Source organism: Pseudomonas furukawaii, from assembly GCF_002355475.1.
GTDB lineage: Bacteria > Pseudomonadota > Gammaproteobacteria > Pseudomonadales > Pseudomonadaceae > Metapseudomonas > Metapseudomonas furukawaii.
In genome coordinates this window covers 2,041,832-2,265,271 of the sequence record NZ_AP014862.1, presented here as the reverse complement: position 1 = coordinate 2,265,271, position 223,440 = coordinate 2,041,832, and the positions used below count along the sequence as shown (strand labels likewise).

The following is a 223,440-nucleotide window of genomic DNA, read 5'->3' as shown; positions in this document are numbered from 1 at the left end:
ACACCTTGTCCGCCACCAACACACAGCGTCGCGAGTCCACGCCGAGCGTCTCGCCTGTTCATTTCATGCAGCAGCGATACGAGGATTCGGCAACCCGAGGCCCCCAGTGGATGGCCCAGTGCAATGGCGCCGCCATTCACATTGACCTTGCCGGTGTCCCACCCCAGCTCCCGGCCTACCGCCAGGGTCTGGACCGCGAATGCCTCGTTCGCTTCGATCAGATCGAGCTGATCCAGACTCCAGCCCGCCTTCTGCAGGCAGAGATCAGTCGCGAACACCGGCCCAATGCCCATCACCGACGGCTCGACCCCAACGCTCGCAAAGGCCCTGACCGTCGCCAGTATGGGCAGGCCATAGGCGCGGGCTCGGTCGGCACTCATGACCATAACGGCGGCGGCGCCGTCGTTTAGCGATGACGCATTTCCTGCAGTGACCGATCCATCTCTTTGGAAGGCGGGCCGGAGCCTGCTCAAGCCTTCCAGGGTGGGCTCGACGGTGGGCGGCTCATCCTCCACAAGCGCCCGGGTCTCGCCTTTGCGATCGGACACTGCCACCGTGGCGATTTCCGCCTCGAACCGGCCAGAGAGCCTCGCATTGGCGGCTCGCTGGTGGGACGACAACGCGTACGCATCCTGATGCTCGCGAGTGATCCCATACTGCTCGGCCAGGTTCTCTGCAGTCATGCCCATGTGGTAGTCGTTGAAGGCATCCCACAATCCGTCATGGATCATGCTGTCCAGCAGCTCGCCATGACCCATGCGCAACCCTTGCCGCGCGCGCTCCAGCAGATAGGGAGCGGCGCTCATGTTCTCCTGGCCGCCAGCCAGGATGACTTCGGCATCTCCGCTTCGAATGGCCTGGATGGCCAGGTGCACCGCCTTGAGGCCCGACCCGCACACCTTGTTGAGAGTGAAGGCCGGCACCGTGAACGGCAGACCGGCAGCCACTGCGCTCTGACGAGCCGGATTCTGCCCGGCACCGGCCGTCAGGACCTGCCCCATGATGACTTCATCGATGTCCTCCGCCGGCACGCCTGTGCGATCCATCAGGGCACGCAGAACCACCGAACCCAGTGCGGTGGCCGGTACTTGAGACAGCATTCCACCGAACCGTCCGATAGGCGTACGGACGGCAGCAACGATCACAACGTCAGTCATTGAAGTTCTCTGAACGACCTGCCCTTTCCACCAGGAAAGGTGGCAGGACCAGGCCCGGAATGGATCAATCGGCGGGACGCCCCACCATGAAAAAGGCAGCCTTGGCGATCTGCTGCGAACGGTTGCGCCAGGCATGTCGCGTGGCGTTCTGAATGATCACGTCGCCAGCGCGCAGCACCTTCTCCTGACCGTCATCGAGCTCCAACCAGAGCTCGCCCTCCAGCACGATGCCGTAGTCGATAGTCGGGGTCCTGTGCATGCCAGGCTGGTCAGGCTCGAAGCACTGAAACAGCCCGGGCAGTGCATCGATCATCTCGTCCAGGGCACGCTCGGGGTCGATGGGCGCGGCCATTACCGCGTCCGGCGGGAAACTGACCATGAGCAGCGAATTTTCCCCAGGGCCGGGGATGAGCGAGGCCTGGACCAAGGTTGGATCATCACCTTCCCCCCTCCCCTCACCACTGCACCAGAGCTGTGCCATACCGTGACCCGGCAGGTCCTGGAAATCCCTGTGCCGGGGGGCCGGACCATCCGACAGGAAAACCGAACGGCCCGACTCGTCGTGACCGGTCACCACTCTTCTCACTTGCATACTCGACACCACTCAGGCGGATCGGATGGAAATGCCGGGCGGGATTCAGCCCCCGCCCGGCGCCGGCTCAAGGCGCGATGACGTAGTTGCTGAAGCCGCCATTGCGGTTCTCGATGCCGCTGATCGCCTGGTTGACCTGCTCCAGGGGGAAGACGTTGTGTTCGAAGAACGACAGGTCGAGCACCCCCGATTCCACCATATCGGCCATTTCCTGGCCTTGCCCCGTGGTGAACCAGGCCGAGCCGCTGACATTGATGTCGTTGTCCATGATCCAGTGCAGGTCGAGCGGCACATCGCCAGCTACGGCACCGATGTTCACCAGGTGGCCGGAACGATGGAGCGAACGCAGAGCATCGACCAACGGCTCGAAGGTGGCGCCTGGACCGAGGGCATCGATCACAACGTCCACCCCTTCGCCATGGGTAACCTCCTTCGTCCATTGGGCGATCGAGCCATTGCCCAGGTTGTGGATCTCGATTCGACCGGGTGCAGCCAGATCCTTGACCCGCTGGAAAAGCGCCTCGTTACGCGCGGTGCCGAGGATCTTGCGCGCGCCCATGGCCAGTGCCAGGGCGACAGCGCCGAGGCCCAACGTGCCGCTGATGCCATTGATGAGCACCGTGCTGCCGGGACCGACGTTCGCCTTCTTCAGCGCGCGATACGCGGTGCCCAGGTAGCCCAGCCGCGCGGCGGTTTCGAAACTCATATTGTCCGGCAGCTTCACCAGGCTGTACTGGGGCGCGGGCATGTACTCGCACAGCCCGCCATAGGGGTAATGCTCGAACATCTGCGGACTGCGCGCGGTAAAGCCGAAGTAGCCATTGAAGGTATAGGCGCTGCAGCCGGTGGTATTGCCGGCACGACACGCTCGGCAGGAGCCGCAATGGCGGGCCGGATTCACATAGACGCGATCACCGGGCTTGAAGTCGTAGACCTGTTCGCCCACCTCTTCGACCACGCCAGTCGGGTCGAGGCCAAAGATGGCGGGAAGCTTCGGCAGGGGCAGATGGGGGAACCAGGTGGTCCAGTTGGTCAGGATGTTGTGCAGGTTCGGCACGATACCGCAGGCCTTGACCCGCACCAGCACCTCGGTTGGACGGATGGAGGGAACCGGGAGGTTCTCCAGCTCCATGGGTTTGCCACACTCGTACATACGGGCAGCACGCATCATCTTCGTCATGGGTAACTCCAACTCTTGTTCTTGTTGTGCAGATTCACCCCGGTGGCTCACCGAGGCGGGTCGTTTCATGCGTGGGGCGCGCTAGCGAAGACCATCCTCGCCTTTGACGTCGGCAGCCGCCAGGCCGCCGAGCCGCGCATGGATCCGTCCCCCCGTGGCCATCGCGAGGCCGAACGCGATTTCGTTACGTCGCGGACCATCCCAGAGGGTCATTTCGGCGACACCGAAGTGGCTGCGCACGTAGGCCGCCTGGATATGCCCCAGCGGTAGCATCAGACGGCACCCGGGGCCGCCGATCGTCTTGGCGGACGGCACGATGGCCTTGGGTTCGCCGAGGGCCTCACGCATTGCCCAGCCACCGGCTTCGTGCCAGACCGCACCGTGCTCCAGCTCTCCATCCTCACCCACGATGGCCGCCTTGCCATAGGCCTGGACCATCTCCTTGCCACCCAGCGCCTGGATCAACCGCTCCGAGAGGTCACGGCCGAGCATGCGCAGCTCCTGCATGAACGGCAGCAGGTCTTCCTCATAGCGTCCAGCGTAGGGGTTTTCGACGACCGCGACTGCAACGGCTACGCGCAGCGGTTGGGTGGCCAGCGGACCTCGCTCATGGAGTACCTCCTCCACGTCCAGTTTGTACTTGCGGACTTTCACCAAAGACATGCTCGTTCTCCTGCTGGTACTGCCGGGAAAGTTTTTTCGTGATGGGCATTCACATTATGCATCTTGTGATTTATTGTGCAAGAACTTACGTTTTGTGCACAAAAACAACGAGGAGAACACCCCAATGAAACTTATCTCTTACCAGCACAGCGGCCGCTCCAGCTTCGGCGCCGTCGTGGGGGACCGGGTTGTGGATCTGGCCAGGCATCTGCCCGGCGTGCCAGATCTGGCAGCGCTGATCGCCAATCCCGAAAAGCTGGCCCAGGCCAAGCTGCTGGCTGCCAACGCCACCGCCGATCATGCTCTGGATGAGGTGCGCCTTGACCCGGTCATTCCGGCGCCCGGAAAGATCATCTGCGTCGGCATCAACTACGTGGCCCACGCCGAGGAAGCGGGCCGCAAGGTGGGCAACTACCCGGTCATCTTCCAGCGCTTCGCGGAAACGCTGCTGGCTCACAATGCCCCGCTGGTGCGTCCCGCCGTCTCCAAGGAATTCGACTTCGAAGCCGAACTGGCAGTGGTGATCGGCAAAGGCGGCTCCCATATCGCACCGGAGGACGCGATGGAGCATGTCGCCGGCTATACCTGTTTCAACGACGCCAGCATTCGTGACTGGCAGTTCCATACCCATCAGTACGGCATGGGCAAGACGTTCCGCAGCACCGGCGCGCTGGGTCCATGGTTGGTGACGGCAGACGAAATCACCGACTATCGGGAGCTTCAGGTTCGCGGAATCCTCAACGGCGAGCAGATGCAGGAAGGCAGCCTGTCCGAACTGGCGTTCGATATCCCCCACCTGATTTCGTACGTTTCGCAGGCGCTGGACTGGAACCCCGGCGACATCCTCGCCACCGGCACCCCGAGCGGGATCGGTTTCAAGCGTACGCCGCCGATCTTCCTCAAGCCGGGCGATGTGTTCGAGGTGGTGATCTCGCAGATCGGCACGCTTTCGAACCCTGTCATCGACGAAGTCTGAACTTCCCCCAACTATCGCAAGAACGGGATCTTTCTCATGGCCACCCTTCCCCGAATCAACTTCACCCACACAGGCACCTTCTGTGCCGACCTGGACAACATGGTCGAGTTCTACTGCCAGAAGCTCGGCTTCATCGTCAGTGACAAAGGCGTGGCCTCCACGGGTCACCGCCTCTTCTTCATGACCCAGAACCCCGAGGTCCACCACCAACTGGTGCTGTTCGACGGCAAGCCCACCGACCTGCCCTTCAATCCCATCAACCAGTTGTCGTTCCTTCTCGATTCCCTGGACGATCTGAAGAGCTACTACGCCTTCGCCAAGGCCAATGGCATCCAGAACATCGATCAGGTGGACCATGGCAATGCCTGGTCCATGTACTTCAAGGACCCCGAGGGCAATCCGATCGAGATGTACGTGGACTCGCCCTTCTATACCAACCAGCCCTGCCGCGAGCCGCTGGACCTGGACCAGAGCAGCGAGGAAATCCTGGCGCGCACGGAGGCCATGTGCCGACGCCGTCCGGGGTTCCAGACACGCGAAGAATGGATGCAGTCGATCCGCGAGCGCATCGCCGAGCAGCGCGTTCGCTGGTAATCCAATCCGTGCGGCCCCAAGGGGTCGCACGCCACCGCGGGTAGAGCGCTGGCTATGCATAAGAACTTCATTGACGGGGCCTGGTGCACAGGGACGAACGTGCGCGAGAACCTGAGCCCCTCTGACATCACCGACCTGGTCGGTCTGTATGCGCAGGCCGACTTTCAGCAAACTCGGCAGGCAATACAGGCCGCCGAACTCGCGCAACCGCTATGGGCCGCCGCCGGTCCACAGCGACGCGCTGAAGCACTCGACCGAATCGGTACCGAGTTACTTGCCCGACGGGAGGAACTGGGAAGGCTGTTGGCCCGGGAGGAAGGCAAGGTATTGCCCGAGGCGATCGCGGAAGTGAGCCGCGCCGGGCATATCTTCAAGTTCTTCGCCGGTGAGGCACTCAGGATGTCCGGCGAACATCTGGAATCCGTGCGCCCCGGCATCGAGGTCGACATTCTTCGCCAGCCGGTTGGCGTGGTTGGCATCATCACGCCCTGGAACTTTCCCATCGCCATCCCGGCCTGGAAGATCGCGCCGGCCCTCGCCTACGGCAACAGCGTGGTGTTCAAGCCGGCGGACCTGGTCCCCGGCAGCGCCTGGGCCCTGGCGGAAATCATCAGCCGCGCCGGCCTGCCACCGGGCACCTTCAACCTGGTGATGGGGCGCGGCAGCGTGGTGGGCCAGGCGCTCGCTGAATCAGAATCGGTTCGGGCGATCAGCTTCACGGGCTCCACATCCACCGGTCGTCACCTGATGCAGGTCGCCGGCGCCCGCCTCGCCCGGCTGCAGCTGGAGATGGGTGGCAAGAATCCACTGGTGGTACTGGACGACGCCGACCTTGATCAAGCCGTGGAGTGTGCGGTGCAGGGTGCCTACTTCTCGACTGGACAACGCTGTACGGCCTCCTCCCGTTTCATCGTCGAGAAGGGCGTCTACCAACGTTTCATCGAAGCTGTCGAGGTTCGCCTGGATGAGCTCCGGGTCGGTCACGCATTGCATGACGACACCCACATCGGTCCGGTTGCGGAGGAAGGACAGCTCCGCCAGAACCTCGACTACGTGGACATCGGCCGAGCCGAGGGGGCTCGACTGGCTTATGGGGGACAACCCTTGAGTCGGCAGACGGAGGGTTACTACATGAGCCCCGCACTCTTCGTCGACGCGGACGCGGACATGCGCATCGCCCGGGAGGAAATCTTCGGTCCGGTCGCCTGCGTCATTCCCGCCGACAACTACGAGCACGCCCTGGACATCGCCAATGGCAGCCCATTCGGGCTGTCCGCCGGGATCTGCACCCGCTCGCTGAAACATGCCACGCACTTCAAGCGACATGCGCAGAGCGGCATGGTGATGGTGAACACACCAACGGCCGGCGTGGATTACCACGTCCCCTTCGGCGGCACCAAAGCCTCCAGCTACGGCGCGCGCGAGCAGGGACATAAGGCCATGGAGTTCTTTACAACAGTGAAGACAGCCTACACCCACGCTTGAGCACAACCTTCGGCCGCAATGACAACAACAAGATGGAGACCACAGTGAATTACGACCTGATCATCGTGGGCATGGGCCCCGTCGGCGCAACTGCCGCCAACCTCGCTGGACAATGGGGACTGAAAACCCTGGTTCTGGACAAGAGCGACACCATTTACCAGAACCCCAGGGCGATGGGCTTCGACCAGGAAGCCATGCGTACCTTCGACAACATCGGCCTGGCCGATGCGATCGAACCCCACGTCATGCCCTACCGGGCCTCGCACTACATCAATCACGAGGGACAGCCGATCAAGCGCATCGAGGCGGCCAAGGCACCTTACGCGCTCGGCTGGGCTCCGAACTATGTGTTCTCCCAACCGCCGCTGGAACGCGCCCTTCGCGAGAACATCCAGTTCTTCGGCAACGTCGACGTCAGGCTGGGGTGCGAGGTGCAGGAGGTCTCCGAGGACAATGGCGTATCGCGCGTTCGGCTCCTCTGCAAGGATGGCTCGACGGAGGAACTGACAAGTACCTACGTCCTGGCCTGCGACGGTGGTACCAGTGCAATACGAACCCGTCTGCAGCTGCAGATGGAGGACCTGGCCTTCGACGAACCCTGGCTGGTGGTGGATGTACTGCTCAAGGACGGCGCCGGCGCCGGGCTCCCCGACACCAACGTGCAGTACTGCGATACCGAGCGCCCGAGCACCTTCGTCGTCGGACCGGGTCGGCATCGTCGCTGGGAGTTCATGATCAATCCTGGAGAGACACCTGCCGACATCGTCCGGACCGAGTCGATTCAGCAGTTGATCTCACGTTGGCTGTCCGCTGACGAGTACGAGATCTGGCGCGCGTCCACCTATCGCTTCCACGCACTCATTCTCGAGCGCTGGCGTGTGGGCAACCTGTTGTTCATGGGTGATGCCGCCCACATGACGCCCCCGTTCCTGGCGCAAGGCATGTGCCAGGGAATTCGTGACGCGATGAACCTGATCTGGAAACTCGCCCTGGTTCGCCGTGGCCAGGCCGCCCCGACGCTGCTCGACTCCTACCAGGTAGAGCGCATTCCCCATGTGCGACGCACCACCGAGGTCGCCAAGGAATTCGGCCAGACCATCTGCGAGCGGGATCCAGAACGCGCCCGGGAGCGTGATGAGCGCCTTATGGCGGAGATGCGTGCGAATCCGGGCGGGACCGTTCGCCAATCCCTCATCCCGGGCCTCGTGGCGGGCTTCATCGACCGTCAGGCTCCCGCCGGTGAGCTGTTTCCGCAACCCCGTGTGATCAACTGCCTGGGTGAGGAGAACCTGCTGGATCGCTTCACCGGGCAGCAATTCCGGGTGGTCATGGCCGAGTCGTTCGATCGCCCGGATGAGCTGGTCGCACAGCTGGAACGGCGCCTTGTCGAGCGGACGCAGCCCATCACCCTGGTTCGACTGACGTCGGAAGACCCACAGGAAGAACATCAGTACCGCGAGCTGGACGACCTCCTGAGCGACTGGATGACCAAGCAGGGCTGCAGGGTGTTGCTGGTTCGCCCCGATCACTATGTCTACGGGGGCGCGAGGACGCTGGAAGAGGCCGTCGCGCTGTTCGAACGCTGCCTGGAGGGACTGGGGGTTTGAGTGTGGCGCAGCTCCAAGCCAGTTTCGGAGCTGCGTTTTTTTCATCATGGGGTGTTCGACTGAAACGCCCTGGCGCCCTCTCTCACAAGGAGAGCGCGCTTCCAGCATAGAGCGTCACTTCTGTTGAAACCCCATGCGCCCTACCCGGGCGCATGGTCATTATTGGAGCGTGGAGTGATGCTGGAGCAGAATATCGGATGTCCGGGCAAGCGTGCCCTGGATATGTTCCCGGAGCATGGAAACGGCCTTCTCCGAATCACGAGCCAGCACGGTCTCCATGAGACGCTTGTGCTCATCCCCCTTTCTCCGTTCAACCTTGCGACGCAGGGCACAGAAACGACGGTAGCGCTCCGCACGGTCGAACAACGAATCGATCATCCCCAGCATCAGCGGGGATGGACAGGCTGACATCAGAGCGAAGTGAAACGCCTTGTGACGTGACGACCAGTCATCGTCGAGTACAACACCGATGCTACCCAGCTTCTTCTCGACCACGCCGAGACGGTGGTAGGCCCCCAGCACATCAGCCTCCCAAGCGTCGTCGCCGCAGCGGATCGAGTCGGCCAGGGCCTCACCCTCCAGCAGGCAGCGCAACCGGGTAATCTGCTCGAAATCACCGACCGACAAACCTGCCACACGAAAGCCCTTGTTCTCGCTGGCTTCAACGATCCCTTCCTGCGCCAGGCGATTGAGCGCCTCGCGAATGGGGGAGCTACTGAGTCCGTAGGATTTGGACAGCTCAGCGACCTTGAGTTTTTCTCCAGGGGCAAGTTCGCAGCAGATGATGGAACGTTTCATCTGCTGAAGCGCCACCTCGATCAGGGAGCTACTTTGTGGAGTTTGCATAGCGTGACGAGTCCATAAGGGTTGCACGATGAATGATTTTATGCACAAAAAAACCTTTGTGCAATTTTGTGTACTCATCTCACGAGAGTGTGAAATGCGTCAGTACCACCCGCAGCTGCTCCGCCAGCTGTGCGAGCTCTCGTGAGGCTCGCAAGAGCTGGTCGCTTTGCTCCCTGCTTTGCCCGGCAGCCTCCCGGACCCGAACCATGCTCTGGCTGACGTCATCCGACATGCGGCTTTGAGCCTCAGTGGCGGCAGCGACCTGCAGGTTCATGGTGTGGATGTCCGCAACATCTTCACTGACACGAGCAAGCGCGACGCTCGCCCGGGAAGAGTGCTCCCGGGCGCGAGCCGAGTCCTGCCGGACGCGCGTCACCCTGCGCAGGCCTTCCTTGCTCTCCCGCTGCAACGCCTCGATCATGCCGGCAATCTCGCCGGCCGAGTCCTGGGTACGATTGGCCAATGTCCGGACCTCGTCTGCCACCACTGAGAAGCCTCGCCCCATCTCGCCGGCCCTGGCCGCCTCGATGGCGGCATTCAATGCCAGCAAATTGGTCTGTTCGGCCAGGCTGCGGATGACCTCCAATACTCGACCGATGCGCTCGCTTTGCGCGTCGAGTTCAGCCATGCCCTGGCTCACTTCCTGGATCTGTTCATCCAGGAGATCGACCTGATGCATCACGGCAGAGGCGCTCTCGCTTCCGTCCATGGCTTCCCGACTCGCCGAGCTGGCCGATCCCGAAGCCTGCTCGGTGCGGGCCGCGACCTCCCGCAAGGAATCGCTCATTCGCAACATCGCCTCCAGCACGCGATCCGTCTCGCCAGATTGGGCCTCGGCTCCCGACGCCATGTCCTCGGTGACCTGCGCCAACGAGCCGGCCGCCCCCTCCAACTGGGCACTACCCTGCTCAATGCGGCTGACTATCGAGTGCAGGCTTTCTTTCATGCGTTGCATCGCGTCCAGGACGCGCCCCAGCTCGTCGCGACGCACCACCTGCACCCTGTGATGCAACTGCCCACTGGCTACCTCGTTCACCACTTCGGCGGTGTAACGAAGCGGATGGATGATCTGCCGCCTGATGAGCAGTGCGGCACCTGTGCCCAGTAAGAGCGTCAACGCGGTCATGGCTGTGAGCCAGAAATAGACGTCGCGATTGAGTTGCTGCTGGTGAGCGATCACGGAATGTCGCGCACGGGTGGCCACGTCCATCATCTCCCCGGCAATCCGGTCCATCGAGGATTCGGTTTCATGACTCGTCAAGGTGCTGGCCCGATATTCATCGAATGCCGAGCGGTAGGCTTCCAGCGACAGCGAGGCACGAGCCAGCACCTCGCGCTGCTGATCCGCCGCTCCGGCCGCCAGTGCCTGGGTGGAGGAGCGAAGATCACTCATCAGCAGCACCCACTGGTCGTAACGGCTCTGGTCAGGGCTGCGGGTGTAGGCCCACTCAGCGTTGCGCAATGCCATCAGCTTGCGCATCAGCGCAGCGGCGCCATCCAGCAGCATCAGGGAAGAACGCCCCTCGGCATCGTCGATCAGGGCTGACTCGATGAGGTCCTGCTCGACACCCTCGAATCCGATGCGTGCCGACTCCGCCTCCTGCGACATCACCGCCTGGGTCCGGAGGACCTGTTCATGAGCATTGGCCAGTCGCTCGAACTGCATGAGATACCGCTCACAGGACTGAATCAAAGGCCGCATTTCCCCAGCCATGGTTGCCAGTTGCTCCGGAATCCTGCCGACAACTCGCCTCACTTCGTCCCGGGCATTCGCCGCACCGCTCAGTCGGTAACTCTTTTCCTGACTGCGTGCAGACAGGATTCCGGCATGCACGTCGGCAATCGCCTGCAGACGTGACTCCCCTTCGAATACCGCTTGCAGGCTGGCCAAGGCCACAACGGCCAAGGATGCAGCGAGCCCGCCCAGCAAGCTGAAACCCATTGCCAGCAGTCCGCCGATGGATAGGCGCGCGAGCGCCCTGGACACGATTTTCATCTTGTTGTTCTTCCCGTCGTCGATGGCGCTCCAGTCCCGGACAGGCAGCGACCGCTTTGCAGCTGATCCGAGACAGCGTTCTTTTTTCTTGACTTCAAGTCTGCAGCGAATCTATTTTTGTGCACAAAGAGACATGCAGTGCAAATTTATCTCTTTACGCACAAAAACAAAAGCAAGAGGCCGACCATGCATAACCGCCCCGTGCTCGATGGGAACGACATCGACCAGATGCTGAACGCAGCGACCCGCGAAGCCTTGGCCAACGGATGGGCGGTTTCGGTCGCCCTGGTGGATGAAGGCGGCCATCTCCTGGCATTCCGGCGCCTGCCGGGCGCATCCCCTTCCTCCGCTCGCATCGCCATCGACAAGGCGCGAAGCGCCGCACTGACTCGCCGGCCCACGCGCTTCTTCGCCGACATGCTGGCCGCTGGCGAACTGGGTGCCGGCTCCCTGCACGGAGTGATTCCAATGGGGGGCGGATTGCCTGTCCTGCATGGCGAGCATGCGCTGGGTGGAATCGCCGCGAGCGGCGTGAAGTCCGAGTTCGACGTGCTGATAGCCGCCGCCGGGCTGGCCGCATTGAGCCTTGAACAGTTCCCCTGACCCACACCCTGGAGGTGACTCCTTACCGCTGACCTGACACATCCGAACCCACGGATGGAGCCACTCGAAACAACAACAAGAATGCAGAAGAGGTATCCATGAACAACCAGCAACATCGCCGGGCATCGCCGGCCGTCCCTGCCTTCGCACTGAATGCCATCGGCGCCGCAATTGCTCTGATGTCCGCCCACTCCTTGGCCTTTCAGTTCGACACCGGCATCGACGGGCTCACCACCAGTTGGGACAACACCCTCAAGTACAGCAACGCCTTCCGCCTCGATGGTCGGGAAGACAGTGTCTCCGCCGGTCCGGGCAGCGCAGTCGGCAACCCCAACATGGATGACGGCGATCGCAACTTCAGCACCGGCCTGATTTCCAACCGCTTCGACCTGCTGTCCGAACTGGATATCAAGTACGGCGATGTTGGCGCGCGGGTCAGTGGCGCGGCCTGGTATGACACCGTCTACAACGACGGCAACGATAATGACTCCCCGGGTACCGCCAACGCGGTCAGCGTGCCTCATGACCGCTTTACGGACGACACCGAGAAGCTCCACGGACGCAAGGCCGAATTGCTCGACGCCTTCGTCTACGGCTCTACCGACGTAGGCTCCACCCGCCTCTCTGGTCGCCTGGGCCAGTTCACCCAGATCTATGGGGAAAGTCTGTTCTTCGGCGCCAACGGCGTCGCCAATGCCCAGTCGACGGTCGACCTGGTGAAACTGCAGTCGGTGCCCGGCTCGCAGTTCAAGGAAATCCTGCTACCCACCGAACAGATCTCCGGAAACTGGCAGCTGACCGATACCGTCAGCGTCGGTGCCTACTACCAGTTCGAGTGGAACAAGACCCGCCTTCCCGCCTCGGGCAGTTACTTCAGCGGTGGCGACTTCGTCGGTGACGGTGCAGAGAGCGTCTTCTTCCCGACCGGTCGACTGCTCCGCGACCACAGCATCCGAGCCCGCGACTCCGGCCAGTTCGGCGCCCAGCTGAAGTTCAGCGTGGATGACTGGGAATTCGGCCTCTACGCGGCCCGTTATCACGAGAAGACTCCCATCTTCTACTTCCGTCCGGCGGCGCTGGTGCCAGGGGCCGACGACACTTACCTCAGCGTCTATCCGGAAGACGTCAAAGTCTATGGCGCCAGCTTCAGCACGCTCATCGGCGAGGCCAACGTTGCCGGCGAAGTTTCCATGCGCGTGGACACTCCGCTGGCCCCCACCGGTGGCGTGGTCATCACCGGCATGGACGCTGACAACGACAGTCATCCCGCCTACCCGATCGGCGACTCGCTGCATGCCAACCTGTCCATGATCAACATCTATGGAGGCTCGGCTCTCTGGGACGGCGCGAGCCTCGTCGGCGAACTCGCCTTCAATCGCCGCTTGAAGGTGAAGGAGAACGGCGACCACCTCGATCCCAATACCACGCGTGACGCCTATTCGCTGCGCTTCACTTTCGAGCCCCAGTACTTCCAGGTCTTCCCGGGAGTGGACCTGCAGGTCCCGATCACCGTGGGCTACAACCCCCACGGCCGTTCTTCGGTCACCCCGCAAGCCTTTGGCCCCGAACATGGAGGGGACTTCACCATCGGCTTGAAGGCCGACTACCAGAAGGCCTGGTACGCCTCCCTCAGCTACACCAATTTCTTCGGCGAGGGCGGCTCGGTCATCGACAACAGCAACGCCTACACCTTCAAGCAAACGCTCAAGGATCGCGACTTCATCGCGTTCTCGATCCAGCGCACCTTCTGATCAGCCATGCCTAGGAGAACAAGTATGAAAAAGCATGCCCTGCTTCTGTCGGCGACCCTCACAGCCGCCCTCCTGGCCGCCCATGCCACTGCCGCGGTCTCTCCCGAGGAAGCCAACGAGCTGAAAAACAACCTGACGCCTTTGGGTGCGGAGAAGGCCGGCAACAGTGACGGCAGCATCCCTGCCTGGACCGGCGGACTCACTGGGGAGGTTCCCGGAGCGCGATTCGGAGACGTTCCGGTGGATCCTTTCCCGGGCGAGAAGCCGTTGTTCCGGATCGATGCCAAGAACGCCGCCCAGTATGGCGACAAGCTCAACGAAGGCACCAAGGCGTTGCTGGCGAAGTACCCGGACAGCTTCTTTCTCGACGTCTATCCATCGCATCGCACGGCTGCGGCTCCCCAGTCGGTGTACGACAACACCTTCGCCAATGCCACACGCTGCAAGCTGACCCAGGACGGTCTGTCGGTTGAGGGCTGCTATGGCGGCATCCCGTTCCCGATCCCGAAGGATGGCAGCGAGGCGATCTGGAACTTCCTCCTGCGCGTCGAAGCGCCTTCCATCGAGATGGGCTACATCAACATGATTGGCAATGCTGACGGCTCTCGCACCATGGCAAGCCGTGGTATCGAGAACTGGCAGTACCCGTACTACTACACCGATGGTGGCCTCGATAAATGGTCGGGCCAGTACGTCTTGCTGCGCTTCCTCACCAACGAACCGCCGTTCAAGGCCGGTGAGTCCCTCGTGACCCATGACAGCGTGGACCCGGAAACGCCTCGGGAAGCCTGGCAGTACCTGGTGGGGCAGCGCCGGGTGCGTCGCGCACCAACGGTGGGCTACGACACGCCGGACTTCGTGGCCTCGGGGGCCAACTACTTCGATGAAGTGCACGGCTTCATCGGCCACCCGGACCGTTACCAGTGGAAGCTGATCGGCAAGAAGGAGATGTACATCCCCTACAACACCAACAAGTTCCACGCCGAGAAGCGTGACGATGTCTACACGAAGAACACGCTGGCCTCCGACAAGATGCGCTGGGAGCTGCACCGGGTCTGGGAGGTTGAGGCCACGGTTGCACCCGGCAAGCGTCACGCCGTTCCGAAACGCCGTTTCTACATCGACGAGGACAGCTGGACCATCGCACTGGCCGACGGCTATGACGCACAGGGCAAGCTGTGGCGCGTGTCCCAAGTCCTGCCGTTCGTGGTACCCGCCATTCCCGCGGTCGTGGTGAAACCTGTCGTCATCTACAACCTGCAAGCCAATACCTACAGCATGGTCCAGGGACTTAACGGAGAGAGCTACAAGGTAGTGCCGACCAAGTCGGAGAAATTCTTTACTGGCAACGCGGTGGCGTCCGGCTCAGTGCGTTGAATGCCCGAGGCGGGCTGGCTTTTCGGAGCCACCCGCCCCTTGCTGACTCTCCGAGGTTCTTCGATATGCATATCTCCCTACACAGGCCCTGGCTCTGGCGCCTGTCGGTAGCGGCCGCGCTTGTCGCCGCCCTGGGTTCGACCGGTGCGACGGCAGCCGACAATGCTTCCCCGCAACTCGACCTCTTCGAGCGACCCGCTCTACGGAGCAATCTGGCGGACCGCTCCCTGATGCTCAGCGTGACCCAGGCGGGTGAGCGCCTGGTAGCGGTTGGCGAACGCGGTTTCATCCTGATCTCGGAGGACCACGGCGTCAGCTGGCAACAGGTGGACTCGCCGGTGAGCGTCACGCTCACCCGTGTACGATTCGCGACCGCCTTCGATGGTTGGGCGGTCGGACACGCCGGCGTAGTGCTGCACAGCCGCGATGGCGGATTCACCTGGACAAGACAGTTGGATGGCGTGGCGGCAGCGCAGTTGGCGCTTGCAGCCGCACAGGCTGCGCCGGCGGAGCATGCCGAAGGGCAACTGGCCGAAGCGCAGCGCCTGGTGGAGGATGGCCCCGACAAGCCATTTCTCAACCTGCACTTCTTCGACGCCCAGCGAGGCATCGTGGTCGGCGCATATGGCCTGGCCTTCGCTACCGAAGACGGGGGCACGAGCTGGAAGTCCATCAGTGCGCGCCTGGACAACCCATCGGCACTTCACCTCTACGACATCCTTGAGCTCGAGGGCGCGCTGTTCATCGCTGGCGAGCAAGGCCTGATGCTGCGCTCCACTGACGGCGGTGTGAGTTTCCAGGCACTGGAGACGCCCGCTGGTGGAACGCTGTTCGGCATGGTCGCGACGGGACCGAACAGCCTCATTGCCTTCGGACTTCGGGGTAAGGCCTACCGCAGCGATGACCTGGGGGCGACCTGGCAAGCCTTGCCGAACCGACAATCCACCACCATCACGGCCGGCACCCGACTGAGCAGCGGGGAACTCGTCCTGGTCGACGAGACCGGCAGTCTTCAACTGTCCCGAGATGGCGGCAGGTCCTTCCAGGTGCTGCCCATTCCGGAATCCGGCTTTCTCTCCAGCGTCAGTGAACTGCCCGATGGCCAACTGGTTGTCTCCAGCAACCGTGGCGTCATCCGCATCGCCCAAGAAGATCTGAATCGGAGCACCGGTCGTGAACAGTAAAGTGACCCATCACCAGCCGGACGCCGAAAGCGCCCTGCTGCCGTTCGACCGGCAATCCGGCAGCCTGGTCGAACGCCTCCTCTTCAACCATCGCGGTCTGGTCGTGGCGGTCTGCCTGCTGCTCAGCTGCCTGTTCGCCTACCAGGCAATGAACCTTCGCCTGAGCGCGGCGTTCGAGAAGATGATCCCGGTGGATCATCCCTACATCCAGAATTACTTCCAGTACCGTGCCCAACTCGGCGAAGGCGGCAATACCCTGCGTATCGCGCTCAGGGTTGACGACGGCACCATTTACACCGCGGAGTACCTGGAGACGCTCAAGAAGCTCAACGACGAACTGTTCCTGCTGAGTGGCGTCGATCGCCCCTACATGAAATCGCTGTGGACCCCTGCCACTCGCTGGATAGGCGTTACAGAAGACGGATTCGACGGCGGCCCGGTGATTCCCGACGACTACGACGGCTCTCCCGCAAGCCTTGCGCAGGTACGACAGAACGTCGAGCGCTCCGGCGAGATCGGACGCCTGGTCGCCGCGAACATGCGCTCCAGCGTAATCCTCCTGCCCCTGCAGGACGCCAGCGCCAACGGAGCGACCCCCATCGACTACCACCAGCTTTCCAGCCAACTGGAGACGCTGCGCCAGAAGTACGAAAGCGACAACGTGAAGATCTCCATCACCGGCTTCGCCAAGGTGGTCGGCGACCTGATGGATGGCCTGCGACTGATGCAGGTGTTCTTTGCAGGAACGCTGGTGATCTGTGCCCTGGTACTGTTCTGGTACACCCGCTGTGTACGGAGCACCCTGCTGGTCCTGAGTTGCTCCCTGATAGCCGTGGTCTGGTTGCTGGGCCTGCTTCCCACCCTGGGTTATGACCTGGACCCTTACTCGATCCTCGTCCCCTTCCTCGTGTTCGCCATCGGCCTCAGCCATGGCGCGCAGAAGATGAACGGGATCATGCAGGACATTGGACGCGGCGCGGACAAATTGGTCGCTGCGCGCTTCACCTTCCGTCGTTTGTTCCTCACCGGCGCCATGGCACTGCTTGCCGATGCGGTGGGCTTTGCGGTTCTGATGATCATCAACATTCCGGTCATCCGGGACCTTGCGGTGACGGCGACGCTCGGCGTCATGGTGCTGGTCCTGACCAACCTCGTGCTGCTGCCCGTGCTGCTGTCCTTCACCGGCGTCAGCAAGACTTCGGCGCGGCGCGAAGCGGAAGCCGAACGACTGGCGCTGAGCGACCTGCAACATCACCGGCATCCGCTCTGGGCCTTCCTCGATCGATTCACCCAGTTGAAGTGGGCAACCATTGCTCTTGTAGTCGCCGGCCTCCTGGGACTGGCTGGCTTCATGATCAGCCTGCAAGTCAAGGTCGGAGACCTCAATCCGGGCGCTCCCGAGTTGCGGGCGGACTCCCGCTACAACCTCGACAACGGCTTCATGATCAGCAACTACGCGGCCAGCAGTGACAAGTACGTGGTCATGGTGAAGACCCCGCAGTACTACTGCGCCAACTACGACACCCTGGTCACGGTCGACGCCCTGGAAGCACGGTTGCAACAGCTTCCGGGGGTCGTTTCCACCACCTCCCTGGCCGCCTTGAGCAAACAGGCGGCGGCGGGCATGAACGAAGGGAGCCTGACCTGGTACGAAATACCGCGTAACCAGGGTCTGCTCAACGCGATCATTACCCGAGCCCCCCGTGAGTTGTTCAACCAGAATTGCGACCTGCTGACCGTCAACGTATTCCTTGCCGACCACAAGGCCGACACCCTCGACCGCGTGGTCGCCACCGTGGAAGCGTTCGCGGCCGAGCACAACACGGAGACGCTCCAGTTCATGTCCGCTGCCGGCAATGCCGGGATCGAGGCGGCGACCAATATCGTGGTGAAGAAGGCCAACCTGCAGATGCTGCTGATGGTCTACGCGGCGGTGATCGCCCTATGCTTCATTACCTTCCGGTCCTGGCGCGCCGTGGTCTGCACCGTGCTGCCATTGATGCTGACCTCGATACTCTGCGAGGCGCTGATGGTCGGGCTGGACATCGGGCTGAAGGTGGCGACGCTGCCGGTGATCGCGTTGGGCGTGGGCATTGGCGTGGACTACTCGCTGTACATCCTGAGCATCACTCTGGCCAATCTGCGCCAGGGCATGGCCCTGTCCCAAGCCTATTACCTGGCGCTGCTTTCCACCGGCAAGGTGGTGATTCTCACCGGTGTCACCCTGGGCATCGCCGTAGCCACCTGGGCGCTGTCTCCCATCAAGTTCCAGGCCGACATGGGCATCCTCCTGGCCTTCATGTTCATCTGGAACATGCTCGGCGCCCTGATCCTCACCCCCGCACTCGCCCGGCTCCTGATGTCTCAGCGGGGCTTGGCGGCACAGAGCGGTTGCACGCGCTCCGCCACTTAGTCAAAGGCACTCGCTGGAGACCTCGGCCGCCCAATGGGCGGCCTTTTTTGTCTCACCATTTGCCTGGGCGGTCCTGCGCAAAGGAGCCGAGGCTGGCATCGGAGCGCCTGCGGGCCGAGCCCAGCCCTCCTGCTCCGGCAACGAGCTCGCCGACGATGGTGCCTATCAGGGCGAACAAAACCGATGGGGTCCAGGTGGCAAGGCCCCGGACGCGGACGACTCACTCCACACTCGCCCTCAGCCGAAGACAGGCGTCCTCGCCAGGCGCCAAGGTCAGGCTGTCACCCCCGAGGGCCGCTGCTTCCACCGCAACGAAACCCAACCCTTCGGCCCAACTGACGTCTCCGATCGGCCGGGTGCCGGGATGCCAGACCACTGTATTGGGATTGTCGCCGCCGTCCACACGGATGCGCCGCCCCCAGTCCGGGTCCTGAATGATCACCCTGCCACCCCGGCGAAAGACCTTGTGGCAGCCGTCGAGGATCCGTAATTCGCCGTCCTGCTGACACGGCGCGCCCGCCAGCAGGTCCGTACCCTCGGCGCCATCCATCCCCAACAGGCCGACACGTGCCACGTCGCTGATCCGCCAGTAGGCATGCAGGGCATGACTCAGCACGCAGGGTTCGCTGTCGCCGTGGCGAGTACGCAATTGCAGGCGCATCTCGTCTCCCAGCTCAGCCTCCAGTTCCACCAGCCAGTCATGCAGCTCCAGTCGCCAGCACAATCGCACACCACTGGCGCATGACTGTTTGTCCACCAAGCGCCAGTCGCTGAGCCGCGCCCAGCCATGGTGAGGCCAGCCGCTCTCCATGGGATGACGGCCGAACCAGGGCCAGCACACCGGTACGCCACCACGAATGGAGCCAATTCGCGGCCAGCGTGATGCACACCAAAGCAGTGATCGTTCGCCGCGAGGGCGGAAATGCAGCAATTGCCCCCCCTGGCGGCTGAACACCGCCTGACAGCGCGGGTGCTCCACCAGCAGCAGTTCGCGCCCCTGATGCTCGGACCAGCGAAATGGCTGGCCTGCAGACGGTCGCAGCAGAGCCTCCAGTGGCGAATCCAGTCCGCTGGCGGCACGCTCCGAACCACCGGATGCGGCAAGGCTCACGTCAGGCTCCCCAGGTTGCGGCGGAAGGCGCCAGGCGTGGAGGCGAAGCACTCAAGATCGGCGGCAAGGCTGCGCCCCGGCAGAATCCGGGTTACCTCGGATTCGCGCGGATGCATGGCCGTGGCACCGGCGGAAAATCGACGGAATTTCATGACGCGCATCCCGGCTCAGGTGCTCTCGCGGACCACCAGTTCGAAGCCCATGTCCTGCACCGGTTCTTCGACGTCCCTGCCGGCAATCAGATTGAGGATCAGCTCGGCGGCGCGGCGGCCGATGGCTTCCCGCGGCGTACGGATACTGCTCAGGCGCGGCACCATGAAGGCCGAGCTGGGCAAGTCGTTGAAGCCCAGCACCGCCACCTGCTCAGGTACCTTTACGCCGAGGCGCATGGCCTCCAGCAGCGCGCCATGGGCCAGGTCGTCGTTGCCGAAGAAAATGCCGTCGACCTGCGGATGATTGGCAAGCAGTTGAGCGAACAGTTCTCCGCCCAGCCCGACCGAGGACGGCCGGGGCGTCAGCAACTCCAAGCCTGGGTCGTACAGGCCCGCCCTTTGCAGCACACGGCGGAACCCCTCGCCACGCAGCAGTGTGCGCTGATCCAGTTGTGCCCCAACGAAAGCCAGGCGCTTGCGACCGCGTGCCAACAGGTGCTTGGCGGCCGTCGCCCCCGCGTCCAACTGGGAGAAACCAACGCAGTGCAGCCCCGCCCCACTGTCCAGATCCATCATGTAGACGCAGGGAACGCCGCTGGCCTCGATCATCCGCCGCGAGCTTTCTGTCCGCTCGAAGCCGGTAAGCAGCAGGCCTCGTGGCTGGTAGGCGAGATAGTTACGGATCAGGTCCTCTTCCTCGTCGCGGGAGTAGTGGAAGTTGCCGATCAGCACTTCCAGTCCCTTTGGCCGCAGCACACCATGAATGGCCTCAAGGGTATCGACGAACAACTGGTTCGACAGCGAGGGCACCAGCACAACCACCGACTGGCTCTGCGCAGAGGCAAGGGCACGCGCAGCAGGGTTGGCGACATAGCCCAGCTCACGGGCGGCATCGCGAACTTTCTGCGCCAGTTCGTCAGCGACCGTGGTAACGCCCCTAAGCGCCCTGGAGGCCGTGATGGGGCTCACGCCGGCGCGCTGTGCGACTTCATTCAGGGTGGGCCGTCCGGTGGTACGTGCACTCTTTTCGTTGCTGGGGGAAGTCATGGGCCTGCTTGTCAAACAAAAATTCAGCCATTAAGGTAGCGCTGTCTCATCGATTCGGCAATTGCCTGAATGCCCTTTCGATCAGGCGTCTTCTCTACGGCACTAGCGAAACCCCTAACAATGACAATACGCGGCGATGCGGCCTGCTTTTCTTGACTTCGACATGAAAAGATAGCGCTGTCTTAGCCTTGAGGTGCTCCATGGTTCAACCTATCAGCGCGCTCGTGATCATGGGCGTATGCGGTTGCGGCAAGTCCAGCGTGGGCCAGGCCATCTGCGACTACAGCGGCGCGATCGCCATCGAAGGCGACGCCTTCCACCCTGCAGAGAACATCCGCAAGATGAGCGCCGGAATTCCCCTTTCCGATGACGACCGGGCAGGCTGGCTGGACCGCCTGAGCCTGGAACTGCGACACGCCGTAGCCGCCGGACAACGCCCTGTGCTGACCTGCTCGGCACTGAAACGACGCTACCGCGAGCGACTGCGCGAGGCGATCCCCGGTCTTGGCTTCGTGTTCCTCGAACTCCCCCCGGACGTCGCGGCGCGCCGCGTTGCAGAGCGGCCGGGTCATTTCATGCCCGCGACCCTGATCGATAGCCAGTTCCAGGCCCTGGAGCCGCCCCTGGATGAGCCGCTGACCCTGTCCCTGGACGCCACCCAGGATGTCAGGCAGTTGGCCGAGGCCGCACATTTGTGGTGGCAGGCACATATCCAGGAGTGAACACGCACCACGCATCCCGAAAAAGATAGCGCTATCCCGTGCGCATACGTCCCACAACAACGACAATATGAGACAGTCCTATGCCCGCCATATCCCAAGAAACCTTCCTGTTGCTGGACGCAGTGGTCACTATCGTCGGCCTCATCGTCCTGATCACCCGCTTCAGGCTGCACCCCTTCATTGCCCTGATCATCGCCGCCGGGTTTCTCGGTTTAACCTCCGGCATGCCGGTGGAGAAGATCGTCAAATCCTTTCAGGAAGGATTCGGCAGCGTTCTCGGATTCGTCGGGGTGATCCTGGCCCTGGGCACCATGCTCGGCAAACTGATGGCTGAATCAGGCGGTGCCGACCAGATCGCGCGCACGCTGATCCGCGCCTTCGGCAAGGAACGCATCCAATGGTCAATGATGTTCGCCGCCTTTCTGGTGGGCATCCCTTTGTTCTTCGAGATCGGCTTCGTGCTGCTGATCCCGCTGGTATTCATCGTCGCGCGGCGTACCGGCGTCTCGCTGATCAAGATTGGCATCCCGCTGCTGGCCGGCCTATCGGTAGTCCACGGCCTCGTCCCGCCACATCCGGGCCCACTGCTGGCGATCGGTGTGTTCGGCGCCGACATCGGAAAGACCATCCTCTACGGCCTCATCGTCGCCCTGCCCACCGCCATCATCGCCGGACCGCTGTTCGGCAGCCTGATCGCACGGCGCATCCCTGGCAATCCGTCCCTCGAGCTGATGGAGCAACTCGCACATGAGCCAGAGGCCACCAACCTGCCCAGCTTCGGCGTGACCCTGCTGACGGTCCTGCTACCCGTGTTCCTGATGCTGCTGAAAACCTCTGCCGACGTCATGCTTCCGGAGGGGCACATCGCTCGCGCCTGGTTGGACATGCTCGGTCATCCCATCACCGCCCTGCTCCTGGCCCTGCTGCTGGCGCTCTATACCTTCGGCCATGCGCGCGGATTCGACAGCAAGCGGGTGATGAAACTAGTGGATGAAAGCCTCGCGCCCACCGCGGCCATCGTGCTGATCATCGGTGCGGGCGGCGGATTCAAGCAGATGCTCGTAGCCAGTGGTGTGGGTGAAGTGATCGGCAACCTGGCAGTACAGGCGCAGATCTCACCGATCCTCCTGGCCTGGCTGGTCGCCGCGCTTATCCGCATCGCCACCGGCTCGGCCACGGTCGCCACCATCACCGGTGCAGGTATTGTGGTGCCGGTGATCGAGTTGATCCCTGGAGTCAATCGCGAGCTGCTGGTACTCGCCACCGGCGCGGGGTCGTTGATCCTGTCCCATGTCAACGATGCCGGCTTCTGGCTGGTCAAGCAGTACTTCAACATGAGCGTCAGCGAAACCTTCAAGACCTGGACCGCGATGGAGACCCTCCTGTCGGTGGTGGGCCTGGTATTCATACTGCTACTTTCGCTGGTGGTCTGAAGCTTGATGCACGCGGGTGGTTTGTAACGCTCTGTATTTCCGAGCAAAAACAAACACATCGTTGCATGCAGACACCCCGCGAACACAAACCCCCGACATTGGGATGCAAAACTCCGGGACGCCGTCGTTACCCGAGATTCTGCGTAACGACTTACTGCAGCCCACACTCAGGAGCCAGCCCCCGTGATTAACGCTATCGAAAACCTGATCTACACCGGAAAGACCCGCACCATCGGAGGCCGCAACGGCGAGTCGCGCAGTTCGGATGGACGCCTGGACGTCAAACTGTCCGCGCCGGGCTCGTCGGGGCCCGGCACCAATCCAGAGCAACTGCTGGCAGCCGGCTGGTCAGCCTGCTTCATCGGTGCCATCGGCAAGGCCGCTGCCGCACTAAAAGTTGCGCTTCCCAACAATATGGAAGTGCATTCGGAAATAGATCTGGGCACCGTCGGCACCGCGTACTTTCTGCGAGCGAGGTTGAACGTCAGTCTTCCCGGGGTGCCCCTCGATGTCGCTCGGGCACTGGTGGATACCGCGCACGACACCTGCCCTTACTCCAAGGCAACTCGCGGCAACATCGACGTCGAAATCAACCTGATCTGACCTCTGCGTACTCTGCTGGCCGCCTATCGACTGTCAGCAGAGGCGCCCTTCCAACGACTCTCCCTCCACTGAAGTTCTTGGCGAAGGGAAACAGGAACAGGGCGACGGGATACCCGAAGCCCTCGCCCTGTAGTGATCGACCTCACATCATGCCCGCTCACGGCTCCAGGACGAGAAGCGGCTTGCCCTTCCTGACGATATAAGTCGCCAGCTCCGAGGCCTTACCCTCACCGATGTTGGTGGCGATATGCGGCGTGCCAGCCGGGATGTACAGGGACTCGCCGGCCTTGAGGATTACCGGTGCTCGGCCCCTGAGTCGATATTCGAAGGTACCTTCGATCACGTAAGCGACCTCGACACCCGGATGGGAATGATTCGGCGATGCGACGCCTGGATCAAAGTCGACTCGTGCCTGAATCACCTCGTGAACTGAGTCTCCGAGATCATCTCGAGTCAGATCCGTGCGCTGGATACCTTGTTTCCAGTCGCCGCTCGCACCGTTCCCGGCTTGGTGCTGATCGGCCTGGGCAAGACCGGTGAACGCGGTAAGCGCCAGAGCGGCGGCAAGTAGATGGGGATAACGCATGATCGTCTCCTTTCAGAGCTGTCAGAAGGAGGTGCCACTCTGACCAACCGACGTACCGTAGGTGTGTCGAAAGGATGTGGATTCGCAAGCCTGCATGTGTGAAACGACGTGGGATACATCAGGGTACAGTCGGCGGCCAGTCGATCTCGTACCCGCGCTCTGTCGGCATCGACCTGCCAGGCCTGTTTCTTCTCCATGATGCTGAAAGACTTCCATCAGCGAGCCCTCGGCCGATTCGCGTTCGGCGATGAAGCGATAGGTCTGGAACAGGCTCGCATCATTCTTGGACAGGTTCACGCCGCAGCCCCGACGGAAATCTCCCCCGAGGTTGGCACGGGCGACACAAGGAGGAAGTTGAACCTCGGAGCCACAATCACCATTTCCAGCGTCTCTTCGCGAAAACCTGTGCCACTGGTGATTACGTCGGCCACAGAAAGCCCCTGACGCTCGCCGAGGAGAGTTATCAGGGCTGACCCTGAGCCATGGCAAATGCCAAGAATTGGCCTGTTACAACAGGCAAGAAAGGAGGGCTCTCAGCTAAGGGAGTGCATAGGGTCAGCGTCCTTCCTGTTTGCACTTCGTTAGCCCGGCGACTTGAGAGTACTTCGGTAACGGCCGTCTCCCTGCACCGCTATAAGCGGGCCGGTAAGGATGGGCAGAAGATTGCCAGCCATGCCGGCGAGGATACGACGCGCAACTACCAGCGCGACCACGCCGACATGATCTGGTCGGAAGTGGAAGCGGATTCGGATATTGCGGAGTTTGCAGGCTGAGTTTTGCACGCATTTTGCGCACCCCTCAGGAATGAAAAAGTCCCAAGCACCTAAGTGCTTGAGCCTCTTCAGAAATATGGTCGGGACGGAGTGATTCGAACACTCGACCCCTTGCACCCCATGCAAGTGCGCTACCAGGCTGCGCTACGCCCCGACGTTTGTCGCTCGCTCCGTGTCACCGGAACGACGCGAACTATACTTTAAGCTTTTGAATTGTGGAAGGTTTTTTTCAATTTTTTTTACTTGCGGAGGACGTGGAGGACATCTTCGAGTTCGGCGATCATCTGCCGGATGAGTTGCCGGTACTGCGTGGTGTCTTCCTTGGCCTCGTCACCGGAAAGGCGCTGACGCGCGCCGCCGATGGTAAAACCCTGGTCGTACAGCAGCGCCCGGATCTGCCGAATCATCAGCACATCCTGGCGCTGGTAGTAACGCCGGTTACCTCGCCGTTTTACCGGGTTGAGCTGAGGAAACTCCTGCTCCCAGTATCGCAACACGTGGGGTTTGACTGCGCAGAGTTCGCTGACCTCACCAATGGTGAAGTAACGCTTGCCGGGTATCGGCGGCAGTTCGTCGTTATGACTTGGTTCCAGCATAGGCTTCGACCCTGGCTTTGAGTTTCTGCCCTGGACGGAAAGTGACCACACGGCGAGCCGTGATCGGGATTTCCTCTCCTGTCTTCGGGTTCCGGCCAGGCCGCTGGCGCTTGTCACGTAGGTCGAAGTTGCCGAATCCCGACAACTTCACCTGTTCGTTGTGCTCCAGCGCCTGACGGATTTCCTCGAAGAACAGCTCCACCAGTTCCTTGGCTTCCCGTTTATTCAGGCCAAGCTCTTCATAAAGACGTTCAGCCATCTCAGCTTTCGTCAGAGCCCCCATACGCTACTTCCTTAACGTGGCATTGAACCTGTCTTCCAGCGAGGTGACGATGTTTTGCGTTGTGTTGTTCACCTCATCGTCAGTAAGAGTGCGCGATGGATGCTGCCAGGTCAAGCCGACAGCCAGGCTTTTTCTAAGCGGATCAATGCCTTTACCGTGATACACGTCAAAGAGCCTGAGGTCGGTCAGCCATTCGCCGGCGGCCTCGCGGATAGTGGCGAGTACGGATTCGGCGGGAACTTCGCGATCCACCAGCAGAGCGAGGTCACGGCGCACTTCGGGGAAGCGCGACAGCTCACTGAACGCCGGCAGCTTGCCCTTCATCACTTCGGCCAGCACCAACTCGAAGAGGAACACAGGCTGGTCCAGGTCGAGGGATTTGGCCAGCTCCGGATGCAGGGCTCCGAGGAAGCCAACCAGGCGCCCTTCCCTTTCGATGCGCGCGGTCTGACCCGGGTGCAGCGCGGGATGCTGGCCAGGTACGAAACTGAAGGAGCCCAGGTCGCCGGCAGCGCCGAGCACCGACTCGACATCGGCCTTGGCGTCGTAGAAATCCACTCCATCACGGCCATTGGCCCAGCCTTCCGGCAGGCGGGAACCACACAGCACGCCAGCAAGCATGGGTTCCTGCTTGAGGCCTTCGAGCTGACCAACGAAACGCAGGCCGCTTTCGAACAAACGCACGCGAGACTGCTGGCGATTGAGATTGTGCTGCAATGCACTGACCAGGCCCGGCCACAGCGAATCACGCATGGCAGCCATGTCGGCGGAGATGGGGTTCGCCAGAGTGAGCGGCCTGACGCCCGGGCTGAACAGTTCGAACAGCTTGGGATCGATGAAGCTGTAGGTGATGGCTTCGTGGTAACCGCGAGCGACCAATAGGCGACGCAGGGCTGGTAGTTCCACACTGCCTTCGGCGCGAGCAATAGGCGCCAGACGCGCTTGCGGGTAGCGAACCGGAAGCCGGTTGTAGCCGTAGAGACGACCCAGCTCTTCGATCAGGTCGACTTCGAGGCTGATGTCGAAGCGGTGGCTGGGTACTTCGACGCACCACTGTCCAACGCCTTCCGCCGCAACCTTGAGATCCAGGGCGGTGAGCAGACGCACGACTTCGGCGCTGTCCATCTCCATACCCAGCATCTGGTTGATACGCTCGGCACGCAGGGTGACCGGCGCGACCTTGGGCAGATGGACCTCGCTGACCGCCTCGATGATGGGACCGGCTTCACCACCCACGATGTCCAGCAACAGGCCTGTGGCGCGCTCCATGGCTTCGCGGGCGAGCTGGAAATCCACGCCACGCTCGAAGCGATGAGACGAGTCGGTGTGCAGGCCATAGGAGCGAGCCTTACCTGCGACAGCGATGGTGTCGAAGAACGCGCTTTCCAGGAACAGGTCGCGAGTCTTGCCGCTGACACCACTATGTTCGCCCCCCATAACGCCAGCAATGGCCAGGGCGCGGGTGTGGTCGGCGATAACCAACGTATCGGGACGCAAGGTGACTTCCTGGCCGTCCAGCAGGACGAGTTTCTCGCCCTCTTCCGCCATGCGCACTCGGATGCCACCGTTGATTTCGGCGAGGTCGAAGGCGTGCATGGGTTGGCCAAGCTCGAGCATCACATAGTTGGTGATGTCGACAGCGGCGTCGATGCTGCGCACGTCAGCGCGACGCAGACGCTCGACCATCCACAGCGGGGTCGGGCGAGACAGATCGACATTGCGGATGACGCGACCTAGATAGCGTGGGCATGCTGCCGGTGCACTGACTTCGACCGGGCGCACTTCGTCATGCACTGGAGCCACAGCATCGATTTGCGGCCGACTGACCGGGGTGGCGTAGAGCGCACCGACTTCACGGGCGAGGCCGGAGAGGCTGAGGCAATCGCCGCGGTTGGGGGTCAGGCCCAGCTCGATTATCACGTCGTCAAGGCCGAGATAGGCACGGATATCCTGACCTACCACGGCATCGGCTGGCAGCTCCATGAGGCCGTCGTTGTCGTCGCTGATCTTGAGCTCGGAAGCCGAGCAGAGCATGCCATTGGACTCGACGCCACGCAGCTTGGCCTTCTTGATCTTGAAGTCACCGGGAAGTTCGGCACCGATCATGGCGAAGGGGATCTTCAGACCAGGACGCACGTTGGGAGCGCCGCAAACAACCTGGAAAGTTTCGCTGCCACTGCTGACCTGACAAACACGTAGCTTGTCGGCATCGGGATGCTGTTCGGTGCTGAGCACCTCGCCCACTACGACTCCGCTGAAAGCGCCAGCCACTGGGGTAACGCTGTCGACTTCAAGGCCAGCCATGGACAGGCGGGCGACCAGTTCGTCGCGGGAGACCTGCGGGCTTACCCAGCTCCGCAGCCAGTCTTCACTGAATTTCATGTTCCTACTCCTGGGATTCGTTTCTGACCGGACGACCTAGCGGAATTGCGCAAGGAAGCGCAGGTCGTTGTCGAAGAACAGGCGCAAGTCGTTGACGCCATAACGCAGCATGGCCAAGCGTTCGACACCCATTCCGAAGGCGAAGCCCTGGTATTTCTCCGGATCAATGCCGGACATCCGCAGTACATTGGGATGAACCATCCCGCAACCCATCACCTCCAGCCAGCCAGTCTGCTTGCAGACGCGGCAGCCTTTGCCGGAACACATCACGCATTGCATGTCGACTTCGGCGGATGGCTCGGTGAAGGGGAAGAACGAGGGGCGGAAACGGACACCGAGGTCTTTCTCAAAGAAGACGCGCAGGAATTCCTCGATGGTGCCCTTGAGGTCGGCAAAACTCACGCCCTCGTCGATCAGCAGACCTTCGACCTGGTGGAACATCGGCGAGTGCGTGATATCCGAATCGCAGCGATAGACACGCCCGGGACAAACGATGCGGATTGGCGGCTGCCGGGACTCCATGGTGCGTACCTGGACCGGGGAGGTGTGAGTACGCAGCAGCATATTGGCGTTGAAGTAGAAGGTATCGTGCATTGCCCGGGCCGGATGGTGGCCGGGAATGTTGAGCGCTTCGAAGTTGTGGTAGTCGTCTTCGACCTCGGGACCTTCGGCGATGCCGAAACCGATGCGGGTGAAGAACTGCTCGACGCGCTCCAGCGTGCGGGTAACAGGATGCAGGCCACCAGAGGCCTGACCGCGACCTGGCAGGGTCACGTCGATTCGCTCGGCCGCGAGCTTGGCGGCCAGCGCCGCCTGCTCAAGCGAGTCCTTGCGGGTATTCAAGGCGTCCTGAACACGCTCCTTGGCGGCATTGATCAGGGCGCCGACCTTGGGGCGCTCCTCTGCCGGCAGGTCACCCAGGGTCTTCATCACCTGGGTCAGCTCGCCTTTCTTGCCGAGGTATTGAACGCGAATCTGCTCCAGGGCGCTCACGTCTTCAGTTTGTTGCACGGCCTCAAGCGCTTGCGAGACCAGCGCATCCAGATTTTCCATTTACTGACTCCAGATACGAAATAGGGGAAGGGCACAAGGCCCTTCCCCTATTGGTGACGTTCAGCACCGGGCAAGCCCGGTGATTGTCGGGGACTTAAGCCAGTACGGCCTTAGCTTTCTCGACAATCGCAGCAAACGCCGCTTTTTCGTTCACTGCCAGGTCGGCCAGGACCTTACGGTCGATCTCGATGGCCGCTTTTTTCAGGCCGGCGATCAGACGGCTGTAGGACAGACCGTTCAGACGAGCACCAGCATTGATACGAGCGATCCACAGAGCGCGGAACTGACGCTTGCGCTGACGACGGTCACGGTAGGCATATTGGCCAGCCTTGATCACCGCCTGCTTGGCAACGCGGAACACGCGGCTGCGTGCGCCGTAGTAGCCCTTGGCGAGTTTCAGAATTTTTTTGTGACGCTTGCGAGCGATGACGCCGCGCTTAACACGAGCCATGAGTAATTTCCTCTAGAATCTTGACCGATTAACGAACGCGCAGCATGCGCTCCACTTTTGCAACGTCGGACGGGTGCACCAGGGTGCTACCGCGCAGCTGACGCTTACGCTTGGTGGACATTTTGGTCAGGATGTGGCTCTTGAAAGCGTGCTTGTGCTTGAAGCCGGAAGCAGTTTTCAGAAAACGCTTCGCAGCGCCGCTCTTGGTTTTCATCTTTGGCATGTTCGGATACTCCGCATTGAGTGATTACGCATAACCACAAGGCCTGCCAGTGCCCTGGTGGTTATTTTTTCTTTTTGGGTGCGATGACCATCATCAGCTGGCGTCCTTCCAGCTTGGGATGCTGTTCAACGGTGCCGAGTTCAGCAAGGTCAGCTTCGACCCGCTTCAACAGCTCCATGCCCAGCTCCTGGTGAGCCATCTCTCGACCACGGAATCGAAGCGATACCTTGGCCTTATCCCCTTCACTAAGGAAACGTACCAGGTTGCGTAGTTTTACCTGGTAATCCCCTTCTTCCGTCCCTGGACGAAACTTGATTTCTTTAATCTGCTGCTGATGCTGGTTCTTCTTCGCAGCGGCGGCCTGCTTCTTCTTCTCGAAGAGATGCTTGCCGTAATCCATGATCCGGCAAACGGGCGGCACCGCGTCGGCAGAAATTTCTACCAGGTCCAGCTTGGCTTCTTCAGCAACGCGCAGCGCTTCATCAATCGAGACGACGCCAATCTGCTGGCCGTCAGCACCAATCAACCGCACCTCGCGAGCCGTAATGTTCTCGTTGATCGGGGCCTTCGGTTGAGTCCGCTTGTCTTGTCTCATTTCACGCTTAATAGTGATTACTCCAATTCTTGGCGACCACGCCGGGAAACCGCTTGTGCGAGCGTCTCAGAGAAGCTTTCGAGGGGCATGGAACCCAGATCGACACCCTCGCGGGTGCGCACAGCAACGGATCGTGTCTCAACTTCCCGGTCTCCAATAACCAAGAGATAGGGAACCTTGAGCAAAGTATGCTCGCGGATTTTAAAGCCGATCTTCTCGTTTCTCAAGTCGGACTTGGCACGAAAGCCGCTTTCGTTGAGCACCCTCTCCACCTCAAGGGCGAAGTCAGCCTGCTTGTCAGTGATGTTCATGATCACGGCCTGGGTCGGCGCGAGCCACGCTGGGAAGGCGCCAGCGTAATGCTCGATCAGCATGCCGATGAAGCGCTCGAAGGAGCCCAGGATCGCGCGATGCAACATGACCGGACGGGTACGACTGTTATCTTCGGCGATATAGCTGGCATCGAGCCGCTCCGGCAGGTTCGGATCGTACTGCAGGGTGCCGCACTGCCAGTTACGACCCAGGCAATCCTTCAGAGTGAATTCGATCTTCGGACCGTAGAACGCCCCTTCGCCCGGCTGGTATTCCCAGGCGAGACCGGATTCGTTCAGCGCATCAGCCAGAGCCGTCTCTGCACGATCCCACAGCTCCTCGGAGCCCACACGCTTGGCGGGGCGAGTCGACAGCTTCATGGCGATATCGGAGAAGCCAAAATCCTTGTAGACCTGCAGGGTCAGCTTGATGAAGTCGGCCGCCTCCTTCTTCACCTGCTCTTCAGTGCAGAAAATGTGGGCGTCGTCCTGAGTGAAACCACGCACACGCATGATGCCATGCAGGGCCCCCGAGGGTTCGTTGCGATGGCAAGCACCGAACTCAGCCAGGCGCAGAGGCAGGTCACGATAGGACTTCAGGCCCTGGTTGAATATCTGCACGTGGCACGGGCAGTTCATCGGCTTCACCGCGTAGTCGCGGCTTTCCGACGAAGTGGTGAACATATTCTCGGCATAGTTCGACCAGTGGCCGGAACGCTCCCAGAGTATGCGATCCACAACCTGCGGGGTGCGCACCTCGACGTAGCCATGATCGCGCTGGACCTTGCGCATGTACTGCTCGAGCACCTGATAGACGGTCCAGCCATTGGGATGCCAGAACACCATGCCCGGAGCCTCTTCCTGCAAATGGAAAAGGTCCAACTGCTTGCCGATACGACGATGATCGCGCTTCTCGGCCTCCTCGATGCGCTGAACGTAGGCCGCCAGCTGCTTCTTGTCCGCCCAAGCGGTGCCATAGATGCGCTGCAACTGCTCGTTCTTGGAGTCGCCACGCCAGTAGGCACCGGAAATCTTGGTCAGCTTGAACGCCTTGAGGAACCGGGTATTCGGCACGTGCGGACCGCGGCACATATCGACGTACTCCTCATGGAAGTACAAACCCATGGCGGTTTCGTCAGGCATGTCATCGATCAGGCGCAGCTTGTACTCCTCGCCACGCGCCTTGAACACCTCGATCACTTCGGCACGAGGCGTCATCTTCTTGATGACGTCGTAGTCCTTCTCGATCAGCTCGCCCATACGCTTCTCGATGGCCGCCAAATCCTCGGGAGTGAAGGGGCGCTCGAAGGCGATGTCGTAATAGAACCCCTCGTCGATTACAGGACCGATCACCATCCGCGCAGTCGGATAAAGCTGCTTGACCGCATGCCCCACGAGGTGCGCGCAGGAGTGACGAATAATCTCCAGCCCCTCCTCGTCCTTCGGCGTAATGATCTGCAAGGTCGCGTCGGATTCGATCAAGTCGCAAGCATCAACCTGCTTGCCGTTCACCTTGCCAGCCAAGGTGGCCTTGGCGAGGCCCGCACCAATGGACTGGGCGACCTCGAGCACAGATACAGGCCTATCGAACGAACGCTGACTGCCGTCGGGAAGAGTAATGATGGGCATGGCGCCTCCTCTCCTAGTGGTGACCTCTACCAAAGGCCACATGGGTTGGGATGAGCCAGTAAGCGATTCGGTGGTATGCCCGCCATACGGTGGCAGGAGCCTTGCAGCCAACCTGGGCCGAACCAGAGTCACTGGAGGTAATAAATAAGAGCGGAATGCTTACAGAAAGCGAAAGCCGCCACAAGCGAGACCACGAAAAAAGGCGCCTAAGGCACCTTCTCGCCCCGCAAGACACAGAGCCATCACACCGACACAATAGTCGGCGCGACATCGCAAGCGGAATGCTATCACAAAAAAAATCAATCACTTAGACGAAGAAATCGAGGACCAGAAAGGACGAGAGAGCCACTACAAAGGCAGCAGGAACCACTCAAGGGCAACGCTCGCACACCCCACCCGCACCCTCAATGAGCCCAACCCATTTCCTCGCGAATGCACTCTGATATCATCCCCCCCCGCCAACGGAGGGCCCCATGAAAGAACAACGGAAGTTTCACGGACTACGCGCCCACATCGACGACCTGCTCAACCGGGGCTGGACCATCACCTCCCGTGAACCCCTGCTACTGAAGCGCGGACGCAACCGACTGCAGGTCTGTCACGGAATGCTGATCAGCTGCGACTGACGCCACACATCACCTGCCACCCCCAGCGACGGTGGTGATCTCGAACATCAACTGATCCACGACCTCATCCAGCACCCCCTGTCCGACAAGGGATTCCAGCGTAACCCCCGTAATACGCAACGCCTCCAGCGTCGCAGGATTGCGGAGGCAGATATTGATGACGCGCCCCGAGGAATACTCGCATTTCACGATAAACCCCGGCAGCACCTTATCGACCTGCGACTGGAGCCGTCGCTGAAGCATCAGCTTCATGAATCCTCCAAGCACTTCCCCGCCCGATTCACAGCCCAACCCTGCAAACCCAAACAGACCACACCCCATCAGACAAGCAAACCGACAACCGGAAATTCCTTCCAAGGAACCTAATTCTGTCTAGGCTGCCTATGGAGAGCATTATCGTTCCCCATCGGATCCAGAGACAGTAGATGCCATTTCGTAACTGGCTGCTCGCAGTACTGATCAGCACCCCGCTGACGGCATTCGCCGCATCGGACCTGGAAGAGCTAGAAGGCTCTACCATCGTCGCCTCAGGCGACATAGAACCCATCACCTGCCCCATTACCGGCAACCATGACTGCCTGAACTGGCCAACCGACCAGTTCAGACTTGCATCGAAAGATGTGTGCTTCAAGGCGGAAATAAGTTGTGGCTACAGCTGCAGCGGATTCATCGCGGAAAAAGAAGGGATCAAATCCATCTACATCCTCAACGCCGGAGTCGGCCCGGAACTCGCACGATCCGATGTCGAACTGATGGTTTGCCCAGAAGAAGAGTGAGCAAGAGGGAGGAAGGGACGCCCCCCCGGAGACGAGACCCCAGACAGCACCGAACTTTACGGACACCCCACGAAGGCACACTCTGCCAGCACCACGGACTCCAACCCCAAAAACCAAAAGGGGCAATCCTTTCGGATTGCCCCTTTTGATTCGATTTGGTAGGCACAATTGGACTCGAACCAACGACCCCCACCATGTCAAGGTGGTGCTCTAACCAACTGAGCTATGTGCCTTCGATGGGTGCGCATTTTACGGACTATCTTTTTGCTGTCAACAGCTTTTTTCGCTAACTCACTGAAAAAGTGGATTTTTTGGTGTTCAGCCTGACGTTGAATATTTTGCACAGAGGCTGGCGGGCCGAAATCAACTGAGGTAGCATCGCCCTATCTGTAAAAAATAAAAAACAGAGATTCCATTATGACGCACACTCCCTACCCCCAGTCCTATTACGCATTCTCGGCCAACCCGGTCCCGCTGCGCCCTGAGCTGCAGGGTGAGGTGGAAACCGATGTCTGCATCATCGGTGCTGGATACACCGGCCTCTCCACTGGCCTGTTCCTGCTGGAGCACGGCTTCAAGGTGACCATCCTCGAAGCCGCGAAAGTAGGCTTTGGCGCTTCCGGTCGCAATGGCGGCCAGATCGTCAACAGCTACAGCCGCGACATCGATGCGATCGAACGCAGCACCAGTGCCAAGAATGCCCAGCTGATGGCAGATATGGCATTCGAGGGCGGTCGCATCATTCGAGACCGTATTCAGAAGTACAACATTCAGTGCGACCTGAAGGACGGCGGCGTGTTCGCGGCCTTCACCAAGAAGCAGATGGGTCACCTGGAAGCGCAGAAGAAGCTCTGGGAACGTTTCGGCCACAAACAACTGGAAATCCTGGACGCCAAGCGCATTCGCGAGGTCGCGGCCACCGATAACTACATCGGCGGCATGCTGGACATGAGCGGTGGTCACATCCATCCGCTGAACCTGGCCCTGGGCGAAGCCGCAGCCATCGAGTCCCTGGGCGGCGTGATTCACGAACAGAGCCCGGCCACTCGCATCGAGCGCGGTGCCAACCCGGTGGTTCACACCCCGAAAGGCCGTGTGAAGGCCAAGTTCGTCGTGGTCGCCGGTAACGCCTACCTGGGCAACCTGGTACCGGAGCTGGCCAGCAAGTCCATGCCCTGCGGCACCCAGGTGATCACCACCGAACCATTGCCGGAAGACCTCGCCCGCAGCCTGCTGCCCCAGGACTACTGCGTGGAGGACTGCAACTACCTGCTGGACTACTACCGCCTCTCCGGCGACCGCCGACTGATCTATGGAGGCGGCGTGGTCTACGGCGCCCGCGACCCGGCGAACATCGAGGCGATCATCCGTCCGAAGATGCTGGCGACCTTCCCGCAACTGAAGAACGTGAAGATCGACTTCGCCTGGACCGGGAACTTCCTGTTGACCCTGTCCCGCCTGCCCCAGGTCGGTCGGATCGGCGACAACATCTACTATTCCCAGGGTTGCAGTGGCCACGGCGTGACCTACACCCACATCGCCGGCAAGGTGATCGCCGAGACGCTTCGCGGCCAGGCCGAACGCTTCGACGCCTTCGCCAGCCTGCCGCACTACCCCTTCCCGGGTGGTCGCCTGTTCCGCGTGCCCTTCACCGCGATGGGCGCCTGGTACTACACCATGCGCGACAAGTTGGGCGTGTAATCGTCCAGGCATGAATAACGGCGCCCTCGGGCGCCGTTTTCATTTGAACGAAGCAGCCCTGGTCGCCGGGAGCGGTAGCTCCAGGCGCGGCAGATTCACTCCACCTGCAAACGCGCCATCTTCGCGGCATTGTCCTGCCCCGCCTCCGCCAGTTCATCGGCCGCTTTCAGCCAGCGCGCCCGATCCACCGATGCGGGCAGCTGGTTCGGCGCCAGGACCAGAACCGCCCAGCCTCCAGCCGCCTGCCAGCGCGACTCGAAGGATGAAAAGCTGACCAAGGCGCGACGTTCGTGCCCAAGCCGCAGAAGCACCTGGCGATTATCACGCTCGTAGCCGACCAGCAGCGCATAGCGCCCCGCATCGCCCAGGTTGAAACTGTCCTCCAGGTAGAGCAACACCGGGTTACCAGCCACCACCTGCTCCAGCAGGTCCTCCAGGCGCGCCTCCAATGGATAGACCAGTAACCCATGCTGACGCGCGGTGGTCACCAGTCCTTCGCGCAGGGCGGTTTCCTGCTGCGGCAGCTTCAGCGCCTTCTCGATCATCCCCGGCGAAACTTCGTCGCCCTGCTGGTTCAGCAAGGCGGCCAAGGCGGCAGGCGCGCCCTGGTAGGCATTCTGCGCGAAGAAAGGCACACCGCTCAGTTCCACGCGTTGCGGCATCGCGCGCAGGGTCGGTGACAGCGGCTCTCCGGCACACCCCGCGAGCAACAAGGCACAACAAGCAGCAAGGACGGGGCGGCGCATGCGGTTCAGGGCGGACACGGGATCACTCGCTCATGACGGGAAATGGCGATCGATATTACTGACAGCCACCTCCCGGGTATACCAGCGACAGAATCTGACACCCACCTGACGACCCATTACACGCCCTGGCGCACGCAAAAGCGCAGGATCCGGCGTACAGGACTCCGCTGGCCGTTCATTTCAGCGACAAAAACTTATTTCTTCACGACGCCCTGTGACTTCCTGGTCATCTTCCGCCATCCACATTCACGACGGTGTAACAGAGGCCTGGTGCCAAATCCGTCGCCTTCATTGGGCACAATATGGAGAGACCCTCACCCATGAACACTCCGCTGCGTTTCAACGAAGCACTGATCATCGCCGGTCGCGCCTTCAAACCTTTCCAATGCGTCGCCTGGGCTCCCCAGGATGGCACTGGCGAACTGAGCATCAGCGTCATCGACCGCACCAGCACCCGCCTGCTGGGCCGCTCGCAGATTCCGAGCAGCACCTATTCCGACCCCGCGCAACTGGCTGACATCCTCATCCAGTCCCGTGAGGAACTGAGCCGCAAGGGCTACAGCCTCGAACCCTGGTCCATGCCGGAGTAATACCCCTCCAGCCTCTGTGCCCAATGCGAGGCGAGCAGGCCCCTGCTCGCCTTGGCAAGTTTTCCTCCGCCCTCCCCCCTCGATAACCTCCCCCCGCCATTTGCGCATGCGTGGCCAGATCTGTGGGGTTATTGTCATTGTTGCCATACTCGATCCACTCCACACTGACGCCATCGCCCGCGCCGAGACCGTCATGGACCCGATTCGCACCATCGCCTGCCTCGCCTTTCCCGATGTGATGAGCCTGGATGTGACCGGCCCCTTGCAGGTGTTCGCTTCAGCCAATGTCGAGCGCCAGCGTCAGGGATTGCCGGCCAGCTATGCACTTCAGTTGCTGGGCCCCGACGTCGGCCCCGTGAAAACCTCAGCAGGTTTTTCGCTGGTGGCCGAACGCGCCTGGCGGGAGGTTGATCCTGGCGACCTGGACACCCTGCTGATCGCGGGCGGCCAGGGCGTCGATGTCCAGCGCCGGGACCAGGCACTGCTGGACTGGCTGCGTCTGGCGGAAACCAAAGTGCGACGCCTCGGTTCGATCTGCTCGGGCGCCCTGGTGCTGGCTGCCGCAGGATTGCTGCAAGGCCGTCTTGCGACCACCCACTGGGCGGACGTGGATGCGCTCTGCCAACACGCCGATATCGAAGTCCAGGGCGACCGCCTGCACACCTTCGCCCCCGATGGATGCGATGGCGACGCTCATGTATTCACCTCGGCAGGCGTCACCGCCGGAATCGACCTCGCGCTGGCCCTGGTGGAAGCCGACCTCGGGCGCCCCACCGCACTGGCGGTGGCCAGGCGGCTGGTGCTCTATCTGCGTCGCCCCGGAGGGCAGGCGCAGTTCAGCCCGCTGCTGCACACCGACCCGGTGCGCACACCGCGGCTGGCCGCTCTGCTGGACTGGATACCCGCCCACCTCGGCGACGATCTTTCCCTTGATCGCCTCGCTGCCCAGGCCCACATGTCGCCCCGTTCGCTGTCACGGGCATTCGCTGACGAGCTGGGCCTGACGCCCGGCAAGTACGTGGAGCGCGTGCGCCTGGAGGCCGCGCGAGGCCTGCTGCTGGACGCCCAGGCCTCCATTGCCACCGTGGCCCGACTGACGGGGTTCGGTCACCCGGAAAACCTGCGTCGCACCTTTCATAAGCACCTGTCCGTCAGCCCGCAGGAGTATGCGGAGCGCTTCGGACGCTCACCCCGGGAACGAGGATGACACCATGCTGGAACTACGCCCCAACTGCGAGTGCTGCGACCGCGACCTGCCAGCGGATTCCGACCAGGCGCGGATCTGCTCCTTCGAGTGCACTTTCTGCCGCGACTGTGTCGAACAGCGCCTGGCCGGAGCCTGCCCCAACTGCGGCGGTGAACTGGTGCGTCGCCCCATTCGACCCGCCAGCAAGCTGCAGCGATTTCCGGCTTCGAGCCAGCGCATCCACAAACCCGGCGACTGCCCTGCCTGACCTTCGCCATCAAGGACGAACTCCACCATTCGCCTGATCTTCGCCGGCCAGGCGCTCTGGCCATGAATTTCTGCGGCGTCCCTCTGGAGGCCAGCGCAGAGGTGATCCGCTGGCACATGGTGGGCATATTCCTCCCGGCCTTCATCGCCGGACCGCTGGTGGACCGCCTTGGGAGCCGTCGGGTCGCCGTGCTCGGTGGCGCGCTCTTGCTCGGCAGCGCCTCGATCGCCCTGCTCGGAATGAGCACTATGACTTTCCTGGCCAGCTCCTTCCTGCTGGGCGTTGGCTGGAACCTGATGCTGGTCGCGGGCACCACGCTGCTCGGGGAGGGCCACGCCCCGGAGGAGCGAGGGCAGGCCCAGGGGTTGATGGAACTGGCAACAGCCTGGTGGCGGCTTGTGCCTCCTTCGCCTCGAGTGTGCTGATCAGCGGGATCGGCTGGAATGCCGTGAAGATCGGCATGCTGCCGCTGTTGGCATTCGCGGCGCTGATGCAGAGACCCGTGCGGCGCACCCTGGTGGAGTCCTGAAAACGCTGGGCTCGCTCACACGAAGCCTGGGTGACACGCCCACGAAAAAGGCGACCCGAAGGTCGCCTCGATCACCTCGTCAACGCCTCAGTAATAGGCGTTTTCGCGGTTGCTGTGGTCGGTGACGTCACGCACCCCCTTCAGCTCCGGGATACGCTCCATCAAGGTTTTCTCGACGCCGTCCTTGAGGGTCATGTCGACCATGCCGCAGCCTTGGCAGCCGCCGCCGAACTGCAGCACCGCGATGCCCTCTTCCACCACATCCACCAGGCTCACCTGGCCACCGTGGCTGGCGAGGCCGGGGTTCACTTCGGTCTGCAGGTAGTAGTTGATGCGCTCGTTGAGGGGACTGTCCTCGTTGACCATCGGCACCTTGGCGTTCGGCGCCTTGATGGTCAGCTGGCCACCCATGCGGTCGGTGGCGTAGTCGACGATGGCGTCCTCGAGGAACGGCTCGCTGACGCCATCGATCCAGGCGGTGAAAGACGCCAGGGCAACGGCGTTGTCCTCGGGCTTCTGCTCACCCGGCTTGCAGTAGGCGATGCAGGTCTCGGCGTATTGGGTACCCGGTTGGGTGATGAAGATACGAATGCCGATGCCCGGGGTGTTCTGCTTCTCCAGCAGATCAGCCAGATAGTCCTCGGCAGCTTGGGTAATGGTGATGGCGCTCATGGCAACTCCTCGCAAACATGGACGCAGTGTACGCCAAAGGAGAGAGACGGTTAAAGCCCTACCAAATTAGTAGGAATAATTCGCGACAAGCTCGACGGGACATTGCCCACAGCCGGGCGGGCGATGTCCTGACTCCGGGTTCACAAATTCTGATAACGATTCATGTCCAATATGCCCGCCTCTATCGGCTCTTTCTCCCGGATGTAGGCCGACATGTCGTGGAAGTAGGTCCAGAACCGCGGATGGGTCCGGCGGATGCCCCAGCGCTCCACCACCTTGTCGAAGCCGACGCCGTCCCTCACCCGCTCCAACTGGCCCACGAAGGACGGCACCTCCTCCGCCTTCAGGTTGAAGATGAAATTGGGATAGCTGCTGAGCACGCCCGGATAGAGCGTCAGGCTGTCCAGCCCCGGCTGGTAGCGCAGCTCCTCGCCCAGCATGAAGGCCACGTTGCTGTGGGCGCGATTGCGCAACAGGCTGTAGACCTCACGCTGGCCATTGGGCAACTCCACACGAAGCAGCGTGGCCTCGGGCAACTGCTCGATCACCTTGAGCCCCGCCGCCGGCCGGCTCGCCAGACGGCTCAGCACCTGTTCCACCTGCTGCCATTCCGGTGCTATGTCGCTCCGATAGCAGCGTCCGTCGACGCAGCGGTTGATGGGGTCCGGACGCGCATTGAGACTGGCATACCGGGCCAGCAAGGCCTGGGCGAAATCCCGCTTGGGATCGTCGCCCGCCAGCACCAGCCCAGTGGCGGTATCACTGTCGATGCGCTGGTAATCCAGCCACATCTTCACCTTGCCGCTGTTCTGGTACCAGTCGTCCAGCAGGGCCCTGCGCGCACCCGGCGGCATCAGGCGAAGAAAGTTGACCTCGGCGCCATTGCGGATCAGGTCGAAGTACAGGCGCGTCTGCGCCTGGTGCGAGACATTGCCGAAGACGTCGAAGTTGACCACCAGTTGGTAGTAGGTGCGTTCAAACAGCGGATAGTCCATCCACCAGAGGGTCTGGGGCACCTCGCCGATCAGGCCCTTGCGGACCGAAGCGCTGTCGAACTGGCGGAAGATGGACAGCAGCGCGTTGTCGTTGCCGGCCCAGATATGAGCCCAGCTCGGCGGCGGCGCGTCGGCGTAGGCCTGCATGCGCAGTGCCTCGTAATCGTTGCGCTTGTTGCGATAGCTGCGCCAGAGCCCCAGCAGATCCCCGATGTCGTCGAACTGGCCGGGCATGGCCAGCAACGGCGTAGCCTGCTCGCGGTACTGCGCATCGGTGATGTAGAGGTCGTGGGCCGGATCCTGGAACAGGGTCCAGAAGTTGTCCCGGATCACATCGGTGGCGATCTGCCCGCGACACACCGGGCCCCGGATGAAGGTGCGCACGAAATACTCGGCGTTATCCAGCATGAACTGGTAACGCGCCCGGGCCGGGATGGCCTGGAAGGTCTCGAAGGGGTTGGCGCGGCGTTGGGCACCGTAGCCGGGCACGGCATCGGCCTGCCAGTCGGAGCTGAAGAAGAGTTCCCGGACCCTCGCCAGCTTCCGGTCGCTCAGGGGGTAGGTGATGTGGGTCTTGTGGACGATCACGCCCTGGATGGGCCAGAAACGGTAGTAGAAGGTGCTGCCCGGATCGTCGTTGGGCCGCCGGGTGGCGATGGGGTCGATGGGCTCGCCGCTGGGGGTGCGCGAGCGCACCAGCTGGAAGAAGCGTCCCGCTTCGCCACCGTCGAAATAGAGGTGGGCGAGGAACAGGTGCTCGAACAGCCAGCGCCCCACCAGTGCCTCCCGCGCGCCGGGCGCGTTCAGCAGTCGCTCCCAGGCTTCGACCTGCCGCTGCTCGACGGCGCTGGGCCGGATGACCTGTTCCTCGACCCTGGCGCCTTCCGCCAGCCAGCGCTGAAGGGTCTGGTGCTCCTGCTCGCTGAGCCCGGTGACGGCAAAGGGCATACCGGCGCGGGGATGCTTCCTGGCGAAGTCATCGAACTCCCCCGGACGCGGGCACTGGTTCTGCCGGCTGATGCCCAGTTCCAGGTCGGCGGGCAGCTTGGCGTTGGGTTCGGGCGGATTGCTCCGGCCCAGTTCCAGCATCCGCGCCATCAGCGCCGCCTGGGCCCCGCTGGCGTCCAGCACCGAGTGGAAGTCCTTGCGCCGCCAGGCTTCCTCGCCCCGGGCATCGAAATACAGCCGACTGGGCGCCTGCGCCCGGGTGCGGCCACCATCGTAGACCGACAGCTTGCTCGCGCCCCGCGCCGCGCCCTCGGCACTGCCCAGGTTGAGCTGGCACGGCGAGTCGTAGCAGGCATGGCAGGCCACGCACTTCTGGGTAAAGATCGGCTGGATGTCGCGGCTGTAGGAAATCTCCGCCGCCAGCGTGGTGCGCCCCAGCAGCATGAGCAGAAGCAGGAGGAAAAGCGGGTAGCGCGGCGACATGTTTCGATCCCTGAGGCGGCAATGGGCGGATTCTACTGGCTTGCAGCATCCTCCGGAGCATGGGCGCAGCCACCAACATGAGAAGAATTCATGGAAATGGCGGGCAAGCTAAAAATTACTAAGGTTTTGCTATCATCGCCGCCTTTGTTCACCCCAGTCCCAGGTAGTTCCCATGTCCGACCGCATCGCCCGCCAGCACGCCCTGCAACAGGCGCTCAAAGAGCGCATCCTGATCCTCGACGGCGGCATGGGCACCATGATCCAGAGCTACAAGCTGCAGGAAGAGGACTACCGTGGCACCCGCTTCGCCGACTGGCCGAGCGACGTGAAGGGCAACAACGACCTGCTGCTGCTGTCCCGCCCGGACGTGATCCAGGCAATCGAGAAGGCCTACCTCGACGCCGGCGCGGACATCCTGGAAACCAACACCTTCAACGCCACCCAGGTATCCCAGGCCGACTACGGCATGGAATCCCTGGTGTACGAGCTGAACGTAGAGGGCGCGCGGCTGGCCCGTGAAGTGGCCGACGCCAAGACCCTGGAAACCCCGGACAAGCCGCGTTTCGTCGCTGGCGTCCTCGGCCCCACCAGCCGCACCTGCTCCATCTCGCCGGATGTCAACGACCCGGGTTACCGCAACGTCACCTTCGACGAGCTGGTGGAGAACTACACCGAGGCCACCAAGGGCCTGATCGAGGGCGGCGCCGACCTCATCCTGATCGAGACCATCTTCGACACCCTCAATGCCAAGGCGGCGATCTTCGCCGTACAGGGCGTGTTCGAGGAGCTGGGCGTCGAGCTGCCCATCATGATCTCCGGCACCATCACCGACGCCTCCGGCCGCACCCTGTCGGGCCAGACCACCGAAGCCTTCTGGAACTCGGTGAGCCACGCCAAACCCATCTCCGTGGGCCTGAACTGCGCCCTCGGCGCCGCCGACCTGCGTCCCTACCTGGCCGAACTGTCCGCCAAGGCCGGCACCCATGTGTCCGCGCACCCCAACGCCGGGCTGCCCAACGCCTTCGGCGAATACGACGAAACCCCGGCGGAAATGGCCGCCGTGGTGGAAGAATTCGCCGCCAGCGGCTTCCTCAACATCATCGGCGGGTGCTGCGGCACCACCCCGGCGCACATCCAGGCCATCGCCGAAGCCGTGGCCAAGTACCCGCCGCGCGCGATCCCCGACATTCCCAAGGCTTGCCGCCTGTCGGGCCTGGAGCCCTTCACCATCGATCGCAACTCGCTGTTCGTGAACGTCGGCGAGCGCACCAACATCACCGGCTCGGCAAAATTCGCCCGGCTGATTCGTGAGGAAAACTACACCGAGGCCCTGGAAGTCGCCCTGCAGCAGGTGGAAGCCGGCGCCCAGGTCATCGACATCAACATGGACGAGGGCATGCTCGACTCCAAGGCGGCGATGGTGAAGTTCCTCAACCTCATCGCTGGCGAGCCGGACATCTCCCGCGTGCCGATCATGATCGACTCCTCCAAGTGGGAGGTGATCGAGGCCGGCCTGAAGTGCATCCAGGGCAAGGGCATCGTCAACTCCATCTCGATGAAGGAAGGCGTCGAGCAGTTCAAACACCACGCCAAGCTCTGCAAGCGCTACGGCGCCGCCGTGGTGGTGATGGCCTTCGACGAGGTCGGCCAGGCCGACACCCAGGCGCGCAAGGAAGAGATCTGCAAGCGCAGCTACGACATCCTGGTCAACGAAGTGGGCTTCCCGCCGGAAGACATCATCTTCGACCCGAACATATTCGCCGTCGCCACCGGCATCGAGGAACACAACAACTACGCGGTCGACTTCATCAACGCCTGCGCCTACATCCGCGACAACCTGCCCTACGCACTCTCCTCGGGCGGCGTGTCCAACGTGTCCTTCTCCTTCCGTGGCAACAATCCGGTGCGCGAGGCCATCCACTCGGTCTTCCTCTACTACGCGATCCGAAATGGTCTGACCATGGGCATCGTCAACGCCGGCCAACTGGAGATCTACGACGAAATCCCCAAACAGCTGCGCGATGCCGTCGAAGACGTGGTGCTCAACCGCAACCCCAACGCCACCGAGGCGCTGCTGGCCATCGCCGGCCAGTACAAGGGCGATGGCGCAGCCAAGGAAGTCGAGAACGAGGAATGGCGCTCGCTGCCCGTCGACAAGCGCCTCGAACATGCGCTGGTCAAGGGCATCACCGCCTTCATCGTCGAAGACACGGAGGAGTGCCGCCAGCAGTGCGCCCGTCCCATCGAGGTGATCGAGGGCCCGCTGATGGCCGGCATGAACGTGGTCGGCGACCTGTTCGGCTCGGGCAAGATGTTCCTCCCCCAGGTGGTGAAATCCGCCCGCGTGATGAAGCAGGCCGTGGCCCACCTGATCCCCTTCATCGAGGCGGAAAAAGGCGACAAGCCCGAGGCAAAGGGCAAGATCCTCATGGCCACCGTCAAGGGCGACGTCCACGACATCGGCAAGAACATCGTCGGCGTGGTGCTCGGCTGCAACGGCTACGACATCGTCGACCTCGGCGTGATGGTGCCGGCGGAGAAGATCCTCCAGGTAGCCCGCGAGGAGAAATGCGACATCATCGGCCTCTCCGGCCTGATCACCCCTTCCCTGGACGAGATGGTCCACGTCGCCCGCGAAATGCAGCGCCAGGGCTTCCAGCTGCCGCTGATGATCGGCGGCGCCACCACCTCCAAGGCCCACACGGCGGTGAAGATCGAACCCCAGTACAGCAACGACGCCGTGGTCTACGTCACCGACGCCTCGCGTGCCGTGGGCGTGGCCACCAGCCTGCTGTCCAGGGAGCTCAAGGGTGACTTCGTCGAGAAGACCCGGATCGACTACGCCGAAGTCCGCGAGCGCACCGCCAACCGCGCCGCCCGCACCGAGCGACTGGCCTATGCCGACGCCATCGCCAACAAGCCGGCATTCGACTGGACCGGCTATCGCGCCACCAAACCCAGCTTCACCGGCGTGCGCGTGCTGGAAGACATCGACCTGGCGGTGCTGGCCGAGTACATCGACTGGACCCCCTTCTTCATCTCCTGGGATCTGGCCGGCAAATACCCGCGCATCCTTACCGACGAGGTAGTGGGAGAAGCCGCCACCAGCCTGTTCAACGACGCCCAGGCCATGCTCAAGGAGCTGATCGACGGCAAGCTGATCAAGGCGCGCGCGGTGATCGGCTTCTGGCCGGCCAACCAGGTCAACCACGACGACATCGAAGTACGCGACGACCAGGACAAGCCGCTGGCCACCCTGCACCACCTGCGCCAGCAGACCATCAAGCCCGACGGCAAACCGAACCTCAGCCTGGCCGACTTCGTCGCCCCCAAGGAAAGCGGCGTGACGGACTACGTCGGCGGCTTCATCACCACCGCAGGCATCGGCGCCGAGGAGCTGGCCAAGCAGTACGAAGCCAAGGGCGACGACTACAACGCCATCATGGTCAAGGCCCTGGCCGACCGCCTGGCCGAGGCCTGCGCCGAGTGGCTGCACGAGCGCGTGCGCAAGGAATACTGGGGTTACGCCCCGGACGAACAGCTGGACAACGAGGCCCTGATCAAGGAGCAGTACAAGGGCATCCGCCCCGCGCCCGGCTACCCGGCCTGCCCGGACCACACCGAGAAAGCCACCCTGTTCCGCCTGCTGGACCCGACCGCCGACCTCGGCAAACCGGGCCGGAGTGGCGTGTTCCTCACCGAACACTTCGCCATGTTCCCGGCGGCGGCCGTTTCCGGCTGGTACTTCGCGCATCCCGAAGCGCAGTACTTCGCCGTGGGCAAGGTCGAGCGCGACCAGGTGGAGCAGTACAGCAAGCGCAAGGGCCAGGAGCAGCGGGTCAGCGAACGCTGGTTGTCGCCGAACCTGGGCTACGAGATCTGATCCCGTCGGGTCGCAGGCGGCGCCGCACAACGAAAAAGCCCCGGAATCTTCCGGGGCTTCTTCATTGCGGCGGTGGCTGTCAGCTGCCCGAACGGCGCACGAACTTGATCGACCACTGGAAGTTGGGCTTGCGGGTCACGCTGATGGCGCGACGGCTGACGGTGTCGAGGGTGACGTTCCAGAAGCCGCTGCTGGGCACCACGATCTTCGCCGGGAAGCAATCGAAGGCGCCCCCGTGGTAGCTGTGGCGGCCCCCGTTCTTGAAACTGCGGAAATTCGCGTCGTTCATCAGGCGGATGTTGCAGGTCTGCGAGCACTGGATGACCACGAGGTCCCCTTCGTTGAGGTGCTCGCGTTGATGGATGAACTTCATGAACCGCTCCCGGATCGCTGGATCGAACAGCGCGCAAGAATATCACGCCCGACTTGGCCTACGCTGAAAGAGCCGACCGGGACGTCGACAGGTCCCGGTCTTTCCCGCACCGTGCGACCGAGGTGATCTTCCCCATGCACAATGCCAAGCACCAGTACCTCCCCCTCATCCTCAGCCTCGCCCTGCTCGCGGCCTGCAGCGGCACGCCCCCCAGCGACGGGCTGACCAGCACCGGCTCCCGCGCCGAAGTCTTCGAGCCCGGGGTTCCGGGCGGCATCACCCAGGAAACCGAGCGCATCAGCGCAGTGGTCAGGGCCATCGACCCCGTCAAGCGCACCTTCGTGCTGGAGGACGAACAGGGCAACCGCCAGACCTTCCACGCCATTCCGGAGATGCGCAACTTCCCGCAGTTGGCGGTGGGCGACCGGGTCAACGCCGTGGTCACCCAGGAACGCGTGGTGCAGTTGCGCGAGCCGGGCCAGCCCGCCGGCAATGGCGCGGCCGGCATGGTGGCGGGCGCGCCCGAGGGCGCCAAGCCGGGCGTACTGATGGCCGACACCGTGGAGCTGACCGCCAAGGTCAAGGTCATCGACACCCTGAATCACACCGCCACCCTCGAATTCGCCGACGGCTCGCGCCGGGTGGTGCGGGTACGACCGGACATCGAGCTCCGTAACGAGTACCTCAATCAGGAGGTAGTCATCCGCGTGACCACCGCCATGGCGATCCGCGTCGAGAAGCCCTGACGAACGACCTTCGGCAGGCCCGCCGGGGCCTGCCACCACACCAATGACGGTGGTAGCATGCGCGCCCCATGCGAATCACCGACATCCACCAACGCCTCGCCGATCTCGGCGCCCTCCCCGTCCATAGCGGCCGGGTGGTGCGTGCCTGGCTGCAAGGCAAGCCGCTGGACGCCGGCACCCGGCGCCAGCACACCGAACACTTTCTCCCACTCAGCGTCCGCGCGGGCCTGCCAGCCCTGGCCGAAGACCTGCAGAACCTGGTGAGCCTGCGCTCCGAACACCCCGGAGCCGACGGCTCGGCCCGCCTCCTGGTGGCACTGGCCGATGGCCAGATGGTGGAAAGCGTGCTGCTACCCCGCGATGGACTCTGTGTGTCCACCCAGGTCGGTTGCGCGGTCGGCTGCGTCTTCTGCATGACAGGCAAGAGCGGCCTGCTGCGCCAGGTGGGCAGTGCCGAAATCGTCGCCCAGGTGGCCCTCGCCCGCCGCTTCCGGCCAGTGAAGAAGGTGGTGTTCATGGGGATGGGCGAACCCGCCCACAACCTCGACAACGTGCTGGAGGCCATCGACCTGCTGGGCACCGATGGCGGCATCGGTCACAAGAACCTCGTGTTCTCCACGGTGGGCGACCTGCGCGTCTTCGATCGCCTGCCCCGGGAGCGGGTCAAACCGGCCCTGGCGCTGTCGCTGCATACGACGCGCGCCGACCTGCGGGAGCGGCTACTGCCCAAGGCGCCACGCATCACGCCGGAGGAACTGGTGGAGCTGGGCGAGCGATACGCCCGGGACATCGGCTACCCGATCCAGTACCAGTGGACCCTGCTGCGCGGCATCAACGACAGCCAGGAGGAAATGGACGGCATCCTGGACCTGCTCAAGGGCAAGTACGCGGTGCTGAACCTGATTCCCTACAACAGCCTGGACGACGATGAGTACCAGCGCCCGGATGGCGACCGCATCGTGCAGATGGTCCGCTACCTGCACAGCCGCGGCATCCTCACCAAGGTGCGCAACTCCGCCGGACAGGACGTGGAAGGCGGCTGCGGCCAGCTTCGCGCCCGTGCCGTGGACCTGGTGAACACCCGCCGGCTGCATCGCCCGGCATCCTGACGGGCAAGCTCCGCAGGGCAGGCTAAGCTTCTGCCCCAGGGAGGTGCACCATGGACGACAATCACGATGATCGCCCGCTGACATTCCGCGAGATGCTGCAGAGCGTGCTCGCCGCCGCCTTTGGCGTGCAGAGCGGGAAGAACCGCGCCCGGGATTTCAGCCGGGGCAAGCCCAGCCACTTCATCATTCTCGGCGTGTTGTTCACCACCGCCTTCGTGCTGCTGCTCTACGGCCTGGTGCGCATCATCCTGCACCTGGCGGGTCTCTGAGCTTCAGTCCAGCAGCGGATCCAGGGTGAAGTCGTAGGTGCCGGCGCCTGAGCGCCCCACCCGGCTGAACGCACGGAAGTCCAGGTCGTAGCCCGGTTGCTGAAGATGGTGCAGCAGACGCCGTGCCTTGCGCTGGTCGAGGGACTGGAACAGGGGAACCCGCCGATCCTTGCCGCCCTGGCGGGCGAAATCCACACCGGCGTCATAATCATGAATCAGCACCATGGCCCACCCACCCAGGGTGAAGTGGCCACTGACCAGGCTGCTGATCCTGCCGTCGAGGAAGTTGCGGAGCACTTCCGGGGAGTTGTTCAGGGCCGACAGCAGCAGATCGCCCCCCGGCGTGCGGCCCAGTTCGGTGGCTGCCGCCATGACTCCGAAGGCCATCTCGTCATTGGCGGACCAGACCACGCTCACTTCGGGGTAGCGCTGAAGCAATTGCAGGGCCTGCTCGTAGGCCCGGTCGCGACGCCACTCGCTGTAGACCAGCTGACGCAGGCGGGCCTGGGGGAACTCTTCCAGCGCCCGCATCAGTCCTTGCTCGCGGAGCTGGGCCGCGGGGGTCTGCTTGACGCCGGAAAAGGCCAGGAGGTCGATGGGCTGGTCCGGTGTCTTGCGTGCCTGCTGGCTCAGCAGCGCCCGCGCCATGAGGTAGCCGGCCTCCTCGTCGTTGGGCACCATGCTGCCGATCCAGTCGGGGTAGCGCTCCCGGGTGCCGCCGGTAAGGGTCTGCTGGTCCTCGGTCAACTGGCTGTTCACCGTGAACAGCTTGACCCCACTGCCCCGCGACAGGCGCAGGATCTCGGGGCCTGCGTACTGCTCGTTGACGAACAACAGGTAGTCGGGACGATGCTCGCCCTGCAAGGCCTCGCGGGCCTGTTCCAGCATGCGGCGGATGTCCCGTTCGGCGTAGCGGATCTCCAGGTCCATACCCAGGTCGTCGGCCGCCGACTGCATGAATCGGCCGTAACTCGCCCAGAACGGCTCGTTCGCCCGACCAGGATTGAGAAACACGACGGAGGCAGCGTTGATCACCTGGCTGAAGCCCAGGCACAGGCAGAACAGCAGGGCGAGTCCCGGACCTTTCATTCCATCACCTAGCAAAAAACCGCGCGCAGTATAACGGCATATCGCCAGATGAACGGCGGGAACCGGGGCCGATCGGACGAACCGACCGGCCCTGGCGGCTTCGGGCTACTGGTGACTGACCCAGAATACGGCAGTGGATACGACGATCAGGATCAGGAAGAAGATGGCCCAGGCATCCACCTTGCTGTCGCTGCTGGTGTCTTCGGAATGTTCGGTCATGGCGTCCCCCTTGTTCTGGTTATAGGCGGCTGGCACTTCGAGTAAAGACCAGCCCCCGCCGCCCCTCAAGCCGCCGGGTTATTCCAGGTCGCCTCCCAATAACTTCCAGTTCTTTACATATACTCAAACATCACTTTTGCGCATAACCCTGAACTGGTATCTTCCTCCGGCTCCGCGGGGAGTGCGCGGCCGTGCGCGCAGAAAAGCTGTAAGCAGCCTGACAACAGGACATTTCATGTACGTATACGACGAGTACGATCAACGGATCGTCGAGGACCGCGTCAAGCAGTTCCGCGATCAGACCCGCCGCTATCTGGAAGGCGAGCTTTCGGGTGAGGAATTCCGTCCGCTGCGCCTGCAGAACGGCCTCTATATCCAGCGCTACGCGCCCATGCTGCGGGTGGCCGTGCCCTATGGCCTGCTCTCTTCCGTCCAGGTACGCAAGCTGGCCCAGATCGCTCGCGACTACGACAAGGGCTACGCCCACATCAGCACCCGCCAGAACGTCCAGTTCAACTGGCCGGAACTGGAAGATGTGCCGGAGATCCTCGCCGAGCTGGCCACCGTGCAGATGCACGCGATCCAGACCAGCGGCAACTGCATCCGCAATACCACCACCGACCAGTTCGCCGGCGTCGCCCGTGACGAGCTCGTGGACCCGCGCCCCTGGTGCGAGATCATCCGCCAGTGGTCCACCTTCCATCCCGAGTTCTCCCACCTGCCGCGCAAGTTCAAGATCGCCGTGAATGGCGCCGTGAGCGACCGCGCCGCGGTTGAAGTGCATGACATCGGCCTGGAAGCGGTGAAAAACGAAGCCGGTGAACTGGGCTTCCGCGTCTCCGTCGGCGGCGGCCTGGGTCGCACGCCCATCGTCGGCAGCTTCATCAACGAGTTCCTGCCCTGGCAGCACCTGCTGAGCTACCTGGACGCCATCCTGCGCGTCTACAACCGCTATGGTCGCCGGGACAACAAGTACAAGGCGCGCATCAAGATCCTGGTCAAGGCCCTGGGTCCCGACGTGTTCGCCGAGCGCGTCAACGCCGAGTGGGCCCATCTCAAGGATGGCCCCACCACCCTGACCCAGGAAGAAGTCGAGCGCGTTGCCAAGCACTTCGTCGACCCGGCCTACAAGGCCCTGGACGACCAGGATGCCGCCCTCGCCGCCCTGGACGCAGAGCACCCGGGCTTCGCCCGCTGGCGCAGCCGCAACACCTTCGCCCACAAGAAGCCCGGCTACGTGGCCGTGACCCTGTCGCTGAAGCCCACCGGCGTCGCCCCGGGCGACGTCACCGACAAGCAGCTGGACGCCATCGCCGATCTGGCCGATCGCTATGCCTTCGGTGAAGTGCGCAACAGCCACAACCAGAACATCATCCTTGCCGACGTCGAGCAGGCGCAGCTGTTCGCCCTCTGGGGCGAGCTGCGCGAGCTGGGCTTCGCCACCCCGAACGTGGGCCTGCTGACCGACATCATCTGCTGCCCGGGCGGTGACTTCTGCTCCCTGGCCAACGCCAAGTCGATCCCGGTGGCCGAAGCCATCCAGCGTCGCTTCGACGACCTGGATTACCTGTTCGACATCGGCAACCTGGACCTGAACATCTCCGGCTGCATGAACGCCTGCGGTCACCACCACGTGGGTCATATCGGCATCCTCGGCGTGGACAAGAAGGGCCAGGAGTTCTACCAGGTGTCCCTGGGCGGCAGCGCCGGCCGCGACGCCAGCCTGGCCCAGATCCTCGGCCCCTCCTTCGCCCAGAACGAGATGGCCGACGTGATCGAGAAGATCATCAAGGTCTATGTGGAACAGCGCACCGAGGACGAGCAGTTCCTCGACACCTTCCGCCGTATCGGTATCGATCCGTTCAAGGAGCGCGTATATGCAGCGAATCATTAAGAACGGCCAGGTGATCGACGAAACCTGGCACCTGCTGGACAAGGACGCCACCCTCGAAGGCATCCCGAACTGCGACGACATCATCGTGCCGCTGGCCCTCTGGGTCGACCACGGCCATGCCCTGAAAGTGCGTGACGGTGGCCTGGGCGTCTGGCTGGATGCTGGCGAGGAGATCGAGGAAATCGCAGGCGATCTGGAGCACTTCCAGGTCATCGCCCTGAACTTCCCGGCCTTCACCGACGGCCGCCATTCCTCGACCGCCTACCTGCTGCGCCAGCGCTATGGCTACCAGGGTGAAGTCCGCGCCATCGGCGATGTACTCCGCGACCAACTGTTCGCCCTCAAGCGTTGCGGCTTCGACGCCTTCGCCCTGCGCGCGGACAAGGACCCCTACGACGCGCTGAAGGCCTTCGAGGACTTCAGCGAGGTCTACCAGGCCTCCGCAGACGAGCCGCAGCCGCTGTTCCGCCGCCGCTCGGCCTGACCCCGAGACACCGAAAAGCCCCGCACTGCGGGGCTTTCCGTTTTCAGGGCATCGACACCAACCTGACCTGGCGCGCCCGCACCGCCTCCCAGGCGGCGTCCATGAACAGCTCTCGGCAGTCCGCCAGGTGGGTGCGGGTACGCCCCGCCAGCCAGTGCCGGGAAAAATCCTGGGCGGGCCCGATGACGATGGAGACGAAACACTCCCTCGGCATCTTCCGGAACGCACCGGCTTCGCGATGCGGCCGCAGCACCTCGTCGATGCGGCCATGATGCAGGCGGTTGGCCTCCCGCAACCGCTCGCCCATCTCGCTCGCCTCCACCCGGCCCCGACTGTGCAGGATAAAGCGCGCCCACTCGGGGTTCGCGACCACCCAATCGATGTAGCAGGCCACCAGCAGGCGGATGCAGGCCTCGGCACTGTCCGCCCCGGAAAATCCGTCCTCCACCAATCGCGCGTATTGGCCAACCCCCTCCAGGTACAGCGCCCCGATGATGCGTTCCTTGTTGCCGAAATGGTGGTACAGGCTCCCGATGCTCGCACCGGAACGGTCCCGAATCATCTCGATGGTGGTGGCATCGACGCCCTGTTCGCTGAAGCAGGCCAGCGCGGCCTGGAGAATCTCGTCTTTGCGGGAGGGACGACCCATGGATTGCCTCTGCTGGAACTAGAATAATTTTCTAGAATAACTTTCTGGTTTTCGTATACTGCCCGGGTTCTCGCGATTCCAGAAGCCCCTTGAAGCTCCAGGACTGATGCCATGATCAACCCGACAGAAACCCGAATCGACAACGGTAACGGCCACACCATCAGCACCCACTGGTTCCGCCCCGAGGGCGAGATGCGTGCGGCGGTGCTCATAGTACCCGCCATGGGCGTACCCCAGCGCTTCTATGCGCCTTTCGCCACCTGGCTCGCCGAACGTGGCTACCTGGTGGCCACCTTCGACTACGTGGGTATGGGCCTTTCGCGCAACGGTCACCTGCGCGACCTCGACGTGGACATCCTCGACTGGGCGCGGCACGACTGCAGCACCGTACTCTCGCTGATCGCCAATGCCGCCGGCGACAAGCCGCTGTACTGGATCGGCCACAGCCTGGGCGGCCAGATCCTGCCGTTCGTGACGGGAGCCGAGCGCATCACCCGGGTCCTGACCATCGCCACCGGCAGTGGCTACTGGCGGGAAAACACCGCCGAGCTGCGCCGCCGCGTCTGGCTGCTGTGGTTCCTGGTCGCGCCCCTGGTCACACCGCTGGCCGGGTACTTCCCGGGCAAGCGCCTCGGCATGGTCGGTGACTTGCCCCGTGGCGTGATCCGCCAGTGGCGCCGCTGGTGCCTGGACCCGGAGTACGCCGTGGGCGCGGAAGGCGAAGACGTGCGGGCGGCCTACTCCAGCGTGCGCATCCCCATCACGGCGATCTCCTTCACCGATGACGAGATGATGTCCGGGCGCAACACCGAATCGCTTCACAGCTTCTACCGCGAAGCGGAGAAACGCTTCCGCCGCATCGCGCCGGCGGAGGTGGGCGAGCAGCGCATCGGCCATTTCGGCTTCTTCAAGCCCCAGTTCCAACGTTCGCTCTGGGAAGAGGTGTTGCTCCCCGAGCTGGCCTGAGGCCAGCCCGGGGCGAATCACGCGCTACTGCCAGAAGCGTTGCTGCGTGAGTCGGCTCCACCAGTTCAGCAACACCCGGTCGATGGCCACCGCCGCGGCCAGCCCGACGCGTTCCTGCAGGCTCTTGCGGGCGCTGTAGTGAAGGTGGAACAGCTCCGCCTCCTTCGCCCGCTCGGCCAGGTACTCGTCGCTGGTGCGCAACTCGTCCACCAGCTTTTTCTCCAGCGCCGCCATGCCCAGCCAGACCTCACCCGTGGCGATCTCCGCCATGTCCAGTTCAGGGCGGTAGCGACCGACGAAACCCTTGAACAGCTCGTGGGTGGTTTCCAGGTCTTCCTGGAATTTCTGCCGGCCCTTCTCGGTGTTCTCGCCGAACACCGTGAGGGTGCGCTTGTATTCGCCAGCGGTGAGTACCTCGAAGTCGATGTCGTGCTTCTTCAGCAGGCGATGGACGTTGGGCAACTGGGCCACCACGCCGATGGAGCCGATGATGGAGAACGGCGCGGCGAGAATCTTCTGTCCGATGCAGGCCATCATGTAGCCGCCGCTGGCCGCCACCTTGTCCACGCAGACCGTCAGCGGCACGCCGGCATCGCGGATGCGCGCCAGCTGGGACGACGCCAGGCCGTAGCTGTGCACCATGCCGCCGCCACTCTCGAGTCGCACCACCACCTCGTCCTTGTCACTGGCCAGCGTCAGCAGCGCGGTGACTTCATGACGCAGGTGGTCGGTGGCCGATGCCTTGATGTCGCCGTTGAAGTCCAGCACGAAGACCCGGGGCTTCGACTCGCCGGACTTCTTCGCCAGCTTGGCCGCCTTGGCTTCCGCCTTGCGCGCGGCCTTGAGGTGCGCCTTGTCCAGCACCGAATGCTCCAGCCGCTCCCGCAGGTCCTTGTAGAAGTCATTGAGCTTGCGTACGTCCAGGTGCCCGCCGCCGATACGGCGGTTGCGCCCGCGTAGCGCCGCGATGGCCACCAGGACCACCAGGATGGCGACGACCAGGGTCACGACCCGGGCCAGGAAGCCTGCGTACTCGGCGAAGAAATCCACTGAAATCCCCCTCATCAGTGCAATGGGCGCTCGCCTGGAGGCGGCGCAAAGAGCCGAAAGCATAACGGCGCCACCGGACACCCGCCAGCGCGCGGAAACCTCTGCATAAACACTGGGAATGCATTCAAACAAGCGTATGTTTTTTCGTTGACAGCTCCCCGGCCTTCCCCCTAACCTCCGCCAGACTTTCAATCTCGCGGGACGCCAGCACGTGGGCAGCATCTACCTGATTCGACATGGCCAGGCGTCCTTCGGCGCCGACGACTACGATGTGCTCTCGCCCGTCGGCGTCCGCCAGGCGGAGGTCCTCGGTGGACACCTCGCGCAGCTTGGCCTGCGCCTGGATCGTTGCTACAGCGGCAACCTGCGCCGCCAGCAGCACACCGCCCAGGCGGCGCTGGCACAGTTCGACGCCGCCGGCATCGGTGCCCCCGCCATCCTGGTCGACCCGGCCTTCAACGAATTCGACGCCGACGCGGTGATCCGCGCCCTGCTGCCCGACCTGCTCCCGGAAGAACCCGAAGCCCTGGAGGTGCTGCGCAATCCCGCACAGAACCGCGCGGAGTTCCAGCGACTGTTCTCCACCCTGGTGCTGCGCTGGGTCGCCGGCACTCACGACAAGCCCGGCCTGCAGAGCTGGAAGGGCTTCGTCGAGCAGGTCCGAGGCGGGCTGGAGCGCGTACTGGCGGAGGCCGACCGCAAGGACAACATCGCCGTGTTCACCTCGGGCGGCACCATCACCGCCCTGCTCCACCTGGTGACCGGCATTCCGGCCGACAGCGCCTTCGGCCTCAACTGGCAGATCGTCAACACCTCGCTCAACCGCCTGAAGTTCCGCGGCAACGAGGTGACCCTGGCTTCCTTCAACAGTCATGTGCATCTGGAACTGTTGAGGGCGCCGGAGCTCATCACCTACCGGTGAGCCCGGCCCATTGCGGCCGGACGGCCGCCGAAAAAACCCTAGAAAAAGGAAAACACCATGACCAACGTTGCTGACATCGTCAAAACCATGCAGTCCAAGTTCAACGCCGGTGCCGCCGCCGGCCTGGACCTGGTGTTCCAGTTCAACATCGAAGATGGCGACAACCACTACCTGGTCGTGAAGGACGGCACCTGCGACGTGCAGCAGGGAGACGCCGAGAACCCGAACGTTACCCTGATCATGGACAGCGCCACCCTGGTGGGCATCATGACCGGCGAAACCGACGGCATGCAGGCCTTCATGGCCGGCAAGCTGCGCGCCGAAGGCGACATGATGCTCGCCATGAAGCTCGGCGAACTCTTCCCGGTCTGAGCCTCCGAGCCGACCAGGAGCAGAGAGAACCGGAGTCCCAGGGCTCCGGTTTTTTTTCGCCCGAAGCCTTTGGCCTGCGCGAATCAGGCAGCCTGATTGTGCTGCAACACCTTTGTCTATAACGGCTCGCAGCGCTTGTGACGCCTCCGGGGCGGCATTAGATTAGCGAATAATCTCGGGCCCTCATCATAAGTAGAAGGGATAAGCATGTCGCTTACTGATCAGTCCACCCGCATCCGCGAAGGCGAAGAGCTCGACGCCGCGGCCATCGACCCGTACCTCAAGGCGCACATTCCCGGCCTGTCCGGCACGCCACGCATCAGCCAGTTCCCCGGAGGCGCCTCGAACCTGACCTATCTCCTGGAATACCCCGAGAAGGAGTTCGTCCTGCGTCGTCCGCCATTCGGGAAGAAGGCCAAGTCGGCCCACGACATGGGTCGCGAGTTCCGCATCCTCAACCAGCTCAACGCCGGCTTCCCCTACTGCCCGAAGGCCTACGTGCACTGCACCGACGAGTCGGTGATCGGCGCCGAGTTCTACGTCATGGAGCGGGTCAAGGGCGTGATCCTGCGGGCCGATGTCCCGGCCGAGCTGAATCTCGACGAAGCCAGTACTCGCAAGCTGTGCAGGAGCTTCATCGACAAGCTCGTCGAGCTGCACAACGTCGACTACGAGGCCTGCGGCCTGGGCGACCTGGGTAAGCCGGAGGGCTACGTGCAGCGCCAGATCGGGGGCTGGAGCGACCGCTACGAGAAGGCCATGACCCCGGACGCCCCCACCTGGGAGCCGGTCAAGGCCTGGCTCAAGGACAAGATGCCCGCCGACCATCACAAGCCCGGCATCGTCCACAACGACTACCGCTTCGACAACGTCATCCTCGACCCGAACGATCCGCTGAAGATCATCGGCGTGCTGGACTGGGAACTGACCACCATCGGCGACCCGCTGATGGACCTGGGCAACACCCTGGCCTACTGGATCGAAGCCAAGGATCCGGCCCCGGTGCAACTGATGCGCCGCCAGCCCAGCCACCTGCCGGGCATGCTCACCCGCCGCGAGTTCGCCGACTACTATGCCGAGCGCGCCGGCCTGCCGCCCATCGAGAACCTGGATTTCTACTACACCTACGGGCTGTTCCGCCTGGCCGGCATCGTCCAGCAGATCTACTACCGCTATTACCACGGACAGACCCAGGACAAGCGCTTCGCCCAATTCATCCAGATGAACAAGCTGCTGGAGCAAATGAGCCTGCAGGTCATCAACCAATCACGGCTGTAAACCGGATCACAACAAGGGGAACCCCATGTCCAAGACCAACCTGTTCGACCTCGACGGCAAGATCGCCTTCGTTTCCGGCGCCAGCCGCGGCATCGGCGAAGCCATCGCCAAGCTTCTGGCCCAGCAAGGCGCACACGTGATCGTCTCCAGCCGCAAGATCGACGGCTGCCAGGCCGTGGCCGACGCCATCGTCGCGGAGGGCGGCAAGGCCACCGCCATCGCCTGCCACATTGGCGAGATGGAGCAGATCCAGAACGTCTTCGCCCAGATCCGCGAGCAGTTCGGTCGCCTGGATATCCTGGTGAACAACGCCGCCACCAACCCGCAGTTCTGCAACGTACTGGACACCGACCTGTCGGCCTTCCAGAAGACCGTCGACGTGAACATCCGCGGCTACTACTTCATGTCCATCGAAGGCGGCAAGCTGATGAAGCAGAACGGCGGCGGCAGCATCATCAACGTCGCGTCCATCAACGGCGTCTCCCCGGGCGAGTTCCAGGGCATCTACTCGGTGACCAAGGCCGCCGTGATCAGCATGACCAAGGTCTTCGCCAAGGAGTGCGCGCAGTTCGGCATCCGCTGCAACGCCCTGCTGCCGGGCCTGACCGATACCAAGTTCGCCTCGGCCCTGACCCAGAACGACGCCATCCTCAAGGTCGCCCTGCAGCGCATTCCGCTCAAGCGCGTGGCGGATCCGAGCGAAATGGCCGGAGCGGTGCTCTACCTCGCCAGCGAGGCCTCGAGCTACACCACCGGCGTATCGCTGAACGTGGACGGCGGCTTCCTCTGCTGAGACGCCCCGGGCATACGAGGAGGGAGCCTTCGGGCTCCCTTTCTTTTTTGCCGATGCGACCTCGATGGGGAAACCCGCGCATCCGCACCATTCGCCGGCAAGCCGGCTCCTACGAAATCAGGCCCCGCCGTAGGAGCGAGCTTGCTCGCGAACCCATCTGCACCATTCGCCGGCAAGCCGGCTCCTGCGGACCTGCCGCCCCCTGTAGGAGCGAGCTCGCTCGCGAAGCGGTACGCAAGATTCGCCGGCAAGCCGGCTCCTACAGGCAACGCCTCAGCGCCAATTCCTGAGCGCGTCCTTGGCCACCTGATTCAAGGGGTCGGCCATCAGGCCGGTGGGCGAAAGGCTGACGGTGAACACCGCGCCATCGGCCATGGGCAGGTAGGTCACCCGCTGCGCCTCGGGGGCGAAGAGGAAGAAGTCCCGCTGGCTCAGCCGCAGCCAGCGCCAGAAGTCGACGCCATAGGGGCTGCTGGCGAGCTGCGCACGGGGATGCTGCGCCAGGGCCTGCTGCTCGATGGCCAGGAAGCGTCCCGACAACCGCTCCAGGCGGTAACCCGGCTCCAGCCCCAGCAATGCACCCAGGCCTTTCCAGCGGAACAGGCGTGCGTCCAGTTGCCAGAGATCGCCGTCCAGCAGCACCTCCCGCGCACGCGCGCCTTCCAGCAGGGTCACCTGATAGCGCTGGGAGGCCAAGGCCTTGAACTCGAGGGTGACAAGGGGCTTGTCGACCGGCAGTTGGTCGTAGCTCCACAGATCCTTCGCCACCAGTGCCACCAGCGCCGCGACTGCCAGGAAGAGCAACCCGCATGTCCCCCTCAGCCAGCCCAGGAACCAGCCACGACCGAAGAGAATCCGCGCGGCGACCGCCGCCGCCAGCAATGCCAGCAGCGCGGCCGCCCAGGCCAGCCCGTCATACTGCATGGAGCCCATTCCTTATGCATGAAAATGGCGGCATTATGCGCAACTCCCCCCGCCGCAGCCATACGACACGCGGCAGTTGTAGACACGGACCTCGTTTTCCATGCCCATCCCCTTCGAGCTGGCGGTCGATCCCGCCACCCTGGCCATTCTCGCCGCCGTCGCCTTCCTTGCCGGTTTCATCGACGCCATCGCGGGCGGTGGAGGTCTGCTGACCATTCCCGCCCTGCTCACCGCCGGCCTGCCGCCGCATCTGGTGCTGGGCACCAACAAGCTCTGCGCCACCTTCGGTTCCGCCACCGCCGCCTTCACCTTCTATCGGCGCAAGCTGTTCGACCCACGCAAATGGCGCAACGCCCTGCTGGCCACGGCCATCGGCGCCGCCCTGGGCGCGGTGATCGCCCACTGGCTACCCGCGGCCTGGCTCAACCAGATGCTACCGGTGGTGGTGTTCGGCTGCGGCCTGTACCTGCTGTTCGGCAAGACGCCGGATGTGGCCCACGACGAGCACGCCCCCATCGCCCGGCGGCGGCAGTGGCCCCAGGGCCTGGGACTGGGCTTCTACGACGGCGTCGCCGGACCGGGCACCGGCGCCTTCTGGACCGTCAGCAGCCTGCTGCTCTATCCACTGGACCTGGTCCGCGCCAGCGGCGTGGCGCGCAGCATGAACTTCGTCAGCAACGCCATGGCGCTGGCGGTGTTCATCGCGGCGGGGCAAGTGGCCTGGGCCCTGGGAATCGCCATGGGCCTGGCACTGATGGCCGGGGCCTTCTTCGGCGCACGCACCGCCATCCAGGGCGGCGCCAAGTTCATCCGCCCGGTGTTCATCCTCGTGGTACTGGCGCTGACCGCGCGCCTAGTCTGGCAGCACTGGCTCGGCTAGACCGAGCTTGCGCGCGACATGGAGGTCGATGAGGTAGCGCGCGATGGAGCGCGGCGCCGGCAGCGGCGGTAGCGCATCCAGGGGAAACCAGCGCGCATCCTCGATCTCCCCCGGCTGGGGCACGATCTCGCCGCTCCGGTACTCGGCATGGAAGCCCAGCATCAGGGAATGCGGGAAAGGCCAGTTCTGGCTGGCGATGTACTGGATCCGGCCGATCTCCACGCCCACCTCCTCCCGCACTTCACGGGCGACACAGGCTTCCACCGACTCACCCGGCTCGACGAACCCGGCCAGGGTGCTGTAGACGCCCGTGACGAAGCGCGGCGAACGCGCCAGCAGCAACTCGTCACCCCGGGTGACCAGCACGATCATGCTGGGCGAGAGGCGGGGGTAATGGTGAACCTGGCAGCTCGGGCAGCCCATGGCGCGCTCCCCGGGGATCGCCTCCATCGGCTGGCCACAACTGCCACAGAAGCGATGCTGGTCCGCCCAGGTGCCGATCTGGCTGGCGTAACCCAGCATGCGGAAGAGATCGGCGTCCCCCTGCAACATCACCTGGCGCAGGCCCTGCCAGTAGCAGCCGGGCAGCTCGGCCGGCTGGGCCAGCTCGAGCAGGTAGACGGCATCGCCGTCGAAGTGGCCGATGCCATGTTCGGCCAGGACCGGCAGCTCCTGGCGCTTGAGCCATTCGCGGGGAAAGAGCACGCCATTGCTGTCCGTGAGGAACTGCTGGCGGCAATGGACCACCACCCAGCCGCCGGCCTGCCGCGTATCCAGCAGGCCTGATTGCCAACGTGAACTGACCATCTCAGGCCGCCACCGGCAGGCCCAGGGCCCGCACGCTGTTGGCCGCCAGGTCGAGGACGCCGTCCTGGAAGCCCCGGCGCATGCCGGCGCCACCTTCCAGGTAGTACTCCAGGCTGGTCAGTGCATCGGCCAGGACTTCCAACATCTGCTCCGACGGCATGGCGCCCGCATCCAGCATCTGCTGCTGGATGTAGTCGCCACAGGCGCCCACAAGGGCGGCGGCGCGCTCCTGGCCGAGGAACCAGAGTCCGCCACGCACGGCCTGGAGGCTGACCGGGACATTGGCCAGGTGCAGCCTGTCGCCGCCGGACTCCAGGTAGGCGGTGATGGCGCGCTTGGCCAGGGCCAGTCCGGCCTGGGCCTCGTCCAGCACCACGATGCGAGCCTCGGCCAGCTGGTGGTTGGCGAAGGACTCGGCCTCCTGGCCCGGCGTCGCCGCGACACGGGCGCCACGGCGCTCGCCGCTGTCGAGGCCCGCCACCATGCTTTCCACATAGAGCACGGCATCGGCCAGCTTCATCAGGTCGCCCTGCTCCACCGCTGCCCCCATCCCCCAGGCGGCCACCATGCCCAGTTTGGATTGCAGCGCGTTGCCCGGGGAAATGAGGCCGACCATCAGCAGGGTCTTGCCCAGCTTGCCCAGCAGGCCGTGCAGCGTGTCATAGGCCTCGGCCGGCGCGGTTCCCCGCTCGATCAGGTCGATGAGGTCCTTGACGCTGTTGAGCTCCTCGAAGATGGCCGAGGACAGCGAACGCATCACCGATTGACCCGGACCCGACAGCCGCTGGTACTCCTCCTCCAGCAACTGGTCGCTGAAGGGCAGCGCGGTCATGCCGAACAGGGCCCGCAGCTCGGTGGCGCGAGGGCCACGGCTGTCGGCCAGGGCCACGAGGTAGAGCAGCTCCTTGAGCACGCTGCGCGGTGCCTCGTAGGCCTCATTGGCCAGCAGCAGCTTCAGCTCGCGATCCAGGCGGGAAAACAGCTGTTTGCGGGACTTGCGCGCCAGCAGCGGGCCATCGACCTGGGCTTCCACGGCGGCGGCGGCGATCCAGCAGAGGCGACCACGAGGCTGGTCGGCGAAGAGTTTCTCCAGGCCACCCAGGGCGCGCTCCATGGTACGCAGGGCGGACGCTGGCTTCTGTCCGCGCAGGAAGCCGAGCAGGCCCTGCTGGTACGCCTGGCGGAAGCGCCGGGCCAGGCCGCCGCGATCGACGCCCTCCGGCAGTCGCACGGGCGTGGCGTCCAGGCGCGCCTGATCCAGGCGTACGCTGAAGAAGAAGCTCTCCGGCAGCGGCGGTTGGCCACCGGCCTGACGCAGGTCGTTGATGGCCGGCAGCAGCAGCTCGGGCATCTCCTGGCGATGCAGGTCGAGGTTCTCCAGGTAGCGACGCAGGACATAGAGCGCATTGCTCAGGGCGGAGAGCTGGATATCACGCTCCTCGCCCGCGCCGGTGGGAATATCGGTGGCCTGGTCGAGCAGCTCCTGGGCCAGCATTTCGGCACCGGCCAGCTCGATCAGCTTGAGGGTTCCGCGTACCTGGTGCATGGCCTCCACGGCTTGCTGCAACAGGCTGCCGTTCTGGCGTTCGGCGATGAACTGCTCGAGGCTCTGCTCGGCCTGTTCCATGGTGGCGAACAGCTCGTCGCGCACCAGTCCCAGCGAAGTGACTCCGGTAACCATGCCTTAGTGCGCCTCCGGCGCGAATCTGCGGTACCGCATCAGTCAGCGAACTCGGGCTTCTGTTTACTCATGTGGGCGGTCATGGCCACTCGCAGGTCGGCGGATTGCAGCATGGCGGCGTTCCAGGTCGCGATGTATTCCAGGCCGTCATCCACGCGGTGGTCACGCATGTAGCGGATCATTTCCTTGGTTCCGCGCACGGCGATGGGGGACTTGGCGGCGATCTCCCGGGCGATGGCGAAAACACCCTCCAGCAGGGACTCCTGGTCGGCAAAGGTGCGATTCACCAGGCCGAGGCGCTCGGCCTCGGCACCGTCGATGGTTCGACCGGTGTAGGCCAGCTCCCGCATCATGCCGTCGCCGATGATCCGGGGCAGGCGCTGCAGGGTGCCGACGTCAGCCGCCATGCCGATGTCGATCTCCTTGATGGAGAACTGGGCATCGAGGGTGGAGTAGCGCATGTCGCAGGCGGAGACCAGGTCGATGGCGCCGCCCAGGCAATACCCCTGGATGGCCGCCAGAACGGGCTTGCTACAGGCGTCGACGGCATTGAAGGCCGCCTGCAGTTCGAGAATCTTGCGCCTCAGGGAGCGGGCGTTGCGGCCGGCGTCCGGGCCGAGCTGGGCGCCCACTGATGCCAGCATCATCAGGTCGATGCCGGAGGAGAAATGCTTGCCGGCGCCCGACAGCACCACCGCCCTCACTTCGTCGTTCTCTTCGATCTCCTGGAAGATCGTGATGATCTCCTTCCAGAAGTCCGCGTTCATCGCGTTGACCTTTTCAGGGCGGTTGATCTGCACATGGGCGATCTTGTCTGCCAACTCTACTCGGAAGGCTTTGTAGTCAGGCACGGGTCGGTCCTCGGCGTGCGCCACAGTGGGATGGGGCTTTGGGGAATCCCGGCAACTATAACAAGCGAACGTCAAAAGTCGATGGCGGCCACTGTGACGCAGGCCACGCCCAGCGACTGCCAATCCACCTCGAAAAGCGCCGTCAAACACTTGATCTGGCGGGGACAGGCTGGCAACTTCCCTGCGCCCTCACCACAACGACAAGACCAAGGACACCGTGATGCCCGCCTCCCCCGCCGCCGCCCTCGGCCGCAACTTCCTCGGCCATTCCCCCCAGTGGTACAAGCTCGCGATCCTCGCCTTCCTGCTACTGAATCCCCTGGTGCTCGCGCTGGCGGGGCCGGTGGCCTGCTCCTGGCTGCTGGTGGCGGAGTTCATCTTCGCCCTGGCCATGGCGCTGAAGTGCTATCCACTGCTGCCGGGTGGGCTCCTGGTGCTGGAGGCGCTACTGCTGGGCCTGGCCACACCGGACGCGGTGTACGGGGAGCTCAAGCACAATTTCCCGGTGCTCCTGCTGCTGATGTTCATGGTGGCCGGCATCTACTTCATGAAGGACCTGCTGCTCCTGGTCTTTTCCCGCCTGCTGCTGGGGGTGCGCAGCAAGGCCCTGCTGTCGCTGCTGTTCTGCCTGATGGCGGCCTTCCTCTCGGCCTTCCTGGATGCCCTGACGGTCACCGCCGTGATCATCAGCGTGGCCCTGGGCTTCTATGCGGTGTACCACAGGGTCGCTTCGGGCAAGGGGTTCGGCGACGACCACAGCCACGACTCCGACAGCGAAGTGCACCATTCCAGCCGCGAAGACCTGGAAACCTTCCGCGCCTTCCTCCGCAGCCTGCTGATGCACGCGGCCGTGGGCACCGCCCTGGGCGGCGTCTGCACCCTGGTGGGTGAACCGCAGAACCTGCTGATCGGCCATGAAGCGGGCTGGCACTTCAAGGAATTCTTCCTCCGGGTGGCGCCGGTATCGCTGCCGGTGCTGGTGGCGGGCCTGATCACCTGCGTGCTGCTGGAGAAGCTGCGCTGGTTCAGCTACGGCGCCCTGCTTCCCGAGACCGTGCGCCAGGTACTCGCCGACCACGCTCGGGAGGAGAGCTCCCATCGCACCCAGGCCCAGCGCATGGCACTGCTGGTGCAGGGCGCCGCGGCACTGGTGCTGATCCTCTGCCTGGCGCTGCACGTGGCGGAGGTGGGCCTGATCGGCCTCCTGGTGATCGTGCTGATCACCAGCTTCAACGGCATCACCGACGAGCACCAGATCGGCCGCGCCTTCCAGGACGCCCTGCCCTTCACCGCGCTGCTGGTGACCTTCTTCGCGGTGGTGGCGGTGATCCAGCAGCAGCACCTCTTCACCCCCATCATCCAGTGGGTGCTGGCGCTGCCGGTCGACCAGCAGCCGGGCATGCTGTTCATCGCCAACGGCCTGCTCTCGGCCATCAGCGACAACGTCTTCGTGGCCACCATCTACATCACCGAGGTGAAGAACGCGCTGGACGCGGGCGAGATGACCCGCGAGCACTTCGACACCCTGGCGGTGGCCATCAATACCGGCACCAACCTGCCCAGCGTCGCCACCCCCAACGGCCAGGCCGCCTTCCTGTTCCTGCTCACGTCCTCCATCGCGCCGCTGGTGCGCCTGTCCTACGGGCGCATGGTCTGGATGGCGCTGCCTTATACCCTCGTGATGGGCACGCTCGGCTGGTGGGCCGTCAGCCACTGGCTCTGACGGCGGCGCATTCGCGGCTGGGGAAATCGCCGGACCCGGCGGCCGGTTGCTGCAGCGGCGCGGCGATGGAGAAGGCGCTGGGCACCACGCCAGGCAGGGTGCCCAACGCTGGACGACTTACTCCCTGACGCAGTCCACGGTATAGCAGCGCCCGGACGGACTCTCCTGACAATTGAGGCCATGTACGTCGATATCGAAGCCGGGGAAGCACTGGTCGAAGGTCCGGGCGAACTCCAGGTAGTCGACGATGGCGCGGGTTTCCGCCGTGAAACGCTCGCCCGGCATGATCAGGGGAATGCCCGGCGGATAGGGCACCAGCATCACCGCGGCGATGCGCCCTTGCAGGCGGTCCAGGGGCACCGGCTCCACTTCGCCGCGCACCAGCTTGTCGTAGGCATCGGCAGGTTTCATGGCCAGTTCCGGCAGGTGCATGTACATGCGCCGCAACGCCTTGGGAGTGGCGCTGTCGCGGTAACAGGCGTGCAGCGCGTCGCAGAGGTCGCGCAGGCCCATGCCGGCATAGCGCGCGCCCTGCTCGGCGGCCAGGGACGGCAGGGCCTGGGACAGGGGCTGGTTGGCATCGTAGCCCCGTTTGAACTCCAGCAACTCGGTAAGCAGCGTGCTCCACTTGCCCTTGGTGATGCCCATGGAGAAGAGCACCAGGAAGGAATAGAGGCCGGTCTTCTCCACCACCAGGCCGCGCTCCCAGAGGAATTTGCTGACCACCGCCGCCGGAATGCCCCGCTCCCCCAGCGTGCCGTCGGTGCCGAGGCCGGGGGTGACCAGCGTGACCTTGATCGGGTCGAGCAACACGTAGTCGTCCGCCACGTCGCCGAATCCGTGCCAGTCGGCGCCGGGTTGCAGCAGCCAGTCGCCGGTGGCCACCGCCTCGGCGCCTTCCACCTGGGGCGGCTCCCAGATATCGAACCACCAGTCATGGGCATCCAGGGTCTGCCAGACGTTGGCCAGCGAGCGGCGAAAGCGCAGGGCCTCGTCGAAGGTTTCCTGGATCAGCGAGCGCCCCGCCGGGCCCTCCATCATGGCCGAGGCCACGTCCAGGGAGGCGATGATGCCGTACTGGGGCGAGGTGGAGATGTGCATCATGAAGGCCTCGTTGAAGCGGTGCCGGTCCAGTTGGCGCGCGCCACCGTCCTGCACGTGGATCATCGAGGCCTGGCTGAAGGCCGCCAGCAGCTTGTGGGTGGAGTGGGTGCTGAACACCAGCGGGCCGTCGTCGGTGCGAGCGGTGCCCATGCCGTAGCGCCCATCGTAGAACTCGTGGAAGGCGGCGTAGGCGTACCAGGCTTCGTCGAAGTGCAGCACCTCCACCGAGTCACCCAGCGCCTGCTTGATCAGCTCCGCGTTGTAGCAGAGGCCGTCGTAGGTGGAGTTGGTCACCACCGCCAGCTTCACCCTGGGCTCGCGTCCCCGGGCGAGGGGATTGGCCGCGATCTTGGCGGCGATGGCCTCGGGACTGAACTCGCTCAAGGGGATGGGACCGATGATGCCCAGTTCGTTGCGTTCCGGCGCCAGGTAGAGCGGGATGGCGCCGGTCATGATGATGGCGTGGACGATGGACTTGTGGCAGTTGCGGTCCACCAGCACCAGGTCGTCGCGCCCCACCATGGAGTGCCAGACGATCTTGTTCGCCGTGGAAGTGCCGTTGATCACGAAGAAAGTGTGGTCGGCGCCGAAGTTTCGCGCCGCGCGGGCTTCGGCCTCCGCCAGGGGGCCGGTGTGGTCCAGCAGGGAGCCCAGTTCGGGGACCGACACCGACAGGTCCGAGCGCAGGGTGTTCTCCCCGAAGAACTGGTGGAACGCCTGCCCCACCGGGCTCTTGCGATAGGCCACGCCGCCGCCGTGCCCGGGCGTGTGCCAGGAGTAGTTGGACTGGGCGGTGTGCTCCACCAGCGCCCGGAAGAAGGGCGGCAGCAGGCCTTCCAGGTAGTTACGGGCGGCGCGGGCCACCTGGCGGGCAAGGAAGGGAACCGTGTCTTCGTAGAGGTAGAGCAGTCCCCGAAGCTGGTTGAGGTCGGCCATGGCGTCGGCCGGAGCGTTCTCGATGGTCTCCTGCTCGCCGAGGGCGAAGATCGGCAACTGCGGCGCCCGCACCCGCGCCACCCGGATCAGCTCCACCATGTCCTGCAACAACCGCTGGTTCTCCCCGGCGCCTTCGGCGGCCACCAGGATGCAGGCCAGGCCATGGTGGGTGGACGCGACGATGCGTCCTTCGGCGGAACTGGCGGTGGAGAGAATGGTGAAGCCGTCCTGCTCCAGCTCGCGGGCGATGCCGCGAACCCGGTCGCCGGCGACGGTGTCGGCCTTGATATCGCGGTGGACGATGAGAACGGGGAACTTGAGCTCTTTGTACATTGTGGCGTCCTGAGGGGGCGGCCCGGCCGCCTATGCCCTCAGGGTAGAAGCTGACCCACGGGGGCGGAACCCCCATTGCCAGCGGTTGTAACTAATGGTCGCAATCCCGGACGGGATCAGGACACCGGCGGGTTCTCCATCTGGACCCAGAGGGCCGGAGCGCCGGCGGACTTCTCGATGGCGGCCAGGCGCGAGGCGTGGGCGGCCAGCTCCTCCTCGCTGGCACGGATCACCCGGCCACGGGGACGGTCTGCGGCCAGACGGCGTATCGGCGTCGCCTGCGGACGGCCACCGGCACCATCGCCCCCCTCGCCCGCCAGGGACAGATTGGTCTGGCCACCGGTCATCGCCAGGTAGACGTCGGCGAGGATCTCGGCGTCGAGCAGGGCGCCATGGAGTTCGCGGTTGGAGTTGTCGACGTCGTAGCGCTTGCACAGGGCGTCCAGGCTGTTGCGCTGGCCCGGGTGGCGCTCGCGCGCCATCAGCAGGGTGTCGAGGACCGTGCAGTGCTCGGTGACGTCGCTGCGATCGGACTGGCCCAGCAGGGCGAATTCGTTGTTGATGAAGCCGATGTCGAACGCCGCGTTGTGGATGATGAGCTCGGCGCCCTTGATGAACTCGAAGAACTCATCGGCGACATCCTTGAAGCGCGGCTTGCCGACCAGGAACTCGTTGGTGATGCCATGCACCGCGATGGCGCCCTCGTCCACTTCACGGTCGGGCTGCAGGTACACATGGAAGTGGCGGCCGGTCAGGCGACGGCCGACAAGCTCGACGCAGCCGATCTCGATGACCCGGTGGCCATCGGTGACCGGCATGCCGGTGGTTTCGGTATCGAGTACGACGTAACGCATTGTTCAGGACCTGTACGAAGAAATGACCGCGAGGGCGGGATTCTAGCGGGCGGACAGCTCGCTGACACCCCGGTTGGCGAGTTGGTCGGCGCGCTCGTTGCCCGGATGTCCGGTATGACCCCGCACCCACTGCCAACGCACGTTGTGGCGTTTGACCTGCTCATCCAGGGCCTGCCAGAGGTCGGCATTCTTGACCGGCTGCTTGGCGGCGGTCTTCCAGCCGCGCTTCTTCCAGTTGGGCATCCATTCGGTGATGCCCTGCATCACGTACTGGGAGTCGGTGATGATCTTCACCTCGCAGGAACGCTTGAGGGCCACCAGGCCCATGATCGCGGCCATCAGTTCCATGCGGTTGTTGGTGGTATCCGGCTCGCCGCCCCAGAGTTCGCGCTCGGCCCCCTTGTAGACCAGCAGCGCGCCCCAGCCGCCGGGGCCGGGATTGCCCTTGCAGGCGCCATCGGTATAGATCTCGACCAGATCGCTCACTCAAACCTCGTGTTTCGAATCGCACCGGCTGACCTTCGCCACCGGCATGGGTACCAGCTTGCCCATGGGCTCGCGCCGGGACTGTCGCAATGGCCGCAGGCCGATCACCAGCTTGCGCGCCACCAATAGATAGAAGCCCGCGCCGAACCCCTGTCCGGCGGCGCCCCAACGCTCCAGCCGGGACAGGCGCGATTGCCAGGCGGGCGAAGCGAGCGGCGGACGATAGCACCCGAACCGGCGTTTCTCCAGCGCGAACCCCAGCAGGTTGAGCCAGTCGCTGACCCGCGCGGGCGAAATGCAGCGGGCCTGGCGCAGGGCGTCCTGGGCGAAGTAGTGACGCAATCCCCAGGCGCTCCAGGGATTCACCCCGACGATGATCAGATGCCCGCCCGGACGCACCGTGCGTGCGGCCTCCCGCAGCAGCCCGTGGGGCGACAGGCAGAAATCCAGGCCATGCTGCAGCACCACCACATCGGCGGCGTGCTCCCCGAGAGGCCAGGCGGACTCCTCGCAGGCGATTTCCACCCCCGGCAGCGGCGCGCCCAGATGCACGCTGCGCTGGATCTGCTTCGCCCCCGGAGGCACCTCCGCCCGGGGCCCGTAGTGCACCAGGTAACCACCGAAGTAGCGGGACAACTCGTCCTCCAACAGGCGCTGTTCCTCGAACAGCATCAGGCCGCCCAGGGGACCGGAGAACCAGGCGCGGGCGTCCTCGATCAGTTCCAGCCAGCCGGCGTCGGCCTGGGCGAATGCGTTTTCGGTCATGGCAATCTCCTGCGTCAGAGCCCTAAGATGCGCCATTGCTCCCTGCTTGGCGACTCCCTTCATGATCAAGATCGATGCCCTCCCCGCCTTCTCCGACAACTACCTCTGGCTGCTGCAGGACGAGGTCCGCCACACGTGCGCCGTGGTCGATCCCGGCGATGCGGCGCCGGTGCTGGCCTGGCTGGAAGCCCATCCCGGCTGGCGCCTGACCGACATCCTGGTCACCCACCACCACCATGACCACGTCGGGGGCGTGGCCCGCCTCAAGGAAGCCTCTGGCGCCCGGGTACTGGGCCCCGCGCGGGAGCAGATCCCCGTCCGTGACGAGGCCCTGGAAGACGGGGACCGGGTCCTCGTGCTGGGCCTGGAATTCCAGGTCCTCGACGTGCCCGGCCATACCGCCGGACATATCGCCTACTACCACGAAGACCAGCAGCGCCCGCTGCTGTTCTGTGGCGACACCCTGTTCGCCGCCGGATGCGGCCGTCTATTCGAAGGGACTCCAGAGCAGATGCACCGTTCCCTCAGCCGCCTGGCGGCCCTGCCCGAGACGACCCTGGTGTATTGCACCCATGAGTACACCCTGAGCAACCTGCGCTTCGCCCGCGCCGTAGAGCCCGGCAACGCCGCCACCGCCGCCCGTTTCGAGGCACTCTCGCGGTTGCGCGAGGCCGGTGGCATCACCCTGCCCTCCACCATCGCCCTGGAACGCGCCACCAACCCCTTCCTGCGGGCCGATGAAACATCCGTTAAACAAATGGCCGACGAGCGGGCTGGACGGGACAACGCTACGCCCACCGAGGTTTTCGCCACCCTGAGGGCCTGGAAGGACAGCTTCTGAAGGAGCGCGGATACGGCGCGGAACTGGTGAAAACTTGACCACCCCCAGGTCGGTTTCTAGAATCGCCGAACTTTTTGCGCCGGAAAAACCTCAGAGCCGATGTTGTCTTCGCCGATCAGAACCCTCGACCTGGATGCATTGGCACGAGCCGCGCGCGCGCTTGTGGTGGTGTTCGCCGCCACCCTTGCCGGTTGTTCCACCACCGACCAGAAGGATGATTCCGGCCAGGACACCGACCGTGCCCTGGCCATGCAGCAGCAGGCCCGCTGGCTGGAAGAGGCCGAGACCGAAACCGAACCCCGGGACATCTGGGAGCGCATGCGCAACGGCTTCAAGCTGCAGGAGGAGATCGGCGTAAACCCCCGCGTCGAACGCCAGCGCCTCTGGTATGTAAGCAAGCCGTCGGTGCTGGAAAGCGCCAGCGAACGCGGCAGCCTTTATATCCACTACGTGGTGGAGCGCCTGGAAGAGCGCAACATGCCCCTCGAACTGGCCCTGCTGCCGGTGGTGGAAAGCTCCTACAACCCCTTTGCCTACTCCCGCAGCCACGCGGTCGGCCTCTGGCAGTTCATCCCCGCCACCGGTCGTCACTACAACCTGCGCCAGACCAACTGGTACGACGGGCGTCGCGACATCACCGCCTCCACCAATGCCGCCCTGAACTACCTGGAACGCCTCCACGAGATGTTCAACGGCGACTGGCTGCTGGCCCTGGCGGCCTATAACGCGGGCGAAGGCACCGTCAGCCGGGCCATCGAGCGCAACCAGAAGCTCGGCCTGCCCACCGACTACTGGAACCTGCCGCTGCCCCAGGAAACCCAGAACTACGTGCCCAAGCTCCTGGCCCTCTCCCAGCTGGTCATGGCGCCAGAAGCCTATGGCGTGAACCTGAACCCCATCGCCAACGAGCCCTACTTCGAGGTGGTGGAAGTCAAGCAGCAGCGCCTGGACCTGTCGCAAGCCGCGGAGCTGGCGAACATCGACGCCGACGAGATGTACCAGCTCAATCCGGCGTTCAAGAAGCGCATCACCCTGGACGGCCCACAGCACTTGCTGGTGCCCACCGACAAGGCCGAGCAGTTCACCGCCAACCTCGCCCTGATGAAACCCCGGGAACTGGTGGACTGGCAGCAGTACCGCGTGCGCAACGGCGACAGCCTGCATGGCATCGCCAACCGCTATCACGTGACGGTCAAGACCCTCAAGGAAATCAACGGCCTTTCCAGCAACCACCTGCGGGTGGGACAGCAACTGAGCATCCCCATGGAACCGGGCATGAAGCCCGAGCAGCCCCTGTTCCAGAACGTCGCGCGGGCCAGCGCACCCGCCGTCACTCGCAACCACAAGGTGAGAAGCGGCGACAGCCTCTGGACCCTCGCCCGCCAATACAAGGTGGATGTGAAGGACATCAAGCGCTGGAACAACCTGAAGGGCAATCACCTCCGGGCGGGTCAGGTCCTCAAGCTGCAAGGCGGCCCCGCCCAGGTGGCCAGCGCCTCCAGCGCTACGCGCAAAAGCCAGGGTCGCGAGTCGGTGACCTACTACAAGGTCAGGCGTGGTGACTCCCTGTACATGATCGCCAAACGCTTCAACGTCGAGATGAAGCACCTGCAGCGCTGGAATCCACGCAGCGGCAGCGCCCTCAAGCCCGGACAGACGCTGACCCTCTACCTGCCCTGATCGTCGCCCCGAGGGCGCCGAAACAGGGCTCGGCATTTCGGCCCCTACTTCTGCGCCATGGCCTCCAGACAGCGTCCCGCCATCTGCGCGAAGCGCTGGAAAGCGATGAACTGCTCATGCCGCAGCGCCCGCCCGGAAACCCGGCTGTCCGCATACAACACACCGATCTCCCGGGTTCCCGCCATCAGGGGCGCGATGAAGAACATGCCCTGCCCAAGCCACTCGCGCATGCCGCGCGTCACCAGGTCGTTGAGGCTGTAACTGGCGGGGACGCCCATCCAGTGAGCCTCACGGTTCTTGAGTACGTAGCTGAAAAGGTTGGGCTCGCCGGGCGCTTGTGCCGCGAGGGAGAAACCGTCCTGCCAGTGCCCGGTCCCCTCGCCGACCGCCCGGCGCACGCTGAAACGGCTGCGCTGGTCGGCCAGCACCGCCACCATGACCCGCTCCAATCCGGCGCCCTGGTGCAATCCCTGGAACAGGGCATCCAGTACCAGATTGATGTTCGCCTTGCGGGACACCAGGAGCCCGAGTTCCTGCAGCGCACTCTGGAGAACAGCGAGATCGGGTTGCAGCAGGCTCGTCTGACGCTGCTCACGCTCCCGGCGAAGCAGCTCCAGGTCGGTATGGGGAATCAGGTGACAGAGCCGGCTGGCACCGAAGGTGGTGGCGACCTTAACCGCCTCGTCGGCGCTGGCCAGGACCTGTCGCATGGCCTCCTCGCGGGTGACGCCCAGCAGGCCCGCGAGGCGTCCCACCAGCTCGGTCATGGCGGGCGAGTCCCAACCTTCCAGGGCCGCTTCGCTGATGCGCATCCCGAGGTTCACCGACTTCACCGCCGGGTCGCCCTTCACGGAGGTGCCATGGGCCAGGGTGACCAGCTCCCCCAGGTTCCAGCTGCGCACCAGGCCCAGGGTGAGCTGGCGGAAGCTGGTGCCCAGCACCTCACGAACCGCCGCCTCCTCATCCACGCCGGGACGCGCCAGCAGCGCCGCCAGTTCATCTGCCTGCTCGTCACCGCAGCCCCAGAACGCCAGTTCCCCGATGTTGTGCAGCAGCGCCGCGATGAACACCTCCTCCTGGCTGCGGGCCATCAGGTAACCGGCAATGTTGCGCGCCTGCACCGCCGCATGGAAAGAGCGGGCCAGCAACTGGGGCAACTGCTCACGCGGCGCACCGGCCAGGAGACTGTCGATCAGGCTGACCGACAGCCCGATGAGCCGCACGTTCTCGAAGCCGATCAGGACGATGGCCCGGGAAATGGTCCGGATGGGCTCGAGGGAGGGGTTGTAGTAGACGCTGTTGGCGACCTTCAGCACCCGCGAGGTCAGGGTCGCGTCCCGCAACAGCACGTCGGCCAGTTGCTGGACCGAGGACGTATCTTCACGGGCCATCCGGTGCAGGTCCTGCACCACCGCGGCCAGGGCGGGCAATTCCGCCTCGTTGAGGCGGTCGATCCATGACTGCAGACCATGGCTGCGTTCACCCAAGGCATGCCCCTCCACACAAATTCAAGAAGTGTTGTCAGAATGATGGCCAGATCCCCTGGGAATGGCCTTTTTTCTTGTCGGTACAAGCTGTTACTGTACTTGCCAGCGATCACCGCCGCACCTGCCGCGCGTGACTTACGACACGAATCCGCTGGCCCGACACCAGCGCCTTCATGCCTGCGAGGCCTGCGCCTACATGCCCGACACGATAGCCATGGATCGGACACCTGCCTGATGCGTCGCCTTGCGTTCCTGCTGATCAGCCTGCTGGCCCAACCCTCCTTCGCCAATCTGGTCGAGAGCCACGGCTACGCCCAGTTCGGCGCCCTGAAGTACCCCGCGAGCTTCGATCACTTCGACTGGGTCAATCCCGCTGCCCCCAAGGGCGGCACCCTGCGCGTGATGGCCTTCGGCACCTTCGACACCCTCAACCCCTACACCTTCAAGGGCACCAGCCCCGTGGCCACCCCGAACTTCCTGCAGTACGGGGTGAGCGAGTTGAACGAGCCGCTGATGGTGGGCACGGGCCAGTACGACCCGTCCGGTGACGAGCCCGCCTCCAGCTACGGCCTGATCGCGCGTAGCGTGGAGTACAGCGAGGATCGCAGCTGGGTGGTGTTCAACCTGCGGGAAGAGGCCCGCTTCAACGATGGCCGCCCCATCACCGCCTACGACGTCGCCTTCTCCTACCGCACCCTGGTCAAGGACGCCCATCCCCAGTACCGCACCAGCCTGCAGGAAGTGAAGCGGGTCGACATCCTCAATCGCCACCGCATTCGCTTCGTGCTCAGGCGCGCCGGCAACCCCCTGCTGATCCTGCGCCTGGGCGAAATGCCTGTCCTGCCGCAGCACTACTGGAAGGACCGCGACTTCAAGGCCACCACCTTCGAGCCGCCGCTGGGCAGCGGGCCCTATCGGATCACCGAGGTCCGGCCTGGCCGCAGCCTGGTGTTCGAACGGGTCAAGGACTGGTGGGGCAAGGATCTGCCGGCGAACAAGGGCAAGTACAACTTCGATCGGGTGGAAGTGGAGTTCTACCGTGACAGCAACGTCGCCTTCGAAGCCTTCAAGGCCGGCGAATTCGACTTCTATATCGAGCACCAGGCGAAGAACTGGGCCAACGGCTATCGTTTCCCCGCCATCGCCCGCGGCGAGGTGATCCGCGCGGAGATTCCCCATCAGATCCCGACCCAGACCCAGGCGCTGTTCATGAATACCCGCCACACGGTGTTCAAGGATCGTCGCGTGCGCGAGGCCATGGGCCTGATGTTCGATTTCGAGTGGACCAACCGCACCCTGTTCAACAACGCCTACATGCGCGCCACCAGCTACTACCCCAACAGCGAGTTCAGCGCCGTGGGCAAGCCCGAAGGCCACGAATGGCTGCTGCTCTCGCCGCACCGCAAGGAACTGCCGGACGCCCTCTTCACCCAGCCCTTCACCGTGCCGACCACCCAAGGCCGCGGCATTCCTCGGGAAACCCTCCGCCGAGCACTGGGTCTATTGGCCGATGCCGGCTGGAAGCTCTCGGGCCAGCGCCTGGTGAACGATCGCGGCCAGCCGCTGCGCTTCGAGATCCTGCTGGTCAACCCGAACCTCGAACGCATCCTCCAGCCCTATCGCGAGAACCTCGCGAGCATCGGCATCGACGCGAGCCTGCGTACCGTCGATCGCGCCCAGTACAAGCAGCGCCTGGACCACTTCGACTACGACATGATCCTGATGACCCTGCCACAGACCCTGAGCCCGGGCCTGGAGCAATCGCTCTACTTCCACTCAAGCCAGGTGGGAGTGAAAGGGAGCAAGAACTACGCCGGTGTCGCCAACCCGGTGGTGGACGAGATGATCGAGAAGCTGCTCGGCGCCCAGAACCGTGACGAACAACTGGCCGCCGCCCGGGCGCTGGACCGTACCCTGCTCTGGGAGCACTACGGCATCCCCAACTGGTACATCAACTATCACCGCCTGGCGTACCGCAACCGGTTCGCCTTCGTCACCACGCCGCCCTATACCCTGGGCCTGCGAGCCTGGTGGCTGAAGCCCACGGAGAACGCCCGATGAGCAAAACGCTGCGCACCCGTTGCCTGCAAGGCTGCGGCGCTCTGCTGCTGTCACTGGCCGGACTGGCCCTGGCCGAACCCCGCCACGCCATCACCCTCTACGATGAGCCCGCCAAGTACCCCGCCGATTTCAAGCACTTCGACTGGGTCAACCCCGACGCCCCCAAGGGTGGAGACCTGCGGCTGGCAGGCCTGGGTGGCTTCGACAGCCTCAATCCCTTCATTCCCCGAGGCAACGCCGCCGACCAGGTGGGCCTGATCTACGACAGCCTGACCTACCACTCCCCCGACGAGCCCTTCACCGAGTACGGCCTGCTGGCGGAGAAGATCGAAAAGGCGCCGGACAACAGCTACGTGCGCTTCTACCTGAACCCGAAGGCGCGTTTCCATGACGGCAAGCCGGTAACGGCGGATGACGTGGTCTTCACCTTCGAGACCCTGGTCAAGCACGGCGACCCCATGTACCGCCACTATTACGCCGACGTCGCCAAGGTGGAGGCCGAAGACAGCCAGCGGGTGCGCTTCGACTTCAAGCACCCAGGCAACCGTGAGCTACCGCTGATCCTCGGCCAGATCCAGGTGCTGCCCAAACACTGGTGGGAGAACCGCAAGTTCAGCGAGACCAGCCTGGAACCACCCCTTGGCAGCGGCCCCTACCGCATCGCCAAGGTCAGCGCCGGTCGCTCCATTCGCTATGAACGGGTCAAGGACTGGTGGGGCCAGGACCTGCCGGTGAACCGCGGCTACTACAACTTCGACAGCGTGACGGTGGACTACTACCGCGACATGTCGGTGTCCCTGGAAGCCTTCAAGGCCGGGCAGTTCGACTTCAACCTGGAGTACTCCGCTAAGGACTGGGCCACCGGCTACCAGTGCCCGGCCCTGGAGGAGGGCCGGATCATCAAGCAGGCCCTGCCCAACCGCAATCCCACCGGCATGCAGGGGTTCGCCTTCAACATCCGCCGCCCGATATTCCAGGACCGCCGGGTACGCGAGGCCATCGCCCTGCTGTTCGATTTCGAATGGGCCAACAAGCAACTCTTCTTCGGCTCCTACAAGCGCACCAGCAGCTTCTTCGAGAACTCCGAAATGGCCTCGCACCAGTTGCCCACCGAAGCGGAGTTGAAGATCCTCGAACCGCTGCGCGGAAAGGTACCGGACGAGGTCTTCACCCAGGTGTTCCAGCCGCCGGTCAGCGACGGCAGCGGCATCATCCGCGAACAGAAGCGACGCGCCTACCAACTGCTCACCGAAGCCGGGTTCAAGATCGAGAACGACCGCATGGTGGGCCCGGACGGCAAGCCCCTGGCCTTCGAATTCCTCACCGCCCAGGCCAACCTGGAGCGCGTGGTGCTGCCCTTCAAGCGCAACCTGGCGGAACTCGGCATCGACCTCACCATCCGCCGTGTGGACGTGTCGCAGTACATCAACCGCCTGCGCTCCCGCGACTTCGACATGATTCCCGCCACCTGGGGCCAGTCCAACTCGCCGGGCAACGAGCAGATGGAGTTCTGGCATTCCCGCAGCGCCGACAGCCCCGGCAGCCGCAATTTCATCGGCCTGCGTGATCCCGCCATCGACGCCCTGGTGGAATCGCTGATCCGCGCCGACTCGCGGCAATCCCTGATCGACCACGCCCGCGCCCTGGACCGGGTGCTGCTCTGGGGCCACTACGTGGTGCCCAACTACTACGTGGACAGCTACCGGGTGGCCTACTGGAACCATCTCCAGCGGCCGGCCACCCCGCCCAAGTACGACTACGGCCTGATGACCTGGTGGCGGAAACCGGGCACGGAACCTGCTAGCCAACCCGCGCCCTCCCCCACCGAGCCGGATGCCCAGTAAATGCTCGCCTACATCCTGCGCCGCCTGCTGCTGATCATTCCCACGCTATTCGGCATCCTGCTGGTCAACTTCATCATCATCCAGGCCGCCCCCGGCGGCCCGGTGGAGCAGATGATCGCCAAGCTGGAGGGCTTCGACGCCGCCGCGGGAGGCGCCACCGGGCGCATCTCCGGTGGCGGCGCCGAAGTCGCCACGGCCAGCTCCAACTACCGGGGCGCCCAGGGCCTGGACCCGGAGCTGGTGGCGGAAATCGAGCGCATGTACGGCTTCGACAAGCCGGCCCACGAACGCTTCTGGCTGATGATCACCAACTACCTGAAGCTGGACTTCGGTACCAGCTTCTTCCGCGACGCCAAGGTCACCGACCTGATCCTCGAGAAGCTGCCGGTGTCCATCTCCCTGGGGCTCTGGAGCACCCTGATCATGTACCTGGTGTCGATCCCCCTGGGCATCGCCAAGGCGGTGCGCCACGGCAGCGCCTTCGACGTCTGGAGCAGCACCGCCATCATCGTCGGCTACGCCATTCCCGCCTTCCTCTTCGCCATCCTGCTGATCGTGCTCTTCGCCGGCGGCAGCTATTTCGACTGGTTCCCCCTGCGTGGACTGACCTCGAACCACTTCGACGAACTCAGCCTCGGCGGCAAGATCCTCGACTACTTCTGGCACCTGGCGTTACCGGTGACAGCCCTGGTGATCGGCAACTTCGCCACCCTCACGCTGCTGACCAAGAACAGCTTCCTCGACGAGATCAACAAGCAGTACGTAGTCACCGCCCGGGCCAAGGGCCTGTCGGAGCGGCGGGTGCTCTACGGGCATGTGTTCCGCAACGCCATGCTGCTCATCATCGCGGGCTTTCCCGCCGCCTTCATCGGCATCTTCTTCACCGGCTCGCTGTTGATCGAGGTGATCTTCTCCCTCGACGGCCTGGGCCTGCTCAGCTTCGAATCCGCCCTGAACCGCGACTATCCGGTGGTCTTCGGCACCCTCTTCATCTTCACCCTGCTGGGACTGGTCGTGAAACTCATCGGCGATCTCACCTACACCCTGGTCGATCCGCGCATCGACTTCGAAAGCCGGGAGGGTTGAACATGGCGCTCTCCCCCATCAACCGACGGCGATTCGAGCGCTTCAAGGCCAACAAACGCGGCTGGTGGTCGCTCTGGCTGTTCCTGGTGCTGTTCATCCTCAGCCTGGGCGCCGAGCTGATCGCCAACGACAAGCCGCTGGCGGTGAGCTACGAGGGCCAGTGGTACTTCCCCTTCGCCAAGCGGTACCCGGAAACCACCTTCGGCGGCGAGTTCCCGCTGGAAGCCAACTACAAGACGCCCTATATCCGCGAACTGATCGAGTCCGCTGGCGGCCGGATGATCTGGGCACCCATCCCCTTCAGCTACGACACCATCAACTTCGAACTGAAGGTCCCCGCGCCCGCGCCACCTTCGGCAGAGAACTGGCTGGGCACCGACGACCAGGGCCGGGACGTGCTGGCCCGGGTGATCTACGGCTTCCGCGTCTCGGTGCTCTTCGCCCTGACCCTGACCCTGCTCAGCTCCATCATCGGCGTCACCGCCGGCGCCCTGCAGGGATTCTACGGTGGCTGGGTGGACCTGGCCGGCCAGCGCTTCCTGGAAATATGGTCCGGCCTGCCGGTGCTCTACCTGCTGATCATCCTGGCCAGCTTCGTCCAGCCGAACTTCTGGTGGCTGCTGGGCATCATGCTGCTGTTCTCCTGGATGAGCCTGGTGGACGTGGTGCGCGCCGAATTCCTCCGGGGCCGCAACCTGGAGTACGTGCGGGCCGCGCGCGCCCTGGGCATGCAGAACGGCGCCATCATGTTCCGCCACATCCTGCCCAACGCCATGGTCTCCACCATGACCTTCATGCCGTTCATCCTCACCGGCGCCATCGGCACCCTGACCGCGCTGGACTTCCTCGGCTTCGGCCTGCCACCGGGCGCGCCCTCCCTCGGAGAGCTGGTGGCCCAGGGCAAGTCCAACCTGCAGGCGCCCTGGCTCGGCATCTCCGCCTTCATGGTGCTGGCGATCATGCTGACCCTGCTGGTGTTCATCGGCGAAGCCGCCCGCGACGCCTTCGACCCAAGGAAGTGAGATGAGCGAGAACCTGATTGAAATCCGCGACCTTGCCGTCGAATTCGTCACCGGCGACAAGGCGCAGTGCGTGGTACAGGACGTCAGCTTCGACATCCGCAAGGGCGAAACCCTGGCGCTGGTGGGCGAAAGCGGCTCCGGCAAGTCGGTGACCGCCCACTCGATCCTGCGCCTGCTCCCCTACCCCTTGGCCCGCCATCCCCGGGGAAGCATCCGTTACGGCGACAAGGACCTGCTGAAGCTGCCGGAAAGCCGATTGCGGGGCATTCGGGGCAACCGCATCGCCATGGTCTTCCAGGAGCCCATGACCTCGCTCAATCCGCTGCACAGCATCGAGAAGCAGATCAACGAGGTGCTGGGCCTGCACAAGGGCCTGACCGGCAAGGCGGCCACCCGGCGCACCCTGGAGCTGCTGGAGCTGGTGGGCATTCCAGAGCCGCACAAGCGGCTGAAGGCCTACCCCCATGAACTGTCCGGCGGCCAGCGCCAACGGGTGATGATCGCCATGGCCCTGGCCAACGAGCCGGAGCTCTTGATCGCCGACGAGCCCACCACCGCCCTGGACGTGACGGTGCAGCTGAAAATCCTCGAGCTGCTGAAGGAGCTCCAAGCGCGACTGGGCATGGCGTTGCTGCTGATCAGTCATGATCTCAACCTGGTGCGCAGAATTGCGCACCGCGTATGTGTCATGCAGCGCGGTTGCATCGTCGAACAAGCGTCGTGTGATGAGCTGTTCGAGGCACCGCAGCATCCCTACACCCGGGAACTCCTTGCCGCTGAGCCTTCGGGCCGGCCGGCGGACACCGAACAGGGCCCGCCCTTGCTGGAAGTGAAGGACCTCCGGGTCTGGTTCCCCATCAGGAAGGGGTTGTTGCGGCGCACCGTGGATCACGTCAAGGCAGTGGACGGCATCAATTTCAGCCTGCCCCGGGGCCAGACCCTGGGCATCGTGGGCGAAAGCGGTTCCGGCAAGTCCACCCTGGGCCTGGCGATCCTGCGACTGCTGAGCAGTCGCGGTGGCATCCATTTCCAGGGTCAGGCCCTGGATGGGATCTCGCAAAAGGAAGTGCGGCCGTTTCGGCGCGAGATGCAGGTGGTCTTTCAGGACCCCTTCGGCAGCCTCAGCCCACGCATGTGTGTGGGCCAGATCGTTGGCGAGGGATTGCGAATCCACCGCATCGGTACCGAAGCGGAGCAGGAACAGGCCATCATCGACGCGCTCCTGGAGGTAGGACTGGATCCGGAAACCCGGCACCGCTACCCCCACGAGTTTTCCGGCGGGCAGCGGCAGCGGATTGCCATTGCCCGCGCATTGGTGCTGAAACCGGCACTGATCCTGCTGGACGAGCCCACTTCGGCGCTCGACCGGACGGTTCAGCGCCAGATAGTGGAGTTGTTGCGCAGGCTACAGACCAAGTACGACCTGACCTACCTGTTCATCAGCCATGATCTGGCGGTGGTCCGGGCACTGAGTCACCAGTTGATGGTGATCAAGCACGGACAGGTGGTCGAACAGGGTCCGGCCGACGCCATCTTCGCCAACCCGCAGCACAGCTATACGAAGCAGTTGCTGGAAGCCGCATTCCTGGCTCCGGAAACTGCCCATTAACCAGAAGAGGATGAAAGCACATGGGTTTTCTCGCCGGTAAGCGCGTACTGATCGTTGGCGTAGCCAGCAAACTGTCCATCGCATCGGGCATCGCTGCAGCCATGCACCGCGAAGGGGCCGAGCTCGCCTTCACCTACCAGAACGAAAAACTGAAGGGTCGGGTCGAGGAGTTCGCCGAAGGCTGGGGCTCCAGCGCGGAACTGTGCTTCCCCTGCGACGTGGCCAATGACGACGACATCACCGCCGTTTTCGAGGCACTCGGCAAGAAGTGGGACGGCCTTGACTGCATCGTCCACTCCGTTGGCTTCGCCCCGGGCGACCAGTTGGACGGCGACTTCACCGAAGTCACCACCCGCGAAGGTTTCCGTATCGCCCACGACATCAGCGCCTACAGCTTCGTGGCCCTCGCCAAGGCCGGCCGCGAGATGATGAAAGGCCGCAATGGCAGCCTGCTGACCCTGTCCTACCTGGGTGCCGAGCGCACCATGCCCAACTACAACGTCATGGGCATGGCCAAGGCCAGCCTGGAGGCCGGCGTCCGCTATCTGGCCGGCAGCCTCGGTCCGGAAGGTACCCGCGTCAATGCCATCTCCGCCGGCCCCATCCGCACCCTGGCCGCGTCCGGCATCAAGAGCTTCCGCAAGATGCTCGCCGCCAACGAGAAGCAGACTCCCTTGCGCCGCAACGTGACCATCGAGGAGGTCGGCAACGCCGGCGCCTTCCTCTGCTCCGACCTGGCCTCGGGCATCAGCGGTGAGATCATGTACGTGGACGGCGGCTTCAACACCACCGCCATGGGCAACATCGAAGACTGATAGTCACCGGTGATGAAAAAGCCCGCGCCAAGGCGCGGGCTTTTTCATGGCGGGAACAAGACCTCTGCCTTGCTTCCGGAATGAATGAAAAAGGCCGCATCTAGCGGCCTTTTTCATTCAGCGACGAGGATCAGAAACGCTCGATCTTCGCAGCCTCTTCCAACTGACGGCGGAAGGCGGAGAAATCCTGCTGACCACTGCGGGATGCCAGGAATCGGCTGTACATCGCCTTCTCCTGCTCCGACAGCGGCGCATCGGACTGGTTGACGCCGTTCAGGCGGATCACCACGTAGTCGCCGTTATTCAGCTTCACACCCGCGAACTCGGGCTTATCGGCGGCAGTGGGCTTGGGCATGCGGAACAGGGTCTGCAGCAACACGGGCTCCACACCTTCCTGACTGCGAGTAGCGGCTTCCACCACCTGCCAGGCCTGCCCGTCCTGCGCCTGCTCGATCGGCGTCTTGCCTTCGCGCAGACTGGCCATCAGGGCCTCACCCTTGGCCTTCACCGCATCCGCGGCCTTCTCGGCGACCAGATGCTGGCGAATGCTGTCGCTGACCTTGTCCAGTTCGAGCTGCTCAGGCTTCTTGTGCTCCTTGACCCGCAGCACCACGACGGTGTCCGGATCCAGCTCGATGGCCGAGCTGTTGGCGCCGTCTTCCAGCACTTCAGTGCTGAAGGCCGCCTGCAGGACCTGGCGATTGGCGGTAATGCCTTCGCCGCCCTCGCGACCGAAGGGGGCACTGGTCTTCACATCCAGACCCAGCTCCTGGGCCGGCTGGGCCAGGTCGGAAGCCTCGAATGCGGCATCTTCCAGCTCCTTGCTGACCTCGACGAAACGCTGCTCTACCTGCTGGGCCTTGAGATCCTGCTCCAGCTTGGGTTTCAGGCTCTCGAAGCTCGGAACTTCAGGCGCCTGCACGCCCAGCAGCTTGATCAGGTGCCAGCCGTACTGGGTGCGAACCGGCGCGGAAACCTCGCCGTCCTTGAGGGCGTACAGCGACTCCTCGAAAGCCGGTTCGTAGACCCCGGGACCGGCGAAGCCAAGGTCACCACCATCGGCAGCGGAACCGGAGTCATCAGAGAACTCCTTGGCCAGGGCGGAGAAATCTTCACCCTTCTCCAGACGCTGTTTGACCTGATCGATCTTGGCCTTGGCCTGCTCTTCGTTCAGCTTGTCGCTGACCTCTACCAGGATGTGGGCGGCATGACGCTGCTCGGCGAGGTTGCTGATCTCCTTCTGGTACTGGGCCTGGAGATCTTCCTCCTTGGCCTCGACCTGGTCGAAGAACGCGGACTTCTTCAGCTCGACGTACTCGACGACTACCTGCTCGGGGCTCTTGAACTGATCGGCATGACCGTCGTAGTAAGCCTTGATCTCCTCGGCGGAGACCTGGATCGCAGCCGGGTCGGCTTTCAGGGTCAGGGTGGCGAAGTCGCGGGTCTGCTTTTCGAGACGGGCGAACGCCTGGACTTCGGCGTCAGTGACGAAACCACTGCCCGCCAGGCCGGCGCGCAGCTGGCCGATCAGCATTTCCTGCTCGAGCATCTGGCGGAACTGCAGGCGGCTGTAGTTCATCTGGCGAATGACCTGATCGAAGCGGTCGGCATTGAACTTGCCGTCCACCTGGAACTCCGGCGTTTGCAGGATGAGCTGGTCGATCGCAGCCTGGGAAAACCTGAAACCGGCCTTCTCGGCGCCTTGCAGCAGCAGCTTGCGCTCGATCAACCCCTTGAGGGCAGCATCGCGCAGCAGGTTCTCATCCAACAGCGAGGCATCGAAGTCCTGACCCAACTGCTGCTGCAGCTGACGACGCTGGAGGTTCATCGCCTCGTTGAGCTGGTCGAGGGAAATCTCCTCGCCATTGACCTCGGCCGCACTCTGGCGATTGCTGGTGGCGTTGAAGATGGCGTCGAATCCGGTCAGTGCCAGCAGCGCGATGATGACGCCAATGATGGTTTTGGCAATCCACCCCTGTGAATTGTCCCTGATGTTTTGCAGCATGGGTCCCCCAGAAACGGCCGCTTGGGATCGCAGCCGAGTAACGCGGGTAGAGTATCCGAATATGAGAAAGGCGCATCCTAGGATGCGCCTTCTCGTAGCTTGCGGGGCCTGAGACTCAACCTCACTGGTGGTAGGAAGGAACCTTCTCTGCCACTGCTCCGCTATCGGGCCAGGCTGAACCCAACCCGGTCGGGCAAAGCCCGAAAGACGCTTAGTTGACGGCGTCTTTCAGAGCTTTACCAGCTTTGAAGCCAGGGATCTTGGCAGCGTCGATCTTGATCGGCTTACCAGTCTGCGGGTTGCGGCCGGTACGGGCAGCGCGCTCTTTAACAGCGAAAGTACCGAAGCCAACCAGCACCACGGAGTCACCAGCCTTCAGAGCGCCAGTAACGGATTCGATAACTGCGTCCAGCGCACGGCCAGCTACAGCTTTCGGGATGTCAGCAGATGCGGCGATGGCATCGATCAGTTCCGACTTGTTCACTCTTAAGTCCCCTTATTTCTGTTGAGTTGTTTCTTAGTTGTTTGGTGTAAGCAAAGCGGGTGCTGGATGGCTTGCTGACACATAAGAGCCGCTCTTATAACAAGGGCTCAAAAATTGTGTCAAGAAAGCCCCCCGGCTAATGCGTGCTGATTCGCTCCTTGGAATCAGTCTCGCGCTTGTCATCCTTTGCAACCATCTCCGGAGCCGCATCGGGCAAGGGCTCCGGGGCGTATTGCAGCGCAATTTGCAGGACCTCGTCAATCCATTTAACGGGTTTAATCGCCAAGTCTTGCTTGATATTTTCGGGAATTTCTTTCAGGTCGCGCACATTCTCTTCGGGAATGATCACGGTCTTGATTCCACCGCGATGCGCTGCCAGTAATTTTTCTTTCAGACCACCAATGGCCAGTACCTGACCACGCAGGGTGATCTCCCCAGTCATGGCCACATCGGCCCGTACCGGAATCTGGGTCATGGCGGAAACCAATGCAGTGCACATGCCGATGCCTGCGCTCGGGCCATCCTTGGGCGTCGCCCCTTCCGGCATATGGATATGGATATCGCGCTTCTCGTGGAAGTCCGCCGGAATGCCCAGGCTCTTGGCGCGACTGCGCACCACGGTCAGGGCTGCGGTGATGGACTCAACCATGACATCGCCCAGAGAGCCGGTCTTGGTCAGTTGGCCCTTACCGGGAACCACGGCAGCCTCGATGGTCAGCAACTCGCCACCCACCTGGGTCCAGGCCAGACCCGTGACCTGGCCGATCTGGTCCTGCTGCTCGGCGAGGCCATAGCGATACTTGCGAACCCCAAGGAAGTGTTCCAGGGACTCCGCAGTGACCTTCACGGCGAAACGCTTCTCGCGAGCATGCTCCTTCACCGCCTTGCGACAGACCTTGGCAATCTGACGCTCCAGGCTGCGAACACCAGCCTCACGGGTGTAGTAGCGAATGATGTCGCGAATGGCGTCCTCTTCGAACTCCAGCTCGCCTTTCTTCAGGCCGTTGGCCTTGGTCTGCTTGGGCGCGAGGTACTTGACGGCGATATTGACCTTCTCGTCTTCGGTATACCCCGGCAGGCGAATCACTTCCATGCGGTCCAGCAGTGGCGCGGGGATGTTCATGGAGTTGGCGGTGCAGAGGAACATCACGTCGGACAGGTCGTAGTCGACCTCGAGATAATGATCGTTGAAGCTGTGATTCTGCTCAGGGTCGAGGACCTCCAGCAACGCCGACGCGGGATCGCCGCGCATGTCGCTGCCCATCTTGTCGATCTCGTCCAGCAGGAACAGCGGGTTCCTCACGCCTACCTTGGTCATCTTCTGGATCAGACGACCCGGCATGGAACCGATGTATGTACGGCGGTGACCGCGGATCTCGGCCTCGTCCCGCACGCCCCCCAGGGCCATGCGCACGAACTTGCGGTTGGTGGCACGAGCGATGGACTCCGCCAGGGAGGTCTTGCCGACGCCGGGCGGGCCGACCAGGCACAGTACCGGGCCCTTGACCTTCTTCACTCGCTTCTGGACGGCGAGATACTCGAGGATACGTTCCTTGACCTCTTCCAACCCGTAATGGTCGGCATCCAGGATTTCCTCTGCCTTGGCCAAGTCAAGACGCACCTTGCTCTCAGCCTTCCAGGGCACATTGACCAGCCAATCGATATAGGAACGAACCACAGTGGCCTCGGCGGACATCGGCGACATCTGCTTCAGCTTGTTCAGTTCCGCATTGGCCTTGGCCAGGGCCTCTTTCGTCAGGCCAGCGCTATCGATACGCTTTTTCAGCTCCTCGATCTCATTGTGCCCTTCGTCGATATCGCCCAGCTCTTTCTGAATGGCCTTCATCTGCTCATTCAGGTAGTACTCGCGCTGGCTGCGCTCCATCTGCTTCTTGACGCGGCCGCGGATGCGTTTTTCCACCTGTAGCAGGTCGATCTCCGCATCCAGCAGCGCCAGGACGTGCTCGACGCGCTCAGCCAGGTCGGTGAGCTCGAGGATCTCCTGCTTCTGCTCGATCTTCAGCGCCATGTGGGCCGCCATGGTATCCACCAGGCGACCCGGCTCGTCGATACTGTTCAGCGATGACAGCACCTCGGACGGCACCTTCTTGCCCAGCTGGACGTATTGTTCGAACTGGCTCAGCAGGCTGCGGACGAACACTTCGGACTCGCGCTCACCCGCGTCCACCTCATCGACCAGGCTGACTTCGGCGCGGCAGTGACCGTCCACCTCGATGAAGCGTTCGATGGCACCACGCTGCTCCCCTTCGACGAGGACCTTGACGGTGCCATCAGGCAGCTTCAGCAGTTGCAATACGGTGGCGACGGTCCCCATACGGTACAGGGCGTCTTCACCCGGATCATCGTCGGCGGGGTTCTTCTGGGCGACCAGGAGTATCTGTTTGTCCCCCGTCATCGCGGCTTCCAGCGCCTCGATCGACTTTTCACGCCCCACGAACAGCGGGATCACCATGTGCGGATAAACCACTACATCGCGCAATGGCAGGAGGGGTAATTCAGTGGTCGTATTCATGGTATCAGCTCTACGGCGGCCCTCAGGCCGTAAACGAATGGGAATGCCCTTGAGCCTAAGATGGGGTTAGGTCCGGGAAAAAACAAGCGTTCAGGCAGGAAATGCAAAGGGGCCCGGAGGCCCCTTTGTTTCATCAAGCGTCAGGCGCTGCCTTTGCAGGCTGCTCGTTGTTCTCGTAGATCAACAGAGGTTGAGAGGTGCCTTCGATAACACTTTCGTCGATGACCACCTTGCTGACCTCCGTCTGGGACGGGATCTCGTACATGGTTTCGAGCAGGATGCCTTCGAGGATCGAACGCAGGCCACGTGCGCCGGTCTTGCGCTCAAGGGCACGATGGGCGACCGCTTTCAGCGCGTCCGGACGGAACTCCAGGTCAACGCCTTCCATCTCGAAGAGCTTGGCGTACTGCTTGGTCAGCGCATTCTTCGGCTCGGTGAGGATCTGCATCAAGGCCGCCTCGTCCAGTTCGTCGAGGGTGGCAATGACAGGCAGACGCCCAACGAACTCCGGAATCAGGCCGAACTTGACCAGATCTTCCGGCTCGACCTCTCGGAGAGCTTCGCCCACCTTCTTGCCGAGCTCCTTGCTACGCACCTCGGCATTGAAGCCGATGCCGCCACGAGTAGAACGGTTCTGTATGACCTTCTCCAGACCGGCGAACGCGCCACCGCAAATGAAGAGGATATTGCGGGTGTCGACCTGAAGAAACTCCTGCTGCGGGTGCTTGCGACCGCCCTGAGGCGGCACCGACGCAACGGTACCCTCGATCAGCTTCAGAAGCGCCTGCTGCACGCCCTCGCCCGAAACGTCGCGAGTGATGGACGGGTTGTCCGATTTGCGGGAAATCTTGTCGATCTCGTCGATGTAGACGATGCCCATCTGGGCCTTTTCGACATCGTAATCGCACTTCTGCAGCAATTTCTGGATGATGTTCTCGACGTCCTCACCCACGTAGCCAGCCTCGGTCAGGGTGGTCGCGTCAGCAATGGTGAAAGGAACATTCAACAGACGGGCCAGGGTCTCAGCCAGCAGGGTCTTGCCCGAACCGGTGGGGCCGATCAGCAGGATATTGCTCTTGCCCAGCTCGACATCGTCCTTCTTGTCACGCTGGTTCAGGCGCTTGTAGTGGTTGTACACCGCGACCGCGAGCACTTTCTTCGCCCGCTCCTGGCCAATGACGTATTGGTCAAGGATGGTGCGGATTTCCTTCGGTGCCGGCAGCTTGTGCGCACTGCTCTCGGCCTGGGCTTCCTGCACCTCCTCGCGGATGATGTCATTGCACAGGTCGACGCACTCGTCGCAGATGAATACGGAGGGACCGGCAATCAGTTTGCGTACTTCGTGCTGGCTCTTGCCGCAGAAGGAGCAATAAAGCAGCTTGCCGTTGTCCTCGCCGTTGCGGGTGTCAGTCATTCGATCGATCCAATCGGGGTAGGCTTGAAACACAAGATGAAGGCAAATGCGGGCATTTTCAACCCCGCGAAACGGCCGGATATTTCCGGCCGAAGTCTTGCGGAAGGGCTTAGCTCGCGAGCTGGCGCTTGTTGAGCACCTGGTCGATCAGGCCATATTTCACTGCCTCATCACCACTCATGAAGTTGTCGCGGTCGGTATCACGGGCGATGACATCGATCGGCTGGCCGGTATGGTCGGCAAGGATCTTGTTCAGGCGCTCACGAATGGTAAGGATTTCCCGGGCATGGATTTCGATATCCGAAGCCTGGCCCTGGAAACCGCCCAGGGGCTGGTGAATCATCATCCGCGAATGGGGCAGGCAGTAACGCTTGCCGGCCGCACCGCCCGCCAGGAGCAGCGCACCCATGCTGCAGGCCTGGCCGATGCAGATCGTGGACACGTCGGGCTTGATGAATTGCATGGTGTCATAGATCGACATGCCAGCAGTCACGGAGCCACCCGGGGAATTGATGTAGAGGTGGATATCCTTGTCAGGGTTCTCGGCCTCGAGGAACAGCAACTGGGCTACCACCAGGTTGGCCATGTAGTCCTCCACCGGGCCCACCAGGAAGATCACCCGCTCCTTCAACAGGCGCGAGTAGATATCGTAGGCACGCTCACCACGGGCGGACTGCTCGATCACCATCGGCACGAGGCCGCCGGCGGCTTGGATGTCAGGCATTTGAGGAATATAAGAATTGCGGGACATGTCCTGCGATCGCTCCCTAACTGGATAGTCATGTCTCAAAGACGCATAAGCCAGCTCGGAGGCTGGCTTATGGTGTATTCGAAGGAGGCGGATCAATCAATCGGCTTTCGGAGCTTCCGCCGGCTTGACTGCCTCTTCGTAGGAAACCGACTTGTCGGTTACGTTGGCCTTCTGCAGGACAGTATCTACAACTTGTTCTTCCAGCACAACAGAACGCACTTCGTTCATCTGCTGGTCGTTCTTGTAGTACCAGGCCACAACCTGCTCAGGCTCCTGATAAGCGGAAGCCATTTCCTCGATCAGCTCGCGAACGCGGGCTTCGTCAGGCTTCAGCTCGAACTGCTTGACCACTTCAGCCACGATCAGCCCCAGGACAACGCGACGCTTGGCCTGCTCCTCGAACAGCTCGGCCGGCAGTTGATCGGGCTTGATGTTGCCACCGAACTGCTGGACAGCCTGCACACGCAGACGATTCACTTCGTTGCCGATCAGTGCCTTCGGCACCTCGACCTGGTTGGCCGCCAGAAGACCGTCCATCACCTGGTTCTTCACTTTGGACTTGGTGGCTTGGCGCAGCTCACGCTCCATGTTCTTGCGAACTTCGGCACGGAAGCCTTCCAGACCGCCTTCCTTGATGCCGAACAGGGAGAAGAACTCGTCGTTCAGCTCCGGCAGCTGGGGCGCGGACACACTGTTCACGGTCACGGTGAACTCGGCAGTCTTGCCGGCCAGATCCAGGTTCTGGTAATCCTCGGGGAATACCGGGTTGATCACCCGCTCTTCACCGGCCTTGACGCCCACCAGAGCCTCTTCGAAACCCGGGATCATGCGACCGGAGCCCAGGACCAGCAGGGTGCCCTTGGCGGAGCCACCAGCGAAGGCTTCGCCGTCGATCTTGCCGACGAAGTCGATGTTCAGCTGGTCACCGTTTTCGGCGGCACGCTCGACAGCCTCAAAACGAGTGTTCTGCTTGCGCAGGATATCCAGCATGTTGTCGACGTCAGCATCGCCAACCTCGGCCTGCAGACGCTCGATGGCGATACCGTCGAAACCGGCGAGCTGGAACTCGGGGAATACCTCGAAGGTGGCGACGAACTCGAAGTCCTTGCCTTTCTCGAAGGCTTTCGGCTCGACGGACGGAGCGCCGGCTGGGTTCAGCTTCTGCTCCACCACGGCCTCGTAGAAGGAGGACTGAATCAGGTCACCCAGGACTTCCTGACGAGCGGAATCTTCATAGCGCTGGCGAATGACGCTCATCGGCACTTTGCCCGGACGGAAACCGGCTACCTTGGCGCGACGGGCAGTCTGCTGCAGGCGCTTGGTCACTTCGTTCTCGACGCGCTCGGCCGGCACGCCGATGGTCATGCGGCGCTCAAGAGCGGAGGTGCTTTCTACAGAAACTTGCATGGATAATCCTCGTTGCACAGACATAAACCGGCCGTTCCGGCCCCAGAATCAAGGGCATGCATTCTAGTGGCTCGATTTACAGAAGTCACCCGCCAGAAACAGCCGGCAAACAGACGTAATAGAAGAAAGGGAAATCAGGCTACCGAGAAGAACTGACAACCTGAGAAGCAGGCGCCACCCCAGAGCCCGCAGACGCATCGAAGCCGGAAACGAAAACGCCAGGCACAGGGCCTGGCGCTTTCATGAATATGGGGTGGACGATGGGAATCGAACCCACGACACCAGGAGCCACAATCCTGTGCTCTACCAACTGAGCTACGCCCACCATATTACGTTTTTACCGATTTGCATCGGAAACGAACACTCTTAGAAACTGACCGCTTCGCCATCAGAATCGTCGAGAATTCGCGACACACCCACTATTCAACTCGACTCGAGCATGGTGCGGACGGAGAGACTCGAACTCTCACGCCTTGCGGCGCTGGAACCTAAATCCAGTGTGTCTACCAATTCCACCACGTCCGCGAAGACGATTTTCTAAATGAAAACGCCAGGCTCACTGCCTGGCGCTCTCTGAATATGGGGTGGACGATGGGAATCGAACCCACGACACCAGGAGCCACAATCCTGTGCTCTACCAACTGAGCTACGCCCACCATATCGAAACGCTTGTGCCAAATGTGCCAAATGGCACGCCCGGCAGGACTCGAACCTGCGACCATCCGCTTAGAAGGCGGATGCTCTATCCAGCTGAGCTACGGGCGCTTATATCTGCGAGCAGACTATAAAGCTTCGGCCTAGGCTGAATCACTAGCATTCGCCTCTGCCGTCTTACCCAGCGACAGGCTGTGCTCGACAAGCGGGGCGCATGTTATAGCCAGCCCTACACCTCGTCAACAGGAAAGTTGAAAAAAATCAGAAAGATATGAGTGCCGGGACAAATTGCTGACCGGCCGCCTTTGCCCGCCCGCCCCTCCATGCGAGAATACGTGCCCTTTTTAGCCCTTCCCGATGGTTAACCGAGCGTCATGACCGCAAAACTGATCGACGGCAAAACGATCGCCGCCCGCCTCCGCCAGCAGATTGCCCAACGTGTCGCCGAGCGCCGCCAGCAAGGACTTCGAGTCCCTGGGCTTGCGGTGATCCTGGTCGGTTGCGATCCCGCCTCCCAGGTCTACGTCGCCCACAAGCGCAAGGACTGCGAGGAAGTCGGTTTTCTTTCCCAGGCCCACGATCTGCCGGCCAGTACCACTCAGGTCGAACTGCTGAACCTCATCGATCGCCTCAATGGGGACCCCGCAATCGACGGCATTCTGGTCCAGCTACCGCTTCCGGAACACCTGGACGCCTCCCAACTACTGGAGCGCATCAGTCCCGACAAGGACGTGGACGGCTTCCACCCTTACAACGTCGGCCGCCTCGCCCAGCGCATCCCTCTACTGCGCCCCTGCACCCCAAAGGGCATCATGACCCTACTGGAAAGCACCGGCGCCGACCTGTACGGCATGAACGCAGTGGTAGTGGGCGCCTCCAACATCGTGGGCCGCCCCATGGCGCTGGAACTGCTGCTGGCAGGATGCACCGTCACCGTGACCCACCGCTTCACCAAGGACCTCGCAGGCCATGTCGGCAATGCCGACCTGGTGGTGGTCGCCGCCGGCAAGCCCGGTTTGGTCAAGGGTGAATGGATCAAACCTGGCGCCATCGTCATCGATGTGGGCATCAACCGTCAGGAAGACGGCAAACTGGTAGGCGATGTGGAGTACGACGTCGCCGCAGAACGCGCCAGCTGGATTACCCCGGTTCCGGGCGGTGTCGGCCCCATGACCCGGGCCTGCCTGCTGGAGAACACACTTTACGCCGCAGAAACGCTTCACGCCTGAGGACACGGAAATGAAAAAGGCCGCATCAAGCGGCCTTTTTCATTGGGGTTACGCCAATCAATCGGCAAGACGCCAGGTCGTTCCACCCTTTCCGTCTTCCAGCACCACACCCATGGCGGTCAGCCGGTCGCGGATTCGGTCCGACTCAGCCCAGTTCTTCTCCGCACGCGCCGCAAGGCGCGCCTGGATCAGCGCATCCACCTCAGCGGCATCCACCTTGCCTGCAGCACCCGCCTGCAGGAAGGCATCGGGCTCCAACTGCAGCACGCCAAGTACAGCAGCCATCGACTTGAGCTGCGCCGCCAGGCCCGCGGCAACCTGAACATCGACCTCACGCAGGCGATTGACCTCGCGAATCATCTCGAAAAGCACGGCACAGGCTTCCGGCGAGTTGAAGTCGTCGTCCATGGCCGCGCCGAATCGCGCGACGAAGGCCTCACCCCCTGCCGGAGCCACGGCCGGCAGACCCTTGAGGCCATTGTAGAAGCGCTCGAGGGCACCCTTGGCTTCCTTGAGGCTCTCCTCGGAATAATTGATCGGACTGCGATAATGGCTGGACACCAACAGGTAGCGCACCACCTCGGGGTGATACTTCTCCAGCACCTCGCGGATGGTGAAGAAATTACCCAGGGACTTGGACATCTTCTCGCCATCCACGCGCACCGCGCCGGCATGCATCCAGGCCTTGGCATAGAGCTTGCCAGTGGCCGCCTCGCTCTGGGCGATCTCGTTCTCGTGGTGGGGGAACACCAGGTCCGGACCGCCACCGTGGATGTCGAAGGTCTCGCCCAGGCAGCAGGTGGACATCACCGAGCACTCGATGTGCCAACCGGGACGACCGGGACCCCAGGGGGATTCCCAGCTCGGCTCGCCGGGCTTGGCACCCTTCCAGAGGACGAAGTCCAGCGGGTCCTCCTTGGACTCGTCCACCTCGATGCGCGCACCGATCTTCAGCTCGTCGATGCGGCGACGGGACAACTTGCCATAGCCCTCGAACCTGCCGACACGGTAGTAGACGTCCCCGTTGCCAGGGGCATAGGCGAAGCCCTTGTCGATCAGGGTCTGGATCATCTCGTGCATGCCGGCGATATGGCCGGTCGCGCGGGGCTCGATGTCCGGGCGCAGCACGGAGAGGCGCGCCTCGTCCTCGTGCATGGCGGCGATCATGCGATCCACCAGCACCTCGAACGGCTCGCCGTTCTCCTGGGCGCGACGGATGATCTTGTCGTCAATGTCGGTGATGTTGCGCACGTAGGTCACGTCATAGCCGCGCTCGCGCAGCCAGCGGGTGACCACATCGAAGGCCACCATCACCCGGGCATGGCCGATGTGGCAGTAGTCGTACACGGTCATGCCGCACACGTACATGCGCACACTGTTGCCTTCCAGGGGCTGGAAGGCCTCCTTGGCCTTGGTGAGGGTGTTGTAGATCGACAGCGCCATCATTGCCCCCAGGAATCACGCAACGTGACGGTGCGGTTGAACACCGGCTTGCCGGGCTGCGAATCCTTGAGGTCGGCAACGAAATAGCCTTCTCGCTCGAACTGGAAACGCTCCTCCGGCTGCGCATTGGCCAGGGACGGCTCGGCGCGGCAGCCGCTCAGCACTACCAGAGACTCGGGGTTGATGTTGTCGAGAAAGCTGCCACCCTCTTCGGACTTCTCCGGGTTGGGTGAGCGGAACAGACGGTCGTACAGGCGCACCTCACACTCGACACTGGCCTCGGCCGGCACCCAGTGGATCACCCCCTTGACCTTGCGACCTTCGGGGTTCTTGCCAAGTGTGTCCGGATCATAGGAGCAACGCAGCTCGACAACCTTGCCATCGGCATCCTTGATGGCCTCGTCAGCGCGGATCACGTAGCTGCCACGCAGACGCACTTCGCCACCCGGAACCAGGCGCTTGAAGCCGGCCGGAGGCACTTCCTCGAAATCGCTGGCGTCGATGTAGATCTCACGGGCGAACGGCAGGGCGCGCACCCCCATGTCTTCCTTCGGGTGGCGCGGCAGCTCGAGGTTCTCGACCTGGCCTTCGGGATAGTTGGTAATGACCACCTTGAGCGGCTTGAGCACGCACATGGCGCGAGATGCGGTGGCATCCAGGTGATCACGGATGCTGAACTCCAGCATGCCGATGTCCACCACGCCACTGGCGCGATTGACGCCGACCATTTCACAGAAGTTGCGGATCGACTCGGGGGTGTAGCCGCGACGGCGGTAGCCGGACAGGGTCGACATCCGCGGGTCATCCCAGCCACTGACATGGCCTTCGTCCACCAGCTGCTTGAGTTTGCGCTTGCTGGTGATGGTGTAGTTCAGGTTGAGGCGCGAGAACTCGTACTGGCGCGGCACGGCGGGCACCGGCAGGTTCTCCAGGAACCACTCGTAGAGCGGGCGATGATCCTCGAACTCCAGGGTGCAGATGGAGTGGGTAATGCCCTCGATGGCATCCGACTGACCATGGGTGAAGTCGTAGCTGGGATAGATGCACCACTTGTCGCCGGTCTGGTGATGATGCGCGTGACGAATGCGATAGAGGATCGGATCACGCAGATTCATGTTCGGCGAAGCCATGTCGATCTTCGCGCGCAGGGAACGGGTGCCATCAGGGAACTCGCCGGCCTTCATGCGGGCGAACAGATCGAGGTTCTCCTCGACGCTACGCTCACGGAATGGACTGTTGCGACCGGGCTCGGTGAGGCTGCCGCGGTACTCGCGCATCTCTTCGGGGGAAAGGTCGCAGACAAAGGCCTTGCCGGCCTTGATCAACTCGACGGCCCAATCGTGCAACTGATCGAAATAGCTGGAGGCGTAGCGAACCTCACCGGCCCACTGAAAGCCCAGCCACTTCACATCACTCTCGATGGCGTCGATGTACTCCTGATCCTCCTTCGCCGGGTTGGTGTCGTCGAAGCGCAGGTGGCAGTCACCACCGAACTCCCTGGCCAGCCCGAAGTTCAGGCAGATGGACTTGGCGTGACCGATATGCAGGTAGCCGTTGGGCTCCGGCGGGAAGCGGGTGACGATCTTGGCGTGCTTGCCGGCGTCCAGGTCCGCCTGGACGATCTGGCGCAGGAAGTTGGAGGCGGCGGGAGTCTCTGGCTTGCTCATGGTGTCCTTGGGGTCTTCTGGTGCGCGGCTCAGGGTAGGCCGGCAAAATCAAAGCGCTTATCATAGCCGAAGCTGGTGCGACACGCATGTGCGTGTCCCGGTAGGTCTGGGCAGCTGACCCTGGTCCTCAAACCCTTGAATTTCAAGGGCTTGGAATTCCAAAACAAGCAGCACTCTGTAAAGGCAACGGCCTGGTTTCTCCCCTTCCCAGGGTCATCTCATGACTTCCGGGAGGTGTTGGATCGAGACAAAAAGGTGGCCGTGCGCCCCCTTTTTGCTCTCAAAACAGGCTCCTGATACAACTTTTTACATTTTAAGTTGGACCAGGAAACCCGAGCTAAAAGGCAGCTGGAAACCACTCCACCGCCACCCTTCTGGGGAGACTCCCCACAAGGGATACCTCTCAATCAGATCGGCACATGCTCTCGTTGTCCTCAATGTCGCGACGACATAGGGACATGGTGCGACCTATCTGGGCCGCCTGCTCTGATCTCTCATTATCCAACCGCCGTCAGAACGAGGTGGTAGCGGATCTGTTATGCGACTAGCAGTAGCCTAGGAAGATGTGCGTCACTGGCAACGGTGGGGTGCAAAGCTCTTCCGACAATGTAACCCCCGCAAGGCACCAGAAACCGCGAGGCGACTGGTGATGACCCGGAGTAGTACCGGGTCTGGGTGCTAGGCTGGCTGGCACGGGTAACTTATGTGAACTGCTGATAAACACCGTAACTATGATCCTGCCTACGACTACTATCGGCAGGGACCAAAAGGTACGGGGTGTAGTTGCTCTCGTCGGCTTCGGGAGCACGTCGCTAAAACAACACCCCCGGTGAAAAGGCAGACCCTAAACCAGTCGTGTGAGAATCAGGGAACGTGGTAAGCCCGTATAGCTGCCCCTCGGGCAGGTGAACCGCAAGGAACACTGATAGCTATGCGGGTATGGGATTGTGGAGAAAGCGAAAGCCGGGCTGTAATGGACCGGATAGGGGTTGGAACATCACCTCGCCCGAAAGGGAGCAGACTTCCACATGGTCTTACGTCGCAAGACGCCTGACTGACCTCACTCAACACGTGGCCAATACAAGCCCGCCTCCCCACGGGGAACGGGACCCAAGGAGGAATGATGAAAGGCATCGCTCACGAGATCATCTCGGCGGCAAAACAAGCCCCAGTCATCTACTTCGCGCCATTGGTAGGTGCGATCCGAGAAGTTAAAGCCCTATGGAAACGCCTCCAGACGTCCCAGCAGGCCTGATCGACCGGAGCCAACCCCACTCAAAGGCCGGGTGACCTTCCGGGTTCACAACAGCCACATCAACCATCCCGACGGGAGCCAACACTCCCTCGGGGGGTCAATTGGCTTCCGCTCGGGTTAAACCGAGAGGAATGCAGCATGAAAGAGCACGGACTGTCCGTGTCTGCGCTTCCTGACGGCCCTCAGCATTGGCACGACATCGACTGGTGTCGCGTACAGAGGAACGTCCGAGGAACGCAGATGCGGATCGCGAAGGCTTGTCGGGAAAACAACTGGCGGAAGGTCAAAAGCCTCCAACGGATGTTGACCCGCTCCCGCTCAGCCAGATTCTTGGCCGTGCGGCGAGTCACCGAAAACCAGGGAAAACGAACGGCGGGAGTCGACCGGGTCCTCTGGGATACACCCGAAGCCAAATTTGCAGCTACATCGCAGCTTGAGCCCCGTGGATATCAACCGCACCCGTTGAAACGGGTATACATCCCAAAGGCAAATGGTAAGGAACGCCCTCTGGGCATTCCCACCATGTTGGACAGAGCCATGCAGGCGCTGTATCTGCTGGCACTAGCGCCCATCGCTGAAACGCAAGCCGATCCGAACAGCTACGGCTTTCGGACGGAGCGATCCACGCACGACGCGATGGGCCAGCTATTTCTCTGTCTCTCCAAAGAGGTCTCCCCACAGTGGGTCCTTGAAGGCGACATCGAAGGATGCTTCGACAACATCAATCATGACTGGCTCACCCGCAACGTCCCCATGGACAAACGGGTACTCCGTAAGTGGTTGAAGGCGGGGGTAATCCACAAAGGCCAGCTCTCGGCAACGGAAGCCGGCACGCCGCAGGGAGGGATCATCTCCCCTACCCTTGCGAACATCGCGCTCGATGGTCTGGAGTCTGCCCTGAAGCAACACCTGGGGAAGACCCGAGCCAGAACGCTGAAAATCAACGTCGTGCGATATGCGGATGACTTCGTCATCACAGGTCAATCCAAGGAGGTCCTTGAGACTAAGGTTCGTCCATGGGTCGAGCAGTTCCTAGTTACACGGGGACTTAAACTCTCACCTGAGAAAACCCGCATCACCCACATCGACAGTGGTTTCGATTTCCTTGGCTGGAATTTCCGCAAGTACCCTAAAAAGGGAAAACGGATACTCCTGATCAAACCGAGCAAGAAGAACGTCAAGACGTTCTATCGCAAGGTCAAGGAGATCATCAGCGACAACAAGACGGCTCGGCAGGAGAACCTCATCCGCCTGCTGAATCCGGTACTGCGTGGTTGGGCTCTGTACCACCAACCCGTAGTCGCGAAAAAAGCGTTCAGCCTGATGGACCACATGGTCTTCAAAGCTCTATGGCGTTGGGCAATAAGGCGACATCCTAGGAAAGGGCTCACGTGGATTCGGGCGAAGTACTTCCGAACCATCGGCCTCAGGAACTGGGCGTTCGCCACCACGGCAACGGATGAAAAGGGAAACAAACGGGAAATCGAACTCTTCCGGTCCGCCGGAGTGAAGGTAAAGCGCCATAAGAAGATCAGTGCGGAGTACAACCCGTTCGATCCGACCCACGAAGAGGAAGGTGAAAAACTGCGAATGCTTCGGATGCTGGATAAGCTGAAGTACCGCAGGCAGGTCGCTACCCTCTTCACGCAACAGCGGGGTCTGTGTGTGCTTTGCAATACCCCCATATCCAAGGAGACTGGCTGGCATGACCACCACATCGTGTACCGCTCACAAGGTGGTAATGACTCCCTGGCAAACCGGGTACTATTGCATCCCGAGTGTCACCAACGACTCCACGCACGTGGCCTAAAGGTGAGTAAGCCGGCCCCCTCCAGGGGCTTAGCAAAGGCTTGAGCCGTATGCGCTGAAAGGCGCACGTACGGTTCTTAGGGGGCGTCGGACCAGCAATGGTCCGGCGCCACCCGACTCAATACCCTGACAGGCCTTGGACTTCCCGATAGAGCGAATACCCCCATGATCAAGCTGCACACCAACCACGGCGTCATCACCCTGCAACTCTTCGAAGACAAAGCCCCGGAAACCGTGGCCAACTTCAAGGAGTACGTGAAGTCCGGCCACTATGACGGCACCATCTTCCACCGCGTGATCGGCAACTTCATGATCCAGGGCGGCGGCTTCGAGCCTGGCATGAAGCAGAAGGCTACCCGCGCCCCCATCAAGAACGAGGCCAACAACGGCCTGTCCAACAAGGTCGGCACCATCGCCATGGCCCGTACCATGGAGCCCCACTCGGCCTCCGCGCAATTCTTCATCAACGTCGCCGACAACAGCTTCCTCAACCACAGCGCTCCGACCGTACAGGGCTGGGGCTACGCCGTGTTCGGCGAGGTAGTGGAAGGCATGGATGTGGTCAACAAGATCAAGGCCGTGGCCACCACCATGAAAGCGGGCCACCAGGATGTGCCGGTCGAAGACGTGATCATCGAGAAGGCCGAGATCGCCGAGTGATCCTGCTGATCTCCGACCTGCATCTCGAAGAGGAACGCCCGGACATCACCCGGGCGTTTCTTCGTTTCCTGCAGACGCGCGCCAGCCAGGCCGAAGCGCTCTACATACTGGGCGACTTCTTCGAAGCCTGGATCGGCGACGACGCCATGACCCCCTTCCAGCGCGGCATCGCCCAGGCACTGCGCCAGTTGTCCGACAGCGGCACGCGCATCTACCTGATGCATGGCAACCGCGACTTCCTGATTGGCAAGGGCTTCTGCCGCGAGGCCGGCTGCACCCTGCTGCCCGACCCGAGCCGCGTGGAACTCAATGGAGAGAGCGTGCTGCTGATGCACGGCGACAGCCTCTGCACCCGCGACGAAGCCTACATGCGCCTCCGCCGCTGGCTGCGAAACCCGATCAGCCTGTTCATCCTTCGCCACCTGCCCCTTGCCACCCGCCACAAGCTGGCTCGCAAGCTGCGCAAGGAAAGCCGCATGCAGACCCGACAGAAGGCTGCAGCCATCACCGATGTCACCCCGGAAGAAATCCCGCGCATCCTCCGAGAGCAGGGCGTGTGCACCCTGATCCATGGCCACACCCACCGCCCGGCCGAGCACCAACTCGACCTGGACGGCAAGGCAGCCAGGCGCATCGTCCTCGGCGACTGGGACCAGCAAGGCTGGGCTCTGCAGGTGGATCAGGACGGCTTCAGGCAGACTTCCTTCAGCCTATCCTGAGGCGCACCGGAACGGCGGCTCCCAGCCCGGAACGCCGCACCTTGAGGGAGCGGCGGCCCGCCTGCAGCAACGCCGCTCCGACTTTCACGTCGAGGAACGACCAGGCCCCTCACCAGAAGAAGCAGCGGGTGCCGTCGGCGCCGCCACCCAATGGTTCCGTCGCGAAGCGGTGATCAAGGTGCAGGCCGCCATCTAGGCCGCTCGCGAACTGGCCCTGGGCCTCGAGGCGAAGGACCGAACGAAGTCCCGACCACGAAAAAGCGCCCCTCCGGGCGCTCTTTCTTCTCCGGTCGGACTCAGGCCGGCACTCCGCTATGGAAGCGGAACTCCACATCGGAGCTCTCGATCAGCTCCCGCTCCGACTCACGCACACGCAGGACCGTGGCATCCACGTCGCGGGCCTCGCCATACTGGTAGGCCAGCTTCAGATAACCCTGGAAGTGCCGCGCCTCGCTCTTCAGCAGTCCGCCGTAGAACTTGCCCAGCTCGTCATCCAGATGCGGTACCAACGCTTCGAAACGCTCGCAGGAGCGCGCTTCGATAAAGGCGCCCACCACCAGGGTATCCACCAGTTTCAAGGGCTCATGGCTGCGCACGAGCTTGCGCAGGCCCGACGCATAGCGGGACGCCGAAATCGGTTTGAGCGCGATCTTGCGACGCTTCATGATCCTCAGCACCTGCTCATGGTGCACCAGCTCCTCACGGGTCAGACGCGACATGAAGTTGATCAGGTCCAGGTGCGTCGAGTACTTGGCGATCAGCGCCATGGCCGTGGAGGCCGCCTTGAACTCGTTGTTCTTGTGGTCGATCAGCAGGGTTTCCTGATCGGCCAACGCCGCCACCACCCAGGCATCGGGAGTGCGGCAGGCAAGGAAGTCATGGATTTCGGGCAGGCTCACGGACAGCTCTCACGAAGCGGGACCCGCACTGGCCGGGCCCTCGAAGGCGGAGCATTATACGAATGCAGGCCGCAACGACCAGCCTGGGCCGCTTGATATATGTCAAGAACACCGAAGCCGAATCGGAGCTACATTTGATTTGGCTATAAGCCATCGACAGGGAGATGACGACCATGCAAGCCATTCGCAGCATCCTGGTGGTAGTGGAACCGGACCGGCCAGAAGGCCTTGCCCTGAAACGGGCAAAACTGATCGCCGGCGTGACCCAGTCGCACCTGCACCTCCTGATCTGCGACCGCAAGGGCGACCATGCCGACTACCTCGTCGACCTGGCCGAGTCCCTCCGGGCCGAGGGATACAGCGTCAGCACCCAGCAGGATTGGCTGGACAGCCAGTACCAGACCATCATCGCTGCCCAGCAGGCCGAAGGCTGCGGCCTGGTGATCAAGCAACACGTACCGGACAACCCACTCAAGAAAGCCCTCCTCACTCCGGACGACTGGAAGCTCCTGCGCTTCTGTCCCGGCCCGGTGCTGATGGTGAAGACCGACGCCCCCTGGACTGGCGGCAACATCCTCGCCGCCGTGGATGTGGGCAACAGCGACGGCGAACACCGTACGCTCCATGCCACCATCGTCAGCCATGGCTACGACATCGCTACCCTCGCCAGGGGCACCCTCCACGTCATCAGCGCCCACCCGTCTCCCATGCTCTCGGCGGCGGACCCCACCTTCCAGCTCAAGGAAACCATCGAGGCGCGCTACCGTGAGGAATGCCGCGCGTTCCAGGCCGAGTACGATGTCAGCGACGAACGGCTGCATATCGAGGAAGGCCCGGCGGATGTGCTCATTCCCCACGTTGCCCAGAAGCTGGGGGCGGTCGTCACGGTGATCGGCACCGTGGCACGCTCCGGTCTGTCGGGCGCACTGATCGGCAATACCGCTGAAGTGGTGCTCGACGCCCTGGAAAGCGATGTCCTGGTATTGAAACCCGAAGCGATCATCGCCCATCTGGAAGAGCTGGTCGCCCAGCGCTGACAGCAATCCGAAGGAACAAAGCCGCCCAAGGGCGGCTTTGTTCGTTCACGGGATCAGACGCGGATCTCCATCCCCTCGCGCAGGAAGCGCGGGGCGATGTAGCGTTCGTAATGGGCCTCCGACAGCAGGAAGAACTCGCGATCGATGGCTTCCCGCAGATCCGGCAGCGCCCAGTCTCGAAATTCCGGCATCAGGGCAATGCCGTAGGCATCGATGCGACTGATCACCCGAGAGCCACGCGCGATCAACTGATAGGCCCAGCAATAAGGAGACTGGTCGGGTACGAAACGTACCTGATGCTGTTCAAGCTGCCGGCGCAGGACAGCCGCATCGAACACCTCCAGCTTGGACGCCATCACCTGCACCAGCAGGATCTCGAGACGTCGCCAGACGGCACGCTTCTCCTCGTCGCTGTAGAGATTCCAGTTCACGATCTCATGATGGAAGCGCTTGCAACCCCGACACACCTGGTCGCCGAAGACGGTGGAGCAGAGGCCGACGCAGGGCGTCTTGATGCGCTGATTGGACATGGAGAAGCGGAATCTGCAGGTGAAACGGGCCGGCCATCTTAGCCCTTTGTCTAATCGGGGTCACCCCGATGGAAGTGGGGATTCCGTCTTAACTTTGCCGAGGCTTTCCATTAGAATCGGCGCGCCATTTAAGGCGCCGATATCCGTTGGAAGCTGTTTTCAAAGCGTCACGAGCACAGTTGATCCGGCAGGAAACAATGGCGCCGGGCTTCCCTCCCCGGGTAGTCCGCCGCCAGCCCTCATCAGGCCTTCCTTCCGGCGTAAAACTTTGAAAACAGCTTCTCGATGGAGGCCGCCGAAACCTTGGCCAGACAGCCCAAAAAGCTGTGCGGCGCATGTGTTCGGCGGATTCCTGGATGAGCGCCCTGGACATTCCGGGGCCACTGATGAGGGTAAAACTGTGCTTGAAGCCTATCGCAAACACGTAGAAGAGCGTGCCGCCCAGGGCGTCGTGCCCCAGCCGCTGAACGCCGAACAAACCGCAGGCCTGGTCGAGCTGCTGAAGAATCCCCCGGCTGGCGAAGAGGCTTTCCTCCTCGATCTGATCACCAACCGTGTACCGCCGGGCGTCGATGAAGCCGCCTACGTCAAAGCAGGTTTCCTCTCCGCTGTCGCCAAAGGCGAAGCCACCTCCCCGCTGATTTCCAAAGAACGCGCCACCGAGCTGCTGGGCACCATGCAGGGCGGTTACAACATCGCCACCCTGGTCGAACTGCTGGACAGCGCCGAGCTGGCCGAAGTTGCCGCCGAGCAGCTGAAGCACACCCTGCTGATGTTCGACGCCTTCCACGACGTCGCCGAGCGCGCCAAGAAAGGCAACGCATCCGCCAAGGCCGTGATGCAGTCCTGGGCCGAGGGTGAGTGGTTCAAGGCCAAGCCGGCCGTTCCCGAGAAAGTCACCCTGACCGTGTTCAAGGTGCCTGGCGAAACCAACACCGACGACCTGTCCCCCGCTCCGGACGCCTGGTCCCGCCCCGACATCCCGCTGCACGCCCTGGCCATGCTGAAAATGGCCCGCGACGGCATCGAGCCCGTACAACCCGGCTCCGTCGGCCCGCTGAAGCAGATCGAAGCCGTCAAGGCCAAGGGCTTCCCGGTCGCCTACGTCGGTGACGTGGTCGGTACCGGCTCCTCCCGCAAGTCCGCCACCAACTCCGTGCTGTGGTTCTTCGGCGACGACATCCCGTTTGTTCCGAACAAGCGCGCCGGCGGCTTCTGCTTCGGCACCAAGATCGCCCCGATCTTCTACAACACCATGGAAGACGCCGGCGCCCTGCCGATCGAATTCGACTGCACCAACCTGGCCATGGGCGACGTCATCGACGTGTACCCCTATGAAGGCAAGGTCGTTCGCCACGACAGCGGCGAAGTGGTCACCACCTTCGAGCTGAAGACCCCGGTCCTGCTGGACGAAGTCCGCGCCGGCGGCCGCATTCCGCTGATCATCGGCCGCGGCCTGACCGAGAAGGCCCGTGCCGAACTGGGCCTGGGCGCTTCCGATCTGTTCAAGAAGCCGGAATCCCCGGCCGACAGCGGCAAGGGCTTCACCCTGGCGCAGAAGATGGTCGGCCGCGCCTGTGGCCTGCCGGAAGGCCAGGGCGTCCGTCCGGGCACCTACTGCGAGCCGAAGATGACCACCGTCGGCTCCCAGGACACCACCGGCCCGATGACCCGCGACGAGCTGAAAGACCTCGCCTGCCTCGGCTTCTCCGCCGACCTGGTGATGCAGTCCTTCTGCCACACCGCCGCCTATCCGAAGCCCATCGACGTCAACACCCACCACACCCTGCCGGACTTCATCAAGACCCGTGGCGGCGTGTCCCTGCGTCCGGGCGACGGCATCATTCACAGCTGGCTGAACCGCATGCTGCTGCCTGACACCGTCGGCACCGGTGGCGACTCCCACACCCGCTTCCCGATCGGCATCAGCTTCCCGGCCGGCTCCGGCCTGGTGGCATTCGCCGCCGCCACCGGCGTCATGCCGCTGGACATGCCGGAATCCGTCCTGGTGCGCTTCAAGGGCAAGATGCAACCCGGCATCACCCTGCGTGACCTGGTGCATGCGATCCCCTACTACGCCATCCAGGCTGGCCTGCTGACCGTCGAGAAGAAAGGCAAGAAGAACATCTTCTCCGGCCGCATCCTCGAGATCGAAGGCCTGAACGACCTGACCGTGGAACAGGCCTTCGAGCTGTCCGACGCCTCCGCCGAGCGTTCCGCCGCCGGTTGCACCATCAAGCTGCCGGAAGAAGCGATCGCCGAGTACCTGAAGTCCAACATCACCCTGCTGCGCTGGATGATCGGCGAAGGCTACGGCGATGCCCGCACCCTGGAGCGTCGCGCCCAGGCCATGGAAGCCTGGCTGGCCAAGCCGAACCTGCTGGAAGCCGACAAGGACGCCGAGTACGCCGCCGTCATCGAGATCGACCTGGCCGACGTGAAGGAGCCCGTGCTCTGCGCCCCGAACGACCCGGACGATGCCCGCCTGCTGTCCACCGTGGCCGGCGACAAGATCGACGAAGTGTTCATCGGCTCCTGCATGACCAACATCGGTCACTTCCGCGCGGCCGGCAAGCTGCTGGACAAGGTCAAGGGCGGCATCCCGACCCGCCTGTGGCTGGCTCCGCCGACCAAGATGGACCAGCACCAGCTGACCGAGGAAGGCTACTACGGCATCTACGGCAAGGCCGGCGCCCGCATGGAAATGCCGGGCTGCTCCCTGTGCATGGGCAACCAGGCTCGCGTACAGACTGGCGCCACCGTCGTCTCCACCTCCACCCGTAACTTCCCGAACCGCCTGGGCGACGCCACCAACGTCTACCTGGCCTCCGCCGAACTGGCGGCCGTTGCCTCCATCCTGGGCAAACTGCCTACCGTCGAGGAGTACATGGAGTACGCGAAGAACATCGACAGCATGGCTGCCGATATCTACCGCTACCTGTCCTTCGACCAGATCGCCGAGTACAAGGAAGCTGCAGCCAACGCCAAGATCCCGGTCGTCCAGGCCTGATTGAAGCGCTGAGCAAAGAGCCCCGCCACGTGCGGGGCTTTTTCTTGATACATCGCAATGCCCGGCCCCCCGAAGTCTGGCTAAAGTGAATACCATCCCCCTTGAGGAGCCATACCATGATCAAGCAGGCAGCACTTGCCGCCATCTGTCTTGCCGCACTCTCCGGTTGCGCCAGTGAATACCTGATCATCACCGACGACGGCAGCGTCCTGACCAGCGACGGCAAGCCTGAACTGGACAAGGACACCGGCATGCTCGAATACGAGGACGGCGAAGGCCGCAAACAGCAGGTTCAGCCGCAGAAGGTCAAGCAGATCATCGAGCGCTGACCCGCCGCGCGGACATGCCCAGCCCCGCCTCTTGGCGGGGCTTCTTTTTGCAGCCTGGCATATCGCTTGCTTCAGTCGCCTGGACAATACTCGCTCCAACGGCGGAGCGGGTTGATGACGATGGCGTCGACTTCGGGCAGCTCCGGCCGCTCCGGATCGGCGCCATTTTGCTGACAGGCGGGCACCACGATGACGGACAAGCAGAACACCACACGCACGGACACCCTAGCCTGGGTGGCCGGCAGCGATGCACCCGAGAAGTGCATGCTCAACCTGGGCTTCATGCCCCTGACCGACTCAGCCTCGTTGATCGTGGCCGCGACACAGGGCTTCGCCCAGCCCTACGGGTTGACCCTCAACCTGCGGCGCCAGTCCTCCTGGGCCACCCTGCGGGACAAGCTGCTCTCCGGTGAGCTGGATGCCGCACAGGCCCTCTACGGGCAGGTCTACGGCATCGAACTGGGCATCGCCGGCCCCCAGGCCGGGATGGCCATCCTCATGGGGCTCTGCCAGAACGGCCAGGCCATCAACCTGTCCGAGCCGCTGAAGCGTATCGGCGTGACCCGTTCCGAGGCGCTGAGCCATCACGTGCGCCACAACGGTGCGCGCCTGACCTTCGCCCAGACCTTTCCCACCGGCACCCACGCCATGTGGCTCTACTACTGGCTCGCCGCCCAGGGCATCCACCCGCTGCGGGACGTGGACACGGTCGTCGTGCCGCCATCGCAGATGGTGGCCCACCTCAAGGCGGCACGCATCGACGGCTTTTGCGCCGGCGGCCCCTGGGGAGCCCTCGCGGTCGAGCAGGGCCAGGGCTTCACCCTGGCCACCAGCCAGATGATCTGGCCCGACCACCCGGAAAAGGTGCTGGGCGTGACCCGGGAATTCGTCGAGCAATACCCCAACACAGCCCGCGCCCTCACCATGGCCGTGCTGGAAGCCAGCCGCTTCATCGACGCCAGCCTCGAGAACCGCCGCAGCACCGCCCAGCTCATCAGTGGCAGCGATTATGTGGACGTGCCCCTTTCCGCCATCGAGCCGCGCTTCCTCGGGCATTACGAAGACGGGCTCGGCAACGCCTGGCAGGACGACCATCCACTGCGCTTCTTCGACGAGGGACGTGCCACCCTGCCCTACCTCTCCGACGGCGTCTGGTTCATGACCCAGTTCCGTCGCTGGGGCCTGCTGCGGGACGACCCCGACTACCTCGCGGTGGCCCAGCGGGTCCAGCGCCTGGATCTCTACCGCGAGGCCGCCGAAGCCCTGGGTATCCCGGTGCCGGAGCCGACGCGCAGCGCCACGCTGATCGATGGCCGCATCTGGGACGGCAGCGATCCGGCCGGCTACGCCCGCAGCTTCCCCATCCACGCCCTGGCCGGCGATGTCCGCGCCATGGCCCTGTAATCACGGGAGATCGCCGACATGCTGCGTATCCTGCTGATCAACGACACCGCCAAGAAGGTCGGCCGGCTCAAGGCTGCCCTGGTGGAGGCCGGCTTCGAGGTGATCGACGAATCCGGCCTGACCATCGACCTGCCCGCCCGGGTCGAGGCCGTGCGCCCGGACGTGGTGCTGATCGACACCGAGTCCCCCGGGCGCGACGTGATGGAGCAGGTGGTGCTGGTCTCCCGTGACCAGCCACGCCCCATCGTCATGTTCACCGATGAGCACGACCCCAAGGTCATGCGCCAGGCCATCCAGGCCGGCGTCAGCGCCTACATCGTCGAAGGCATCCAGGTGGACCGCCTGCAGCCCATCCTCGATGTCGCCATGGCCCGTTTCGAGAGCGACCAGGCCCTGCGCGCCCAGCTGAACGCTCGCGACCAGCAACTGGCCGAGCGCAAGCGCATCGAATTGGCCAAGGGCCTGCTGATGAAGATGAAGAACTGCAACGAAGAAGAGGCCTACACGCTGATGCGCCGCCAAGCCATGAGCCGGCAGCAGAAGCTCATCCAGGTGGCGGAACAGATCATCGCCATGCACGACATGCTGGGACCCTGACTGCTCTGTCACGCCGGCCGCCGACTGTGCTGGACAGCGCCTCGGCGGCGGGCGTATCTTCGCCGCCAGGTCACTTCTGGTGGCCAGCGTCGCTCGGACGGTTCCGGGCGCTTACGTATCCGAGGAAATCATGGCAGAGAACGCCAAGCGCCGTTTCGCGCGCATCGACCGTCTCCCCCCCTACGTCTTCAATATCACCGCCGAACTCAAGATGGCCGCACGCCGTCGAGGCGAGGACATCATCGACTTTTCCATGGGCAATCCCGATGGCGCCACTCCGCCGCACATCGTCGAGAAGCTCGTGCAGGTCGCCCAGCGTGAAGACACCCACGGATACTCCACCTCCCGCGGTATTCCCCGCCTGCGCCGCGCCATCTCGCGCTGGTACAAGGACCGCTACGACGTGGAGATCGATCCGGAAAGCGAAGCCATAGTCACCATCGGCTCCAAGGAAGGCCTGGCCCACCTGATGCTGGCCACCCTGGACCATGGCGACACCGTGCTGGTCCCCAACCCCAGCTATCCCATTCATATCTACGGCGCGGTCATCGCCGGCGCCCAGGTGCGTTCGGTACCGCTGATCCCGGGTGTGGACTTCTTCGCCGAACTGGAACGCGCCATCCGCGAGTCCATTCCCAAGCCGAAGATGATGATCCTCGGCTTCCCCTCCAACCCTACCGCCCAATGCGTGGAGCTGGACTTCTTCGAGCGCGTGGTCGCACTGGCCAAGCAGTACGACGTCCTGGTGGTGCATGACCTGGCCTATGCCGACATCGTCTACGACGGCTGGAAGGCCCCGTCCATCATGCAGGTGCCCGGCGCCAAGGACATCGCGGTGGAGTTCTTCACCCTGTCCAAGAGCTACAACATGGCGGGCTGGCGGATCGGCTTCATGGTGGGCAACCCGGAACTGGTCAGCGCCCTGGCGCGGATCAAGAGCTACCACGACTATGGCACCTTCACCCCGCTGCAGGTTGCAGCCATCGCGGCGCTGGAAGGCGACCAGCAATGCGTCCTCGACATCGCCGAGCAGTACCGCCAGCGCCGCAATGTGCTGGTGAAAGGACTCCATGAGATCGGCTGGATGGTGGAGAACCCCAAGGCCTCCATGTACGTCTGGGCGAAGATTCCGGAACCCTATGCGCACCTGGGCTCCCTGGAGTTCGCCAAGAAGCTGCTGGCCGAGGCCAAGGTCTGCGTATCCCCCGGCCTCGGTTTCGGCGACTACGGCGACGACCACGTCCGCTTCGCCCTGATCGAAAACCAGGACCGCATTCGCCAGGCTGTCCGCGGAATCAAGGGCATGTTCCGCGCCGATGGCCTGCTGGAGTCCACCGCACCGGCCAAGGGGCGAAAGGCCGGCAAGGCCTGACGCTCGATCGCGCCCTCCGGTCACGGAGGGCGCCTCTTCCCGGAACTTCCCGCAAACGCCCGCCTGGCAAGGTTTCCTCCGGTTTTCAAACCCTTGCATGGCACGTCCGTCCAAGCCGTCTGTCGGCTTTCAGATCATTTTTTGAACAAAATCAGCGCTCTACCACTCTCATGAAAGCCTGATTTCATCGCGCCGTTCTTACGCCATGGCCGGTTGATGGCGCGCATGTCTTTAATCCCCTTGAGTCCGGAGTGATTCCATTTGCACAAGTTCACGTGCAGGAACTTTCTCGCCTCAGATAAAGGAGGAGCGCTTATGAAGACATGAACTATAAAGAGATATGAAAGTGCAACCTGACCACTACTCAAAGTCCAAAGAGACCCATGAGTAAATAATCAAATCGGTGCCCTTACTGCATCAGCACACCAACTTACTTTGTACAACAAGAGGTAAACCATGGAGCTGTACCATCTCATTACTTCCCTGTTCAAACAGGAAGCAACCATGGAATTAATGCGCATGGGTGTCGTCTACGCCCACCTGATCGCTTGCTGCGTGGCCATTGGTCTGGTACTTACCAGCGACTTTGCCATGATCAAGCAATTGATCACCGGGAAGGACGACCCCGCCCATAGCGACAAAACCCATCTTGATGCGCTGAAGAAAACTGTACTGCTTGCACTTGCGGCACTCTGGGTAACAGGGATAGGTATCGTACTGCTGGACTACTCTGTCAAAGGCGCGGTGTATTTCCTCAACCCCAAACTCCAGGCCAAGTTCCTGGTCGTTACACTGTTGACCGTTAACGGCTTCCTGCTCCACAGCGCTGTACTGCCTGCCATCACCAAGGCCGGCTCGCTGGTGAAAATGGAAGTGAATGCCCGGACCCTTGCGGTGTTCGCGGGCGTCGTCTCGGGTGTCTCCTGGTTCTATGGGGCCATGCTGGGCATTGCCCGTCCCCTGAGCTGGAAGTACTCCCTGGGCGAAATCATGTTCGCCTACCCGCTGTTCATCTGCCTCGGCTTCATTGCGATGACGCTGCTGGTGAAGTGGGCGAGCAACCGTGCTGAAACACTCACTCCCTCCCGAGTGAGCCCCGCACTCGCCTCCCTGTAAGAGACGACCGGGCAGGGATGCCCGGGTTAGGGAAGCGAAAGTTTCCATACTCCCATCGCAACTCGCCGCCACAACTTCCACCACTTCCCCCCCAGTCGCTCCGACTGCCGATCAGGTACTTAAGTACCTCGAAATCCTCTGCCCGATCCGGAACTTTAGCGCCCGCCACAGACACGAAGCTGCACCTGTTTTTCTCAATATGGACAGCCCGTGATAGATCTCAGCACCTGGAATCTCACCGTACCGGCAACCGATTCGGCGACCCTCATCACCACAGACCGGCTGAACAATGGCTATGAAAGCCAGTACTTCCGCCGCAACGCCGATGGCAGCATCAGTTTCTGGGTACCGGTGAACGGCTCGCGCACCGAAGACGCCAGCTATCCGCGCACCGAACTTCGCGAAACCCAGGCCGACGGGACCCTCTCCTACTGGTATCACGCCAGCGCCGACAGCTACCTCAGCGCCGTCCTCTCGGTACAGCAGGTGCCCAGCAGGAACAAGATCGTCATCGGCCAGATTCACAGCAAGGACGAGCCCGGCAGTGAGAACGACCCATTGCTCAAGCTCCAGTACCATTACCTGAGGGGAAATGGGCGGATCGAGGCACTGTTGCGCAAGCGCCCCGGGGACAAGGAAGTGGAGAACATCCTCCTGGCCGAGAACGTCGATCTGGGGGAGCGCTTTGGCTACGATCTGCGCATCACTCCCTCGGGCAAGCTGGGCATCCGCATCACCAGCAAGGGCGATGACGGCAACCTGTATCGGCAACTCAGTGGCTACTGGAGCAAGCAGCAGCTCTATTTCAAGGCCGGGGCCTACATTCAGGACAACACGGGACCGACCAACGAGGGCGGCCGGGTCACCTTCTACTGGCTGAACAGCCTGCACCGCTGAGATTCAGGCGTGGAATGACGGGCGATGCCCGGCGACGAGAGTAGAATCGGCGCCCGCCTCCCGCTCCTCGAGAATCCCATGGCCCGCCTGACCCTGAACTTCCCCGAAGACCAGTACTGCTACTCGACCCACCTGACCGTTCGCGTCACCGATATCAACGGCGCGAACCACCTCGGCAACGACTCCATGATTTCCATGATCTCGGAGGCCCGGGCGCGCTTCCTCTATGCGTTCGGTATCCGCGAAACGGCCGATGACGGCACCGGGATCATCGTCACCGACCTGGCCACCACCTACCGCGCCGAGGCCCACGCCCGCGACCAGTTGCTGTTCGAGGTAGGCGTCATGGACTTCAACAAATACGGCGGCGACATCACCTTCCGCATCAGCCGCCCCGCCGACGGCACCCTGGTGGCCATGGCCAAGTCGGGCTTCGTCTTCTTCAACTACCGGCATTCACGGGTGGTCCCCATGCCGGAGAGCTTCCGCACTACCTTCCCCCGGGTGAACTGGCTGGACTGACCCGGCCCCGTCTCGGTGCAAGCGATAGCCCCTTCGCCCCGTTTTGACTCAGGCCGATCAGCCGACTCGACTGGCAGGCCCACGCTGCCAGGGGCTTTCGGTGGATTGGCCCGGCTCTTGCTCATGGAACATCGACGGTAACCAAAGGCGGTTGCCCCCTTACACGACAAAGGCGTCGCGTCACTTCGCAGCAATGCGACAGGTGGTGCGACGCCTTTTTCGTTTCGGCCCCAGCGATGGGGCGGTGGACGGACCGCGACCCGGACGTTCGCTTGCAGCTCACTCAATCCCGCTGCGGCTCCGGCCGCAGGACGGAGCGCCACGAGCGCGACGTTTTACCGGGAGGTGCGACCGCCGTGACCACGAACAGGGCGTGCGCACTTCCCGGCCCCTAACTGCAGATGAGGTGTTCGATGACAACGAGTTTCTGGAAAGCCGGCCACACGCCCACCCTGTTTTCCGCCTTCCTCTATTTCGACCTGAGCTTCATGGTCTGGTACGTCCTCGGCCCCCTGGGCGTCCAGATTGCCGCCGACCTCCAGCTCAGCACCCAGCAACGGGCCATGATGGTGGCGACCCCAATCCTGGCCGGCGCGGTGCTGCGCTTCATCATGGGCATGCTGGCCGACCGCACCTCGCCAAAGACCGCTGGACTCATCGGGCAGGTGGTGGTGATCGCTGCGCTGTTCGTCGCCTGGCAACTCGGCATCAAGAGCTATGAACAAGCCCTGTTGCTGGGGCTGTTCCTCGGATTCGCCGGCGCCTCCTTCGCCGTGGCCCTGCCCCTGGCGTCCCAGTGGTATCCGCCGCAGCACCAGGGCAAGGCCATGGGCATCGCCGGCGCCGGCAACTCCGGCACCGTGCTGGCCGCCCTGTTCGCCCCCGGCCTGGCAGCGCTCTACGGCTGGAACAACGTCTTCGGCCTGGCGCTGATCCCCCTGGTCCTGACCCTGGTGATATTCACCCTGGCCGCCCGCAACGCCCCCAACCGCCCGGCCCCCAAGGCCCTCGGCGATTACCTCAAGGCACTGGGTGACCGCGACAGCTGGTGGTTCATGCTGTTCTACAGCGTCACCTTCGGCGGCTTCCTCGGCCTGGCCAGCACCCTCCCCGGCTACTTCCACGACCAGTACGGCCTGGCACCGGTGACCGCCGGCTACTACACCGCCGCCTGCGTCTTCGCCGGTAGCCTGATGCGCCCCCTGGGCGGCGCCTTCGCGGACCGCATCGGAGGCATCCGCAGCCTGCTGGTGGTCTACACCGTCGCCTCCATCTGCATCACCGCCGTGGGGTTCCATATTTCCAGCGCCAACCTGGCCCTGGCCCTGTTCGTGGTAGCCATGCTCAGCCTTGGCGCTGGCAATGGCGCGGTGTTCCAACTGGTGCCCCAGCGCTTCCACAAGGAGATCGGCGTGATGACCGGCCTCATCGGCATGGCCGGCGGCATCGGCGGTTTCTGCCTCACCGCGGGCCTCGGCGCCATCAAGCAGCAGACGGGCGACTACCAACTGGGCCTCTGGCTGTTCGCCAGCCTGGGAATCGTGGCCTGGTTCGGGCTCTACGGCGTCAAGCAACGCTGGCGCACCACCTGGGGCTCGGCCGCCGTAACCGCCGCCCGCGTTTGAACCCGGGGCCAGTCGACCCCGTTGAAGACCCGAACAAGGAGCGCACCGCGCTCCTTTTCGCCTGACAGGAACACCCGATGACCCTGACCCTCAGCTTTGGCGAAGCCAGCGCGATCGGCCCCCGTACCGAGAACCAGGACGCCCTGCGGGTGGTGACGCCAGCGCCGGCACTGGCCGCCAGCAAAGGCTATCTCTTCGCCCTGGCCGATGGTGTCAGCCAGTGCGCCGATGGTGGCCTGGCCGCCCGAGCCACGCTCCAGGCGCTGGCCCTCGACTACTACTCCACGCCGGAAACCTGGGCCGTCGCACAATCCCTGGACCGCCTTCTGGTGGCCCAGAATCGATGGCTCCAGGCCAACGGTGGCGGACAGCCCCTGCTCACCACCCTCACTGCACTGGTGCTGCGCGGACGCCGCTACACCCTGGCCCATGTGGGCGACTGCCGCGCCTATCGCTGGGATGGCCGGCAGCTCGTCCGCCTGAGCGAAGACCACGTGTGGGAACAACCGGGCATGCAACATGTGCTGAAACGCGCCCTGGGACTGGACCAGCATCTGGTGGTGGATTACCTGGACGGCGAGCTGCAGGCCGGCGAAGCCTTCGCGCTGGTGAGTGACGGCGTCTGGGCGGCACTGGGCGACGCGGGCATCCGCAGCATCCTGCAGGACGAGAATGATCTCACCGCCGCCGCCCAGGCCCTGGTCAGCGCCGCCCACCTGGCCGGAGGCCAGGACAATGCCAGCGCGCTGCTGGTCCGCGTGGACGGCCTGCCGGAAACCGGGCTGGCGGATACCCTGGCACAACTGGAGCAGTGGCCATTGCCGCCACGCCTGCAGGATGGCCAGGCATTCGAGGGTTGGCAGGTGGAGCGCCTGCTGGCCGAGTCCCGCCAATCCATGGTCTACCGGGTGCGAGACAGCCAGGATCGACGCTGGCTGCTGAAGACGCTTCCTCCCAGCCGACACGGCGAGCCGGACGCAGGACCGGCACTGCTGCTGGAAGAGTGGTTCCTCCGGCGGGTAGCCGGGCGTCATTTCCCCGAGGCCCACCCGCTGCCCCAACGCCAGCACCTCTACTACGTACAGCGGGAATACGCGGGCCAGACCCTGGCGGAACACCTGCGCCAGGGCGGCCCGATGGTGCTGCCGGAGTGGCTGGACATCGCCCCCCGCCTGCTCAAGGCCCTCGGGCAACTGCATCGGCGCAACATCCTCCACCGCGATATCAAGCCGGAGAACCTGCTCTGGGGGGACGACGGCGAGTTGCGGCTACTGGATTTCGGTCTCGCCTATTGCCCCGGCCTGTCCCAGGACGAGGCCCACAGCCTGCCCGGCACGCCCAGCTACATCGCCCCGGAAGCCTTCAGCGGCAACGCACCTTCTCCCAAACAGGACCTCTATGCCGCCGGCGTCACCCTGTATCACCTGCTCACCGGGCACTACCCCTACGGCGAGGTGGAAGCCTTTCAGCATCCTCGCTTCGGCATCCCCACCCCGGCCAGCCGATACAGGCCCGACCTGCCGCCCTGGCTGGACGAATGCCTGGCCCGGGCACTGACGGCAGATCCCGAGCTCCGCTACGAGACCGTGGAGGAATGGCTCCTGGCCCTGGAACAAGGCGAGCGTCGTGCCCTCGCCAGCCGGCCACGGCCACTGCTCGAGCGCGAACCCCTCAAGGTCTGGCGGGGCCTGGCCCTGGCATCAATGGTGTTCAACCTGGGGCTGGTGGTGGCGCTACTGGCGAACTGACGCACCAGGATGGGGCCCAACGCACCAGCACAAGGCGCCGCAGCCCTGGCGTTGCTTCCCCTCCCCCGGAGAATCGCGGGTTCACGGGTTGGCACGGGCCCTGCAGAGTAGAAATCGACAATCAACAAAAAGCGCCCGCCTCAACGAAGAGACGGCACTTTCCCGATTGAACGGGACTTGGACAAAGGCGTCCTGCTGGAAACAGCGGGACGCCTTTTTTGTTTGCCCGGTCGTTATGCAGGAGAGCCCGCATGAACAAACCCAGGTTGGTGGTGATCGGAAACGGCATGGCCGGAGTGCGTACGCTCGAGGAAGTTCTGAGGCTGGCGCCCGACCACTACCGGATCACCGTATTCGGTGCCGAACCCCACCCGAACTACAATCGCGCCCTGCTCTCGCCGGTACTGGCGGGCGAGCAGTCGTTCGAAGAGATCATCCTCAACGACCTGGCCTGGTACACCGACAACGGCATCGAACTGCTGCTGGGCCGCAATGTGGTGAAGATCGACCGCCAGCGCCGCCAGGTCATCGCGGAAGACGGCACCTGCGCAGGCTATGACCGCCTGGTGATCGCCACCGGCTCTACCCCCAGCCGCCTGTCCATCCCCGGCAACCGCCTCGACGGCGTGGTCGGCTATCGGGATATCGCCGGCGCCCGCGCCATGATCGAGACCGCCCGCAGCCACAGCCATGCCGTGGTGATCGGCGGCGGCCTGCTGGGCCTCGAAGCCGCCAATGGACTCAAGCAACGGGGCATGGACGTGACCGTGGTTCACCTGGCCGAGTGGCTGCTGGAAAAGCAGTTGGAACGCCCTGCGGGCGAGAAGCTGCTGCGCGCGCTGCAGGCAAGGGGCATCCGCTTCCGCCTGGGCACCGCCACGGAGGAGCTGATCGACAACGGTGACGGCCGCGTCTGCGCGGTTCAGTTGCAGGGTGGCGAGATCATCACCGCCGACCTGGTGGTGATGGCCGCCGGCATCACACCCAACACGGCGCTGGCGGAGGCGGCGGGCCTGCCCTGCCGCCACGGCATCCTGGTGGACGATACACTCCAGACCTACGACCCGCGTATCTACGCCATCGGCGAGTGCGCCAACCACCGCGGCATCTCCTACGGCCTGGTCGCACCGGTCATGGAGCAGGCCAAGGTCTGCGCGAACCACCTGGCCATGCTGGGGTTCGCCCGCTACCTCGGCTCGCCCGCTGAAACCCGGCTCAAGCTCGCCGGAATCGAGATGCTCGGTGTCGGCGATGCGCCACATCCAGGCCAAGTACAAGGCATGCCCGGTGCTTGCCCACTTCACGAATGGCAGATCGAACTCGCCTCCGGCGAAGTCGTCGCCTGGACCTGAACCCTACGCCGGCGCCGCGCGCCCTGGAGATTTTCGATGAATGGCAAAGTCTGGCTGGTCGGCGCGGGTCCCGGTGATCCCGAGCTGCTGACGCTGAAAGCGGTCAAGGCCCTTGGCCGGGCCGATGTGGTGATGATCGACGACCTGGTCAATCCGGCGATCCTCGAGCATTGCCCTGATGCCCGCGTGGTTCGTGTCGGCAAGCGTGGCGGCTGCCGCTCCACGCCCCAGGCGTTCATCCATCGCCTGATGCTGCGCTACGCGCGCCAGGGCAAGTGCGTCGTGCGCCTGAAAGGTGGCGACCCCTGCATCTTCGGTCGCGGCTCGGAAGAGGCGGACTGGCTGGCGCAGCACGGTGTGGAGAGCGAACTGGTGAACGGCATCACCGCCGGACTGGCGGGCGCCACGGGTTGCGGCATCCCCCTGACCCTGCGCGGCGTGAGTCGCGGCGTCACCCTGGTCACCGCCCATACCCAGGATGACAGCAGCCTGAACTGGCAGGCCCTGGCCCAGACGGGCACCACCCTGGTGATCTACATGGGCGTGGCACGGCTGACGGACATCCGTGAGGGGTTGCTGGCCGGCGGCATGGCGCCCGGGATGCCCGTGGCCATGATCGAGAATGCCTCCCTGCCCCAGCAACGTGAATGCCGCAGCACCCTGGTCCACATGCAGGCCGACGCCCAGGCCTTCGCCCTGAAGAGCCCGGCCATCCTGGTGATCGGCGAAGTGGCCGCAGCCAGGGCCGTGCTGCCGATGGCGCAGAGCGCCTGATTCTCTCTTCGCTCCTGCGAAGTAGTGCTTGCCCGGCGAAAGCCGGGCTTTTTTATGAGTCTCGGCCTGCCACGATCGACGACCTCCAGGCGGCCCGGCGCTTTTCTCCGGGCAAAGAAAAACCCGGCCTTGGCCGGGTTTTTCCGAGGCTCAAACCAATTACTTGGCCTGGGCTTCCACTTCAGCTTCTACGCGACGGTTAACGGCGCGGCCAGCTTCGGTGGCGTTGTCGGCAACCGGGCGGGTCTCGCCGTAGCCAACAGCGTTGACGCGCTCGCCACCTACGCCGTACTGGTTGACCAGCACTTCACGAACGGCATTGGCACGACGCTCGGACAGCTTCTGGTTGTAGGCGTCGGTACCAACGGAGTCGGTGTGGCCTTCAACGGTGGTGGTGGTAGCCGGGTACTGGTTCATGAAGTCAGCCAGGTTCTTGATGTCGCCGTAGCTTTCTTCTTTCACGTTGGACTTGTCGAAGTCGAACTTGACGTCCAGCTCGACACGTACCACTTCGGCAACGGCCGGGCAGCCATCGGCGTCAACAGTGACGTTGGCCGGGGTGTCCGGGCACTTGTCGACGTTGTCGCACACACCGTCGTTGTCGCTGTCGGCGCACACTTCGGCAACCGGGGCCGGAGCCGGCTCGGCTTGCTTGGTGGAGCCACCGAAGTTCACGCCAACACCCACGCCAGCCATCCACTCGGCTTCGTTGGCATCGATGTTGTACATGCCGTCCAGGCTAGCCTTGGCGAAGAAGTTCTCGGTGAAGTAGTACTTCAGGCCGGTGCCGACGTTGGCAAAGGTGCTGTGGTCACGGCCGGTGCGCGGCGGGATGTTGCTGATGTTCTGATGGGCGAAGCCGGCAGAAACGTAAGGACGCAGGCCCACACCCGGGGTGCCGAAGTGGTAGATGGCGTCCAGGGAAGCCAGGTTGCCCTTGATGTCCTTGTGACCATCGGCGCCGAAGGCGTCGTTGGAGGTCATGTCGTGGTATTCGCCGTACGACAGGGCCAGGGAAACGTCGTCGGTCAGGTAGTAGCCAACGGAGCCGCCGTACAGGTTGCCGTTCTCGATATCGCGAGAACTGTCGGTGAAGTAACGCTTACCGAAAGCTTCCACCTCAACTGCGCCTTGGCCCTGAGCCAGCGCGTTCAGCGAAAAGGCGGCAACAAGAGAGCCAACGGCTACGCCAAAGGTGTTTTTCAGTTTCATCCGTAAATCCCCATCTTGGTAGGTCAGTAAGTTGTCGAACAATCTCCGGACAACTTGGGCGGCAATTCTAGCAGAACCCGCCACCCCCTAAAGAGATAATTTTTTCCGAACTAAGTTTCGGTGAGCCCCGAAAATTTTTCGCGTAAACGATCCAGGGCCCGTTTGTAACGCATCTTCGTGGCACTCAAGCCCATGTGCATGATGTCGGCGATTTCCTGGAACTCCAGCTCTGCGACAAAACGTAGCACCAGGATCTCCCGGTCAATGGGGTTGACATGCACCAGCCATCGCTCGAGACCGCCCCGTTCCTCGACCTTGGGCGCCTTTTCATCGGAGGCCTCTTCCAGGGGATCGAGACTAAGCGCATCCATCAAGCGACGCTTTCGACGCTCTTTCCGATACTGGGTGATGCACTCGTTGTACGTGATGCTATATAGCCATGTCTTAAACTTCGACTTGCCTTCGAAGTTCTTCAATCCATAGAGCACTTTAAGCATTACTTCCTGACAGACATCATCAGCGTCACGGTCGTTCCCCAGATATCGGGCACAAACGTTGAACAAGGTGCGCTGATAGCGTCGCATCAACTCTTCATAGGCTCGGGTGACATGGAACAGCTCGACGTGCGCGCGCTCCACCAGCTCCTCGTCCGAGAGCTCGCGTGGGTCGTAACGCAAGGTAAGCGATTGGGGCTTGTTCAAAACGGGTCGGGCCGACAGTCAGGTCAAAAGCCGCCGGGTACGCAGGATCGCGCACCCTGTCTGGCGGCATACATTAGCAGGGAAAAGCCGCCGTGTTAGCGGCTGGACACCTGTTGATCGAGCAAAGTCCGGTTGGACACCGACACCAGCTCACCGTCCTCGGTGAGCAGTAGGGTTTTCACCGTACCGATCTCCTCGATCGACCCTTCGACATCACCGACCTTCACTTGTTGCCCAACCTGGTACAGCTCGCGCACGTAAATGCCGGCCAGGATCTGCCCGGCGATCTCACGGCTGCCAAGGCCCAGGGCCAGCGCCGCCGCCAGACCGATGGAAATCAGCACGATGGCGATCACGTTGTTCAGCAGCTCGGTCTTCACCTCCAGCTGGCCGATGGCCACGGAGATGCTGATGATGATCACCAGGCCCTGGGCGATACGACCCAGGCCGTGGGCGTACTCCAGGCCCACACCCTCAGCGGCGCCGCGCACCAGGCCGCTGACCAGCTGCGCCAGCAGCACGCCCGCCAGCAGAACGATGGCCGCACCCAGCACCTTGGGCAGGTAGAGCGCCAGCACGTCGAGGGTGGCGGAAACGCGGTCCAGCCCCAGGGATTCGGCGGCCGACACCAGGAAGATCAGCAGAACGAACCAGTAGACGATCTTGCCGATCAGGGTGGAAACCGGGACCTGAATGCCCGCGCGGGACAGCATCTTGGTCAGTCCGGTACCTGCCATCAGGCGGTCCAGGCCTACCTTCGCCAGGAGCTTGGACAACAGGGTGTCCAGCAACTTGGCCACGACAAAGCCCAGCAGCACCACCACCAGGGCACCAAACAGCCGCGGAATGAAGCCCGCCACCGGTGCCCACACCGAGGTCATGGCGTTAACGAGTCCTTGGGTCCAGGGGTCGAATTCCATGTTCAATCAGCCTTATCTGCGGAACGGACGGAAGCATTGCGGCGCGAAACGGGCGCCAGGTGGGGAGAGCCGTTGTTGAGGGCCATCATCAGGGCCTCGAGCCAATGCCCCATGAGGCCGAACAGATCCCCCGCCCCCACCTGACGATTCGCGGTCTTGAGCACACGGCCCAGCGCGGCATCATCATCGTGATCGGGTTGAGGGGAAGCCTTCAGCAGGTCCCGCAGGGATTCTTCGAACGGATCGTGCATGCGCACCTCACGTGGATATGTCGGCTAGACGTGCCCGGAACGCCCCGGGTCACATCAGAGCCATCGCAACCGGCGGAACAACCAGATCTGGAAGCCGGCGATCCCCAGCATCAGTCCGCAGGCCGCGAGAAATCCGAAGGGGGCTTCGCTGCCGGGAATGCCACCGACGTTCATGCCCAGCAGGCCGGTCAGGAAGCTCAATGGCAGGAAGAAGCCGGTGGTGATGCCGAGCAGGTACATGGTCCGACTGGTGCGCTCTCCCAACCTGCGACTCTCGCTCTCCAGCACCAGGCCGATGCGCTCGCGGATCAGTTCCAGCTCCTCCAGATAGCGGGTCAGGCGGTTATTGAGCTCGTTCCAGTAGTCACTGTCATCCTCGACAAACCAGGGCATCCGACTACGGGCGAGCTGGCCGTAGATATCCCGCTGGGGGGCCAGGAAGCGCTTGAGCCCGGCAGCTCGCCGACGAATCTGCAGCATCAGGTCATGGTCCGGGCGGAAGCGCGGGTTGTTATCCAGCTCCTCCTCCTGCTCGTCCACCGACTCCGACAGGTCCGCCACGAGGGAGTCGACCTTGTCGGTCAGGTGTTCAGCCAGATACAACAGCATCTCGGACGCGACCCTCGGTCCCGTCCCCCTGCCCCACTGCTCGATCAGTTCATCGGTGGCGTGGAGCGGCCGCAGGCGCAGGGAGATGATGCGCCGGGCGGAGGCGAAGATGCGCACCGACACCATGTCCTCGGGCACCGCTCCGGGATTCAGGTTGACGCCCCGCAGGAACAGCAACAACTCGTCATCGGGCAGCGCCAGCATGCGCGGCCGGGTGCTCTCCTCCAGCAACAGGTCGCAGGCGAATTCGGAAAGCCCGCTGCGCTCGCGGAGCCAGCGACGTGCCAGGGGATGACTGCGATCCCAGTGCAGCCAGAGGCTCTGCCCCGGACCGAGCGCCAGGGTTTCGAGCGCCTCGCGGGATACGCTCGTGGCGCCTCCATCCCCATCGAGCACGAAGGCATGCACCAGTCCCCACTGAGCGTTCAATTCCTCGAACATTCAGACTCCTTGAAGGACAGAGCCCGGGCAATCAGGCCGGCATCTCCAGGGCCTGCGGAGAGACGATGATGCCGTTGTTGTCGGCATAGAGGTACTCACCGGGGCGGAAGGTGACGCCGCCGAAGGTGACGACGACATTGAGGTCGCCTATGCCGCGCTTGTCGGTCTTCATCGGGTGGCTGGCCAGCGCCTGGACGCCCAGGTCGGTCTGGGCGATCACATCCACGTCACGGATGCAGCCGTAGACGACGATGCCTTCCCAGCCATTCTTCGCCGCCTTCTCGGCCAGCATGTCGCCCAGCAGGGCGCGGCGCAGGGAACCGCCGCCATCCACCACCAGCACCTTGCCCTGGCCGGGCTGGTCCACCTGCTCCTTGACGACGGAATTGTCTTCGAAGCACTTGATGGTGACGATCTGGCCGCCGAAGGAATCGCGGCCACCGAAGTTGCTGAACATCGGCTCGACGACCTGGACCAGGTCCGGGTAGGCGTCGCACAGGTCGGGGGTAACGTATTGCATGGAAGTTCTCCTTGATAGCGGTTACAGATCGAGTCCGATGCGATCGCCGTCATAGGCCAGCGCGAGACGCCGCAACGGCGGGCACGAAGCGTCGACCGGGCGTCCAGTGGCCAGGTCGAAGGCGATGCCATGGCGAGCACAGCGCAACACTGCCCCGTCGAGGGTGCCGGTGTGCAAGGGCGCACCCTGGTGCGGGCAGCGATTTTCCATGAGGATTGGCTGACGATCAACGACGATCAGCAGCAGTTCATGTCCACGGACCTTGAACCTGCCCCGGTAGCCATCCTCCAGATTGATCAGTCGCTCGAGCGCTACGAACATGGAGCCTCCGCCGCCCCGGCATTCCCGCCATCTTTAACACAGCGCCCGCCATGCCGAAACCGGATAACGGCAGCGGTCGCCACCCTAGCGCACAAGGGCGTCTGCCGCCGCGCGTTCGGGCAAACATCCCCGACCGAGCCAGTGGCTCACCAGGGGCCAGACCTCACGCTCGGCCGCCTTGCTCACCAGCATCTCGATATGGCCGAAGTCCTCGCTGAAGCCTTCCGACCGCGCCAGCAGCTGGAAATGCCGGTAGGCGCCGGGCACCTGCTCCACCAGCTTGCGGCACGCCCAGGCCGGATCCTGATGGTCGCCGGCTGCCGCCACCGCCAGCACCGGCACCCTGACGTCTGCCAGGCCGGCCCACCAATCCCGCTCGGCATCCCCGAAGCGCCCGAACAGGCCATGCCAGCGCAGGCTCTCGATGGCCAGGCCGATGGGCTCATCCTCGGGACCGCGCTTTAGCAAGGAGCCGGACAACACCTGGAATCGCCGGAGAAACAATCGCCCGCCCCATTCCAGCGGCGGCACCTTCAAGGGCCAGTAGACGCGACTGACCTGACTGCCGAACAGGGCCACCGAGGCGGCATGATCGTCGTCGAGATACTGGCCACCGAGCGCCGCCGCCAGGGTGACCCCCCCAAGGGAATGCCCCACCCAGTGCGGCGCCCGACCAGACTGTTCGCGGACGAAGGCCGCGATGGCCGGCAGGTCGTATCGCGCGTAGTCGGCGACGCGATTGCGCCGGTAGTGCTGGTTACGCGGTGACAGACCGTGGCCGCGCATCTCGGCGATCCAGACATCGAACCCGGCACGCGCCAGGTAGGGTCCCAGGCCCAGGCCCTTGGGCGAATACCAGAAGCGGCGGTTGGAGAAGCTGCCATGCACCAGGATCACCGGCACGCCGCCGGACCCGGCACCGAAGCATCCGAGGCGGGTGAGCACCAGCTCGACGCTGGGGTCGGGGCTGTTGCCAGGCTTGAGTCGATAGACGTCCTCGGTGAGGTCGCCTCGAAGTTCCGCGCCCATCAGCGCGACGGGAAAGAGTTCGCTACTGCTTTGCATGATTGCCGCTTGCACAAAAAAGGGCGGGTTCAAGAACCCGCCCTTTTCGTTTCGACCAACGAACGAGGGATCAGGCCTGGCCTTCCGCGAGGAAGAACCAGGTATCCAGCACCGAGTCGGGATTCAGGGACACGCTTTCGATGCCCTGCTCCATCAGCCACTTGGCGAGGTCCGGATGGTCGGACGGGCCCTGGCCACAGATGCCGATGTACTTGCCAGCCTTGTTGCAGGCAGCGATGGCATTGGCCAGCAGCTTCTTGACCGCCGGGTTACGTTCGTCGAAGAGGTGGGCGACGATGCCGGAGTCGCGGTCCAGGCCCAGGGTCAGCTGGGTCAGGTCGTTGGAGCCGATGGAGAAACCATCGAAGAACTCCAGGAACTCCTCGGCCAGCAGGGCGTTGGACGGCAGCTCGCACATCATGATGACCTTCAGGCCGTTCTCGCCGCGCTTGAGGCCGTTGCTGGCCAGCAGCTCGACCACCTGGCTCGCCTCGCCCAGGGTGCGCACGAAGGGCACCATGATCTCGACGTTGGTCAGGCCCATCTCGTTGCGCACCTTTTTCAGGGCACGGCATTCCAGCTCGAAGCAGTCACGGAACGACTCGCTGATGTAGCGGGACGCACCACGGAAGCCCAGCATGGGGTTCTCTTCCTCGGGCTCGTAGAGCTTGCCGCCGATCAGGTTGGCGTACTCGTTGGACTTGAAGTCCGACAGGCGCACGATGACCTTCTTCGGCCAGAAGGCCGCGGCCAGGGTGCTGATGCCTTCCACCAGCTTCTCGACGTAGAAGCCCACCGGATCGTTGTAACCGGCGATGCGCTTCTCGACGCTTTCCTTGATTTCGGCGGGCAGGCTGGCGAAGTTCAGCAGCGCCTTGGGGTGCACGCCGATCATGCGGTTGATGATGAACTCCAGGCGCGCCAGGCCCACGCCCTCGTTGGGCAGCTGGGCGAAGTCGAAGGCGCGATCCGGGTTGCCGACGTTCATCATGATCTTGAACGGCAGGTCCGGCATGGCGTCCACGGAGTTGGTGCGGATGTCGAAGCCCAGTTGGCCTTCGAAGATGAAGCCGGTGTCGCCTTCGGCACAGGAAACGGTCACGCCCTGGCCGTCCTGCAGGACGGAGGTGGCATTGCCGCAGCCGACCACGGCCGGGATACCCAGCTCACGGGCGATGATCGCGGCGTGACAGGTGCGGCCGCCACGGTTGGTGACGATGGCACTGGCGCGCTTCATCACCGGCTCCCAGTCCGGGTCGGTCATGTCGGAAACGAGCACGTCGCCCGGCTGCACCTTGTCCATCTCGGACACATCGTGGATCACCTTCACCGGACCGGCGCCGATGCGCTGACCGATGGCACGGCCTTCCACCAGGACCTTGCCCTTCTCCTTGAGCAGGTAGCGCTCCATCACGGTGGCACTGGCGCGGCTCTTAACGGTTTCCGGGCGGGCCTGCACGATGTAGAGCTTGCCGTCGTCACCGTCCTTGGCCCATTCGATGTCCATCGGACGACCGTAGTGCTTCTCGATGATCATCGCCTGCTTGGCCAGCTCGGTGACCTCGGCATCGGTGATGCAGAAACGCGCGCGGTCGGCACGGTCGACTTCGACGGTCTTCACCGACTTGCCGGCCTTGGCTTCCTCGCCGTAGACCATCTTGATCGCCTTGCTGCCCAGGTTGCGACGCAGGATCGCGGGGCGGCCGGCTTCCAGGGTGTGCTTGTGCACGTAGAATTCGTCAGGGTTCACGGCGCCCTGCACCACGGTCTCGCCGAGGCCGTAGGCGCCGGTGATGAAGACCACGTCACGGAAGCCGGACTCGGTGTCGAGGGTGAACATCACGCCGGCGGTGCCGGTTTCGGAACGCACCATGCGCTGCACGCCGGCGGACAGGGCGACCAGCTTGTGGTCGAAGCCCTGGTGGACACGGTAGGCGATGGCACGGTCATTGAAGAGGGAGGCGAAGACTTCCTTGGCCGCGCGGATCACGTTGTCCACGCCACGGATATTGAGGAAGGTCTCCTGCTGGCCGGCGAAGGAGGCGTCCGGCAGGTCTTCGGCGGTGGCGGAGGAACGCACGGCCACAGCCATGTTCTCGTTGTCACCGGCCATGGCGGCGAAGGCGGTGCGGATCTCGGCGTCGAGACGCGCGGGGAATTCGGCATCCATCACCCACTGGCGGATCTGCGCGCCGGTCTTGGCCAGGGCGTTGACGTCATCCACATCGAGCTCGTCGAGGGCGGCGTGAATGCGATCGTTCAGGCCACTCTGCTCCAGGAAGTCACGGTAGGCCTGGGCCGTAGTGGCGAAGCCACCGGGGACGGAAACGCCAGCGCCAGCCAGATTGCTGATCATCTCGCCCAGGGATGCGTTCTTGCCCCCCACATGCTCAACATCATGGACGCCGAGCTTATCGAGGGAAACTACGTACTCTACCAAGGTGATCTCTCCACTATTTGTTGGAAAAGCTCATGCGGAACGACTCCGCAGCGTTCTGGCTTTGGTCCAGAAAAATACGTCACAATGCCGACCAGCTCGGGCCCGGCGAAAAACGCGGCCTATCATAGCCAAGAATCGATCCTGACTTAAGGCCTTTGGCGCAAATGAAACGAACCGCTTTCTTCATTTCCGACGGTACTGGCATCACTGCGGAAACCCTGGGTCAGAGCCTTCTGGCGCAGTTCGAGACCATTACCTTCAACAAATTGACGCGTCCCTATATAGACAGTGTCGAAAAAGCGCGCGCCATGGTACAGCAAATCGACCGGGCTGCGGAGGTGGACGGGGTTCGGCCGATCATCTTCGACACCATCGTGAACCAGGAAATCCGCGACGTCCTGGCCACCTCCAACGGCTTCATGATCGACATCTTCTCCACCTTCCTGTCGCCCCTGGAACAGGAACTGACGTCGCACTCGTCCTACTCCGTCGGCAAGTCGCACTCCATCGGCCACAACTCCAACTACATGGAGCGGATCGAGGCGGTGAACTTCGCCCTGGACAACGACGACGGCGCCCGCACCCACTACTACGACAAGGCCGACCTGATCCTCGTCGGCGTGTCGCGCTGCGGCAAGACGCCCACCTGCCTCTACATGGCCATGCAGTACGGGATCCGGGCCGCCAACTACCCCCTGACCGAAGAGGACATGGAGCGCCTGCAGCTTCCCAGCGCCCTCAAGAAGTACAAGGACAAGCTGTTCGGCCTGACCATCGACCCCGACCGGCTCACCGCCATCCGTAACGAGCGCAAGCCCAACAGCCGCTACGCCAGCTACGCCCAGTGCGAGTTCGAAGTCCGCGAAGTGGAAAACCTGTTCCGCCGCGAGAACATCACCTACATCAACTCCACCCATTTCTCCGTGGAAGAGATCTCGGCGAAGATCCTCGTGGAGAAGGGCGTGGAAAGAAGGCTCAAGTAGCTGGAAGGCTGAACGCCGGACATTCTCCAGCGTTCAGCCTCCAACACCTTCACCGACTCAGAACGAATCGCCCGGCACCCGCACCCAGCCTTCCATCAGGATCCGCGCACTGCGGCTCATGATCGCCTTGGTGACCTGCCACTGCCCATCCACCTGGCGAGCTTCAGCGCCCACGCGCAGGGTGCCCGAAGGGTGCCCGAAGCGCACCGCGTTACGCTCGCCACCACCGGCCGCGAGGTTCACCAGGGTGCCGGGAATGGCCGCCGCGGTGCCGATGGCCACCGCCGCCGTGCCCATCATCGCGTGGTGCAGCTTGCCCATGGACAGTGCCCGCACCAGCAGATCCACATCGCTCGCCTTCACCTGCCTGCCGCTGGAGGCCTGGTAATCCCTGGGTGGCGCCACGAAGGCGACCTTCGGCGTGTGTTGTCGGGTGACCGCCTCTTCCGGCGACTTGATCAACCCCATGCGCAAGGCGCCGGCCACCCGGATCTTCTCGAACCGCGCCAGGGCTTCGGGGTCACCGTTGATGGCTTCACGCAGCTCGGTGCCGGTGTAGCCGATGGCCTCGGCCTCGACGAACACCGTGGGAATGCCGGCGGTGATCAGCGTGGCCTTGAAGGTGCCGACCCCGGGAACCTCGAGGTCATCCACCAGGTTGCCGGTGGGGAACATGGAGCCGCCCTCATCCCCGTCATCCGAGGGATCCAGGAACTCAAGCACGATCTCGGCGGCCGGGAAGGTCACCCCATCCAGCTCGAAGTCGCCGGTCTCCTGCACCTGACCGTTGGTGACGGGCACATGGGCGATGATGGTCTTCTGGATATTGGCCTGCCAGATACGCACTACGCAGGTGCCGTTCTCCGGAATGCGCGCCGGGTCCACCAACCCCGCATGGAGTGCGAAGGCGCCTGCGGCGGTGGAGAGGTTGCCGCAGTTGCCGCTCCAGTCGACGAAGGCCCTGTCGATGGAGACCTGGCCGTAAAGGTAGTCCACATCGTGGTCGGGCTGGCTGCTCTTCGAGAGGATCACGCACTTGGAGGTGGACGACGTGGCGCCGCCCATGCCGTCGATGTGCGCGGCGTAAGGGTCCGGGCTGCCGATCACCCGCATGAACAGGCGGTCGCGGGCCTCGCCCGGCACCTGGCAGCGCTCGGGAAGGTCCTGCAGACGGAAGAACACGCCCTTGCTGGTGCCGCCACGAATGTAGGTGGCGGGGATTCTGACTTGGGGTACGTGGGACATGGATTGCGATCCTGAATGATCTGGTGACCACCGTAGGACGGGTTGAGCGGAGCGATACCTGAGCGGCGCACGGATGCCGGGTATCGCTTCGCTCAACGCCAACCTAGATTTCTATACCGCGGACGCTTCCAGGAAGTCCTGGGCGAAGCGTTGCAACACGCCACCCGCCTCGTAGATGGACACCTCCTCGGCGGTATCCAGACGGCAGGTCACGGGCACCTTGAGGGACTCGCCATTGGTGCGGCGGATCACCAGAGTGAGGTCCGCGCGCGGCTTGCGCTCGCCGATCACGTCGAAGGTTTCGGTGCCGTCGATGCCCAGGGTCTTGCGGGTGGTGCCCGGCTTGAACTCCAGGGGCAGCACGCCCATGCCGATCAGGTTGGTGCGGTGGATGCGCTCGAAGCCCTCGGCGACGATGGCCTCGACACCCGCCAGGCGCACGCCCTTGGCCGCCCAGTCGCGGGACGAGCCCTGACCGTAGTCAGCGCCGGCGATGATGATCAGCGGCTGCTTGCGCTCCATGTAGGTCTCGATGGCTTCCCACATGCGCATCACCTTGCCGTCCGGCTCGACGCGCGCCAGGGACCCCTTCTTCACCTCGCCGTTCACCACGGCCATCTCGTTCACCAGTTGCGGGTTGGCGAAAGTGGCGCGCTGCGCGGTCAGGTGGTCGCCACGGTGAGTGGCGTAGGAGTTGAAGTCCTCTTCCGGCAAGCCCATCTTCGCCAGGTACTCGCCGGCGGCGGAGCTGGCCAGGATGGCGTTGGACGGCGACAGGTGGTCAGTGGTGATGTTGTCCGGCAACACCGCCAGCGGGCGCATGCCCTTGAGGGTCCGCTCGCCGGCCAGGGCGCCTTCCCAGTAAGGCGGACGACGGATGTAGGTGGACATCGGACGCCAGTCGTACAGCGGGCTTTCCGCCTCCTTGACCGCCCCCAGGTCGAACATCGGGATGTACACCTGCTTGAACTGCTCCGGCTTCACGGCGGCGGCGACGATGGCGTCGATCTCCTCATCGCTCGGCCACAGGTCCTTCAGGGTGACGGGGTTTCCGGCCGCGTCGTGGCCCAGCACGTCCTGCTCGATATCGAAGCGCACGGTACCGGCGATGGCGTAGGCCACCACCAGCGGCGGCGAAGCCAGAAAGGCCTGCTTGGCATAGGGGTGGATACGGCCATCGAAGTTGCGGTTACCCGACAGGACGGCGGTGGCGTACAGGTCGCGATCGATGATCTCCTGCTGGATCGCCGGGTCCAGCGCGCCGGACATGCCATTGCAGGTGGTGCAGGCGTAGCCGACGATGCCGAAGCCGAGCTTCTCCAGCTCCGGCAGCAGCCCGGACTCCTCCAGGTACAGCTTGGCCACCTTGGAACCGGGGGCGAAGGACGTCTTCACCCAGGGCTTGCGCACCAGGCCCAGGGCATTGGCCTTCTTCGCCACCAGCCCGGCGGCGACCACGTTGCGTGGGTTGGAGGTGTTGGTGCAACTGGTGATGGCGGCGATGATCACCGCGCCATCGGGCATCAGCCCTTCGGCCTCCTCGCCCTTTCCGGCCTCCAGCTTGGCTTCGTCGGCGATGCCGCGCTCGGCCAGGGCCGAGGTGGGCAGGCGGCGGTGCGGGTTGCTCGGGCCGGCCATGTTACGCACCACGGTGGACAGGTCGAACTCCAGCACCCGCTCGTACTCGGCGGTGACCAGCGCGCTGCTCCAGAGGCCGAGGGTCTTGGCGTACTGCTCCACCAGGGCCACCTGCTCCGGCTCGCGACCGGTCAGCTTCAGGTAGTCGAGGGTCTGCTGGTCGATGTAGAACATCGCCGCGGTGGCGCCGTATTCCGGGCACATGTTGGAGATGGTGGCGCGGTCGCCGATGGACAGGCTGTCCGCCCCTTCGCCGAAGAACTCGACGTAGGCGCCCACCACCCGCTCCTTGCGCAGGAACTCGGTCAGGGCCAGGACGATGTCGGTGGCGGTGATGCCGGGCTGGCGCTTGCCGGAGAGGCGGACGCCGACGATATCGGGCAGGCGCATCATGGACGCGCGACCCAGCATCACGGTCTCCGCTTCCAGGCCGCCGACGCCAATGGCGATCACGCCCAGGGCGTCGACATGGGGTGTGTGGCTATCGGTGCCGACGCAGGTGTCGGGGAAGGCCACGCCGCCGCGCGCCTGGATCACCGGGCTCATTTTCTCCAGGTTGATCTGGTGCATGATGCCGTTGCCGGCCGGGATCACGTCGACGTTCTTGAAGGCGGTCTTGGTCCACTCGATGAAGTGGAAGCGATCCTCGTTGCGGCGCTCTTCAACGGCCCGGTTCTTCTCGAAGGCGTCCGGGTCGAAGCCCGCGTATTCCACCGCCAGGGAGTGATCGACGATCAACTGGGTCGGGACCACCGGGTTGACCTTGGACGGGTCCCCGCCCTTCTCCGCGATGGCGTCGCGCAGGCCGGCCAGGTCCACCAGCGCGGTCTGGCCGAGGATGTCGTGGCAGACCACGCGCGCCGGGTACCAGGGAAAGTCCAGGTCGCGCTTACGGTAGATCAGCTGCTCCAGGGAGGCGGTCAGGCTTTCCGGGTCGCAGCGGCGCACCAACTGCTCGGCCAGCACGCGACTGGTGTAGGGCAGCCCGGCCCAGGCGCCGGGCTTGATGGCATCCACCGCCGCCGGCGCGTTGTAGTAGTCCAGGTCGGTGCCTGGCAGGCGTTCACGGTATTGGCTGTTCATCTTATTTACGATCCTTGAGCGGCACGAACTTCAGGTCCTCGGGACCGACGTAGTTGGCGCTCGGGCGAATGATCTTGCCGTCGATGCGCTGCTCGATGACATGGCTGGACCAGCCCGAGGTGCGGGCGATCACGAACAGCGGGGTGAACATGGCGGTGGGTACGCCCATCATGTGGTAGCTGACGGCGCTGAACCAATCGAGGTTGGGGAACATCTTCTTGATTTCCCACATGGTGCTTTCCAGACGCTCGGCGATGTCGAACATCTTGGTGTTGCCCTGCTCGGCGGACAGCTCGCGGGCGACTTCCTTGATCACCTTGTTGCGCGGATCGGACACGGTGTAGACCGGGTGGCCGAAGCCGATGATCACTTCCTTCTTCTCGACCCGGGCGCGGATGTCGGCTTCGGCCTCATCCGGGCTGTCGTAGCGCTTCTGCACCTCGAAGGCCACTTCGTTGGCACCGCCGTGCTTGGGACCGCGCAGGGCGCCGATGGCGCCGGCGATGCAGGAGTGCATGTCCGAACCGGTGCCGGCGATCACCCGGGAGGTGAAGGTCGAGGCGTTGAATTCGTGCTCGGCGTAGAGGATCAGCGAGGTGTGCATGGCGCGCACCCAGGATTCGCGCGGTTTCTCACCGTGCAGCAGGTGCAGGAAGTGACCGCCGATGGAATCGTCGTCGGTCTCCACTTCGATGCGCTTGCCGTTGTGGCTGTAGTGATACCAATAGAGGAGCGCGGAACCCAGGGAGGCCATCAGCTTGTCGGCGATGTCACGGGCGCCCGGGTGGTTGTGGTCATCCTTCTCGGGCGCCAGGCAACCCAGCACCGACACGGCGGTGCGCATCACGTCCATCGGGTGGGCCGAGGGCGGCAGCTGTTCCAGGACCGCCTTGACGCCGGCGGGCAGGCCGCGCAGGGCCTTCAGCTTGGCCTTGTAGCCCGCCAGCTCGGCGACATTGGGCAGCTTGCCGTGCACCAGCAGGTGAGCGATTTCCTCGAACTCGCAGGTGGTGGCGACATCGAGGATGTCATAGCCACGGTAGTGAAGGTCGTTACCGCTGCGGCCTACGGTGCAGAGGGCGGTGTTGCCGGCGGCGGTGCCGGACAGGGCCACGGATTTCTTCGGCTTGAAGCCCTGGGCGGTGGTTTCGGTGGTGCTCATCGCATTGTCCTCATCTGATCCGGTCGGATGAATTTCTTGTTGTGCGCGGGCCATCCAGCCCGCGTCCCGATCACTTCTTGCTGGCGGCGAACAGCGCATCGAGCTTCTGCTCGAAGGCGTGGTAGCCGATACGGTCATAGAGTTCGGCGCGAGTCTGCATCAACTCGATGACATTCTTCTGGTGCCCCTCCTGGCGGATCGCGGTGTAGACCGCCTCAGCCGCCTTGTTCGCGGCGCGGAAGGCCGACAGCGGGTAGAGCTGGATGGCCACGCCGACGGAGGCCAGCTCATCGCGGGTGAACAACGGCGTGGCGCCGAATTCGGTGATGTTGGCCAGGATCGGTACGTTCAGCGCCTCGACGAAGCGCTGGTAGGTGGGCAGGTCATAGGCGGCCTCGGCGAAGATGCCGTCGGCACCGGCCTCCACGTAGCGCTGGCAGCGCTCGATGGCGGCATCCACGCCTTCGGCCTGGATGGCGTCGGTGCGAGCGATCAGGAAGAAGTCCGGATCGGTCTTGGCATCGGCGGCCGCACGCACGCGATCCACCATCTCTTCGCAGGACACGATTTCCTTGCCCGGACGGTGGCCGCAGCGCTTGGCGCCCACCTGATCCTCGATATGGGCGGCGGCGGCGCCGGCCTTGATCAGGCTCTTCACGGTGCGTTCGATATTGAAGGCACTGGGGCCGAAGCCGGTGTCGATGTCCACCAGCAGCGGCAGGTCGCAGACATCGGTGATGCGACGCACATCGGTCAGCACGTCGTCCAGGGTGTTGATGCCGAGATCCGGCAGGCCGAGGGAGCCCGCCGCCACGCCGCCGCCGGACAGGTAGATGGCGCGGAAGCCCGCGCGCTTGGCCAGCAGCGCGTGGTTGGCGTTGATGGCACCGATCACCTGCAGCGGTTTTTCTTCGGCGAGGGCCTGGCGGAAACGCTGGCCGGCGGAAAGCTGGGTCATGAATCACCTCGTGTCTTGGACGGGTTGGCGAGCGCATCCTGGTAGTGGCGCTCGATATTGCGCTTGGAAGCACCGATGTGACGGCGCATCAGCAACTCGGCCAGTTCGCCGTCTCGGTCGGCGATGGCGTCGAGAATCCGGTGGTGCTCGTTGAAGGCCTGGCGAGGCCGGTTCGGCACCGAGGAAAACTGCAGGCGATACATGCGCACCAGCTGGTACAGCTCGCCGCACAGCATCTTGGTCAGGGTCTGGTTGCCGCTGCCCTGGATGATCCGGTAGTGGAAGTCGAAGTCGCCTTCCTGCTGGTAGTAGCCACGGCCGGCCTGGAAGGCCTCGTCGCGCTCATGGGTATCCAGCACCCGGCGCAACTCATCGATGTCCGATTGGGTCATGCGCTCGGCCGCCAGGCGGCAGGCCATGCCTTCGAGGGATTCGCGGATCTCGTACAACTCGATCAGCTCAGTCGCACTCAGCGACACCACCCGCGCGCCGACATGGGGCACCCGCACCAGCAGGCGCTGACCCTCGAGGCGATGGATCGCCTCCCGCAGCGGTCCTCGGCTGATGCCGTAGGTTCGCGCCAGCTCAGGTTCGGAAATCTTGCTGCCCGGCGCGATATCGCCCCGGACGATGGCCGCCTGGATGCGCCGGAAGACGGTTTCGGCGAGGGTCTCCGAGTCCAGCTGATCGACCACGGGGCTTTCGGTGATATCCAACATGATTGTCGACACATTTCAATGCGAGTGACGCAAAACTACCCCTCAAGCCTCAGCAATGTCAAACACGAAGCGATGAATTGTCGACAATCCATCGATTAACCCGGTTAGCCGGCCGTATGCGTCCACCTCCGCCCGACGCCAGGGGTGGCTGTCACGCCGGAAAATCCGCGTGTTAGAATGCGCGCCGCCAGCGCCAGTCTGGGCGCCACTGACTTGCCTGCTAGACTCCCAGACCAGGCGCCGCCGCCACGAAGGCCGTGGGCCGGGCTCCTGGACCGATGACCGCGTTACGCCCAAAGGACTTATGACACTCAAGCCCTTCGCCCCGATTGCCTGCCTGCTCGCCCTTCCCGGCCTGGGCCTTGCCAACGAGAAGACCGTCTACGGCCTCAACGAGTACGCCCGGCTGAAGGACCTCGACCTCGAAGTCGCCGCCAAGCTCGACACCGGCGCCAAGACCGCTTCCCTCAGCGCCCGCGATATCAAACGTTTCAAGAAGGATGGGGAAACCTGGGTACGCTTCTACCTGGCCATCGACGACGCCCACGAACACCCGATCGAACGTCCCCTGGCGCGCATCAGCAAGATCAAGCGGCGCGCCGGCGACTTCAATCCCGAGGAAGGCAAGACCTACACTGCACGCCCGGTAATCGAACTCGAGGTGTGCATGGGCAGGGCCCTGCGACAAATTGAAGTGAACCTCACGGACCGCAGTGCATTCCAATACCCGCTTCTGATCGGCTCCGAGGCGCTCAAGCGCTTCGACGCACAGATCGACCCGAGCCTTAAATACGCAGCCGGTAAACCGGCTTGCACCACCGACGCAAACTCTGACGAGTAACCCACATGCGCTCTCTTACCCTGCATCTGAAAGTCCTGATCACCCTGTTGGTGAGCCTGGGCATTCTGATAACGGCCTACCAGATCTTCATCCAGGGCATCCCGATCACCGAGGATGAAACCGACGACCTCTGGAACATCGACGCCAAGGTCGAGTTCCAGGCCAGCCCGCGTGACCCGATCAAGGTGCAGATGTTCGTGCCGCCGCTGAACCGGGACTACGTCAGCCTCAACGAGAGCTTCATCTCCAACAACTACGGCGTGAGCATCAATCGCGCGGACGGCAACCGCAAGGTGACCTGGTCCGCCCGTCGCGCCAGCGGCAACCAGACCCTCTATTACCGCCTGGTGCTGACCAAGCGCTACAGCGGCGAGAAGCCCAAGGACAAGGGGCCGATCTTCCGCGACAGCATCCCGGTCGAGGGCCCGGAGAAGATCGCCGCCGAAGCCCTGCTGGCCCCCATCCGCCAGCACTCGGCCGACGTCGAGACCTTCATCAGCGAGACCATCAAGCGGGTCAACAACCTCAACGATGACAACGTCAAGCTGCTGCTGTCCGGCGACCCGAGCACGCCCAACAAGGCCCGGGTGATCGAACTGCTGCTGTCCATCGCCCACGTGCCCATGGAGCGCGTGCACACCATCCGCCTGGTGAGCGAGCAGGCCCAGAGCCCCGAACTCTGGCTGCGCAGCTTCAACGGCGAGAACTGGCTGTACTTCAACCCCGAGTCCGGCGAGCAGGGCCTGCCCAGCGACCGCCTGATCTGGTGGACCGGTGACGAACCGCTGATCACCGTCGACGGCGGCAAGAAGGCCCAGGTGACCTTCAGCATGAACAACAGCGAGATGAACGCCATCCGCCTCGCCAAGCTGACCGACGAGAACACCGACGCCGACTTCCTCGAGTACTCGCTCTACGGCCTGCCGCTGCAGACCCAGCAGACCTACCAGATCATGATCATGATCCCCATCGGCGTGCTGGTGATCCTGATCCTGCGCAACCTCGGCGGCCTGCAGACCCTCGGCACCTTCACCCCGGTGCTGATCGCCCTGGCCTTCCGCGAGACCCAGTTGGGCTTCGGCATCGTGCTCTTCACCATCATCACGGCGCTTGGCCTGTCGCTGCGCTCGTACCTCGAGCACCTGAAGCTGCAGATGCTGCCGCGCCTGTCGGTGGTGCTCACCTTCGTCGTGGTGCTGATCGCGGTCATCAGCCTGCTGAGCCACAAGCTCGGCCTGGAGCGCGGCCTGTCCGTGGCCCTGTTCCCCATGGTGATCCTGACCATGACCATCGAGCGCCTGTCCATCACCTGGGAAGAGCGCGGCGGCGGCCATGCCTTCAAGGTGGCGATCGGCACCCTGATCGCGGCTACCCTGGCACACCTGCTGATGACCATTCCGGAGCTGACCTACTTCATCTTCACCTTCCCGGCCGTGCTGCTGATCATGGTGGGCTTCATGCTGGCGATGGGTCGCTACCGCGGCTACCGCCTGACCGAACTGTTCCGCTTCAAAGCCTTCGTGAAGGACTGAGCCCATGTTCGGCCTGATCAAGACCTGGAAAGCCCTTGAAGCCAAAGGCATCATGGGCATCAACCGGCGAAACGCGGACTACGTGCTGAAGTACAACAAGCGGCACCTGTACCCGATCGTCGACGACAAGATCATCACCAAGCAGCGCGCCATCGAGGCGGGGATCCACGTACCCGAGATGTACGGGATCATTTCCACCGAGAAGGAGATCGACAAGCTCGACGAGATCATCGGCGAGCGCAACGACTTCGTGATCAAGCCGGCGCAGGGCGCCGGCGGCGACGGCATCCTGGTGATCGCCGACCGCTTCGAAGGCCGCTACAAGACCGTCTCCGGCAAGATCATCAGCCACGAGGAGATCGAGCATCAGATCTCCTCGATCCTCACCGGCCTCTACTCCCTCGGCGGACACCGCGACCGTGCGCTGATCGAGTACCGCGTCACGCCGGACCCGATCTTCAAGAGCATCAGCTACGAAGGCGTGCCCGACATCCGCATCATCGTGCTGATGGGCTACCCGGTGATGGCCATGCTGCGCCTGCCCACCCGCCAGTCCAGCGGCAAGGCCAACCTGCACCAGGGCGCCATCGGCGTGGGCGTCGACCTCGCCACCGGCATCACCCTGCGCGGCACCTGGCTGAACAACAAGATCGCCAAGCACCCGGACACCACCAACGCGGTGGACGGCGTGCAGCTGCCCAACTGGGACGGCTTCATGAAGCTGGCGGCCGGCTGCTACGAGCTCTGCGGCCTGGGCTACATCGGCGTCGACATGGTGCTGGACGTGGACAAGGGCCCGCTGATCCTGGAACTCAACGCCCGCCCCGGCCTGAATATCCAGATCGCCAACGACTGTGGCCTGACCCATCGCGCCCACGCCGTCGAGGCCCGCCTCGAGGAGCTGAAGGCCAAGGGCATCCAGGAGTCTCCGGAAGAGCGCGTGCGCTTCTCCCAGGAGCTGTTCGGCCATGTGAGGCCGGCGGAGATCTGATCGCGCCCTGCGTTGAAAAAGCCCGGCCAAGTGCCGGGCTTTTTTGTGCTTCGTGGTTTGGGCTTCGGTAGCCCAGTTCATTTCCGCGTGGGCGGCGGGTTTCCGTTTCGCCCTCCCGTGCGAATCCCCCTCTAGCTTTGGGAGAGAGGCGGGGGGAGAGGGAAGCATCAGGCTGCGAGGCCCGGCGTAGCTTCGTCGCTCTACAAAAAAGGGGCCTTGCGGCCCCTTCTTCATGTACCCGCACGACCTCAGTCGTTGCTCGGCTTGTTCACCGCGTGCAGCACGTACTGCGGCAGCGCGAAGGCGCCCTGGTGGATCTCGGGGTTGTAGTAGCGGGTGACGATGCCACTGCCGGCGAAGCGCTGGCGCAGGGTCTCCAGCGGCAGCTTGCGCAGCTCGGGGTCGGTGGCGCCCCAGGCGAAGGTCATGGCGCCGCCGATGTAGGTGGGCACCGCCGCCTGGTAGAAGTGCCAGTCGGCGAACAGGCCGTTCATGCGGCTGGCGGTGGTCTGCACCTCGCCCAGTTGCATGAAGGGCGTGCCGTTCTGGGTCACCAGCACGCCACCATCGTTCAGGCAGCGGCGGCAGGCCTGGTAGAAGTTCTCGGAGAACAGCACCTCGCCAGGACCGATGGGGTCGGTGGAGTCGGAGATGATGACGTCGAACTTCTCCTCGGTGGTGGCGACGAAACGCATGCCGTCGTCGATCACCAGGTTCAGGCGCGGGTCTTCATAGGCGCCCTTGGAATGGTTCGGCAGGTACTCCTTGCACATGTCGACCACGGTGCCGTCGATCTCCACCATGGTGATGCGCTCGATGTCCCGGTGCTTGCGCACTTCCCGCAGCATGCCGCCGTCGCCACCGCCGATGATCAGCACGCTTCTCACCGCGCCATGGGCGAGGATCGGCACGTGGGTCAGCATTTCGTGGTAGATGAACTCGTCCGCCTCGGTGGTCTGGATCACACCATCCAGGGCCATCACGCGGCCCATGCGGGCGTTCTCGAAGATCACCAGATGCTGGTGCTCGGTACGCACTTCGTGAAGCAGCTTGTCCATGCGGAAGCGCTGGCCATAGCCGTCGTAGAGAGTTTCCTGGTAATCGCTCATGGGTAGTCTCCCCTGCTGGCTGTATTAGCGGACGGTGCTTCCGCCCCATGAAAAGGCGCGCATTCTACGATGGCTTGCATGTCAGGTCGAACCGCAGCAGGCGGAATTTGAAAGTCGGTTTCGCAAAGACGGCGCCATAGCAGGAGACTATCGTCACACCCTGACAGCCAACGCTCCCTTTGAATCCCGCGAGCCCAACGAGCCCATGCGCCTTGACTATTTGGAGCCCTGGAGCTGGCAGCAGTTCCAGCAACATTTCGCCTTGCGGCGGCTGCCCGGCGTCGAGTGCCTGGACGACGGCAGCTACTCCCGCAGCTTCCGCCTTGCCGGCCGTTCCGGCTGGTTCCGCCTGCGCCCGGCATCGGGCTTCCTGGAGTTGGAGCTCAGCGCCTCCGCACGGGGGCTGGAATCGCGGCTCGTCCCACGCGTCCGCCGCATGTTCGACCTGGACAGCGACCCTATCGCCATCGCCCGGCACCTGGGCCGGGACCCGCTGCTGAAAGACCTCATCGATCGCTATCCGGGCCTGCGCCTACCCGTGGCCTTCGATCCCTTCGAGCAGGGCGTGCGCACCATCATTGGCCAGCAAGTGACGGTCAAGGCGGCCGTGACCATCGCCGGGCGCCTGGTGGAGCGCCTGGGTACCCCCTTGGAGGATGCCCCCGAAGGCGGGCCCCTGCGCCTGTTCCCGACCGCCCGCGCCATCGCCGACGACCCATTGCCCGGCATCGGCATGCCCGGCAGGCGTGTCGACACCCTGCGTCGCTTCGCCGCCGCAGTGGCCGACCAGGAGCTGGAGCTGAACCTGGAGGCGGGGGTCGACGCCCTGGTGGAGCGGCTCTGCGCCCTCCCCGGCATCGGCCGCTGGACCGCCGAATACATCGCCCTGCGCGCATTCGGCGAACCGGACGCCTTTCCCACCGCCGACCTCGGCCTGCTCAAATCACCGCTCTGGGGGCCGGACGGCATCAGCGCCAGGGCGCTGGCCGGCCACGCCGAACGCTGGCGCCCCTGGCGCGCCTACGCAGCCGTCTACCTCTGGCAGAGCTACGCCCTGGAGAATGGATGATGTATTTCCGCTATCACGAAAGCCCCACCGGCCCCCTGCTGCTGGCCGGCGACGAGTCCGGCCTGCGGATGCTGCACATGGACAACTCCGAACACTGGCAACCCAGGGAAGGCTGGCGACCGGCGGACCGCCAGCTGGATGACGCCTGCCGCCAACTGGACCGCTACTTCGCCGGGCGCCTGAAGCGTTTCGAGCTGCGCCTGGCCCCGCACGGCACCCCCTTCCAGCAAGCGGTCTGGCAGGCCCTGCAGGACATCCCCTACGGCCGGACCATCAGCTACGGCGAGCTGGCCGAGCGCATCGGTCGCCCGAGGTCGATCCGCGCCGTAGGCACCGCCAATGGCGCCAACCCGATCTCGATCATCATCCCCTGCCACCGGGTGATCGGCCGCGACGGCAGCCTTACCGGTTATGCCGGTGGCCTTTCGCGCAAGGCCCTGCTACTCAAACTGGAAGGCCTGCGGCTGCAACCGGAACAGGACCAGCTGCTGCTGATCTGAAAGGCGTCAGGGTTGGGCGATGCGCGCCAGCACCTTCGGCGGGTCGTCCAGGGGCAGCGCGATGATCATCCCCTCCCCGCTCCTGGGCGAGAATCCGGTCAGCGCCTTGATGTTCACCTGGTGGCTGACCATCACCACCGGACGGTCCTTCGGCACCTTCTCGATGGCCTTGCGCAACTCGACGGTCTGGGCCGCCTGGCTGTCCGGATCGCTGAAGAACGAGTCCAGCGCGGACAGGGTTTCCACCGCGCCCAAGCCCATTTCCTGGGCGGTGTCCTGGGCGCGGCACCAGTTGCTGCTGTAGAGCCGGGGCTGCTCCACGTCGCGCCCCTTGAGCAGTCGGCCCCAACGCCGCGCCTCCCGACGGCCCTTCTCGTCAAGGTTGCGCTGGGTGCTGCAATCCCCCAGACGAAAACCTTCGGGATCGCCGACACCCGGAGCGGTGGTATGGCGCAGCAGGAGGAACGCCTTGCCCTCACGCAGGGCCTGCCAGGCGGACCGCTGGTCGGCCACCGCCGGCATGGCCAGCATCGCCGTCAACAGCAGGACGAGGAAACAGGCGCCGTAAACCCTGAACGCCCCCGGTCGGAGCCAGGTAACGACAACACAGCGGCGGGGACCCATGGGGACGCTCCCGGGTGGATGCAGTCACCTCAAGGATAGATCGGCTCCGCCCCGCCTTCCGCCGGGTGACTCAGAAGCGCGCCAGGTCGATCACCGCAAAGCTGGCGACGGTCTCGTGGCCGTCGAGCACCCCGCCCTCCCGGGCCAGGCCAACGGTTTGCAGGCCGGCCTCGCGGGCCGCATCCAGCTCCTGCACCACATCGGAGAGGAAGAGGATCTCCTCCCCGGGTCGGCCGATGGCGCTGGCGATGCGGCGGTAGGAATCCGCCTCGCGCTTGGGCCCGGAAGTGGTGTCGAAGTAGCCGGAGAACAGCGGCGACAGGTCGCCGGCCTCGGAACAGCCGAAGATCAGCTTCTGCGCCTGGATGGAGCCGGAGGAGTAGACGTAGAGGTCGTACCCTTCCTGCTTCCAGCGGCGCAGGGCTTCCACCGCGTCCGGGTAGACGTGCCCCTTGAGTTGTCCGGCCTGGTAGCCCTGCTCCCAGACCATGCCCTGCAACGCCTTGAGCGGCGTGGCCTTGCGGTCTTCAGCGATCCAGCCGAGGAGGATCTCCACCACCCGCTGGACGCTGGCGTCGGGCTCGCCACTGTCCCGCCGCACCGCATCCAGCTGGGTGGCCACCTCCGGTTCGTCGGCACGGGCCAGGACGAACTCGGGCAGATGACGGGCGGCGAAGGGGAAGAGGACGTCGAAGACGAAGCTCACCGCGCTGGTGGTGCCTTCGATGTCGGTGAGGATGGCTTTGATGGGCATGGGGAACTCCAGATAAATCGGGTACTGCCGTCGCAGGAGCCCGCTTGCTGGCGAATTCGCGGGTACGGTTCGCGAGCACGCTCGCTCCTGCAGCAGCCGGGGTCAGTCTTCCAGCTGCGGGAAGCGCTTGGCGATGGCGTCGCCGGTGAACTGGGCGACCCAGCCTTCCGGGTTGTTGAACAGGCGGATCGCCACGAAGTGCGGGTGCTCGCCCATGTCGAACCAGTGGCGGGTGCCGGCGGGCACGGAGATCAGGTCATTCTTCTCGCAGAGCACGGCGTAGACCTGCTCGTCGATATGCAGGGTGAACAGCCCGCGGCCGGCGACGAAGAAACGCACCTCATCTTCGCCGTGGCGATGCTCGTCGAGGAACTTGGCCCGCAGTTCGGCCTTCTGCGGGTGATCGCTGTTCAGGCTGACCACGTCGACGGTGACGTAGCCCTGCTCCTGCATCAGGCGGTCGATCTGGGGACGGTAGGCGGCGATCACCTCATCCTGGCTGGCACCGGGCGCGATGGGCGCCGAGGCCTCCCAGCGCTCGAAGCGCACGCCGACCTCGGCGAGGGTGGAGGCGATGTCCTCCACATGGGTCAGCACCTTGCTCGGCAGGTCGGGGCTGGATTCGTGGTAGACGGTCAGGCTGCTCATGGGTTTGCTCCTTTTGGGGCGTCCGCCCGGCACTTGGGCGGGTCGGACGGCACCGCGTTCAGTCAGGCGCCTTCTCGGGAAGGCAGCGTCAGCGCCGGGTGATGGCCAGGGTCTTCAGCTCGCACTCGAAGAGGAACTCGAAGGCTTCGACCTGGCGCAGGGCGTCGCTCATGCGCGGCCCCCAAGTATAGAGACCGTGGCCGCGGATCAGGTAACCCACGCAATCGGGATGCTCGTCCAGCCAGGGCTGCACCCGGGCTGCCAGGCGGGCGATGTCCTGGTCGTTGTCGAAGATCGGCACCAGCACCTGGGACTCGTGGGTGCTGATGCCGCTGAAGGCTTTCTGCAGCTCGTAATCGGCGAACACCAGGGAGTCGGCCAGCGTCAGTCGCGACAGCACGGTGGCATTCACCGAGTGGGTATGCAGCACCGCGCCAATCTCCGGCTTCCAGCGGTAGAGCTGGGTGTGCAGCAGGGTTTCCGCCGAAGGCTTCTTGCCGGGCTCGAGGCTGTTGCCGTCCAGGTCGGTGGCCAGCACGTCGTCCGGACCCAGTTGGCCCTTGTGCTTGCCGGACACGGTGAGCAGCGCCTGGTCGGCGGCGAGCCGGGTGGAATAGTTGCTGCTGGTGGCCGGGGACCAGCCGCGCCCATAGAGGAAGCGTCCGGCGTCGATGATGTCCTGGGCGAGTTGTTGGCGATTCATGCCCGCTCCTCCTGCAATCGGATGGCAATGATAACGGCTGCGGCGGTGGCCGCGAGACTGGCGATGACGTAGGTCCAGAGCGGCCCCAGGCTGCTCCAGGTGTAGCCTGAGTAGAGCGCGCCAAGGGCGCCGCCGATGCCGGCCAAGGCGGCGTAGAGCGCCTGGCCCTGGCCCTGCTGGCCGGCCCCGAACCGACGTTGCACGAAATGGATGGCGGCTGCGTGAAAGCTGCCGAAGGTGAAGGCATGCAGCACTTGCGCGAACAGCAGCACCGGCAACTGGTCGGCGAAGCTGCCCAGCAGCAGCCAGCGCAGCGCGGCGACCAGGAAGCTGGCCAGCAGCACCGTCCGCACCGGGAAGCGCGCGAGGATACTGGCCATGACGAGGAACAGCAGCACCTCGGCCACCACGCCCAGGGCCCAGAGCTGGCCGATCAGGCTGCGGGAATAGCCGAGGCTCTCCAGGTAGATGGTCTGGAAGCTGTAGTAGGGCCCGTGGGACAGCTGCATCAGTCCGACACAGCCGTAGAAGGCCAGCACGCCGGGCTGGCGCAGCTGGGCGAGGAAACCGCCCTCCCCGCCCTGGCCCGCGCGCGACTGCGGCGCGGCGTTGGGGACCCAGAAGCTGCTGAGGACGATGCCGCCCATGATCAGCACCAGCGCCCAGGGGTAGCTGTCCAGGCTGAACAGCTCGAACAGCTTGCCGAGGCCGATCACCGTGAGGATGAAGCCGATGGAGCCCCAGAGCCTCACCTGGCTGTAGCGCGCCGCCTGGTCACGCAGGTGGGCCAGGGTGATCACCTCGAACTGGGGCAGCACCGCGTGCCAGAAGAAGGCGTGCAGGGCCATGATCAGCGCCAGCCAGGCGTAGCTGTGGCTGACGAAGATCAGGGAAAAGGTCACCAGGGTGCAGAAGGCCCCCAGGCGCACGATCTCCAGCCGCCGTCCGCTGCGATCCCCCAGCCAGCCCCAGAGATTCGGCGCCACGCAGCGCATCAGCATGGGAATGGCCAGCAGCTCGCCGATGCGGGCGCTGGAGAATCCGAGGTGCGCGAAGTAGAGACCCAGAAAGGGCGCCGTGGCGCCCAGCAGGGAAAAGTAGAAGAGGTAGAAGCTGGACAGCCGCCAGTAGGGCAGCGCGTTCGCGCCGCCCGTCACAGCTGCCGGAGCACCGGGGTCGCCACCTGTACGCCGGCGTTCTGGGCACGATGACGCAGCAGGTGGTCCATCAGCACGATGGCCATCATGGCTTCGGCGATGGGGGTGGCGCGGATGCCTACGCAGGGGTCATGACGCCCCTTGGTGATCACCTCCACCGGGTTGCCGTCCACATCGATGGAGCGACCGGGGGTGGTGATGCTGGAGGTGGGCTTGAGGGCCAGGTTGGCGACGATCGGCTGGCCGGAGGAGATACCGCCGAGGATGCCGCCGGCATTGTTGCTGAGGAAGCCTTCCGGGGTCATCTCGTCACGGTGCTCGGTACCGCGCTGGGCGACACTGTCGAAGCCCGCGCCGATCTCCACCCCCTTCACCGCGTTAATGCTCATCAGCGCGTGGGCCAGCTCGGCGTCCAGGCGATCGAAGATGGGCTCGCCCAGGCCCGGCGGCACGCCTTCGGCGACCACGGTGATCTTCGCGCCCACCGAGTCCTGGTCACGACGCAGCTGGTCCATGTAGGCCTCCAGCTCCGGCACCTTGTCCGGGTCCGGGCTGAAGAAGGCGTTCTGCTCCACCGAGTCCCAGGTCTTGAAGGGGATCTCGATGGGACCGAGCTGACTCATGTAGCCGCGTACGCTGATGCCCTGGGTCGCCAGGAACTTCTTGGCGATGGCCCCGGCGGCCACGCGCATGGCGGTTTCCCGGGCGGACGAACGGCCACCGCCACGGTAGTCGCGGATTCCGTACTTGTGGTGGTAGCTGTAGTCGGCATGGGCCGGGCGGAACAGGTCCTTGATGGCCGAGTAGTCCTTGGACTTCTGGTCGGTGTTGCGGATCAGCAGGCCGATGGAGCAACCGGTGGTGCGCCCCTCGAAGACGCCGGAGAGGATCTCGACCTCATCCGCTTCCTGGCGCTGGGTGGTGTGGCGGCTGGTACCCGGTTTGCGGCGATCGAGGTCTCGCTGCAGGTCCTCCAGGGAAATCTCCAGCCCCGGCGGGCAGCCGTCGACGATGGCGACCAGCGCCGGACCATGGCTTTCGCCAGCGGTGGTGACGGTGAACAGCTTGCCGTAGGTATTGCCGGACATGCACAGTGCTCCGCAGAAATGGACCTCGATTCGAAGGCCGAGGAGTATACCCGTGGCCCTGCCCCAGTTCACCCCTCAGAACCACGGGGCGGATGGCCTGTCCAACCTCCTCCCCAAGGAATGGTTCCCCTGCATGCTCCGCGCACTCCTGCTCGTCTTTCTCGCACTGGCCGGCCAGGCCATGGCCGCCCCCCAGGCGGTTCTGCAACGCCCGATAGAACTGGACACCGGTACCGGCCTGCTCCAGGGCACCCTGCTGCGTCCCAAGACCGGGGAAGCGGTACCGGTGGCACTGATCATCGCCGGTTCCGGCCCCACCGACCGCGACGGCAACAACCCCATGGCCGGGCGCAACGACAGCCTCAGGAAGCTCGCCGAGCTGCTGGCACGCAATGGCATCGCCAGCGTGCGCTACGACAAGCGCGGCATCGCCGCCAGCCATGCGGCCGGCCCTGACGAGCGCCACCTGAGCCTCGAGGGCTACGCTGCGGATGCCGCGGCCTGGGGTCGCCGCCTGAAACAGGACCCGCGCTTCTCCCAGCTGATCCTGATTGGCCATAGCGAGGGCTCCCTCATCGCCGGCCTGGCCGCGCAACCCGCAGGCGCCGACGCCCTGGTGAGCATCGCGGGCAGCGCGAGACCCATCGACGAACTGCTCCGCGAGCAACTGCAGGACCGCCTGCCGCCTCCCTTGCTGGCCGAAAGCGAACGCATCCTCGCCAGCCTCAAGGCGGGCCGGCCGGTGGACGACGTGCCCAAGGCGCTGGAGCTGCTGTTCCGCCCGAGCGTCCAGCCCTACCTGATCTCACTGTTCCGCCAGGACCCGGCCCAGGTCTATGGCCGGTTGAGCCTCCCCATCCTGGTGCTCCAGGGCAGCCACGACATCCAGGTCGCGGTAGCCGATGCCGAGCGACTCAAGGCCGCGAGCCCCCATGCCGAGCTGGCGATCATCCCGGGCATGAACCATGTACTGCGCATCGTGCCCCAGGACAGGCGGCAGCAACTGGCGTCCTACGCCAATCCGCATCTACCCCTGGCTCGTGAACTGGGCGAGCGCATCCTGGCCTTCATCCGCAACCTGACGGACTCCAGAAATGCGGAAATCGACCGATAAGGGCTTAGACAGGCCCCACAAGGTACTCATCGATGTCTGAAAGCCCAGCCGAACGGCCGAGCGTCGAGCAGGACGCCGCGCCCCAGCCCCATCCCTGGACCGAGCTGGCGCCCGAGCATTTCGAGCTGCTGCGCCTCGCGCCCCTGCCCATCGACCGCCACACCGGCGCGCGCCCGCTGCGCTTCGTCGAGCTGGGACGGGTGGAGCGCCACAGCAAGGAGCAGAGCCTGCTGCGCCTTTCCATCGGCCTGCCGGGCCAAAAGGTACGCAGGGAACAGAATCTGCTGGAGGTCTGGGCCGACCACCGTAGCAAGGAAGTGCGCTTCGGACCGGATGGCGGGCTGCAGCTGGAGCCGGCGAACCGCGGGCTGGGGCGCTTCCTGCTGGGCCAGGGCATCGCCTGGGCCAGGCAGCGCTGGGCCCACTACCAGGTCGAAGGGGGCGCCCTGCCCACCAGGGACGCCATGGACAACGAGGCGCGCCTGCGTCGCGACCATGCGCTCAAGGCCCAGGGCTTCGAGATCACCTACCTGGACAACCTGCAGCTCAAGGGCCGTTACGGCGCCGGCCGGGTCAGCGAACTCCATGGGGACTGGCACCGGGAAAAGGTGCAGTTGGTGAGCCTCAAGGACGCCGCGGCCATGCTGGAACAGGCCGACCAGAACCTGGCGCGGCAGGAGGTGGAGATCCGCAAGCTGGAAGAGCGGATCGCCGCCTACAAGCGGGATGACAGCAGCCTGCGCTTCACCATCGCCTGCCTGGTGGTCTTCGCCGTATTCCAGGCGGGCTTGCTGATCTGGATCACCACCCACTGAGCCCGAAGGGTCAGGCAGGAACCCGCGAGCGGAACAACGCCTGATGCTCCCTGCACTGCTTGGCGCTGAGCATGAACACGCCGTGGCCGCCGTGCTCGAAGTCCAGCCAGAGGAAGTCCACCTCCGGATAGAGCGCCTCCACATGGACCTGGCTGTTGCCCACCTCGACAATCAGCAGCCCCTTCTCGGTCAGGTGATCGGCCGCTTCGGCCAGCATCCGCCGGACCAGGTCCAGGCCATCGTCGCCACAGGCCAGCCCGAGTTCAGGTTCATGCTGGTACTCCGCCGGCATGTCGGCGAAGTCCTCGGCATCCACATAGGGTGGATTGGACACTATCAGGTCGAAACGCTGCCCCGACAGGCCATCGAAGCCATCGCCCTGGACGGTGTAGACACGCTCTTCCAGGCCGTGGCGCTCGATGTTCAGATTCGCCACCTCCAGCGCCTCGAAGGACAGATCGCCCAGCACCACCTCGGCCGTGGGGAACGCATGGGCGCAGGCGATGCCGATGCAACCCGAGCCGGTACACAGGTCGAGGATGCGCGCCGGGTCCTGGGGCAGCCAGGGCGAGAACTGTTGCTGGATCAGTTCGGCGATGGGCGAGCGCGGCACCAGCACGCGCTCGTCCACCACGAAGGGCAGGCCGCAGAACCAGGCCTCGCCCAGCAGGTAGGCCACCGGCACACGCTCCTCGATGCGTCGACGCAGCAGCTCACGCAGATGCGCCGCTTCGTCGTCCTCCAGCCGGCAATCCAGGTAGCTGTCGGCAATCTCGTAGGGCAGGTGGAGGGCACCCAGCACCAGCTGGCGGGCCTCATCCCAGGCGTTGTCGGTGCCGTGGCCGAAGAACAGGTTCTCGGCATGGAAACGGCTGACGGCCCAACGGATATGGTCGCGCAGGGTGCGGAGGCGGGATTCGGACACGGCGGTTACCTCGGAAAGCGGGCCGGAGATTCTAGCACCGACACACAACGGGGGCAGCCCGCTCCCAGACTCGCGGAACCCGCCGTGACGGGGACGCAAGATCGCCCCGGCGCGGTGGGTTGCGGGCGAATAGCGGCAACTCGGCAGCCGTCCATGGTTCACTTATTCCTTCGCAGGGCGGACAATAGTGGCCAAGTCGTACCTGGAGATTCGCATGTCCTCCCCGAAATCCATGTTCCAGCTCAGCGGTCGCGGCTATCCACCGGCCAGCCTGAACAATGCCACCCTGGTGATCATCGACGCCCAGGAAGAGTACCGCAGCGGCGTCCTCGCCCTGCCCGGCCTGGACGAAGCCCTGGCGGAAATCGCCAGCCTGCTCGCCGCAGCCCGCACCATGGGTCGCCCCATCGTCCACGTGAAGCACCTGGGCGTTCCCGGCGGCATCTTCGACCCCCGTGGCGACCGCGGCCAGCACCTGCCCGAAGCCGCCCCGCTGCCCGGCGAGATCCTGGTGGAGAAACGCCTGCCCAACGCCTTCGCCGGCACCGACCTGCACGACCGCCTGCAGGCTATCGGCCACCTGGACCTGATCGTCTGCGGCTTCATGACCCACTCCAGCATCAGCACCACCGTACGCGCCGCCAAAGACTATGGTTATCGCTGCACGCTGGTGAGCGCGGCTTGCGCGACCCGCGACCTGCCCACCCTGGATGGCGGCGTCATCAGCGCCGATGAAATGCACCGCGTCGAAGTGATCGCCCTGGCCGACAACTTCGCCAGCGTGGTCCCCCAGGCCAAGGCGCTCTTCTAGTCGCGCCGACGAAAGCCGCGACATCCGATGGGGATGGCCGGAACCACCGCCAGCAGGCGCCGGTCATACCCCGATCAAGCAAGAGGACGTCCGGATGAAGTTATCCAATGATTTCGATCCCCGCCGATTGCGCCCCAGGCGCCGAGGCAGTTGGCGCTGGCGATTCGCGGCGGCCCTGGCCGCGCTGATCGCGGGCTTCGGCGTACTGCTGGCCATGGCGGGCGCCGCCACCCTGCTCGGCCGCCCCCCGGCCCTCGGCGCCCTCAATGACAGCACCGGTGCCGCCATCGTCCTGCTGCTCTTCGGCTTGCTGTTTCTCTGGGTCGGCATCCTCGCCTGGCGATTCAGCCGTCGGCGCGCCCTGCGTCGCAACGATCTGAGCATGTCCCCTCACCTGATGAAGAAACGCAACTGACCCCGGTATCTGGCTTCGGGTAGAATCGTCGCCCCTCGCGGAGGCCCCATGCACGACAACGACGACGACTTTTCCCTGTTCGCCGAGCAGATGCGCGGCGTGAAGCGGATCCGCCACGACCGCGCGGATACCGGCAAGCCGAAGACCGACCTGAAACAGCTCAGCAGCCTCCGGCAGAACGCCACGGTGGCCCAGACCGAAACGAAGGTGGACGGACTGTCCGACCAGTTCGTCATCGACGTGGGCGCCGAGGACGAACTTCACTGGGCCCGGGACGGTGTCCAGGAAAGCCAGATGCGCAAGCTCAAGCAGGGCCAGATCGGCTTCGACGGCAGCCTCGACCTGCATGGCATGACCGTCGAAAAAGCCCGGGAGACCCTCTGGGACTTCATTGCCGAGGCCACCCGTTTCGAGGTGCGCTGCGTGCGTGTCACCCACGGCAAGGCCGCCCGCCTGGACGGCAAGCGCCCCCTGATCAAGAGCCACGTGAACACCTGGCTGCGTCAGCACCCGCAAGTACTGGGCTTCACCTCCTGCCAGCCCAGGCACGGCGGCACCGGCGCGGTCTACGTGATGCTGCGCCGCACCATGCTCGAGGGTCGGGACGAGTAGGCGGCGAAGGTCGCCGAGGGCCTGACAAATGAACCGCGCTGGCGCACGGTGCCCTTGCCAGCCGCCCACCGGCGCCCTACCCTGCGCCTTTGCGTAAATCCCCCACAGGAATTTCCATGTCCCTGGAACAGCATTACACCGCGATCCTCGGCCAGCTCGGCGAGGATGTCTCCCGTGAAGGCCTGCTCGACACCCCGAAGCGCGCCGCCAAGGCGATGCAGTATCTCTGCCGCGGCTATCAGCAGACGCTGGAGGAAGTCACCAACGGCGCCCTGTTCAGCTCCGACAACAGCGAAATGGTGCTGGTGAAGAACATCGAGCTGTACTCCCTCTGCGAGCACCACCTGCTGCCGTTCATCGGCAAGGCCCACGTCGCCTACATCCCCAACGGCAAGGTGCTCGGCCTGTCGAAGGTGGCGCGCATCGTCGACATGTTCGCCCGTCGCCTGCAGATCCAGGAGAACCTCAGCCGGCAGATCGCCGAAGCCGTCCAGCAGGTCACCGGCGCCCTGGGCGTGGCGGTCGTGATCGAGGCCCAGCACATGTGCATGATGATGCGTGGCGTGGAGAAGCAGAACTCCTCCATGGTCACCTCGGTGATGCTCGGCGAGTTCCGCGAAAACGCCGCCACCCGTAGCGAGTTCCTCAGCCTGATCAACAACTGATCGCCGCTGATAACGCAAGAAGCCGGCAGATGCCGGCTTTTTTGTGCCCGGACGCCGCCCCCCGTCAGCCGAAGAAACGCCGCATCGAACGCGACAGCCAGCCGTCGCCGCTCTCGTCCCGGGTCAGGCGCTGCATGTTCGCCTTGACCGCGCCGACATAGGCGGCGTCGTCATTGCGGATATGATTGAACAGCCAGCGTCCGAGCAGATCCTTGAGCTCGTCGGCCACGTCGTCGCCAGCCTGGTGACGCCTGCGCAGCAGGTCGACGCGCCGGATGAACAGCTCGTGGACCTTCTTGTGCGCCCGACTGAACAGGTAGCCGGCATCCTCCAGCAGGGTCTCCTCGAATGCGAAGTGCGACACGGTGTAGTCCACCACCTCTTCGATCACCCGCGCCACCGCGCCGGTATCCCCCTGCTCCTGTGCGACGTGCAACCCGTTGATCATCTCGACGATGCGTCGATGCTGGCCGTCGATGACTTCGATGCCGGTATCCAGATCACTTTCCCACTCGAGAAACGCCACGTGTACTCCCCACCCCGATACGTCGGTCTTGTCTGGCAGAACGAAAAGATCGCTAGGCTAGGGGCAAGCGAGATTCGAAATCTTGATTCCCATCAACGGAAAAGCCGGCTGGCGCCGGCTTTTCCCGGGGGACCGAGAGGGGCTCAGTCGAACATGCCCACATGGCGCGGATGGCTGGCCACCCGCTCCATCCAGGCGAGGATCGCGGGGTAGGCGGAGAGATCGAAGCCGCCCTCGTGGGCCACGTGGGTGTAGGCATAGAGGGCGACGTCGGCGATGGAGTACTGGTCGCCCACCAGGTACGGGGTGCGCTCCAGTTGCTTCTCCATCACCCTCAGCGCCTTGTGGCCACGCACCTGGCAGACCTTGTATTCCTCCAGCCGCTCCTCGGGCATGCCCTGGTAGAGCTGGATGAAACGCGCCACCGCCACGTAGGGCTCATGGCTGTACTGCTCGAAGAACTGCCACTGCAGCACCTGGGTGCGCAGCCGCGGCTCGCTCGGCAGCAGGTCGCTGCCCTCGGCGAGGAAGTTGAGGATGGCGTTGGACTCCCAGAGGGTGGTGCCGTCTTCCAGCTCCAGCACCGGGATCTTGCCGTTGGGGTTCTTCTCGAGGAACTCGGGGCTCTGGGTCTCGCCCTTGAGGATGTCCACCGGCACCCACTGGTAAGGCAGCCCCAACAGGTTGAGGATCAGCTTGACCTTGTAGCAGTTGCCGGACTTGTAGTCGCCATGGACGGTGTACATGGATGCGTCTCCTCTTGATCAGGCGGCCTGGGCCGATTGGGCCTGGCGGACGACACCCGCCAGGCGCCTGAGTCCCTCGCCCAGGCGCTCGGGCGCCACATGGCTGAAGTTCAGGCGCAGGTGCCCCGGGTGCTGGTCCGGGTCGATGAAGAAAGGCTCGCCCGGCATGAAGGCGACGTTCTGCTCCAACGCCGGCTTGAGCAGGCTGCGGGTATCCAGGGGCTGCTTCAGGGTGAGCCAGAAGAACAGCCCGCCCTGAGGGATCTCCCAGGTGGCCAGCTCGCCGAAGTGCTCTTCCAGGGCCGCCTGCATCGCGTCGCGGCGCACCCGGTAGAAGTCCCGCAGCTCCGCGAGGTGCTGGCGATACTGCTCGGTGCCGAACCATTGCAGCGCCTGCCACTGGCCGATGCGATTGGTGTGCAGGTCGGCGGACTGCTTCAGGCGCAGCAGATGCGGGAACAGGTCAGGGGTAGCGATCAGGAAGCCCACCCGCAGCCCCGGCAGCAGGGTCTTGGAAACGGTGCCGGTGTAGATCCAGCTGGTCTTCTGCAGGCGGCTGACGATGGGGGTGGCACTGCCGCCGTCGAACACCAGCTCGCGGTAGGGCTCGTCCTCGATCAGGGTCACGCCGAACTCGTCCAGCAGTGCCGCCACGGCATCGCGCTTGGCCTCGCTGTAGCGCGTGCCGGACGGATTCTGGAAGGTCGGGATCAGGTAGGCGAAGGCCGGCTTGTGCCGCTCCAGGCGCTGGCGCAGGGCGGCGATCTCGGGGCCGTCGGCCTCCTGGGGGACGGCGATGCAGTCGGCGCCGAACAATTGGAAAGCCTGCAGGGCCGCCAGGTAGGTCGGCGCCTCCAGCAACACCTCGGTGCCCGGATCGATGAACAGCTTGGACGCCAGGTCCAGGGTCTGCTGGGAGCCGCTGACGATCAGCACCTGGCTGGCCTCACAGGGCACGCCCAGGGCACGCGCTTCGGCGGCGATGGCCTCGCGCAGCGCCGGCTCGCCTTCGCTCATTCCGTACTGGCCCATGCTCGCGGGCATCTCGCTCCAGTCCACCTTCGGCAGCATCGGTTCCGCCGGCAGGCCTCCAGCGAAGGACATCACTTCCGGGCGCTGGGCGGCGGCCAGGATTTCGCGGATCAGGGAGCTTTTCAGGCGGGCGATGCGTTCAGAGAAGGCCATGGGATGTCACCGGGTGCGGAAGCGGGAAAATTAAGTCAAACTGCTTGACCGAAACTACGATGACCGCGACAGATACGTCAATATGCTTGACCTGAAAAATCCCGCCATCCAGCAGGACGCCATGGAAGCCTTCTTCTTCGGCTACCAGGCCTTCACCAGCAAGCCGGACGAGATCCTGGCACGGCGCGGCCTGTCCCGGGTCCACCACCGCATCCTGTTCTTCATCGCCAAGTACCCCGGCCTCAGCGTCAAGGAGCTGCTGGGCTACCTGGGCGTGACCAAGCAGGCCCTGAACACGCCCCTACGGCAACTGATCGAGATGCAACTGGTGGAGAGCGTCGCGGCGGACGACGACAAGCGCAAGCGACTGCTGGGCTTCACCGCCGAAGGCGCCAGGCTGGAGCAGGCTTTGCGCCGCGAGCAGGTCCGGCTGCTGCAACGGGCCTTTGGCGAGTCAGGCGCGGACGCGGTGCACGGCTGGCTGGCCGTGAACCGGGCCCTGAGCCTGGCTCACCGCAGCGAAACCGACTCCTGACGGGCATCCAGCTCCCGCGCGGCGCGGAAGAACACCAGCATCATCGCCAGGTTGGCGCCGACCAGGGGCAGCAGCCCCACCAGCATCAGCACGATGCTGGCCATCATGATGCCGCCCACGAGGTCCAGCCAGGCCATGACCCGGAATGCGGGGTAGGCGTTCTGAACCTTCAGCAGGCGCACCGCCAGCCAGGCGGTCAGGGCCCCGAGCAGGGCCACCACGGCGAAGTACAGCACCATGGGCCATCCCGGCTGGGTGCTGGCTTCCCCCATGAAGAAGTCCATCAGCTCCAGGCCCAGACTCATCCCCACCACGGCCCAGACAGGTGGCGCCAGTCCCCGGGCGGCGAAGCGGCCTTCCGCGAACAGCTTGAGGCGAATCAGCAGGTAGCAGCCGAGGAAGGTCAGGGCCACGCCCAGCCAGTCGGAGAAATCCGCCATCAGCGGTTCCGCGGTGGCGCCCGCGGCCACGACCAGCCCGGTCAGGCACAGGGTTCCCACCACGCTGACCAGGCTCAGCCAGCCCAGCAGCCGGAGCTGTCCCGGGGTCCAGCCGTCCATCGGACCGGGACCGGCGTCGCCCACCAGGTCGACTTGCGGGGCGGCGTAGGGGTTCTCGTCCATCCGGCGTACTCCAGGCAGGGAAAAGCATGACAGTAGCGGCTCATACCCCAGGTGCCAACCGACTGTACGGCTCAAGCCGCAAGCCGCTGTATCGGGACGCCGGAAGTGACTGGCCTTAGTCTGCGAACACAACGACAAGGTGCCCGCCATGAGCCTGGAACTGATCTTCGCCTTCATCCTCTTCGCCTTCGTCACCTCGGTGACGCCGGGCCCCAACAACATGATGCTGCTGGCCTCCGGCGTGAACTTCGGCGTACGCCGCAGCCTGCCCCATATGCTCGGCATCAGCATCGGCTTCATGGTGCTGGTGGTGGCCGTGGGCCTGGGGCTGTCCCAGGTGTTCCAGCAGGTCCCCGTCCTCTACACCACGCTGCGCTACATCGGCGCCGCCTACCTCCTCTACCTGGCGTGGAAGATCGCCGGCTCGGGGGCACCGGACGACAGCCGCGCGGAAAAGCGGCCGAAACCCTTCACCTTCCTCCAGGCGGCGGCCTTCCAGTGGGTGAACCCCAAGGCCTGGGTGATGGCCATCGGCGCCATCACCACCTACACGCCCCAGGAGAACTTCGCGGTCAACGTGGTGCTGATCGCTGCGCTGTTCGCCCTGGTGAACTGCCCGAGCGTCGGCCTCTGGACCATTGCCGGCAGCCTGCTGCGGCGCTGGCTGGCGGAGCCGCGCATACTGCGCCTGTTCAATATCGGCATGGCCCTGCTGCTGGTGGCCTCGCTCTACCCCATCCTCATGGACGTGCACGGAACGCTCTGATGACCGCACACTCGGAAAGCCCGGCGAGCGCGCCACGCCTGCGCCCCCTCGCCGACTCCTCCCCCGCCGCCGTGGTGGCGGGCTTCATCGCCATGCTCACCGGCTACACCAGCTCCCTGGTGCTGATGTTCCAGGCCGGACAGGCCGCCGGGCTCAGCAACGGGCAGATATCCTCCTGGATCTGGGCGCTGTCCATCGGCATGGCCGTAACCACCATCGGCCTGTCCCTGCGTTACCGCACCCCCATAGTCGTCGCCTGGTCCACGCCCGGCGCGGCCCTGCTGATCACCAGCCTGCCGGGGGTCAGCTACGGAGAGGCCATCGGCGCCTTCATCGTCTGCGCCGCCCTGCTGGCCCTGGTGGGCCTGACCGGCGGCTTCGAGCGCCTCATGCGCCGCCTGCCGGGCTCCCTGGCCGCGGCGCTGCTGGCGGGCATCCTGTTCAAGATCGGCAGCGAAATCTTCATCGCCGCCCAGCACCGCACGGCCCTGGTGCTGGCGATGTTCCTCAGTTACCTGGTGTTCAAGCGCCTGCAGCCCCGCTACGCGGTACTGGTGGCCCTGGTGGTGGGATGCGTCATGGCGGCCCTGCTGGGCCTGCTGGACTTCAGCGGATTCGAGTTCGCCCTGGCGGAGCCGGTGTGGACGACACCGGATTTCTCCCTGACCGCCGTCATCAGCATCGGCATCCCGCTGTTCGTGGTGGCCATGGCCTCACAGAACATTCCCGGCATCGCCGTGCTGCGCGCCGACGGCTACCAGGTGCCGGCCTCGCCCCTGATCTCGGTCACCGGCATCGCCTCCCTGCTGCTGGCCCCCTTCGGTTCCCACGGCATCAACCTCGCCGCCATCAGCGCCGCCATCTGTACCGGCCCCCACGCCCATGAGGACCGCAACAAACGCTATACGGCGGCGGTCTGGTGCGGGCTCTTCTATGGCATCGCCGGCACCTTCGGCGCCACCCTGGCCGCGCTGTTCGCGGCCCTGCCCAAGGAACTGGTGCTGTCGATCGCGGCCCTGGCACTGTTCGGCTCCATCAGCAACGGACTGACCGCCGCCATGCACGAGCCCAGGGAGCGAGAAGCCGCGCTGATCACCTTCATGGTCACCGCCTCGGGTATGACCCTGCTCTCCATCGGCTCGGCCTTCTGGGGCCTGGTGGCGGGGGTGCTGACCCTGGTCATCCTCAACTGGAATACCGACAAGCGCTGAGCCACGGACCCGGCGGACTCAGGCCCCGGCGGCGAGTTCGCGTCCGTGGGCGCGGTTGACCCACCAGCCGAAGCCCGCCGCGGTGAAGAACATGATGATGCTGTAGATGGCCGCCGGAATGGCCATGGTCGGGTTGTTCAGCAACATGGGGCTGAGGGCCAGGGCGATGGCCAGGGTGCCGTTGTGGATACCGATTTCCATGCCGATGGCCACGGCCTGACGCTGGCTGAGCCGGAACAGGCGGGGAACGAAATAGCCGACGGCCAGGCTGATGAGGTTGAAGGCCAGGGCTGCCAGGCCCACCACCGGCGCGTAGTCGACGAAGGTGCGCCAGTCCTTCGCCACCGCCAGCACGATGATCAGCAGCAGGAAGAGCGCGGAGATGATCTTCACCGGTTTTTCCATGCGCGCGGCGAACCCGGGGAACCGGCTGCGCAGGAACATGCCGATGGCCACCGGCCCCAGGACGATGGCGAACACCTGCAGGACCTTGGCGAACTGGAGGGGTATGGCCTGGTCGCCCGACATGAAGTGGGCCAGGGAGAGATTCACGATCAGCGGCATGGTGAGAACGGCGATCACCGAGTTCACCGCCGTCAGGGTGATGTTCAGGGCGACGTCGCCATGGGCCAGGTGGCTGTAGAGGTTGGCCGAGGTCCCCCCGGGGGAAGCCGCCAGCAGCATCATGCCCACCGCCAGGGCCGCCTCCAGCTGGAACCCCTTGGCCAGCAGGAAGCACACCAATGGCAGCAGCAGGATCTGGCACCCCAATCCGACCAGCACCGGCTTGGGAAACTTCACCACCCGGGCGAAATCCGCCAGGGTCAGGGAGAGCCCCAGGCCGAGCATGATGATGCCGAGGGCCAGGGGCAGGAACAGGGTCACCAGAGGGCTTGCGGTCATTGTTGTACTCCTTGTCGCGACCGCCCGATTCTGCTCAGGAGGACGACCGCCCTCCTAGTGGCCGAGCGCGCCAACGCCCGGCCAGTTGTAACAGGATGCGAATACCGAGCGGATCAGATGGCCGTGGCGCCGCCATCCACCGCCAGGGCCTGGCCGGTGGTGAAGCCGGCGGCATCGCAGCAAAGGTAGAGCACCGCAGCAGCGATTTCCTCCACCCGGCCGATACGTCCCACCGGATGCATGGCTGCGGCGAACTCCGCCTTCTTCGGGTCCGCCTCGTAGGCGCGACGGAACATGTCGGTATCGATCACTGCCGGGCAGACGGCGTTCACCCGGATCTTCTTCTTCGCATACTCGATGGCCGCCGACTTGGTCAGGCCGATCACGGCGTGCTTGGAGGCGGCGTAGATGCTCATCTTCGGTGCCGCTCCCAGGCCCGCCACCGAAGCGGTGTTGACGATGACGCCGCCGCCCTGGGCCAGCAGCAGCGGAATCTGGTGCTTCATGCACAGCCAGACGCCCTTCACGTTGACCCCCATGATGGCGTCGAACTCGGCCTCGCTGCCTTCGGCCAGCTTGCCCTTCTCGATCTCGATGCCGGCATTGTTGAAGGCGTAGTCCAGGCGACCGTAGGTGGCGACCACATCCGCCATCAACGCCTGCACCTCGGCCTCGCGGGTCACGTCGCAACGGATGAAACGCGCGTCGCCGCCTGCGGCACGGATCAGTTCGACGGTACCCTCACCGCCGGCCACGTCCACATCGGACACCACGACCTTCAGGCCCTCGGCGGCGAATGCCTGGGCGGTGGCTCGACCTATACCATTGGCGGCACCGGTGACCAGGGCCACCTGACCGGAAAACGACATGCTCATCTGCGAAACCTCGAAGTCAATGGGAAACCGAGGCTGCAGTCTGTCAGCGATGCCGGCTGGGGGGCAGCATCATCAGGTGGCTGTTGCCCCACCCATCCAGATCGATGATGGGCAGGGCGGCGACGGCCGGCGTCAGGCCAGCTCGGCGGCCACGGCGGCCAGGGCCTGGGCCGGGTCGGCGGCCTGGCTGATCGGGCGACCGATCACCAGGTAGTCGGAGCCGGCATCCAGCGCCTGGCGCGGGGTGAGGATGCGGCGCTGGTCGTCCTGGGCGCTGCCGGCCGGACGGATGCCCGGGGTCACCAGTTGCAGGCGCGGATAGGCGGCCTTGAGGTCGGCGGCTTCCTGGGCCGAACACACCAGGCCGTCCAGTCCGGCCTTGTCGGCCAGGCCGGCGAGGCGCAGCACCTGCTCCTTGGGCTCGATATCCAGGCCGATGCCGGCCAGGTCCTCGCGTTCCATGCTGGTGAGCACGGTCACGCCGATCAGCAGGGGCTTGGGCCCGGCCAGCTTGTCCAGGGTCTCGCGGCAGGCCGCCATCATGCGCAGGCCGCCGGAGCAGTGGACATTGACCATCCACACGCCCAGTTCGGCGGCAGCCTTCACCGCCATGGCGGTGGTGTTGGGAATGTCGTGGAACTTGAGGTCGAGGAACACTTCGAAGCCGCGATCATGCAGGGCCGACACCACATCGGCGCCACAACGGGTGAACAGTTCCTTGCCCACCTTCACCCGGCACAGCCCGGGGTCGAGCCGGTCGGCCAGCGCCAGGGCGGCATCGCGGGAAGGGAAATCGAGGGCGACAATGATCGGCGTCTGGCTGGCGGACATGGGCAAATCTCGTGGGAAGCGGAAACGGCGCGCATTGTAGCGGAAGCCGATGCGCGCCGCTGCCTCGCCTCAGACGAGATGATTGAGGGTGAAAGCTGTCATGAACCCCGCCAGGGTGATCAGGCCAGTCCAGGCATGGGTGGTCTCGAAGGCCTCGGGGATCAGGGTGTCCACCAGCATGCAGAGCACCGCGCCTGACGAGAATCCCAGGGCGAAGGCCAGCCAGGGCGGCGGAAGGTCGGCAAAGAGTCCGGGACCGGCCATGGCCGCCAATCCGGAAAGGAAGGCGATGGCGCCCCAAAGCCCGAACACCACCCAGGCACTGCGTTTTTCCTCGCGCAAGCCGGCCGCGCTGGCCAGTCCTTCCGGCAGGTTGGCCAGGATGATGGCCACCAGCATCAGCAGGCTGACGCTGCCGCCATCCAGCAGTCCGAGCCCCAGGCCGAAGGACTCGGGGATGCCGTCGAGAAAAGCGCCGACGGCGATCAACAGGGCCACCATCCCATTGCCGCCGTTACCGCTGCGAACGCGATGCCGCTGCTCGAGGCGGTCGATGTACTGGCTCGCCAGCACGAAGGCGAGCCCCCCGACCAGCAGGCCGGCAAGCGTGGGCCAGAGGCCGCCGATGCGCTCCGCCTCGGGGATCTGGCCGAAACAGAGCGCGGCCACCAGGACCCCGCTGCCGTAGGCCATGATCGAGGCGACCACCTTCTGCGGCAGCTTCACCAGGTAACCGACTGTGGCACCGATCAGCAGGCTGCTGGCCGCCAGCCAGCCCCACAGGCCGGCCTGGATGACGACGGGTATTTGCATGGTTTCCTCCTTGATGAGCGACCGAGGCTATCAGAACCCACCCTGGAAAGCGGCCTGGCGCCCCAGCAGGCGCTCCAGCAACCAGCTGGCGACGGGACCAAGGGGACGCCGCCGCGACCAGAGCGCGTCCACCGCCTGGCTGCGCGGCCAGCCCGGTACATCCAGCTCCGCCAGCCGACCGGGCGCGTAGCCGGCCACCAGCCAGCGCGGCAGTTCCGCCCAGCCGAAGCCGTTGCAGGCCATCTCCAGCAGCATCAGGTAGCTGGGCGCGGACCAGCAGCGGCCGCCGCTGGACGGCAGCCCGTCGTCGATGGCCAGCGTATCGCCGACGGTATTGAGCCGCAGGAGGCGCCAGCCGGCCAGATCGCCGAGCGCCAGGTCGGTCTTCTGCGCCAGGGGATGCCCCTGGGCCACGAAGAGGCCGAACTCGGCACGCTCGGCGACCGCCGCCGAGCCCAGCTGCGGCGGGTAGCGCCCCTGGGCCGCCAGCAACCCCAGGTCGGCACGCCCCTGCTCCACCAGCTCGATGACGTCACTGTGCTCGGCGATCAGGCATTCGAACTCCAGATCCGGGTAGCGCGCCTCCAGCTCGGCCAGGCAGGTCTCGTAACGGCTCGACTGGTAGGCATCGGACATCGCCAGGCTGACCCGCGATTCCACCCCTTCGGACCAGCGGGCGGCGGCATGCTGGAGGCGGTCGGAGGCCGCGAGGATCTCCTCGACCCGCACCAGCAGGGACCGTCCGGCGTCGGTGAGTTGCGGCTGCCGCCCGCCGCGCTCGAACAGCTCGAGGCCCAGGTCCGCCTCCAGGCGAGCGATGGCCTCGCTCACCGTGGACTGGCTCTTGCCCAGCTTGCGCGCCGCCGCGCTGAAGGAGCCCAGGGCGACAGCCTGGGCAAAGGCCTGAAGTGATTCCGGCGAGTAGTTCATATCGGTTTTCCCGATGGCATCCAACTTAACTCCATCCTCTTGACCGATGAAAATACAGGCCATCGCTTCTCACCGGCAACGGAGTTTTCACCATGTCCACGCCAATCCCGAACAAGAGCGCCCTCGAGCGTATCCTCCATGCCATCAGCTTCGAAGGCCTGGCCGTGCTGCTCACGGCACCGGTACTTTCACTGCTGATGGACCGCTCCCTGGCCCACATGGGCGCACTCACCCTGGCCTTCTCCACGGTGGCCATGCTCTGGAACATGGCCTTCAACAGCCTCTTCGACCGGGCCGAAGGCCGCTACGGCTTCCACCGTACCCTGTCGGTGCGGGTCGTCCACGCCTTGCTGTTCGAAGCGGGGCTGGTGCTGATGCTGGTGCCCCTGGCCGCCTGGTGGTTGTCCATCAGCCTGCTGGAAGCCCTGCTGCTGGATATCGGCCTGCTGCTGTTCTTCCTGCCCTACACCCTGGCGTTCAACTGGTGCTACGACCTGCTGCGCCCGCGCTGGGCCTTCGGCAACACCCAGCCCTGACGGGGCCGCGATGGCCGGAAGACGTTCCGGGAACGAGGAAGGAGGCGCACAATCGAATACAGTGATGCCTCCCTTGAACTGGAGATCGACATGCCCTGGTACGCCTGGCTCATCCTGATCCTCGCCATCGGCTCCATCGTCGGCAGCCTGATGCTGCTGCGCGATACGGCGAAGAAATTGCCCCTCACCGAAGAACAGCTCAAGCGCATCCGCGAGCGCAATGCGGAAATGGATGCCAAGGACGCCAAGGACCGCTGACGCCGTGCCGCCTCACTCGCCCTACCCCGCGGCATCGCGCCAGGGAAACGCCATGCCGTTGCACCTGCAACTGCTCTTTCCGCTCATCGTCCTCGCCCTCGGCCAGGGCCTGGGCGGCGTCCAGGTCAGCGCGTTGCTGGCGGGCGTCGCCTACGCCGGCTGGGTGTTCGCCGAGCGCCAGTTGCCCAAACGTCTCTGGTGGCCGGTCACCCTGCTCGCATCCATCGCGTTCGCCGCCCATCTGGTTCCCGGCTTCAGCCCCCTGCCCCTGGGCGAGCCACAGCGTCTCAGTCCGGACGCAGCGCCGTATGCACTGCGGATCGCCTGGGACAAGCTGCTGGTCGGCATGACCCTGCTGGCCTGGTGGCTCGGGACACCGCGCCGGCCTGCGGCGGCATCGGCACCCGCCTGGCTGATAGCCCTGGCGACGCTGTTGCTGGTGCCGCTGCTGGGCCTGGCGATCGGGCTGGTGGACTGGCAGCCGAAATGGCCGGCGATTCTCTGGGAATGGCTGGTGGTCAATCTGCTGGTCACGGTTCTGGCGGAGGAACTGGTGTTTCGCGGGATGCTGCAAGCGCAACTGGTGTCATGGCTGGGCGCGCGCCGTGGCGTGCCGCTGACGGCGCTCCTGTTCGGCGCCGTCCACCTGCCGTTCAGCCCCCTCTTCGCCCTGGTGGCCGGTATCGCGGGCCTGGGTTACGGACTGGTCTTCCAAATGAGCGGGCGACTGGCCGCCGCGGTGCTGCTGCACCTGGCGGTCAATCTTGGGCACCTGTTGCTGCTGAGCTACCCCTTCCGGTTGGCCTGACCACCACGCCGTAGCGGCTGAATATCCGCTCCAGGCGACCGTCGCCCCGCAGAGACTCCAGCAGGGTCCGGAAACGTTCGGCGCTGATGGGCGCATCGGGCCGCAGCAAGGCGTAATGGTGGTAATGCTGGTCGACCCGATCGCTGGCAAGGAAACTGCCCGCCTGATCCGGGTTCTGTTCCAGGTAGCGATTGAAGTAGGACCTTGTCACAAGGGCAATGTCGGCCCTCCCCCGCAGCACCATGCGCAGGTTGCTGTCATGGGAATAGGTGAGCCTGGCGTTGAAGGCACGCTGGAGGTAGTCCGGATCGGGATTGAATCCGGCGAATCCGTAGTGATAGCCGTTGTACAGGGCGAGCCGCTTGCCCCCAAGGGCCTTGAAGTATTCCTGGCCCCGGCCCGGCTCCGCCCTGGCGACGAAGATTTCGACGTCCTCCAGTCCCAGGTCGATGCGGGCGCCGGGAACCCCCTGCCAACCCCAGTCGGGGTTCTCGAAGATGGCCAGATCGAATCGGCCGTCCTGGAAATCCCGGAAGCGACGAGGTATCGCCGTGGGACGAATCACGAAACGATAGTCCTGCTGGACTTCGTTCAGGGCGGTGAGCAATTGCGGAAGTATCCCGCCGACCTCCCCGGACTCGGGCTTCAGCACATAGGGCGGGAAATCGGCGGCAGCGACCTTGATCGTCTGCGCTGCCTCCACGGGTAAGACTGCGGCGGCCAGCATCGCGGCGAGCCACCATGCTTTAAACGAAACGCCCCTGCAAACATCCATTCGTACTACTGCTCCCTGGGGTCCTACAGGCATTGGGCGGAGACTACGCCAAATTCATGACCGTTAACGCCGACCCGAAACGGAATGTGACCGAAATCACACTCCGTCCCGAGTCTCCTTCAGCACCAGAGACAGGGCCTGCTCCGCCAGTTGGTCGATGCTCATCGGCCCCTCGGGGCGGAACCAGGTGGTGGTCCAGCTCAGGGCGCCGGTGAGGAAGCGCCGCAGGATGAAGGGGTCGGCGGCGAAGTAGCCCTCCGCCCGCGCCTCCTCCAGGACCTGGAGCCAGATCTGCTCGTAGCTGTCGCGCAATTGCAGGATGTACTGCTGGCTCTCCTCCGAGAGCGAGCGCCACTCATAGACCAGCACGCCCATGGCCTCGCCGGTCCCGCCCATGATGGACTGCAACTCGCAGCGGATCAGCGCCAGCACCCGCTCGCGCAGGCTGCCGGCCTCGGCCAGGGACGCCTTCATCAGCGCCGTGTTGTAGAGGACGGTCTCCTCCATCACCGAGCGCAGGATCTCATCCTTGCTCTTGAAGTGATGGAAGATGCTGCCGGACTGGATGCCCACCGCCCCCGCCAGGTCACGCACCGTGGTGCGCTCGTAACCCTTGCTGCGGAAGAGGTGGGCGGCGGTCTGCAGCAGCTTGCCGCGGGCACTCTCCGGGTCGGTGATCTGCCCGCTGGCCACCAGCTCGCGCATCACCGCCTGGGCTTTTTCGTCGTCAAGGCTCATTGGTATCCCCGCTGCAGTTGGCCAGTCCGACTCAAGAGTGGCCTGCAAGTCTCTGTCTTGATTGGCGAAATTTATGCTGCGTCCGTCGCCCAAGCAAGCGCTCGGGTAAAAAAGAGGCATTGTGACACTTTTCAACCAAGCGCTTGCTTGGTAGTGTTGATTTCACCTTCCCTCAATGCTGCGGAACATTCCAATGACAAAGACCGTACGCATCGGCTGCGCCTCCGCGTTCTGGGGCGACACCTCCACCGCCGCCGCCCAACTGGTGAACGGCGCTCAGCTCGACTACCTGGTGTTCGACTACCTGGCGGAGATCACCCTCTCGATCATGGCCGGCGCGCGCCTCAAGGATCCGAGGTCCGGCTATGCCACCGACTTCATCGAGGTGCTGACGCCGCTGCTGCCGCAGATCGCCGACAAGCGCATCCGCGTCATCAGCAACGCCGGCGGGGTCAACCCGGCGGCCTGCGCCAGCGTCCTGGCCGCCGCCTGCGAGAAGGCCGGCGTGACGCTGAAGATCGCCGTGCTGCATGGCGACAACCTGCAACCTCGCCTGGGCGAACTCGCCCAGGCCGGCATCCGCGAGATGTTCACCGATGCCCCGCTGCCGCCTATGTGCGTCTCCGTCAACGCCTACCTGGGCGCCCCCGGCATAGTCGCAGCGCTGGAAGCCGGCGCCGACATCGTCATCACCGGCCGCGTGGTGGACAGCGCAGTGGTCAGCGCCGCCCTGGTCCACGAATTCAAATGGCGCTGGGACGACCACGACCGCCTGGCCCAGGCCGCCCTCGCCGGCCACATCATCGAATGCGGCGCCCAGTGCACCGGCGGCAACTTCACCGACTGGGAGCAGGTGCCGGACTACGAGCACATCGGTTTCCCCATCGTCGAGGTGGAGGCCGACGGCCAGTTCTGCGTGACCAAGCCGGAAGGTTCCGGCGGCCTGGTCACGCCTTTCTCCGTGGGCGAGCAGCTGCTCTACGAGATCGGCGACCCGCGCGCGTACCTGCTGCCCGACGTGATCTGCGACTTCACCCAGGTGCGCCTGGAAGCCGCCGGCACCAACCGCGTGCGCGTTTCCGGCGCACGGGGCCTGGCGCCCACCGACCGCTACAAGGTCAGCGCCACCTACCCCGATGGTTTTCGCTGCACCGCCAGTTGCCTGATCGCCGGCATCGACGCGGTGAAAAAGGCCGAACGGGTGAGCCGCGCCATCATCGCCAGGACCGAGGAGCTGTTCGTCCAGCGCGGCTGGGGGCCTTACCGCGAGGTGAACATCGAGTTGCTGGGCAGCGAGGCCACCTACGGTCCCCACGGCCAGCGTCGCGACAGTCGCGAAGTGGTGATCAAACTCGCCGTGAGCCACGGCAGGAAGGAGGCGCTGATCCTCTTCTCCCGCGAGATCGCCCAGGCCGCCACCGGCATGGCCCCCGGCCTGACCGGCATCGTCGGCGGCCGTCCCACGGTGTACCCGGTGATCCGCCTGTTCTCCTTCCTGGTGGACAAAGACGCCTGCAGCCTTGAAGTGGAAGTGGACGGCGAGCGCCACCCGGTGGCCCTGCCCGAGGCCGGCAGCGTCGACCCGGCAGCCCTGGCCGACGACCTCCACCCGCCGCGCCCGGCTGGCGAAGCCGACGCCCGCGTGCCGCTGGTCAGGCTCGCAGTGGCCCGTTCCGGCGACAAGGGCAACCACAGCAATATCGGCGTCATGGCCCGCCGGCCCGAGTACCTGCCGTGGATCGCCGAAGCGCTGAGCCCGGAGGCGGTGGCCCGGTGGATGGCCCACGTGCTGGACCCGCAGGACGGCCGCGTGCAGCGCTGGTACCTGCCCGGCACCCACAGCCTCAATTTCCTGCTGGAGAACGCCCTGGGCGGCGGCGGCGTCGCCAGCCTGCGCATCGACCCGCAAGGCAAGGCCTTCGCCCAGCAACTGCTGGAATTCCCGGTGCCGGTGCCGCGCGCACTGGCGGAAACCCTGTAGGAGCGAGCTCTGCTCGCGATGCTTCGGAACTGGACAAGCTCGCTCCCGCACCCGAGCCAAGCGAGTCAAGAAGACCCAAAGGACAACAACAATGAGCTACGACTCCGTATTCCGGCCCGGCCTCTTCGCCGGCCAGACCATCCTGGTCACCGGCGGTGGCAGCGGCATCGGCCGCTGCGTGGCCCACGAACTCGCCCACCTCGGCGCCCATGTGGTGCTGGTGGGGCGCAAGGCGGAAAAGCTCGAAGCCACCGCCGGCGAGATCATCGAGGACGGCGGCAGCGCCAGCTGGCAGGCCTGCGACATTCGCGACGAAGAAGCGGTGAAGGCCATGGTCAAGGCCGTGGTGGCCGAGCGCGGCCCCATCCACCACCTGGTCAACAACGCCGGCGGCCAGTTCCCCGCGCCGCTCATCGGCATCAACCAGAAGGGCTTCGAGACCGTGGTGCGCACCAACCTGGTGGGCGGCTTCCTGGTGGCCAGGGAAGTCTTCCTGCAGAGCATGAGCAAGACCGGCGGCGGCATCGTCAACATGCTCGCCGACATGTGGGGCGGTATGCCCGGCATGGGCCACTCCGGCGCCGCCCGCGCCGGCATGGAGAACTTCACCAAGACCGCCGCCTACGAATGGGGCCACGCCGGGGTGCGGGTCAACGCCGTGGCACCGGGCTGGATCGCCTCGAGCGGCATGGACACCTACCCCGAGTCGATGAAGGCGATGATCCGCTCCCTCAAGGACCACGTCCCGCTGCAGCGCATCGGCACCGAATCCGAGGTGGCGGCCGCCATCGTCTTCCTGCTTTCTCCCGGCGCCAACTTCATCAGCGGCAACACCATCCGCATCGACGGCGCCGCCAGCCAGGGCACCCGCGCCTGGACCCTGGGCAAGGCCCGCAACAGCGAGTCCTACAACGGCTTCCACCGGGCCCACGTGCCCGCCGTGCTCAAGGACGGGGAGTAAGTCATGGCCGTGATCCAATCCGAGCTCGACGTCCAGGGCGAAGACTTCGCCCGCAACCGCGAGGCCATGCTGGCGGCGGTGGCGAGTTTCCGCGAGGTGGAGCAGAAGGTGCTGGACAAGGCGCAGGACGCCAAGCCCAGGTTCGAGAAACGCGGCCAGTTGCTGCCCCGCGAGCGCCTCAACCTGCTGCTGGACCCGGGCAGCCCCTTCCTGGAGCTCTGCTCCCTGGCCGGCTACAAGCTGCACGACGACAAGGACGGCACCCAGGCCGGCGGCGGCATCATCGCCGGCATCGGCTACATCGCCGGGGTACGCTGCCTGATCAGCGCCAGCAACAGCGCCATCAAGGGCGGCACCATTTCCCCCACCGGACTGAAGAAGACCCTGCGCCTGCAGCAGATCGCCATGGAGAACAAGCTGCCCCTGGTGGCCCTCACCGAGAGCGGCGGCGCCAACCTCAACTACGCGGCGGAGATCTTCGTAGAAGGTGCGCGGGGCTTCGCCAACCAGGCGCGCATCTCCGCCATGGGCATTCCCCAGGTCACCGTGGTGCACGGCTCCAGCACCGCCGGCGGGGCCTACCAGCCGGGCCTTTCGGACTACGTCATCGTGGTGCGCGGCAAGGCCAAGATGTTCCTCGCCGGCCCGCCCCTGCTGAAGGCCGCCACCGGCGAAGTGGCCACGGACGAGGAACTGGGTGGCGCCGAGATGCACGCCCAGGTGGCCGGCACCGCCGAGTACCTGGCCGAGAACGACGCCGACGCCCTGCGCATCGCCCGTGACGTGCTCGCCATGCTGCCCTGGAACGCCCAGTTGCCGGCCCCGGTGAAACCCAGCTGGCGCGAGCCGCTGTACAGCGCCGAGGAGCTGCTGGGGGTGGTGCCGGCGGACCCGAAGAAACCCTACGACGTGCGCGAGATCATCGCCCGCATCGCCGATGGCTCGGAGTTCCTCGACTTCAAGCACTCGTTCGACAGCCAGACCGTCTGCGGCCACCTGCGCATCGAGGGCCGCCCCTGCGGGCTGATCGGCAACAACGGCCCGATCACCCCCCGCGGCGCCGCCAAGGCCGCGCAGTTCATCCAGCTCTGCGAGCAGAGCAACACCCCGCTGCTGTTCCTGCACAACACCACCGGCTTCATGGTGGGCACCGAGTCGGAGCAGCTGGGGGTGATCAAGCACGGCTCGAAGATGATCCAGGCCGTGGCCAACGCCACCGTGCCCAAGCTCACCCTGGTGGTCGGCGGCTCCTACGGCGCCGGCAACTACGCCATGTGCGGCCGCGGGCTGGACCCGCGCTTCATCTTCGCCTGGCCCAACAGTCGCACCGCCGTGATGGGCGGCGCCCAGGCCGGCAAGGTGCTGCGCATCGTCACCGAGGAAAAGCACGCCAAGGAGGGCAAGGAAGCCGATCCGAAGATGCTCGATATGCTGGAACAGATGACGGCGCAGAAGCTCGACAGCCAGTCCACCGCGCTCTACGGCACCGCCAGCCTGTGGGACGACGGCCTGATCGATCCCCGTGACAGCCGCAAGTTGCTGGGCTACCTGCTGGATATCTGCGCGGAGGCCGAAGCCCGGCCGCTCAAGACCAACCGCTTCGGCGTGGCCCGCTTCTAAGAGCGATCATGGTGCACACAGTGCACCCTACGAGGAGAACAACAAAAATGATCTTCACCCAGGAACACGAAGAACTCCGCCGCACCGTCCGCAATTTCGTCGACAAGGAGATCAACCCCCATGTCGACCAGTGGGAGAAGGAAGGCCGCTTCCCCATCCACGACATCTTCAGGAAAGCCGGCGAGCTGGGCCTGCTGGGTATCTCCAAGCCGGAGAAGTTCGGCGGCATGGGCCTGGACTACAGCTACTCCATCGTCGCCGCCGAAGAGTTCGGCACCATCCACTGCGGCGGCATCCCCATGTCCATCGGCGTGCAGACCGACATGTGCACCCCGGCCCTGGCGCGCTTCGGCTCCGACGAGCTGCGCGAGGAGTTCCTGCGCCCGGCCATCTCCGGCGAGAGGGTCGGCTGCATCGGCGTCTCCGAGGTGGGCGCCGGCTCCGATGTGGCGGGCATGAAGACCAGCGCCCGCAAGGACGGCGACGACTACATCATCAATGGCAGCAAGATGTGGATCACCAACTCCCCGTCCGCCGACTTCATCTGCCTGCTGGCCAACACCTCCGACGACAAGCCCCACGTCAACAAGTCGCTGATCATGGTGCCGATGAACACCCCCGGCATCACCCTCAGCCCGCACCTGGACAAGCTCGGCATGCGCAGTTCGGAGACCGCCCAGGTGTTCTTCGACAACGTCCGCGTGCCCCAACGCAACCGTATCGGCGCCGAAGGCACGGGCTTCATGATGCAGATGCTGCAGTTCCAGGAAGAACGCCTGTTCGGCGCGGCCAACATGATCAAGGGCCTGGAACACTGCGTGAACGTCACCATCGACTACTGCAAGGAACGCAGGACCTTCGGTGCCCCCCTGATCGACAACCAGGTCATCCACTTCCGCCTGGCCGAGCTGATGACCGAGATCGAATGCCTGCGGGCCCTGGTCTACCAGGCCACCGAGCTCTATGTCGCCGGCAAGGACGTCACCCGCCTCGCCTCCATGGCCAAGCTCAAGGCCGGTCGCCTGGGGCGCGAAGCCACCGACGCCTGCCTGCAGTACTGGGGCGGCATGGGCTTCATGTGGGACAACCCCGTCTCCCGCGCCTACCGCGACACTCGCCTGGTGTCCATCGGCGGCGGCGCCGACGAAATCATGCTCGGCATCATCTGCAAGCTGATGGGCATCCTGCCGGGCAAGAAGAAAGGCTGAGACGGGGACGACCATGGAACTTCCGAAGACCGAGACCCTGCTGCTGGAACACGCCGACGGCCTGCTGCGCATCACCCTCAACCGTCCGGAAAGCCGCAACGCCATGAGCCTGGCCATGGTGGAAGAACTGCGTGCCGTACTCGCCGCCGCGCGCCGGGCGCCGGAGGTGCGCGTCCTGGCGCTGCGAGGTGCGGGCGGGCACTTCTGCGCCGGCGGCGACATCAAGGACATGGCCAGCGCCCGCGCCACCGGCGGCGAGGCCTACCAGCGCCTGAACCGCGCCTTCGGCCGCCTGCTGGAGGAAGCCCAGGCGCAACCCCAGGTGGTGATCGCCGTGCTGGAAGGCGCGGTGCTCGGCGGCGGCTTCGGCCTGGCCTGCGTCTCCGACATCGCCCTTGCCGCCGAGAGCGCCCAGTTCGGCCTGCCGGAAACCAGCCTCGGCATCCTCCCGGCGCAGATCGCGCCCTTCGTGGTCAAGCGCGTTGGCCTGACCCAGGCGCGCCGCCTGGCCCTCACCGCCGCCCGCTTCGACGGCACCGAGGCCCTGCGCCTGGGCCTGGTGCACTTCACCGAGGCCGATGACGCCGCACTGGACGCGCGCCTCGCCGCCACCCTGGACCAGGTGCGCCGCTGCGCCCCCGGCGCCAATGCCCGCACCAAGGCCCTGCTGCTGGCCACCGAGGAACGCGAGCTGGGCCCGCTGCTGGACGACGCCGCCGCCTGGTTCGCCGAGGCCGTGACCAGCGCCGAGGGCACCGAAGGGACCCTGGCCTTCGTGCAGAAACGCAAACCGACCTGGGCCCAGTGAACACCAGCGGTGGATCGATAACGCGCGATCCACCCTACGCCCCCCGTAGGGTGGATATCGCACTCACATCCACCGCAAGACCGAACAAAACGGCGGATCGACCGACCCCGATCCCCCGCAACACCGAGGCACCCGTAGGGTGGATGTCGCTTTCCACATCCACCGCAACACCAAACACCACCGGCGGATCGACCAACCCCGATCCCCCGCAACACCGAGGCACCCGTAGGGTGGATGTCGCTCTTCACATCCACCACAACACCGAACACAACAGGCGGATCGACACACCCGATCCCCCGCAACACCGAGACAACCGTAGGGTGGATGTCGCTCTTCACATCCACCGGCAACACCGAACGCAAACAGCCCGGGCCCCGGATGCCCTCCGGTCCCCCAGCAGGAGCACGAAGATGCCCGCATTCAACAAGATCCTCATCGCCAACCGTGGCGAGATCGCCTGCCGCGTGATGCGCACCGCCCATGACCTGGGCTACCGCACCGTCGCCGTGCACAGCGAGGCCGACCGCGACGCCCGCCACGTGCAACTGGCCGACGAGGCGGTGTGCATCGGCCCGGCGCCTGTGGGCCAGTCCTACCTGTGCGTCGAGGCCATCCTCGACGCCGCGCGGCGCACCGGCGCGGACGCGGTGCACCCGGGCTACGGCTTCCTCTCCGAGAACGCCGCCTTTGCGCGCGCCTGCGAGGCCGCCGGCATCACCTTCATCGGTCCGACCGTGGAGGCCATCCACCTGATGGGCAGCAAGCGCCTGTCGAAGATCGCCATGCTGGAAGCCGGCGTGCCCTGCATCCCCGGCTTTGAGGGCACCGAGCAGGACGACGCCACCCTCGCCCACGAGGCCGAGCGCATCGGCTACCCGCTGATGATCAAGGCCAGCGCCGGCGGCGGCGGGCGCGGCATGCGCCTGGTGCACGAGGCGAGCGAGCTGGCGGCGCAGATCCGCACCGCGCGCTCAGAAGCGCAGAACGCCTTCGGCAGCGGCGAACTGATCCTCGAACGCGCGGTGATCCAGCCCCGCCACGTGGAGATCCAGGTATTCGGCGACCGCCACGGCCACATCCTCTACCTCGGCGAGCGCGACTGCTCGGTGCAGCGCCGCCACCAGAAAGTGGTGGAAGAAGCCCCCTGCCCGGTGATGACCCCGGAACTGCGCCAGGCCATGGGCGAGGCCGCGGTGAAGGCCGCCGCTTCGGTCAACTACCTGGGCGCGGGCACCGTGGAATTCCTGCTGGATGCCGAGGGCCGCTTCTACTTCCTGGAGATGAATACCCGCCTGCAGGTGGAGCACCCCGTCACCGAGCTGGTCACCGGGCTCGACCTGGTGGCCTGGCAGATCCGCGTCGCCGCCGGCGAGGCGCTGCCGCTGGCACAGGATGACATCCGCCTCGACGGCCACGCCATGGAGGTGCGCCTCTACGCCGAAGACCCGGCCGCCGGCTTCCTGCCGCAGACCGGTGAGGTGCTGCGCTGGGAGCCGGCCAGTGGCACCGGCATCCGTATCGATCACGGCCTGGTGGAAGGCCAGCCGGTAACGCCTTTCTACGATCCCATGCTGGCCAAGGTGATCGCCTGGGGTGCCACCCGCGACGAGGCCCGGCGCAAGTTGATCCGCGCCGTGGAGGACAGCGTGCTGCTGGGCGTCAAGGGCAACCAGCGGTTCCTCGCCAACCTGCTGGCGCACCCGGAGTTCGCCGCCGGTCGCGCCACCACCGCCTTCATCGGCGAGCACTTCGCCGACGATCCAAGCCTGGCTCCGCAGCCGCTGCCGGCCGTCGAACTGGCCGCCGCCGCCACCCTGCTCTTCCAGTCCTCCGCCGAATCCCGCGCCCACCAGATTGGCCTCGCCGGCTGGCGCAGCGCCGGTAGCGCGCCCTGGCGCCTGGTGCTGCGCCAGGGCGAGGAAAAGCACGAGGTGCTGCTGGACGTCCGCGCCAGCGGCCCGCAACCGCAGCTGCAAGCGCGGGTCGCCGGCCAGTCCATCGCCGTGCGCCTGCTGGCCTGCGACGGCCGCTGGGCCACCCTCGAGCTGGACGGCATCCGCCGCCGCCTCGCCTACCATCAGGACGGCGAACGCCTGTGGCTCAAGGGCCACCAGGGTAGCGTCGAACTGCAGGACGTCACCCACGAACCCGCCGGCGGCCAGGCCGGCGCCGCCTCCGGCACGGTCAGGGCGCCCATGGACGGCGCCATAGTCGAAGTACTGGTGGAAGAAGGCGCCCGGGTCGGCAAGGGCCAGCTGCTGGTGGTGCTGGAAGCCATGAAGATGGAACACCCGCTGAAAGCCGCAATGGATGGCACCGTCCGCCGCGTGCAGGTCAATGCCGGCGACCAGGTGAAGAGCCGCCAGGTGCTGGTGGAAGTCGAAGCCGCCGATTGAACAACCGCTCGAACCGCACGGCTCGACTGCATTGAGTAGCCAGGGCCCAGACAACAACAGGAGCAACCCCATGTCCCTTTCCGGCAAGACCCTGTTCATCACCGGTGCCAGCCGTGGCATCGGCCGCGAGATCGCCCTGCGCGCCGCTGCCGATGGCGCCAACATCGTGATCGCCGCCAAGAGCGCCGAACCCCATCCCAAGCTGGAAGGCACCATCCACAGCGTCGCCGAGGAAGTGGAAGCCGCTGGCGGCCGCGCCCTGCCCTTGCAGCTGGACGTGCGTGACGAGTCCGCCGTGCGCGAGGCCATGGCCAGGGCCGCCGGGCACTTCGGCGGTGTCGACGCGCTGGTCAACAACGCCGGCGCCATCAAGCTGGTGGGGGTGGAACGATTGGAGCCCAAGCGCTTCGACCTGATGTACCAGATCAACACCCGCGCGGTGATGGTCTGCAGCCAGGCCGCCCTGCCCTACCTGAAGAAAAGCGCGGGCGGGCACATCCTCAATCTCTCCCCACCGCTCAACCTGGATCCGAAATGGTTCGCCCAGCACGGCCCCTACACCGTGACCAAGTACGGCATGAGCATGCTCACGCTGGGCATGAGCGAGGAGTTCAAGAAGTACGGCATCAGCGTCAACTCGCTGTGGCCAAGGACCATGATCGCCACCGCCGCCATCGAGTTCGAACTGGGCAGCCGCGACGCCTTCAAGCGCGCCCGCACCCCGGTCATCATGGCCGACGCCGCCCACGCCATCCTGTCCAGTGAAGGCCGCCGCATCACCGGGCGCCTGATGGTGGACGAGGACATCCTCCGCGAGCTGGGCCAGACCGAATTCGAGCACTACCGCTTCGACCCGGAGGGCGGCAGCCTGGTGCCCGACCTGTTCCTCGATTGAGCCCGGCGCCTGGGGAAGGCGGACATGCCGAACCGTCCTCCGCACCAGCGGCGGCGGTGCGGGGTCAAGGCACGCCCTGGGTTTAGCTGAACTCCACGCCATCCTGCCGACTGCACCCGAGGGGCGACGCCAGCACTCAGGCGCCGATCGCTACCGCTTGAACTCGAATTGCAGCTCGGCCCCCTCCACGGAGCGCCAGTAGTCGTCCTCGCGCTCATTGGTGATCAGCTTGCCATTGAGCTGGAACGGGCTTTCCGGCAGCGGCTTCTCCACGAACATCTGCGGCAGCAAGGGCTGCTCCGGGAGGGCGTCGGTGGCGTCACCCGGCTGGACCTGCTCCACCAGCTCGCTGGGCAGGCTGAGGTCGAGCTTGACCTTGGGCAGGGGCGCCTTGGCACTGGGCGGCTCCGGCGGCGTGGCGTTGGCCGGCGCCGGTGGTGGCGAAACCGGCTTGGGGGCCGGTTCGGGCGTCGCTGGCACCGGCTCAGGAGGCGGTGCGACTTGCGCGGGTTCGCCGGCCCCCGGGGCGACGGGCTCGGGAGCACGGGTGATGGGCGGTGGGGCCGGTGGGGCCTTGGGCGGCGCCGGCGGCTCCTTGTCGCAGCCGGCCAGCAGGAGCAAGGCCAGCGCAGCACACAGGGAACTGATCGATCGCATGATGACGGGGGCGGCTATCGGGGATGGCGCCATGCTCCCTCTTCCCTGCACCCCAGGCAAGCCCGACATCAAGGCCGGGATTCCAGCCTGCGCAACTCGGCCGCCATATCACGCTGTGGAAAGCGCGCCTGGAGCTCGTCGAGCAACCGCTGGGCATCCGCAGGCTTGCCCTCGGCCTTCAATTGCAGCACGAGGCGCAGGCTGGCCTCCGGCTCGGGTTGCACCTCCGGTGCGGCCGACTCCATCAACGGAGCCACCGCCGGCTCCGGCATCCGTACCCCCTCTCCACGCTCGAGTTGATGGGAGAGTGCCTCGGCCTTTTTCTTCTCCGCCGTGGCGGGCTCGGCCAGCCGCGCAGACGGAGCCTGAGCCGACCGGGCCGGAGCCGGGGCGACTTGGGGGGCGACGCTGGCCGGCGGCGCATCGAAGCGCTCCTCGGCCTGTTGCTGGGTCCTCAGGGTCAGGCTGAGGCCAATGCCCAGGGTGGCGAAGCCCGCCATCGCCACCGCCCAGCGCTGGCGGCCGCCAGGGCCGAAGAGCCAGGCGTGCAGGCGTTCGCCCAGGCCCGGCCGGGACGGCGCAGGACGCTGGGCGGCCTGCGCCGCGGCGGCGAGGATGCGCTGGTCCAGGGCGGTACCGGGTTCGTCATGGCTGTGTCGGCGGTAGTGTTCGAGCAGCTCCCGTTCCAGGGCATCGGGTTCGTGCGGGTCTCGGTTCATGGGGATACCTCCTCGGCCTCGGCCGGGTCGGCCAGCAGCCGACGCAACTTCTGCAATGCATAGCGGAGACGGCTCTTCACCGTCTCGGCGGGGGTGCGGGTGAGTTCGGCGATCTCGACCAACTCCAGATCACCGTGGGCCCGCAGCAGGAAAACCTCCCGCTGTTCGCCTGGCAGCTCGTCCAGGGCCGCATGCAGCCGCTGCCGGTCCCGGCTCAGCACCAGCTCATGGTCGGGCTCCGGGCTGCGGCCTGGGAGGGCATCGGCGTGCAGCGACTCGTCGAAGGCCTCCAGCCTGGCCTGCAGGCGACCCTGCTTGCGCCAATGGTCGATCAGGCGGTTGCGGGCGATCTGGTAGAGCCAGGTGCGGAAGCTGGCCTGCCCGAGGGGCTCGGAGCCGCTCCGGATCAGGTTCAGCCAGGTTTCCTGGAAAATTTCCTCGGCCAGGGCGGCGTCGCCGCAGAGGCCGCGGAGGAAACGAAACAGGCCGAGGCGGTGGCGCGCATAGAGCACGCCAAAGGCCTCGGCATCGCCGCTGCGGTAGCGTCGCAGCAAGGCGGCATCATCGTCCGTGGGGGTCGCGTTCACTTCATTCGTTCCGTGCGTGGGACGGTGCCGAAGTGTGCAGGCTTTGGGCGAGCTCCACCAGTTGCACGAACTCCCCACGCAGGCCGAAAGGATCGTCGCCCCGGGCCGCGCGGGCCAGGCGCAGGCTGTCGTCCAGGCTGAAGTCTCCGGTGTAGCGGCCCCCCTTGAGCTGCTGGGCGAAGGCGGCGACCGCAGCGGCGAACCGCAGGTCCTCGCTGGGCGGGTTCGCGACGTCGCCGGCAGCGATGGGACGCTCCAGCAGGCGACTCCGCGCTTCCCCCGGGGTCTTGTAGCGCACCCGCAGCCAGGCGAGCTCATCTGCCTTGCCTGCGGCCCTGGGCGTCGACGGGTAGCGCAAGGGCTCCAACCATCCCTTGCCCCCTGCGGGAACGATTTCGTAAAGGGCGGTCAGGGCATGGCCGGCACCGATTTCTCCGGCATCCACCTTGTCGTCGCTGAAGTCCTCCCGGGCCAGGGCGCGGTTCTCGTAGCCCAGCAGGCGGTACTCGCTGACCCGGGCAGGGTTGAATTCCAGCTGCAGCTTCACGTCCCGGGCGACCACCGAGAGGGTCGAGGCGAGCTGGTCCACCAGGACCTTGCGCGCCTCCCGCAGAGTGTCGATGTAGGCGTAGTTGCCGTCGCCGGCATCGGCCAGTTGCTCCATCAGCCGCTCGTTGTAGTTGTCGACGCCGAATCCCAGGGTGGTGAGGGACACGCCGCCCTGGCGCTTCTCCGCCGCCAGTCGCCTGAGGCTGTCGAAATCGCTGATGCCGACGTTGAAGTCACCGTCGGTGGCCAGCAGGATGCGGTTGATCCCGCCCGGGATCAGGCCCCGCTGCGCTTCCGCGTAGGCCAGCTGGATACCGGACTCGCCCGCCGTGGAACCACCGGCGCTGAGCCGGTCGATGGCAGAGCGGATCTTCGCCTTGTCGCGGCCCGAGGTGGATTCAAGTACGACCCGCGCGTCACCGGCGTAGGTGACCAGGGACACGCGATCCTCCGGTCGCAGCTGGTCCACCAGCAGTTTGAGGGTGCCCTGCACCATGGGCAGGCCTTCGCGGCGATCCATGGAGCCGGAGACGTCCACGAGGAAGACGAGGTTGGCCGGGGGCAGTTGCTCGACCCGGCTGTCGGAGGCCCTGATCGCCACACGCAACAGGCGGGTTTCGGGATTCCAGGGAGTCTGCGCCAGCTCGATGCCGATCCCGAACGGCGCGTCGCCCTCCGGCAACGGATACTGGTAAGGGAAGTAGTTGACCATTTCTTCGAGGCGCACCGCATCGGCCGGCGGCAACTGGCCGCCGTTGAGGAAGCGCCGCACGTTGGCGTAGCTGCCGGTGTCGACATCGATGCTGAAGGTGGAAACGGGGTCCCGCGCCACCTCGCGGACCGGGTTGTCCGCCAGGTGCTGGTACTGCTCCCGGGGCAGGTCGCGATAGCCGGGCGGCAACAGGTCGGGCGCGGGCGCCATGAGCTTCTTCGACTCGACGGCATAGCCGGCGGCCCGAGATGACGGCGCGGGAGCGGCAAGCGACTCCTGCATCCGCGCCAGGGATTCGGGCTGTGCGACCGGTGAGGCCGGAGGCACTTCGGACTTGCCGCCGGGCGACCCGGCATCCTGGGCACTGCAGGCGACCAGAAGCAGCAGCGCACCCAGGCCACAGCCGGTGGCCAGGGAGCATCGCGATGACAGGGATTGACTGGGCATGGGCGCCTCCAGGGGGAATGAATGAGCTGTTCATTCCCTTGGACGGACGCCCGCGTTGGACAGGGTTAAGCCGGCCCGTTTTTTCTAGAGGCCCGCTTCCTGGCACAGCTGCCGGGCCAGCATGCCGAGGGTCATGATGGCGCGCTCGGCCTCGCGGTTCCACGGAATGCCGCAGTTCAACCGTACACAGTGGTTGAACTGCTCGGTGTTACTGAAGATCAGCCCCGGTGCGATGCTGATGCCCTGCTGCAGCGCCCGCACATGCAGGTCCTTGGTGTTGACCTTGGCCGGCAGGCTGATCCAGAGGATGAAACCGCCGTTGGGCCGGGTGATCTGGGTGCCTTCCGGGAAGTACTGCTGCACCCCCAGCTGGAAGGCGGTGAGGTTCTTCCGGTACTCCTGGCGGATGTAACGCAGGTGCCGGTCATAGCCGCCGTTCTCCAGGTAGGCAGCCACGCCCATCTGGGTGACGCTGCAGGCCGAGTGCGTGCTGAAGGTCTGCAATCGCTGGATTTCCGCCTGGTACTTGCCGGCGATCATCCAGCCGATGCGCACCCCGGGCGAGAGGGTCTTGGAGAAGCTGGAGCAGTAGATCACCCGGTCGTCCAGGTCATAGGCCTTGATGGCCTTGGACGGTCCCTGGTCGAACATCAGCTCGCCGTAGATATCGTCCTCGACGATCTGGATGTCGAAATCCGAAGCCAGGCGCAAGAGCTGTTTCTGGCGATCCTCGGGGATGGTGCCTCCCAGGGGATTGCTGAGCCGCGCGGTAAGCACCAGGGCCTTGATGGGCCATTGGTTGGCCGCCAGTTGCAGGGCCTCGAGGCTGATGCCGGTGGTGGGGTCGCTGGGAATCTCGATCACCTTGAGGCCCAGCAGGTCCGCCAGCTGCAGCAGGCCGTAATAGGTGGGTGACTCGGTGGCGATCAGGTCGCCAGGACGGGTCAGCACCCGCAGGCTCATCTGCAGGGCGTCCACGCAACCGTGGGTGATGACCACCTCGCTCGGGTCCACCACCACACCGGCGTCGCGCATGCGGATCGCCACCTGGCGACGCAGGGGCTCGAAGCCCGGGCTGAACATGTAGCTGAACGCGCGCGGGCTGTGGAAACGGGTCACCTTGGCCAGTTGCTGGTGAAGGGTGCGAACCGGCAGGTAGTCCACGTGGGGCACCGCCGCGCCCAGCGGGAAGACGCCTTCACGGCGGGACTCGGCCAGCACCTGCTGGATGATGCTCGCCCGGGTGACCAGGCCGGGACGCTCGACCCGGGCGATATCCGGGGTGGAGGCGGTCAGGGCGGGCGTCTGGTGCACGTAGAAGCCGGATTGCGGACGGGCGCGGATCAGGCCCTGGTCCTCCAGGCTGGCATAAGCCTGCAACACGGTGGCGTGGCTGACGCTGAGCTGGGCGCTGAGCTTGCGCACCGAGGGGACACGCTCTCCGGGCTGGTAGACACCACGACGGATGTCATCGGCCAGTTGCTGGGCGATGCGTTGATAGAGCAACAGATTGGTCATGAGGGCGGCACCTGTATCACTGAACCGAAACACTATCTGATCCAGGCAAAACTGCACCGGTACAGATCAAAAAAGTGTGGGCGATACAGTGAATTTGTCCAGGCATGAAAAAGCCCCGGCGCCCAACGGCAACCGGGGCTGTCCGGATCGGGCTCAGCGAGCGTGGCCCAGTTCGCCCTTCTCGTTGGAGAAGACGATTTCCACCCGACGGTTCTGGGCCCGGCCTCGATTGGAGGCGTTCTCCGCCACCGGGAAGGCTTCTCCGTAGCCCTGGACCTGGATGCGCTTGGCGTCGATGCCAAGGTCGATCAGGGCGTCAGCCACGGCCTGGGCGCGATCCGTGGAGAGGCGAAGGTTGTCAGCCTTGGCGCCGCTGCTGTCGGTGTATCCCTCGATGCGCACGACACGTCGCGGATTGAGCTGGAGAAACTGCACCAGCTTGAGGATGGTGCGATTGGCGGATCCCTTGAGGTCGGCGCGGCCGGTGTCGAACAGCACGTCGCCCAATGTCATCACCAGGCCGCGATCGGTTTCCGTGGCCGCCAGGGCGATCATCTGTTCCTCCAGCCACTTGCCCTGCTGCTGGACGCTGAGCAGCTTGGCTTCGCGCAGGGCCAGTTGCAGGCGCTCGCGTTCGAGCTGGAGCTTGGCGGCGCGGGTCTGGTTCTGGCTCTGCTCGCTGTGCTGCAGTGCAATCTCGCTGTAGCGCTGGCTGAGGTAGGCGTAGTGGATCACGTCCTTGTCGTTGCCCCAGTAGCTGGACAGGCGCTCGGCGCGCCCAAGGGACTCACCGGCGCGGATCACGTCCTTGGGCGCACTGGCCAGGACGCTCTGGTCTTCCTTCACCTGCTGAAACAGCTTCCGAGCCTGCTCCAGGCTCTGCTCGGTCTGCTGCGGACTGGCGCAACCGCTTAGCAGGCCCAGGCCGAGGATCAGGCCGAGACCCAGTATGGCGTTCGACTTCACTGGACTTCCCCCAACTGCTTGCGCAGGCGATCAATACGAGCGACCAGGTCCTTCAACTGGTCCTGGCTCTTCTTCGTCAGCACCCTGGCTTCGGCCAGGCGGGCATCCAGTTCAGCCTGCTCGGCCAGGATCCGGGCGCGCTTGAAGTCTTCTTCGCCCATGTTCTTCTCGGCGAGGGCCAGCTTTTCCTCGGCCAGTTTCATTTCCTCGATCTGCTCGGTCGCGCCCACGGCCTTGGCCTGCTCCACCGCCTTCTGGGTCAGGCGCATCTGCTCGATGGGAGCGGGGTCGTTGGCGCAGCCGGACAGGGCCAGCAGGGCCAGTCCGGCAGCAAACAGGGGTGTCTTGCTCACTGGAAGTTTCCTAATCATTCGGGTGTCGCGGGGGCAGCGGGGATTGCGGAAGCCTCCGGTTGCAGCTGGAGCGCCTTCCAGCGTTCCAGGTTGTTCTGCAGCAGGGCTCCCGGTACACCAGCGGCGACCAATTCTGTCATTTTCTTCGCCAGCTGTCCGCGCAGCCAGGGATCGTTGCAGGCCGAGTTATGGGACAGGGTCAGGTACAGACCCTCACTGGAAATGGGTGGTTCCAAGGCGACAAGGTCATCAGCCATGCCCAAGGTGTCGGCCAGCACCAGCCCGGGATAACGCTCATAAAGCACGTAGTCGGTGCGTTCCAGCAGAAGCTTCTGGTAAGCCTGGGTCAGGCTCGGCACTTCCTCCAGGCTGAGGTTTTCCTTGGCGTAGCGATCGAAGGCTTCACCGAAGCTGTTCTTCACCAGGGTGCCGCCGGTGTGTTCCCGCAGGTCGTCCCAACCACTGTAGGGGAAGGCCTTGTCGCGCTTCACCCAGACCACGCTCTGGGTTTCGAGGAAAGGCGGGTGGACGTAGTCCATGGTTTCCAGACGCGGCATGGTGAGGAAGGCGCCCGCGATCAGGTCGACCCGACCGGTACGCACCTCGTCCTGGGCACGGGACCAGGGGCCGGTGTAGAGGATGTCCACCTTGACACCGATCTCCTGGGCGATTCTCTTGAGCAGGTCCGCATTGGCCCCGATGAGCCGCTTCGGGTTCTCGGGGTCGCGCCAGAGGTAAGGCGGATATTCGGGATTGCCGGTGGCCACCATACGCTCGCACTTACCAGCGGCGACCCCCAGCCCAGGCAGGAGGCAGAGCGCCAGGAACAGGGAGGCGAGGTGAGGTCGTCTTGTCATCTGTGGTATCCCGGACTGGACATTCGATTGGCCGCAGCGCGCGCGTCGGCACCCGAGGCGAGCGCCATGCTAGCGTACAGAGGGCTTGAAGAACTATTGGCACAAGGATGAAGCATGAAGAAACTCGTCATTACCCTCTTCGCGATTCTGGTGGCACTGGCGGCCACGCTCTACCTCTCACCCGCATCGCTGACCACCGGCGCGCGCCTGGTGGAGCAGCATCTGGCCGGCCTGTCAGGACGGCGAACGGTGGTAGGCGATCTTAGCATCCATTATTACGAGGGCGGCCCGGCGAAAGGCGAAACCGTCCTGATGATTCACGGGTTCGCCGCGAACAAGGACAACTGGCTGCGCTTCGCTCGCCACCTGACGCCCCGCTATCACGTCATCGCCCTGGACCTTCCCGGCTTCGGCGACAGCGATCGCCCCGCCGGCAGCTACGACGTCGGCACACAGGCCGAGCGAGTGGCGTCCTTCATCGACGCGCTGGAACTGGGCCGCGTCCATCTGGTGGGCAACTCCATGGGAGGCCATATCGCCGCGCTGCTCGCCGCCCGCCATCCCCAATATGTGCGCAGCCTGGCCCTGTTCAATAACAGTGGCATCAATGCCCCAAGGGAAAGCGAACTGTTTCGCCTGCTGGAACAGGGTCAGGCCAACCCGCTGGTGGTGCGCCGCGCGGAAGACTTCCAGCGCATGCTGGAATTCGTCTTCGTCGAGCCGCCGTCACTGCCAGCGCAGGTCAAGACCTACCTGGCCCAGCAGTCCATGGCCAACGAGGCGCACTACGATGAGGTCTTCCGCCAGCTGCGGGAGCGCTACATCCCCCTGGAACCGGAGCTGCCCCGCATCGAAGCCCCTGCCCTGCTCCTCTGGTGCGACCGTGACCGGGTGCTGGACGTTTCCAGCATCGAGGTGATGAAACCGCTGTTGAGGAAGCCCAGCGTGGTCATCATGGAGCACTGCGGCCACGCACCGATGATCGAACGCCCGGAAGAGACTGCCCGGCAGTACCAGGCCTTTCTCGAACACAGCGCGGACTGAGACGCATAAAAAAACCCGCTCCGAAGAGCGGGTTTTCCTGTACGGCAGGCCGGAAAGCGTGATTACACCAGCTTTTCCAGCTCCGGTACGGCTTCGAACAGGTCAGCCACCAGGCCGTAGTCAGCCACCTGGAAGATCGGTGCTTCTTCGTCCTTGTTGATGGCCACGATGACCTTGGAGTCCTTCATGCCCGCCAGGTGCTGGATGGCACCGGAGATGCCCACGGCGATGTAGAGCTGCGGGGCGACGATCTTGCCGGTCTGGCCAACCTGCATGTCGTTCGGCACGAAGCCGGCGTCCACGGCGGCGCGGGAAGCACCCACAGCGGCGCCCAGCTTGTCGGCCAGGGCGTACAGGTGCTTGAAGTTGTCGCCATTGCCCATGCCACGGCCGCCGGAAACGACGATCTTGGCAGCGGTCAGTTCCGGACGGTCGGACTTGGCCAGTTCTTCACCGACGAAGGCGGACTTGCCGGCGTCGGAAACAGTGGCCACGGCCTCGATGGCAGCGGAGCCGCCTTCTGCGGCAACCGCGTCGAAACCGGTGGAGCGCACGGTGATCACCTTCACGGCAGCCGAGGACTGCACGGTGGCGATGGCGTTACCGGCGTAGATCGGACGCTTGAAGGTGTCGGCGCTCTCGACGGCGATGATCTCGGAGATCTGGTCGACGTCCAGCAGCGCGGCTACGCGCGGCAGGTAGTTCTTGCCGTTGGTGGTGGCAGGCGCCAGCACGTGGCTGTAACCCTTGCCCAGCTCGGCGATCAGCGGCGCGACGTTTTCCGGCAGCAGATTGGCGTAGGCGGCGTTGTCAGCGACCAGGACCTTGGAAACACCGGCGATCTTGGCGGCGGCTTCGGCTACGGCACCTACACCCTGGCCTGCGACCAGCACGTGGACGTCGCCACCGATTTTCTGGGCAGCGGCGACGGTGTTGAGGGTGGCGGCTGCCAGAGCGGCGTTAGTGTGTTCAGCAACAACCAGGATAGCCATCAGATTACCTTCGCCTCGTTCTTCAGTTTTTCGACCAGTTCAGCCACGGACTTGACCTTGATACCGGCTTGGCGGGCAGCCGGTGCTTCGACTTTCAGGGTCTTCACGGTGGACGCGGTGGAAACACCCAGGGCGTCCGGGGTGACTACGTCCAGAGGCTTCTTCTTGGCCTTCATGATGTTCGGCAGCGACGCGTAGCGCGGCTCGTTCAGGCGCAGGTCGGTGGTGACGATCGCCGGCAGGTTCAGCGCAACGGTCTGCAGGCCGCCATCGATTTCGCGGGTCACGTTGACCTTGTCGCCCGCCACTTCCACCTTGGAGGCGAAGGTGCCCTGGGCGAAGCCGGTGAGGGCGCCCAGCATCTGGCCGGTCTGGTTGTTGTCGCTGTCGATGGCCTGCTTGCCGAGGATGACCAGTTGCGGCTGCTCCTTGTCCACCACGGCCTTGAGCAGTTTGGCCACGGCCAGGGAGTTCAGCTCGTCGGCGGACTCCACCAGGATGGCGCGGTCGGCGCCCAGGGCCAGGGCAGTGCGCAGCTGCTCTTGAGCGGTGTTCGGGCCGATGGTGACGACGACGATTTCACTCGCTACGCCTTTTTCTTTCAGACGGACGGCTTCTTCCACGGCGATTTCGCAGAAGGGGTTCATCGACATCTTCACGTTGGCGAGGTCGACGCCGGAGTTGTCCGCCTTGACGCGGACCTTGACGTTGTAGTCGACCACTCGTTTGACAGCTACAAGAACCTTCATGGATTCCTCGTTACTCTCCGGTTAATAAGAATGTCGCCAAGACGAGCCTGGCCAGTGATGCAGGTCGGCCGGAACCGACTTTCAGCCCAGACAGCGAGCGCAAAACCGCCCGTATCTTGACCGTAACGCCCAATCCGGTCAATACAGCAAAATGACCCTTCATAAGCCGCAGAGCCTTATCCTATCAGGGTTTCACAAAATTCAAACAAACGTTTGTATTGGACCCGGCAGAGCGTGTGGATATAATGCGCCCGCTCAGGTCAGGGATCGAGCTAGCCCTCCAACACAAAATATCGAAGAGCCTTGAGGAGATTGACCTTGGAACGCGAATACATGGAATTCGACGTCGTCATCGTCGGTGCCGGCCCCGCTGGCCTGTCCGCCGCGTGCCGACTGAAGCAGAAGGCCGCGGAGGCTGGTCAGGAGATCAGCGTATGCGTGGTCGAGAAGGGTTCCGAAGTGGGCGCCCACATCCTCTCTGGCGCCGTCTTCGAGCCGCGCGCACTGAACGAACTCTTCCCTGACTGGAAGGACCTGGGCGCCCCGCTGAACACTCCGGTTACCCGCGACGACATCTATATGCTCAAGGATGCCGAGTCCGCCATCAAGGTTCCGGACCTCTTCGTGCCCAAGACCATGCACAACGAGGGCAACTATATCATTTCCCTGGGCAATCTCTGCCGCTGGCTGGCCCAGCAGGCGGAAGGCCTCGGCGTGGAGATCTACCCGGGCTTCGCCGCCCAGGAAGCGCTGATCGACGACAACGGTGTAGTGCGCGGCATCATCACCGGAGATCTCGGCGTGGACCGCGAAGGCAACCCGAAAGAGGGTTACTACACCCCTGGCATGGAACTGCGCGCCAAGTACACCCTGTTCGCCGAAGGCTGCCGTGGCCACATCGGCAAGCAACTGATCAAGAAGTACAAGCTCGACAGCGACGCCGACGCCCAGCACTACGGCATCGGCATCAAGGAAATCTGGGACATCGACCCGGCCAAGCACCAGCAGGGCCTGGTGGTGCACACTGCTGGTTGGCCGATGGACATCATGGGCACCGAGAACACCGGCGGCTCCTTCCTCTATCACCTGGAGAACAACCAGGTGGTCGTCGGCCTGATCATCGACCTGTCCTACGCCAACCCCTTCCTGTCGCCTTTCGACGAATTCCAGCGCTACAAGCACCACCCGGTGATCAAGCAGTACCTGGAAGGCGGCAAGCGCGTCGCCTACGGTGCCCGCGCCATCTGCAAGGGCGGCCTGAACTCCCTGCCGAAGATGGTATTCCCGGGCGGCGCACTCATCGGCTGCGACCTCGGCACCCTGAACTTCGCCAAGATCAAGGGCAGCCACACCGCGATGAAGTCCGGCATGCTGGCCGCCGAAGCCGTCGCCGCCGCACTGGCCGCCGGCCGCGAAGGCGGCGACGAGCTGAACAACTACGTCGACGCCTTCAAGTCCAGCTGGCTGTACGACGAACTGTTCCGCAGCCGCAACTTCGGTGCCGCCATCCACAAGTACGGCGCGCTGGTGGGCGGGGCCTTCAACTACATCGACCAGAACTGGTTCGGCGGCAAGATCCCCTTCACCCTGCACGACAACAAGCCGGACTATGCCTGCCTGAAGCCGGCCGCCCAGTCCCAGCGCATCGAGTATCCGAAGCCGGACGGCAAGATCAGCTTCGACAAGCTGAGCTCCGTGTTCCTCTCCAACACCAACCATGAAGAGGAACAACCCTGCCACCTGAAACTGGCCGACGCAGGCATCCCGATCGGAAAGAACCTGCCGCTGTACGACGAACCGGCCCAGCGCTACTGCCCGGCCGGCGTGTACGAAGTCGTCGCCAACGAGGACGGCAGCAAGCGCTTCCAGATCAATGCGCAGAACTGCGTGCACTGCAAGACCTGCGACATCAAGGACCCGGCCCAGAACATCACCTGGGTAGCCCCGGAAGGTACTGGCGGCCCGAACTACCCCAATATGTAATCAGCGTCGCGAAAACGGAAAAGGCTCCCTCGGGAGCCTTTTTCATTGGCTGCAGAAAATGCTCACGACAAGGGACCGATGGGAAAGAACTGACCACCGCTCCATACACCGAGCCAAGGCGCACCATCGATCTCACGGGACTCGGCCAGCTCCACGAGTTGATAGAAGACATTCCGGTGGATCAGCGCCTCAAGGTTACGGCGCACCAGGACATAGGGCGACGGTTCCTGGGTGACAGGGTCCAGCTCGAACCGCAACGGATGAGCCGCCCCCGCCAGAACCTCGTCGCCGACATGGGTGATGAAGCGCAGCTGCTGATGCCGCCCCGAACCCTCCACTTGCAACTCGACCGCCACGAAGGGTGCATCATCCACCTGGATGCCTACCTTCTCTACCGGCGTCACCAGAAAGTAGTCATCCCCATCCTTGCGAATCACGCTGGAGAACAGCTTGACCATGGGTTTGCGGCCAATGGGCGTTCCCAGGTAGAACCAGGTGCCATCGCGCGCGATGCGCATATCGAGATCACCACAGAACGGCGGATCCCAGAGATGCACAGGCGCACCTCCGGGCTTGTCGCCCTTGGGGATCTGCGCCAGCAGGTCGCCGGCCTTGCCAGGATCGCTCATGTCCAACTCCTTAACGACTGAGCCCAATCAGGCTGCGAGCATACTCCTCCAGAGGCGGACCGATCAGGTCCTCGGGCTTCTGGTCGTAGAACGTCAGGAAACCGCCACGATTGCGGATTCGGGCTGAGTCCACCAGATGACGGGTATTGGTCTCGATCAGCATCAGCTGGATCACGCCGCGATCCCGCCCCAGGCGGTCCAGAGCCTCCTGGTCTTCCCACTCTTCAACAGTACCGATACGGTCATCGGCACTGGCGAAGCGGGCGTACAGCAGGTAATGGGCCCCCACCGAACGGGCCTGCCCCATGGCGTCTTCCAGACCCGCGGGGCCCTTGGCGCGACGGACCATGGGGAAGTACTCCACAAAGCCGTTGAAGGCCTCCTCCGCCACGACGTTCGGGCGCGGATAGGCCGAGCCGGGGGGCACGAAGTATCCCTGGGCGATGTAGATGAAGGAGTCCGACTGCAACCGCCAGTTGCTGGTACGCCGGGTCTCGCTGTGGTCGAGGAAGCCCGCGTCGCTCAATTGCTCACGGGTACCTTCGGCCATGTCGCTGACCTTCATGCAGCCCAACAGGCCAAGCATCATCAGCAACGGAATCAAGCTACGCATCCTGTGTCCTCCAGGCGCCGGCGACGAAAATCCGGCGGATAGAGCACCAATGCAGCTTTCGCGCCATCAGCCGCCGATGATCTTCATCACGGTGACGCCACCAGAGAATGCAAGGTCCTGCTTGTCCGCCAGCGCCTTGACCAGCAGGCGCTGGAGGGCCGGCAAGGCCTCGTGACGCGGCTTTTCCAGGAGATCGCCAACATAGTGGCGGTTGCTGGACGACAGGCAACCATGGAGCCAGCCTGTGGATGACAGGCGCAGCCGCGAGCAGGTGCGGCAGAAGGGTACGGACTCGTTGGCGATCACACCGAAATAACCCTGTCCCGGCACCTTGTAGCGCAAGGCCGTAGCGTCCAGAGGCGCATCCGCCTGGACGAACTCGTGGGCGGAACCGATCAAGGCCAACAACTCATCAAGACCCACGAACTGTTGGTTGAATCCATTCGGGTCACGAGCCAGGTGCCCCATGCGCATCAGCTCGATGAAACGCAACTCGAAACCGCGTTCGAGGCAGTACTCCAGCAGCGGCAGCACCTGGTCGAGATTCTTGCCCCGCAGTGGAACCATGTTGAGTTTGATACGCATACCCGCAGCCCGCGCCTCGTCCAGCCCCTTGAGCACGGAGGCCAGGTCACCGCCACGGGCAATCTGGCGGAAGGCGTCCGCATCCAGCGTGTCGAGGGATATGTTCAGGCGGCGAATACCGCACTCGAGCAGCAGGGGCAGCTTGCGGGCAAGGAGCTGGCCATTGCTGGTGAGGCTGATGTCCTCCAGGCCGAGCTGGCTGACGCCCCGCAGGAAGGGCTCGAGCCTGGGGCTGACCAGCGGCTCGCCGCCAGTCACCCGCAGCCGCTCGATGCCGGCCGCGTCCATCAGGTACGCCACGCCGCGCACCATGGCCTCGGCGGACAGCTCGTCCTGAGCCGCCACCAGGCGCTTGCCATCGGGGACGCAGTAGGTGCAGGCGTAATTGCAGGCGGCGGTCAGACTGATGCGCAGGTTGCGGAAGCGCCTGCCTTGGCGGTCGACGATCATGGGACGCTCCGGCGTGGTATTAGCGGGAGTATATCCCCGCGGCCGGGACGCGACATGTCCGCGACCGCGACATAGGCGTACTGAATACGTCAGCCTGCAGGCGACTCACTCTCGCGCTTGCGCTTGTTGCCCATGCGCACGCCGATGTCCATCAGGAACTGGAAGAAGCCCTCCTGGTCCTCCAGGACGTTGCTCCAGAAGGGCGAATGGTAGAGCGCGACGGCGCCATGCACCAAGGCCCAGGCCGCGCAGTAGTGGAAGTACGGCGGGACGTCCTCCAGCTTGCCTTCAGCGATACGCCCCTTGATGAGCAGGGTCAGGCGTTCGAAGTTGGAAGCACGGATCTTGTGCAGTTGCTCCACCATCTCCGGGACCTGGCTGTTCTTCACCACTTTTTCTTCGAGACGATCGAACAGGCGATAGCGTTGAGGATCTCGCATGCGGAACTCGAAGTAGGCGCGCGACAGCGCCTCCTTGTCCCGATCCACATCCGCAGAGTGGAAAAGCGCGTTGAGGTCGCGCTCGTAATCAAGCATCAGGCGCAGGTAAATCTCCGCCTTCGACTTGAAATGCTTGTAGATGGTGCCTTTGCCGATACCCACTGCGTCAGCGATCATCTCGACGGTAACGCTGTCTTCGCCCTCTTCCAGGAAGAGCTTGAGGGCGGTGTCGAGAATTTCCTGCTCACGACGGCGGAACTCACGGACTTTACGGGGTTCTTTCTGCATAAAGGGACTGTGGGGTCAAAAATCAAGCCGCGTATTATGCCTATCTGGCGTAAAAATGCACGGAACATCCGACTATGAGCTTATTGCAAGATGAGTTTGCCCACGCCGACGGGCTCCGCTATCTCAACCACGCTGCCGTTGCGCCCTGGCCAAAACGCGCGACCCTGGCGGTACAAGGCTTCGCCGAAGAGAACTGGCGCCTTGGCGCAAGGGACTATCCGGACTGGCTCATCGTCGAGCGTCGCCTGCGCGAACGCCTTTCCAGACTCCTGAATGCGCCAACCACGGCTGACCTGGCGCTGGTCAAGAATACATCGGAAGCCCTGTCTTTCGTCGCCTTCGGTCTGGATTGGGCGACGGGCGATCAGGTGGTTATCAGTGATCAGGAGTTTCCCTCCAATCGGGTCGTCTGGCAGGCTCTGGAGCGCTTCGGCGTACAAACCCTGCAGGTTCCGCTGGACTCCGGCGACCCGGAATCGGCCCTGCTTGCCGCCTGCGGACCGCGGACACGTTTGCTCGCCATCAGCGCAGTGCAGTACGCCAGCGGCCTGCGCCTGGACCTTCAGCGGCTCGGGCACGAATGCCGCCGACGCGGTGTGCTCCTCTGCGTCGACGCCATCCAGCAGTTGGGTGCCCTGCCCTTCGATGTACAGGCGATCGACTGCGCATTCGCCATGGCCGACGGTCACAAGTGGATGCTCGGTCCGGAAGGGCTGGGCGTGTTCTACTGCCGCGCCGACCTGCGCCAGCAATTGAAACTCCATGAGTACGGCTGGCACATGCTGGAACACCCTGGCGACTATGAGCGCCCCGATTGGGAACCCGCCCGCAGTGCCCGGCGCTTCGAATGCGGCAGCCCCAACATGTTGGGGGCCATGGCCCTGGAGGCCAGCCTGTCGGTGCTGGAAGACGTCGGCATGGAGCAGGTCGCCGCCGAGCTGACGGAGCGGGTGCAGTGGCTGCAGGACGGGCTGATGCGAATCCCGGGGGCGAGGATCCTCAGTCCACTGTCCCCCCAGCGGCGCGCCGGCATCATCAGCTTTCGCCTGGATGGCTGGGATAATCGAACCCTCTTCGAGCGGCTGCGAGCTGAACAGGTGGTCTGCGCCCAACGGGGAGGCGGCATTCGCTTTTCACCTCATTTCTATACCAGCTCGCAGGTGATCGAGGACACCCTCGCCCTTTTGCGCCAGATGGCAGACGCATGAGGACTCAGCCGGCGACGGTGTATTCCAAATAGGTTTAAGAAACGCCGTCGCCCGATGTGGACGCGTTCGAATATTGGCCAATACTTCTTCTTACTGGCGTGCGGCATCTCCCCCCAAGTGCCCAGCCAGTCGAGGAACCGTGGATCGCGTTCCTTTGTTTTACTCCTAATGGTCTTGACCCGGATTCATCCCCCAGAAGCCGGGTTTTTTTTGCGCGCGAATCTTGCCCGTGCCGACGGAATCAGCCCATGCGGGCCAGCGGGAAGAGACGCAGGAAATTATCGGTGGTCTGGCGGGCAAAATCCTCGAACGCGACGCCCCTGAGTTCTGCAAGGAACTCGGCCACTTCGCGGACATACTGCGGCAGGTTAGGTTTTCCCCTGTGGGGCACCGGTGCGAGATAAGGCGAATCCGTCTCCACCAACAGGCGGTCGGCCGGCACCTGGCGCGCCACTTCGCGAAGGGCGTCGGCATTGCGGAAGGTGACGATGCCGGACAGCGAAATATAGTAGCCCAGGTCCAGCGCCGCCCGCGCCATCTCCCAATCCTCGGTGAAGCAGTGCAGGACGCCCGCCTGGGGCAATGCGGCCTCCCTCAGCAGCGCCAGGGTATCGGCGCGCGCCTCGCGGGTATGCACGATCACCGGCTTGCCAGTCAGCCGGGCGGCTTCAAGGTGCAACCGGAAAGCCTGCTGCTGAAGCGCTGCGGCCTCGGGCTCGTAGTGGTAGTCCAGGCCGGTCTCACCGATGGCCACCACACGCGGATGGGCCAGTTCGCCCAGGAGCCAGTCAAGCGCCAGGGACTCCCCCGGCTGCAAGTCCAGCGGATGGACGCCAACGGAGCAATGCACGTCGTCATAACGCTCGGCCAGCCCCTTCACCGCTGCGGCATTGTCGGCACTGACGCCGATGCAGAGGAACTGGCTCACCCCTCGGGCGCGGGCCGCTTCCAGGGCGGCGTCAAGAGAACCATCGTGGGCGGCCAGATCAAGGCGGTCCAGATGGCAGTGGGAATCGATCAGCATGGCAAACCTCGAACGGCAAGAGCGACACCGCCAGCGGCACATCAGCCGCCCGCAGCCTCGGGCTTGCAACGGGAGTCGGTTACATCGTGTGGGTGGGGCGGTCGGACTTCAGCGCGCCGGCGAGGTAGGTCTCGATCTTGTTCCGCGCACCGCTGTCGCCATCGTTGAACTGGACGCCGATGCCCGCAGCCCGGTTGCCCTGGGCGCCCTTGGGCGTGATCCAGACGACCTTGCCGGCAACGGGGATCTTTTCCTGCTCATCCATCAGGTTGAGCAGCATGAATACCTCGTCGCCCAGCTTGTAGGTCTTGTTGGTGGGAATGAACAGGCCACCGTTCTTGATGAACGGCATGTAGGCGGCATACAGGACGGACTTGTCCTTGATGGTCAAGGACAGTATCCCGTTACGCGGGCCCAGATTCGGTGGCAGGCTCATGGACTCTTCCTGGCAAGCTGGCTCAGCCTGGGATTCTAGCCCGGCCCGGGCAGGCTTGCCCACCGCACCAGAAGGGCTTCGAGAAGCAGGACACGGTTGAGGTTGGCCTTGCTCAGCACTTTCTGCCGCTGTTGCAGCAACCACTCCTGAATGGCCAGCACCTTGTGCTGCGGAGCCTTGTCCGCGAGGTACTGCACCACCTTGCGCATATCGCCCAGGCCGAGGCCCGATTCGTCACGGGTGAGCTGGTAGCGCAGCATCAGTTGTGCCCAGTCGCAGAACCAGTCGAACAACAGGTTCAGGGGCACGCCGTTCCAGCCCTCGGCCAGTTGGCTGGCGCCTGCCTGCTGCTTCAGCAGCTTCTTGACGCCTTCCACGACTTCGGCGCGCTGGGCACGTACGCCCTGCCCTTCCAGACGCACCGCCAAGAGCGGCGAACCGCCGGCAAGGGCCAGCAATTCGCTCAGCTCGCCGGGGTTCGCCTGCGGCAAGGCGGCACTCAGCCACGCCAGGCTCTGCGCCTGGCTGGGAAGCGGGCAGGCCTGCTGCACGCAGCGACTCTTGATGGTGGGCAGGAGCCGGCTGGGTTGATGGCTGATAAGCAGGAGCACAGTATCGCCGGACGGTTCTTCAAGGCTTTTCAGCAAGGCATTGGAGGCGTTCAGGTTCATCGCCTCCGCAGGCTCCAGCAAGATCACCTTGCGACCGCCCAACTGGGCGGTCTGCACCACGAACTCCACCAGTTCACGCACCTGATCGACACGAATCGCCTTGTCCGCCTCCTCGGGCTCCAGCACGAAGGCGTCCGGGTGGGTGCCGGCCGCCAACAGCTGGCAGGCCTTGCATTGGCCGCACGCCTCACTGCCCTGCGGCCCCTGGCACAACAGTCGCGCCATCAGACGATCGGCCAAGGCTCGCTTGCCGATCCCCACGGGACCGTGCAGCAGATACGCATGGGCGTGGCGAGGGCGCCCCGCCAGTTGCTGCCAGAGTGCATCCTGCCAAGGATAGGCATCAGCCATGGCACCGCTCCAGGAGTTCGGGCAACAGTCGATCCAGGCGCGCCTGGACCTCGGCCAGCGGCACAGCGGCGTCGATCACCCGGTAGCGCTCAGGCGCAGCGGCGGCCCGATCCAGATAGGCCTGACGCACGGCCTCGAAGAAGCCACGCTGTTCCTGTTCGAAACGATCCAGTCGCCCTCGCGCTGCGGCACGGGCAAGCCCGATCTCCACGGGCAGGTCGAAGACCAGGGTCAGGTCGGGCCGAAGCTCCCCCTGGACGAAGTTCTCCAGTAGCGCGATTCGCGCCTCGGGCAGGCCACGGCCACCCCCCTGGTAGGCATAGGTGGCATCGGTGAAGCGATCGCAGAGAACCACCGCGCCCCGGGCCAGGGCCGGCTTGATGACACCCTCCAGATGCTGGGCGCGGGCGGCGAAGACCAGCAGCAACTCGGTATTGGCGCCCATGACCTCGTCACTGGGTGCCAGCAGGAGCTCGCGGATGCGCTCGGCCAGCGGCGTTCCGCCCGGCTCTCGGGTCAGCACGACTTCGATGCCCTGACGTTTCATTCGCTCGGCGAGGTACTCGCGATTGGTACTCTTGCCGGCGCCCTCAGGGCCTTCCAGGGTGATGAACAGACCGCTCACTGGGTGTCCTTATTCGTTACGGGAGGTGGGCTCGAGCGGTAGCCGGCGCGGCGCTTCAACTGATAGTCGCGGACTGCCTGGTTGTGCTCGCCCAAGGTCTCGGAGAATACATGGCTGCCGTCGCCGCGGGCGACGAAATACAGGGTTCTGCCATCGGCCGGGTGCAGCGCGGCATGGATCGCTTCGCGGCCCGCCAGGGCGATGGGAGTGGGGGGCAGGCCGCTGATCACGTAGGTGTTGTAGGGGGTCGGCTCCCGCAGGTGATTGCGCGTCAGATTGCCGTTGTAACGCTGGCCCAGGCCATAGATCACCGTGGGATCGGTCTGGAGCAGCATGCCCGTGCGCAGGCGCCTCACGAACACGCCCGCGATCTGCTGACGCTCCTCGGGCACGCCGGTCTCCTTTTCCACCAGGGAGGCCATGATCAACGCCTGGTAAGGATCGGTGTAGGGCAGCTTGTCGGCGCGTTTCTCCCACTCCTCCGCCAGCACCTGGTCCAGGCGATCCCGCGCCTGCTTCAACAGGTCGAGGTCGCTCATGCCCCGCACGTAGCGATAGGTGTCAGGGAAGAAGCGCCCTTCGGGATTCTCTCCGGGCCGCCCAAGGCGCGCCATGAGATCGTCATCGCTGAGATCGGCGAGGGTCTGCTCCAGCTTGACCTGCTTCGCCAGGGCTGCGCGCACCTGACGGAAATTCCAGCCTTCCACCAGGGTCAGGCTGTATTGCACCACCTCACCACGCTGCCAGAGCTGCAGCAGGTCGGCTGCCGTCATGCCAGGCGTCAGCCGGTACTCACCACTGTGCAGCGCGGCGCCGGCCAGGTTGAATCGCCAGTACTGGCGAAGCCAGAAGGCATTATTCAGGACACCTTCGGCTTCGAGGCGATTGAGCAGCCCGCCGGGAGTGGCACCTGCCGGAACATCCAGCATGCGCTCGGAGGAGATATCGAGGGGCTGCTCGAGGGTGATGCGCTGCTGCCAGCCGGCAAAAGCGATCAGCAGGCCGGCCAGAAGCAGGCCTGCCTCCAGCATCAGCAGGAATTTGCGTATCACGAATCAGATGTCCAGTAGATCGCGGGCGATAGCCTGAAGTTTACGGGTCAGCGGCCCGACCGACCAGTGATGCCCTGTTACAGAACGCACGGGCCAGATGCCGAAAAGGCTGTTGCAGAGGAAAACCTCATCCGCCGCAAGGAAGGTATCGTACGGCAGGTCACGCACATCGGCCTTGATGCCCTCGGCCCGCGCCACGTCCAGCAGGGCGGCTCGCATGACGCCGGCCACGCCGCAACGGGACAGATCAGCCGTGACCAACACGCCATCGATCACCACGAACAGGTTGCTGAACACCCCTTCGATGACGCGCCCGGCCTGGTCGCGCATCAGGCCCTCGGCGAACTCGCTGCCTTGCCACTCGGCGCGGGCGATGACCTGCTCCAGGCGGTTCAGGTGCTTGAGTCCGGCCAGCAACGGCTGTTCGGCCAGACGGGTGGTACAGGGGAACAGCTGCACGCCCTGCTCGGCATTGGCCTGGGCATAAGTCGGGAAGGGAGCCCCCTGGAGGATCCTCCGGGGTAGAGCGACAGGGGGCGGTGCATAGCCCCGCAAGCCCTCGCCGCGGGTCACCATCAACTTGGTTACGCCCTCCCCCAGGCCAGCCGAAAAGGCCAGCAACTCGGTACGCATCAAGGGCAGGTCGAGGGGAATCGCCAGGCGACGACAGCCCTCGGCCAACCTCGCCAGGTGATACTCCAGGAGCGGGGGCCGACCGCCACGAACCGCGATGGTCTCGAACAGACCGTCGCCGTAGGCCAGGCCGCGATCCCGAATGGACAGCGCCTCGGCCGGATGACCGTCGACCCAGCTCTGCATCAGCCCTGGAACCGACGGAACACCAGTGAACCGTTGGTGCCACCGAAACCGAAGGAGTTGGACAGGACCACATCAATGGGCATGGCGCGCGCCTCGTGAGGAACGAAGTCCAGGTCGCAGCCTTCGTCCGGCTCGTCCAGGTTGATGGTGGGTGGAGCCACCTGGTCGCGCAGGGCGAGTACGCTGAAGATGGCCTCCACGGCGCCGGCAGCTCCCAGGAGGTGGCCGGTCATGGACTTGGTCGAGCTCACGGCGAACTGGTAGGCATGGTCGCCGAACACCGACTTGAGGGCCATGGCTTCCGCCAGGTCACCCGCCGGGGTGGACGTGCCGTGGGCGTTGACGTACTGAACCTGGTCGGGGTTCAGACCAGCGTCCCGCAGGGCGTTGCGCATGCAGCGCGCGGCACCGGCGCCATCGTCCGGCGGTGACGTCATGTGATACGCATCGCCGCTCATGCCGAACCCTATGATCTCGGCGTAGATGGTGGCGCCACGAGCCTTGGCGTGCTCGAGCTCCTCGAGGACCAGGGCACCGGCACCGTCGGAGAGCACGAAGCCGTCGCGCCCCTTGTCCCAGGGACGACTGGCGCGGGTCGGATCGTCGTTGCGGGTGGACAGCGCGCGCGCGGCACCGAAGCCGCCCAGGCCAAGTCCACAGGCAGCCATTTCAGAGCCGCCGGCCACCATCACGTCCGCTTCGCCATAGGCGATGTTGCGCGCCGCCATGCCGATGCAGTGCGTGCCGGTGGTGCAGGCGGTGGCGATGGCGTAGTTCGGCCCCTGGATTCCCAGGTGGATCGACAGGAAGCCGGAAACCATGTTGATGATCGAGCCGGGCACGAAGAACGGCGAAATCCGGCGGGGCCCCTGCTCATGCAGGGACTTGCAGTTGTTCTCGATATTGGTCAGGCCGCCTATGCCGGAGCCCATGGCGACACCGATGCGCTCGCGATTGGCATCGGTGACCTCAAGACCCGAATCACGTACCGCCTGGAAGCTGGCGGCAAGGCCGTACTGAATGAAGAGGTCGAGCTTCCGCGCCTCCTTGGCCGACAGGTACTCCTCGACATTGAACCCCCTGACCGAACCCCCGAAGCGGGTGGAATAGGCGGACAAGTCCATATGTTCGATCAGGCCAATGCCACTGCGGCCAGCCAGAACTCCCTGCCAGGTGCTCGATACATCGGTACCCAGCGGCGACAGCATGCCAAGGCCAGTGACCACGACGCGTCTACGCGACACAGCGATCTCCTTCTTTCAATCTCTACACGGCGGTTGGTTCGGGGTGGCGCCCTGCCGAACATCGACAGAATGCCTAAAGAAAAGCCGCACGCCCATCTGGGTCGTGCGGCTTTTCCACGTCGGGTAACCGACGATTACATCACTGCGCGTTGGCGTTGATGTAATCGATGGCTTCCTGAACGGTGGTGATCTTCTCGGCTTGCTCGTCCGGGATTTCGGTCTCGAATTCCTCTTCCAGAGCCATCACCAGCTCAACGGTGTCAAGGGAGTCGGCGCCCAGGTCTTCAACGAAGGAAGCGCTGTTGGTGACTTCCTCTTCTTTGACGCCCAGTTGCTCGGCGACGATTTTCTTGACGCGTTCTTCGATGGTGCTCATACCTTGTTTTCACTCCTATGGAAAAATCCGTGCAGCTGGGGCTGCAGTGTATAGAAAGGGTTTTCCGCATTTCAAGCAGAACGCCTGAACCCCTTCCGAATCGCCGCAACGAAATGTCTATAACCCGGCTGCACTGCTATAGCGAATTCTAGACAGCCCATATGACAGCTTCCTGAAGGGATTCGTCACATTCAGCTCATGTACATGCCACCGTTGACCGGCACGGTGGCGCCGGTGACGTAGGCAGCGCCGTCGGAGGCGAGGAAACCCACCACCTTGGCGATCTCTTCGGCCTGGCCCAGGCGGCCCAACGGGATCTGGGTCAGCAATGCGTCGCGCTGGGATTCCGGCAGTTCGCGGGTCATGTCGGTGTCGATGAAACCAGGGGCCACGGCATTGACGGTGATGGCACGGGAGCCCACTTCGCGAGCCAGCGCGCGGGTGAAGCCTTCCAGGCCAGCCTTCGCAGCGGCGTAATTGGTCTGCCCGGCGTTACCCATGGCACCCACCACGGAACCGATATTGATGATGCGACCCCAGCGCGCCTTGGTCATGCCACGCAGCACGGCCTTGGACAAACGGTACAGGCTGTTGAGGTTGGTATTGATGACGTCGAACCACTCATCGTCCTTCATGCGCAGCATGAGGTTGTCGCGGGTGATGCCGGCGTTGTTTACCACGATCAGCGGCTGGCCCAGGTGCTGCTGGATGTGCTCCAGAGTGCTGGCCACGGACTCGTCGCTGCTCACATCGAGCACCAGGCCGGCACCTTCGATGCCGTTCTCCTTGAGGTACTCGGCGATGCGCTCGGCACCGGAGCCGGAGGTCGCAGTGCCGATCACGACGGCACCCTGACGACCCAGTTCGAGGGCGATTGCCTGGCCGATGCCGCGGCTCGCGCCGGTGACCAGTGCCACCTTACCTTGCAGACTCATAGGTCTTCTCCTTGTTCAGGCCAGCGCAGCACGGGCGGCTGCGAAAGCATCAGGGGTATCCAGGTTGTGGGTGTTCACACCCTTCACACAACGCTTGTTGAGACCGGACAGAACCTTGCCCGGACCGCACTCCACCAGGTCGGTAACACCGCGCTCGGACAGATTGACCATGGACTCGACCCAGCGAACCGGGCTGTACAGCTGCGCCAGCAGGTCACGCTTCAGCTCTGCCAGGTCAGCCACGATGGCGGCGCTGACATTCTGCACCAGGGGAATCGCAGGCGCCTGCCAGGCCAGGGCCTCGACGGATTCGGCGAAACGCTCGGCAGCCGGCTTCATCAGCGCGCAGTGGGATGGCACGCTTACAGGCAGCGGCATCGCGCGCTTGGCACCACGGGCCTTGCAGGCCTCGATGGCGCGCTCGACAGCGGCAGCCGCGCCCGCGATCACCACCTGGCCGGGCGCGTTGAAGTTCACGGCACTGACCACGTCTCCCTGTGCAGCTTCGGCGCAAGCGGCCAGCACATCGGCGTCATCCAGCCCCAGGATGGCGGCCATGCCGCCCTGCCCGGCCGGTACGGCCTGCTGCATCAGTTGACCACGACGCTCCACCAGTTTCACCGCATCGGAAAACCCCAGGCAGCCTGCCGCCACCAGGGCGGAGTATTCACCCAGGCTATGGCCGGCGACATAGGCGGGACGCGCACCACCCTCGGAGAGCCAAAGGCGCCACAGCGCAATGGACGCGGCGAGAATGGCGGGCTGGGTCTTGTCGGTCTGGTTGAGCTGCTCTTCCGGACCTTGCTGGGTCAGCGCCCAGAGGTCGTAGCCGAGAGCCTCGGAGGCTTCGGCGAAGGTATCCAGGACCAGCTTATGCTGGCCCCCCTGCTCGGCCAGCATGCCCAGAGACTGGGAACCCTGACCGGGGAATACGAAAGCGAGGGATTCGGACATTGAGTGAGGTCCCTTATCTGGCGGTATAGGGAGATTGACGCCCGGCATAGCCAAGCGCACGAAACTGACAGTTGGATGACAGGCTGAGGATAACGGTCACATCCTAAAGCAACAGATGTTCCAGGCGGCCATGGAGACGTTGCGGCAGATTCTCGCGAACCTCTATCACGGCTCGACGAATGGCACTCTGGAAGCCCTCGGAGCCGGCAGAACCATGGCTCTTGATGACAATCCCCTGCAAGCCGAGAAAACTCGCTCCGTTATGGCGCGCCGGCGCCAGCTCGGTGCGCAGACGGCGAAGCAGCGGCAGCGCAAGCGCCCCCACCACCCGAGAGCCCAGGCTTTCGGAGAACAGCGCCTCCATGCGGGAAGAGATCATCGACGCCAGACCCTCGCTGGATTTCAGCAGGATATTGCCGACGAACCCGTCGCAAACAACCACGTCCGCTTCGCCCCGGTAGAGGCCGTCACCTTCTATGTAACCGATGTAGTTCAGGCCTTCGGCCCGCTGCAGAAGACTCGAGGCGAGCTTGACCTGCTGATTACCCTTGATGTCCTCGGTGCCCACGTTGAGCAGCGCCACACGAGGCTGATCGACACCCAGAGCCTCCGCAGCCACCGCCCCCATGACCGCGAACTGATAGAGATGCTCGGCACTACAATCGACATTGGCCCCCAGATCGAGCAGATGGCAATGCCCACGCTCGGTAGGGATGGCACTCACCATCGCCGGACGATCGATGCCGGGCAAGGTCTTGAGCACATAGCGGGACAAGGCCATCAGCGCCCCCGTATTGCCGGCGCTGACGCAAGCCTGCGCACGACCATTGCGAACAAGATCGAGGGCGACACGCATGGAAGCGTCCGGCTTTCCGCGCAAGGCCTGGGCGGGGCGCTCATCCATTGCGATGACTTCGCTGGCATGCTCGATCTGCAGGCGTCGGCGATCCGCCGCAGGCACAGGGGCAATCAATTCTTCGAGAAGGGGGGCTTGGCCGACGAGGACCAGGTGAAGCGAAGGAAATTCTGACAGACAGGCGATGCTGGCTGGAACAATGCAGCGGGGACCGAAGTCCCCGCCCATTGCATCAATCGCGATGATCGAGGCGGCCAAGGATTACTCGGCAGCGCCCTTGTCGATCACTTTGCGACCACGGTAGAAACCGTCCGGGGAAACGTGGTGGCGCAGGTGAACTTCACCGGTGCTCTTCTCTACGGACAGCGCATTGGCATCGAGGGCGTCGTGGGAACGGCGCATGTCGCGTGCCGAGCGGGATTTTTTGTTCTGCTGAACAGCCATAATCAATTAACTCCTAAACGTTTGGGTCACGCTTTAACTGCGCCAGTACGCTGAACGGGTTGGACCGCGAAACCTCGTTCTCGCTCGGCTCGGGCTCTTCAAGACCCGCCGGCTGCTGGCAATCTTCAGGGTCATGGGCCGGAACTATGGGGAGGGCGAGCAGCAACTCATCCTCGACCAGAGTCATCAGATCCAGAGGATCTTCTCCCACTTCCAGCACGTCATAGCCCTTCGGCAGCGACTGACTGTCAGCCCCTTCCTTCACCACTGCGTAATCACATTCGCTGTGGATGTTCAGGGCGACCAGCTCTAGACAACGCTGGCAAACCATCTTGACCTCGACGTCGATCCGACTATGGATGACGACAGCTCGACGCTCGTCACGGCCAAACGCCAGGCTCGCATGAATCGTGCCCGCATTGTCCGCAAGGGGGTCGCAAAGCCGCTCCAGACTGGCGAGCGCGATATCACCCTCTAGAGTGACTTCGCGGTCCGCCAACTTGCGCGGATCAACATGAGGTGGAATCGGCCCATTCAACATAGGCGCAGCATTCTAGGGACGAGCCCCCTCGCTGTCAAAGGAATTTCCACCCTGTCCACTGCGGAAAAGCCTCTATAGAATTTTGCCCCCGACACCGCTTACCGGAGACCACCATGCGCCCCCTGGTGCTCGCTTCCAGCTCACCCTATCGCCGCGAACTGCTCGAGCGCCTGCGCCTGCCTTTCTGCTGGGCGGCGCCATCCATCGACGAAAGCCGATTGCCCGGAGAGCCCGCGGAGCAGCTTGTCCGCCGACTGGCTCTGGAGAAGGCCCGCGCACTGGCGGAGCACTACCCCAACAACCTGATCATCGGCTCGGACCAGGTCGCCGTACTGGGCGAGCGAATTCTCGGAAAGCCGCACGACTTCGAGCGCGCCAAGGAGCAACTGCTGGCAGCCAGCGGCGCCAGCGTCAGCTTCCTCACCGGACTCGCACTACTGGACAGCGCCAGCGACCAGTATCAGGTGGATTGCATCCCCTTCACCGTGCACTTCCGCGACCTCGACGAGCCCCAGATCGCCCGCTACCTGAAAGCCGAACAACCCTACGACTGCGCCGGCAGCTTCAAGGCCGAAGGCCTGGGTGTCAGCCTGTTTCGCGCCACGGAGGGCAGCGACGCCACCAGCCTGATCGGCCTGCCCCTGATTCGCCTTGTGGACATGCTGCTGAATCAGGGCATCCAGATTCCCTGACCCCATATAGAAGAAGGCCCGACAGTTCGCCGGGCCTTTCAACACCGCAGGACCGCTCAGCGCAGAGACGGTCCCTGGAAGCCCATCCACAGCGCCAGACGCTCGGCGACCGCGGTGCCGAACTTCTTGGAGAAGCGATCGAAGGGGGACTCCTGCACGGTATAGTCGACTATATCCTTGGCCCCGATCACCTCACGCGCAACGAAGCTGGCACTGCCGAGCTTATCCACCAACCCCAGTTCCAGCGCCTGCTCGCCAGACCAGACCAGCCCACTGAAAAGCTCCGGGTGCTCGCCCACCTTGAGGCGATCGCCGCGCCCCTTCTTCACGCTTTCGATGAACTGCTGATGGGTCGTCTTCAACACCCCCCGCCAGAATTCGGTCTCCTCCGGCTTCTGCGGTTGGAATGGATCAAGGAAGGCCTTGTGCTCCCCAGAGGTGTAGACGCGACGCTCCACGCCCAGCTTGCCCATGGCATCGACGAAACCGAAGCTGGCAGCCGTGACACCAATGGACCCCACCAGACTCGCCTTGTCGGCGTAGATCTCGTCAGCGGCGCTGGCGATGTAGTAGGCACCGGACGCCCCGAGGTCCGCGATGACCGCATAGACCTTGATGTCCTTGTGCTCATCCCGCAAACGACGGATCTCGTCATAGATGTAGCCCGACTGCACAGGGCTGCCGCCAGGGCTATTGATACGGAGCACCACCCCCTTGGTCTTGGAGTCCTCGAATGCAGCCCGCAACGCCGTGACGATATTGTCAGCACTCGCCGCCTCCTCGTCGGCGATCATGCCGCGCACCTCCACCAGGGCGGTATGAACTTCGCCTCGCGCCGCGGTCTTCTGCAGATCCAGCGCCGGCGATAGCAGCAACAACGCGATGAACAGATAAAGGAAAGTCAGCAACTTGAAGAAGATGCCCCAGCGACGGGCTCGACGCTGCTCCTGAACTCCCGCCAGCACCGCCCGCTCCAGCAACTTCCAGCTTTTCTGCTCGGATTTGTCGACAACCGGCTCTTTCCACTCGTCAGACATAGCGCTCCACCTCCAATACCTGCCGGCTCCGATCACCATCCAACCAGTGACGCAGCTCCTCGAAACGTTCGATCGCCAGCGACGGCGACTCCTTGAGCAACTCGGACAACGGCAGCGCACCATAACCCACCGCCACGGATGTCATCCGGGCACGATGCGCCATACGCAAATCGAAGGCGGAGTCCCCCACCATCAAGGCCTGGTCCGGCGCGACGCGACAGTGCACAAGGATCTCGTGCAGCATGCGCGGGTCCGGCTTGCTCGCCGTCTCGTCGGCGCAGCGGGTGGCCTCGAAATAATCCAGCCAACCCCGCCCGGCCAACACATGATCGAGACCGCGCCGACTCTTGCCGGTGGCCACCGCCAACTGGTAACCCTGCGATCGAAATGCCTCGAGGCTTTCGGCAACACCCTCGAACAAAGGCGAAGGGCGCGACTCCAGCGCACTGTAATGCTCACCATAGCGACGTCGGAAGATCTCGATACCACGCACATCCTCGATCTCCGGATATAGCGTGGCGATAGCCTCGGGAAGCCCCAATCCGATGATGCCCTTGATGGCCGCATCATCCCTCCAGGGCAGCCCACCCGCCTCCGCCGCCACACGCATGGACTCGACGATGCGCCCGATGGAATCCACCAAGGTGCCATCCCAATCGAAGATCAGCAGTCGATAGTCACGCACCGAGACGCTCCAGGGTGGCCTGCCACATCTCATCCACCGGCGCCTCCACCTTCAGCTCACCGCCCTCCGGCAAACTGATGACCAGCGAGTGGGCATGCAGAAACAGGCGCTTGCCGCCCAGTTCGCGTATCTCGCGAGTGAAATCCTCATCGCCGTACTTGGGGTCACCCGCGATGGAATGCCCCGCATGCTTGGCATGGACCCTGATCTGATGGGTACGCCCGGTGATGGGGCTGGCCTCCACCAGCGTGGCGAACTCACCGAAGCGACGCACGACGCGAAACTCGGTCAGCGCTTCCTTGCCTTCCGGATTCACCTCCACCATCCGCTCACCGGAACGCAGGTTGTTCTTCAGCAAGGGCGCACTGACCTTCTTCTTCGAGGTCGGCCAGCTACCACGCACCAGCGCCAGGTAACGCTTGTCGACACCATCACCCCGAAGCGCTGCATGAAGGTGGCGCAGCATGCTGCGCTTCTTGGCGATCATCAGCAGCCCGGACGTATCACGATCAAGACGATGCACCAGTTCGAGATCCTTCGCGTCCGGGCGCAACTGACGAAAGGCCTCTATCACCCCGAAGCTCAGGCCACTGCCACCATGCACAGCGATACCCGCCGGCTTGTTCAGCACGATAAGAGCCTTGTCTTCGTAGACGATGGCCGCCTCCAGCCGCTCGAGCAGCCCCTGGGCGACAGGTGCCGGCTCATTGGGCTCAGCCAGCCGCAACGGAGGGACACGGACGATATCGCCGGCCTGAAGCTTGTACTCCGGCTTGATACGCCCCTTGTTCACACGCACCTCCCCCTTACGAAGGATGCGATAAATCAAGGTCTTGGGCGCACCTTTCAACTGGGTACGTAGGAAATTATCAATGCGCTGGCCGGCATATTCCGGCGCAACCTCGAGCAGCTGGACGCCGGAGGCTGGGGAGGAAGGAGTAGTCATGGCGCGCATCATAACAATTTTTTATGGATTTGAAGCACTTAATGATTACTGCTATAGTCGCGAACGCCGCCAAAAGCGGCCTGGTTTCGGGGTGTTCGCCAACACTGCCACCCCCCAACCGCTGCAACCCTTTCAGGACGTCAGGCCGTCCGACAGAAAATTCGCCGCAATGACCGCGAATTTTCTGTGATCAAGCCTTGAGACATGACGCGCGATCGCCCTTCCAACGGGAGAACGCGGTAAATGCAACCCGCTACGGATTCAGCGAGCGGCACCCGATTTTCAAGGGACAAGTGTAGGGTGGAGATGCACAACCGTCGGACTGCGTAGTGTCAAGACGCTTCATTTCGTCCGCTGCCGACCGTTGATTCCTCCTCCTGACCAAGTGCTTCTGTCACGACACAGCAAGCAGGAGATGTAGTCGCGATTCCGACCCCATTGGTCGGTATTCGCTGGACACAGGGTCGGTTCGCCAACCCTGCACGCACCTGACACCGACCGTGAGAGTCGTGTGCGCCAATCGCCGTTTCCGGCAGCCCGGAAACCCATTGGTACCACATGAAAAGAATGCTGATTAACGCAACTCAGCCCGAAGAGTTGCGTGTTGCCCTGGTGGACGGCCAACGCCTGTACGACCTGGACATCGAATCGGGTGCCCGCGAGCAGAAGAAGGCCAACATCTACAAAGGCCGCATTACCCGCATCGAGCCCAGCCTCGAAGCCGCCTTCGTAGATTTCGGCGCAGAGCGCCATGGTTTCCTCCCCCTCAAGGAAATCTCCCGCGAGTACTTCAAGAAGAACCCGGAAGGCCGGGTCAACATCAAGGAAGTGCTCAGCGAAGGCCAGGAAGTCATCGTCCAGGTCGAGAAAGAAGAACGTGGCAACAAGGGCGCAGCCCTGACCACTTTCATCAGCCTCGCCGGCCGCTACCTGGTGCTGATGCCCAACAACCCTCGCGCCGGTGGCATCTCCCGCCGCATCGAAGGTGAAGAGCGCAACGAGCTCCGCGAAGCGCTGAACGGCCTGAACGCGCCGGCCGACATGGGCCTGATCGTGCGCACCGCCGGCCTTGGCCGCTCCAGCGAAGAGCTGCAGTGGGACCTGGATTACCTGCTGCAACTCTGGAGCGCCATCAAGGAAGCCTCCGGCGAGCGCGGTGCCCCCTTCCTGATCTATCAGGAAAGCAACGTCATCATCCGCGCCATCCGCGACTACCTGCGCCAGGACATCGGCGAAGTACTGGTGGACAGCGTCGAGGCCCACGAAGAGGCCCTGAGCTTCATTCGCCAGGTGATGCCGCAGTACCAGAGCAAGATCAAGCTCTATCAGGACAGCGTTCCGCTGTTCAACCGCTTCCAGATCGAGAGCCAGATCGAAACCGCCTTCCAGCGCGAAGTGAAGCTGCCTTCCGGCGGTTCCATCGTCATCGACCCGACCGAAGCGCTGGTGTCCATCGACATCAACTCGGCCCGTGCGACCAAAGGCGGCGACATCGAGGAAACCGCCCTGCAGACCAACCTGGAAGCGGCCGAGGAAATCGCCCGCCAGCTGCGCCTGCGTGACATCGGCGGCCTGATCGTCATCGACTTCATCGACATGACGCCGGCCAAGAACCAGCGCGCCGTGGAGGAGAAGGTCCGCGAGGCCCTGGAAGCCGACCGCGCCCGTGTACAGATCGGCCGCATCTCCCGCTTCGGCCTGCTGGAAATGTCGCGCCAGCGCCTGCGCCCATCCCTGGGCGAGACCAGCGGCATCGTCTGCCCCCGTTGCGACGGCCAGGGCATCATCCGTGACGTGGAATCCCTCTCGCTGGCCATCCTGCGCCTGATCGAGGAAGAAGCCCTGAAGGACCGCACCGCCGAGGTTCGTGCCCAGGTGCCGATCCCCGTTGCCGCGTTCCTGCTCAACGAGAAGCGCAACAGCATCACCAAGATCGAGCTGCGCACCCGCAGCCGTATCGTCATCCTGCCGAACGACCATCTGGAAACCCCGCACTTCGAAGTCCAGCGCCTGCGCGACGACAGCCCGGAAGTGCAGAACAGCCAGTCCAGCTACGAGATGACGCCGGCGGAAGTCGAGGAGCATCAGCCTGTCGCCTCCACCCGCACCCTGGTTCGCCAGGAAGCGGCGGTGAAGACCGTCTCGCCCGAGCGCCCCGCGCCGGCGCCGACCCCGGTTGCGCCGCCGCCCGCCCCCGCCGCCCCGGCTCCGGAACCCAGCCTGTTCAAGGGCCTGGTGAAGTCGCTGGTAGGCCTGTTCGCCGGCAAGGAAGAACCCAAGGTCGAAGCCGAGAAGCCGGTCGCTGAACGCCAGCCGCGAGGCGAAGAGCGTCGCAATGGCCGCCAGCAGAACCGTCGCCGTGATGGCCGTGAAGGTCGTGAAAGCCGCCGTGATGACGATCGCAAGCCGCGTGAAGAGCGCCAACCCCGCGAAGCTCGCGAAGGCCAGGAAAACCGTCGCGAGCGTGGCGAGCGTCCGGCTCGCGAAGAGCGTCAGCCGCGCGAGGAACGTCAGCCCCGTGAGGAGCGCCAACCGCGCGATGAACGTCAGCCCCGCGAAGAGCGTCAACCGCGCGAGGAACGTCAGCCCCGCGAAGAGCGCCAGCCCCGTGAGGAGCGTCAGCCCCGCGAAGAGCGCCAACCCCGTGAGGAGCGTCAGCCCCGCGAAGCGCGCGAAGGCCAGGAAAACCGCCGTGAGCGTGGTGAACGCCCCGCCCGCGAAGAGCGCCAGCCGCGAGAAGAGCGTCAACAGCGCACCGAGCAGGCCACCCAGGCGCAGGCCGAGGCCACTGATGAAGAACTGCTGAGCAACGAAGAACTGCTGCAGGACGACGACCAGGAGGGCGCCGACGGCGAACGCCCCCGCCGTCGTTCCCGTGGCCAGCGTCGCCGCAGTAACCGTCGCGAGCGCCAGCGTGAAGCCAACGGCGACGAAGTGACCGAAGACCAGGACGGCGAAGCCGTACCGGCCGAGGCTGCCCAGGCCGCTGCCGTGGCCGCCGTAGCGGTTGCCGCCAGCGAAGTGGTCGCCGAAGCCACGACCCGCGAGGAGCCCGTCCAGGTCGAAGGCTTCGCCGAAGCGGAGGCAGCCTCTGCGGAAGCGGTCGTTGAAACCGTCATGGTCGCCCAGGCGGAAGAGGCCGTTCCGGCCGCCCAGGAAGCACCGACCGTCATCGAGGCCCCGGCCAGCGAAAGTTCGGCCGTTGAGTCGCCGACTGTCGAGACTCCGGCAGCCGAGGCTGCTCCGGTGGAGCAGGAAGTCGTTGCCGAAACCAGTGCCCCGGCACAGGAGGAGATCGCTGCAGAGACTTCCGTGGAAGTGAAAGCCGCCTCCGTCGAGGACGCAACTCAAGGTCGTACCGCGACCGGCCGTGCCCCTAACGACCCCCGCGAAGTGCGTCGCCGTCAGCTCGAAGCCAAGCGACTGGCCAAGGAAGCCGAGGAAGCCGCCGCCAAGGCCGTTGACGCCGTAGCCGCCGCCGAGCCTGTCTCCGTTGCCGCCCATGCCCTCGCCGGCGTGGAAGAGGAAGCGGTTGCCACCGAGCCGAAGGCGGAAGACGCCGTCGAGCAGAGCGTGGAAGCCCCGGCCGAACTCGTAGCGGAACCCGCCCGCGAGGAAGCCCCGGCTGAGCAGGCGACCCCGGAAGAGACCACCAGCGCAACCGAAACCCCGGCGGATACCGAGGCCGAGGAAGCGGAAAAGGACGAAGCCAAGGACGCGACCAAGCCGGTCGTCTGAAGCCCAGCCTGAACTGAAAAAGGGGATGCCAATCGGCATCCCCTTTTTTCATTCCCGCGCATCAGCCCCCAGTCCTTCCGGCCCCCACGATTCACTCCGGGCTGGACTCCAGCTCTCCTTCCGGGCGACGGCCGAACTGCAATTCCGCCAACCGCGCATAGAGCGGGCTGCTGACCACCAGCTCCGCATGGCGGCCGACTGCAACCACCCTGCCCCGCTCCATCACGGCGATACGGTCGGCATTCTGCACCGTTGCCAGCCGGTGAGCGATCACCAGAGTCGTACGTCCGCTCATCAAGGCCGGCAAGGCTTGCTGGATCAGGTGCTCGCTTTCCGCATCGAGCGCACTGGTCGCTTCATCGAGCAGCAGGACAGGCGCATCCACCAGCAGCGCCCGTGCAATGGCCAATCGCTGCCGCTGTCCGCCCGACAGCCCCAGGCCGCCTTCCCCCAGATGGGTACGGTAGCCCTCGGGCAAGCGGCTGATGAACTCATGGGCGTGGGCCGCGCGGGCTGCAGCCTCCACCTCGGCATCCGTCGCGCCCGGGCGGCCATAGCGGATGTTGTCCTCGATACGCCCATAGAACAGCCCTGGATTCTGCGACACCAGGGCGAAGGAGCGGCGCAGGTCAGCCGGCTCGAGCTGCCGGATATCCGTACCCTCTACCCGGATCACGCCTTCCTGGGGGTCGAAGAAGCGCAGCAGCAACTCGAACACAGTGGACTTCCCAGCCCCCGAGGGCCCCACCAGGGCCAGGGTCTCGCCGGGACGCACCGCCAGACTGACTCCGTCCAGGGCCGGAAGATCGGGCCTTGCGGGGTAGGCGAAACGTACCGCTTCCAGTTCGAGGCGACCGCTGACCCGCGCAGGAAGCGCTACTCGCCCCTCCAAAGGGCCAAAAATCTCGTTGCGTGCCTGCAGCAACTCGGCGATTCGCTCCGCCGCTCCCGCCGCACTCTGCAGCTCGCCGATCACCTCACTGATGGCACCGAAGGCGGCGCCGACGATCAGGCTGTAGAAGACGAACGCCGCCAGGTCACCGGGAGAGATGCGCCCGGCGATCACATCCGAGCCCCCGACCCAGAGCATGGCCCCGACAGCTCCCAGCACCAGCACGATCACCAGCGTGATCAGCCAGGCGCGCTGGGTGATGCGCCGACGCGCGGCCTCGAATGCGCCCTCCACCCTATGGGCGAAGCGCAGCCGATCCTGGGCCTGGTGGTTGTAGGCCTGCACCGTCTTGATCTGGCCCAGTGTTTCCCCCACGTAGCTGCCCACATCGGCGATGCGGTCCTGGCTCTGCCGTGACAGACGCCGCACCCGCCGCCCGAACACCAGGATGGGCGCCAGCACCAGCGGCAGCGCCAGCAACACGATTCCAGTGAGTTTGGGGTTGGTGACGAACAACAGCAGGATGCCGCCCACCAGCATGATCCCGTTCCGCAGCGCCATGGAAAGGGACGAGCCGATCACCGTCTGCAGCAACGTGGTATCGGCGGTCAGACGCGACTGGATCTCCGAGGCGCGGTTGTGTTCATAGAAGCCCGGATGAAGTTCGATCAGGTGATCGAAGACCCGCTTGCGGATATCCGCGACAAAGCGCTCCCCAATCCACGACACCAGGTAGAAGCGGGTGAACGTCCCAATGGCCAGTGCCAGCACCAACAGAAAGAACAGCAGGATGGAATGGCGCAGGGCGGCCTCGGACTGGGTCGCCAGCCCCTGGTCCACCAGCAGGCGAATCCCCTGGCCCATGGACAGCGTGATACCAGCGGTGAAAAGCAATGCCAGCAGCGCGCCGACAACCCGCCAACGGTAGGGGGCGACGAAACGCGCCGCCATGCGCAGCGCATTGCGCTGGCGTGACGAGAGGAAGGATGCCATGCAGGGATTCAACCCTTACGTTGAAAGGAACGTTCGGCATGCAGGAATCGCCCCTCATGGTCGGGGGAAGGCAACAAGCAAGCCTCATGCCGGCCGAACAGGCGATAACGGTTCAGGGCGACGCGGTCATAGCACCCATCACGCATCGCCCGGGGCAGGAAACGAAAACTCGCCAGCAACGGCCAGGGCGCGGGCAACTGGCGCAGGATCCGAGCGATGGCGTCGGAGCGGACATGCAGCTCGCACCCTTCGACGTAAAGCAGGGTTTCAAAACGGTCGGTGGGCAAGTCGAACCAGCGCAGGATCGCCTGCCCTTCGGCGGACTGGACCGAGGCGAGCTTGAAGACCCGGGACCGGTCGTGACGGATCAGGAACTTCGCCCAGCCATTGCAGAGCTTGCACACACCATCGAAGAGCACGACGCGCTCGCCGGGACGTACATGAGGCGGGTACCGATCGGCATCCATCTCGATGCTCCTGCATTCAGGGGAAAGTGCCTCGATGGTAGCTGATCTCCCAGGGGGCCGGTGAACGCGCTCAGGCCCCGTCGCCCCATCCCAGCGGATAGAGCAGCTCCTCCTTGTAACCGGCCCACACCCGAACCGCATCCGGAAACGCCGCATCCAGATCCGGATCGCCACTGTCCACCAGGAGCGGCCGGCCCTCCAGTGTTCCAAGCTTGCGCTTGGTCGCCACGACCCTCAGATGATCCAGACCGATGGCGCGCAATACACGAGGACTGATCTGCTGGTTGCCGCGACCGATGATGTGGCCCTGGCCGCCGATGGCAGTCACCAGCAGGCGCGCCGGGTGTTCGGCCACCAGTTCGAACAACTGCGCCTCGGTCACATCGCGGGCCAGCACCGCGCCGTTCTCGATCACATCCACGCCGAGCAGGGTGGTCTCCAGCCCCAGGTTGGCGGCCAGGCCGTGAAGCGTCGATCCCGGCCCGAACACATAGCGCACGCCCTCCTCCCAGGTATCGGCCAGCCAGTCGGCGAGGTCCACCAGCACCAACTCCTCCGACTCCACGCCACCCTGCTTCACGTGCTGCATGAAGTGCCCTTCCTCGGGAACGGTCAGCTCGCCGTACCAGCGTGCCGCCACGCGCCCCTCACGCAGCGCCGCCTCATCCAGGTCGCGCACCTCGCCGCTGGCCAGGCGCACCAGGCCCCCTTCCACCAGTCGTCGAGCCAGTTCACCGGCAGCCCGCGGGCTGATGGCATAGACGCCGGAATGAATCTTCACGCCGGCTGGAATTCCCAACACCGGCTGCCCTTCGCGGATCACGCTGCTGACGTCCCGAGCGGTGCCATCGCCCCCCGCGAACAGAATCAGGGCGACCCCCGCGTCCTGCAACGCCCTTACGGCCTCGCGGGTGTCTTCGGCACAGGTGGCGGCCCCCTGCAGTTGCCCCGATACCCGGTGTGCGAAGCCCATTTCCGCCAGCAGGTCGGCCCCCATGGGGCCGGGAAAGGTCAGGAACTCGATACGCCCCGCCAGCGGCAGGAGGCATTCCAGGGCCAGCCGTGTACGCGCTGCCGCGCGTGGTTCGGCCCCCCTGGCCAGGGCTTCGCCGGCGACCCCGTCGCTGCCCTTGAGCGCTGCGGGGCCACCCAGGCCGGCCAGGGGATTGATGATCAGGCCCATATGAAAGGTGGACATGCTTACCTCGAATTGAGCGCCAGCCCCATCGACGGGGCCATTCAACAGAACCCGGCCATCGCGATTGGCACCCCTACTGCCGCGATGGTTCGGTCTTTCATTTTGTCGGCGCCATCATCGACGCCGAAGGCCGCGAGATTCCCATCATCGAAGCCATGATCCAGCGGGCCTGCCGGGTTCTGGACAAGCCGCAGCCCGGAAAGCGCAGGCCAGCCTGACGAGCGTCGTCATCACACCAGCCCAGCGCCCAATGCGCGGACGATTCCGGCCAGCGTCGGAGCATCGCCCTGCAGCCGTACCTTCAGGCCGTCGATCTCCCGGCGCACGGGGTAGTGCTTGCGCAGGGCATCGAAGGCCGCGCGGCGCTGAGCCGCATCACCCACCAGGCTGCGGCGGAAATCCGCGTCGTCGCGGCGCGGGTCGTAGACCGCCCGACACAGGGTGGCCAGGGCCCAATGTGGATCGGCGCTGGCGTCCAGGCAGAGCTCCCCCAGCCAGGGCGGAGGCAGCAACTCGTCCAGGCTGACGCGCGCTTCCTGCCCACTGTGGCGGCACCAGGCCTGGTAGACCTGGGCCGTTCCGCGCAGCTTTCCATCGAGGCTGTAGCCGGCGATGTGGGGCGTGGCGATGCGGCACAGACGCGCCAGCTCAGGGTCGGCCAGCGGTTCAGCTTCCCAGACGTCCAGTACCGCGCTCAGGTCCCTTCTGCGCCCCAATAGCTCACGAAGCGCAAGGTTATCCACCACCGGGCCACGGCTGGCGTTCACCAGCCAGGCGCCCGGCCGCAGCCGCTCCAGGCGGCGGGCGTCGAGCAGGTGGCGAGTGGCGTGCTCGCCACTGGTGGTCAGCGGCGTATGCAGACTGATGACGTCGCATTCCCGGAGGATGGTCTCCAGATCGACGTAATCCCCGCCTTCGGCGGCCTGGCGCGGCGGATCGCAGACCCGCACCGTCCACCCCAACCCCCGCAACACCTCAACCAGGCGCCCGCCCACCTGGCCAGCCCCCACCACGCCGAACGTGCGGGATGCCAGGTCGACGCCCTCGTCTTCCGCCAGCACCAGCAGGCTCCCCAGTACATAGTCCACCACGCCCCGGGCATTGCAGCCGGGCGCACTGGACCAGGCGATGCCGGCTTCGGAGAAGTAGTCGAGGTCCAGGTGATCGGTGCCGATGGTGCAGGTGCCCACGAATCGCACCGGGCTACCCTGCAGCGCGACCCGGTCGACGCGAGTGACCGAGCGCACCAGCAGCAGGTCGGCGTCGCCGAGGGCGGCCGCGTCGATGGCCCGTCCGGGAAGACGGCGTATGTCGCCCAGGGCGCCGAAGAAGGCGTCCACCAGGGGGATGTTTTCGTCGGCAACTATTCGCATGGCAGGCTCCGGCTGAGAGGCGGATATTCTACGCAATCCCCCGCCCTCCGGCTCATCGATCCTCTTTCCTGACCACTTCGTCAGCGCGTAAGATGGACGCCTTCTCCGCCTCCACGTCCCGTTCCGCCGGCAGCTTCTCTTGCAAAGGCTGGGACAGTGCACCGTCGCGAGCCCGTCGCGACCAGGCAGCGCCCCGAATCTGAACATTGACCTCATGCATGGACGCCACCGGAGTGCCCGGTGGACGACGTATCGCTATGGAACTATCCGTCAAATCCGCGGAGACCCGCGTCAGCCGCGCCACCACCGAGTTGCGCGCACTGCTCCGGCTGGCTACCCCCATCATGGTGGCCCAGCTCTCCAACACCGCCATGGGCTTCGTCGACGCCGTCATGGCCGGTCGCGTCAGCCCCCGCGACCTGGCCGCTGTGGCCCTCGGAAATTCCATCTGGATTCCGGTTTTCCTGCTGATGACCGGCACCTTGCTGGCGACCACCGCCAAGGTCGCCCAGCGCTTCGGCGCCAACCGTGAAGCGGAAATCGGTCCACTGGTTCGCCAGGCCCTCTGGCTGGCGCTGGCGGTGGGACTGGCCGGCGCCCTGGTGCTGCTCAGCGCCCGGCCGATCCTGGAGCTGATGGGCGTCGCCCCTGAGCTGGTCGCGCCCGCCATGGGCTATCTCCAGGGCATCGCCTTCGGTTTTCCCGCTGTGGCGCTGTACTACGTGCTGCGCTGCTTCAGCGACGGCCTGGGCCGGACGCGCCCCAGCATGGTGCTGGGCCTCTCGGGGCTGATGCTGAACATTCCCCTGAACTATGTGCTGATCCACGGCCACCTCGGCATGCCCGCGCTGGGCGGCGTGGGATGTGGCTGGGCCAGCGGTATCGTGATGTGGTTCATGATGCTGGGCATGTTGGGGTGGGTGATCCGCACCCCGGTCTACCAGCCGAGCGGCCTGTTCGAACGCTTCGACAGACCGCAACTGGCGGCGATCGGCCGTTTTCTCGCCATCGGGCTCCCGATTGGCATCGCCATCTTCGCCGAATCCAGCATCTTCGCCGTGATCGCGCTGCTGATCGGTGGACTGGGTGCGACAGTCGTGGCCGGGCACCAGGTCGCGCTGAACTTCAGCGCCCTGGTCTTCATGATCCCCTATGCACTGTCCATGGCCATCACCGTCCGCGTGGGCCAGGCGCTGGGACGCGGCGAACCCCGGGCCGCGCGATTCGCCGCCGGCGTGGGCATCGGCGTGGCGCTGGCCTATGCCTGCCTGTCCGCCAGCCTGATGCTGCTGGGCCGGGAGCTGATCGCGAAGATGTACTCGCCGGACCCGGCCGTGATCGCCGTGGCGGCGGGGCTCATCGTCTACTCGGCGCTCTTCCAGTTCTCCGACGCCATCCAGGTGGCCGCCGCCGGCGCACTGAGGGGCTACCAGGACACCCGCGCCACCATGGTCTTCACCCTCTTCGCCTACTGGGGCATCGGCCTGCCGGTGGGCTACGCACTGGGCCTGACCGACTGGCTGGGCGAGGCGACGGGGCCCAAGGGACTCTGGCAGGGCCTGGTGGTGGGGCTGACCTGCGCCGCGGCGATGCTCAGCCTGCGGCTGGTGCGCAGCGCCAGGCGAAGGATTCGCGACTGAACGAAAATGGGCCGCTCGATGCGGCCCATTCGCTGCCTGCCGGACAGGTGCCGGCAGGGAATCATTCCGCCTTCTTGCGAATCCAGTAGAGGTAGGTTCCGGCCTCTTCCGACTGGTCCAGCAACTCGTGCCCGAGGAAGACACAGAACTTGGGGATATCGCGGCGCGTCGAGGGGTCGGTGGCGATGACCTTGAGCAGGCCGCCGGCCGGCAGGTCACGCACCTTGTTGTGCAGCATCATCACCGGCTCGGGGCAGTTCAGGCCGGTGGCGTCGAGGATGGCATCAGGCTGTTGGGACATGGGGCACTCCGTAAACTGGCGGCTATTGTGGCGCAAAGCCGGCACTGCGCCCAGCCTTGAGACGCTCGCAGCGACGTCCGGGCGCGGTCCCGCGCGCCCGGGATCGGCGCCACCAGCCCCTAGTCCGCGCGCGCCCTGGCCGTCAGGTGAAAGTCGGCGCAGCATGGCTTTTTTCCAGGAGGCGCCATGACAGATCCCACGGAACACGACTGGTGCGTCAAGCGACTGGACGACAACGGCAACGAGTTCGTCATGCAAGGCGGCCTGACCCGCACGCAGGCCGAACGCCTGGCCGCGGATTACCAGGCGCGGGGCCACAAGCAGAGCTATTGGCCGGAACGGATGGCGCCCACCGATCACAGCCTGCGCAGGTGACAGGTCACTTCCTCGCGGTCGTGGTAGAGCTGCTTGCAGGCGATCGACACCTTCAGGCCCCGGCCCTTCAATCCCGCGTCGATGCGCGCCAGCAACCGGGTGACCTCGGCATAGCGCTGCTTCATCGGCAGCTTGAGGTTGACCACGGCCTCCTGACACCAGCCCTCCCCCAGCCAGGTCTCGATCAGGGCGGCGGTGCGCGCCGGCTTCTCGACGATGTCGCAAACCATCCAGTTCACCGGACGGCGGGGCTTGAAGGTGAATCCGTCGGCCCGCTGGTGCTCGACGAACCCCGAGTACATCAGGTTTTCCGACATGGGCCCGTTGTCCACTGCGGTCACCTTGATCTCCCGCTGGACCAACTGCCAGGTCCACCCGCCAGGAGACGCGCCCAGGTCGACGGCCGTCATGCCCGGTGCCAGACGCGCATCCCACTGGTTACGTGGAATGAACTGGTGCCAGGCTTCCTCGAGCTTGAGCGTGGATCGACTGGGCGCCTCGCGCGGGAACTTGAGACGCGGGATCCCCATCGGCCAGAGGGCGGAGTTGCCGGCTTCGGCAAGCCCGACGAACGCCTCGCGACCGCTGCGAAACGTCAGCAGCAGGCGAGGCAGCTGCGGATCATCCTTAAGCCGCCCCGCCCTGGTCAGTGCCGCGCGAAGTGGTTTCTCGAACTTGCGGCAGAAGGTCGACAGCTCCTTGCCTTCGTTGGTATCGAACACTTCCAGCCAGAGGCTGCCACACACCGGATAGTCCACCAGGGCGTCCAGCAAGGCGCCCACACGGTCGGACTCCGGCAAGGCCACGTAGTCGCCGCGGGCCCACTGGCGCGGAAAGATCAACTGGTTGAAGCGCAGCTTGCGCATCAGTCGCTCGGCACCGCCCGGTTCGCTGCAGACGAACTCGGCGGATGCGCCTTGGGGCTTGGCCTTGGCGTAGCCGGCAACCTCCAGTCGGGCGGCGTGCTCGGCGATCTCGGCACAGACCTCCCCTTCGAATCCGGGGCGGCAGTGCAACAACAGGGTGTTCATGGGGGTGTCCTCCTGGGCGCGCACTATAGTGGCGCCACACGGGTTTTCACACAGCACCCTGAGCAAATTTCTACAGCCGGCCTACCCAAGGCGTCGGAACCCTCCCCAGGTGCGGGGAGTCGGTTCAGATGGCGAGCCCCGCCAATCGGGACTAATTTTCTTAGCTCCGTCCGTGCAGCCGGCCCATGCCGTTTGGGCCCCAAGGAGATATCCGATGCCTTCACTGGATAGCCTGAATTGCCGCCGCAGCCTGGTGATCGACGACAGGACCTACCATTACTTCAGCCTCCCCGAAGCCGCCAAGCGACTGGGTCCCATCGACAAGTTACCCATGTCGATGAAGGTCCTGCTGGAGAACCTGCTGCGCTGGGAAGACGACGAAACCGTCAACACCGCCGACCTCAAGGCCATCGCCGAATGGCTTGGCCCACGCCGCTCCGAGCGGGAAATCCAGTACCGCCCGGCCCGCGTCCTGATGCAGGACTTCACAGGCGTACCCGCGGTGGTGGACCTGGCCGCCATGCGGGCCGCCGTGGCCGAGGCGGGAGGCGACCCGCAACGGATCAACCCACTGTCGCCGGTGGACCTGGTGATCGACCACTCGGTGATGGTGGATCGCTTTGCCTCCCGGGCTGCATTCGAGGAAAACGTCGCCATCGAGATGCAGCGCAATGGCGAACGCTACGCCTTCCTGCGCTGGGGCCAGCGCGCCTTCGACAATTTCAGCGTGGTGCCGCCGGGCACCGGCATCTGCCACCAGGTCAACCTGGAATACCTGGCGCGCACCGTCTGGACCCGCGAAGAGGACGGCCTGACCTGGGCCTTCCCCGATACCCTGGTGGGCACCGACTCCCACACCACCATGATCAACGGCCTCGGCGTGCTCGGCTGGGGCGTAGGCGGCATCGAGGCGGAGGCGGCCATGCTCGGCCAGCCGGTGTCGATGCTGATACCCGAGGTGATCGGTTTCAAGCTCACCGGCAAGTTGAAGGAAGGCATCACCGCCACCGACCTGGTGCTGACCGTGACCCAGATGCTGCGCAAGAAAGGCGTGGTGGGGAAATTCGTCGAGTTCTATGGCGACGGCCTGGCCGACCTGCCCCTGGCCGACCGCGCCACCATCGCCAACATGGCGCCGGAGTACGGCGCCACCTGCGGCTTCTTCCCGGTGGATGACATCACCCTGGGCTACCTGCGCCTTTCCGGCCGGCCGGAGGAGACGGTGAAACTGGTGGAGGCCTACAGCAAGGCCCAGGGACTCTGGCGCGAGCCCGGTCACGAGCCGGTCTTCACCGACACACTCGCGCTCGACCTGGACAGCGTCGAGGCCAGCCTGGCCGGCCCCCGCCGACCGCAGGACCGGGTGGCCCTGCCCCAGGTCCCCCGTGCCTTCGACGACCTCATCAGCCTGCAGCTCAGCCCGGCAGGGGCCAGTCGCGCCGACAGCGTCGAGGTGAAACTGGACGACGGCGAATCCTTCCGCCTGGAGGACGGCGCCGTGGTCATCGCCGCCATCACCTCCTGCACCAACACCTCCAACCCCAGCGTGATGATGGCCGCAGGACTCCTGGCGAAGAAGGCCGTCGAGAAAGGCCTGCTGCGCAAGCCCTGGGTGAAATCCTCCCTGGCGCCCGGTTCCAAGGTCGTGACCGAATACTTCCGCGCCGCCGGCCTGACCCCCTACCTCGACCAACTGGGCTTCAACCTCGTGGGCTATGGCTGCACCACCTGCATCGGCAACTCGGGCCCCTTGCTGGAGCCCATCGAGAAGGCCATCCAGCAGGCCGACCTGACGGTGGCTTCGGTACTGTCCGGTAACCGCAACTTCGAGGGCCGGGTGCATCCCCTGGTCAAGGCCAACTGGCTCGCCTCGCCTCCCCTGGTGGTGGCCTATGCACTGGCCGGCAGCGTCAGGATCGACCTCGGCGGGCAACCCCTGGGCCTGGGTAGCGATGGGCAGCCCGTCTACCTGCGTGACATCTGGCCCAGCCAGACGGAGATCGCCGAGGCCATCGCCAAGGTGGATACCGCCATGTTCCGCAAGGAATACGCCGAAGTCTTCACCGGCGATGCGCAATGGCGCGCGATCCAGGTGCCGGAGTCAGACACCTACGCCTGGCAGGCCGACTCCACCTATATCCAGCACCCACCCTTCTTCAACGACATCACCGGAGCCCCGCCCAAGGTGGAGGATGTACGCGATGCCCGAATCCTGGCCTTGCTGGGAGACTCGGTCACCACCGACCACATCTCCCCGGCCGGCAACATCAAGGCCGACAGCCCCGCCGGCCGCTACCTGCAGCAGCGGGGTGTGCAGCCTGCGGACTTCAACTCCTACGGCTCGCGGCGCGGCAACCACGAGGTCATGATGCGCGGCACCTTCGCCAACATCCGCATTCGCAACGAGATGCTCGGAGGCGAGGAAGGCGGCAACACCCTCCATGTGCCCAGCGGCGACAAGCTGGCCATCTACGACGCCGCCATGCGCTACCAGGCCGAGGGCACACCCCTGGTCATAGTGGCCGGCAAGGAATACGGCACGGGTTCATCCCGTGACTGGGCGGCCAAGGGCACCAACCTGCTGGGGGTCAAGGCGGTGATCGCCGAAAGCTTCGAGCGAATCCACCGCTCCAACCTGGTGGGAATGGGGGTGCTGCCCCTGCAGTTCAGGGATGGCGACGACCGCAAGACCCTCAACCTCACAGGCCAGGAAACCCTGGCGATCCTTGGGCTCGATGGCGCGAACCTCAAACCGCAGATGGAACTGACCCTGGAAATCAGCCGCCAGGATGGCTCCCGCGATCAGGCTCGCCTGCTCTGCCGCATCGACACCCTGAACGAAGTGGAATACTTCAAGGCCGGCGGCATCCTGCACTACGTCCTGCGGCAATTGCTGAGCCCCTGATCAGGCGTCCATGTCCGTGGAGCCCGGACTCGCTCCGGGCTCCCGGAAGGGGCATCCCCGCCGAATCTCCATCGTCACGAGCAGAACCGGTGCCCCATGGCACGGTCCCCAGGACGTGGTTCCCCGGGCTCACCGGGGTACAGGCCGCCCAGCCAGTGTCCGAAGGCAAAAAGCCATAAACCGTGCGGAATCGATTCCGATTAGACTAGCGCCCCGAAAAAGGGCTCAACCTTGTGGCCTGGATGCCGATAGATGCTGTAAGCCTTGCGGAAGGACACCATGAGAAACAACCAACCGATCACCCAACGGGAACGCAGCTTCCCCACCGAACAGCGTCTGATCTCCACCACGGACAGCAAGGGCATCATCACCTATTGCAACGAGGCCTTCGTGGAAATCAGCGGCTACAGCCGTGAAGAACTGATTCGGTCGCCCCACAACCTCGTGCGTCACCCCGATGTCCCCCCGGCCGTTTTCGGGCACATGTGGAGCACCCTCAAGCAAGGCCGCCCGTGGATGGGCATCGTGAAGAACCGCTGCAAGAACGGTGATCACTACTGGGTCAATGCCTACGTCACGCCCATCTTCGAAGGCAGCCAGATCGTCGGCTACGAGTCGGTGCGGATCAAACCCACCGCCGAACAGGTGCGTCGCGCCGAAGCACTCTACAAGCGCTTGAATGCCGGCAAGGCCGCCATTCCCAATCGGGACAAGTGGTTGCCGGTGTTGCAGGACTGGCTGCCGTTCATCCTCATCAGCCAGATCGCCTTCCTCATCGGCGTCTGGCTCAACTCCCATTGGGGCTTCCTGCTGGCCGCCCTGCTCTCGGTCCCCCTGGGCCTGGTGGGCCTGGCTTGGCAGAACCGGGGCATCAAGCGCCTGCTGCACCTCGCCGAACAGACCACCTCGGACCCGCTGATCGCACAGATGTACACCGACAGCCGTGGCGTCCAGGGACGGCTGGAAATGGCCATGCTCAGCCAGGAAGCCCGCCTGAAGACCTGCCTGACCCGGCTGCAGGACACCGCCGAGCACCTGACCCAGCAGGCACGCCAGGCCGATACCCTGGCCCACAACAGCTCCGAAGGGCTGGAGCGCCAGCGCGTGGAGACCGAGCAGGTCGCCACTGCGGTCAACCAGATGGCCGCCACCACCCAGGAAGTGGCGAACAATGTGCAGCGCACCGCCGACGCCACCCAGGAGGCGAACCGCCTCACCGGCCAGGGCCGCCAGATCGCAGCGGAAACCCGCGAGGCCATCGAACGCCTGTCCCGCTCCGTGGGCGAGACCGGCGAGACCGTCACCCGACTGGCCCAGGACAGCAACGAAATCGGCGGCGTGGTGGACGTCATCAAGGGCATTGCCGACCAGACCAACCTGCTCGCGCTGAACGCGGCAATCGAAGCCGCACGGGCGGGCGAGATGGGCCGTGGTTTTGCGGTAGTGGCCGACGAGGTTCGCCAACTGGCCCAGCGCACCGCCGAGTCCACCGGGCAGATCCACCAGCTGATCGCCCAGCTGCAGAGGACCGCGGACGAAGCCGTGCTCACCATGGAGAACGGCCGTCGCCAGGCCGACGAAGGCGTCGAGCGCGTACTCCAGGCCGATAACGCACTGGTGGGCATCAGCGAGGCCGTGGCCAGGATCACCGACATGGCGGACCAGATCGCCGCCGCCACCGAGGAACAGAGCGCGGTGGCCGAGCAGATCAACCAGAGCATCAGCAGCATCGCCCAACTGGCCGACCAGACCTCCGGAGAAGCCCAGCGCACGGCCCTGCTCAGCGAGGAACTGACCCACACCGCCCAGGGGCAATACTCCCTGGTCGATCGGTTCAATCGCTGACCCCGGAAAAAACGAAAGGCCCCTCGGGGCCTTTCTGGATCCCGCCCTGGATCAGCCCAGGATCAGGTTCATGACCAGATGGACCATCAGGTCCTTCTGCCGGGGATCGCTCTGGGCCACCAGCAGCGCAATGGCGGCCAGGGCGTTGTCGTTGATCTTCAGCTCACCATCCGACTTCAGATGGTGCCGGTTGCGCCGCAGGAACCAGATGAAGAGGAAGGCGCCGATGCGCTTGTTGCCGTCGGTGAACGGGTGGTTCTTGATCACCAGGTAAAGCAGGTTCGCCGCCTGTTCCTCGATGCTCGGGTAGAGGAATTGTCCGTCAAAGGACTGGACGATGTTCCCCAGCAAACCCTCGAAACTCTCATCCTTCGGCCGCCCGAACAAATCGCTGGCCTCCCCTTTCGCCATCAGGTCCGCCTTGAGCGCCGCGATTCCCTCGAAGGCATCGGCCGGGTCGATCAGGTAGCGGATGTTCTCGGCGAATCCGTCACGCCCTAGCCGCTCGCTGTCGAACTGGTTCAGCAGTACGAAGGTCCGCGCGTAGCCAGTGATGACACTGACCAGCCCGCGCGCTTCGGTCAGGCCGGCCTGGTCGATCAGCCCTTCGCGGAACAGCGTGAGGGTCTTCTGCAACTGCCCGATCCGCTCCTGCTGGGCCTCCAGGCGCCGCTGGTTGAGGCTGTAGCCGCGTACCAGGTGGTCCCTCAGTACGCGATTGGCCCAGATGCGGAAGTGGGTGCCCTGCCTGGAGTTGACGCGATAACCGACGGAAATGATTGCATCCAGGTTGTAGTGCCTGATCACTCGGGTCACCTGCCTGCGGCCCTCCCGCTGAACTACCGAGTAATCCTCGGTAGTTGTCGACTCCTCCAGTTCTCCAGTCCCGTAGATGTTCTTGAGGTGCAAGCCGACATTATCGGAACTGGTGTCGAACAACTCCGCCATCTGGCGCTGGGTCAACCAAACCGTCCCGCCCTCGAGGCGCACCTCGGTGACGCTTTCCCCTTCCCGCTGGTAGATGACGACCGGCAAGGCTTCCTGCACAAGGTCCATTGCGTTGTCCTTCCCTGTAAGTGGTGGACCTCGCAGTCTGCTTGCCTTGCCACGAGCCCGCGGCTGGTTGTCCTGTCAGGAACGTCCCTGTTCCTGCGCATGCATTCGCACCTGACACCACCCGCTCGGGGCCTGGCCCGGGCCCGACAGCGCGGGCTCGATGCTCAGGCTCCCTGTTCCTTCCCGGCGGCCACTCTCTCCCGGGGGCGCAAGTACAGTTGGTAAGCCAGCGCCAGTCCCGCCAGGAAAGGCACGCCGAACACCAGGGTCATGCGGAAGGCCGGCACGAAAGCGGTGGTCACCAGGATCGCCAGCATCAGGAAGAGGCCCAGCAGGGTCGCATAGGGAAAGCCCCACATGCGGAAGGACAGCGCCAGCCCGCCCCGGCGCTGGTGATAGCGTCGAAAGCGATAGTGGGTGAGGAAGATCATCATCCAGGCGAATAGCGCACCGAAGATGGAGATGGCCATCATCAGCATGAAGGACTCCTCGGGGAAGGCCAGGTTGACCAGGGTGGCCAGGGCGATGCCGGTGCAAGACAGCGCGAGGGCATTCAAGGGGATGCCCGAATCGCTCAGGCGTCCCATGGCCCGGGGCGCATGACCGGCGCGGGACAGGCTGAACATCATCCGCGTGGTGGTGTAGAGCTGGCTGTTCATGGCGGAAAGCGCCGCCACGAGGATCACGAAGTTGATCATGCCGGTGGCGCCGGGGATGCCCACCTGCTGCATCACGCTGACGAAGGGGCTCTGGGCACCCTTGCCCGACTGGTCCCAGGGCACCATGGCGAGGATCAGCGCCAGGGTCAGGATGTAGAACACCACCAGCCGGATCATGGTCACGCGGAAGGCCTTCTTCACGGCCACTTCCGGTTCTTCGGCCTCACCGGCCGCGACGGCGATCATCTCGATGCTGAGGTAGCTGAAGATGGCGATGATCACCGCCACCCAGACGCCCGAGAGGCCGTTGGGCAGGAAGCCGTCGTGCGCCACGTAATGGTGGAAGCCGTACTCGGGGTTCGCGCCGCCGAACACCAGCCAGGCGCCCAGCAGGATGAAGGCGAGGATCGCGCTGATCTTGATGGCGGAGAACCAGTACTCGAAGTGCCCGAACGCCTTGACGCTGATCGCGTTGGAGAGGATCAGCGCCGAGGAGAACAGCAGGATCCACACCCAGCCGGCCACATCCGGGAACCAGTACTTCATGTACAGGGAGATGGCGGTGACCTCGGTACCCACCGCCAGGACGATGGCCGCCCAGTAGGCGTAGCGCACGAGGAAACCGGCCAGCGGGCCCACGTAGTACTCGGCATAGGCACCGAAGGAGCCCGAGGTGGGATGGGCGACGGTCATTTCCGCCAGGCAGCCCATCAGCAGCAGCGCGATGAGCGCGCCCACGGCGTAGCTGATGAGCACGCCCGGCCCCGCGAAGCCGATGGCGAAGCTGCTGCCCATGAACAGCCCGGTGCCGATGGCGCCGCCGATGGCGATCATGCTCATCTGCGCCGAAGTGAGCTGGCGCTTGAGCCCCTGCTCCCGTGCCGCGATCGCGGCGAATCCAGTCTTGTTGGTCATTCTCTTGCCTCTTGGGGTCTTGTCGTTGTGGCAGGCGTCAGAGGAGCTGCAACGGGTATTCGACTATCACCCGCAGTTCGTTGTTGTCGGCGGTGTCCGCCTGGTTGACCTGGGAAGAGGCGCGGATGCTCGCCTGGCGCAGGCGAATCGACAGGTCCTTGGCGGCCCCCGCCTGCACCACATAGCGCAGCTCGATGTCGCGCTCCCAGCGTTTGCCATCCTCGCCATAGCGCTGATAGGCGCTGCCGCCCCGGCGTTGGCTGTCGTCGATCTGATCGCCCCTGACATAGCGGGTCATGAAGGAGAGGCCGGGGACGCCGAAGGGCGCCAGATCGAGGTCATAGCGCAGCTGCCAGGAGCGCTCGTTGGGTGCGTTGAAGTCCAGCACCTGCACGGAGTTGGCGAGGTAGATGGAGGTTCCGGGCTGGCGGTCGAAGCCCAGGTAGTCGAACGGCTCGTCACCCCGGACCCGTTGATGGGCGAGGGTCAGGGCGTGAGGCCCCTGGCTGTAGCGGACCGACAGGGAGCCGGTGGTGTTGTCGATCGCTCCGGCCTTCGCGCGGCCCTGGTCGAGGGTGCGGTAGAGGTTGAGGTCGAAGGTCAGGGCGCGCAGGTCGTCCAGGTCCAGGCGTTGGCTGGCGCTGGCGTAGTACTGCCGCCAGATGTCCTCGAAGCGGGATGCGTAGACCGAGAGGCGGGTGCTCTCCCCGGGCGTCCAGTTCGCCCCGGCGTAGTCCACCCGACGGGTCTCGGTCTGGGCGTACAGGGCTTTCAGGGCACCATCGCTGTTGGTGGAATTGCCGTCATTGCCCGAGGTGAAGTGGCCGGCGTCCAGCAGCAGGTCATCCCGCTCCTGGCTGGAAAGGGAGAAGCCGATGGCCATGGGGGCGAAGAGCCGGGCGTTGCCGGTGCCGAACACCGGGCTCATGGGCGCCTGGCTGCCATACCTGAGCTCGCTGCGGGACACGCGAAGCTTCACCGCCGCGCCCAGCTCGGAGTAGTCGTCCTCGGGACGCCCCCTGGAGCCCATGGGCAGCAGGTCGGTGCCGGTACGGGCGCGGTTGCTGTCCAGCTTGAGGCCCAGGTAGGCATGGGCATCCACCCCGACGCCGACCGTGCCCCGGGTGTACCCGGAACGGTAGTCGAGCATCATCCCGTGGGCCCATTCTTCGCGGTAGTTCTGCCCGCCGGGGTTGTTCAGCAGGTTGCGGTGGAAGTAGACATTGCGCTGGGTGAGGAACAGTCGGCTGTCCTCGCGGAACCCCGGGGTGGCCTCCTCGGCCACCAGGCCGGGGCTTGCGCATGCGAGCAGCAACAGCGGGGACACTGAAAGGCGTTTCAGCTTCATCATCAACCTCTTGTTGTGGTTATGGGGTCGAGACTGGGCACCGGCAGGCCGGTGCCCCGGTGCGGCGGCGGGATCAGGTC

General features: G+C 64.3%; 213 protein-coding genes, 6 tRNA genes and 2 pseudogenes (2 of these 221 only partly in view). 95 read left to right on the top strand and 126 right to left on the bottom strand.

Features of this window, described 5'->3' with window-relative positions; translation table 11 throughout:
* From KF707C_RS10555 to KF707C_RS10540, 4 genes are all read right to left on the bottom strand, one after another.
* Positions 1-1,157: the 5' portion of an acetyl-CoA C-acetyltransferase gene (locus KF707C_RS10555; protein ID WP_036994215.1), read on the bottom strand. It extends 25 nt beyond the left edge of the window; only the first 1,157 of its 1,182 coding nucleotides appear in the window; it begins with the start codon at positions 1,155-1,157; the stop codon falls past the left edge of the window.
* A 64-nt stretch (positions 1,158-1,221) separates the two neighbouring features.
* The gene (locus KF707C_RS10550; protein ID WP_331251406.1) at positions 1,222-1,731 is read right to left on the bottom strand and encodes a cupin domain-containing protein; all 510 of its coding nucleotides are present in this window, start codon (positions 1,729-1,731) and stop codon (positions 1,222-1,224) included.
* A gap of 85 nt (positions 1,732-1,816) precedes the next feature.
* On the bottom strand, positions 1,817-2,929 hold the full coding sequence (locus KF707C_RS10545) for an alcohol dehydrogenase catalytic domain-containing protein (RefSeq protein ID WP_004422625.1): 1,113 nt from the start codon (positions 2,927-2,929) through the stop codon (positions 1,817-1,819).
* 81 nt (positions 2,930-3,010) lie between these two features.
* Positions 3,011-3,592 (bottom strand): amino acid synthesis family protein, encoded by a 582-nt coding sequence (locus KF707C_RS10540; RefSeq protein WP_004422624.1) that lies wholly within the window; start codon positions 3,590-3,592, stop codon positions 3,011-3,013.
* Between KF707C_RS10540 and KF707C_RS10535 the strand changes: the two genes are divergently transcribed.
* From KF707C_RS10535 to KF707C_RS10520, 4 genes are read left to right on the top strand one after another with little or no spacing between them, the layout of a single operon-like run.
* Positions 3,591-4,568 carry a fumarylacetoacetate hydrolase family protein gene (locus tag KF707C_RS10535; RefSeq protein ID WP_231992307.1) on the top strand — a complete coding sequence of 326 codons (978 nt, stop codon included), beginning with the start codon at positions 3,591-3,593 and terminating at the stop codon, positions 4,566-4,568. The two genes, KF707C_RS10540 and KF707C_RS10535, sit on opposite strands and share 2 nt — an antisense overlap.
* A 36-nt stretch (positions 4,569-4,604) precedes the next feature.
* Complete coding sequence (locus tag KF707C_RS10530) at positions 4,605-5,162, top strand: VOC family protein (protein WP_004422620.1); 558 nt, start codon at positions 4,605-4,607, stop codon at positions 5,160-5,162.
* Between the two features lie 54 nt (positions 5,163-5,216).
* Complete coding sequence (locus KF707C_RS10525; RefSeq protein ID WP_036994210.1) at positions 5,217-6,647, top strand: aldehyde dehydrogenase family protein; 1,431 nt, start codon at positions 5,217-5,219, stop codon at positions 6,645-6,647.
* A gap of 44 nt (positions 6,648-6,691) precedes the next feature.
* Complete coding sequence (locus tag KF707C_RS10520; protein WP_036994266.1) at positions 6,692-8,254, top strand: bifunctional 3-(3-hydroxy-phenyl)propionate/3-hydroxycinnamic acid hydroxylase; 1,563 nt, start codon at positions 6,692-6,694, stop codon at positions 8,252-8,254.
* Between the two features lie 159 nt (positions 8,255-8,413).
* On the opposite strand, the gene KF707C_RS10515 is transcribed toward KF707C_RS10520, so the two are convergent.
* The gene (locus KF707C_RS10515) at positions 8,414-9,052 is read right to left on the bottom strand and encodes an FCD domain-containing protein (protein WP_231992306.1); all 639 of its coding nucleotides are present in this window, start codon (positions 9,050-9,052) and stop codon (positions 8,414-8,416) included.
* Between the two features lie 127 nt (positions 9,053-9,179).
* A complete protein-coding gene (locus tag KF707C_RS10510) occupies positions 9,180-11,096 on the bottom strand; it encodes a methyl-accepting chemotaxis protein (RefSeq protein ID WP_036994208.1) in 1,917 nt (638 codons plus the stop codon).
* Positions 11,097-11,234: 138 nt separating this feature from the next.
* Here KF707C_RS10510 and KF707C_RS10505 point away from each other — a divergent pair, with 138 nt between their 5' ends.
* From KF707C_RS10505 to KF707C_RS10485, 5 genes are all read left to right on the top strand, one after another.
* Entirely contained in the window at positions 11,235-11,699 is a 465-nt protein-coding gene (locus tag KF707C_RS10505; protein WP_197704977.1) for a GlcG/HbpS family heme-binding protein, read from the top strand.
* A 98-nt stretch (positions 11,700-11,797) separates the two neighbouring features.
* A complete protein-coding gene (locus KF707C_RS10500) occupies positions 11,798-13,450 on the top strand; it encodes a DUF1302 domain-containing protein (RefSeq protein WP_004422612.1) in 1,653 nt (550 codons plus the stop codon).
* Positions 13,451-13,474: 24 nt separating this feature from the next.
* On the top strand, positions 13,475-14,827 hold the full coding sequence (locus tag KF707C_RS10495) for a DUF1329 domain-containing protein (RefSeq protein ID WP_004422611.1): 1,353 nt from the start codon (positions 13,475-13,477) through the stop codon (positions 14,825-14,827).
* 65 nt (positions 14,828-14,892) lie between these two features.
* The gene (locus tag KF707C_RS10490; RefSeq protein ID WP_036994206.1) at positions 14,893-16,011 is read left to right on the top strand and encodes a WD40/YVTN/BNR-like repeat-containing protein; all 1,119 of its coding nucleotides are present in this window, start codon (positions 14,893-14,895) and stop codon (positions 16,009-16,011) included.
* Positions 16,001-18,424, top strand: a complete 2,424-nt coding sequence (locus KF707C_RS10485; protein ID WP_051050795.1) for an efflux RND transporter permease subunit — start codon at positions 16,001-16,003, stop codon at positions 18,422-18,424. Before KF707C_RS10490 ends, KF707C_RS10485 begins: the two co-directional genes overlap by 11 nt.
* A 220-nt stretch (positions 18,425-18,644) precedes the next feature.
* Here the strand turns inward: KF707C_RS10485 and KF707C_RS10480 are convergent, their stop codons facing one another.
* From KF707C_RS10480 to KF707C_RS10475, 3 genes are read right to left on the bottom strand one after another with little or no spacing between them, the layout of a single operon-like run.
* Positions 18,645-19,535: a D-hexose-6-phosphate mutarotase gene (locus KF707C_RS10480; RefSeq protein WP_004422607.1), complete on the bottom strand. Its 891-nt coding sequence runs from the start codon at positions 19,533-19,535 to the stop codon at positions 18,645-18,647.
* Complete coding sequence (locus KF707C_RS29320; protein ID WP_158526752.1) at positions 19,532-19,687, bottom strand: hypothetical protein; 156 nt, start codon at positions 19,685-19,687, stop codon at positions 19,532-19,534. Before KF707C_RS29320 ends, KF707C_RS10480 begins: the two co-directional genes overlap by 4 nt.
* Positions 19,688-19,702: 15 nt before the next feature.
* Positions 19,703-20,734 carry an HTH-type transcriptional regulator GntR gene (locus KF707C_RS10475; protein ID WP_004422604.1) on the bottom strand — a complete coding sequence of 344 codons (1,032 nt, stop codon included), beginning with the start codon at positions 20,732-20,734 and terminating at the stop codon, positions 19,703-19,705.
* Positions 20,735-20,934: 200 nt separating this feature from the next.
* Here KF707C_RS10475 and KF707C_RS10470 point away from each other — a divergent pair, with 200 nt between their 5' ends.
* The 3 genes from KF707C_RS10470 to KF707C_RS10460 all read left to right on the top strand — a co-directional run bounded on the left by KF707C_RS10470 (position 20,935) and on the right by KF707C_RS10460 (position 23,492).
* Entirely contained in the window at positions 20,935-21,456 is a 522-nt protein-coding gene (locus KF707C_RS10470) for a gluconokinase (RefSeq protein WP_004422602.1), read from the top strand.
* Positions 21,457-21,536: 80 nt separating this feature from the next.
* A complete protein-coding gene (locus tag KF707C_RS10465) occupies positions 21,537-22,889 on the top strand; it encodes a GntP family permease (protein WP_004422600.1) in 1,353 nt (450 codons plus the stop codon).
* A 183-nt stretch (positions 22,890-23,072) separates the two neighbouring features.
* On the top strand, positions 23,073-23,492 hold the full coding sequence (locus tag KF707C_RS10460) for an Ohr family peroxiredoxin (RefSeq protein WP_004422597.1): 420 nt from the start codon (positions 23,073-23,075) through the stop codon (positions 23,490-23,492).
* 157 nt (positions 23,493-23,649) lie between these two features.
* On the opposite strand, the gene KF707C_RS10455 is transcribed toward KF707C_RS10460, so the two are convergent.
* Together KF707C_RS10455 and KF707C_RS30135 are read right to left on the bottom strand one after the other, a co-directional pair.
* Complete coding sequence (locus KF707C_RS10455; RefSeq protein WP_036994203.1) at positions 23,650-24,078, bottom strand: cupin domain-containing protein; 429 nt, start codon at positions 24,076-24,078, stop codon at positions 23,650-23,652.
* A gap of 21 nt (positions 24,079-24,099) precedes the next feature.
* Complete coding sequence (locus tag KF707C_RS30135; protein ID WP_192817706.1) at positions 24,100-24,375, bottom strand: hypothetical protein; 276 nt, start codon at positions 24,373-24,375, stop codon at positions 24,100-24,102.
* Positions 24,376-24,560: 185 nt separating this feature from the next.
* Here KF707C_RS30135 and KF707C_RS30025 point away from each other — a divergent pair, with 185 nt between their 5' ends.
* Complete coding sequence (locus KF707C_RS30025; protein WP_192817705.1) at positions 24,561-24,851, top strand: hypothetical protein; 291 nt, start codon at positions 24,561-24,563, stop codon at positions 24,849-24,851.
* A 77-nt stretch (positions 24,852-24,928) separates the two neighbouring features.
* On the opposite strand, the gene KF707C_RS10445 is transcribed toward KF707C_RS30025, so the two are convergent.
* The 9 genes from KF707C_RS10445 to thrS form a co-directional block, all read right to left on the bottom strand.
* Positions 24,929-25,005: transfer RNA gene (locus KF707C_RS10445), tRNA-Pro, on the bottom strand.
* A gap of 85 nt (positions 25,006-25,090) precedes the next feature.
* Positions 25,091-25,447 carry a MerR family transcriptional regulator gene (locus tag KF707C_RS10440; RefSeq protein WP_004422594.1) on the bottom strand — a complete coding sequence of 119 codons (357 nt, stop codon included), beginning with the start codon at positions 25,445-25,447 and terminating at the stop codon, positions 25,091-25,093.
* On the bottom strand, positions 25,428-25,730 hold the full coding sequence (gene ihfA, locus KF707C_RS10435) for an integration host factor subunit alpha (protein WP_003282572.1): 303 nt from the start codon (positions 25,728-25,730) through the stop codon (positions 25,428-25,430). Before ihfA ends, KF707C_RS10440 begins: the two co-directional genes overlap by 20 nt.
* Positions 25,731-25,733: 3 nt before the next feature.
* The gene (gene pheT / locus KF707C_RS10430) at positions 25,734-28,112 is read right to left on the bottom strand and encodes a phenylalanine--tRNA ligase subunit beta (RefSeq protein ID WP_004422592.1); all 2,379 of its coding nucleotides are present in this window, start codon (positions 28,110-28,112) and stop codon (positions 25,734-25,736) included.
* 36 nt (positions 28,113-28,148) lie between these two features.
* Positions 28,149-29,165 carry a phenylalanine--tRNA ligase subunit alpha gene (pheS, locus tag KF707C_RS10425; protein ID WP_004422591.1) on the bottom strand — a complete coding sequence of 339 codons (1,017 nt, stop codon included), beginning with the start codon at positions 29,163-29,165 and terminating at the stop codon, positions 28,149-28,151.
* Positions 29,166-29,259: 94 nt separating this feature from the next.
* Complete coding sequence (gene rplT, locus KF707C_RS10420) at positions 29,260-29,616, bottom strand: 50S ribosomal protein L20 (protein WP_004422590.1); 357 nt, start codon at positions 29,614-29,616, stop codon at positions 29,260-29,262.
* 28 nt (positions 29,617-29,644) lie between these two features.
* Positions 29,645-29,839: a 50S ribosomal protein L35 gene (gene rpmI, locus KF707C_RS10415; protein WP_004422589.1), complete on the bottom strand. Its 195-nt coding sequence runs from the start codon at positions 29,837-29,839 to the stop codon at positions 29,645-29,647.
* 61 nt (positions 29,840-29,900) lie between these two features.
* Positions 29,901-30,452 (bottom strand): translation initiation factor IF-3, encoded by a 552-nt coding sequence (infC, locus tag KF707C_RS10410; protein WP_172424938.1) that lies wholly within the window; start codon positions 30,450-30,452, stop codon positions 29,901-29,903.
* A complete protein-coding gene (thrS, locus tag KF707C_RS10405; protein ID WP_004422585.1) occupies positions 30,452-32,374 on the bottom strand; it encodes a threonine--tRNA ligase in 1,923 nt (640 codons plus the stop codon). The genes infC and thrS overlap by 1 nt, the downstream gene beginning before the upstream one ends.
* Before the next feature lie 473 nt (positions 32,375-32,847).
* Here thrS and KF707C_RS29445 point away from each other — a divergent pair, with 473 nt between their 5' ends.
* Entirely contained in the window at positions 32,848-33,000 is a 153-nt protein-coding gene (locus KF707C_RS29445; RefSeq protein WP_004422583.1) for a hypothetical protein, read from the top strand.
* Between the two features lie 9 nt (positions 33,001-33,009).
* Here the strand turns inward: KF707C_RS29445 and KF707C_RS10400 are convergent, their stop codons facing one another.
* On the bottom strand, positions 33,010-33,252 hold the full coding sequence (locus KF707C_RS10400) for a hypothetical protein (protein WP_131679699.1): 243 nt from the start codon (positions 33,250-33,252) through the stop codon (positions 33,010-33,012).
* Between the two features lie 173 nt (positions 33,253-33,425).
* On the opposite strand from KF707C_RS10400, the gene KF707C_RS10395 reads away from it, so the two are divergent.
* Entirely contained in the window at positions 33,426-33,776 is a 351-nt protein-coding gene (locus tag KF707C_RS10395; RefSeq protein ID WP_051050794.1) for a hypothetical protein, read from the top strand.
* Between the two features lie 156 nt (positions 33,777-33,932).
* Here KF707C_RS10395 and KF707C_RS10390 read toward each other — a convergent pair.
* Positions 33,933-34,009 (bottom strand) — tRNA-Val (locus KF707C_RS10390).
* Between the two features lie 184 nt (positions 34,010-34,193).
* Between KF707C_RS10390 and KF707C_RS10385 the strand changes: the two genes are divergently transcribed.
* The gene (locus KF707C_RS10385) at positions 34,194-35,477 is read left to right on the top strand and encodes an NAD(P)/FAD-dependent oxidoreductase (protein ID WP_004422579.1); all 1,284 of its coding nucleotides are present in this window, start codon (positions 34,194-34,196) and stop codon (positions 35,475-35,477) included.
* Positions 35,478-35,572: 95 nt separating this feature from the next.
* Here the strand turns inward: KF707C_RS10385 and KF707C_RS10380 are convergent, their stop codons facing one another.
* Positions 35,573-36,241, bottom strand: a complete 669-nt coding sequence (locus KF707C_RS10380) for a PA2778 family cysteine peptidase (RefSeq protein ID WP_394296142.1) — start codon at positions 36,239-36,241, stop codon at positions 35,573-35,575.
* 302 nt (positions 36,242-36,543) lie between these two features.
* Here KF707C_RS10380 and KF707C_RS10375 point away from each other — a divergent pair, with 302 nt between their 5' ends.
* From KF707C_RS10375 to KF707C_RS10360, 4 genes and pseudogenes are all read left to right on the top strand, one after another.
* Complete coding sequence (locus tag KF707C_RS10375) at positions 36,544-36,813, top strand: hypothetical protein (protein WP_004422575.1); 270 nt, start codon at positions 36,544-36,546, stop codon at positions 36,811-36,813.
* A gap of 193 nt (positions 36,814-37,006) precedes the next feature.
* The gene (locus KF707C_RS10370; protein ID WP_036994190.1) at positions 37,007-38,020 is read left to right on the top strand and encodes a GlxA family transcriptional regulator; all 1,014 of its coding nucleotides are present in this window, start codon (positions 37,007-37,009) and stop codon (positions 38,018-38,020) included.
* 4 nt (positions 38,021-38,024) lie between these two features.
* Complete coding sequence (locus KF707C_RS10365; protein WP_004422572.1) at positions 38,025-38,267, top strand: DUF1272 domain-containing protein; 243 nt, start codon at positions 38,025-38,027, stop codon at positions 38,265-38,267.
* A 56-nt stretch (positions 38,268-38,323) separates the two neighbouring features.
* Positions 38,324-38,796: pseudogene (locus KF707C_RS10360) on the top strand (MFS transporter); the annotation flags it as partial.
* An 87-nt stretch (positions 38,797-38,883) separates the two neighbouring features.
* Here the strand turns inward: KF707C_RS10360 and nfuA are convergent.
* Both nfuA and KF707C_RS10350 read right to left on the bottom strand, forming a co-directional pair.
* Positions 38,884-39,468 (bottom strand): Fe-S biogenesis protein NfuA, encoded by a 585-nt coding sequence (nfuA, locus tag KF707C_RS10355; protein WP_004422566.1) that lies wholly within the window; start codon positions 39,466-39,468, stop codon positions 38,884-38,886.
* A gap of 140 nt (positions 39,469-39,608) precedes the next feature.
* Positions 39,609-41,855: a fatty acid cis/trans isomerase gene (locus KF707C_RS10350; RefSeq protein ID WP_100244226.1), complete on the bottom strand. Its 2,247-nt coding sequence runs from the start codon at positions 41,853-41,855 to the stop codon at positions 39,609-39,611.
* A gap of 211 nt (positions 41,856-42,066) precedes the next feature.
* Here KF707C_RS10350 and metH point away from each other — a divergent pair, with 211 nt between their 5' ends.
* A complete protein-coding gene (metH, locus tag KF707C_RS10345; RefSeq protein WP_004422563.1) occupies positions 42,067-45,777 on the top strand; it encodes a methionine synthase in 3,711 nt (1,236 codons plus the stop codon).
* 79 nt (positions 45,778-45,856) lie between these two features.
* On the opposite strand, the gene KF707C_RS10340 is transcribed toward metH, so the two are convergent.
* Positions 45,857-46,150, bottom strand: a complete 294-nt coding sequence (locus KF707C_RS10340; RefSeq protein WP_004422562.1) for a DUF1883 domain-containing protein — start codon at positions 46,148-46,150, stop codon at positions 45,857-45,859.
* Between the two features lie 134 nt (positions 46,151-46,284).
* On the opposite strand from KF707C_RS10340, the gene KF707C_RS10335 reads away from it, so the two are divergent.
* The 3 genes from KF707C_RS10335 (at position 46,285) to KF707C_RS10325 (ending at position 48,274) form a co-directional block, all read left to right on the top strand.
* Positions 46,285-46,896, top strand: a complete 612-nt coding sequence (locus KF707C_RS10335) for a hypothetical protein (protein WP_004422561.1) — start codon at positions 46,285-46,287, stop codon at positions 46,894-46,896.
* Between the two features lie 68 nt (positions 46,897-46,964).
* Positions 46,965-48,005: an RNA methyltransferase gene (locus tag KF707C_RS10330; protein WP_004422560.1), complete on the top strand. Its 1,041-nt coding sequence runs from the start codon at positions 46,965-46,967 to the stop codon at positions 48,003-48,005.
* Between the two features lie 50 nt (positions 48,006-48,055).
* On the top strand, positions 48,056-48,274 hold the full coding sequence (locus KF707C_RS10325; RefSeq protein WP_004422559.1) for a DUF2970 domain-containing protein: 219 nt from the start codon (positions 48,056-48,058) through the stop codon (positions 48,272-48,274).
* A gap of 3 nt (positions 48,275-48,277) precedes the next feature.
* On the opposite strand, the gene KF707C_RS10320 is transcribed toward KF707C_RS10325, so the two are convergent.
* The gene (locus KF707C_RS10320; RefSeq protein WP_004422558.1) at positions 48,278-49,363 is read right to left on the bottom strand and encodes an ABC transporter substrate-binding protein; all 1,086 of its coding nucleotides are present in this window, start codon (positions 49,361-49,363) and stop codon (positions 48,278-48,280) included.
* Positions 49,364-49,817: 454 nt separating this feature from the next.
* On the opposite strand from KF707C_RS10320, the gene KF707C_RS10315 reads away from it, so the two are divergent.
* Both KF707C_RS10315 and KF707C_RS10310 read left to right on the top strand, forming a co-directional pair.
* Positions 49,818-51,476: a nitrite/sulfite reductase gene (locus tag KF707C_RS10315; protein ID WP_004422553.1), complete on the top strand. Its 1,659-nt coding sequence runs from the start codon at positions 49,818-49,820 to the stop codon at positions 51,474-51,476.
* The gene (locus KF707C_RS10310) at positions 51,460-51,960 is read left to right on the top strand and encodes a DUF934 domain-containing protein (protein WP_004422551.1); all 501 of its coding nucleotides are present in this window, start codon (positions 51,460-51,462) and stop codon (positions 51,958-51,960) included. Before KF707C_RS10315 ends, KF707C_RS10310 begins: the two co-directional genes overlap by 17 nt.
* A gap of 43 nt (positions 51,961-52,003) precedes the next feature.
* Here KF707C_RS10310 and KF707C_RS10305 read toward each other — a convergent pair whose 3' ends face one another.
* Complete coding sequence (locus KF707C_RS10305; protein WP_004422549.1) at positions 52,004-52,609, bottom strand: TetR/AcrR family transcriptional regulator; 606 nt, start codon at positions 52,607-52,609, stop codon at positions 52,004-52,006.
* Positions 52,610-52,720: 111 nt separating this feature from the next.
* Between KF707C_RS10305 and KF707C_RS10300 the strand changes: the two genes are divergently transcribed.
* Positions 52,721-53,575 carry an alpha/beta hydrolase family protein gene (locus tag KF707C_RS10300; protein WP_004422548.1) on the top strand — a complete coding sequence of 285 codons (855 nt, stop codon included), beginning with the start codon at positions 52,721-52,723 and terminating at the stop codon, positions 53,573-53,575.
* Positions 53,576-53,599: 24 nt separating this feature from the next.
* Here KF707C_RS10300 and sohB read toward each other — a convergent pair whose 3' ends face one another.
* Positions 53,600-54,625, bottom strand: a complete 1,026-nt coding sequence (sohB, locus tag KF707C_RS10295) for a protease SohB (RefSeq protein WP_036994187.1) — start codon at positions 54,623-54,625, stop codon at positions 53,600-53,602.
* Positions 54,626-54,836: 211 nt separating this feature from the next.
* Between sohB and KF707C_RS10290 the strand changes: the two genes are divergently transcribed.
* The 4 genes from KF707C_RS10290 (at position 54,837) to KF707C_RS10275 (ending at position 57,990) form a co-directional block, all read left to right on the top strand.
* Positions 54,837-55,547, top strand: a complete 711-nt coding sequence (locus tag KF707C_RS10290) for a histidine phosphatase family protein (RefSeq protein WP_004422545.1) — start codon at positions 54,837-54,839, stop codon at positions 55,545-55,547.
* A gap of 57 nt (positions 55,548-55,604) precedes the next feature.
* Positions 55,605-55,919, top strand: a complete 315-nt coding sequence (locus KF707C_RS10285; protein WP_004422544.1) for an SCP2 sterol-binding domain-containing protein — start codon at positions 55,605-55,607, stop codon at positions 55,917-55,919.
* 207 nt (positions 55,920-56,126) lie between these two features.
* Positions 56,127-57,197, top strand: a complete 1,071-nt coding sequence (locus KF707C_RS10280; protein WP_004422543.1) for a phosphotransferase family protein — start codon at positions 56,127-56,129, stop codon at positions 57,195-57,197.
* A 25-nt stretch (positions 57,198-57,222) separates the two neighbouring features.
* The gene (locus tag KF707C_RS10275; RefSeq protein ID WP_004422542.1) at positions 57,223-57,990 is read left to right on the top strand and encodes an SDR family oxidoreductase; all 768 of its coding nucleotides are present in this window, start codon (positions 57,223-57,225) and stop codon (positions 57,988-57,990) included.
* A gap of 273 nt (positions 57,991-58,263) precedes the next feature.
* Here the strand turns inward: KF707C_RS10275 and KF707C_RS10270 are convergent, their stop codons facing one another.
* Positions 58,264-58,914: a hypothetical protein gene (locus tag KF707C_RS10270; RefSeq protein WP_004422541.1), complete on the bottom strand. Its 651-nt coding sequence runs from the start codon at positions 58,912-58,914 to the stop codon at positions 58,264-58,266.
* A 100-nt stretch (positions 58,915-59,014) separates the two neighbouring features.
* Between KF707C_RS10270 and KF707C_RS10265 the strand changes: the two genes are divergently transcribed.
* Positions 59,015-59,794 carry a TSUP family transporter gene (locus tag KF707C_RS10265; protein WP_004422540.1) on the top strand — a complete coding sequence of 260 codons (780 nt, stop codon included), beginning with the start codon at positions 59,015-59,017 and terminating at the stop codon, positions 59,792-59,794.
* Here the strand turns inward: KF707C_RS10265 and nudC are convergent.
* From nudC to KF707C_RS10250, 3 genes are read right to left on the bottom strand one after another with little or no spacing between them, the layout of a single operon-like run.
* Positions 59,768-60,601, bottom strand: coding sequence for an NAD(+) diphosphatase (gene nudC, locus KF707C_RS10260; protein WP_004422539.1), 834 nt, complete (start codon positions 60,599-60,601; stop codon positions 59,768-59,770). The two genes, KF707C_RS10265 and nudC, sit on opposite strands and share 27 nt — an antisense overlap.
* Position 60,602: 1 nt before the next feature.
* Positions 60,603-62,282, bottom strand: a complete 1,680-nt coding sequence (locus KF707C_RS10255) for a hypothetical protein (protein ID WP_004422537.1) — start codon at positions 62,280-62,282, stop codon at positions 60,603-60,605.
* A gap of 38 nt (positions 62,283-62,320) precedes the next feature.
* Positions 62,321-63,133, bottom strand: coding sequence for a crotonase/enoyl-CoA hydratase family protein (locus KF707C_RS10250; RefSeq protein ID WP_004422534.1), 813 nt, complete (start codon positions 63,131-63,133; stop codon positions 62,321-62,323).
* 220 nt (positions 63,134-63,353) lie between these two features.
* Between KF707C_RS10250 and nhaB the strand changes: the two genes are divergently transcribed.
* Positions 63,354-64,856: a sodium/proton antiporter NhaB gene (nhaB, locus tag KF707C_RS10245; RefSeq protein WP_004422532.1), complete on the top strand. Its 1,503-nt coding sequence runs from the start codon at positions 63,354-63,356 to the stop codon at positions 64,854-64,856.
* A 117-nt stretch (positions 64,857-64,973) separates the two neighbouring features.
* On the opposite strand, the gene KF707C_RS10240 is transcribed toward nhaB, so the two are convergent.
* The 4 genes from KF707C_RS10240 to KF707C_RS10225 form a co-directional block, all read right to left on the bottom strand.
* Complete coding sequence (locus KF707C_RS10240) at positions 64,974-67,229, bottom strand: Orn/Lys/Arg family decarboxylase (protein ID WP_004422529.1); 2,256 nt, start codon at positions 67,227-67,229, stop codon at positions 64,974-64,976.
* A gap of 116 nt (positions 67,230-67,345) precedes the next feature.
* Positions 67,346-68,083, bottom strand: a complete 738-nt coding sequence (gene dnaQ / locus KF707C_RS10235) for a DNA polymerase III subunit epsilon (protein WP_004422527.1) — start codon at positions 68,081-68,083, stop codon at positions 67,346-67,348.
* A 42-nt stretch (positions 68,084-68,125) separates the two neighbouring features.
* Positions 68,126-68,569 (bottom strand): ribonuclease HI, encoded by a 444-nt coding sequence (gene rnhA / locus KF707C_RS10230; RefSeq protein ID WP_004422525.1) that lies wholly within the window; start codon positions 68,567-68,569, stop codon positions 68,126-68,128.
* Entirely contained in the window at positions 68,570-69,334 is a 765-nt protein-coding gene (locus KF707C_RS10225; protein ID WP_004422523.1) for a class I SAM-dependent methyltransferase, read from the bottom strand.
* Positions 69,335-69,395: 61 nt separating this feature from the next.
* Between KF707C_RS10225 and gloB the strand changes: the two genes are divergently transcribed.
* Both gloB and KF707C_RS10215 read left to right on the top strand, forming a co-directional pair.
* Positions 69,396-70,175: a hydroxyacylglutathione hydrolase gene (gene gloB / locus KF707C_RS10220; RefSeq protein WP_004422522.1), complete on the top strand. Its 780-nt coding sequence runs from the start codon at positions 69,396-69,398 to the stop codon at positions 70,173-70,175.
* 99 nt (positions 70,176-70,274) lie between these two features.
* Positions 70,275-71,855 (top strand): lytic transglycosylase, encoded by a 1,581-nt coding sequence (locus tag KF707C_RS10215; protein WP_004422520.1) that lies wholly within the window; start codon positions 70,275-70,277, stop codon positions 71,853-71,855.
* A gap of 44 nt (positions 71,856-71,899) precedes the next feature.
* On the opposite strand, the gene KF707C_RS10210 is transcribed toward KF707C_RS10215, so the two are convergent.
* Positions 71,900-73,342, bottom strand: coding sequence for an HDOD domain-containing protein (locus tag KF707C_RS10210; protein WP_004422519.1), 1,443 nt, complete (start codon positions 73,340-73,342; stop codon positions 71,900-71,902).
* A gap of 234 nt (positions 73,343-73,576) precedes the next feature.
* On the opposite strand from KF707C_RS10210, the gene KF707C_RS10205 reads away from it, so the two are divergent.
* From KF707C_RS10205 to fabI, 6 genes are read left to right on the top strand one after another with little or no spacing between them, the layout of a single operon-like run.
* Positions 73,577-75,403, top strand: a complete 1,827-nt coding sequence (locus tag KF707C_RS10205; RefSeq protein ID WP_004422518.1) for an extracellular solute-binding protein — start codon at positions 73,577-73,579, stop codon at positions 75,401-75,403.
* Complete coding sequence (locus KF707C_RS10200; RefSeq protein WP_004422516.1) at positions 75,400-77,247, top strand: extracellular solute-binding protein; 1,848 nt, start codon at positions 75,400-75,402, stop codon at positions 77,245-77,247. Before KF707C_RS10205 ends, KF707C_RS10200 begins: the two co-directional genes overlap by 4 nt.
* Positions 77,248-78,333 carry a microcin C ABC transporter permease YejB gene (locus KF707C_RS10195; RefSeq protein ID WP_004422513.1) on the top strand — a complete coding sequence of 362 codons (1,086 nt, stop codon included), beginning with the start codon at positions 77,248-77,250 and terminating at the stop codon, positions 78,331-78,333.
* 2 nt (positions 78,334-78,335) lie between these two features.
* Entirely contained in the window at positions 78,336-79,355 is a 1,020-nt protein-coding gene (locus KF707C_RS10190) for an ABC transporter permease (RefSeq protein WP_004422512.1), read from the top strand.
* Between the two features lies 1 nt (position 79,356).
* Entirely contained in the window at positions 79,357-80,964 is a 1,608-nt protein-coding gene (locus KF707C_RS10185) for an ABC transporter ATP-binding protein (protein ID WP_004422510.1), read from the top strand.
* A gap of 20 nt (positions 80,965-80,984) precedes the next feature.
* Positions 80,985-81,779 carry an enoyl-ACP reductase FabI gene (gene fabI, locus KF707C_RS10180; RefSeq protein WP_004422508.1) on the top strand — a complete coding sequence of 265 codons (795 nt, stop codon included), beginning with the start codon at positions 80,985-80,987 and terminating at the stop codon, positions 81,777-81,779.
* 130 nt (positions 81,780-81,909) lie between these two features.
* Here the strand turns inward: fabI and KF707C_RS10175 are convergent, their stop codons facing one another.
* The 10 genes from KF707C_RS10175 to KF707C_RS10130 form a co-directional block, all read right to left on the bottom strand.
* Positions 81,910-83,784, bottom strand: a complete 1,875-nt coding sequence (locus tag KF707C_RS10175; RefSeq protein WP_004422506.1) for a SurA N-terminal domain-containing protein — start codon at positions 83,782-83,784, stop codon at positions 81,910-81,912.
* A gap of 211 nt (positions 83,785-83,995) precedes the next feature.
* Positions 83,996-84,268, bottom strand: coding sequence for an HU family DNA-binding protein (locus tag KF707C_RS10170; protein ID WP_004422505.1), 273 nt, complete (start codon positions 84,266-84,268; stop codon positions 83,996-83,998).
* A gap of 136 nt (positions 84,269-84,404) precedes the next feature.
* Positions 84,405-86,801 (bottom strand): endopeptidase La, encoded by a 2,397-nt coding sequence (gene lon / locus KF707C_RS10165; RefSeq protein ID WP_004422504.1) that lies wholly within the window; start codon positions 86,799-86,801, stop codon positions 84,405-84,407.
* 133 nt (positions 86,802-86,934) lie between these two features.
* Complete coding sequence (clpX, locus tag KF707C_RS10160) at positions 86,935-88,215, bottom strand: ATP-dependent Clp protease ATP-binding subunit ClpX (protein WP_004422502.1); 1,281 nt, start codon at positions 88,213-88,215, stop codon at positions 86,935-86,937.
* A 109-nt stretch (positions 88,216-88,324) separates the two neighbouring features.
* Positions 88,325-88,966 carry an ATP-dependent Clp endopeptidase proteolytic subunit ClpP gene (clpP, locus tag KF707C_RS10155; RefSeq protein ID WP_004422500.1) on the bottom strand — a complete coding sequence of 214 codons (642 nt, stop codon included), beginning with the start codon at positions 88,964-88,966 and terminating at the stop codon, positions 88,325-88,327.
* Between the two features lie 96 nt (positions 88,967-89,062).
* Complete coding sequence (gene tig, locus KF707C_RS10150; protein WP_004422498.1) at positions 89,063-90,373, bottom strand: trigger factor; 1,311 nt, start codon at positions 90,371-90,373, stop codon at positions 89,063-89,065.
* A gap of 249 nt (positions 90,374-90,622) precedes the next feature.
* Positions 90,623-90,698 (bottom strand) — tRNA-His (locus tag KF707C_RS10145).
* 115 nt (positions 90,699-90,813) lie between these two features.
* Positions 90,814-90,898, bottom strand: a tRNA-Leu gene (locus tag KF707C_RS10140).
* A 55-nt stretch (positions 90,899-90,953) separates the two neighbouring features.
* Positions 90,954-91,029, bottom strand: a tRNA-His gene (locus KF707C_RS10135).
* A 32-nt stretch (positions 91,030-91,061) separates the two neighbouring features.
* Positions 91,062-91,138, bottom strand: a tRNA-Arg gene (locus tag KF707C_RS10130).
* Positions 91,139-91,401: 263 nt separating this feature from the next.
* On the opposite strand from KF707C_RS10130, the gene folD reads away from it, so the two are divergent.
* Positions 91,402-92,256, top strand: coding sequence for a bifunctional methylenetetrahydrofolate dehydrogenase/methenyltetrahydrofolate cyclohydrolase FolD (gene folD, locus KF707C_RS10125; RefSeq protein ID WP_003451995.1), 855 nt, complete (start codon positions 91,402-91,404; stop codon positions 92,254-92,256).
* Between the two features lie 57 nt (positions 92,257-92,313).
* Here the strand turns inward: folD and cysS are convergent, their stop codons facing one another.
* Together cysS and KF707C_RS10115 are read right to left on the bottom strand one after the other, a co-directional pair.
* Positions 92,314-93,699 (bottom strand): cysteine--tRNA ligase, encoded by a 1,386-nt coding sequence (cysS, locus tag KF707C_RS10120; RefSeq protein WP_036992772.1) that lies wholly within the window; start codon positions 93,697-93,699, stop codon positions 92,314-92,316.
* Positions 93,699-95,366 carry a glutamine--tRNA ligase/YqeY domain fusion protein gene (locus KF707C_RS10115; RefSeq protein WP_003451997.1) on the bottom strand — a complete coding sequence of 556 codons (1,668 nt, stop codon included), beginning with the start codon at positions 95,364-95,366 and terminating at the stop codon, positions 93,699-93,701. Before KF707C_RS10115 ends, cysS begins: the two co-directional genes overlap by 1 nt.
* Before the next feature lie 1,123 nt (positions 95,367-96,489).
* On the opposite strand from KF707C_RS10115, the gene KF707C_RS29935 reads away from it, so the two are divergent.
* The 4 genes from KF707C_RS29935 (at position 96,490) to lpxH (ending at position 99,809) form a co-directional block, all read left to right on the top strand.
* Positions 96,490-96,621: a hypothetical protein gene (locus KF707C_RS29935; protein ID WP_269148409.1), complete on the top strand. Its 132-nt coding sequence runs from the start codon at positions 96,490-96,492 to the stop codon at positions 96,619-96,621.
* Between the two features lie 138 nt (positions 96,622-96,759).
* Positions 96,760-98,475: a group II intron reverse transcriptase/maturase gene (gene ltrA, locus KF707C_RS10105; protein ID WP_096368013.1), complete on the top strand. Its 1,716-nt coding sequence runs from the start codon at positions 96,760-96,762 to the stop codon at positions 98,473-98,475.
* A gap of 120 nt (positions 98,476-98,595) precedes the next feature.
* A complete protein-coding gene (locus tag KF707C_RS10100; RefSeq protein ID WP_004422492.1) occupies positions 98,596-99,090 on the top strand; it encodes a peptidylprolyl isomerase in 495 nt (164 codons plus the stop codon).
* Positions 99,087-99,809, top strand: coding sequence for a UDP-2,3-diacylglucosamine diphosphatase (gene lpxH / locus KF707C_RS10095; RefSeq protein ID WP_004422491.1), 723 nt, complete (start codon positions 99,087-99,089; stop codon positions 99,807-99,809). Before KF707C_RS10100 ends, lpxH begins: the two co-directional genes overlap by 4 nt.
* 296 nt (positions 99,810-100,105) lie before the next feature.
* On the opposite strand, the gene miaE is transcribed toward lpxH, so the two are convergent.
* Positions 100,106-100,708, bottom strand: coding sequence for a tRNA-(ms[2]io[6]A)-hydroxylase (gene miaE, locus KF707C_RS10090; RefSeq protein WP_004422489.1), 603 nt, complete (start codon positions 100,706-100,708; stop codon positions 100,106-100,108).
* Between the two features lie 173 nt (positions 100,709-100,881).
* On the opposite strand from miaE, the gene KF707C_RS10085 reads away from it, so the two are divergent.
* On the top strand, positions 100,882-101,745 hold the full coding sequence (locus KF707C_RS10085) for a universal stress protein (protein ID WP_004422487.1): 864 nt from the start codon (positions 100,882-100,884) through the stop codon (positions 101,743-101,745).
* Between the two features lie 53 nt (positions 101,746-101,798).
* On the opposite strand, the gene KF707C_RS10080 is transcribed toward KF707C_RS10085, so the two are convergent.
* Positions 101,799-102,275: a DUF1289 domain-containing protein gene (locus KF707C_RS10080; protein WP_004422486.1), complete on the bottom strand. Its 477-nt coding sequence runs from the start codon at positions 102,273-102,275 to the stop codon at positions 101,799-101,801.
* 400 nt (positions 102,276-102,675) lie between these two features.
* Between KF707C_RS10080 and acnB the strand changes: the two genes are divergently transcribed.
* Entirely contained in the window at positions 102,676-105,285 is a 2,610-nt protein-coding gene (gene acnB, locus KF707C_RS10075; protein WP_036994175.1) for a bifunctional aconitate hydratase 2/2-methylisocitrate dehydratase, read from the top strand.
* Between the two features lie 116 nt (positions 105,286-105,401).
* Complete coding sequence (locus tag KF707C_RS10070) at positions 105,402-105,614, top strand: YgdI/YgdR family lipoprotein (protein ID WP_004422481.1); 213 nt, start codon at positions 105,402-105,404, stop codon at positions 105,612-105,614.
* A 71-nt stretch (positions 105,615-105,685) separates the two neighbouring features.
* Here KF707C_RS10070 and KF707C_RS29930 read toward each other — a convergent pair whose 3' ends face one another.
* On the bottom strand, positions 105,686-105,814 hold the full coding sequence (locus KF707C_RS29930) for a hypothetical protein (protein ID WP_256586720.1): 129 nt from the start codon (positions 105,812-105,814) through the stop codon (positions 105,686-105,688).
* On the opposite strand from KF707C_RS29930, the gene KF707C_RS10065 reads away from it, so the two are divergent.
* The 10 genes and pseudogenes from KF707C_RS10065 (at position 105,804) to cobA (ending at position 117,021) form a co-directional block, all read left to right on the top strand.
* On the top strand, positions 105,804-107,018 hold the full coding sequence (locus tag KF707C_RS10065; protein ID WP_036994173.1) for a CmpA/NrtA family ABC transporter substrate-binding protein: 1,215 nt from the start codon (positions 105,804-105,806) through the stop codon (positions 107,016-107,018). The two genes, KF707C_RS29930 and KF707C_RS10065, sit on opposite strands and share 11 nt — an antisense overlap.
* A gap of 18 nt (positions 107,019-107,036) precedes the next feature.
* Positions 107,037-107,615, top strand: a complete 579-nt coding sequence (locus KF707C_RS10060) for an ANTAR domain-containing response regulator (protein WP_004422476.1) — start codon at positions 107,037-107,039, stop codon at positions 107,613-107,615.
* 130 nt (positions 107,616-107,745) lie between these two features.
* A complete protein-coding gene (gene alaC / locus KF707C_RS10055) occupies positions 107,746-108,987 on the top strand; it encodes an alanine transaminase (protein WP_004422474.1) in 1,242 nt (413 codons plus the stop codon).
* Positions 108,988-109,443: 456 nt separating this feature from the next.
* Positions 109,444-110,103 (top strand): hypothetical protein, encoded by a 660-nt coding sequence (locus KF707C_RS10050; RefSeq protein ID WP_036994170.1) that lies wholly within the window; start codon positions 109,444-109,446, stop codon positions 110,101-110,103.
* 210 nt (positions 110,104-110,313) lie between these two features.
* Complete coding sequence (locus KF707C_RS10045; RefSeq protein WP_004422470.1) at positions 110,314-111,000, top strand: polysaccharide lyase family 7 protein; 687 nt, start codon at positions 110,314-110,316, stop codon at positions 110,998-111,000.
* Between the two features lie 78 nt (positions 111,001-111,078).
* Positions 111,079-111,522, top strand: coding sequence for a thioesterase family protein (locus KF707C_RS10040; protein ID WP_004422467.1), 444 nt, complete (start codon positions 111,079-111,081; stop codon positions 111,520-111,522).
* Positions 111,523-111,935: 413 nt separating this feature from the next.
* Entirely contained in the window at positions 111,936-113,147 is a 1,212-nt protein-coding gene (locus KF707C_RS10035; protein WP_004422466.1) for a nitrate/nitrite transporter, read from the top strand.
* 77 nt (positions 113,148-113,224) lie between these two features.
* A complete protein-coding gene (locus KF707C_RS10030) occupies positions 113,225-114,895 on the top strand; it encodes a bifunctional protein-serine/threonine kinase/phosphatase (protein WP_004422465.1) in 1,671 nt (556 codons plus the stop codon).
* Between the two features lie 251 nt (positions 114,896-115,146).
* Positions 115,147-116,148: pseudogene (locus KF707C_RS10025) on the top strand (NAD(P)/FAD-dependent oxidoreductase); the annotation flags it as partial.
* 135 nt (positions 116,149-116,283) lie between these two features.
* Positions 116,284-117,021 (top strand): uroporphyrinogen-III C-methyltransferase, encoded by a 738-nt coding sequence (cobA, locus tag KF707C_RS10020; RefSeq protein WP_004422463.1) that lies wholly within the window; start codon positions 116,284-116,286, stop codon positions 117,019-117,021.
* Between the two features lie 159 nt (positions 117,022-117,180).
* Here the strand turns inward: cobA and KF707C_RS10015 are convergent, their stop codons facing one another.
* From KF707C_RS10015 to ppsA, 9 genes are all read right to left on the bottom strand, one after another.
* A complete protein-coding gene (locus tag KF707C_RS10015) occupies positions 117,181-118,233 on the bottom strand; it encodes an OmpA family protein (protein ID WP_036994166.1) in 1,053 nt (350 codons plus the stop codon).
* Positions 118,234-118,343: 110 nt separating this feature from the next.
* Complete coding sequence (gene sigX, locus KF707C_RS10010; protein WP_036994164.1) at positions 118,344-118,934, bottom strand: RNA polymerase sigma factor SigX; 591 nt, start codon at positions 118,932-118,934, stop codon at positions 118,344-118,346.
* A 95-nt stretch (positions 118,935-119,029) separates the two neighbouring features.
* Positions 119,030-119,854: a mechanosensitive ion channel family protein gene (locus tag KF707C_RS10005; RefSeq protein ID WP_036994160.1), complete on the bottom strand. Its 825-nt coding sequence runs from the start codon at positions 119,852-119,854 to the stop codon at positions 119,030-119,032.
* Positions 119,855-119,856: 2 nt separating this feature from the next.
* Positions 119,857-120,111 (bottom strand): CrfX protein, encoded by a 255-nt coding sequence (locus tag KF707C_RS10000; protein WP_172424740.1) that lies wholly within the window; start codon positions 120,109-120,111, stop codon positions 119,857-119,859.
* A 48-nt stretch (positions 120,112-120,159) separates the two neighbouring features.
* The gene (locus tag KF707C_RS09995) at positions 120,160-121,155 is read right to left on the bottom strand and encodes a zinc transporter ZntB (protein ID WP_004422454.1); all 996 of its coding nucleotides are present in this window, start codon (positions 121,153-121,155) and stop codon (positions 120,160-120,162) included.
* A gap of 31 nt (positions 121,156-121,186) precedes the next feature.
* The gene (gene rraA, locus KF707C_RS09990; protein WP_004422453.1) at positions 121,187-121,675 is read right to left on the bottom strand and encodes a ribonuclease E activity regulator RraA; all 489 of its coding nucleotides are present in this window, start codon (positions 121,673-121,675) and stop codon (positions 121,187-121,189) included.
* A gap of 21 nt (positions 121,676-121,696) precedes the next feature.
* Complete coding sequence (locus KF707C_RS09985; protein WP_004422452.1) at positions 121,697-121,996, bottom strand: Rieske (2Fe-2S) protein; 300 nt, start codon at positions 121,994-121,996, stop codon at positions 121,697-121,699.
* A gap of 84 nt (positions 121,997-122,080) precedes the next feature.
* On the bottom strand, positions 122,081-123,061 hold the full coding sequence (locus KF707C_RS09980; RefSeq protein ID WP_036994154.1) for an alpha/beta fold hydrolase: 981 nt from the start codon (positions 123,059-123,061) through the stop codon (positions 122,081-122,083).
* Between the two features lie 70 nt (positions 123,062-123,131).
* Positions 123,132-125,501: a phosphoenolpyruvate synthase gene (gene ppsA, locus KF707C_RS09975; protein ID WP_004422449.1), complete on the bottom strand. Its 2,370-nt coding sequence runs from the start codon at positions 125,499-125,501 to the stop codon at positions 123,132-123,134.
* A gap of 164 nt (positions 125,502-125,665) precedes the next feature.
* Here ppsA and ppsR point away from each other — a divergent pair, with 164 nt between their 5' ends.
* Positions 125,666-126,484: a posphoenolpyruvate synthetase regulatory kinase/phosphorylase PpsR gene (ppsR, locus tag KF707C_RS09965; protein WP_004422444.1), complete on the top strand. Its 819-nt coding sequence runs from the start codon at positions 125,666-125,668 to the stop codon at positions 126,482-126,484.
* A gap of 57 nt (positions 126,485-126,541) precedes the next feature.
* Here ppsR and prpF read toward each other — a convergent pair whose 3' ends face one another.
* The 5 genes from prpF to KF707C_RS09940 all read right to left on the bottom strand — a co-directional run bounded on the left by prpF (position 126,542) and on the right by KF707C_RS09940 (position 133,289).
* Positions 126,542-127,729 carry a 2-methylaconitate cis-trans isomerase PrpF gene (prpF, locus tag KF707C_RS09960; RefSeq protein WP_004422442.1) on the bottom strand — a complete coding sequence of 396 codons (1,188 nt, stop codon included), beginning with the start codon at positions 127,727-127,729 and terminating at the stop codon, positions 126,542-126,544.
* Between the two features lie 111 nt (positions 127,730-127,840).
* Positions 127,841-130,450 carry a Fe/S-dependent 2-methylisocitrate dehydratase AcnD gene (gene acnD / locus KF707C_RS09955; RefSeq protein WP_004422440.1) on the bottom strand — a complete coding sequence of 870 codons (2,610 nt, stop codon included), beginning with the start codon at positions 130,448-130,450 and terminating at the stop codon, positions 127,841-127,843.
* Position 130,451: 1 nt separating this feature from the next.
* Entirely contained in the window at positions 130,452-131,612 is a 1,161-nt protein-coding gene (prpC, locus tag KF707C_RS09950; protein WP_004422438.1) for a bifunctional 2-methylcitrate synthase/citrate synthase, read from the bottom strand.
* Between the two features lie 70 nt (positions 131,613-131,682).
* On the bottom strand, positions 131,683-132,570 hold the full coding sequence (gene prpB, locus KF707C_RS09945) for a methylisocitrate lyase (protein WP_004422435.1): 888 nt from the start codon (positions 132,568-132,570) through the stop codon (positions 131,683-131,685).
* Positions 132,567-133,289: a GntR family transcriptional regulator gene (locus KF707C_RS09940; RefSeq protein ID WP_004422434.1), complete on the bottom strand. Its 723-nt coding sequence runs from the start codon at positions 133,287-133,289 to the stop codon at positions 132,567-132,569. Before KF707C_RS09940 ends, prpB begins: the two co-directional genes overlap by 4 nt.
* A 304-nt stretch (positions 133,290-133,593) precedes the next feature.
* On the opposite strand from KF707C_RS09940, the gene rloA reads away from it, so the two are divergent.
* The 3 genes from rloA to KF707C_RS09925 are packed head-to-tail and all read left to right on the top strand — an operon-like array spanning position 133,594 to position 136,653.
* Positions 133,594-134,130, top strand: coding sequence for a retropepsin-like aspartic peptidase RloA (gene rloA, locus KF707C_RS09935; protein WP_004422433.1), 537 nt, complete (start codon positions 133,594-133,596; stop codon positions 134,128-134,130).
* 5 nt (positions 134,131-134,135) lie between these two features.
* Positions 134,136-135,662, top strand: coding sequence for an osmotic stress tolerance membrane protein RloB (gene rloB, locus KF707C_RS09930; protein ID WP_004422431.1), 1,527 nt, complete (start codon positions 134,136-134,138; stop codon positions 135,660-135,662).
* Between the two features lie 4 nt (positions 135,663-135,666).
* Positions 135,667-136,653, top strand: a complete 987-nt coding sequence (locus KF707C_RS09925; protein WP_004422429.1) for an alpha-L-glutamate ligase-like protein — start codon at positions 135,667-135,669, stop codon at positions 136,651-136,653.
* A gap of 248 nt (positions 136,654-136,901) precedes the next feature.
* Here the strand turns inward: KF707C_RS09925 and speE are convergent, their stop codons facing one another.
* Positions 136,902-137,762, bottom strand: coding sequence for a polyamine aminopropyltransferase (gene speE, locus KF707C_RS09920; protein ID WP_004422426.1), 861 nt, complete (start codon positions 137,760-137,762; stop codon positions 136,902-136,904).
* A gap of 205 nt (positions 137,763-137,967) precedes the next feature.
* On the opposite strand from speE, the gene KF707C_RS09915 reads away from it, so the two are divergent.
* Together KF707C_RS09915 and KF707C_RS09910 are read left to right on the top strand one after the other, a co-directional pair.
* Entirely contained in the window at positions 137,968-138,831 is an 864-nt protein-coding gene (locus KF707C_RS09915; protein WP_004422425.1) for a DNA-3-methyladenine glycosylase family protein, read from the top strand.
* Positions 138,831-139,331, top strand: coding sequence for a methylated-DNA--[protein]-cysteine S-methyltransferase (locus KF707C_RS09910; protein ID WP_036994151.1), 501 nt, complete (start codon positions 138,831-138,833; stop codon positions 139,329-139,331). The genes KF707C_RS09915 and KF707C_RS09910 overlap by 1 nt, the downstream gene beginning before the upstream one ends.
* A gap of 6 nt (positions 139,332-139,337) precedes the next feature.
* On the opposite strand, the gene KF707C_RS09905 is transcribed toward KF707C_RS09910, so the two are convergent.
* From KF707C_RS09905 to aroC, 6 genes are all read right to left on the bottom strand, one after another.
* Complete coding sequence (locus tag KF707C_RS09905; protein ID WP_004422422.1) at positions 139,338-139,862, bottom strand: histidine phosphatase family protein; 525 nt, start codon at positions 139,860-139,862, stop codon at positions 139,338-139,340.
* Between the two features lie 163 nt (positions 139,863-140,025).
* Entirely contained in the window at positions 140,026-140,709 is a 684-nt protein-coding gene (mtnC, locus tag KF707C_RS09900) for an acireductone synthase (protein ID WP_004422420.1), read from the bottom strand.
* Positions 140,710-140,811: 102 nt separating this feature from the next.
* Positions 140,812-141,357, bottom strand: coding sequence for a 1,2-dihydroxy-3-keto-5-methylthiopentene dioxygenase (locus KF707C_RS09895; protein WP_004422418.1), 546 nt, complete (start codon positions 141,355-141,357; stop codon positions 140,812-140,814).
* A gap of 88 nt (positions 141,358-141,445) precedes the next feature.
* Positions 141,446-142,060: a methylthioribulose 1-phosphate dehydratase gene (locus KF707C_RS09890; protein ID WP_004422416.1), complete on the bottom strand. Its 615-nt coding sequence runs from the start codon at positions 142,058-142,060 to the stop codon at positions 141,446-141,448.
* On the bottom strand, positions 142,057-143,217 hold the full coding sequence (locus tag KF707C_RS09885) for an MFS transporter (RefSeq protein ID WP_004422415.1): 1,161 nt from the start codon (positions 143,215-143,217) through the stop codon (positions 142,057-142,059). Before KF707C_RS09885 ends, KF707C_RS09890 begins: the two co-directional genes overlap by 4 nt.
* On the bottom strand, positions 143,214-144,305 hold the full coding sequence (gene aroC / locus KF707C_RS09880; protein WP_004422413.1) for a chorismate synthase: 1,092 nt from the start codon (positions 144,303-144,305) through the stop codon (positions 143,214-143,216). Before aroC ends, KF707C_RS09885 begins: the two co-directional genes overlap by 4 nt.
* Before the next feature lie 133 nt (positions 144,306-144,438).
* On the opposite strand from aroC, the gene KF707C_RS09875 reads away from it, so the two are divergent.
* Together KF707C_RS09875 and KF707C_RS09870 are read left to right on the top strand one after the other, a co-directional pair.
* Positions 144,439-145,419: an alpha/beta hydrolase gene (locus tag KF707C_RS09875; RefSeq protein WP_036994241.1), complete on the top strand. Its 981-nt coding sequence runs from the start codon at positions 144,439-144,441 to the stop codon at positions 145,417-145,419.
* A 32-nt stretch (positions 145,420-145,451) separates the two neighbouring features.
* Positions 145,452-146,234 carry a hypothetical protein gene (locus KF707C_RS09870; protein ID WP_004422409.1) on the top strand — a complete coding sequence of 261 codons (783 nt, stop codon included), beginning with the start codon at positions 145,452-145,454 and terminating at the stop codon, positions 146,232-146,234.
* Positions 146,235-146,244: 10 nt separating this feature from the next.
* On the opposite strand, the gene prmB is transcribed toward KF707C_RS09870, so the two are convergent.
* Positions 146,245-147,159 (bottom strand): 50S ribosomal protein L3 N(5)-glutamine methyltransferase, encoded by a 915-nt coding sequence (gene prmB / locus KF707C_RS09865; protein ID WP_004422407.1) that lies wholly within the window; start codon positions 147,157-147,159, stop codon positions 146,245-146,247.
* 214 nt (positions 147,160-147,373) lie between these two features.
* On the opposite strand from prmB, the gene KF707C_RS09860 reads away from it, so the two are divergent.
* From KF707C_RS09860 to folE, 4 genes are all read left to right on the top strand, one after another.
* Positions 147,374-147,970, top strand: coding sequence for a cysteine hydrolase family protein (locus KF707C_RS09860; protein ID WP_004422405.1), 597 nt, complete (start codon positions 147,374-147,376; stop codon positions 147,968-147,970).
* 94 nt (positions 147,971-148,064) lie between these two features.
* A complete protein-coding gene (locus KF707C_RS09855) occupies positions 148,065-148,385 on the top strand; it encodes a hypothetical protein (RefSeq protein WP_004422403.1) in 321 nt (106 codons plus the stop codon).
* 48 nt (positions 148,386-148,433) lie between these two features.
* On the top strand, positions 148,434-148,997 hold the full coding sequence (locus KF707C_RS09850) for a Smr/MutS family protein (RefSeq protein WP_004422401.1): 564 nt from the start codon (positions 148,434-148,436) through the stop codon (positions 148,995-148,997).
* Positions 148,998-149,113: 116 nt separating this feature from the next.
* Positions 149,114-149,662, top strand: coding sequence for a GTP cyclohydrolase I FolE (folE, locus tag KF707C_RS09845; RefSeq protein ID WP_004422399.1), 549 nt, complete (start codon positions 149,114-149,116; stop codon positions 149,660-149,662).
* A 64-nt stretch (positions 149,663-149,726) separates the two neighbouring features.
* Here the strand turns inward: folE and KF707C_RS09840 are convergent, their stop codons facing one another.
* The 3 genes from KF707C_RS09840 to KF707C_RS09830 form a co-directional block, all read right to left on the bottom strand.
* Positions 149,727-150,188 carry a bacteriohemerythrin gene (locus KF707C_RS09840; RefSeq protein ID WP_004422397.1) on the bottom strand — a complete coding sequence of 154 codons (462 nt, stop codon included), beginning with the start codon at positions 150,186-150,188 and terminating at the stop codon, positions 149,727-149,729.
* 143 nt (positions 150,189-150,331) lie between these two features.
* Positions 150,332-150,934 carry a glutathione S-transferase family protein gene (locus tag KF707C_RS09835; protein WP_004422396.1) on the bottom strand — a complete coding sequence of 201 codons (603 nt, stop codon included), beginning with the start codon at positions 150,932-150,934 and terminating at the stop codon, positions 150,332-150,334.
* 18 nt (positions 150,935-150,952) lie between these two features.
* Entirely contained in the window at positions 150,953-152,119 is a 1,167-nt protein-coding gene (locus tag KF707C_RS09830) for an aminotransferase-like domain-containing protein (RefSeq protein ID WP_004422395.1), read from the bottom strand.
* Between the two features lie 82 nt (positions 152,120-152,201).
* On the opposite strand from KF707C_RS09830, the gene KF707C_RS09825 reads away from it, so the two are divergent.
* A complete protein-coding gene (locus KF707C_RS09825) occupies positions 152,202-152,654 on the top strand; it encodes a MarR family winged helix-turn-helix transcriptional regulator (protein WP_004422394.1) in 453 nt (150 codons plus the stop codon).
* Here the strand turns inward: KF707C_RS09825 and KF707C_RS09820 are convergent.
* Positions 152,630-153,277, bottom strand: coding sequence for a hypothetical protein (locus KF707C_RS09820; protein WP_004422393.1), 648 nt, complete (start codon positions 153,275-153,277; stop codon positions 152,630-152,632). The two genes, KF707C_RS09825 and KF707C_RS09820, sit on opposite strands and share 25 nt — an antisense overlap.
* A 148-nt stretch (positions 153,278-153,425) precedes the next feature.
* Between KF707C_RS09820 and KF707C_RS09815 the strand changes: the two genes are divergently transcribed.
* Positions 153,426-154,043 (top strand): LysE family translocator, encoded by a 618-nt coding sequence (locus KF707C_RS09815; RefSeq protein ID WP_004422392.1) that lies wholly within the window; start codon positions 153,426-153,428, stop codon positions 154,041-154,043.
* The gene (locus KF707C_RS09810) at positions 154,043-155,254 is read left to right on the top strand and encodes a benzoate/H(+) symporter BenE family transporter (protein ID WP_004422391.1); all 1,212 of its coding nucleotides are present in this window, start codon (positions 154,043-154,045) and stop codon (positions 155,252-155,254) included. Before KF707C_RS09815 ends, KF707C_RS09810 begins: the two co-directional genes overlap by 1 nt.
* Positions 155,255-155,272: 18 nt before the next feature.
* Here KF707C_RS09810 and KF707C_RS09805 read toward each other — a convergent pair whose 3' ends face one another.
* The 5 genes from KF707C_RS09805 to KF707C_RS09785 all read right to left on the bottom strand — a co-directional run bounded on the left by KF707C_RS09805 (position 155,273) and on the right by KF707C_RS09785 (position 159,606).
* Positions 155,273-156,157: a bile acid:sodium symporter family protein gene (locus KF707C_RS09805; RefSeq protein WP_004422390.1), complete on the bottom strand. Its 885-nt coding sequence runs from the start codon at positions 156,155-156,157 to the stop codon at positions 155,273-155,275.
* A 113-nt stretch (positions 156,158-156,270) separates the two neighbouring features.
* A complete protein-coding gene (locus tag KF707C_RS09800; RefSeq protein WP_004422389.1) occupies positions 156,271-157,032 on the bottom strand; it encodes an SDR family oxidoreductase in 762 nt (253 codons plus the stop codon).
* A gap of 132 nt (positions 157,033-157,164) precedes the next feature.
* A complete protein-coding gene (pyrF, locus tag KF707C_RS09795; RefSeq protein WP_004422388.1) occupies positions 157,165-157,863 on the bottom strand; it encodes an orotidine-5'-phosphate decarboxylase in 699 nt (232 codons plus the stop codon).
* Between the two features lie 69 nt (positions 157,864-157,932).
* Positions 157,933-158,676: a ZIP family metal transporter gene (locus KF707C_RS09790; RefSeq protein ID WP_004422387.1), complete on the bottom strand. Its 744-nt coding sequence runs from the start codon at positions 158,674-158,676 to the stop codon at positions 157,933-157,935.
* Between the two features lie 30 nt (positions 158,677-158,706).
* On the bottom strand, positions 158,707-159,606 hold the full coding sequence (locus tag KF707C_RS09785) for a LysR family transcriptional regulator (protein WP_036994239.1): 900 nt from the start codon (positions 159,604-159,606) through the stop codon (positions 158,707-158,709).
* Between the two features lie 92 nt (positions 159,607-159,698).
* Between KF707C_RS09785 and KF707C_RS09780 the strand changes: the two genes are divergently transcribed.
* From KF707C_RS09780 to KF707C_RS09770, 3 genes are all read left to right on the top strand, one after another.
* A complete protein-coding gene (locus tag KF707C_RS09780) occupies positions 159,699-160,142 on the top strand; it encodes a multidrug/biocide efflux PACE transporter (protein ID WP_004422384.1) in 444 nt (147 codons plus the stop codon).
* A gap of 90 nt (positions 160,143-160,232) precedes the next feature.
* Positions 160,233-160,400 (top strand): DUF2897 family protein, encoded by a 168-nt coding sequence (locus KF707C_RS09775; RefSeq protein ID WP_004422382.1) that lies wholly within the window; start codon positions 160,233-160,235, stop codon positions 160,398-160,400.
* 52 nt (positions 160,401-160,452) lie between these two features.
* On the top strand, positions 160,453-161,208 hold the full coding sequence (locus KF707C_RS09770; protein ID WP_004422380.1) for a CPBP family intramembrane glutamic endopeptidase: 756 nt from the start codon (positions 160,453-160,455) through the stop codon (positions 161,206-161,208).
* On the opposite strand, the gene KF707C_RS09765 is transcribed toward KF707C_RS09770, so the two are convergent.
* Together KF707C_RS09765 and KF707C_RS09760 are read right to left on the bottom strand one after the other, a co-directional pair.
* The gene (locus KF707C_RS09765) at positions 161,159-161,935 is read right to left on the bottom strand and encodes a substrate-binding periplasmic protein (protein WP_004422379.1); all 777 of its coding nucleotides are present in this window, start codon (positions 161,933-161,935) and stop codon (positions 161,159-161,161) included. The two genes, KF707C_RS09770 and KF707C_RS09765, sit on opposite strands and share 50 nt — an antisense overlap.
* Positions 161,936-162,079: 144 nt before the next feature.
* Positions 162,080-162,721, bottom strand: coding sequence for a TetR/AcrR family transcriptional regulator (locus tag KF707C_RS09760; protein ID WP_004422377.1), 642 nt, complete (start codon positions 162,719-162,721; stop codon positions 162,080-162,082).
* A gap of 193 nt (positions 162,722-162,914) precedes the next feature.
* Here KF707C_RS09760 and KF707C_RS09755 point away from each other — a divergent pair, with 193 nt between their 5' ends.
* From KF707C_RS09755 to KF707C_RS09725, 7 genes are all read left to right on the top strand, one after another.
* Complete coding sequence (locus tag KF707C_RS09755; protein WP_004422375.1) at positions 162,915-164,702, top strand: acyclic terpene utilization AtuA family protein; 1,788 nt, start codon at positions 162,915-162,917, stop codon at positions 164,700-164,702.
* 91 nt (positions 164,703-164,793) lie between these two features.
* On the top strand, positions 164,794-165,663 hold the full coding sequence (locus KF707C_RS09750) for an SDR family oxidoreductase (protein WP_004422374.1): 870 nt from the start codon (positions 164,794-164,796) through the stop codon (positions 165,661-165,663).
* 3 nt (positions 165,664-165,666) lie between these two features.
* Positions 165,667-167,283: a geranyl-CoA carboxylase subunit beta gene (gene atuC, locus KF707C_RS09745; protein ID WP_004422372.1), complete on the top strand. Its 1,617-nt coding sequence runs from the start codon at positions 165,667-165,669 to the stop codon at positions 167,281-167,283.
* 47 nt (positions 167,284-167,330) lie between these two features.
* Positions 167,331-168,491: a citronellyl-CoA dehydrogenase gene (atuD, locus tag KF707C_RS09740; protein WP_004422370.1), complete on the top strand. Its 1,161-nt coding sequence runs from the start codon at positions 167,331-167,333 to the stop codon at positions 168,489-168,491.
* 13 nt (positions 168,492-168,504) lie between these two features.
* On the top strand, positions 168,505-169,299 hold the full coding sequence (locus tag KF707C_RS09735) for an enoyl-CoA hydratase/isomerase family protein (protein ID WP_004422368.1): 795 nt from the start codon (positions 168,505-168,507) through the stop codon (positions 169,297-169,299).
* Between the two features lie 410 nt (positions 169,300-169,709).
* Positions 169,710-171,695 carry an acetyl/propionyl/methylcrotonyl-CoA carboxylase subunit alpha gene (locus tag KF707C_RS09730; RefSeq protein ID WP_004422366.1) on the top strand — a complete coding sequence of 662 codons (1,986 nt, stop codon included), beginning with the start codon at positions 169,710-169,712 and terminating at the stop codon, positions 171,693-171,695.
* 70 nt (positions 171,696-171,765) lie between these two features.
* A complete protein-coding gene (locus tag KF707C_RS09725) occupies positions 171,766-172,590 on the top strand; it encodes an SDR family oxidoreductase (protein WP_004422363.1) in 825 nt (274 codons plus the stop codon).
* Positions 172,591-172,740: 150 nt separating this feature from the next.
* Here KF707C_RS09725 and KF707C_RS29925 read toward each other — a convergent pair whose 3' ends face one another.
* The 8 genes from KF707C_RS29925 to KF707C_RS09685 form a co-directional block, all read right to left on the bottom strand.
* Positions 172,741-173,280, bottom strand: a complete 540-nt coding sequence (locus KF707C_RS29925; protein WP_269148408.1) for a hypothetical protein — start codon at positions 173,278-173,280, stop codon at positions 172,741-172,743.
* Between the two features lie 35 nt (positions 173,281-173,315).
* The gene (locus tag KF707C_RS09715) at positions 173,316-173,966 is read right to left on the bottom strand and encodes a flagellar biosynthesis protein FlhF (RefSeq protein WP_004422359.1); all 651 of its coding nucleotides are present in this window, start codon (positions 173,964-173,966) and stop codon (positions 173,316-173,318) included.
* Positions 173,963-174,553: an RNA polymerase sigma factor gene (locus tag KF707C_RS09710; protein ID WP_036994146.1), complete on the bottom strand. Its 591-nt coding sequence runs from the start codon at positions 174,551-174,553 to the stop codon at positions 173,963-173,965. The genes KF707C_RS09715 and KF707C_RS09710 overlap by 4 nt, the downstream gene beginning before the upstream one ends.
* Before the next feature lies 1 nt (position 174,554).
* Complete coding sequence (locus KF707C_RS09705) at positions 174,555-176,261, bottom strand: vWA domain-containing protein (RefSeq protein WP_004422355.1); 1,707 nt, start codon at positions 176,259-176,261, stop codon at positions 174,555-174,557.
* A gap of 84 nt (positions 176,262-176,345) precedes the next feature.
* Positions 176,346-177,779 (bottom strand): aminotransferase-like domain-containing protein, encoded by a 1,434-nt coding sequence (locus KF707C_RS09700; RefSeq protein WP_004422353.1) that lies wholly within the window; start codon positions 177,777-177,779, stop codon positions 176,346-176,348.
* 153 nt (positions 177,780-177,932) lie between these two features.
* A complete protein-coding gene (locus KF707C_RS09695; protein WP_004422351.1) occupies positions 177,933-178,745 on the bottom strand; it encodes an OmpA family protein in 813 nt (270 codons plus the stop codon).
* Positions 178,742-179,098 (bottom strand): DUF4398 domain-containing protein, encoded by a 357-nt coding sequence (locus tag KF707C_RS09690; RefSeq protein WP_004422349.1) that lies wholly within the window; start codon positions 179,096-179,098, stop codon positions 178,742-178,744. The genes KF707C_RS09695 and KF707C_RS09690 overlap by 4 nt, the downstream gene beginning before the upstream one ends.
* Before the next feature lie 14 nt (positions 179,099-179,112).
* Positions 179,113-179,955 carry a substrate-binding periplasmic protein gene (locus KF707C_RS09685; protein WP_036994143.1) on the bottom strand — a complete coding sequence of 281 codons (843 nt, stop codon included), beginning with the start codon at positions 179,953-179,955 and terminating at the stop codon, positions 179,113-179,115.
* Positions 179,956-180,069: 114 nt separating this feature from the next.
* On the opposite strand from KF707C_RS09685, the gene KF707C_RS09680 reads away from it, so the two are divergent.
* Complete coding sequence (locus KF707C_RS09680; RefSeq protein WP_004422344.1) at positions 180,070-180,999, top strand: alpha/beta fold hydrolase; 930 nt, start codon at positions 180,070-180,072, stop codon at positions 180,997-180,999.
* Positions 181,000-181,061: 62 nt separating this feature from the next.
* On the opposite strand, the gene KF707C_RS09675 is transcribed toward KF707C_RS09680, so the two are convergent.
* The gene (locus KF707C_RS09675; protein WP_004422341.1) at positions 181,062-181,991 is read right to left on the bottom strand and encodes an electron transfer flavoprotein subunit alpha/FixB family protein; all 930 of its coding nucleotides are present in this window, start codon (positions 181,989-181,991) and stop codon (positions 181,062-181,064) included.
* Positions 181,991-182,740: an electron transfer flavoprotein subunit beta/FixA family protein gene (locus KF707C_RS09670; protein WP_004422339.1), complete on the bottom strand. Its 750-nt coding sequence runs from the start codon at positions 182,738-182,740 to the stop codon at positions 181,991-181,993. Before KF707C_RS09670 ends, KF707C_RS09675 begins: the two co-directional genes overlap by 1 nt.
* Before the next feature lie 318 nt (positions 182,741-183,058).
* On the opposite strand from KF707C_RS09670, the gene KF707C_RS09665 reads away from it, so the two are divergent.
* Positions 183,059-184,723, top strand: a complete 1,665-nt coding sequence (locus KF707C_RS09665; RefSeq protein WP_004422337.1) for an electron transfer flavoprotein-ubiquinone oxidoreductase — start codon at positions 183,059-183,061, stop codon at positions 184,721-184,723.
* Between the two features lie 62 nt (positions 184,724-184,785).
* Here KF707C_RS09665 and KF707C_RS09660 read toward each other — a convergent pair whose 3' ends face one another.
* From KF707C_RS09660 to KF707C_RS09645, 4 genes are all read right to left on the bottom strand, one after another.
* The gene (locus KF707C_RS09660; protein WP_004422334.1) at positions 184,786-185,352 is read right to left on the bottom strand and encodes a DUF1285 domain-containing protein; all 567 of its coding nucleotides are present in this window, start codon (positions 185,350-185,352) and stop codon (positions 184,786-184,788) included.
* 10 nt (positions 185,353-185,362) lie between these two features.
* Positions 185,363-185,965, bottom strand: a complete 603-nt coding sequence (locus KF707C_RS09655; protein WP_036994140.1) for a DUF4823 domain-containing protein — start codon at positions 185,963-185,965, stop codon at positions 185,363-185,365.
* A gap of 66 nt (positions 185,966-186,031) precedes the next feature.
* Positions 186,032-187,000 carry a GTP 3',8-cyclase MoaA gene (locus tag KF707C_RS09650; RefSeq protein WP_004422330.1) on the bottom strand — a complete coding sequence of 323 codons (969 nt, stop codon included), beginning with the start codon at positions 186,998-187,000 and terminating at the stop codon, positions 186,032-186,034.
* Positions 187,001-187,089: 89 nt separating this feature from the next.
* A complete protein-coding gene (locus tag KF707C_RS09645; RefSeq protein WP_004422328.1) occupies positions 187,090-187,728 on the bottom strand; it encodes a TetR/AcrR family transcriptional regulator in 639 nt (212 codons plus the stop codon).
* Positions 187,729-187,802: 74 nt separating this feature from the next.
* Here KF707C_RS09645 and KF707C_RS09640 point away from each other — a divergent pair, with 74 nt between their 5' ends.
* Entirely contained in the window at positions 187,803-188,936 is a 1,134-nt protein-coding gene (locus tag KF707C_RS09640; protein ID WP_004422327.1) for an aminotransferase class V-fold PLP-dependent enzyme, read from the top strand.
* 241 nt (positions 188,937-189,177) lie between these two features.
* Here KF707C_RS09640 and KF707C_RS09635 read toward each other — a convergent pair whose 3' ends face one another.
* From KF707C_RS09635 to KF707C_RS09575, 13 genes are all read right to left on the bottom strand, one after another.
* A complete protein-coding gene (locus KF707C_RS09635; RefSeq protein ID WP_004422325.1) occupies positions 189,178-189,960 on the bottom strand; it encodes a TatD family hydrolase in 783 nt (260 codons plus the stop codon).
* 79 nt (positions 189,961-190,039) lie between these two features.
* Entirely contained in the window at positions 190,040-190,396 is a 357-nt protein-coding gene (locus KF707C_RS09630) for a PilZ domain-containing protein (protein WP_028627861.1), read from the bottom strand.
* A gap of 35 nt (positions 190,397-190,431) precedes the next feature.
* Positions 190,432-191,418: a DNA polymerase III subunit delta' gene (locus KF707C_RS09625; protein ID WP_004422323.1), complete on the bottom strand. Its 987-nt coding sequence runs from the start codon at positions 191,416-191,418 to the stop codon at positions 190,432-190,434.
* Positions 191,411-192,043, bottom strand: a complete 633-nt coding sequence (tmk, locus tag KF707C_RS09620) for a dTMP kinase (RefSeq protein WP_004422322.1) — start codon at positions 192,041-192,043, stop codon at positions 191,411-191,413. Before tmk ends, KF707C_RS09625 begins: the two co-directional genes overlap by 8 nt.
* Positions 192,040-193,095: an endolytic transglycosylase MltG gene (mltG, locus tag KF707C_RS09615; RefSeq protein WP_004422321.1), complete on the bottom strand. Its 1,056-nt coding sequence runs from the start codon at positions 193,093-193,095 to the stop codon at positions 192,040-192,042. The genes tmk and mltG overlap by 4 nt, the downstream gene beginning before the upstream one ends.
* A 3-nt stretch (positions 193,096-193,098) precedes the next feature.
* The gene (gene pabC, locus KF707C_RS09610; protein WP_004422320.1) at positions 193,099-193,914 is read right to left on the bottom strand and encodes an aminodeoxychorismate lyase; all 816 of its coding nucleotides are present in this window, start codon (positions 193,912-193,914) and stop codon (positions 193,099-193,101) included.
* A complete protein-coding gene (gene fabF / locus KF707C_RS09605) occupies positions 193,914-195,158 on the bottom strand; it encodes a beta-ketoacyl-ACP synthase II (protein ID WP_036994129.1) in 1,245 nt (414 codons plus the stop codon). Before fabF ends, pabC begins: the two co-directional genes overlap by 1 nt.
* 139 nt (positions 195,159-195,297) lie before the next feature.
* Positions 195,298-195,534: an acyl carrier protein gene (acpP, locus tag KF707C_RS09600; RefSeq protein ID WP_004422318.1), complete on the bottom strand. Its 237-nt coding sequence runs from the start codon at positions 195,532-195,534 to the stop codon at positions 195,298-195,300.
* 191 nt (positions 195,535-195,725) lie between these two features.
* Positions 195,726-196,469, bottom strand: coding sequence for a 3-oxoacyl-ACP reductase FabG (gene fabG, locus KF707C_RS09595; protein ID WP_004422317.1), 744 nt, complete (start codon positions 196,467-196,469; stop codon positions 195,726-195,728).
* Between the two features lie 15 nt (positions 196,470-196,484).
* Positions 196,485-197,423, bottom strand: coding sequence for an ACP S-malonyltransferase (gene fabD, locus KF707C_RS09590; RefSeq protein ID WP_004422315.1), 939 nt, complete (start codon positions 197,421-197,423; stop codon positions 196,485-196,487).
* Positions 197,424-197,526: 103 nt separating this feature from the next.
* Positions 197,527-198,537 carry a phosphate acyltransferase PlsX gene (gene plsX, locus KF707C_RS09585; RefSeq protein WP_081608139.1) on the bottom strand — a complete coding sequence of 337 codons (1,011 nt, stop codon included), beginning with the start codon at positions 198,535-198,537 and terminating at the stop codon, positions 197,527-197,529.
* Positions 198,538-198,540: 3 nt separating this feature from the next.
* Positions 198,541-198,723, bottom strand: a complete 183-nt coding sequence (rpmF, locus tag KF707C_RS09580) for a 50S ribosomal protein L32 (protein WP_004422311.1) — start codon at positions 198,721-198,723, stop codon at positions 198,541-198,543.
* Positions 198,724-198,736: 13 nt separating this feature from the next.
* Positions 198,737-199,264, bottom strand: a complete 528-nt coding sequence (locus KF707C_RS09575) for a YceD family protein (RefSeq protein ID WP_036994121.1) — start codon at positions 199,262-199,264, stop codon at positions 198,737-198,739.
* A 113-nt stretch (positions 199,265-199,377) separates the two neighbouring features.
* Here KF707C_RS09575 and KF707C_RS09570 point away from each other — a divergent pair, with 113 nt between their 5' ends.
* Entirely contained in the window at positions 199,378-199,956 is a 579-nt protein-coding gene (locus tag KF707C_RS09570; RefSeq protein ID WP_004422308.1) for a Maf family protein, read from the top strand.
* Between the two features lie 56 nt (positions 199,957-200,012).
* Here KF707C_RS09570 and sppA read toward each other — a convergent pair whose 3' ends face one another.
* The 3 genes from sppA to rluC are packed head-to-tail and all read right to left on the bottom strand — an operon-like array spanning position 200,013 to position 202,624.
* Entirely contained in the window at positions 200,013-200,993 is a 981-nt protein-coding gene (gene sppA / locus KF707C_RS09565; protein WP_004422307.1) for a signal peptide peptidase SppA, read from the bottom strand.
* Entirely contained in the window at positions 200,986-201,678 is a 693-nt protein-coding gene (locus KF707C_RS09560) for an HAD-IA family hydrolase (protein WP_004422306.1), read from the bottom strand. The genes sppA and KF707C_RS09560 overlap by 8 nt, the downstream gene beginning before the upstream one ends.
* Positions 201,671-202,624: a 23S rRNA pseudouridine(955/2504/2580) synthase RluC gene (gene rluC / locus KF707C_RS09555; RefSeq protein ID WP_036994234.1), complete on the bottom strand. Its 954-nt coding sequence runs from the start codon at positions 202,622-202,624 to the stop codon at positions 201,671-201,673. Before rluC ends, KF707C_RS09560 begins: the two co-directional genes overlap by 8 nt.
* On the opposite strand from rluC, the gene KF707C_RS29030 reads away from it, so the two are divergent.
* Entirely contained in the window at positions 202,623-202,814 is a 192-nt protein-coding gene (locus tag KF707C_RS29030) for a hypothetical protein (RefSeq protein WP_088191752.1), read from the top strand. The genes rluC and KF707C_RS29030 overlap by 2 nt on opposite strands.
* Positions 202,815-203,182: 368 nt before the next feature.
* On the top strand, positions 203,183-206,362 hold the full coding sequence (gene rne / locus KF707C_RS09550) for a ribonuclease E (protein ID WP_051050793.1): 3,180 nt from the start codon (positions 203,183-203,185) through the stop codon (positions 206,360-206,362).
* 91 nt (positions 206,363-206,453) lie between these two features.
* Here rne and KF707C_RS09545 read toward each other — a convergent pair whose 3' ends face one another.
* The 3 genes from KF707C_RS09545 to KF707C_RS09535 all read right to left on the bottom strand — a co-directional run bounded on the left by KF707C_RS09545 (position 206,454) and on the right by KF707C_RS09535 (position 209,912).
* Complete coding sequence (locus tag KF707C_RS09545) at positions 206,454-208,247, bottom strand: ABC transporter transmembrane domain-containing protein (protein ID WP_004422302.1); 1,794 nt, start codon at positions 208,245-208,247, stop codon at positions 206,454-206,456.
* A gap of 8 nt (positions 208,248-208,255) precedes the next feature.
* The gene (locus KF707C_RS09540; protein WP_004422301.1) at positions 208,256-208,714 is read right to left on the bottom strand and encodes a thiol-disulfide oxidoreductase DCC family protein; all 459 of its coding nucleotides are present in this window, start codon (positions 208,712-208,714) and stop codon (positions 208,256-208,258) included.
* A 70-nt stretch (positions 208,715-208,784) separates the two neighbouring features.
* Positions 208,785-209,912, bottom strand: a complete 1,128-nt coding sequence (locus KF707C_RS09535) for an ATP-NAD kinase family protein (protein ID WP_004422300.1) — start codon at positions 209,910-209,912, stop codon at positions 208,785-208,787.
* An 11-nt stretch (positions 209,913-209,923) separates the two neighbouring features.
* Here KF707C_RS09535 and KF707C_RS30015 point away from each other — a divergent pair, with 11 nt between their 5' ends.
* Positions 209,924-210,130 (top strand): PA1571 family protein, encoded by a 207-nt coding sequence (locus KF707C_RS30015; protein WP_331251408.1) that lies wholly within the window; start codon positions 209,924-209,926, stop codon positions 210,128-210,130.
* A gap of 12 nt (positions 210,131-210,142) precedes the next feature.
* Here KF707C_RS30015 and pdxB read toward each other — a convergent pair whose 3' ends face one another.
* The gene (gene pdxB / locus KF707C_RS09530) at positions 210,143-211,285 is read right to left on the bottom strand and encodes a 4-phosphoerythronate dehydrogenase PdxB (protein WP_004422299.1); all 1,143 of its coding nucleotides are present in this window, start codon (positions 211,283-211,285) and stop codon (positions 210,143-210,145) included.
* 257 nt (positions 211,286-211,542) lie between these two features.
* Between pdxB and KF707C_RS09525 the strand changes: the two genes are divergently transcribed.
* Positions 211,543-212,925 carry an MATE family efflux transporter gene (locus tag KF707C_RS09525; protein WP_004422298.1) on the top strand — a complete coding sequence of 461 codons (1,383 nt, stop codon included), beginning with the start codon at positions 211,543-211,545 and terminating at the stop codon, positions 212,923-212,925.
* A gap of 61 nt (positions 212,926-212,986) precedes the next feature.
* Here KF707C_RS09525 and tusA read toward each other — a convergent pair whose 3' ends face one another.
* Positions 212,987-213,226 (bottom strand): sulfurtransferase TusA, encoded by a 240-nt coding sequence (gene tusA / locus KF707C_RS09520; protein ID WP_004422297.1) that lies wholly within the window; start codon positions 213,224-213,226, stop codon positions 212,987-212,989.
* A 186-nt stretch (positions 213,227-213,412) separates the two neighbouring features.
* Here tusA and KF707C_RS09515 point away from each other — a divergent pair, with 186 nt between their 5' ends.
* Entirely contained in the window at positions 213,413-213,601 is a 189-nt protein-coding gene (locus tag KF707C_RS09515; protein WP_004422294.1) for a hypothetical protein, read from the top strand.
* Here the strand turns inward: KF707C_RS09515 and rlmM are convergent.
* Complete coding sequence (gene rlmM, locus KF707C_RS09510) at positions 213,583-214,632, bottom strand: 23S rRNA (cytidine(2498)-2'-O)-methyltransferase RlmM (protein WP_004422292.1); 1,050 nt, start codon at positions 214,630-214,632, stop codon at positions 213,583-213,585. The two genes, KF707C_RS09515 and rlmM, sit on opposite strands and share 19 nt — an antisense overlap.
* A 214-nt stretch (positions 214,633-214,846) precedes the next feature.
* Here rlmM and acnA point away from each other — a divergent pair, with 214 nt between their 5' ends.
* Positions 214,847-217,537, top strand: coding sequence for an aconitate hydratase AcnA (acnA, locus tag KF707C_RS09505; RefSeq protein WP_004422288.1), 2,691 nt, complete (start codon positions 214,847-214,849; stop codon positions 217,535-217,537).
* 279 nt (positions 217,538-217,816) lie between these two features.
* The gene (locus KF707C_RS09500) at positions 217,817-219,382 is read left to right on the top strand and encodes a methyl-accepting chemotaxis protein (RefSeq protein WP_004422286.1); all 1,566 of its coding nucleotides are present in this window, start codon (positions 217,817-217,819) and stop codon (positions 219,380-219,382) included.
* Between the two features lie 51 nt (positions 219,383-219,433).
* On the opposite strand, the gene rhuM is transcribed toward KF707C_RS09500, so the two are convergent.
* The 4 genes from rhuM to kynU all read right to left on the bottom strand — a co-directional run.
* Positions 219,434-220,438, bottom strand: a complete 1,005-nt coding sequence (gene rhuM / locus KF707C_RS09495; RefSeq protein ID WP_004422284.1) for a virulence protein RhuM/Fic/DOC family protein — start codon at positions 220,436-220,438, stop codon at positions 219,434-219,436.
* Between the two features lie 164 nt (positions 220,439-220,602).
* Positions 220,603-222,012 carry an amino acid permease gene (locus tag KF707C_RS09490; RefSeq protein WP_004422283.1) on the bottom strand — a complete coding sequence of 470 codons (1,410 nt, stop codon included), beginning with the start codon at positions 222,010-222,012 and terminating at the stop codon, positions 220,603-220,605.
* A 37-nt stretch (positions 222,013-222,049) separates the two neighbouring features.
* Positions 222,050-223,360 carry an OprD family porin gene (locus KF707C_RS09485; RefSeq protein WP_036994114.1) on the bottom strand — a complete coding sequence of 437 codons (1,311 nt, stop codon included), beginning with the start codon at positions 223,358-223,360 and terminating at the stop codon, positions 222,050-222,052.
* 73 nt (positions 223,361-223,433) lie between these two features.
* Positions 223,434-223,440, bottom strand: partial view of a kynureninase gene (gene kynU, locus KF707C_RS09480; protein WP_004422279.1) — the 3' end only. 1,244 nt of this gene lie beyond the right edge of the window; the window shows 7 of its 1,251 coding nt (coding positions 1,245-1,251); its start codon lies beyond the right edge, outside the window; the stop codon is at positions 223,434-223,436.

What these genes read in the sequence shown, in the direction of transcription:
- KF707C_RS29445 (WP_004422583.1), top strand. Translation starts at nt 32,848, where the DNA reads ATGAAAGAACAACGGAAGTTTCACGGACTACGCGCCCACATCGACGAC.
- KF707C_RS10300 (WP_004422548.1), top strand. Translation starts at nt 52,721, where the DNA reads ATGATCAACCCGACAGAAACCCGAATCGACAACGGTAACGGCCACACC.
- KF707C_RS09630 (WP_028627861.1), bottom strand. Translation starts at nt 190,396, where the DNA reads ATGAGCCTGCCACCGAATCTGGGCCCGCGTAACGGGATACTGTCCTTG.
- KF707C_RS09730 (WP_004422366.1), top strand. Translation starts at nt 169,710, where the DNA reads ATGCCCGCATTCAACAAGATCCTCATCGCCAACCGTGGCGAGATCGCC.
- KF707C_RS09860 (WP_004422405.1), top strand. Translation starts at nt 147,374, where the DNA reads ATGTCCTCCCCGAAATCCATGTTCCAGCTCAGCGGTCGCGGCTATCCA.
- KF707C_RS10005 (WP_036994160.1), bottom strand. Translation starts at nt 119,854, where the DNA reads ATGGAATTCGACCCCTGGACCCAAGGACTCGTTAACGCCATGACCTCG.
- cysS (WP_036992772.1), bottom strand. Translation starts at nt 93,699, where the DNA reads ATGGCGCTGTCGATCTACAACACCCTCACCAAGGCCAAGGAGGCCTTC.
- KF707C_RS10490 (WP_036994206.1), top strand. Translation starts at nt 14,893, where the DNA reads ATGCATATCTCCCTACACAGGCCCTGGCTCTGGCGCCTGTCGGTAGCG.
- KF707C_RS10470 (WP_004422602.1), top strand. Translation starts at nt 20,935, where the DNA reads ATGGTTCAACCTATCAGCGCGCTCGTGATCATGGGCGTATGCGGTTGC.
- nhaB (WP_004422532.1), top strand. Translation starts at nt 63,354, where the DNA reads ATGCCCGCCTCCCCCGCCGCCGCCCTCGGCCGCAACTTCCTCGGCCAT.
- KF707C_RS09685 (WP_036994143.1), bottom strand. Translation starts at nt 179,955, where the DNA reads ATGACAAGACGACCTCACCTCGCCTCCCTGTTCCTGGCGCTCTGCCTC.
- KF707C_RS10040 (WP_004422467.1), top strand. Translation starts at nt 111,079, where the DNA reads ATGGCCCGCCTGACCCTGAACTTCCCCGAAGACCAGTACTGCTACTCG.
- KF707C_RS10340 (WP_004422562.1), bottom strand. Translation starts at nt 46,150, where the DNA reads ATGAAGTTCATCCATCAACGCGAGCACCTCAACGAAGGGGACCTCGTG.
- folD (WP_003451995.1), top strand. Translation starts at nt 91,402, where the DNA reads ATGACCGCAAAACTGATCGACGGCAAAACGATCGCCGCCCGCCTCCGC.
- KF707C_RS09870 (WP_004422409.1), top strand. Translation starts at nt 145,452, where the DNA reads ATGTCTGAAAGCCCAGCCGAACGGCCGAGCGTCGAGCAGGACGCCGCG.
- aroC (WP_004422413.1), bottom strand. Translation starts at nt 144,305, where the DNA reads ATGTCCGGCAATACCTACGGCAAGCTGTTCACCGTCACCACCGCTGGC.
- thrS (WP_004422585.1), bottom strand. Translation starts at nt 32,374, where the DNA reads ATGCCCATCATTACTCTTCCCGACGGCAGTCAGCGTTCGTTCGATAGG.
- rloA (WP_004422433.1), top strand. Translation starts at nt 133,594, where the DNA reads ATGACACTCAAGCCCTTCGCCCCGATTGCCTGCCTGCTCGCCCTTCCC.
- KF707C_RS09835 (WP_004422396.1), bottom strand. Translation starts at nt 150,934, where the DNA reads ATGTACACCGTCCATGGCGACTACAAGTCCGGCAACTGCTACAAGGTC.
- KF707C_RS09915 (WP_004422425.1), top strand. Translation starts at nt 137,968, where the DNA reads ATGCGCCTTGACTATTTGGAGCCCTGGAGCTGGCAGCAGTTCCAGCAA.
- KF707C_RS10315 (WP_004422553.1), top strand. Translation starts at nt 49,818, where the DNA reads ATGTACGTATACGACGAGTACGATCAACGGATCGTCGAGGACCGCGTC.
- KF707C_RS10545 (WP_004422625.1), bottom strand. Translation starts at nt 2,929, where the DNA reads ATGACGAAGATGATGCGTGCTGCCCGTATGTACGAGTGTGGCAAACCC.
- rluC (WP_036994234.1), bottom strand. Translation starts at nt 202,624, where the DNA reads ATGACTACTCCTTCCTCCCCAGCCTCCGGCGTCCAGCTGCTCGAGGTT.
- KF707C_RS09525 (WP_004422298.1), top strand. Translation starts at nt 211,543, where the DNA reads ATGGAACTATCCGTCAAATCCGCGGAGACCCGCGTCAGCCGCGCCACC.
- KF707C_RS09830 (WP_004422395.1), bottom strand. Translation starts at nt 152,119, where the DNA reads ATGGCCTTCTCTGAACGCATCGCCCGCCTGAAAAGCTCCCTGATCCGC.
- KF707C_RS09895 (WP_004422418.1), bottom strand. Translation starts at nt 141,357, where the DNA reads ATGAGCAGCCTGACCGTCTACCACGAATCCAGCCCCGACCTGCCGAGC.
- acnD (WP_004422440.1), bottom strand. Translation starts at nt 130,450, where the DNA reads ATGAACAGCCAATACCGTGAACGCCTGCCAGGCACCGACCTGGACTAC.
- lon (WP_004422504.1), bottom strand. Translation starts at nt 86,801, where the DNA reads ATGAATACGACCACTGAATTACCCCTCCTGCCATTGCGCGATGTAGTG.
- KF707C_RS10035 (WP_004422466.1), top strand. Translation starts at nt 111,936, where the DNA reads ATGACAACGAGTTTCTGGAAAGCCGGCCACACGCCCACCCTGTTTTCC.
- KF707C_RS10060 (WP_004422476.1), top strand. Translation starts at nt 107,037, where the DNA reads ATGCTGCGTATCCTGCTGATCAACGACACCGCCAAGAAGGTCGGCCGG.
- rpmF (WP_004422311.1), bottom strand. Translation starts at nt 198,723, where the DNA reads ATGGCTGTTCAGCAGAACAAAAAATCCCGCTCGGCACGCGACATGCGC.
- acpP (WP_004422318.1), bottom strand. Translation starts at nt 195,534, where the DNA reads ATGAGCACCATCGAAGAACGCGTCAAGAAAATCGTCGCCGAGCAACTG.
- KF707C_RS09925 (WP_004422429.1), top strand. Translation starts at nt 135,667, where the DNA reads ATGTTCGGCCTGATCAAGACCTGGAAAGCCCTTGAAGCCAAAGGCATC.
- KF707C_RS10455 (WP_036994203.1), bottom strand. Translation starts at nt 24,078, where the DNA reads ATGCGTTATCCCCATCTACTTGCCGCCGCTCTGGCGCTTACCGCGTTC.
- fabG (WP_004422317.1), bottom strand. Translation starts at nt 196,469, where the DNA reads ATGAGTCTGCAAGGTAAGGTGGCACTGGTCACCGGCGCGAGCCGCGGC.
- KF707C_RS09890 (WP_004422416.1), bottom strand. Translation starts at nt 142,060, where the DNA reads ATGAATCGCCAACAACTCGCCCAGGACATCATCGACGCCGGACGCTTC.
- KF707C_RS09735 (WP_004422368.1), top strand. Translation starts at nt 168,505, where the DNA reads ATGGAACTTCCGAAGACCGAGACCCTGCTGCTGGAACACGCCGACGGC.
- folE (WP_004422399.1), top strand. Translation starts at nt 149,114, where the DNA reads ATGTCCCTGGAACAGCATTACACCGCGATCCTCGGCCAGCTCGGCGAG.
- KF707C_RS09910 (WP_036994151.1), top strand. Translation starts at nt 138,831, where the DNA reads ATGTATTTCCGCTATCACGAAAGCCCCACCGGCCCCCTGCTGCTGGCC.
- KF707C_RS10400 (WP_131679699.1), bottom strand. Translation starts at nt 33,252, where the DNA reads ATGAAGCTGATGCTTCAGCGACGGCTCCAGTCGCAGGTCGATAAGGTG.
- KF707C_RS10525 (WP_036994210.1), top strand. Translation starts at nt 5,217, where the DNA reads ATGCATAAGAACTTCATTGACGGGGCCTGGTGCACAGGGACGAACGTG.
- cobA (WP_004422463.1), top strand. Translation starts at nt 116,284, where the DNA reads ATGAATGGCAAAGTCTGGCTGGTCGGCGCGGGTCCCGGTGATCCCGAG.
- KF707C_RS09670 (WP_004422339.1), bottom strand. Translation starts at nt 182,740, where the DNA reads ATGAAGGTTCTTGTAGCTGTCAAACGAGTGGTCGACTACAACGTCAAG.
- KF707C_RS10065 (WP_036994173.1), top strand. Translation starts at nt 105,804, where the DNA reads ATGACGGACAAGCAGAACACCACACGCACGGACACCCTAGCCTGGGTG.
- alaC (WP_004422474.1), top strand. Translation starts at nt 107,746, where the DNA reads ATGGCAGAGAACGCCAAGCGCCGTTTCGCGCGCATCGACCGTCTCCCC.
- KF707C_RS09515 (WP_004422294.1), top strand. Translation starts at nt 213,413, where the DNA reads ATGACAGATCCCACGGAACACGACTGGTGCGTCAAGCGACTGGACGAC.
- KF707C_RS09765 (WP_004422379.1), bottom strand. Translation starts at nt 161,935, where the DNA reads ATGCTGGCCGCCGCAGTCTTACCCGTGGAGGCAGCGCAGACGATCAAG.
- rhuM (WP_004422284.1), bottom strand. Translation starts at nt 220,438, where the DNA reads ATGGACCTTGTGCAGGAAGCCTTGCCGGTCGTCATCTACCAGCGGGAA.
- KF707C_RS09780 (WP_004422384.1), top strand. Translation starts at nt 159,699, where the DNA reads ATGTCCACGCCAATCCCGAACAAGAGCGCCCTCGAGCGTATCCTCCAT.
- KF707C_RS30025 (WP_192817705.1), top strand. Translation starts at nt 24,561, where the DNA reads ATGGCAAATGCCAAGAATTGGCCTGTTACAACAGGCAAGAAAGGAGGG.
- rlmM (WP_004422292.1), bottom strand. Translation starts at nt 214,632, where the DNA reads ATGAACACCCTGTTGTTGCACTGCCGCCCCGGATTCGAAGGGGAGGTC.
- KF707C_RS09985 (WP_004422452.1), bottom strand. Translation starts at nt 121,996, where the DNA reads ATGTTCGTAGCGCTCGAGCGACTGATCAATCTGGAGGATGGCTACCGG.
- KF707C_RS09790 (WP_004422387.1), bottom strand. Translation starts at nt 158,676, where the DNA reads ATGCAAATACCCGTCGTCATCCAGGCCGGCCTGTGGGGCTGGCTGGCG.
- KF707C_RS10510 (WP_036994208.1), bottom strand. Translation starts at nt 11,096, where the DNA reads ATGAAAATCGTGTCCAGGGCGCTCGCGCGCCTATCCATCGGCGGACTG.
- fabI (WP_004422508.1), top strand. Translation starts at nt 80,985, where the DNA reads ATGGGTTTTCTCGCCGGTAAGCGCGTACTGATCGTTGGCGTAGCCAGC.
- prpC (WP_004422438.1), bottom strand. Translation starts at nt 131,612, where the DNA reads ATGAGCACCACCGAAACCACCGCCCAGGGCTTCAAGCCGAAGAAATCC.
- KF707C_RS09810 (WP_004422391.1), top strand. Translation starts at nt 154,043, where the DNA reads ATGACCGCACACTCGGAAAGCCCGGCGAGCGCGCCACGCCTGCGCCCC.
- KF707C_RS09785 (WP_036994239.1), bottom strand. Translation starts at nt 159,606, where the DNA reads ATGAACTACTCGCCGGAATCACTTCAGGCCTTTGCCCAGGCTGTCGCC.
- KF707C_RS09875 (WP_036994241.1), top strand. Translation starts at nt 144,439, where the DNA reads ATGCTCCGCGCACTCCTGCTCGTCTTTCTCGCACTGGCCGGCCAGGCC.
- KF707C_RS10440 (WP_004422594.1), bottom strand. Translation starts at nt 25,447, where the DNA reads ATGCTGGAACCAAGTCATAACGACGAACTGCCGCCGATACCCGGCAAG.
- KF707C_RS10535 (WP_231992307.1), top strand. Translation starts at nt 3,591, where the DNA reads ATGCTCGTTCTCCTGCTGGTACTGCCGGGAAAGTTTTTTCGTGATGGG.
- KF707C_RS10100 (WP_004422492.1), top strand. Translation starts at nt 98,596, where the DNA reads ATGATCAAGCTGCACACCAACCACGGCGTCATCACCCTGCAACTCTTC.
- atuC (WP_004422372.1), top strand. Translation starts at nt 165,667, where the DNA reads ATGGCCGTGATCCAATCCGAGCTCGACGTCCAGGGCGAAGACTTCGCC.
- KF707C_RS10085 (WP_004422487.1), top strand. Translation starts at nt 100,882, where the DNA reads ATGCAAGCCATTCGCAGCATCCTGGTGGTAGTGGAACCGGACCGGCCA.
- KF707C_RS09575 (WP_036994121.1), bottom strand. Translation starts at nt 199,264, where the DNA reads ATGTTGAATGGGCCGATTCCACCTCATGTTGATCCGCGCAAGTTGGCG.
- KF707C_RS09540 (WP_004422301.1), bottom strand. Translation starts at nt 208,714, where the DNA reads ATGGATGCCGATCGGTACCCGCCTCATGTACGTCCCGGCGAGCGCGTC.
- rraA (WP_004422453.1), bottom strand. Translation starts at nt 121,675, where the DNA reads ATGCAATACGTTACCCCCGACCTGTGCGACGCCTACCCGGACCTGGTC.
- pheS (WP_004422591.1), bottom strand. Translation starts at nt 29,165, where the DNA reads ATGGAAAATCTGGATGCGCTGGTCTCGCAAGCGCTTGAGGCCGTGCAA.
- KF707C_RS09940 (WP_004422434.1), bottom strand. Translation starts at nt 133,289, where the DNA reads ATGTTGGATATCACCGAAAGCCCCGTGGTCGATCAGCTGGACTCGGAG.
- KF707C_RS29925 (WP_269148408.1), bottom strand. Translation starts at nt 173,280, where the DNA reads ATGGCGCCATCCCCGATAGCCGCCCCCGTCATCATGCGATCGATCAGT.
- KF707C_RS10175 (WP_004422506.1), bottom strand. Translation starts at nt 83,784, where the DNA reads ATGCTGCAAAACATCAGGGACAATTCACAGGGGTGGATTGCCAAAACC.
- gloB (WP_004422522.1), top strand. Translation starts at nt 69,396, where the DNA reads ATGATCAAGATCGATGCCCTCCCCGCCTTCTCCGACAACTACCTCTGG.
- KF707C_RS09820 (WP_004422393.1), bottom strand. Translation starts at nt 153,277, where the DNA reads ATGGACGAGAACCCCTACGCCGCCCCGCAAGTCGACCTGGTGGGCGAC.
- KF707C_RS09725 (WP_004422363.1), top strand. Translation starts at nt 171,766, where the DNA reads ATGTCCCTTTCCGGCAAGACCCTGTTCATCACCGGTGCCAGCCGTGGC.
- KF707C_RS10280 (WP_004422543.1), top strand. Translation starts at nt 56,127, where the DNA reads ATGTCGCTTACTGATCAGTCCACCCGCATCCGCGAAGGCGAAGAGCTC.
- KF707C_RS09655 (WP_036994140.1), bottom strand. Translation starts at nt 185,965, where the DNA reads ATGCGTAGCTTGATTCCGTTGCTGATGATGCTTGGCCTGTTGGGCTGC.
- KF707C_RS10495 (WP_004422611.1), top strand. Translation starts at nt 13,475, where the DNA reads ATGAAAAAGCATGCCCTGCTTCTGTCGGCGACCCTCACAGCCGCCCTC.
- KF707C_RS10330 (WP_004422560.1), top strand. Translation starts at nt 46,965, where the DNA reads ATGCGAATCACCGACATCCACCAACGCCTCGCCGATCTCGGCGCCCTC.
- KF707C_RS09815 (WP_004422392.1), top strand. Translation starts at nt 153,426, where the DNA reads ATGAGCCTGGAACTGATCTTCGCCTTCATCCTCTTCGCCTTCGTCACC.
- KF707C_RS09705 (WP_004422355.1), bottom strand. Translation starts at nt 176,261, where the DNA reads ATGCCCAGTCAATCCCTGTCATCGCGATGCTCCCTGGCCACCGGCTGT.
- KF707C_RS10530 (WP_004422620.1), top strand. Translation starts at nt 4,605, where the DNA reads ATGGCCACCCTTCCCCGAATCAACTTCACCCACACAGGCACCTTCTGT.
- KF707C_RS09800 (WP_004422389.1), bottom strand. Translation starts at nt 157,032, where the DNA reads ATGAGCATGTCGTTTTCCGGTCAGGTGGCCCTGGTCACCGGTGCCGCC.
- KF707C_RS09645 (WP_004422328.1), bottom strand. Translation starts at nt 187,728, where the DNA reads ATGCAGAAAGAACCCCGTAAAGTCCGTGAGTTCCGCCGTCGTGAGCAG.
- speE (WP_004422426.1), bottom strand. Translation starts at nt 137,762, where the DNA reads ATGAGCGATTACCAGGAAACTCTCTACGACGGCTATGGCCAGCGCTTC.
- KF707C_RS10365 (WP_004422572.1), top strand. Translation starts at nt 38,025, where the DNA reads ATGCTGGAACTACGCCCCAACTGCGAGTGCTGCGACCGCGACCTGCCA.
- KF707C_RS09700 (WP_004422353.1), bottom strand. Translation starts at nt 177,779, where the DNA reads ATGACCAATCTGTTGCTCTATCAACGCATCGCCCAGCAACTGGCCGAT.
- KF707C_RS10240 (WP_004422529.1), bottom strand. Translation starts at nt 67,229, where the DNA reads ATGTACAAAGAGCTCAAGTTCCCCGTTCTCATCGTCCACCGCGATATC.
- KF707C_RS10385 (WP_004422579.1), top strand. Translation starts at nt 34,194, where the DNA reads ATGACGCACACTCCCTACCCCCAGTCCTATTACGCATTCTCGGCCAAC.
- KF707C_RS10395 (WP_051050794.1), top strand. Translation starts at nt 33,426, where the DNA reads ATGCCATTTCGTAACTGGCTGCTCGCAGTACTGATCAGCACCCCGCTG.
- KF707C_RS10325 (WP_004422559.1), top strand. Translation starts at nt 48,056, where the DNA reads ATGGACGACAATCACGATGATCGCCCGCTGACATTCCGCGAGATGCTG.
- KF707C_RS10540 (WP_004422624.1), bottom strand. Translation starts at nt 3,592, where the DNA reads ATGTCTTTGGTGAAAGTCCGCAAGTACAAACTGGACGTGGAGGAGGTA.
- tig (WP_004422498.1), bottom strand. Translation starts at nt 90,373, where the DNA reads ATGCAAGTTTCTGTAGAAAGCACCTCCGCTCTTGAGCGCCGCATGACC.
- KF707C_RS10205 (WP_004422518.1), top strand. Translation starts at nt 73,577, where the DNA reads ATGCGTCGCCTTGCGTTCCTGCTGATCAGCCTGCTGGCCCAACCCTCC.
- KF707C_RS09490 (WP_004422283.1), bottom strand. Translation starts at nt 222,012, where the DNA reads ATGACCAACAAGACTGGATTCGCCGCGATCGCGGCACGGGAGCAGGGG.
- KF707C_RS10275 (WP_004422542.1), top strand. Translation starts at nt 57,223, where the DNA reads ATGTCCAAGACCAACCTGTTCGACCTCGACGGCAAGATCGCCTTCGTT.
- KF707C_RS09805 (WP_004422390.1), bottom strand. Translation starts at nt 156,157, where the DNA reads ATGACCGCAAGCCCTCTGGTGACCCTGTTCCTGCCCCTGGCCCTCGGC.
- KF707C_RS10215 (WP_004422520.1), top strand. Translation starts at nt 70,275, where the DNA reads ATGTTGTCTTCGCCGATCAGAACCCTCGACCTGGATGCATTGGCACGA.
- pabC (WP_004422320.1), bottom strand. Translation starts at nt 193,914, where the DNA reads ATGCAGAGCTGGGTCGACGGTCATCCGGCCGAGGCGCTGTCCATTCGG.
- KF707C_RS10200 (WP_004422516.1), top strand. Translation starts at nt 75,400, where the DNA reads ATGAGCAAAACGCTGCGCACCCGTTGCCTGCAAGGCTGCGGCGCTCTG.
- metH (WP_004422563.1), top strand. Translation starts at nt 42,067, where the DNA reads ATGTCCGACCGCATCGCCCGCCAGCACGCCCTGCAACAGGCGCTCAAA.
- KF707C_RS09905 (WP_004422422.1), bottom strand. Translation starts at nt 139,862, where the DNA reads ATGCTGGCCATGCCGGCGGTGGCCGACCAGCGGTCCGCCTGGCAGGCC.
- KF707C_RS10500 (WP_004422612.1), top strand. Translation starts at nt 11,798, where the DNA reads ATGAACAACCAGCAACATCGCCGGGCATCGCCGGCCGTCCCTGCCTTC.
- KF707C_RS10265 (WP_004422540.1), top strand. Translation starts at nt 59,015, where the DNA reads ATGCCCATCCCCTTCGAGCTGGCGGTCGATCCCGCCACCCTGGCCATT.
- KF707C_RS29320 (WP_158526752.1), bottom strand. Translation starts at nt 19,687, where the DNA reads ATGAAATTCCGTCGATTTTCCGCCGGTGCCACGGCCATGCATCCGCGC.
- KF707C_RS09750 (WP_004422374.1), top strand. Translation starts at nt 164,794, where the DNA reads ATGAGCTACGACTCCGTATTCCGGCCCGGCCTCTTCGCCGGCCAGACC.
- ihfA (WP_003282572.1), bottom strand. Translation starts at nt 25,730, where the DNA reads ATGGGGGCTCTGACGAAAGCTGAGATGGCTGAACGTCTTTATGAAGAG.
- KF707C_RS10285 (WP_004422544.1), top strand. Translation starts at nt 55,605, where the DNA reads ATGACCAACGTTGCTGACATCGTCAAAACCATGCAGTCCAAGTTCAAC.
- tusA (WP_004422297.1), bottom strand. Translation starts at nt 213,226, where the DNA reads ATGTCCCAACAGCCTGATGCCATCCTCGACGCCACCGGCCTGAACTGC.
- rloB (WP_004422431.1), top strand. Translation starts at nt 134,136, where the DNA reads ATGCGCTCTCTTACCCTGCATCTGAAAGTCCTGATCACCCTGTTGGTG.
- clpP (WP_004422500.1), bottom strand. Translation starts at nt 88,966, where the DNA reads ATGTCCCGCAATTCTTATATTCCTCAAATGCCTGACATCCAAGCCGCC.
- acnA (WP_004422288.1), top strand. Translation starts at nt 214,847, where the DNA reads ATGCCTTCACTGGATAGCCTGAATTGCCGCCGCAGCCTGGTGATCGAC.
- dnaQ (WP_004422527.1), bottom strand. Translation starts at nt 68,083, where the DNA reads ATGCGTTACGTCGTACTCGATACCGAAACCACCGGCATGCCGGTCACC.
- sppA (WP_004422307.1), bottom strand. Translation starts at nt 200,993, where the DNA reads ATGTCTGACGAGTGGAAAGAGCCGGTTGTCGACAAATCCGAGCAGAAA.
- KF707C_RS09775 (WP_004422382.1), top strand. Translation starts at nt 160,233, where the DNA reads ATGCCCTGGTACGCCTGGCTCATCCTGATCCTCGCCATCGGCTCCATC.
- KF707C_RS09825 (WP_004422394.1), top strand. Translation starts at nt 152,202, where the DNA reads ATGCTTGACCTGAAAAATCCCGCCATCCAGCAGGACGCCATGGAAGCC.
- KF707C_RS29030 (WP_088191752.1), top strand. Translation starts at nt 202,623, where the DNA reads ATGGCGCGCATCATAACAATTTTTTATGGATTTGAAGCACTTAATGAT.
- KF707C_RS10190 (WP_004422512.1), top strand. Translation starts at nt 78,336, where the DNA reads ATGGCGCTCTCCCCCATCAACCGACGGCGATTCGAGCGCTTCAAGGCC.
- mtnC (WP_004422420.1), bottom strand. Translation starts at nt 140,709, where the DNA reads ATGCCCATCAAAGCCATCCTCACCGACATCGAAGGCACCACCAGCGCG.
- rpmI (WP_004422589.1), bottom strand. Translation starts at nt 29,839, where the DNA reads ATGCCAAAGATGAAAACCAAGAGCGGCGCTGCGAAGCGTTTTCTGAAA.
- KF707C_RS09570 (WP_004422308.1), top strand. Translation starts at nt 199,378, where the DNA reads ATGCGCCCCCTGGTGCTCGCTTCCAGCTCACCCTATCGCCGCGAACTG.
- KF707C_RS09660 (WP_004422334.1), bottom strand. Translation starts at nt 185,352, where the DNA reads ATGAGCGATCCTGGCAAGGCCGGCGACCTGCTGGCGCAGATCCCCAAG.
- KF707C_RS10255 (WP_004422537.1), bottom strand. Translation starts at nt 62,282, where the DNA reads ATGGTTACCGGAGTCACTTCGCTGGGACTGGTGCGCGACGAGCTGTTC.
- KF707C_RS10015 (WP_036994166.1), bottom strand. Translation starts at nt 118,233, where the DNA reads ATGAAACTGAAAAACACCTTTGGCGTAGCCGTTGGCTCTCTTGTTGCC.
- KF707C_RS09635 (WP_004422325.1), bottom strand. Translation starts at nt 189,960, where the DNA reads ATGCTGATCGATTCCCACTGCCATCTGGACCGCCTTGATCTGGCCGCC.
- prpF (WP_004422442.1), bottom strand. Translation starts at nt 127,729, where the DNA reads ATGTCCCACGTACCCCAAGTCAGAATCCCCGCCACCTACATTCGTGGC.
- KF707C_RS09680 (WP_004422344.1), top strand. Translation starts at nt 180,070, where the DNA reads ATGAAGAAACTCGTCATTACCCTCTTCGCGATTCTGGTGGCACTGGCG.
- pyrF (WP_004422388.1), bottom strand. Translation starts at nt 157,863, where the DNA reads ATGTCCGCCAGCCAGACGCCGATCATTGTCGCCCTCGATTTCCCTTCC.
- KF707C_RS10475 (WP_004422604.1), bottom strand. Translation starts at nt 20,734, where the DNA reads ATGACTTCCCCCAGCAACGAAAAGAGTGCACGTACCACCGGACGGCCC.
- KF707C_RS10515 (WP_231992306.1), bottom strand. Translation starts at nt 9,052, where the DNA reads ATGAAACGTTCCATCATCTGCTGCGAACTTGCCCCTGGAGAAAAACTC.
- KF707C_RS10070 (WP_004422481.1), top strand. Translation starts at nt 105,402, where the DNA reads ATGATCAAGCAGGCAGCACTTGCCGCCATCTGTCTTGCCGCACTCTCC.
- nfuA (WP_004422566.1), bottom strand. Translation starts at nt 39,468, where the DNA reads ATGAGCGCCATCACCATTACCCAAGCTGCCGAGGACTATCTGGCTGAT.
- KF707C_RS09715 (WP_004422359.1), bottom strand. Translation starts at nt 173,966, where the DNA reads ATGAACCGAGACCCGCACGAACCCGATGCCCTGGAACGGGAGCTGCTC.
- rne (WP_051050793.1), top strand. Translation starts at nt 203,183, where the DNA reads ATGAAAAGAATGCTGATTAACGCAACTCAGCCCGAAGAGTTGCGTGTT.
- ltrA (WP_096368013.1), top strand. Translation starts at nt 96,760, where the DNA reads ATGAAAGAGCACGGACTGTCCGTGTCTGCGCTTCCTGACGGCCCTCAG.
- fabD (WP_004422315.1), bottom strand. Translation starts at nt 197,423, where the DNA reads ATGTCCGAATCCCTCGCTTTCGTATTCCCCGGTCAGGGTTCCCAGTCT.
- KF707C_RS10080 (WP_004422486.1), bottom strand. Translation starts at nt 102,275, where the DNA reads ATGTCCAATCAGCGCATCAAGACGCCCTGCGTCGGCCTCTGCTCCACC.
- KF707C_RS09760 (WP_004422377.1), bottom strand. Translation starts at nt 162,721, where the DNA reads ATGAGCCTTGACGACGAAAAAGCCCAGGCGGTGATGCGCGAGCTGGTG.
- rplT (WP_004422590.1), bottom strand. Translation starts at nt 29,616, where the DNA reads ATGGCTCGTGTTAAGCGCGGCGTCATCGCTCGCAAGCGTCACAAAAAA.
- KF707C_RS10185 (WP_004422510.1), top strand. Translation starts at nt 79,357, where the DNA reads ATGAGCGAGAACCTGATTGAAATCCGCGACCTTGCCGTCGAATTCGTC.
- KF707C_RS10350 (WP_100244226.1), bottom strand. Translation starts at nt 41,855, where the DNA reads ATGCTGCTGGGGCGCACCACGCTGGCGGCGGAGATTTCCTACAGCCGC.
- KF707C_RS09855 (WP_004422403.1), top strand. Translation starts at nt 148,065, where the DNA reads ATGAAGTTATCCAATGATTTCGATCCCCGCCGATTGCGCCCCAGGCGC.
- KF707C_RS10195 (WP_004422513.1), top strand. Translation starts at nt 77,248, where the DNA reads ATGCTCGCCTACATCCTGCGCCGCCTGCTGCTGATCATTCCCACGCTA.
- KF707C_RS10050 (WP_036994170.1), top strand. Translation starts at nt 109,444, where the DNA reads ATGGAGCTGTACCATCTCATTACTTCCCTGTTCAAACAGGAAGCAACC.
- prpB (WP_004422435.1), bottom strand. Translation starts at nt 132,570, where the DNA reads ATGACCCAGCTTTCCGCCGGCCAGCGTTTCCGCCAGGCCCTCGCCGAA.
- KF707C_RS09500 (WP_004422286.1), top strand. Translation starts at nt 217,817, where the DNA reads ATGAGAAACAACCAACCGATCACCCAACGGGAACGCAGCTTCCCCACC.
- KF707C_RS10270 (WP_004422541.1), bottom strand. Translation starts at nt 58,914, where the DNA reads ATGCAGTATGACGGGCTGGCCTGGGCGGCCGCGCTGCTGGCATTGCTG.
- KF707C_RS09650 (WP_004422330.1), bottom strand. Translation starts at nt 187,000, where the DNA reads ATGATCGTCGACCGCCAAGGCAGGCGCTTCCGCAACCTGCGCATCAGT.
- KF707C_RS09640 (WP_004422327.1), top strand. Translation starts at nt 187,803, where the DNA reads ATGAGCTTATTGCAAGATGAGTTTGCCCACGCCGACGGGCTCCGCTAT.
- KF707C_RS09675 (WP_004422341.1), bottom strand. Translation starts at nt 181,991, where the DNA reads ATGGCTATCCTGGTTGTTGCTGAACACACTAACGCCGCTCTGGCAGCC.
- nudC (WP_004422539.1), bottom strand. Translation starts at nt 60,601, where the DNA reads ATGGTCAGTTCACGTTGGCAATCAGGCCTGCTGGATACGCGGCAGGCC.
- pdxB (WP_004422299.1), bottom strand. Translation starts at nt 211,285, where the DNA reads ATGCGAATAGTTGCCGACGAAAACATCCCCCTGGTGGACGCCTTCTTC.
- KF707C_RS10225 (WP_004422523.1), bottom strand. Translation starts at nt 69,334, where the DNA reads ATGACCGAAAACGCATTCGCCCAGGCCGACGCCGGCTGGCTGGAACTG.
- KF707C_RS09485 (WP_036994114.1), bottom strand. Translation starts at nt 223,360, where the DNA reads ATGAAGCTGAAACGCCTTTCAGTGTCCCCGCTGTTGCTGCTCGCATGC.
- KF707C_RS10115 (WP_003451997.1), bottom strand. Translation starts at nt 95,366, where the DNA reads ATGAGCAAGCCAGAGACTCCCGCCGCCTCCAACTTCCTGCGCCAGATC.
- pheT (WP_004422592.1), bottom strand. Translation starts at nt 28,112, where the DNA reads ATGAAATTCAGTGAAGACTGGCTGCGGAGCTGGGTAAGCCCGCAGGTC.
- KF707C_RS10320 (WP_004422558.1), bottom strand. Translation starts at nt 49,363, where the DNA reads ATGAAAGGTCCGGGACTCGCCCTGCTGTTCTGCCTGTGCCTGGGCTTC.
- KF707C_RS10375 (WP_004422575.1), top strand. Translation starts at nt 36,544, where the DNA reads ATGAACACTCCGCTGCGTTTCAACGAAGCACTGATCATCGCCGGTCGC.
- KF707C_RS10310 (WP_004422551.1), top strand. Translation starts at nt 51,460, where the DNA reads ATGCAGCGAATCATTAAGAACGGCCAGGTGATCGACGAAACCTGGCAC.
- atuD (WP_004422370.1), top strand. Translation starts at nt 167,331, where the DNA reads ATGATCTTCACCCAGGAACACGAAGAACTCCGCCGCACCGTCCGCAAT.
- KF707C_RS09850 (WP_004422401.1), top strand. Translation starts at nt 148,434, where the DNA reads ATGCACGACAACGACGACGACTTTTCCCTGTTCGCCGAGCAGATGCGC.
- KF707C_RS10335 (WP_004422561.1), top strand. Translation starts at nt 46,285, where the DNA reads ATGCACAATGCCAAGCACCAGTACCTCCCCCTCATCCTCAGCCTCGCC.
- KF707C_RS29935 (WP_269148409.1), top strand. Translation starts at nt 96,490, where the DNA reads ATGAAAGGCATCGCTCACGAGATCATCTCGGCGGCAAAACAAGCCCCA.
- KF707C_RS09770 (WP_004422380.1), top strand. Translation starts at nt 160,453, where the DNA reads ATGCCGTTGCACCTGCAACTGCTCTTTCCGCTCATCGTCCTCGCCCTC.
- KF707C_RS09535 (WP_004422300.1), bottom strand. Translation starts at nt 209,912, where the DNA reads ATGTCCACCTTTCATATGGGCCTGATCATCAATCCCCTGGCCGGCCTG.
- KF707C_RS10030 (WP_004422465.1), top strand. Translation starts at nt 113,225, where the DNA reads ATGACCCTGACCCTCAGCTTTGGCGAAGCCAGCGCGATCGGCCCCCGT.
- KF707C_RS09755 (WP_004422375.1), top strand. Translation starts at nt 162,915, where the DNA reads ATGACAAAGACCGTACGCATCGGCTGCGCCTCCGCGTTCTGGGGCGAC.
- KF707C_RS10370 (WP_036994190.1), top strand. Translation starts at nt 37,007, where the DNA reads ATGGACCCGATTCGCACCATCGCCTGCCTCGCCTTTCCCGATGTGATG.
- KF707C_RS10305 (WP_004422549.1), bottom strand. Translation starts at nt 52,609, where the DNA reads ATGGGTCGTCCCTCCCGCAAAGACGAGATTCTCCAGGCCGCGCTGGCC.
- KF707C_RS10465 (WP_004422600.1), top strand. Translation starts at nt 21,537, where the DNA reads ATGCCCGCCATATCCCAAGAAACCTTCCTGTTGCTGGACGCAGTGGTC.
- KF707C_RS09995 (WP_004422454.1), bottom strand. Translation starts at nt 121,155, where the DNA reads ATGTTCGAGGAATTGAACGCTCAGTGGGGACTGGTGCATGCCTTCGTG.
- KF707C_RS09625 (WP_004422323.1), bottom strand. Translation starts at nt 191,418, where the DNA reads ATGGCTGATGCCTATCCTTGGCAGGATGCACTCTGGCAGCAACTGGCG.
- KF707C_RS09545 (WP_004422302.1), bottom strand. Translation starts at nt 208,247, where the DNA reads ATGGCATCCTTCCTCTCGTCACGCCAGCGCAATGCGCTGCGCATGGCG.
- ppsR (WP_004422444.1), top strand. Translation starts at nt 125,666, where the DNA reads ATGAAACGAACCGCTTTCTTCATTTCCGACGGTACTGGCATCACTGCG.
- KF707C_RS09980 (WP_036994154.1), bottom strand. Translation starts at nt 123,061, where the DNA reads ATGCAAAGCAGTAGCGAACTCTTTCCCGTCGCGCTGATGGGCGCGGAA.
- clpX (WP_004422502.1), bottom strand. Translation starts at nt 88,215, where the DNA reads ATGACTGACACCCGCAACGGCGAGGACAACGGCAAGCTGCTTTATTGC.